Source organism: Hyphomonas adhaerens MHS-3, assembly GCF_000685235.1.
In the GTDB taxonomy this organism is placed as follows: Bacteria; Pseudomonadota; Alphaproteobacteria; order Caulobacterales; family Hyphomonadaceae; genus Hyphomonas; species Hyphomonas adhaerens.
On record NZ_ARYH01000001.1, the window covers coordinates 1,400,925 to 1,625,784 of the forward strand.

Consider the following 224,860-nt stretch of genomic DNA (forward strand, 5'->3'; position numbering starts at 1 on the left):
GGACTGTTTTCAGTAAATGTCCCCCGGTCACGTGACAGACGGGATCGGGAATCCCGTTTAGGGACTGCGGATGATCTTAGCCCAGGCCTATGAAACCAATCTGGACCGTCTCCGGCGCTATGCGGCATTTTCGTGCGGCAGCGAGGGGCTGGGCGATGGGGTTGTGTCTGAAGCCCTGGAAGATGTGCTGACCACGGTTTCCTCCGCAGAAAACGCCAATCTCATCGCGCTGTTCCAGAAGCTGGATGCAACCTTGCGGAACACGCCGCATGGCGAAGGCTCCATGTTTGCCGAACTGGGGCGCTGGCGGCAACTGACTCCGCGGGAGCGGCGGGTCATCATGCTTTACATCCTCGAAGGGTTCTCCAGCCGGGACGTTGTGCGGATCACCGGCATGGGCCGCGGGGAAGTGAAGGCGATCATTGCCCGGGCCCGCATGATTTACGCGGACCGGTTTCCGGTCCGGATTGGCCTGATCGGCGGCGATGCCGAGCTGCGCGAGACCATCGAGGCCGCGCTCTTGCCGGTCGGCCACAGACTGCTCTGGGCCGTGACGCCGGAGGATGCGGCAGACCCGGCCGCGCTTCCGCCCGCCAGCCTGGTCGTGATCGCCCATGAAGGCGACACGCCGGAAAAGGGGCCGCAAAGCGCGCTCGACCTTTGCAGCGGCCATGCCTGTCCGGTCATCCTGGCGTTTGATGGGGCAACGGAAGACCGGCTGAACAGCCGCTACTGGACGATGCCGCTGGACGGGCTGGACGATGCCACGCTGTTCAACAGCATACTGGTCCGCGCGCTGCTTTTTTCCGGCTGAGCCGGCCGGTTTCCCCTAAGACTGCCTTGGCGGGGCGACCTGCCTCCTGTTAGCTGCGCCCAAGACAAACGGGCTAAGATAATCAGGAGGATACCGGCATGGGACGGGTTTCAGGAAAAATGGCGCTAATCACCGGCGGCGCACAGGGGCTGGGCGAAGCGACCGCCCGCATGTTTGCGCGCGAAGGGGCGAAGGTCGCCGTGACCGACGTCAATGGCGCAGGCGCCGAAGCTGTCGCGGCCTCCATCAATGAAGAACATGGGGCCGGCACCGCCTTCGCCTGGCAACATGACGTGACCGATGCCGCCCGCTGGCAGGACGTGCTGAAAGAGGCCCATGCCGCGATGGGCGGGCTCAACGTTCTGGTCAACAATGCGGGTATCGGCTCGCTCGGCTCGGTCGAGGACGAAGACTATGAGACCTTCAAGAAGGTGCAGGCCGTCGACGTCGACTCGATCTTCCTCGGCTGCAAGTACGCGATCCCGCTGATGCGCGACCATGGCCTCGGTTCGATCATCAACATTTCCTCCATCGCGGGCATCATCGCCAGCGCGAATTATGTTTCCTACAACACGGCCAAGGCGGCGGTGCGGCACATTTCGAAGTCGATTGCCCTGCATTGCGCAAAGTCGACCGGCGGCCAGATCCGCTGCAACTCGGTGCACCCAGTCTTCATCAACACGCCGATCCTGGACCGGACCAAGGAAATGTTCGGCGAGGAAGAAGCCCTTGCGAAACTCGGCCGCCAGATCCCGCTCGGCAAGGTCGGTGAGCCGGACGATATCGCCTATGCCGTGCTGTATCTCGCTTCTGACGAGAGCAAGCTGGTCACCGGGATTGAGCTGAAAGTGGATGGCGGCATCTCGGCGATGTAAGCCGGCCCCCGGTCTGCCCGGCGCCGGCGCAGGCCGGTTCCCGCGATCGGAAATCCACAAGCTTTTGGCTTGCCGGGAAACAATGTTCACGTTATGTTCCAGTCTCAAGCAAGGAGGCTGGAACATGATTGGATATGTAACCCTGGGAACAACGGATTTGGCGCGCGGCGCGAAATTCTACGATGCCATCGCAAAAGAGATGGGCACCGGGCGCATGATGGAGGTCGACCAATTCATCGCCTGGGGCACACCGGACGGACCCGCCGGCGTGGCCCTCACCTATCCGTGGGACCAGAACCCGGCCTCGGTCGGCAATGGCACGATGGTCGCGCTGCAGGCCGACAGCAAGGCGCAGGTCGACCGGATCTATGACATCGCAATGGCGAATGGCGGCAAGGACGAAGGCGCGCCGGGCCAGCGGTCCGAAGCATTCTATGCGGGCTATTTCCGGGATCCGGATGGCAACAAGCTGAACGCTTTCTTCACCGGCTGATAGCGGGTGTCCCGGTTGGTCACCCTGGACTGAGTGGCCGCTTGCCGGTCACCAGCAGGGCGTAGGCACTCAGTATACAGAAGACAGCGGCCGAGGCCAGGAAAGGCAGGCTGGGGTTCGTCATGTAGAGGACTGAGCCGAGCAGGGGCCCGACGACAAATCCGGCCGGCGGGGCAGAGGCCAGCAAGGCGGCCGCGCCGGCCTGTTCGGACCGGCCCACGGACAGGCTGCCGAGGGCATTGGCGGACGGTACGGCCAGTGCAGCGCCGATCCCCACAATGCCGAAGGCCATCATCACCATCCAGAAGGGGTGGAACAGGTCCGCCGAGATATAGCCGACCGCCAGCAGGCCGAGGCCGATGGGCAGGATGCGCCGCGGATCGGGCTGGCGCCGGGAGACGTAGCCGAACTGGACCACGATGATGGCGACTGAAGTGCACGCCATGGTCAGGCCGGTATACAGCACCACCGCCTGTTTGGCCGTCTGGGCAGGTGTATCAACGAACTGGTAGCGGTCGGCGATGAACCAGCCGATCGTCTGCTGGATCATGCCGACGGCGACGAAGTAGACGAACAGGAAGGCAAGGTGCGGGAAGACCCGCGGGTCGCGCATCGACAGAGGCGGCGGACGTTTGTGCTCATGCGGCAGGGGCCGCGTCGCCGGCAGCGCCACGGCGATAAGCACCGCGACGATCAGGTTGAACACGATGGTGCCCCACAGCGGCGCCAGGGCCCCGATCCGGGCAAGGACGGCGGCGCCTGCCGGGCCGAGAATGGAGCCGAGGCTCATCGCGGCGCCCAGCATGCCGAGCCCGCCTGCGCGGGTGGCCGGTGTGGTGGCATCGGTCATCGCGGCCATCGCCGCAGGCTGCAGGCCGGGCGCGAGAAAACCGAACCATGTCCTGACAAAGGCCAGCAGGGCGAAGGCGCCGAGGCCCGTCACCAGGCCGGCGAGGGCGGCGTTCAGCGCAAACAGGAAGGCCATATTGGCCAGCCCCATGGCGGTCAGCGAAAACACCATGACCCGCTTGCGGCCCACCCGGTCGGCAATCCGGCCCCAGACCGGCGTGAACACCGTGTAGAGGACGGATGAGAAGGTCAGGATACCCGCGATCTGGATCTCGGTGAGGCCGGCTTCGCGGGCCAGCGGGGCGACGACGACGAAATTGATCGTCATGCCCGCGCCCATCGACACGGTGCCCAGCGCGATCATCATTTTCTGGAACCTGGTGAGAGGCAACAGGGGGGTATCGGAGTCCATGTTTTCCGTCACCCGCTGCCCTCGCCTCCCTCACAACCGGTCAACGCTAGAACGCTCTGTGCAGCTTGCCAAACGCTTTTCCTGCATGCGGCTGCAACAGGGGCTGGCTTGCCGGGGAGGGGCACACCAGTTTAAGGACAGATCAAACCCGGCTGAAACCACGGACCCCTGCGCATGCATTCCTTTCTTGTGGCGATCTACTCGTATTTCCTGAGCCCGCTTCTCACGCTGCTCCTGTTCCTGATCTTTGGTTATGTGATCATGAGCTGGCTGATCGCGTTCGGCGTCGTGTCGACGCGCAACCAGACCGTCCGGCAGATCCAGTATGCGCTGGACAGCGTGATGTTGCCGCTGCTGCGGCCGATCCAGCGTTATGTGCCGCCGCTCGGCCAGCTGGACCTGTCTGTTTTCCTGCTCGCGCTTGGCATCCTGTTCACGCGCGACTGGCTGTTGCCGATGATCATCGGCCTGACTCGGCCCACGCTCGGATACTGAGGCCGGATTGCAGCATCGCCTCACCGTTCGCGTCCAGCCCAAGGCCTCGGCCGACCGGATCGAGGACTGGGCGGAGGACGATTCCGGGCGGAAATTCCTGAAAGTGCGGGTGCGCGCGGTGCCGGAAGACGGCAAGGCGAATAGTGCTGTCCAGAAATTGGTCGCCAAGTGGCTTGGACTGCCCAAGTCTGCGGTCAGAGTCGTGACAGGCGGCAAGACTCGGCTAAAAGGCCTCGAAATCGATGGGCCGCCGGACCTCGCGGCCCGGCTCAGCGGGGACGAAAGATGACCGCCATCCGGATCAGTGGAAAAGACATCGCGGCGGATGTCCGTGCCAAAGTGGCGGCCGTGGTCGCAGGCCTGCCGGAGAAACCCAGCCTGGCGGTGATCCTGGTTGGCGAAGACCCGGCCAGTGAAGTCTATGTCCGCGGCAAGCTGAAGGACACCGAAGAGGCCGGCATGATCTCGGTGCACCATCGCCTTCCGGCGACGGCCTCCCAGACAGAAATCGAAGACCTGATCGCCAGCCTCAATGGCGATGACTCCGTCGATGGCATCCTGCTGCAGCTGCCGCTGCCGAAGGGCCTCGATGCGGATGCCGCGATCGAGCGGATCGACCCGTCCAAGGATGTCGACGGCCTGACCGAAGTGTCCGCCGGGCGCTTGTCGCTGGGCAAGCCGGGGCTGCGCTCGTGCACGCCATCCGGCTGTGTGATCATGGCGAAGCGCGCCCTCGGCGACGACCTCTCCGGCAAGCATGTCGTGGTGATCGGCCGCTCGATCCTGGTCGGCAAGCCGGCCGCGCTCCTGTTCCTGGCCGAGAACTGCACCGTCACCATCGCCCATTCGCGAACGAAAGACCTGCCGGCGGTGTGCCGCGAGGCCGACATTCTCGTGCCGGCGGTGGGGCGCCCGCAAATGGTGAAAGGCGACTGGCTCAAGCCCGGCGCCATGGTCATCGATGTCGGCATCAACCGTATTCCCGCCCCCGAGAAAGGGGAGGGCAAGACACGCCTCGTCGGCGATGCGGACTATGATAGCTGCGCTGAAGTCGCCGGGCACATGACGCCGGTGCCGGGCGGCGTGGGCCTGATGACGCGGGCCTGTCTGCTGGTGAATACGCTGTATGCGGCCTGTGCGCGGCGTGGCTGGCAGGCGCCGGAAATCGGATGAGCCAGCCTTACGCCCCGACCGAGACGCCGCTGTTCAAGGCCTTGTGGGAAGCTCAGGACGGATGTTGCGCGCTGTGCGGGCAGACCATGCCGTCCAGCCGGTTCGATGTAGCCCATTCCACGCTCTGGAAACATCAGCGCCCGACCTATGACCACATCATCGCCGTGGCCCGTGGCGGTCCGGATACGGCCGACAACCTCCAGCTGGCGCATGCGCGCTGCAACAAGGTGAAGGGCATGGGCAATGTCCGCCCGCCGGTCCGCAAGGGCTAGGCAAGCCCGGCCTCTATCGCAGCGGCCTGATAGGTGCGGGAAACCGGCACGTCGGTGCCGTTCTTCAGGACCAGCACAAGTTTGCCATTCTCGCGCCGGGCATCGCTGACGCCGTCCTTCGCGACCCACCAGGACCGGTGGACCTGACCGCCCGCGGCGCCCTCCAGTTCGCGGACCGCATCCGCCAGCCGCATCAGGATCAGCTCCTCGCCGAGATTTGTGTGGACCCGCAGATAATGGTCTTCCGATGAGACGGCCCATAATTCGGCCTGCCGGAACCTGACCGGCAGGCGATCGAGGAAGCGCTGAACCGCGTCGGACGCGGCGGGCCGGTTCGCTGCGGCGGACGACCGGCTGGCCTTGCCGATCAGGAAGCCGGCCAGGGTCAGCACCAGCGACATGGCAAAGACATAGACATATTGCATCGGCAGCAGGTGCATCGGCACCCAGGTCCCGAACAGGCCCATGTACAGATAGAGGGACAGCAGCACCGGAACCGAGATGATGGCCGCGGTGATCGCGACCTTCACCGGCACAAGCTTGCCCACGATCTCCCGCACGAAAACAGCCGGCGCGACAAATTCGGCGGTGGTGATGCCGACCGCGCAGGTGACGACCCACATCAGGAAACGCACCCAGACCGGGGAGTCATGGTCATAGACACCGAAAAAGGTGAGCATCGCCGCGATCCCGAGGATCACCGCCGCATCGCGCAGCCGGGTCTTCAGGTATTGCGGCATGACATCTCCCTGCAATTCGCGCTTCGTGAAGCGTTCTGGCCGTATTTCGCGAAGGATTCCAGCTTCTCCGCGTAGATCGCGTGGCGGCGCCAGCGGCTGCTCGCCAATGTCTCCTCATCGAACGCCGGACAGTCCCGACAGACTGGCCTCATTTCAATGAAGGAACAAATCCTCATGACCGACCTCGCCCAGACTTTCCGCCGCATCAGCCTGCCCAGGCGGGTGCGCCGCAACACGATCCTGCTGATCGCCGCGCCCGTCGTTTACGGGATCATCAGCTGGCTCATCCTGAAATCAGCCGGCAATCCGCCGGTCCACTTCCGGATCGACATCGCGCCCCTCGTCGAGGCTGCCTTTGTGGTGAAGCTTCATGTCCTGGGGGCGGTGGTTGCCTTCGTGACCGGCATCATCCTCCTGCGCGGGGTGAAAGGGTCGGGCTTGCATCGCAAGCTCGGCTACACCTGGGTCGCGGCGATGGCGCTGGCGGCGATCAGCTCTTTCTTCATCACCGGACTGAACGGCAGCCACTTCAGCTGGATCCACGGCATCTCGGCCTGGACGGTCGTCGCGTTGCCCATGGCCGTCGCTGCCGCCCGCCGCCGGAACATCGCCAAACACGCCAGAGGCATGACCAGTGCCTTCGTCGGAGGCTTGCTGGTCGCCGGATTGTTCACTTTCCTGCCCGGAAGGATGCTCTGGTCCATTTTCTTTGCAGTGTGACGGTGTGAGCCCTTACCGCCCTGCCGAAAGGCCGCTACACGAAGGTGTAACCAGAAAAGAGAGCGGGAGATGAAAAGGGCAGCCCTTTTGATATCATTGATCGGTCTCGCCGCCTGTCAGGCGCCGGGGCCGATTTCCATTCCTGGGATTACGCGCGCACCACAGAGTGCCGAAGAAGCCCTGGAGCCGTATTATCGCGGACTGCCGGATGACTATTATCCCGAGGCGCCTCCCGGCCTGCCGCTGCCTTCTGCCGATACGCCCCTGACGCGGATCCTGGTCGGGTCCTGCCTGGATGAAGAGAAGGGGGACAGCGAGAGCCTGCGCTCCGTCGCGGCGACGCCTGCCGACCTGTTCCTGATGATTGGCGACAATGTCTATGGTGACAAGGACGGGAACGCCTATCGCACCGGCGATGCCGACCTGACTGAACTGCGCGAGAGTTTTTCAGACCTTGCCGCCCGGCCGGATTTCCAGGCGGTGCGCGCATCGCATCCGATGATGGTGGCGTGGGACGATCACGATTACGGCCTGAATGACGGCGGCAAGCATTTCGCCTTCCGCCGCCAGTCGGAGCGGATCCATGAGCGTTTCTGGGGCCTGCGCAACCAGGATGTCGGCGCCTGGCCCGGCACCTATTATGCCCGCACATTCGGCCCGGAAGGCCAGCGTACGCAGATCATCATGCTGGATACGCGCTTCTTCCGCTCAGACCTGACCGACACCGACGATTCCAGCGTGAAGGGCCAGGAACGCTACATGCCGTCCAGCGACCCCAATCAGGACATGCTGGGCAACGACCAGTGGACCTGGCTGGAAAACGAGCTGCAGAAACCGGCGGACCTGCGCCTGATCGTGTCTTCGGTCCAGGTGATGCCGGATGTCCATGGCTGGGAAGCCTGGTCACGCCTGCCGGCGGAACGGACCCGGCTGTACAGCCTGATCAACGAGACCGGTGCCAACGGGGTCGTGTTCGTGTCGGGCGACCGGCATGCCGGCTATCTCTACCGGGCAGACGACCTGTTGCCTTACCCGGTCTATGAGATCACGGCCTCCTCGTTCAATGTCTCTTACGGGGACACGACCGACGAGATGGACGCAGCCCAGATCGGCGAAGGCTATGCCAAACCGAATTTTGGATCACTGGATATTAACTGGAATGAGGGTAGCGTGACGCTTTCAATCCACGCCAGTGACGGTGCAACTGTCGAGGAAGCAACCGACAAATTCAGGTAGGCAGAATGCCTCTCAGCCCCTCGATGTCTGACACACGCAATGTGATTGTCCTCATCATCGCCGTGATGATCCTGCAGGTCGCCGGCGGGTTGATCAGCGTGCTGACACCTCTCGGTCTTGAAGCGATGGGCACGCCGCCGGAGGCGATCGGCCTGATCGCCGCGCTGTATGCTGCCGGGTTCATGCTGGGCGCGTGGCTGGCCCCGCGCACGCTGGCCACCATCGGACATATCCGCCTGTTCGCCGCCGCGTCTGCGACCAACGCCGTCAGCGTGCTGTCGCTGTCGCTGGTGCATGACGAGCTGTTCTGGGCACCGGTCCGGGTGATCATGGGCATGTCGCTGGCTTTCAGCTTCACCAGTATCGAAAGCTGGCTCGGCAGCGTGGTTCCGGAGAAGTCTCGCGGAAATGTGATGGGCATTTATCACACCGGGGCGAAGCTCTCCCTGATCATCGGTCCGTTCTTCGTGGCGGGCCTGTCACCGCTGGACACGCGGGCCTACACCTGGGCGGCGCTGTTCCTGTCGCTGGCCCTCGTGCCGGTCTGCCTGACACGCAAGGAACAGCCTGTCCTGCCCGAGCGCCGGTCGATGCCGCTGATGGCGCTGTACCAGCTGGCCCCGGCGGCTGTGCTTGGCGCGCTGATTGCCGGAATCGTGAACACGGGCACCCAGTCGCTGCTGCCGATCTATTTCGAGGGCTTCAAGATCGGGGGAGGGGGCACCGCCGCCGCCGCCATCGCCAGTGGCGCCGCATGGACCGGCGGGCTGCTGCTGCAATGGCCGGCCGGGCGCCTGTCCGACCGAATCGAACGCCGTCTCGTGATTGCCGGCCTGGGCGGCATGTCGGCCCTCGCGGCCCTGTTCATTGCAATTTTCGGGACCCGGCTGAGCGAGATCTCTGTCATTATCGCGCTCGGTTTCTGGGGCGCCGGGGCGCTGTCCTTCTTCAGCCTGTGCGTGGCCCACGCGATCGACCGGACGCCCAAGGTTCTGATCCCGCAGGTCATGTCAGGCCTGCTGTTTGTCTGGGCCGGCGGGTCGATCATCGGGCCGCTCCTGTCAGGCTTCGCCATGCGGGCGGATGGCGAGTTCGGCCTGTTCGGCCTGGCGGGCGTTCTGTTGATCGTGCTGACCATTGTGATGATCATGCGCGTGCGCTCCAAACCCGTCGCGATCGAGGACAAGCTGGCCGAATGGAGCCCTGTGCTGCCGACCCCGCTGGCCAGTGTGAAGCTCGACCCGCGCATGTCGGACCGGGACGAGAATCCGGCAGAGGAAACCGCTGCGGAAGAGGCCCAGGAAGAGGCAACCGGAGACGCGACGGAAGAGGGACCGGATTCGCAGACGGATACTGAGGCTGCGCCTGAGTCCAAAGTTTAGTACCCAGCTGGTTGCAGCGGCAGTCAGGACTGTTATACAGCCCCCCACCACGCTGGGCAGTGACCCTGCCGGGGCGGACCAGGCAAACAAGGCAAGAGCAGAATGAACATCCACGAATACCAGGCCAAAGCCGTGCTGAAATCTTTCGGCGCGCCGGTCGCGGACGGCGTTCCCGTCCTGTCTCTGGACGATGTCCAGAAAGCTGTCGACTCACTTCCCGGACCGCTCTGGGTCGTTAAATCGCAGATCCACGCTGGCGGCCGCGGCAAAGGCAAATTCGTGGAAGCGGAAGCCGGCGAAAAAGGCGGTGTCCGCCTCGCGTTCAGCAAGGAAGACGTGATGACCTACGCCAAGCAGATGCTTGGCAACCACCTCGTCACCGCCCAGACCGGCGCAGACGGCAAGCAGGTCAACCGCCTCTACATCGAAGACGGCGCCGACATTGATCGCGAACTTTACCTCTCCATGCTGGTTGACCGCTCCACCTCGCGCGTCGCCTTCATGGTCTCCACCGAAGGCGGCATGGACATCGAACAGGTGGCCCACGATACGCCGGAGAAAATCCTTACCCTCAGCATCGACCCGGAAACCGGCGTGACCGATGCGGACATTGCCAAACTCAATGAAGCGCTGAAGCTGGAAGGCACGGCGGCTGAAGACGGCAAGACACTGTTCCCGATCCTCTACAAGGCATTCACCGAGAAGGACATGAGCCTCCTCGAAGTGAACCCGCTGATCGTGATGGAAAACGGCCACCTGCGCGTCCTCGACGCCAAGGTCTCCTTCGACGGCAACGCCCTGTTCCGTCACCCGGACATCGTGGACCTCCGCGACAAGACCGAGGAAGACGAGAAGGAAATCGAGGCCTCCGAATGGGACCTCGCCTATATCGCCCTCGACGGCACCATCGGCTGCATGGTCAACGGTGCGGGCCTCGCCATGGCGACGATGGACATCATCAAGCTGTATGGCGAAGAGCCGGCCAACTTCTGTGACGTCGGCGGCGGCGCCGGCAAGGAGAAAGTGGCAGCCGCCTTCAAGATCATCATGAAGGACCCGAACGTGAAGGGCATCCTCGTAAACATCTTCGGCGGCATCATGAAATGCGACGTGATCGCCGAAGGCGTGATCGCAGCCGTGAAAGAAACCAATCTGGCGGTTCCGCTGGTCGTTCGCCTCGAAGGCACGAATGTCGACCTCGGCAAGAAAATCATCGCCGAGTCCGGCCTGAATGTCATTCCGGCCGATGACCTCGACGATGCCGCCCAGAAAATCGTGAACGCAGTTAAAGGCGCCTGAGACCAGATATGTCCATTCTCATCGACAAGAACACCAAGGTCCTCACGCAGGGCATGACCGGCAACACCGGTTCGTTCCACACCAACCAGGCGCTGGCTTATTTCGGCACGCAAATGGTCGGCGGTATCCACCCGAAGAAGGGCGGCACCAACTGGACCGCCGATAACGGCCAGGAACTGCCGATCTTCGCATCGGTTGCCGAAGGCAAGGAAAAGACCGGCGCAGACGCGTCCGTGGTCTATGTGCCGCCAGCCGGTGCTGCAGCCGCCATCGAAGAAGCCATCGACGCGGAAATCCCGCTGATCGTGTGCATCACGGAAGGCGTTCCGGTGCTCGACATGGTGCGCGTGAAGGCGAAGCTGGAGAAATCCAAGTCGCGCCTGATCGGGCCGAACTGCCCGGGTCTCATCACCTCAAACGAGTGCAAGATCGGCATCATGCCGGGCTCCATCTTCAAGAAGGGCTCTGTCGGCGTCGTCTCGCGTTCGGGCACGCTGACCTATGAAGCCGTGTTCCAGACCACCCAGGTGGGCCTCGGACAGACATCCGCTGTCGGAATCGGCGGCGACCCGGTCAAAGGCACGGAATTTATCGACATCCTCGAAATGTTCCTTGCTGATGACGAAACCGAGTCCATCATCATGATCGGTGAGATCGGCGGCAGCGCGGAAGAAGAAGCCGCGCAGTTCCTGATCGACGAGGCCAAGAAAGGCCGCAAGAAGCCGATGGTTGGCTTTATTGCCGGCCGTACCGCGCCTCCGGGCCGGACGATGGGCCATGCTGGTGCCATCGTGTCGGGCGGCAAAGGCGATGCGGAGAGCAAGATTGCTGCAATGGAAGCAGCCGGCATCCGTGTCTCGCCGTCGCCGGCACGCCTTGGTACGACCATGGTCGAGGTACTTAAGGGCTAGAAGGCCCGGATACATTAGCCAGGACGGCCCGTGGCGGGCCAGCTCTTGGCGTGGCCAGGATCTGTCCCCGCCCAGGCCGTCCTCTCATATGCACCCGGTAGGTTCCGGGAAACCATTACGTTCCTAAATAGTGGGAACGGAAATGTCCCAGAGGACGGAATGGACATGGCAGACGACGGCAGCCCGATGAATGATGCGCGCAGCAAAGGCAATGCGGCCTTGCTGGACACAGCCTTCCTGTATGGCGGCTCGGCCCAGTGGATCGAGCAGATGCAGGCGGCTTATGCGAAGAATCCCAACTCTGTCCCTGAGAGTTGGCGGGCCTTCTTCGCAGACATGGGCGATGATTCATCGAGCGCAGAGCGCAATGCCGAAGGCGCGACCTGGAAGCGCAGCGACTGGCCCCGCCCGGCGCTGGACGAACAGGTCGCTGCCTTTGACGGCAACTGGGCGCTGCTGGAACCGAAACTCGAGAAAAAGATCAAGGGCGCCCGCCCGGCAGCGTCCGACGAGGATGTGCACCGTGCGGTGAAGGATTCGATCCACGCGATCATGATGATCCGTGCCTACCGCATGCGGGGCCACCTCGCCGCCCAGCTCGACCCGTTGCGCCTCGACGCCCCCGGCAGCCAGCCGGAACTCGCGCCGGCCACCTATGGCTTCGGCGACGGGGACATGGACCGCAAGATCTTCATCGATGGCTATCTCGGCCTCGACATGGCGACGGTTCCGGAAATGCTGGAGATCCTGCAGCGGACCTACTGCTCCACGATCGGCATCGAGTTCATGCATATCTCCGATCCGGAGGAAAAATCCTGGCTTCAGGAACGGATCGAAGGCCCGGACAAGGGCGTTGCGTTTACCGACCAGGGCAAGAAGGCGATCCTGGCCAAGCTAATCGAAGCGGAAACCTTCGAACGCTTCCTGCACAAGCGCTATCCGGGCACCAAGCGTTTCGGCCTCGATGGCGGGGAAGCCGCCGTGCCGGCGCTGGAACAGATCATCAAGCGCGGCGGCGCGCTGGGCGTGAAGGAAATCGTGGTCGGCATGCCGCACCGCGGACGCCTCAACATGCTGGCCGCCGTGATGGGCAAGCCCTACGAGCAGATCTTCCACGAATTCCAGGGTGGCAACACGCAGGGCGCCGACGCATTCGGCTCCGGCGACGTGAAATACCACCTCGGTGCCTCCTCCGACCGTGAGTTCGACGGCAACAAGGTGCACCTGTCGATGAACGCCAACCCGTCTCACCTCGAGGCGGTGGATCCGGTCGTGCTCGGCAAGTCCCGCTCCAAGCAGGAGATGAGCCACCGGGAAACCGGCACGCTGGACCGTTCGATCGTCCTGCCGCTGCTGCTGCATGGCGACGCCGCCTTTGCAGGGCAGGGGGTCGTGTCCGAATGTTTCGCCCTGTCAGGCCTTCAGGGCTACCGCACCGGCGGTACGATCCACTTCATCGTGAACAACCAGATCGGCTTCACCACCAGCCCGATGTATTCGCGGTCCTCTCCGTACCCGTCCGATGTGGCGCTGATGGTCCAGGCCCCGATCTTCCACGTCAATGGCGATGACCCCGAAGCGGTGACCTATGCCGCCAAGGTGGCGACCGAGTACCGGCAGAAGTTCCACAAGGATGTCGTCATCGACATGTTCTGCTACCGGCGCTTCGGTCACAATGAGGGCGACGAGCCCATGTTCACCCAGCCGGTGATGTACAAGAAGATCAAGAACCACGTCTCGACGCGCGAAATCTACGCCAAGCGCCTCGTCGAAGAGGGTCTTCTGACGGCGGAGCAAGTCGAGCAGCAGGTGACGGATTTCGAAGTCTATCTCGATCGCGAGTTTGACGCCGGCAAGAATTTCAAGGCCAAGAAAGCCGACTGGCTGGACGGCGAATGGAAAGGCCTCGGCCTGCCGCATGACGACGAACGCCGCGGCAAGACCGGCGTCGCCAAGAAGCGGCTCCAGTCGATCGGCCAGTCCATCACGACGGTGCCGGAAGGCGTCGACATTCACCGCACGCTGGCCCGTGTCATCGACAACCGGTCCCAGACCATCTCGAAGGGGCAGGGGCTCGACTGGGCCACGGCCGAGCATCTCGCCTTTGCGACGCTGGTGGATGAAGGTTTCCCGGTGCGTCTCTCCGGCCAGGATTGCGGCCGCGGCACGTTCTCCCAGCGCCACAGCCACATTGTCGACCAGACAACGGGCGAGAAGTACACGCCGCTCAACAATATCCGTGACGGCCAGGCCCAGTATGAAGTGATCGACTCGCTGCTCTCGGAAGAGGCGGTGCTCGGTTACGAATACGGCTACTCGCTGGCCGACCCGAACACGCTGACCATGTGGGAAGCCCAGTTCGGCGACTTCTCGAACGGGGCGCAGGTCTTCTTCGACCAGTTCATCTCCTCGGCAGAGCGCAAATGGCTGCGGATGAGCGGCCTGACCGTCCTGCTTCCGCACGGCTATGAGGGACAGGGGCCGGAGCACTCCTCCGCACGCCTCGAACGCTTCCTGCAGATGTGCGCCGAAGACAATTGGCAGGTCTGCAACCTGACGACGCCGGCGAACTATTTCCATGCCCTGCGCCGCCAGATCCACCGCGACTTCCGCAAGCCGCTGATCATCATGACGCCGAAATCGCTGCTGCGTCACAAGCTGGCGACGTCCTCGCTGGACGACATGAGCTCGAAGACGTCGTTCCACCGCGTCCTCTGGGACGATGCGGAGACCGAAGGCCGCGAAGGCAAGGTCAAGCTGGTCAAAGACAACAAGGTGCGCCGCGTCGTGCTCTGCTCGGGCAAGGTCTATTACGACCTGTTCGAGAAGCGCGAGGAACTGGGCATCGACGATGTCTACCTGATGCGGATCGAGCAATTCTATCCGGTGCCGCGCAAATCCATGATGAAGGAAATGTCCCGCTTCAAGCAGGCTGAATTCGTCTGGTGCCAGGAAGAACCGCGCAATATGGGCGGCTGGACCTTCATCCGCGACGAGATCGAATGGTGCGCTGCGCAGATTGGTGCAAAGATCCCGCGTCCGCGCTATGCTGGGCGCGCGCCTTCGGCAGCCACGGCAACCGGCCTTCTGTCGAAGCACAATGCAGAGCAGAACGCCCTCGTCACGACAGCCTTGTCACCCGATCCGGTCGATGACCGTATCGTTTCGCCCTGACTTTCAGAAACATAATAACGCATACGGATCATCTCATGACCGACATTACAGTCCCTACGCTTGGCGAAAGCATCACAGAGGCCACGGTTGGCCAGTGGCTGAAAGCCAAGGGCGATACTGTGAAGAAAGACGACGTGCTCGTTGAGCTCGAGACCGACAAGGTCTCCGTCGAAGTTTCCGCCACAGAAGACGGCGTGCTGGGCGAAATTCTCGCCGAGCCGGGCGACACGGTTGAAATCGGCGCGCTCCTGGGCCGTCTCGAAGGCGGGGCAGGCGGTGCGAAACCGGCCGCCGCTGCCGCGCCCGCGAAAAAGGAAGAAGAAAAGCCCGCCGCTGCGCCGGCAGCATCCGGTGGCGGCTCGACCGACATCGTGGTGCCGGTCATGGGCGAAAGCGTCGCCGAGGGCACGCTCTCCACCTTCCTCAAACAGCCGGGCGACGCGGTGAAGAAGGACGAGACCATTGCCGAGATCGAAACCGACAAGGTGGCCCTGGAAGTGCCGGCTCCGGCCGATGGCGTGATCGCCGAATGGACCGTGTCCGAAGGCACGTCCGTGACGCCAGGCTCCGTGATCGGACGGGTCAGCGCATCCGGCGCAGGCGCGTCTTCCAAACCCGCCGCGGCGCCAGCGCCGAAGGCCGCTCCGGCGGCCGCCTCGGAGGAGCGTCCGGTCGCCCCGTCGGTCCGCCGTATCTCGGCAGAGGCCGGGGTCGATCCGCAGAATATTCCAGGCACCGGCCGTGACGGCCGCGCAACGAAGGCTGACGCCATGGCTTATGTGAATGCCCCCAAGGCTCCGGCCGCCGCACCGGCGCCGAGCGCCCCGCGCGAGACCGGTCCGCGGGAAGAGCGTGTGCGGATGACCCGCCTGCGCCAGACCATCGCCCGCCGCCTGAAAGAAGCCCAGGACACGGCGGCCATGCTGACGACATTCAACGATGTCGACATGGGCGCCATCATGGACCTGCGGAAGAAGCACCAGGAAAGCTTCGTCGCCAAGCACGGCATCAAGTTGGGCTTCATGAGCTTCTTCGTGAAAGCCTGTGTGAACGCGCTGAAGGAAGTTCCGGCGGTCAATGCCGAGATCGATGGCCAGGACATCATCTACAAGAACTTCTATGACATCGGCGTCGCAGTGGGGACCGAAAAGGGCCTCGTCGTGCCGGTCGTGCGCGACTCCGACGACCTGTCTCTCGCGGGTATCGAGAAGGCGATTGCCGAGCTCGGCCGCAAGGCCCGCGACGGCGAGCTGACCATCGGCGACATGCAGGGCGGCACGTTCACCATTTCGAACGGCGGCATCTATGGCTCGCTGATGTCGACGCCCATCCTCAACCCGCCGCAGTCCGGCGTGCTGGGCATGCACCGCATCGAACAGCGCCCGGTTGCCGTGAGTGGCGAGGTCAAGATCCGTCCCATGATGTATCTCGCGCTCTCCTATGACCACCGCATCGTCGACGGCAAGGAGGCGGTGACCTTCCTCGTCCGCGTCAAGGAAGCGCTGGAAGATCCGGAGCGCATGCTGCTGGAAGTCTGATCCATCCGGCACAGATGATTTCAAAAAGCCCTCCCGCGCCGGGAGGGCTTTTTCATTATCAGGCCGTCTTCACGATAGGTTGAGCGGGCCTCTTTGCGCGAGCCCTTGCATTGCGCGCCGCGCGCCACAGCTTAAGCTGAACCAAAACGCAGGAAGGAACGCCATGACCGATCCCACTTACACCCCGCCGAAAGTCTGGACCTGGGACAAAGAGAGCGGCGGCCGCTTCGCCAGCATCAACCGGCCCATTGCCGGGCCGACGCATGACAAGGAGCTGCCGGTCGGCAAGCATCCCTTCCAGCTCTACTCCCTCGGTACGCCGAATGGGGTGAAGGTGACGATCATGTTCGAGGAGCTGCTCGCCGCCGGGCACAAGGATGCCGAATATGATGCCTGGCTGATCAATATCGGGGAAGGGGACCAGTTCGGCTCCGGATTCGTCGATATCAATCCGAACTCCAAGATCCCGGCACTGATGGACCATTCCACCAATCCGCCGACCCGTCTGTTCGAATCCGGATCGATGCTGCTGTATCTCGCCGAGAAGTTCGGCGCTTTCCTGCCGACGGATCATTACAAGCGGACCGAAGCGATCAACTGGCTGATGTGGCAGATGGCCTCCGCGCCCTTCCTTGGTGGCGGATTCGGCCATTTCTACGCCTATGCGCCGGAGAAATACGAATACCCGATCAACCGCTATGCGATGGAAGTGAAGCGCCAGCTGGACGTGCTGGACCGCCGCCTCAAGGACAATGAATACCTTGCCGGTGACGAATACTCGATTGCCGACATGGCTGTCTGGCCCTGGTATGGTGCCCTCGTGACCGGCGCGGTTTATGATGCGGGCGAGTTCCTGCAGGTGCAGGACTATACGAACGTCATCCGCTGGATGAAGCAGGTCGGCGCCCGGCCGGCCGTTAGACGCGGCCAGATGGTCAACCGCACTTTCGGCAAGCCGGAATCCCAGCTGCGCGAGCGCCATGACGCCAGCGACTTCGACACGAAGACGCAGGACAAACTGGAAGCAGAAAGCAACTGACGGGTGCCGCGAGGCAAATCACAGTGACGGACTGCGGCTTCTCAGCGCCTTTGCTTGCGGGCAGCGCAAAGCCCATATAGGGCAGGGCGATCACACCTGAGAGGCCGCATGACGACCTATAAATCAGACCCCCGCCGCCACACGGCGGAAACCGCAGAAACGATGACGGACGTCCGTTATGAGGTCGACCGGATTGACCGGCTGCTGGTGGAAATCCTGGCCGAGCGCCAGTCCTTCATGGACGCTGCCGCCCGCATCAAGGGTGACCGCAACATTGTGCATGACCGGGCGCGAATCGAGGATGTTGTGGCAAAGGTGAAGGCAGCCTGCGAGGCGGCCGGCCTGTCTCCGGCCATTGCAGAGCCTGTCTGGCGGACCCTGATCGACCGCTGCATCGCCTATGAATTCGAAAGCTACGACGCTTTGAGGGCGCCTTTTCCGGCCAGTTCGTGAGAGGCTTTCGCCACTTCTTCCATCGTTTCCGTCAGGCAATCGCGCACATCGCCCAGCAGAACGGCGGCGGCGGTAATGCTGGGCGGGGTCTCGGAACGGCCGGCTTTTTCGGCCAGTTCACAACACCTGGCGAGCCGCAGCGCGCCGAGTGAGAGGCAGGCGCCTTTCAGCGTATGGGCCGCATCGGCCCATTGCTTCGGATCGGCCTTCGGATCCATCAGGCGCATCCAGAGCCCTGTTTGTTCGCGGAAAATATCGATCACTTCGAGCGCGAGGCTCCTGTCGCCACCGGTCATGGCATTGAGATGGTCACGGTCGAGCAGGGCAAGTGTGGAAGACATTTTCTGGAATCTCCGGCAATTGCAGAAATTATTGCACATCCGCTTTGTGACGAGGTTAATGCGCAAAAAACCGTTACCATTAAGGGTTTGTCGGAGAATGGATTCCGCGATATACACCCCGGAAACGGGGCAAAATTGCTTCTGATCCGAACATTTCTGACCTCATGGGGGCCGCAATGACGTTCATCGTCGTAATCCGAAATCTGGTCATTGCCGGCGTGCTGGCCTGGCTTGGCATCGAATATGCGCCGGATGACAATTCGGATAAGTCGGTGTCTGGCCCTGAAAGCGCCTTGATTCCCGGAAATCCTTTTAACTAACGTTCTGGCACGGCCCGCTGCTGTTAAGCATTCTGGTCTCGCGCCAGAAGCTATGACGCGGTATAAGGGTGGTATGAGCGAAAATCCCGAAGCTCGGCCCTCTGGCCGGGATTTGCTGGCCAGGCAAGAGGCATCGGAATATTTCGAGCTGGCACAAAGTGGTGGCAGCTGGATGGTCGTGGGCGGATTTGTCGCCGCGTCCATGTGGATCGGTGCGGCCGCTGGCGTAATCCTCGGCTTTTATGGCGTGCCTGCGCTGATGGCGCTGAACCCCTTCATATTGGCGGGCGGTGCGATGGGCATTGCTGTGCCAGCCCTGCTGCTTGTCATGGCCGGATATATGGGGCGCACCAATCGCCGGGCCAGCGCGGCCAATGCGCTGGTCATGTCGGCCGCAACCCGCCTGATGGCCCCCGCGCGTGAGGCCGGCACCGAAGGCATCACCTTTGCCGAACAGATGAAACAGGCCGCCGCCGAGATCGATCACGCCATGGCGCATGCCCTGACGGCGATGAAAGCCATGTCGGGCGAGATTGGCGACGAGCGCATGCGCCTTGAATCCGTGGCCTATGCCAGCGCCGACAATGCGCGCGACCTGACCGAGCGCCTGTCCGCTGAGCGCCAGGCGCTGGAAGGCCTTGCCCGGGACCTGCGCGGCCAGCTGAGCGAAATGAACGATGCGATCCCGCGCCAGGCCGAGGCCATGGTTGCGGCAGCGCGTGCAGCCACCACCGAAATCGGACAGGCCGACGAGATGCTGGACAACCAGCTCGAAGCCATGCGCTCTGCCAGCGAGGCACTGGCGGCACGGCTGGTCGATCTGGACAATCTGACCCGCGAAGCCGGGGCCCGCACCGAGACGCTGACCTTCGCGATCAGCCGGATCGAGGAGAAGCTCGACCAGTCCCGCCGCACCGTCGACACGGCCGTCCGGGCAGGGGAGATCGCCGCGGCGGCTGCGATGACGACCGGCGATGCGCTGAAAGATGCTGTTTCGTCCGCCATCGAAGGCGCCCGGCAGGCCAATAACGAAATCAACCAGTCGACCCGCGCCGCTGCGGAAGAGGCGGCCCAGGCGCTGGCCCGGTTGCGCCAGGCCGGACAGGAAACGGCTGCCTCGCTGCGCAGCACCGAGTTCGCTGCCCGCGCTGAAGTGGCCCGGATCGACCGCACTGCCGTGCTGGAAGGCCAGAAGCCGAAACCGCCGGCTGCTGACCCGCCGCCAGTTGTGCAGCAGGCCGCGCCTGCCCCGGCACCCGCACAGGAACAGGCTGCCCCGGCGCCGACGGTCACACCGCCTCCGCGGACAGAGCCTCCGCCGGCCCCATCCACCAGAGGCCAGGTGAATGGCGGACAGGTGAACGGAAAGAGCCAGACGAACGGCCATTCCATCACCAATGGGCATTCCCTGAAGGACGACGCCCCGAAACGCCCGCCGCCGCGCCGCGCGACCGATCCGGATGAAGACCTGTTCGATGCCGCCGCAGAAGTGCTGGCCTCGGCTGGCCAGAACGAGACGGCAGACAAGACGCCGGACAAAACGCCAGACAAGACGCCTGAGCCGGAGGTGAAGGATACGCCGCTGGAGCTTGGCAAAACGGTCGATCCCAAGGATCGGGAACCGGTCACGCTGCGCCGCCGGTTTGACGATGTGAAAGAAGAGCCTGAACCCCCGCCGCATCCGCTGCGCCGGGCGACGGACTTCCCGCAGGCCGGGGTAGGGGCAGGCACTGAAGCGGTGCCGGACACGCCCGCGGCCGCTGAACCGCCGCCCTCCGTTGTCACGCCGCCTACACCCAAAGGGGAACAGGCTGGCGAAATGGGCTGGCGCGACATCATTTCCGACATGAGCCGGGATGACCCGATGCCTCGTGACCGCGAGGAAGTGGCCGACCGCCTGATCTCGCGGCTGCAGTCCTCGGGCATTCAGCTGCCGGAAGCGTTCAAGCCGAAGATGAAACGCAAGATCGCCGAGGCGGCCCGCAAGGGTGAGCAACAGCGCAAGGCCGCGATCCTGGAACATGCAGGCCGGCAGGTGGAGCGGGTGACGCAACGCCTGCGCAATGACGATGATTTACGCGAACTGGCCGCCAGCTTCATTGAGCTGGAGCAGGACGATGCGCTGAACGCGCTGGAACAGACCCAGCGCACCAGCCGGAATGCCAGCCCGCGCCTCGCGGCCTATCTGCTGCTCGACGCGGCGCTTTAGATCAGACGCCGACGACTTCTGTCTCGGCGGCTTCTGCCTTGATCCATTTGATGAATTCCCGGACATCCGGGCTGAGGTGGCGGCCTTTGGGCCAGACCAGCCAGTAGCCGAAATCGATGCTGGTCGACCCGTCTGCAAACGGCGCGACGAGCCGGCCTGAGGCGAGGTCGGAGGCGGCGATGGCCTGTTTGGCCAGCGCCACGCCGCGCCCGGCGGCCGCGGCTTCGATCACGAGAATGGCCTGGTTGAAGCGCGGCCCGCGGCTGGCATCGACGCCGTCCACCTTGCGCGCGCGCAGCCAGCTGGCCCAGTCGGGGCAGGAGGGGTCAACTTCGGTGCTCTCATCGTGCAGCAGCGTGTGGTTCTTCAGGTCTTCCGGCCGGCGGATCGCGTCCGGCCCGTCCAGCATGGCGGGCGAGCAGACGGGAAGCACGGTTTCATCGAGCAGTTTTTCCGATTTCAGCCCGTCATAGCTGCCCCGGCCATAGCGGATGGCGAAGTCAGCATCGGCGGCGGTGAAGTCCGTCAGGCCGGTGTCGGCGCTGATCCAGGCCTCGGTTCCGCTGTGGAGCTGGTGGAATTTGTCGAGACGGGGCGCCAGCCATTTGGCGGCGAAGCTGGGGGCGCAGGAGACCATGACCCGGCCTTTGCGGGCAGGGGATTGCATGATGCGGCCAGCTTCAGAAATTCTCTCGAACGCCTCACGCACCAGCGGCAGGCTCGCCTGCGCGGCATCTGTGAGCAAAACTGAACGCCCGGTCCGCTTGAACAGGGGCGTTCCGGCATAGTCTTCCAGCTGCCGGATCTGCTGGGAGATGGCGCCCGGGGTCACATTTAGTTCATCGGCGGCCTGTGTGAATGACAGGCGCCGGGCGGCGGCTTCGAAGGCACGCAGGGCATTCAGCGGGGGCAAACGGTCTGTTGGTTCGGCCATAAATAGTTTCTCTAAAGCATCGCTGTAGGGGTTGCCAGTTGTGTCTCTCCCGTCAAGAGCCATTTTGGCAGCGTGTTGATCAGCTTAGCTAAATAGGGGCTCTGTGCGCATGCGCCAGTTTCCAGCGTTTTTTAATTTGTCCGGCCAGCGCGTGGTCATCGTCGGCAGCGGCGAGGAAGCCCTGCGCAAGCTGCGCCTGTTCGTGTCTGCCGGCGCCTTGCCCGTGATCATATCGGATCATGCCGGACCAGCGCATGATCATGCGGTTGCCTCGAAGGCGACCGCCATGACCATGGATGACCTGCCGACCGCCCTCGAAACCGCCCGCCTTGCCATCGTCGCCGAGGACAATCCGGACGCGATCGCAGCCATCCGCGCCGCGCGGGTTCCGCTGAACGTGGTCGACCGGCCAGAGCTGTGCGATTTCACCGTGCCCTCCATTCTGGACCGGGGCGACATTGTCGCCGCCATCGGCTCCAACGGCACGGCGCCGGTGCTGGCGAAATCCATTCGTACCAAGCTTGAGGCGCTGCTGCCCGCCCGCATCGGAGACCTTGCCGCGCTGGCAGGCCGCCTGCGCGAGACGGTGAAAGCTGCGCTGCCGGACTTTTCCGCCCGCCGCAAATTCTGGGAGCGCACGCTGACGGGCCGCGCCGCAGAGCTTGCCTATGCCGGAGACCTGACCGGTGCCGAAGCCGCGATGCGCGCCGAGCTTTTCGCGCCAACGGGGCAGGGCGTCGTGCACATTGTCGGCGCCGGCCCCGGCGATCCGGAACTCCTGACCCTGAAGGCCCTTCGTCTGATCCAGGAAGCGGACATCGTATATTACGACCGCCTCGTGTCGGATGGGATACTCTCCCTCATCCGCCGCGATGCTGACCGCGTCTCCGTGGGGAAGGCGAAGGGCAACCATTCCGTGCCGCAAGGCCAGATCCATGAGCTGCTCATCGCGTCCGCCCGCGAAGGCAAGCGCGTCGTGCGCCTGAAGGGCGGTGACCCATTCGTCTTCGGACGGGGCGGGGAGGAGCTGGACGCCGTCGAGGCAGCGGGCGTCGAGGCGTTCGTCGTGCCGGGCATTTCCTCCGCGCTCGGATGTGCGGCCAGTGCCGGTATCCCGCTGACCCACCGCGATCATGCCCAGGCCGTGACCTTCGTGACCGGCCACGCCAAGGCTGGCGGCGTGCCGGACCTCGACTGGCCGTCCCTTGCCAAGCGCGGGCAGACCGTCAGCGTCTATATGGGCGTCGGCACGGCGGGCACGATTGCCGAGAAGCTGATCGAGGCTGGCCGGGCGCCGCAGACGCCGGTGGCCGTGATCGAGAACGGCACACGGGAAAATGAAGTCCGCGCCTATGGCATGCTGGAGGAACTGCCCCAGCTGATCGAGGCCCATGGCATCAAGGGCCCCGCGCTGCTGATCATCGGCGAAGTGGCGGGCCTGCGTGCTGGCCCGGTCACCACCCGTGTTTCCATTGAAGAACCTGCTCCTGCCAAAGAGGTCACCTCCGCATGACGTCCGTCCGCCCGAAACTGAAGCCTGAAACACCGAAGGCCGTCACCGCCTGGGAAACGGCCACCGGCAAGTCCGTCTGGATGACGGAGGTCGGCACCTGGTCTGAAGATGCCAGCAAGGCCGCGGCCTTTACCGGCGAGATCGCCGAGGCACGCCTTGCCGAAGCCTTCAAGCAGGAAGGCAAGGTGACCGACCCATACTTCATGGAAGTGACGGAAACCGGCGGGATCACCGGACGCGAGACCATCCGTGAGACCATCCGCGCCACCGGCCCGACCGTGGCCTATGGAGAGGGCGCCTGATGCCGACCCGTGAGATCACCCGCCTGACGCTGTATGGCGACTCCATTTCCGGCAATTGCCAGAAGCCGAAATGGACGGCCGACTTTCTGGGCATTCCCTTCGACTGGGTTGAAGTGGATATCCTGAAGGGCGGCACACAGACGGAAGACTTCCTGGCCGTGAACCCGGTGGGGCAGGTGCCTGTGGCGCGCTGGCCGGACGGGCGGACGCTCGCCCAGTCGAACGCCATCATGCTGTACCTTGCCGAAGAGGCCGGCAGCGACCTGATCCCCGAGGACAGCTTCCGCCGGGCGCAGATGATGAGCTGGCTGTTCTGGGAGCAATACTCCCACGAGACCGCCATCGCCGTGCGCCGGTTCCACAAGCATTACCTGAAGAAATCCGAAGACGAGATCGACCCGAACCTGATGGCCAAGGGCCGCCGGGCCCTCGGCGTGATGGAGATGCAGCTGACCTTCACCGACTGGATTGTCGGGGAACGGATGACGCTGGCCGATATTGCGCTGGTTGCCTATACGCGCCTCGCCCATGAAGGCGGCTTCGATCTTTCCGAGTTCCCGTCGGTTGAGCGCTGGGTCAGCCGCACCGAAGCGGCGCTCGGCATTCCCCACGCCAGAGAAGCGGCTTAGGCAGGTTAGAGAGTATGACTGATTTGTTCGGCTATACGTTTCCAGACAATCTGGCCTGCGCCGTCTGCGAGCATGTTTTCGCAGGCGACCGGATCTCCGTGGTTTGTCATGACCAAGACGGTGGGCTGCAGTTCCTTTGCGGGGCTTCAGGTCATCAGCCGGAAAACGCGAAGATCGTGGGGTTAGGGCAACTGGCAGAGTGGCATGACCTGAAGGTCTTGCCCGCCCTTTTGCATCCTGGCTTTACCGCCGAACTGTCTGACGCTGGCGAATGGGAAATTTTAGACACCCGTGAGGAGTCCTGATGTACAGATATGACGAATTCGATGCCCGGCTCGTGAAGGACCGGGTGGAACAGTTCCGGGGGCAGGTGACCCGGCGTCTCTCCGGCGAATTGCTGGAAGATGAGTTCAAGCCGCTGCGCCTGCAGAATGGCGTGTACCTGCAGCTGCACGCCTACATGCTGCGCGTGGCCATTCCCTATGGCCAGCTGAACGGCGAGAAACTGCGCCGCATGGCGGAGATCGCGCGCAAATATGACCGCGGCTATGGCCATTTCACGACGCGCCAGAACATCCAGTACAATTGGGTGGGCCTGAAGGATATTCCGGATGCGCTGAATGATCTGGCCGAGGTGGAGATGCATGCCATCCAGACCTCCGGCAATTGTATCCGCAACGTGACCAGCGACCATTTCGCCGGTGCGGCGGCGGATGAAGTGATGGACCCGCGGCCCTGGTGCGAGATCATCCGCCAGTGGAGCACCTTCCATCCGGAATTTGCCTTCCTGCCACGCAAGTTCAAATTCGCCGTGACGGCCGCCGCGCATGACCGGGCCGCGATTGCCGTGCATGACATCGGCCTGCGCATCGTGAAGCGCGGTGAGCAAGTCGGCTTTGAGGTCTATGTCGGCGGCGGGCAGGGGCGGACCCCGCATCTTGCCGCGCTGGTCAATGACTTTGTTCCGGAGGCGGAGCTTCTCGACTATGCCGAAGCCATCATGCGCGTCTACAACCGCCATGGCCGCCGGGACAACAAGTACAAGGCGCGGATCAAGATCCTCGTTGCTGAGCTTGGCGCGGAAGAATTCACACGCCAGGTGGAGGCCGAATATGCCGCCCAGCGCAGCCACGAAAAGATCGACCTGCCGCAGGCGGAGATCGACCGCATCCATGCCTATTTCGCCCCGCCTGCCTTTGATGGCGAGGATGGCACCGCGGCCTTCGAAGCCGCCAAGGCGGCAGAGCCGGCCTTTGCCGAATGGGCGGAGGTGAATTTGCATCCGCACAAGCAGGCGGGCCATGCCTCGGTCACCGTCAGCCTGAAGCCCATCGGCGGCGCGGCGGGCGATGCGACTGACCGGCAGATGGAGATCGTTGCCGACCTCGCTGAGCGCTATGCCTATGACGACATCCGCGTCTCCCATGCACAGAACCTCGTCCTGCCGCATGTGCCGGCGAAGCATCTCTACGCGATCTGGCAGGCGCTGGACGCCGCGGGGCTCGCCACGCCGAATGAGAGCCTGATCACCGACCTGATCGTCTGCCCGGGCCTCGATTACTGCAACCTCGCCAATGCCCGCTCCATCCCGATCGGGCAGGCGGTGCAGGAAGTGTTCGCGGACCCGAAATACCAGCGCGAGATCGGTCGGCTGCACATCAACATCTCCGGCTGCATCAATGCATGCGGCCATCACCATGTCGGCCATATCGGCATTCTCGGCGTCGACCGGAAAGGCGAGGAGTTCTACCAGATCAGCCTCGGCGGACGGGCCGACGAAAAGGCCGCCATCGGCTCCATCGCCGGGCCCGCCCTGAAAGGGGAGGACGTGCCGGAGGCCGTGAAGCGGATCGTCGATACCTATATGGCGCTGCGCACCTCGCCCGATGAGCTGTTCATCGACACGCTGGAGCGCGCAGGCGCAGACCCGTTCAAGGAGGCGCTCTATGCCACTGCTTAAGGATGGTGCAGAAATCGAGAATGTCTGGCTGTTTCTCGATCAGGATAGTGAAGCAGAACTAAAGCCTGACCAGGCGGTGACCTTACCTCTGGACCGTTTCCTGGAACTGGCCGAAAGCCTCGCCGGGCGGAATACCCCGGTGGGTGTACGCCTCGTTCCGGAAGACGATCCGGGGCTTTTGGAGCCATTTCTTGAATGGATTCAATTGGTTGAGGTCTCGTTTCCCAAATATACCGATGGCCGGGGATACTCCCAGGCTCAGCTCCTGCGCCGCCGTCATGGCTATGAAGGCGAGTTGCGCGCGGTAGGACACGTGCTGCGCGATCAGATTTTCTACATGAACCGTTCAGGCTTCGACGCTTACGAGACGGCCCGCGCTGACCTACCTAGTGTTCTGGAAGCCCTGAATGAATTCCGGGACACCTACCAGCCCGCCGCCGATGGCCGGGTGTCGGTGTTCCACGCAAGACACGGAAACTGACCTGATGCCCTATGGCGATATCAAACTCCGCCAGCTTGAGTCGACGGATGCGCGTCTCGCGCGTCTGAACGGCGAGCTGCGCGAAGCGTCTGCCCAGACCATCCTGCGCGTCGCCATGGTGCGCGAATGGCCTGAGCAGCTGACCTATGTGTCGAGCTTCGGGGCGGAAAGCGTCGCCATGCTGTCGCTGATCGCCGAAGTGGACCCGAGCCTGCCGGTGGTCTTCCTCGATACCGGCATGCACTTCCCGCAGACGCTGGACTATCGCGACGAGGTGATCGAGCGGCTGGGCCTGACCGGTGTGCGGTCGATCCCGCCGAACGAAACCGAACGCAAGGTCCTCGATCCGGACAACAAGCTCTGGCAGAGCGAGCCCGACGCCTGCTGCGCCCTGCGCAAGGTGCGTCCGCTGGAACCGGCGCTGGAAGGGTTCGACGCCTGGATCACCGGCCGCAAGCGCTTCCATGGCGGCGAGCGGATGAAGCTGCCGGTCTTCGAATTCGCGAACGGCCGCTACAAGGTGAACCCGATGGCAGGCTGGACGGCCGACGACGTCGACCTGTTCATGAAGCAGCGCAATCTGCCGCGCCATCCGCTGGTCGATCAGGGCTATCCCTCCATCGGCTGCTGGCCGTGTACCCGCCCGGCATCGGACCCGCTGGATCCGCGCTCCGGCCGCTGGGCAGGGCAGGACAAGACCGAGTGCGGTCTCCATCTCGACAAGACGGAACGTCCGCGGGTATTCTAAGGCTCTCTCGGGGCGGCTCTATCACACCAGGGGGTCCCCCATACGCCCTTCCCGGCACAATCGGGGAGGGCGTTTTCTTGAGTCGGATCAGCCCTGTTTTTCCCCAAATACGTGTGCCAGCGCGATCGCCCCGGCGGTGGCGACATTGATGCTGTCGAACCCTCCGGACATGGGGATGCGCACCGGCGTGGCCGCCGCGATGATGTCATCTGGCAGGCCCGGTCCCTCGGCGCCGAGCAGGATGGCGAGCTTGTCCGGCACGGGCAGGGATTGCATCGGCGCGGCCTCTGCGCGGGGCGTCATGGCCCAGACGGTATAGCCCGCGCTTAAGACGGCATTTACCATGTCCAAGCCCGTTCCGCCTTGGGCATAGGGCAGGAACAGGCTCGCCCCGGACGAGACGCGGATGGCCTTCCGGTAGAGCGGATCGCAGCAGCGTTCGTCCAGCAATATGCCACCCGCGCCGAAGGCTGCCGCATTGCGGAAACAGGCGCCGGTATTGTCGTGGTTCGAAATGTCGGACAGCAGGAGGAGCGGGCCTGAGCGCGGCTCATCCTTCGCAAGAAATTCGCCTGGTTGGGGAATGTTTCCTTTCAGCCCGCAGGCGAGTACGCCGCGATGCATGGGGAAGCCGGCCACCTGATCCATCACGTCCTGCGGGGCGGTATAGACGGGTACACCGGCAGGTACTTTTGACAGTAAGCCCTTCAGCGGCTCCAGCCGGGACTCGGCCAGAAACAGGCTCTCCACTGCAAAACGCAACCGCGTCAGCAGCGTCTCCAGCGTCACCTTGCCCTCGACAATGAACCGCCCGCCATGGCCGGAGGTCAGGTCCTTCTCACGGATGGACGTGTAGGCCGCAACGCGCGGATCGGCCGGGTCAGAAACGGAAAAAACGGGCATGGGAAAACCCATGCCCGTTCCGTCTGCTGCGATCAATCGCTTGGGGTTTACGATCAGTCGAGCAGATCTATGACGGCGTTGGCGACGAGGCCGGTGGTGACCTGCATCAGGTAGGCGTCTTCATCGACCACGACCCAGCGATAGCCCGGAGGGGCCGGTTCCAGGTCATAGCGGCGCCAGTCTTCGAATTCGTGGCCGGTGCGATAGTCCACCGGCAGGTATTCGCCCTGTTTCCACATTTTCTTGGCGTGGCCCGGCGGGATCTTGCCCTGCTTGGCCAGGCCCGGCGGCAGGTCGCCCGGGCGGGCGTGCGGCGGGTCGGCATACGCCATGAGGCCTGCGCTCATCACGGCGGCGAGTGAGAGGGGGACGAGTCTGAAAGTCATTTCAAGGCTCCTTCTGAGGCTTGGGGGCAAGGCTTGCGGGAGGGTTCTGGGGGATCAACGGCTGACGGAGCCGGCCGGTTCCCGGAAATCGGCCGCGATACGGGCGATCAAATCCGTTGTGTTGTATGCGCTGGCGATTGCGGTAGGAGTAAGGCACCGCCAAAAGCGCCAAAGGCGGAAGGGGAGATCCGCGCATGACGAAGACGCATTTTGCCACTCGGGTGGCTGTGACCATCGTGTTTGCCCTTCTGTACCTCGCCTTCCTGACGGAGACCGGCGTGCTGGTGCAGGAGTTCGGCGCCTCGGGGCTCGCCCTGCGGCTGGCGTCTCTGGATTCCCAGAATTTCATCTTCTTCCCGGTCGCGGGCCTGCTGGCGCTGGTCGCGTTCTGGCAGCCGGCCGTGCTGCTGGTGGATGCCATGTGGCGCGGGCAGCTGAAATTCGGGCGGATCGTGCTGGGCGGCAGCCTCGTGGTCGCCCTGATCGGGGCATGGCTCATTTCCGGCGCGTTTGAATCGTCTGAAGCCCGGTCCGTCTTCGAGATCTCGCCGAAAGCCCTTGCGGCGGATGATGGCGCGCCCGCGACGGCAGAGGCTCCGCCGCTTGCGCCGGTGACCGAAGTGCTGGCCCGCATGCGCATCCTGTCCGGTGTCGACCGCGGCCTCGGGGAATACCAGGCCCAGTGCGACCGGGAATGGCTGCAATATTCCGTCGCGGCCGAGGTCGAGATGTTGTGCTTCCCGTCAGGTGAGCGTCTGAGCGTGCGGGCCTGCTGCACGGCCAAGGCCGCGTTCCGCCAGCACCTGAACCGGCTGGCGGCCGAGGCGCCGTCGCGCACGGGCGCCGTGCACCGCTGGGTGATGCCGGTGAAGATTTTCTTCCTGCTGCTCTTGCTCGGTATCGGCATCCTGCTGGTGCAGTACCGCAAGGGTCTGGAGCGTCTGCACGGGATGACGCCGTCCGGCATCTCGTTCGGCCTGGCGCTGGGCGGGGCGGTGATGCTGATCTGGCCGCTGCTGAACGCCGCTTACCTGCAGACCATGGCGCTGCTGACCGGGTCCGGCTCAGCCAGTGCCTATACGATCGTTGCACCGCTCATCGCGCTCGGTTTCGGCGTGTGGACGCTGCTGCTCGTCTTCTTCCACCTGCGGTCCTATCCCAGCCAGATCGAATACGCCGCCAAGGTCGGCGGCTTCATCGCGGCGGCGATTGGCGTGTTCCGGTATGAGGAAATCACGAACTATCTCGCCCGCACGCTGGGCGTCGGCGGCGGGCTGGTCGCGATCATTGTGTTTGCGGTGGGTGTGGGCGCGCTGATCATCAGCGTGATCCTCGGCGTCGACCCGACCGACATCAAACTGGACGAAGATCTGGAAGACGCGGTGAAGACCGTGGCGGAGACCGCCAGCGGGGATTAAGCCCCCGCCGGCAGGCCCTGTTCCTTGGCCATGCGCTTCATGGCCTTTTGCAGTTTCTCGAAGGCGCGGACCTCGATCTGGCGGATGCGCTCGCGGGAGACATTGTATTCTTCCGACAGCTCTTCCAGCGTTTTCGGGTCGTCCGTCAGGCGGCGCTCGGTCAGGATGTGACGCTCGCGCTCGTTGAGGTCTTCCATGGCGGCGGACAACAGGTCCATCCGGGCATCGAATTCCTGCCGGTTGGCGAAGTCTTCTGCCTGGCCCGGCTCGTCATCGGCCAGCCAGTCCTGCCATTCCATGTCGCCATCGGTGCCCATCGGCACGTTGAGCGAGGCGTCAGAGCCGGACATGCGTCCGTTCATCGAATAGACTTCGCTTTCGGTGACGTTCAGCTTCTCGGCGATCAGCCGGGCCTGTTCCGGCTTCAGGTCGCCTTCTTCCAGCGCGGCCATCTCGCCTTTCAGGCGGCGCAGGTTGAAGAACAGCTTCTTCTGCGCGGCCGTCGTGCCGAGCTTCACCAGGCTCCACGAGCGCAGGATGTATTCCTGGATCGCGGCGCGGATCCACCACATGGCATAGGTGGCCAGGCGGAAGCCCTTGTCCGGGTCGAACTTTTTCACGGCCTGCATCAGGCCGACATTGCCCTCGGAGATCACTTCGGCCATCGGCAGGCCATAGCCGCGATAGCCCATGGCGATCTTGGCCACGAGACGCAGGTGGGAGGTCACCATCTTCTCGGCGGCCTGGGTGTCTTCCTGCTCGCGCCAGCGCCGGGCCAGCATGAACTCCTCGTTCTTTTCGAGCATCGGAAATTTGCGAATTTCGGTGAGATAACGGCTCAGGCCCTGTTCGGGGCTCAGCGTCATGCTTCCACTGGCAGAAATCTTGTTTGCCATATCAATAGTCTCCTTCCGGAACCTTATCCCGCGAACCCGGCGATTGTTCCAATTTGGAATGTCCGGAACTGTTTAGCCCCAACTTGCGGCGGCGTCTTGTACCGGAATGCGCATGAGTTTCATCGCGCTCAAGTATAGATAGGAATTGCGGCCTTCTTAGGGAAGGGGGGCGGACGGGGGGAATTCTGAGGGATTCTGGTGGATTTCCGGGGGATTCAGGCAAAAAAATCCCCGCGCCTGGAGAGAGGAGGCGCGGGGAACTGAGTGTCAGGAACGGGGGGTATTTCCTGGTCAGGCGGCCGGTACAGGATCCGGCTTCTTGTCGAGGCGGGTGAGGGCCGCATTCAGGGCATCCCGGCGTTCGCCGAAACGCTTGTCTTCGCTGCCCGGCACGGCATCTGCCGCAAAGCGGTGGAGGACGGCTTCGACCTCCTCGCTCATGCCGGTGAAGTAGACATCCTTGCCGGCATCATGCGCGTCTTCGATGATCGTCTCGACCGCGCGGACGGCGGAGACGTCGATGAAGGGCACGCGGGCAAAGTCCAGCACGATGATCTCGACCTTGCCGCCAGCCCGGCTGCGGACATGGTGGCCAAGGTCGGCCGCGGCGCCGAAGCTGAGCGGGCCGCCGAAGTCGAACAGCATCACCCGGCCGCCGCAGCGGGAGAGAAGGGTCACTTCCTCTTCGCTGGATTGCGGCGGGGCCTCATGCTGCACCGAGGCGATCTGGTCGTCGGCCAGCTTCTTGATGAAGGCGAGCGCGGCGAGCACCACACCGACGGCCACGGCGGTGATCAGGTCAACGAAGACCGTCAGGCCGAGGACCAGCACCATCAGGGCAAGATCCCAGCGCGGGCCTTTGTGGGCACGCTTGATGTAGGACATGTCGATCGTGTCGAAGCCGACCTTCACAAGGATACCGGCCAGAACCGCATGCGGGATCTGCGAGGCGAGCGGACCGAGGCTGAGCACGATGGCCAGCAGCACGAAGGCGTGCGTCATGCCGGAAATCCGCGTGCGTCCCCCCGAACGGACGTTGATCACTGTCCGCATCGTGGCGCCGGCACCCGGGATGGCGCCGAACATGCCGGCGATCGTGTTGCCGATGCCCTGGCCGATCAGCTCCTTGTCGGAGTGGTGGCGCGTGCGGGTCATGTTGTCGGCGACCAGCGAGGTCAGCAGGCTGTCGATGGACCCGAGCACCGCCAGGATGAAGGCGGCTTCGAGCACGATCAGCGCCGTGCCGGTGTTGAAGCTCGGCAGGACGAATTCCGGCAGGCCGGTCGGGATGTCGCCCAGCACGGGTGCGCCCGGAATGAAGAGGCTGACCAGCGTGCCGATCACCAGCGCCGCGAGCGGGCCGGGGACAAAGGCAGCGAATTTCTTCGGCCATGTGAAGACGATGAACAGGGTCATCGCGGCAATGCCGACGGCGATCAGGTTCGGGTCCATCACGGCGCCCGGTACGGCGGTGAAGGCCGGGATCGTGCCGCCGCCCTCAGGCTCGTGCCCGAACAGGCGGGAGAGCTGCAGCGCGATGATGATCACACCGATGCCGCTCATGAAGCCGGAAATCACCGGATAGGGGACCAGTTTCACATACTGGCCGAATTTCAGGACGCCGAAGCCGATCTGTATGACGCCCGCCAGCACGACGGCCGCGAAGACCAGCGTCGGGCTGCCGCCCAGCGCCGCATAGAGACCGGCGAAGACAACGACCATCGGGCCGGTCGGGCCGGAGACCTGCGAGCCGGTTCCGCCGAACAGGGCGGCGAAGAAGCCAACGAAAATCGCGCCCCAGAGACCGGCAATCGGGCCGGCGCCTGAGGCTTCACCGAAGGCGAGCGCCAGCGGGAGGGCGACGATACCGGCGGTCAGGCCGCCGAACAGGTCGCCTTTCATGTTGGAAAAATCGAAGAAGGGGCTGCGCCCGCCGGGCGCAGCTGTCTGGGAGGAAGACATGTGGTTAGATCCGTTCTGTCAGATCCCTTTTAGGCCGCGCAGGTATGTTCGCCCGCGAGTTCGCGGATCTGGGCGGCGTAACGGGAGTCGATTGTGATGAATTTGCCTTCGGTCTCGTCCCAGGCTTCGACTTCGCCGGCGCGGATGTCATAGACCCAGCCATGCAGTTCGGTCGTGCCTTTTGCGAGGGCGGCGGCAACGCTCGGATGTGTGCGCAGGTGCTGCAGCTGGAGCAGGACGTTCTGCTCGATCAGCATTTTCATGCGCTCTTCCGGGGAGATGTCGTCTGCAGCGATGCTGTCGACAATATCCACAGCGGCCTTGGAATAGCCGAGCCATTTGGCGACATGCGGCAGGCCGTCGAGGCCTTCCGGGTGCATCGCGCCTTTCATGGCCCCGCATTCGGTGTGGCCGCAGACCACGATATGCGGAACTTTCAGAACCGCCACAGCATACTCGATCGATGCGGTCATGCCGCCGGTGGATTCCGTATGCGGTGGAACGATGTTGCCGGCATTGCGGCAGATGAAGAGTTCACCCGGTTCGGTCTGGGTGATCATGGCTGTTTCTACCCGGGAGTCGGAACAGGCGATGAAGAGGGCTTCGGGCGACTGGCCCTTGCTGAGCTCTTCGAAAAGGCCTTGTTTTTCGGGATAGACACTGTTTTTGAAGCGAACGACGCCTGCAGCAAAGCGGGGCATGCGAAATTCCTTTCGATGCTGGGAGGAAACACTGTTTAGGAGAAGGGAGGGGTGGCGCGGTGGGTCGCCTATGCCGTGGACGGTGGATCCACAAAAGACCGGGTCACTTCGCTGTAGTGACGACATGCACTAAGATTTAATGCTATCAGTTCGTACACAGAAAACGAGCTCCTTGGGTCTCAGGACTGTAATCTGGCGTGGCGCGATAGATAGTTCCAATATAAAAACTCTCTTGTTTCAATAGCTAAAAGCTATAAAAATAAGCCCAAACCAGACAGGGATTCATGGATGCGCCCAACGCTTAGACAGCTGCAATACCTGGTCGCCGTGGCCGATACCGGCAAATTTCACGAAGCGGCCCGCCTGCTGAACGTGTCGCAGCCGAGCCTCTCCGCCCAGATCGCGGAAGCCGAACAGCAATTGGGGGCCATCCTGGTGGAACGCGGCCGCCATGGGGCCTTCATGACCCCGCTGGGGGAAGAAGTCGTCCGGCGCGCGCGGGCGATCCTGATCCAGGTCGAGGATCTGAAGGCTTTCACCCTGCGTCCCGCGGGGGAGGTGGCCGGACGCTACCGGCTGGGCACGGTCTCCACTATCGGGCCCTATCTGCTGCCCGGCGCCGTCCGCGAACTGCACCGCCTGTTTCCCGAACTGCGCATGAGTGTGCACGAATCCCGTATCGCGGACCTCAATGACCGCCTGAACGATGGCCGGCTCGACATGATCATCTCGACACCGGAGGACCATGCCAGCAGTGCCTTCATGGAATTGTTCGAAGAGACCCTGTACGTCTGCGCCGCCCAGGAAGACGAATTGTCCGCGCAGAAGGGACCGGTCGATGTGGAGGCCCTGCGGGGGCGGGAGCTGTTGAGCCTCGGTCCCGGCCACAGGCTGAGCCTGATCATCCAGCAGCTGGCGGATGCGGCGGGCGCCCATGTCAGTACCGAATATGAAGGCACCTCGCTGGATGCCGTCCGCCAGACCGCCAGCATGGGGGAGGGGGTGGCGATCCTGCCGAATCTCTATGCCGTGGTTGAGGCCAAGCGTGACCCGAGTCAGGTCGTCCGTCCGATCCGGCACAAGCTGGCCCGCCGCAAGATCGGCCTCATCTGGCGCGAGGGCTCACCGCTGTCCGAACCGATGACGGAGATGGGAAAGGTGATGCGCGCCGTTGCAGCAGACCTGCTCAGCAGTGACGGCAAGGAGCCGAAGCGCCGGGTCAGTCGACGCTGATCTCGACGCGCTCTTCGGCGAGATAGTCGGTGGAGCGCATTTCATGCAGGCGGCTGACGGTCCGTTCGAATTCGAAGGCGCCGTCTCCTTCCGGGTACAGCGTTTCCGGCTCTGCCGCCGCACTCGCCACCAGTTTGACTTTCGCTTCGTAAAGCGCATCGATCAGCGCCACGAAACGCGCGGCTTCATTGCGCTTGTCGGAGTCGAGTTTCGGAATGCCGCGCAGGATCACCGTATGGAAATTCGCTGCGATGGTCAGATAGTCGCGCGAATAGAGCGGGCGGGCGCAAAGCTCCTCGAAACTGAACCAGGCCACACCGGCGGCTTCGCGGCTGACTTCCAGCTTGCGGCCTTTCACCGTCAGCGTCACATGCTGGGCATGGGCGCCGGAGGTGAGGCGGGTCCAGACCTCTTCAAGCGAGGCGTCCGCCTCCGGCCCGAGCGGGGCATACCAGACCGGCGCCGCAATCAGCCGGTCCAGCCGGTAGTCGCGGTCCGATGCGAGGTGGAAGATGTCGCAACGCTCTTTCAGCTGCTGGATGAACGGCAGGAAAAGCGGGCGGTTGATACCATCCTTATAGAGATCATCCGGCACGCGATTGGAGGTCGCCACCATGGTCACGCCGCGTGAGAACAACTGGTCGAACAGGCGGGCGAGGATCATGGCATCGGCGATCTGCGTCACCTGGAATTCGTCGAAGCAGAGAAGCTGCGCTTCGGCGGCGACCTGTTTGGCCACCGGCGGGATCGGATCGTCGCCCGCGCCCTTCACGCGCCATTGGGAGCGTTTGCGCTCGCCCTCCGGCATCTTGCGCCAGGTGTCGAGCCGGTCCTGGATCTCGGCCATGAATTCGTGGAAATGCACCCGGCGTTTCGCCTTTGGTGCGGCATCCTCGAAGAACAGGTCCATCAGCATGGACTTGCCGCGCCCGACCCCGCCCCAGAGATAGAGCCCGCGCACAGGGTCCGGTTTCGAGAACCAGCCGCCTTTTGGCGGATCGGCCAGGCGCTTTGCCAGATCGTCGAGGCGTTCAGCGGCTTCGGCCTGCACCGGATCATTGGTGAGCAGGCCTGCCTCCACACGTTCCCTGTACTGGCGGACCACATTTGCCATCGACGGATCAGCCAAACTGCCGGGCGATCTGGTCCAGCAGCTGGCCGAACGATTCAGGTCTCAGAATCAGGGTCAGCGCGATACCGGTGACCGCGCCGCCCAGGTGGGCGCCATGGGCGATCATCGCGTTTTCACGCTGCGAAAAGATGAAGCTGATGACGATGAAGAGCAGGGCATAAAGGCCCGCCCAGATCGGCAGGGCGAACATCAGGTAGATCGTGGCGAACGGGAACAGGATGCCGACGGCCGACATCAGGCCGGATATGGCCCCCGAGGCGCCGATGGCGCGGTAATCCGGCTCGCGGCCCTTGTCGACGACTTCCCAGAACGAGCCGCCAAGAAGGGAGCCGAAATACAGGATCGCAAACCCGGTGCTGCCGAACACGCTCTCCAGCGGGGGGCCGAAATAGAAGAGCGTCAGCATGTTCACGAAGAGGTGCATGCCGTTCACGTGCAGGAAGCCGGATGTCAGAACGCGGTGCCACTGGCCCTGTTCGCGGATCGGCCGGATCCACAATGAGTTCTGATTGATGAAATCGGTGGCGCCGAAGCCGATCATGCTGGCGACAATGTTGGCCAGCAGCAGGCTGGACGTGACTGGCGCCGAAGTGAAAAAATCCATGCCGAGGCAGCTTCCTGTCAGTGAGAGGCGAAAGAAAACCGCCCGGAAATGGTTCCGAGCGGCTTAGCAAGCTCTGGCCCCGAAGGGCAAGCATTAGGGATCAGGCGGCCCGGACCGTCATGCCCGTCGTATCGGCGGCCGAAGGCATCAGGTCCATCAGGAAATCCTCGAAGGAGTCCGGACGCTGGATGAAGCGGTTGAACGGCAGGCCGGCCTTGAAAACAGCTTCCGGGTGGATGTTTGCGCCGCAACGCACAGCCGCTTCGACAGCCTGGTCGCGCGTATCCATCGAGGAAACGACGGCGATCCGGTATTTGCCCATGTTCGCGATGCGGGCGATGGTCATGTCCGGATCCATGGAATCCGGCAGGCCGAGGTCCAGCACGACAAGGTCGAAACGTTCAAGACGCAGGCGCGTTTCCGCCGCCATCAGCGTCGGTGCCATGACGAGGTCCACCTGAACGCGAGAGCGGGCAGCCTTGTCCGCAGCGATGGCCAGCATGTCGCGCACCGGCGCGTGATCTTCAACCCAGAGAACTTTCATAAAATCTACCCCGATGCCTTTCCTGTGTGGCCGGTCCTTAACCTGCCCCTGATGTGCGTTCACTTTGCCACGCGCAGCTTACGGCTTAGTAAAGCGTTCCTTTCAGAAGTGTTGAAAACTCAATGAATTGCGATTCAGCCGCCGGTCGGGAAATGGGCCCAAATTGACCCCTGAATCCCCCGGTTCGTATGGCAGATTGCGCGGCTGAAAGGGGCGCTTCCGCCGGTTTCAGGCTTCGCCTATGCTAGGGTTCAGGAGAAACGCCCGAACATGAGTGACGACACGCTCCCGCAAAAACCGCTGGCGCCGCGGAAATCAGCGTTCCTGGATGTGGAGACGCCGGATGACCTGCACATTGTGGATGTGCTGATCGAGGAGCGCTGCCCGAAACTGCGGGCGAACCCCGCCTGGCCGCTGGTGCGCCCGGTCCTTTATACGATGCTGGGCTACAACAAGGCCCGGCGCATGGCGGACGAGATCGTCGAACTGAACGGCCGGGAATCCTTTGACCGTCTGTCGCGCGAACTTGCCTTCGATCTTTCCGTTGAAGGGATCGAACGCATGCCGCGGGAGGGCCGGCTGATTGTTGCCGCCAACCACCCGACCGGCCTCGCGGACGGGGTGGCCGTGTGGGACCTGCTGAAGCGGGTGCGCGAAGACATCATCTTTTTTGCGAACGCCGACGCCGTCCGGGTCAATCCGAAATTCCAGGATGTGATCATCCCGGTCGAATGGGTGATGGACAAGCGCTCGCCTGCCAAGGCGCGGGAAACGCTGAAACGGGCAGGGGAGGCGTTCGCCGAGGAAAAATGCGTCGTCATCTTCCCGTCCGGGCGCCTCGCGCGGAAGGAAGGCGACCGGCTGATCGAGAAGGACTGGTTCTCCACCGTGATCGGTCTGGCGAAGAAGCAGAAGGCGCCGATCCTGCCGCTCAATCTCGATGCGTGGAATTCGCGGCTCTATTACCTGCTCTGCAATCTCAGCGGCGAGCTGCGCGACATCACCCTGTTCCACGAGCTGCTGAACAAGCAGGGCTCGCAGATACGGATGACATTCGGCCAGGTGATCGACCCGGAGACCCTCCAGGGGGAGGCGGTTGCGCTGACCGAGAAGCTCAAGGCGCACGTCGCCTATGAATTGCTGGAGAATCCGGAAGCCGTGTTCCGGCCCTGACGGAGCCCCTCTGCAGGCGTCGTCACCTCCATGTTGACAGCATGTTGTCAATATGGAAGCATGTTGTCTATGAGTACGGCGCGTTATCCCTCGCACACAGAAGCCGGCGCAGCGCTGACGGCGGTGATGCTGGATATTTTTCGCGCCAATGGCGCGCTTCTCGCCGCGGGCGACCGTCTGGTCGCGCCGCTGGGGCTGACCAGTGCGCGCTGGCAGGTCCTCGGGTCGATTGCGCTCTCTGATCACGCCCTCCCGGTCGCACATCTTGCCCGGGTCATGGGCCTCAGCCGGCAGTCGGTCCAAAGAGTGGTCAACGATCTGGAGCGGGAGGGGTTCGTTCGATTCGAACCAAACCCGCATCATAAGCGAGCCCATCTTGTTGTCCTGACCGACAAGGGCGCTGACGCCTATGCCGCAGCATCGCAGCAGGAGGCGCCCTGGGCGAATGCCCTGGCCGAGGGCATGTCACCCGAAGTGCTGGAAACGGTTCGCGGCGTTCTGAACACTCTGACCGCACGCCTTGATGCAGACTGACATGGGGAGTCTCTGGCCTTGATGAAACGCATTCACCCGATTGCCGGATTTGTCGGCTTCCTGACGATCCTCTGCTTCTGGATGTCGACGCTTGTTGTGGAGCTGTTCGGGAATGCCGCGGCAATTCTTGCCGTGAAGACCGGCATTCTGTGGGGCATGATTGTTCTGGTCCCATCCCTGGCCATTACAGGCGCAACCGGGTTTCGGCTTGCCGGTCCGGTGCGGACAGGTCTGGTGCGGGCGAAGCAGCGCCGCATGCCGGTTATTGCGGCAAACGGGCTGCTGATCCTGGTACCGTGCGCCTTCGTCCTGCAGCGGCTGGCCGCTGAGAGTCAATTTACGCCGATGTTCTACGCGCTGCAGGCGCTCGAACTGCTTGCGGGTGCCGTGAACCTGACGCTCATTGGGCTGAATATCCGCGACGGGCTGCGCATGACAAGACGGCGGCGCGCCATGAGGGTCGGCGGAGGGACAGACGGGCCTGGTGCCGCTGTCTAGTCGATGGCGACCCGGTCGATGCGGGGTAGTTGTTGCGGGCAGGGGGACGGCTGGCTCAGCGTCACAGGCTGGTCGCCCATATGCCGGGCAGACCAGGCCGCTGCGGCCGACAGGGTCCGGGCATCTGCGAACAGGCTGAGCAGGCCATCCAGGGCATCGGCGGATGCACGGGCAGACCGGGCACCTTCAAGCGCTTCAAGCTGTATTTCCGTCTCTTCGCCGAGGCTGAGAAAGCTGCAGCCGATAGCCGGGGGAGCGCCAGCCTGTCTGGTCCAGTCGCCGAGCCGGGTGGCGTTGAAGGCGAACCGTTCCACTTCGATCACATAGGTATCGTCCAGGGCCGGCATCCGGCCTTGCCGGGCGGTGTCCAGCAAAGGCGCAGAGTCTCCGGCGAGCGCGGCCGCTTTCGCGCCCCAGAGTTCGGCCAGTTCCGGGCTGGCGGCGGCGGACCCGGCGGCCAGCGTCAGGGCAGAAGCGATACAGATCTGTTTCAACATGGGTCGGGGTGTCCCTTTTCGGGACAAAAGGGGCAAAAGCCGTGCCGGACCTCCCCCAAGGACCGGGCTTGCCAGATGGCTGGCTGCATCCCAGACTTCAGAAAAAGAGGAAGAAATGAATGAGCGGGGAGAACAAGGGCATCGTCCGGGACCAGCCACCGGAGATTCCGTCGGAAGGCGGGCCGCTGGCAGAGTTCAAGGGCGCCGTGCCGCCAGCGCCGGAATGGTTCCGCAAGGCGGTCGCCACACCGTATGAAACAGCCTCGGTGGAGGTTAAGGGCGCGAACGTCACCTATCAGCGCTGGGGCAAGCGCGGGGCGCCCGGCCTGCTTCTGGTCCATGGCAACGGCGCCCATGCCCATTGGTGGGATTTCATCGCGCCTTACTTTGCCGAAGAGTACAATGTCGCGGCGATCACCTTTGCCGGCATGGGCGACAGCGATAACCGCGACAGCTACAACATGGCGACCTTCGCGGAGGAGGAGGTTGCCGTGGCCGAGGCGGCCGGCCTGTTCGACGGGCCGACCAAGCCGATCATCGTGGCGCACTCCTTCGGCGGCTTTGTCACGCTGGTGACCGGCGCGAAATATGGCGACCGGTTCGACGGCATGGTGATCGTCGACAGTCCGGTGAACCCGCCGGAGCGTCCGCACCGGGGGCCTGACCGCAAGGGCCGCCCGAACCGGGTCTATCCGGATCTTGCCTCTGCGCTCAGCCGGTTCCGTCTGGCCCCGCCGCAGCTTTGCGAGAACCTCTATGCGGTGGATTATATTGCCCGCTGGAGCCTGAAGAAGGCGGACGAGGGCGGCTGGACATGGAAGTTCGATCCGATGATCTGGACACATTTCGACCCTGGCAAGGACCCCGGTGAAATGCTGCAGGCGGCGCGCTGCCGGGTGGCCATCATCCGCGGCGAGAACAGTTCACTGATGCCGGACGATGTGCGCGAATACATGCGCAAATTGCTGGGCTACCAGGTGCCGTTCATTTCCATTCCGCATGCGGATCACCACGTCATGCTGGACCAGCCGATCGCCTTCATCGCGGCGCTGCGCACCATGCTGGCGGAATGGAACCATTCCGATCCGCACCGGTCGGTTACTGAGGTGCCGTCGCCGTCTCAGGCATGAAGCGTCCGGCGGTGCCCAGCCACTGAACGATCCGGAGGGCCGACTGCCAGAGCGGCGCGTCGGGCGACCCGACCGATTCCGCTTCGGCGGCCTGTTCGGACAGGACCATCGCGGACTCTTCCACGCCGACGCGCCGCATCGTGGTCATGGCTGTGGAGAAGGCCTTCTGGCCGCAGAATTCCGTGCGCGGCGCGCCGAGGACCCAGGCCACCGCATTGCCTTCCTCGCGCCGGCCGAGCAGGCAGCGCTGGTCGGGTTCCAGGCTGAGCCAGAGGATCGCCTGGAAATCGGTGAAGGCGCCGCCGAAGATATCGGAATGCCCCAGCCCGCCATCGGACACGGCCGACGTGTCGATCGTGTTCAGCACCGGCAGCAGAACCGGCTCTGCCGAATCCCCCGCGCGCCGGCCCGTACCGTTGAACCGCCGGGACGCCTGCAGCGCGCGGTCCTTCGAACTGGCGTAGAGGGTGAAATCGTCTGCGAGGCTGTCGATCTCCGAAACGCGTTCGATGAACTCGTCGGCATCGACATCGGGGGAGGCGAAGATGACTTCGTCGAACAGTTTTTCGCCGGGCCGGTCGCGCGCCATCTGTTCCAGCGCAAGGGTCAGAAATTCGTTCCCCATGGAATGGGCGACAACGCTGATCCGGTCCGCGCCCGTCCGGTCGGCCAGGACCAGCAGGAAGTCTTCAAGGTCCTGCGCCGCCTCGGGCGTGATCTGCGAGCGGTCCGCCTTGTAGCCGAACAGGCTGCCAGCCGAGGGCCAGGAATAGAAGACCGCCGCGCCATCAATTTCGAGGTCTGTGGACAGCTGCGCCGTGCGCTCGATGCCTGCGTCGAATTTCGTGTTGTAGCCATGGATCAGCACGAAGATCTCGCGGCGCTGTGACTTGGCCAGTTCGATTTTTACCTCGCGGACAAATTCTTCCATGTCCGGATGGATCTTCATGTCGCCGACAATGACATGCCGGGCCGGATCGGGCCGGACATCGAAGCGCAACACGCTGGGCTTCGGGATCTCGCCAAGGGCCCGGTTGCGCGGCACCGAGACAATCACCGTCCCGGTTTCCAGCTGGCCCCGCTCAGCCGCGTAGTAGGTGCGGGCGTCCAGCACCGGCTTGCCGTCGACAATCAGAACCTGGCCCGGGTCCGGCGCGCGGTCTGTGCCGTAGAAGACTTTGACGAGATCGAAGTCCGGTTCCTCACCGAACACGCGCGGCGCCACGCGGCGTCCGGCAGGCATCGCGGCGCCGGTGTCGCGGCTGCGCTCGATACTGTCGGCGAGCGCCAGTTCCATCTCTTCGAGGGTCGCAAAGCCGCCCGCCATGGCGATGGCCGGCATATCCAGCCCATTCGTCTTGGCGAAGGCCAGCAGGGGCGCCATGCGGGGATGGTCGATGCCGAGATGGTCTGCAACGAGGCCGACGGCCCGTCCGGTATGGTCTGTGGCGGTGGCCATGTCACCCGCATCGGCGGCGATCTCGGCCATCCGCGCTTCAAGATTGATGAGGCGGGCCCAGTCCGGTTCCGGCGCGGCGGCTTCGGCATTGGCCAGCTGCTGGTACGCGGCGAGGGCGCCTGCCGTGTCGCCCTCACGGGCCATCAGGTCTGCGAGATCCTGCTGCAGCGCCATGTCGGTCGAGGGTTCCGCCATCAGCTCGGCGGCAAGGGAGAGCATCGCATCCCGGTCGCCGGCGGCTTCGGCGTCGCCCAGCTCGACCAGCAGGTCGCGCGGCGGCGGAGGCGGGCCAGGCGCGTCCCGGGGCGGGGTGGCGCAGGCGGCCAGCAGTCCCAGCAGCATGGCCATGGCGGCGGCGCGAATACGGTTCAAGCGGTGTCCTCCTCGCGAATGCCCCCGATACTAGGTAGCACACGCGCCGCCTGCAACTGGCCGCAGGCTCAGCGGCGCTTCTTCCACTTCACGGAGTAAAGGTCGAACCGGCGGTCTTTCAGGTTCTGCACGGCGCCGGACTGGCGGGCGGTCAGCAGGTCTGACAGGGACAGGTCGGCCAGCGCGATGGTCTCGGTATTCGGCGCCGTATCGGCCGCGACGCCATCGCGGGCGAAGGGGAAGTCGGACGGGGTCAGGATGCAGCTTTCCGCATAGTGGATGTCCATGTTCTCCACATTCGGCAGGTTGCCGACCACGCCGGAGAGGGTGACATAGCACTGGTTCTCCACCGCCCGGGCCTGGCAGCAATAGCGCACGCGCATGTATCCGCGCCGCTCGTCGGTGCAGAAGGGGACGAACAGCATCAGCGCGCCCTGGTCCACGAGGTGACGGGCGAGTTCCGGGAATTCGGAGTCGTAGCAGATCATCACGCCGATCGGACCGCAATCGGTCTGGATGGCGAGCGCGCCTTCGCCGCCCTTGATGTTCCACCACATCCGCTCTGACGGCGTCGGGTGCAGCTTCTGCTGGGTGTGGACCGAGCCGTCGCGCAGGAAGACGTAGCTGATGTTCAGGATGTCGCCATTCTCCATCATGCTGGGATGCGTCCCGCCGATGATGTTGACGTTGTAGGAGACGGCGAGCTTCTCCATGAACTCGATGTAGCGCGGCGTGTATTCGCTGATCTTCTCGATCGACTCGATCGGGCCGAGCGGCCGGTGCTCCAGTGACAGGAGCTGAAGCGTGAACAGTTCCGGGAAGACGACAAAGTCGGATTTGTAGTCGGAGGCGATGTCGGTGAAATATTCGATCTGCTGCTCGAACTCGTCGATGGAGTTGATCTTGCGCATCTGGAACTGGACGGTGGCGATGCGCACCCGTTCCGGCAGGGACGTATCGCCGAGGCCGGGCTTCGCCTTGATCTTTTCCTGCTCCAGCGGGTTTTCCCACAGCATGTGGGTGGCGCAATCCTTCGATTTGGGATCGCCCAGCAGATAGTTTTTCATGACCCCGATGGGCTTGAAGCCCTGGCGCAGCTGGAAATTGATGACAGGATCCTTGAGCTTCTGGTCGACGACGGCGTCAACATAGTCCTGCGGGTTGGGGAATTCCTTTGCGTGCCGGGCATAGCCGGGCATGCGCCCGCCGAACACGATGCCCTTCAGTTCCAGCCACTGGCAGAGTTCCCTCCGTATCCGGTAGAAGCGCTCGCCGATGCGCAGGCGCCGGTAGTCCGGATGCACCATCACATCCATGCCATACAGCATGTCGCCGTCAGGATCGTGGCGGGCGGCAAAGCCCACGCCGGTGATCTCGTTCCAGGTGTGCGGCTTCAGCGCGACGTCGCTGGAGATCATGAAAGTGGCGCAATAGCCGACGATGACCCCTTCATACTCGGCAACGAACTGGCCTTCCGGGAAGCGGTTCAACTGGCCGATCAGTTCGCTTCGGGCATATCCCATGCCGGGGCCATAGACGCGTTCGGACATCTCCATGATGCCGGGAATGTCGCGGACCTTGGCATTGCGGACGATAAGCTTGGCGGGTTTGTCTGACATGGAGGTCTACCTGATCGGGTTTCCGTATGGTCTGCCACATACAGATTGAGAGACTATCAATGTGGCAGGCGGAGGCTGGCGCGCAAGCCGCCAAGCGCACTCTCGGACAGTCGCAGGTCTCCGCCATGGGCGCGGGCCGTGTCGCGGGCCAGCGTCAGGCCGAGGCCGATGCCGGACGTATTCTGGGTGCGCGCTTCGTCCAGCCGGGAGAAGGGGCGGAAGGCGTCCTCATGCTGGTCTTTCGGAATGCCGGGGCCATCATCGTCGATGTGAACCTCGGCGGCATGCGGCCCGTCCACCAGTGTGATCTGGACCGTGTCGCCGAATTTCACGGCATTTGAGAGGAGGTTGGTCAGCGCCCGCTTGATGGCGAGGCGGCGGCCCTTGATCCGGATTGTGTCCGGTCCGGTCACGGAAATGGTCTCGGCGAACCCGGCGGCGGCCTCCCGCACCAGTCCGGCGAAATCGAATTCGGCCGGTTCGTCGCTTTCCTCGCCCTTCGCGAAGGCGAGATAGCCTTCCAGCATCATGCCCATATCATCGAGGTCGGCCTTCATGGCGCGGATCTCGTCGGTCTCGTCCATCATGGCGAGGGCGAGTTTCAGCCGGGTCAGTGGCGTCCGCAAATCATGGCTGACCCCTGCCAGCATGGCGGTGCGCTGCTCTGCAAAGGCGGTCAGCCGGTTCTTCATGTCGATGACTGCGCGGGCCGCTTCGCGCACTTCGTTTGCGCCGGAAGGCCGGAAGTCCGGCACGTCACGGCCCCGGCCAAAGGCGCGGGCGGCCTTGGAGAGGCGGAGGATGGAGCGCACCTGCTGGTTCAGGAACGCGACCGCCAGGGCAATCATCAGGAGGCTGAATATGATGACCCAGACGATGAAGAAGTGCGAAGTAATCGTCACCGCGCGCTTGCGTTCGACCAGCACTTCCACCGTCTGGCTGGACGCAGGAAAGCGGATGTGGATGAGGGAGTCGTTCGGGCTGAGGCCAACCACGACGGGCACGCCGAGCCGGATGCGCAATTCTTCCCGCAGGACGTTGCGATAGGAGAACGCCTCCAGAAAGCCTTCTGCTTCCGGTGCGGCATCCGGGGCGTCGCAGCTGAAGGTCAGGTCCAGCCGGCTGGCGATGATGTCGCGTGAGATTGGCGACACGGACCGCCGCTCGCAATAATCCTGCACGACGCTGACATCCCGTGCGATGGACTGGCCCAGCTTGCGGTTCACCTCGGCGATGTGGCTGTCGTAATAGTACCAGGTCGTCAAAGTCAGGATCAGGACGACCGGCAGCACCACCATCAGCAGGCTGCGGGCATAAAGGCCGCGGGGGGTGATATCTCGCAGGCGGAACATGGCGCGTCAGTCCGGCATCAGGCGGTAGCCGACACCGCGCACGGTCTGGATATGGATCGGTTCTTTCGGGTTCGGCTCGATCTTGCGGCGCAGGCGCGTGACCTGCACATCGACCGACCGTTCCATCCCGGCGGAGGTGATCCGGGCCAGTTCCTCGCGGCTGACCGGCTCGCCCGCCCGGACGGCAAGGGCGGTCAGCAATTGCAGTTCGGCATCTGTCAGGCGGACGCGCTCGTCGCCGGATTTCAGCTCGCCGCGGGCCGCGTTGAAGACGAGGCCGGACATTTCCACTTCTTCCGGCGGCTCTTCCTTGTGGGAGCGCCGCAGGATGGCCGCGCAGCGCAGGGAGAGTTCCTCCGGTTCAAACGGTTTGGCGAGATAGTCGTCGGCGCCGCGTTTCAGCCCTTCGATCCGGTCGCCGGCTTCGCCCCGCGCGGTCAGCAGCAGCACCGGGGTTTCCCGTGACACGCCCTGGCGGATGCCGGACAGCAGGGACAGGCCATCCTCGCCGGGCATCATCACGTCCAGGATCGCCATATCGAATTCCATCGTGCCCATCAGGCGGCGGGCCCCTTCGGCATCCGGTGCGGCAGTGACCCGGTAGCCTTCGCGGCTGAGGAACCGTTTCAGCAGGTCGCGGATACGGTCGTCGTCATCGACGACAAGGATATGGGCGGCATCGGACATCAGCGCACCAGGGCGGCGAGCACGCGGCGGTTGCCATCCACGGCGTCCGGCCCGGCACTGCGATAGGCGAGGCGCAGGCGTTCGCGCAGCACGATGGCCAGCTGGGTTGTCAGCGTCACGCCGGAATCCGACAGGGTCAGCCTGCGCTGGCGCGCATCGGCGCTGCCGACCTCCTTTTCGATCAAATTCCGTTGATCCAGCTGGCCCAGGATGCGGGCAAATGTCGGCACAGTCATGCCGAGAGAGTCCCGCAGTTCAGACACGGTCTGGCCGGGCCAGTAGCGGATCGTCATGAGAATTTGCATCTCTGGCTTGCTCAGACCGGCCTTGCGCCGGGCCTTTTCGGCGGCTCTGGTGAGCTCGGATGCTCCGGCCAGCAAGAGACCGACACCCCGATCCAGCTCCTGATCCATCAGGAAGAGGCGGGGGTCAAACGGGCGGTTCAGGTTGACGTCAGGGGCCATCCGGTGAAATGAACGCGAAATTCCAAGAAGTGCAAGCGAGGAGCGCTGAGATACGATGGCCGGAACCGCATACGACGATCGCGATGGCTACATCTGGATGGACGGCGAGTTCGTGCCGTGGCGGGATACCAAGGTACACATCCTGACACACGCCCTCCATTATGGTGGCGCGGTATTCGAAGGCGAGCGCGCCTATAATGGCAAGATCTTCCGCTCGCTGGATCATTCCAATCGCCTGCACCGGTCTGCCGAGATCCTTGGCTACGAAATTCCGTTCAGTGTGGAACAGGTGGAAGAAGCCAAGCGTGAAACTCTGGCGAAATCCGGCCTCGAGTCGGCCTATGTCCGGGCCGTCGCCTGGCGCGGGTCGGAAATGATGGGCGTGTCGGCCCAGAAGAACTCGATCCATCTGGCGGTCGCCGTCTGGCACTGGGGCGATTATTTTGAGGACAAGATGAAGGGCATCCGGATGACGCACGCCGAATGGCGCCGTCCGGCACCTGACACCGCGCCCTGTCACGCCAAGGCGTCCGGCCTCTACATGATCTGCACCATGTCCAAGCACGCCGCCGAACGGGACGGCTATGCCGATGCGCTGATGCTGGACTATCGCGGCCAGGTGGCCGAGGCGACCGGCGCGAACATCTTCTTCGTGCGTGACGGCGCGTTGCACACGCCGACGCCGGATTGCTTCCTCAACGGGCTGACCCGCCAGACCGCGATCAAGCTGGCCAAGGAGCGCCAGATCGAAGTGATTGAACGGGCCATCATGCCGGACGAGCTGGCGACCTTCTCGGAATGCTTCATCACGGGCTCTGCCGCGGAAATCACGCCGGTCTGTGAAATCGGCGCGCACACCTACAAGCCGGGCCAGATCTCCGAAGGGCTGGTCAATGACTATACCGCGCTGGTCAACGGCAAGATGGAAGTCGCGCTCTAGGCGCAATTCCGTATCCGGAAGACATAAAAAAGGCGGCCCGCGGGCCGCCTTTTCCTATTTGTCCGGTTGGGGTGTGAAGCGCAGATAGGGCTTCACCGTTTTGAAGCCCTTGGGGAAAAGCTTTTCCGCTTCTTCGTCCGACAGGCTCGGCACGACGATGACGTCTTCGCCGTCGATCCAGTTCACCGGCGTGGCGACCTTGTGGCCGTCGGTCAGCTGCAGGCTGTCGATCAGGCGCAGCACTTCATCGAAGTTCCGGCCGGCGCTCGGGGGATAGATGATCGAGGCGCGGATCTTCTTGTCCGGGTCGATCACATACACCGCCCGCACGGTCACCTTCGGATCGGCATTCGGGTGGATCATGTTGTAAAGCGTGGCCACCTTGCGGCCGGGGTCGGCGATGATCGGGAACTGGACTTTGGCGTTCTGGGTCTCTTCGATGTCCTCGATCCAGCGTTTGTGATCTTCGACACTGTCGACCGAGATGACGAGTGCTTTCGCGCCGCGGCGGGCGAATTCGTCTTTCAGGCGAGCTGTATAACCGAGCTCCGTGGTGCAGACGGGGGTGAAGTCGGCGGGGTGGGAAAAAAAGACCACCCAGTCATCGCCGGCCCAGTCATGGAACCGGATCCGGCCTTCTGTCGTATCCGCTTCAAAGTCGGGCGCTACGTCGCCGATCAGCAAGCTCATTTAAACCGTCTCCTGTGACTTGATTTCGAGGGCGAAAATGGTGCCTAAGAGAGACTGAGCCAATGAGCGGTGCCTGAAGGTGTCGATCAGAATTTCTAATCTCCGGACCTGCCTATGAAGCGCCTGATCCTCATGCGTCATGCCAAGACCGAACCCTTCGGGGAAGGGATCGATGATTTTGGCCGCGCGCTGACCGATCAGGGGCATAGCGATGCCACGCGGATCGCCGAGGAAATCGTGACGCTGGGCTGGAGCCCCGAGCGGATCCTGGTCTCGACGGCGCGGCGGGCGCGGGAAACCTGTTCGGAAGTCGCGCGCGTGTTCGAGGGCGAAAAGGTGCGTCCGATGGAGTCGCTCTATCTTTGCGGCGCGCGGGGCCTGGCGGAGGCTGTGAAGCAGAATGACGGCGCCGGCACGCTGATGGTGATCGGCCATAATCCCGGCATGCACGATTTTGCGCTGGATCTCCTGCGCGATGGCGGCAGCCTCGACCATTATGCCTCCCAGCGCCTGGCCGAAAAATTCCCGACCAGCTGCGTCGCCATGTTCGAGCGGGAGGATGACGGCAGTTTCGTGCCGGTCCTGTTCCGCCTGTCGAACGTGCTTCGCGCCAAGGACTACCGCACCGCCACAGCCTGACATGGCGCCAACCAAATGCCCCGCCCGGAACGAACCGGACGGGGCGGCAGGGCGCGGGTGTCCCTGTTTGGAGAGTCCAGGACACCCGCGTGAGGGTGGCCGGCTTACCGGGAGAGCGAGGCTTTGTAAGCCGCCGTGAGTTCCGGCTCATTGATGGTCTTCACGGCGCTTTTCATCGTGCGGCTTTCACAGAAGCTGACGGCGAACTTGTTGCCAAATGCCCGATCGGCGTTTTCGGCGACGCAGCGTTCGTGAACGTCCTGCTTCAGGTTCGAAAGTGCCTCCTGAGCGCCTTCGGCGGTCTGCAGGGTGCTGCGGTCGATTTTCACGCTCATCTGGAACTGATCGGTCGTGCTGGCGAGGGCCGGCATGGCAGCGATGGAGAGGGCGGTGGCGGCGAGAATGGTGCGGATCATGACGAGAGAGTCCTTCCTTTGAGTTTTTATCAGGTGTTTTTCGAGGGGGGTGGACGGCGCCGCCAGCCATGAGGGGGGCAAGGCTTTTGGTGCGGCGCCGTCCCGGCGGCTCAGTGCTGGTCCCGGCGAACGGAACGGCGGCGGCGGCGGACCACAAGGTTCGGGCGGCCCCGGTCGGCCACATCATTTGCCGGTCGCGACAGCAGCGTCTGGCTGCCGGTGAAGATGGCGTTCGCCACCGGTGCGGCGTGCGCGGCGATCTCGTGGTCATATTGACGGGCGAGGGGGGTCATTTTCGAAAGTCCTTCTTGGTGTCTTGTCTTGGCGGGACCATCCCGCCGCCGACATCCTCAAGATAGGAGCATTATTATCGAAAAACAATACCAAATTATCGAAAAACAATAAATTCTAGGAATTTCAAGGTCTTTCGTCTTCTCGAATATCGATATGGTACGCCAAAACCGTCCTTCAAGGCCAATTAATTGGCGGTCATGAAAGGATTTTGCCGGGAATCGCCCGGGCCGCGGACGTCTCCCGTCCTAGACAGACTGGCTTTCCGGCACCGATGGCGGCTGGCCGAGATCAAAGCTCAACTGGACCGGGCCCCTGGCGGGGCGGCGAATCCCGTTTGGACGCCGGCTCCGGAAGGGCAGGTCGGCCTGCTTCGCCTCAGACCGCCGGGATGGGCGCGGCGCCGCCTTTGGCGCAGGCTGTTTTGGTTCAGGCCGCTTTTGTAGGGGCCGTCCCGGATGGCGCACGCGGGCGATGCGCTCGCGGGCCTCGCGTGCGGCGGCGGCATGATCGACCATGCGCATCGGATAGGTCTGGCCGAAAATCACGCCTGCCCGGGCAAGCTCGGCTTTCGGCGCGTCCCACGGTGCGTGGAGGTAGGCGTCGGGCAAGGCCGCCAGTTCCGGCACCCAGCGCCGGATGAAGACGCCGTCCGGGTCAAGCTGCTGCGACAGGCGGACCGGGTTGCGGACGACAGGCATGCGCCGGCCCCGCAGGCCCGCCTGGGCGATGACCTGCGGATAGTGAATGCCCGGCTCGAAATCGGTGAACAGGGCGCCCAGCCGTTCGGCCGGAAGGCGCCAGTCCATCCAGAGCTGACAGGAGGCGAACCCGATCAGCATGGCCCGCATACGGAAATTCAGCCAGCCGGTCTCGCGCAGCGCCCGCATGCAGGCATCGATCAGCGGGAAGCCGGTCCGCCCATCGATCCATGCCGCGAGGCGCGGGTCGTCCGCTGCCGCTTCGGGGCGGAAATCCTCGCCGCTGCCGGTCTGGGGCAGGGGGCGGTCCTCGAAGGACTGGATCGAGCGGGCCCGCCACTCCAGACGCTCAAGGAAGTCCGTGAGCGACGCGGCGAACGTTGTGTCGCCATCCTGCACATAAGCCGCGCGGGCGCGGGCCGCCGCCTGCCAGGCTTCGCGGACGGAGACGGTTCCGAAGGCCAGGTGCGGGGACAGGCGCGAGCCGGTGGTCTCTGAGATTGCGGGCCGGTCCGCATCCTGCTGGTACCGGCGGCCGCGTCCGGCGAGGAAACTTCTCAGCAATTCCACCCCGGCGGTGCGTCCGCCTGTCTGGCGCCCGGCGCAGTCGTCCGGACCGAGACAGAAATCTTCCGCGATGGGCCAGGGGCCTGCGGCCTGTGTTGCGGCCCGGATCGATTCCGGCGCCTTGATACGGGGCGCGTTCAGCGCCTCGGCCCAGCGGCTGGTCCAGTCATCATGGCCTTTCAGGCCGCGGAGAATGCCAGGCTGGGACTGTTCGCGCAGCGAGATCCCGGCCTGGACGGCCCAGCGGCGGACGGCCCGGTCGCGTGCCCGTGTCCAGGGCAGGCCGGTTTCCTCATACATATGGATCGCTTCGATGCCGTGCCGGCGGTGCAGGTCCGCCAGAACGTCCAGCGCATCGCCCTTGCGGACGATCAGGCGCGCGCCGCGTTCCGTGAGCGCTTCGTCCAGCTCGGTAAGGGAGTCCATCAGGAAGTCGAACTGCCGGCGCGAATGCTCCGGCAGGGCCCAGGAATCCCGTTCAAAGATATAGAGCGGCAGCACCGGTGCCCCGCTGGCCACAGCCGCGGCGAGGGCTGCATGGTCATGCACCCTCAGGTCGCGCCGGAACCAGACAAGATGGACGTTCTTCATGGAACAAAAATAGAACATCCGAGGAAGTCTTGCAAGTCCCTTGTTTTTCAGGCGGGTTTTCGGAGGCCCCGGCCGGGCGGGGGATTTCGGCCTGTGGATAAATCTGTGGATCGTTTGCCGGGCGGAATGGGGCCTATTATCAGGCGAATCCTCTCTCCTGCGGGGAGAATCGTTACGGAAACGAAACAAATTCAACCTGTGATTTGTAGCGCGTGAGTTATCCACAGGCTTTCCTGCAGCCATGGGTGGTATGGGGTTCAGCGGCGATATCGGCCGTGCGCAGGCGCGCGCGCCATTGCGGTGTCCGCGGCCGGACATCCGCCTCGCACTGGAATCCGCTCACAGGCTGGACCGTCAGGCGCCGGGCCTTTCCGCCCGCCAGACATTCAGCCCGGGGCAGCGGGCCACCGTCACCGGCCTGCTGAAACTCCTCGGGGTCATGGCCCTGCTTGTGCCCGAACTGCCCGGCCTTTTGATCATGCTGCTTGTTCCGCCGGTTTTCGTGGCGATCATCCTGTTCCGCCTTTTCCTGCTGGCCGTTGCCCTCCGGCTGAACCGGGAAGACCCGCAGGACGATGGCGCAGCGACGCCCTTGTTGCCGGTCTACACGGTACTTGTCGCGCTGAAGGACGAGACCGCCGTCGTGCCCCAGCTGGCGCAGGCCCTGTCCGCGCTGGACTATCCGCAGGACCGGATCGACCTGAAGCTGCTGGTCGAGGAAGCGGACGTCCGCACGCAAACGGCCGTCCGGGCCCAGTCCTGGCCAAACGGTGCGGAATTGCTGATCGTCCCGGCTGGCCAGCCGCAGACCAAGCCGCGCGCCCTCAATTACGGGCTGGACAGTGCAAGGGGCACTTATGTCGTCGTTTACGATGCCGAAGACCGGCCGCATCCGAGCCAGCTGAAATCGGCGGTCCGCGCCTTCAATGCGCACAGCACGGAGCTGGCCTGCGTTCAGGCGCCGCTGGTCGGCGTGCCGGCGAAGGGCGGCTGGCTCGCCCGGCAATGGGCGCAGGAATATGCGATCCAGTTCAGCCTGCTCGTGCCGGCACTGGCCCGGCTCGGCCTGCCTGTGGCGCTCGGCGGCACCAGCAATCACTTCCGCCGCACATCGCTGGTTGCCGCAGGCGGCTGGGATGCCTGGAACGTGACCGAAGATGCAGACCTCGGCCTGCGCCTGGCGCGGCTCGGCCACCGGGTCGGCGCAATCCGGTCTCCGACGCTGGAAGCGCCGCCGGAGCGGGGCAGGGACTGGCGTGCCCAGCGGTCGCGCTGGCTGAAAGGCTACATGCAGACCTGGTGTGTGCTGATGCGCGGGGACGGCGAAATTCCGGGCCTGGCGCCTGCCGCCTTCCTGTCTGTCCAGATGACGCTCGGGGCCGCGATCCTGTCTGCAATGGTTCACGGCCCCTGGGCGGTCTGGTGTGCGGCATGCCTTTGCCTGCCGGGGCTCTCCCTCGGTGTGTTCGGGCTCAGCGCCTTGTGCCTCTCGCTTTTTACCGGCGTCGTGTCGGCCAGCGTCGCCCCCGGCCGCTGGAACCGGCACCGCGTATTCGTCATTCTGACCCTGCCGCTCTACTGGCCGCTGCAGACCCTCGCCATGGTGCGCGCCCTGTGGAGTCTCTCCCGCACGCCGCACTATTGGGCCAAGACACCGCATATCTGACCTAGGGGTAGCGCTTGGCGCGGCCGCTATGGAGGAATAGAGTTTCCCCTGTCATATCTGATAGGGAGACCGCCATGGCCGACACTGCCGTCGACGAGCTCGAGACCTTCCGCGCCGAAACGCGTGCCTGGCTCGAGGAAAACTGCCCGCCCTCCATGCGCACGCCGATGAAGGACGACGAGATCGTCTGGGGCGGCAAGCGGGAGAAGTTCAAGAATCCGGAGTCGAAGATCTGGCTGGAACGGATGGCCGAAAAAGGCTGGACCGCGCCGCAATGGCCGAAGAAATACGGCGGCGGCGGTCTCTCCGCACAGGAAGCCCGCGTGCTGCAGCAGGAGATGAGCCGCATCAAGGCGCGCCAGCCGCTGTTCTCGTTCGGCCTCTGGATGTTTGGCCCGGCGCTTCTGGAGTTCGGCAACGAAGAACAGAAGATGCGCTTCATCCCGGACATCGTCCATGGCCGCACCCGCTGGTGCCAGGGCTATTCCGAGCCGGGCGCCGGCTCTGACCTCGCTGACCTGCAGACGCGCTGTGAAGACAAGGGCGATCACTATCTGATCAACGGCCAGAAGGTGTGGACCTCCTATGCCGACAAGGCCGACTGGATCTTCTGCCTCGTGCGGACGGACACAAGCGTGAAGCATGAAGGCATCAGCTTCATCCTGTTCGACATGGAAAGCGAAGGCGTCGAAGCCCGCCCGATCCTGCTGATCTCCGGCGAGAGCCCGTTCTGCGAAACCTTCTTCACCGATGTGAAAGTGCCGAAGGACCAGTTGGTCGGCGAAGTGAATGGCGGCTGGCAGATCGCCAAGCGCCTGCTTCAGTTCGAACGCTCCTCCATCTCCGCCGGCGGCTTCGGCGGCACGGGCGGCTCCGGCATCATGGGGCCGGAAGATTATGCCAAGCAGCATATCGGCACTGACAGCGATGGCCGTCTTCTGGATGGTGACCTGCGTGGCCGCATCACCGATCACAAGATGTATGCCAAGGCGTTCAGCCTGACCGTCGCCCGCCAGGCCGAACAGGCCAAGGCCGGACAGGCCGTCAGCCATACCGCGTCCATCCTGAAATACGGCGCCGCCAAGATGAACCAGGACCGCCACGAGCTTCTGGTCGAAGCACTCGGCAGCGAAGGGCTTGGCTGGGAAGGGGAGGGTTTCGACCCGACCGCCAGGAAAGTCACCCGCCAGTGGCTGCGTTCGAAAGGCAACTCCATCGAAGGCGGCACCAGCGAGATCAACCTCAATGTCATCTCCAAGCGCGTGCTTGGCCTGAAAGACCATCAGTAAGCCGACGGCAGAAATTAGGAGATAAAGAACATGACCTTCCTTCTGACCGAAGATCAGGAAATGCTGCGTGAAACCGCCATGGCGTTCGCGCGTGACGAACTGCCGGTGACGCACCTGCGCGCACTGCGCGACAGCGGTGCAAACGGCAAGGACCCGGCGACCCGCCAGAAACTGGCAGAGCTGGGCTTCTTTGGCGTGATCGTGCCGGAAGAACCGGGCGGCGAACATTTCGGCCTGGTTGGCCTGGGCCAGATCCTTGAAGCGCAGGGCCGCACGCTGGCCGCAACGCCGCTGCTGCAGACGGCGCTGATCGGCGCCAGTGCGATCCAGCTGGGCGGCACGCCGGCACAGCAGGCAGAATGGCTGCCGAAGATTGCCGGCGGCGATGTCACCTTCGCCCTGGCCCTGGATGAAAGCGCGCATTTCAATCCGCTGAACGTCGCCACCGAAGCCGAGCGCAACGGACAAGGCTACACGCTGAACGGCGAGAAGCGTTTCGTGCCGGACGGGCATCATGCCGACATGCTGATTGTCGTCGCCCGTACCTTTGGCGAAGCCGGCGACCGTCACGGCCTGTCGCTGTTCCTCGTGCCGGCAGATGCCAAGGGCGTCTCGATCCAGGAACTGAAGACTGCAGACAGCCATGGCGCCGCCCACATCACCCTCACGGATGTCATGGTCGGTGAAGGTGCGCTGATCGGTGCAGCCGATGAAGGCGCAGATGTGCTGGAGCCGGTGCTGGACCGGGCCGCGATTGGCCAGGCGGCGGAAATGCTGGGCTCTTCACAGGCCGCGTTCGAGATGACGCTGGAATACCTGCAGAGCCGCAAACAGTTCGGCCAGCTGATCGGCTCGTTCCAGTCGCTGCAGCATCGCGCCGCGAAGATGTTCACCGAACTTGAGATGACGCGGTCCTGCGTCGCGGCGGCCCTGTCGGCGGCCGATGAAGGCAAGACCAATGTTGCCGAACTGGCCAGCCTCGCCAAGGCACGTGCCAGCGAACTGGTGCATCTTGTTTCCAACGAATGTGTCCAGATGCATGGCGGCATCGGCATGACCGATGTGGCAGACCCCGGTCTCTACATGAAGCGCGCCCGCACGCAGGAAGCCATGTATGGTTCTGCCAGCTGGCACCGCGACCGGTATGCGAAGCTGAACGGCTACTAGGCCAGACAGCCATTGCGACCAAAAGAAAGCCGGGCGCAGCGAAAGCTGGCCCGGCTTTTTCCGTTTCCGGAAGATCGCTTACTTCAATGCAGAGCCTTTGCGCAGGGCTTTGGCAACGAGGTAGTAGACAACCGGACGATGCTTTGCGCGCACCGAGCGGCCGTATTTTGCAATCGCGTCGGCAAGGGCTGCATCAGCCTTGGCTTCGTCGGTGACGCCAAGCTTCTTCGCAATGAAGGTTTTCTTGATGCGGGCCATTTCGTCTTTCGACGACGCAGCGACCGTTGCAGAGTCAGACTTGTAGATCGCGGGTCCGCAAGCTTTCACGGCGCCTTCAAGAAGGGCCATGTCCGGACGGGCTTCACCAACCTTCTCTTTGAGGTCGGCGACATACTTCTCCATCAGGACTTCTTTTTTCGAAGGCTCTTTTGCAGGTGCGGGCTTTGCGACTTTCGGAGCAGCGGCCTTTTTAGGCGCCGCCGCTTTCTTCTTGGTTGCTTTTGCCATGGGAGTGTCTCCTCTATGGGCCCGACGGACGGGCGTGTTTTCAGATTACGCAGCACTGTTCACGAATCAAAACGAAACGCAAAACACCCAAGCCACGATTTCCACAGGGACACAACCCTTGACGATGATGAATCGCGCAAAGGTGCGAAATTAATTTAATCCGTATTCGGATTTTACGTCAATCACCAACTGCGTAGATCATGCAGGCGCTGGAAGATATCGTTTGCTTTGGAAGATCTGATGGAAGGTTCAGCGCATCAATGTCTTCCTGCGTGATTTCGACGTCCTTGTTGCCGATCCTCTGCGCTGTGACGACAACACGTTCTTTCTGCATGCCGGCCTCCGGTGCAGGTGCTGCAGACATGTTGCGTGCGCGATCATAATAATCACTGTTTACGCCTGCAGACGTTGTCCAGCGCCCAAGGCACGGACCATTTCCTTCCTGCACGGCCAGCAGTTTGCCAAGTTTCGCGCCTGACGCCTCTGCTGTAGCTTTTGCGCGGGCTGATCCGTCAGCAACCGCGGCCTCGTAAGCCGCACGGTTCATTTCGGTTGTTGCCACAAGATAGGTTCGCAGCGGTGTTGAGGTTTCCGGGCCCAGCGCAAGCACGGCGGCGCGCGCCTCACCTGCAATGGACATATCTTCGATCACGACACTCAAAGACGCTTCGGCTTCAAAGCCGACGACCTTGTCCGGCCGGTCGTTCTCTATCCTGTTGCCTTCCTTGTCGCGGTACTGTTCGTAATAAGGATCGACCGATACGGAAGATTGCACGATCGCCTTGTCGCCTGCGATCTTCTTCACCGTGTCATAAGCGAGCCTTGCGCGTTGCACGGCAAGTTTCATCGCATCTTCTGCATCCTTGTCGGTTTCCAGATAGGTGACCGAGAAGGATGCCCTGTTCGGAGCAACCTGCATGTTGGCGCGACCGATCGATTCAATGACCGGCATGCGCGTCCAGTAAGGCGTAACGTACACGTCTTCCTGATAGTCGCGGCCACCTGTCGGCGAAGCGGATTGTGCGGCAGCGGCCGGAACGATCGCCAGCAGCAAGGCAGCGAGGGGCAGGACGGGTTTCATGGATGATCCTTTCATGCAGAAGGGGAGCATTACGTCCCCCCTGTGTGGAAGTCTTCCACACTCGGGCGGACACCGCTAGGCTTGTGAAATCAGGGAACTTGTCGGGAGGCGCCGCACACTCATGTCACGTTATTCGGTTTTGATCATTGTTGCGCTGGTTTGTGCGGCCGGCGTTTATTTCTGGCCGACAGGTCCGGTGGCGCAGAGCGTTGCCATCATTGCCGGTCTCGTCACATTGCTGGGAATTACAGATCTTTTCCAGCGGCGGCATACATTGTGGCGCAACTATCCGCTCCTGTCCCGTGTGCGCTGGCTGGCGGAAGAGATGCGGCCCTTCCTGCGCTCCTACATTGTCGAGAGCGAGACGGAAGGGAAACCCTTCAATCACGAAGACCGTTCGATGATGTACCGGCGTGCGAAAGACGTGACGTCTGTCGAACCCTTCGGCAGCCATGTGGAGATTGATCGTCCGCCTTATGAATGGCTCGCCCATTCCATGGGCGCAGTTCATTGCGACGATACCGATCCACGCGTCATGGTTGGAGCGCCGGGTACGTCGCAGCCTTATTCGGCAAGCATCTTCAACATCTCCGCGATGAGTTTCGGCTCGCTCGGGGCGCATGCCATCGAGGCTTTGTCCACGGGCGCCAAGGCGGGCGGCTTTTATCACGACACGGGCGAAGGATCTGTCTCGCGCTATCACCGCAAGGGCGGCGCGGATCTCGTCTGGGAACTTGGCTCCGGTTATTTCGGCTGCCGCAACAAGGATGGCAGTTTCGATCCGGAGCGTTTCAAGGACGTTGCTTCAGACCCGCAGGTCAAGATGATCGAGATCAAGTTGAGCCAGGGCGCAAAACCCGGCCATGGCGGCGTGCTGCCCGGCGCGAAGGTGACGGCGGCCATTGCGGAAGCCCGCGGCATCGAGGTGGGGGAGACCTGTGTCTCGCCGCCCGCGCATTCGGCGTTCTCGACGCCGGCCGAGATGATGGAGTTCGTTGCGAAGCTGCGGGAACTGTCCGGCGGCAAGCCGGTGGGCGCAAAGTTTGCGGTCGGCAATCGCTGGGAAGTTCTGGCGCTCTGCAAGGCGATGCTGAAGACCGGCGTCCTGCTGGACTTCATGGTCGTCGATGGCGGCGAAGGCGGCACCGGCGCGGCGCCGGCCGAGTTCCTCGATCATGTCGGCTCGCCGCTGCGCCAGGGCCTGGTCCTGACACGGAACGCGCTCGTCGGTACGGGCCTCAAGGATGAAGTGCGTCTTGCCTGTTCCGGAAAGCAGGTCAGCGCGTTTGCGATTGCGTCTTCCATGGCGCTTGGCGCTGACTGGGTGAACACCGCGCGCGGCTTCATGTTCTCGCTTGGCTGTATCCAGTCGCTGAACTGCCACAACAATCGCTGCCCGACCGGGATCGCGACGCAGGACCCGGCGCGCCAGCATGGGCTCGATGTGAGGGACAAGGCGGTACGGGTCGCGAACTTCCACCGCAACACGGTGAAGGCGCTGATGGAAGTGGTCGGCGCGGCTGGCTGCAAGCATCCCGGCGAACTGACACCGCGCCACATCATGCACCGGGTCACTGAAGACATCGTTCGCCCTGCGGACGAAGCCTATGACCTGCTGCACCGCGGACAGCTGCTGGCAGACGCGGCCGGGACGCATCTCGCCAGCGAATGGGCGATGGCGCAGGCAGACAGTTTCAAACCCGAAGGGTTCTAGCGCCTGTGCGCTGGATCTCTCCGATCCTTGTTGCGGCGCTTGCCGCGTTCGGCGTTTTCCTGCTGGCCGTTGTCACCAAGCAGCCGCGGCATGACCGGGACTGGTATCCGCATCTTTCGCGCCTGCCGCACGTAACGCTGCAGGATGGCGTCTTCTCCATCGCGCCCTATGGCGACTGGACGTATACAGAAGAAGACCCGGACGAGATGGTGTGGAGCGCGGTGCCGCCGCACCGTATCGGCGATGTACGCCGCGTCTGGTTCGTCATGGAGCCGCACCCCGGGCTCGCCGTGATGGCGCACACATTCGTGATGTTCGAATTCGGGGAAGGGGATCTGGTTGGCCTGACGATCGAGGCCCGCAAGGAAACGCGCGAAACCTATTCCGCGCTTCGCGGCGCGTTCAACAAGTTCGAGCTGCTTTACTATTGGGCCAGCCCGCGGGACCTGATGACCCGCCGCGCGGTGATGATGGACCGGGAACTTTACATGTACCCGCTGGCGCTCAGCCAGGCGGAGGCGGAGGCCTATCTCACCTCGCTGCTGGACAAGACGGTCTCCATCGAACAGCACCCGCGTTTCTACAACACGCTGACGTCCAACTGCACGAACGAGCTTGCCAAGGCGGCGGACATTCCCTGGCACCCGGCTTTTATCCTGACGGGCGGCGCCGACCGGGCGCTGCACCTGCGGGGGCGGATCGCGGGCGAGGGCGGTTTCGACGCGGTACACGAAAAGGCCCGGGTCGATGCCTGCGTGCGCAGGAATGCCTCACGGCCCCACGCGGCCTTCAATGCCGCGCTGGTGGCCTGCGCGGAATAGAAAAGAGGCGCCCGGGAAGGCGCCTCTTTAGAAGGTCCATAGAAGGTCTGTAGAGTGTCTTCTTGATTGCCTTTTGAGGGCCTGGATCAGCCTTCCGGCGAGGCGTTCGCCTCGGACTGGAGCATGGTGTAGCGCTCGATCCCGATGCGTTCGATCAGGTCGAACTGGGTCTCGATATAGTCGACATGTTCTTCCTCATTATGGAGGATCTTCCCGAACAGGTCGCGGCTGACATAGTCCTGAACGGATTCCGAATAGGCCATGGCTTCGCGCAGCAGCGGGATTGCCGCGTTCTCGAGCTTCAGGTCGCATTCGAGGATTTCCTGAACGCTTTCGCCGATGTGCAGCTTGCCGAGATCCTGCAGATTCGGCAGGCCGCCCAGGAACAGGACGCGCTGGACCAGCCAGTCGGCATGCTCCATTTCCTCGATCGATTCCTTGTATTCCTTCTCGCCGAGCTTCGAGACGCCCCAGTCCTGCAGCATGCGGGCATGCAGGAAATACTGATTGATGGCGGTGAGCTCGTTCTTCAGCGCCTTGTTCAGGTAGTCGATGACCTTCTTGTCGCCTTTCATGGGGGGAGCTCCTTCAATGTGTGGGCAGTGCTTACGTGAATATACGTAGCAGATAGGCCGATTGCGCCCCGGACGCAAGAAAAACCCAATTAAATCAATTGCATATGAGAGTGCGAAACAGTCTCAGACGGTTCGGGAAAATCCAGCAATACCAGAAGCTTGGCCTATTCGGCGGCCATCAGAGACGGGGCGGGGCCGCGATCAATGTCAGTGTCTGCGATCAGTTCGCCGATCGAGGGCCGGCATTTGCCGCACTGGAAGCGGCAGCCATGATGCGCCTGCACAGCTTTCGGATTGTCCGCACCGGCCTCGACGGCCGCGCGGACGCTCTTGCAGTTCAGGGCATTGCAGACGCAAATGATCATGAGAACCATTTGCAGTCACTGCGAATGATTGTCAATACGGTTTTTTTACCGGCTCAGTTTGCCGGCCGCCAGACCGACAGCGACACGCCGCTGCCGATGTCCAGGATCGTCGTCTCATACCCGTTCGAGACGTCCGAGATGTAGTCGACAAAGGGTTTCAGCGTTTTGCGGAAGGAGTGGACATTGTCGGCAAAGATCACCGCGCCCGGCGCCAGTTTCGGCTCGATCAGTTTCAGCACGGGAATGTAGAGATCCTTCCAGCCGTCCAGGAACAGGAAGTCGACCGGGCCTTCCAGCGGGGCGAGGCTTTCCAGCGCGTCGCCTTCGCGGATGTCCGACCAGCGGGACAGGCCGGCATCGCTCAGATTCTCCAGCGCGATCCGGGCCTTGTCCGGATCCTTCTCGGTGCCGGTAAAGAAGCCGCCGGTCTCCCGCGCTGCAGCCGCCAGGTAGATGGAGGAAATGCCATAGGAGGACCCGAACTCGACGATGTTGCGGGCCCCCCGCGACAGCGCCGTCAGGTACATGAAGCGTCCGAATTCCTCCGACACGGGGATATAGGCCTTGGCGAGGTAGGGCTCGGCCGCTTCGAAGGTCGAGCGTCCGGTGAACTTGCCCGCAATGATGGCGGGCAGGGCGCGGGCAAAGACCAGCGCGTCCCGGCCAGATGCGGCTTGGTGCAGATGTTTCAGCGTGTGCGCCACGTCGGCATCGTTCAGGCCGTTTCCGGCATGGCCGGTATGTCTGCAATCGAAAGGCATGGGGCTTTCCTTTCCTGTCTAAAGCACCTACCGTCTAAAATATGAGTAATAGCTCATATTGAAACTCGCATTCGGCCATGACCCAGACCACGATCCCAAAGCCCAGAAAATCACCAGTACAGGCCCGGTCTACCGCGACGGTGGACGCCATCCTTGAAGCGGCGGCTCGCATTCTCGAAAGCGAGGGATTCGAGGGCTACACCACCAACGCCATTGCAAAGCGGGCCGGTGTCTCCATCGGGTCGCTCTACCAGTACTTCCCGAACAAGGATGCGGTGACGGCGGCCCTCGTCATGGCGGACGCGATGCAGCTGCATGACAATGTCTATGCCGCGGCCGAGGCGACTGCCGGGCAGGATTTCCGGATGCAGCTGAATGCGCTGATTGATGTCGTCGTGGCCCACCAGCTCGACCGGCCAGCGCTGGCCCGCCTGATCGATGTGGAAGAACACCGGCTGGCCACCGATCCCGAACTGGAGGCCAAGCACGCCTCCGTGCTGGCGCTGATCCGGGAGCTCCTCGTCGCCAACCGGATCGACCTGCCGTTCGACCTCGATGTTGTGGCGAAAGACCTGTTCGGCATGGTGCACGGCATGTGTGACTTCGCCGGGGACTATGGCGAAACGGACCCGGACCAGTTGAAGGCCCGCATCCGCCACGCCGTGCTCAGCTATCTTGGGGTTCCAGCCAGCTGAAGACGTCCTCGACGCCTATGCCGAACACGCGGGAGATCCGGAACGCGCTTTCGAGGGAAGGGGAGTAGCGGCCCTGCTCGATGGCGATCACGGTCTGGCGGGTGACGCCGATCGCTTCGGCCAGCGCCGCCTGGCTCATATTGCCGTGTTGCTCACGCAGCTCGCGGATACGATTCCCAATGGGGGGGCGCTTGGCCATGGTTAAACGCCCCGGCGGAACATGAAGATCTGGAAGGCGTATTCCGCGACCTGGCTGGCCATCAGCGCGCCAAATACGATGTGGAACAACATGTTCCCGTCATTGTTCCAGCCGAATTGCCAGAGGCCTGCGACGGCGCCGATGGCGAGCACCACGCCGGACCAATGGCCCGCCTTGTCCAGGATCGCACGCTCGCGCTCATCCACCGGGGCGTCTGCTTCCTTGCCGGAGGTGCTGGCGATAAGGATGTTTGCGAGGATCGAAGCCAGGACGATCAGGACGATATAGCCGATCACGAACCGGATGTTCGGCGCGGCTGTCTCGCCCAGGGCTTCGGAGAGGCCGATCACCCGCTTGAAATACCAGATCCCGGCCAGGATCAGGACAAGCCCCATGCCCCAGGCGGTTTTCTCTCGGAATGACATTCATCGTCCCTTTCGATGTCAAAAATATCTTACACATCATGTGGTCAAAGATTTTTGACATGTCAAATATTTCTTACACGATTTGACGCGCCGGGAGCCCGCGCGGGCCTGTTTGATTTGAGTGACAGGGGGATCCGTCCTAGGCTGAAGGCCCTGAAAAGGAGGGAGGAAAATATGTCCAACGATGCTGCTGCCGGCACAATGATGATTGTGTTCGGTGTCGTCTATCTGGCGATAATCGTGTTGTTCATTGTCGGGTACTGGAAGATCTGGAGCAAGGCCGGTTTCAACGGGGCGTGGTCCCTGCTGATGCTGGTACCACTGGTCAATCTGATCGCTTTTCTGTATCTGGCCTTTGCTGATTGGCCCATTCACAAGCGTCTCCGCAATCCGGATACGTTTAACTAGGCCAGCCAGCCGATCGCTTTACCGGTAGCCGGCGTTCGCAAGACGCGACCGTCGGCTTCCTTTATTTGTCCTCCGGGAGACCCTTACCGAAATGACCGATTTCTCCATCCTCGCCGAATCCGCCAAGGCATGGCCGTTCGAACTGGCGCGGAAACTCAAACAGCGTGTTGAGCAGCAGGAGAAAGCAGGCAAGCGAAAGCCCGGCGATCCCGTGATCTTCGAGACGGGCTATGGCCCTTCAGGCCTGCCGCACATCGGCACATTCGGCGAAGTGGTCCGCACGACCATGGTGCGCCATGCGTTTGAAGTGCTGACGAAGGGCGAGGTTCCGACGCGCCTGATCTGCGTGTCCGACGACATGGACGGCATGCGCAAGGTGCCGCCGACCGTGCCGAACCCGGAAAAGCTGGAGCCTTATCTGCAGATGCCGCTGACGGCGGTGCCGGACCCGTTCGGCACGCATGAGTCCTATGGCAAGCACATGAATGCGCGTCTCTGCGCCTTCCTCGACCAGTTCGGCTTCGAATACGAATTCCTGTCGGCAACGGAATGCTACAAGTCCGGCCGCTTTGACGAGATGCTGAAGCGCTCGGCTGAGAAGTATCAGGAGATCATGGACGTGATGCTGCCGACGCTGGGCGAGGAACGCCAGGCGACCTACAGCCCGTTCCTGCCGATCCATCCGGACACGGGCCACGTTCTCTATGTGCCGATGAAATCCGTCGACGGCGCCAATGGCACGATCACTTTCGACGACGAAGCGGGCAAGGAATTCACGCTGCCGGTCACCGGCGGGCATGTGAAGATGCAGTGGAAGCCGGACTTCGGCATGCGCTGGGCCGCCCTCGGCGTGGACTTCGAAATGTTCGGCAAGGACCATCAGGCCAATGCACCGATCTATTCGAAGATCACGAAGATCCTCGGCAAGCGCCCGCCGGAGCAATATGTCTACGAAATGTTCCTGGACGAGAAGGGCGAGAAGATCTCCAAGACCAAGGGCAATGGCATCTCGGTCGAGGACTGGCTGAAATATGCGCCGGACGAGAGCCTCAGCCTGTTCCAGTTCCAGAAGCCGCGCGTGGCGAAGAAGCTCTATTTCGACGTCATCCCGAAGGCTGTGGACGAGTACCTGACCTTCCTGGAGAAGTATCCGCACGAGGAGCCCGCCCGGCAGATCGAGAACCCGGTCTGGCACATCCACAACGGCAATCCGCCGGAAGTGGACATGCCGGTCAGCTTCGCGCTGTTGCTGAACCTGGTGGCCGTGGCGAACCCGGAAGACAAGTCGCAGCTCTGGGGCTTCATCACCCGCTATGCGCAGGATGCGTCCCCGGAGACACATCCGCTGCTGGACGAACTCGCCGGGTATGCGATGCGCTACTACACGGACTTTATCCTGCCGGAGAAGACCTATCGCGCCCCGACCGAGCAGGAACGCACGGCGATGGCGGACCTGTCGGCCCACCTCAAGGCCTTCTCGGATGAGCCCACTTCGGAAAACCTGCAGACGCTGACCTTCACGATCGGCAAGGACCACCATTTCGAGAATTTGCGGGAATGGTTCAAGGCGCTTTACGAAGTGCTGCTCGGGCAGGCGCAGGGGCCGCGCTTTGGCAGCTTCGCGGCGCTTTATGGCAAGGACAACACGGCCCGCCTGATCGACGAGTCGCTGGCCCGCGGCTGAGGATTGCTGCGCCGTAAGATGCTCTCAACATTTGCCTGATCTAGTCTCCCCTTAACAGGGGAGACGAGACATGCGCATTATCCGGGCCGTCCTGCTGGCGGCCGTCTTCACCGTCGCGCCGGGCTGTGTTGCCTCGAAAGTCGTGACTGCGCCAATCGGCTTTGCCGTCGATGCCGTGGGCGTGGCGGGAAAGGGCGTCGTCTGGGTTGGCGGTTCGGCCGTGCGGGTGACCGGCGATGTGCTGGACGGGCCGGACGAGTATGTCCGTCTCGACGTGACCTACAGGAACGGCAAGCACGTCCGCAAAACGATCAAGAAAAAGAACCTTGAGCGTCAGCTGAAGAAGCTGGGCAAGAAGGGCAAGATCGTCGACGTCGAGGTGTCGCCGGCAGACTGACCGCTAGTCTTCCGCGGGCGGCGGCGACTCCACCCGGCCCATGAACATCACGGTTCCGGTCGGCTTGTGACGCAGCGCGATCAGGAAGGGATGATCGGCGCGGAACTCGACCGGCTCCTCATCCGGAATGAAGATCGCGGTCCGCTCCATCATGATCGCGGTGGCCGCAGCGGCTTCGGTGCCTTTCTCGTCGATGTCGAGGAAGGTCTTCTGCAGCACTTTGCTGATCACGAGGTCACCGGGGCCGGCGCCTTCGATCAGGCCGGAGAAGTCTGCTGCGCTTGTGAAGGCATCGCCGAGGCCGAGCGCGATCAGCGGATCATTCAATTCGTAACTGGCTTCGATCCGCACCTTCGGCAGGACGACATGCACGCGGCGCTCAGAGGCGCTGTCCATGTCGGTGAGGAGCGTCGTGAAGCTCTCCGCAGTCATGGCGGCGGCGACATCCGTCAGGCCGTCCTGCGCGTCCGGGAGGATCACGGTGAGGGCATAGTCATCCCCGGCATAGTCGAGGTCCAGCGCGGCATAGCCATCGCGGGACAGGTAGCGGGCCTTCTTCAGCGTCTGGCTCATCAGCTTCGCCGTGATCTCGCCGGACGGCGCGAAGAACGTGCCGTCCTGTGTCGCCTCGGCCTTGAACGGGCTTTGCCAGTCGGCCTTGAACCAGACGGCATTGGTCAGGATCAGTTCGGTCAGCCCCGGCCGGATGGCGCCCGGCGGGATCAGGTCGTGGATCTTGTCGTTGGTGTGGTCTTCGACCCAGCTGTTGATGAGCTTTGCGGCAGCGGCCGGTTGGGTGAAGTCCACCAGCGCGACCTTGGCTTTCATGATGCCTTCAACGGCGTCGCGGTAGGGGGCCTGAAAGGTTGATCCTTCGCGCAGCCAGGCGGCATTGGCGACGGTCAGTTTGGTCGTCTCCGTGTCCGCCGTGACCGCAGTGTTCAGCGTGTGCTGAGTCACGGCAAAACCGTCCGCCGGGACGCCATCAAAGCCGAACACACCGGCCATCTGCGTTGCGGTGTCCCCCGCTGCGCCGGGATAGAGCAGGGCGAACGCCTCGCTGATCGACGCAGGCGAGACAAAGATGTTGCCGGGCTTGCTCTCAAGCGTCTCGTAGAGCGACCAGGCGAAAAGATTGTTGCCCTGAGAGAGCGGTGCGGTGGCTTCCAGCGTGGGTGTGGCGACGGGCATGGGCGACGGCTCCTCAACGGGCGTGGTGCCGGCATCCGGCGCAGCAGGGGCTTCCGGTTCCGGCGCGGCAGCGGGCTGCTGGCAGGCGCCAAGGATGGCAAAGGCGGTGAGCGCGGGAACAATCGAACGGCGCATGGGAATCCTCCATAGGGTCTTTTGCGGACCCTATCACCCTTGCAGGGAATCCATGACTATTCTGCGGCGATCAGCGTGGTTTTTGTTGTGGGCAGCTTGCCTTCCGGCCAGCCTTTCCAGAGCTCTGCTTCCTTCACCTTTGCGGCTTGCAGCGCGTCGTCCTTCACATGGCCGAAGCCGCGGATGTCGTCCGGCACGCGGGCGATGGCAATGGCCAGTTCGAGGTTCTTCTCGGTCAGCTCAGACGTGATGCGCTCCAGCCCGGCAAGATAATCGTCGCGCAGCTTGCGCTCGTGCTGGCGTTCCTCGGTGTAGCCAAACAGATCGAGCTTCGTTCCGCGCAGGCCCTTGAACTTCGCGAGCAGTTTGAACCCGAGCAGCATCCATGGGCCGAAATGCTTCTTCTCCAGGTGGCCGTGGGCATCTTTCTTCGCGATCATTGGCGCGGCGAGCCAGAAGCGCAGCTTGCCGCCCTTGAACTGGCTGGCGAGCTGCTTGGCGAATTTCCCGTCCGTGTAGAGACGGGCGACTTCATACTCGTCCTTGTAAGCCATCACCTTGTAGGCATAGAACGCCGCCGCCCGGGTCAGCTTCCCGTCCGTGCTGATGGGCTTCTCCGCGGCGCGGACCTTTGCGACGATGTCGCGGTAGCGATCTGCATAGGCGGCGTTCTGGTAGCCGGTCAGGCGCGCAGCGCGGTCTTCGATCAGTTCCTCAAGCGTCTGCTCCGGCACATCGCCGCGCGGGTCTTGCTGGCGGATCAGGCGGTCAGGGTCGGCTGCGGCGATCCGGCCGATATTGAAGGCGGCCATGTTGTCGTCCACCTTGGTGCCATTCAGGCGGATGGCGCGATAGAGCGCGCGGAGGGACACCGGCAGGCGGCCTCTCTGCCAGGCAAAGCCTGCCATGATCATGTTTGTGTAGATCGCGTCGTGCAGATACCCCATGGCAAGGGCCTCGGCATCGAACGTGTCGAACTCCGTCGCCTGACGCTTCACGCGGGCGGAGAGGAGATCGCTCTCGAACCGCTTGGACCGGTTGCGGATGAACTCGCTGGTCGGCGTGACGTCGCTGTTGGCATAGGCCGCGGTGCGGTCTGCATCCATCAGGTTCAGCGCATCGCCGCCAGCAGCGACGACCAGGTCGCAGGCAATGACGACATCTGCGCTGGCAGGCGGCACGCGGCCGGTGGAGATCTGGTCCGGTTCACGGGCAAAGCGGATGTGCGACAGGACCGGGCCGCCCTTCTGGGCAAGGCCGGTCATGTCCAGGCTGGAGGCGGCATGGCCGTCCACATGCGCGGCCATGGCCAGCACGGCGGCAACCGTCGTCACACCTGTCCCGCCGACGCCGGTGAACAGTACGTTGTAGGGCTGGGCGAGGCTCGGCGTTTCAGGCAGCGGCAGGCCGTCGGCGCTGAAGGCCGGGCGTTCCTGGTCTTCCCAGGCCGCTTCGCCATCGGTGATGGTCACGAAGCTGGGGCAGAAGCCCTTCAGGCAGGAAAGGTCGGTGTTGCAGGTGGACTGATTGATCCGGCGCTTGCGGCCAAGATCGGTCTCGACGGGCTCCACCGACAGACAATTCGATTTCACCGAACAGTCGCCGCAGCCTTCGCAGACTTCGGTGTTGATGATGACGCGCGTCCGGTCCGGTGCGCGCAGGCCGCGCTTGGAGCGGCGGCGTTTCTCGGTGGCGCAGATCTGGTCATAGATGATGACGGACACGCCTGGTGTGTCGCGAAGCGCCAGCTGGACGTCTTCCATATCGTCGCGGTCATAGATCTTCACGCCGCCGGGCAGGCCTTTGACGTTTGCGTAGCGGGTCGTGTCCTCGGTGACGATCACAATGGTGCGCACGCCTTCGGCGCGGACCTGCTGAGCGATCTGAGCGGGTGTCTGGCCGGACTCCACATGCTGGCCGCCGGTCATGGCGACGGCGTCATTGTAGAGGATCTTGTAGGTCATGGTGGCGCCGGACGTGACGGCGGCGCGGATGGCAAGGCTGCCCGAGTGGGAATAGGTGCCGTCGCCCAGATTGACGAAGACGTGCGGCTCGTCAGTCGCCCAGTGCTGGCCGATCCACGGGATCCCTTCGCCACCCATCTGGCTGGTCATGTCGGTGTGACGGTCCGGCATGAAGTTCGCCATATAATGACAACCGATACCAGCCAGCGCGCGCGAACCTTCCGGCACAACCGTGGAGGTATTATGCGGGCAGCCCGAGCAGAAATGCGGTGTGCGGACGGTCGGCGTTGCGTTGGACCGTGCCGCTTCACCGGCGCGCCCGACGCGGTCGAAATAGGCCGTGGCGCGCGATGTGTCCCAGCCTTCCGGGATCGTCTGCATCAAGGCCGCCGCCATTTCCGGGATCGTGATGGAGGCAATGTCTGACAGGAGGCGATTGCCGTCCCGGTCATGCTTGCCCTCGATGTAGGGGCGCTGGCTGTCGGGCAGGCGATAGAGAACGGAGCGGAGCTGCTCCTCGATCAGCGGGCGCTTGTGCTCGATGACCAGCACGCGTTCCAGCCCTGTACAGAAGTCTCGGATGGCCTGCGGTTCCAGTGGCCAGGGCATCGCGACCTTGAAGATGGCGAGCCCGAGCCGGCCAGCTTCCTGTGGATCGATGCCGAGCGCGGCGAGCGCCTCGAACACGTCGCGGGCGGCCTGGCCGGTCACGACGATGCCGATGCGCGGCTTGGGCGAGGGCAGGATCACATGGTCCAGCTGGTTGGCGCGGACATAGGCTTGCGCGGCAGGCAGTTTCACCTGGCGCAGGCGCTGTTCTTTCAGCAATGGCGCGTCGCCCCGGCGCATGTGCACGCCTTCTTCAGGCAGGGCGAAATCCGGCTGGACGATATTGAAGCGATCAAGGCCGACATTGACCACGGAGCCGGAATCCATCGTATCGGCCAGTGCGACCATGCCGGTCCAGGCGCCTGAGAAGCGGCTCATCTCCCAGGCATGGATGCCGTAGTCGAGCACGTCCTGGATAGATGCCGGGTTCAGGACCGGGATCTCGGCATCCATCATCGCGAATTCGGATTGGGAGGGGAGGGTCGAGGATTTGCAATTGTGGTCGTCACCGACAATGGCGAGCACGCCGCCAAGGGCGGACGAGCCAGCGGCATTGGCATGCTTGAACACATCCCCTGTGCGGTCGACACCCGGTGCCTTGCCATACCAGATACCGAACAGGCCATCATATTTCGCGCCCGGGAACAGGCCGAGCTGCTGGCTGCCCCAGACGGCGGTGGCGCCGAGGTCTTCGTTGAGACCTTCCCAGAATTTGATGTCGTGCGCGTCCAGCCATTTCTGCGCGGCACGCAGCTGCTGGTCGTAGCCGCCAAGGGGCGATCCGCGATATCCGGAAATAAATCCGGCCGTGTTCACGTTATTGCGCAGATCAAGGCGTTTTCGATCAAGAGGCAGGCGGACCAGTGCCTGAATACCGGTCATATACGCCTTGCCCTCGACAAGATCGTATTTGTCGTTCAGCGTAACTTCACGATGATGCATGGGTAATCTGTCCGCTCCAAGGAACAGGAAGATTATTCGACAAATTTCACGAAAAAGCTTGCCTTTCTTGCGCCAATTTTGCTATATTGGGGCAAAACATGCCCCTATTTGCAAGGAATTTAGTAATTTGGCCCAAGAAATAGACTCAGTTGATGCCAAGATTCTTGACATCATACAGCGGGACGCCGGGCTCTCCGTTGCGGAAATCGCGGATCGCGTGGGACTTTCTTCCTCTCCGTGCTGGCGTCGGATCAAGCGCATGGAAGAAGCCGGGTTCATCCGGGGGCGGGTGACGATTCTCGACAATTTTGCACTCGGACTGAATTTCGAAGTGATCGCCAGCGTGAAGCTCGCCCTGCCGAACCGGGAGAATTTGCAGGCGTTCGAGGATATGGTTCTGGCCTGGCCTGAAGTGACGGAAGTCATGACGGTGACCGGGCAGGTGGACTACATGATCCACGTCGTGACCACCGACATGCATGCCTATGACAATTTCCTGCGTGACAAGCTGCTCGGCTCCGCGCTCGTTTCCGATGTGCAGTCCCGTATCGTGATCCGCGTGGCAAAACGCACGACGGCCTTGCCGCTCGATCTGGTCGAGAACGTCAAATAGGCCTTAATCCAGGTCGAGATGCAGGAACTGATTGAACTCGCTGCCGACATAGTCGGCAAAGGCGTCTCCGCTTTTAAATCCATGCTTGCGATAGAGGGCGAGGGCCGGATCGAAGGCTTCGCCTGAACCGGTTTCCAGGCTGACCCGCCGGTAGCCGCGCTGGCGTGCCAGGTCCAGAAGCGCCTCCAGCATGGCAGTCGCCGCGCCGCGGCGCAAACTATCCTTCTGTGTACGCATTGATTTCAGCTCGCCATGGTCGGCGGCCAGCTCTTTCATCGCCCCAATGGCCAGCAGGGTGTCACCGTCCCAGACCGACAGGAAGGTCACATCCGGCCGCTGCAGGCCGCTGTGATCCAGCGCGAAGCTGTGTCCGGGCGGCGATGTTTCGGCCATGCCCTGCAGGTGCTGGCGCAAGAGTTCCCGGACCTGCGGGTCGTCGAAATCACCGGGCTGGATAATCATTGAGGCTCCGAAAACAAACGAGCCCGGGAAATGTTCCCGGGCTCGCAAAACTAGATCATGTGTCGCCGTCAGGCGAGAGGCATCAGGCGCGCTCGAGGCACATGGCGATGCCTTCACCGCCACCGATGCAGAGCGACGCCACGCCTTTCTTGGCGCCGCGGTCTTCCATGGCGGCCAGCAGCGTGACGATCACGCGGGCGCCGGAGGCGCCGATCGGGTGACCCATGGCGCACGCGCCGCCATTCACGTTCAGCTTGTCATGGCTGATGCCGAGTTCCTTCATGGCGATCATCGGAACGACCGCGAAGGCTTCGTTGACTTCCCAGAGTTCGACTTCGTCAACACCCCAGCCAGCTTTGGCGAGGGCCTTCTGCATGGCGGGCACCGGCGCCGTGGTGAAGTATTCCGGCTCATGCGCGTGGCTGGAAGACGACACGATCGTGGCGATCGGTTTCAGGCCGCGCTTTTCAGCTTCCGACTTCTTCATCAGGACGAGAGCAGCCGCGCCATCGGAAATGGCCGATGCGTTGGCGGCGGTGACCGTGCCGTCCTTGGAGAAGGCCGGGCGCAGTTGCGGAATCTTGTCCGGCTTGGCTTCGCGCGGCAGCTGGTCAATATCGACCACGGTCTCGCCTTTGCGGGACTTGATGGTGACCGGCGCGATCTCGCGCTTGAACTTGCCGCTCGTCGTGGCGTCCTGCGCGCGCTTCAGCGTTTCGATGGCGTAGGCGTCCTGCTGCTCGCGGGTAAACTGGTATTCGCCGGCGATCTTGTCAGCGAAGAGACCCATCGGGCCTTTGGAATAGGCATCGGACAGGCCATCGAGGGCCATATGGTCTTCTGCCGCCATGGTGCCGTACTTGTGGCCCTTGCGGGCGTTGATCAGGTGAGGGGCGTTGGTCATGGATTCCATGCCGCCGGCGATGACGATTTCGGCGTCGCCGGAGAGGATGGCGTTGCGGCCCATGATGGTGGCCTGCATGCCGGAGCCGCACATCTTGTTGATGGTGACGGCTTCGAGGCCCTTGTCCTGACCGGCATTGAATCCAGCCTGGCGGGCAGGGGCCTGGCCCTGGCCGGCGGGCAGGCAGTTGCCCATGATGATCTCGTTGGCTTCGCCTGGCGCGAGGCCGGCTTCCTTGACGGCGGCGGCGACTGCAATGCCCCCCAGTTCATTGGCGCTGAGACCGGCGAGGTCTCCCAAAAGTCCACCCATCGGGGTGCGGGCCATGCCAACGATTACGACCGGATCCTGGTCAGCCATGTGCGTCTCCTTGCTGCATCTGCGTGCTGTCTACTTCGGAAGGCACAAAGCGCCTGACAAGGGGGGACGTCAAGCCCAACAAAAGGTCAGAAGAGGTGCGGCAAACTGCGGCCAGGCCAAGGGAGTGCCGAAAAGCAACTCTGGAGGCTGGATAAATCGCCAATTCAGCGGGGCAGGTGAGAGCGCCGGGATTCACCGGAGTCCGGGATCAGACTTCCAGGGCAAGTCCGGCTTCAGACCCGTGTTGCCAGACGACCCGGGCAGGCCCTTCAAGGCCAACCGCGCGGGCATAGAGGTAAACCATTGGCGGCAGGTTCTCATTGGTGGGGAAGCGCAACCGGGCGCCATTGGCTGAATAATCCAGCACGATGCCTTTGCGGCGGTAGCCGGAATCATAGGCGACCGCGGCCTCACGGTACACTTTGGCCCGTTCAGCGCGGGGCAAGTTCTGATGCGTCGCGCGGGAGGCAATAGGTGTGGCGGATTGCTGGAGCGTGCGTTGGATCCGTCCCAGATCGGGACTGTCGGGCTTTTTTGTCCCAAAGAGGCGCGGTTTCATGGCCATGGCGTAGTTTGTGCGCTCCAATCGCTAACGAACTCCACCCAAGTCGCAAAAGATGGACCCAATCCCTTAATATCCAGTTGAGTAAATAAGCAAGAGGCGGCGCTAACTGTAGCGCCGCCTCCAGATTACGCGGATTTCAATGCTGGGTTACCAGATGTGGATACGTTCTTCCGGCGGCAGGTAAAGCGCATCTCCGGGCTGGATATCAAACGCCTCGTACCATTTATCCAGATTGCGGACGACGCCATTGACCCGGTAAACGGGCGGCGAGTGCGGGTCTGACAGCATCTGCTGCCGGATCGCCTCATCCCGGTATTTCGCTCTCCAGACCTGAGCCCAGGCCATGAAGAAGCGCTGGTCGCCGGTGAGGCCATCGATGACCGGGGCCTCCTTGCCGTCCAGAGACATCTGGTAGGCCCGGTAGGCGAGGGACAGGCCGCCCAGGTCGCCAATGTTCTCGCCAAGTGTCAGGCGGCCGTTCACACAGGTTTCCCCATCGTCCAGCGGGCAGTAGGCCGAATACTGTTTGGCCAGCGCATCGCCCAGCTGGCGGAAGGCCGCGAGGTCTTCTTCCGTCCACCAGTTCGTCAGCACGCCTTCGCCATCATATTTGGCGCCCTGGTCGTCAAACCCATGCCCCATCTCGTGCCCGATGACGCCGCCAATGGCGCCATAGTTCACAGCCGGGTCAGCCGAGATATTGAAGAAGGGCGGCTGCAGGATGGCGGCCGGGAACACGATCTCGTTGAAGGACGGGTTGTAGTAGGCATTGATCGTCTGCGGCGTCATGAACCACCGTGTACGGTCCACGGGCTGGCCAAGATCGGCGAGGTTGTCCTCGATCTGCCACTTCTGGGACGCGATGGCGTTGTCGAGCGCGGAATTGCCGACGACCAGCGTGTCGTAGGTTTCAAACTCGTCCGGATATCCGATCTTCGGCGTGAACGCGTCGAGCTTTGCCTCCGCTTTCACCTTCGTGGCCTCGCTCATCCAGCCGAGGTCTTCAAGATTTGCTGCCATGGCCTTGCGCAGATTGGCCACGAGATTGTCCATCGCGGCCTTGTTTTCCGGCGGGAAGTAGCGCTCGACGAACACTTTGCCGATCGCTTCGCCCAACGTGCCCTGCGTGGCCTGAACCGCGCGCTTCCAGCGTTCGCGCTGTTCCGGCTGGCCGCGCAGGGCGGTGCCGTAGAACGCAAAGTTTGCGTCGTCGATGTCCTTGGGCAGGACACTGGCGAAGTCGGACAGGAAATGGGCGGTAAGGTAGGCTTTCCAGGTGTCGAGCGGTGTATCGCTGGCAATCTGGAACATCGCAGGGAAGCCGCCGCCGAGCTTGGTCGCGTCTTCAGCGGAGATGCCTGCAGCCTGGAGCTCGTCTTCGGTCGGGGGAATTTCTGCGACGAGGAATTCGTTCTCGCCGCCGACACCCATCGTATCCAGGGTGCGGACGAGCGGGAAGTCGCCGGCCATGGCGACGAGGTCATCCTTGCTCACCTTGTTGTAGGTGATGTCAGGATTGCGTGCGAGGGCACGGTCCCAGTCGGCCTTGGCGATTTCGGTTTCGAGATCCAGCACGTTCTGGGCTGCGCCGGCGGCATCTTCGTATCCGGCCTGGTCCAGCATGAAGGTCAGCAGGCCCAGATATTTGGCGCGCAGCTCGACCGACTTGTCATCTGTCTTCAGATAATAGTCGCGGTCCGGCAGGCCGAGGCCGCCGATGCGCATCTGGAATATGTTCGTGTCCGGGTCCTTGTCATCTGCGAAGACAAAGCCGCTGACGGGCGAGCTGAAGCCCGGAGTGGCGAACAGCACCGCAAGATCGTCCAGCGACTGGACCGCCTTGATCCGGTCGAGATAAGGCTGCGCCGGTGCAAGGCCGGCTGCATTGATGGCATCCGTATCGAGATAGGCATTGTAGTAGGCGCCGATCTTGCCTTCCGGCGTGTCGATGGCGGGCTGTTCGGCCGCGAGGTCATCAATGATCTTGAGGACGCGCTGCTCGGATTTTTCAGCTAGGAGATCAAACGAGCCATAACGCGAGCGGTCAGAGGGGATCACGAAGGAATCCAGCCACTTGCCGTTGGTCCAGGCATAGAAGTCATTGCCCGGCGTGACGCTCGTGTCCTGTACGCTGAGGTCGATGCCCCAGCTGCCCCAGTAATCCGGCGCCGAGAGAAGGAGGCCTTCGCTCGTTTCAAACTTGCCGTCCGCATTGGCGATGGGTGGGGTGGTCTCGGTGAGGGCGACCTTGTCGTTCTCAGCGGGCGCGGACGCCTTTGGCGTGCATCCGGCCAGCAGGGCGATTGCCGCGGTTCCGATAAGAAGATGCTTCATCCTCAGTCTCTCCTTGCTTAAATCCCATGCTCCCGGCAGCGCGCCGGGAACATGTCTTGTCTCTGGTTGGTATCAGATCATTCAGCCGGTGCCATAGGCGAGCTGCCACTCCCTGTGCTCGTGCCGATCAACTCTTCTTCGTCGATCGTGACATGACCGGAATACCCATCGCCGATGTGACGGAAGGGCTGGCCGCCCCAGGTCCAGGCGAAGATTCGCTTGACCTCGGCACCGATGACGTAAAGCGCCGGCACCAGGAACAGCGAGATGAAGATCGCGAACCCGACAGCCGAGCCGAGCGCGACCAGCATCGGTTTCAGGAACTGAGCCTGTACGGAGCGTTGCGACAGCAGGGGCAGAATCCCGACCATGGTTGTCAGCGATGTCAGCAGGATCGGGCGGAAGCGTGACACGCCCGCATCGACCAGGGCCTGGACAGCCCCTGCGCCTTCTTCCCGGCGTTTGTTGACGTAATCGATCAACACCAGATTGTCGTTGATAACGACGCCCGCGGCGGCCGCGATCCCGAAGAAGGAGAACAGGGCCATCGGTGTGTCCGAGAACCAGAGGCCGAAGAGGGCGCCCGCATAGGCAAAGGGCAGGGCCATCATCAGCAACAAGGGCTGAGCGTAGGACCGGAAGGCAATCGCCAGCAGGATGTACATGGCCCCGATCGCGATCAGAGTCAGCCGGCCGATTTCGCTTATGAACTGGTTTTCTTCCTCGAAGCCGCCGGCTTCACCGCGTTTGATGTCCGGGAAGCGCTTCTGGAAGTCCGGCCAGAAATTCGCCTCCATATCCGCCATGATTTCCCCGCGGCCGCCTTCGCCTTTGACTTCGGAGAAGACATAGACAGAGCGCATGCGGTCACGCCGCTGGATGCGGTTGATGCCTGGTGCGTAGGAGAAATCCGCCACCTGCGTCACCGGGATCTCGCGTCCATCCGGCGTCCGGACCCGGAGCGAACTGAGGCTGTCCAGGTCTTCGCGCGCCGTTTCCGGCAGGCGGACCATAACGCGGACGTCTTCGCCCTCGCGCGGGAGGCGCTGAACCTCTTCGCCATAATAGGCCTGGCGCAGCTGGCGTGAGACATCGGCCAGCGTGATACCGAGCGTTTCGGCGCCGGGCTTCATGGTGATCCGGATCTCGTCAGCCGCCGAGGACAGGTTGTCGCCGATATCATAGGCACCGGAATAGGTTGCCAGCTGTGCCTTCACGACTTCTGCGGCTTCGCGCAGATGATCGAGGTTCTGGTGGCTGAGGGCAAACCGGATGCCCGTGTCACTGTCATTGAACGTGAAGTCGAAACTGATCTCTTCGGCATCCTGGATCTCGCCGACATTGGTCCGCAGGATTTCGGCGAGGTCCTTGGAGCGGATCGTGTCGGGACGGTCTTCCGGCGGGGCGAGGCCGACAAAGGCGCGGACGTTCGTGCCATAGGCAATCACGGACGCATCGCGGATCAGGCCATCCTTGATTTCGGGATGTTCGTCCTTCGACTGTTGTTCGCTTTTCTCGATTCCGGCCTGAAGCTGGTCGCGCACCTGGACCAGACGGTCATACGGCGTGCCGTCCGGCATTTCGATCTGTACCTGGATCAGGTCCGCCTCGATTTGCGGCATGAACTGGAACGGCACGAACTTCATGCTGGACAGGCTGAAGGCCAGGTAGAACAGGCAGAAGAAGAGTGCCGTCGTCGCGTAGCGGTAATGCAGCGCAAATTCGAGCATCGGCTTGTAGATGTGGTTTGCAAACCAAAGCAGGCTGTCGGCGATCCGGCGCTGGATCTTCATCAACGCCCCGCTGGCACCGTCAAAGTTCTGCTTCTTCATGTGCGCAAGGTGTGCCGGAAGGATCAGCATGCACTCGACGATGGAGAAGGTGAGGGCGGCCACGACCACGAATGTGATCTGCTGGGTGAACTGCCGTTCCGGCCCGCTGAGGAACGCCCAGGGCAGGAAGGCAATGATCGTTGTCAGGACGCCGAAGATGATCGGCTTCAGAACCATCTGGGTGCCAACGATGGCGGCATCGAGGCCTTCGCGCCGGCCGCTTTCCACTTCCTTGTGGATGTTTTCCCCCACAACGATGGCATCGTCCACGATCACCCCGATCACCAGCAGCACGGCAAAGGTCGACAGGATGTTCCACGACACGCCGAGATAAGGCAGGATCAGGATGCCGCCGCCGAACGCCGTCATGATGCCGACCGTCACCCAGAGGGCCACCGTCGGGCGGAGGAACAGCAACAGCACGATCATCACCAGCACTGCACCCTGCAGCGCAGACGACATGATCAGGTGCATGCGGTCATTGAAGGCCTCGGAATCGTCCCAGAGGATATCGATCTTCACGCCCTGGGGCAGGATCCCGCTCTTGGGATCGTTGGCCCGCTCGACATAGTCGCGGAAGCCTTTGGTGTATTTCACGACATCCATCTTGTCCGGCGCGGGGATCATGACGAAGGCTGTCGGTTCCCCCCCATAGAGCGCGCTGAACTTGTCGGATACGAACCCGTCGATGACGTCGGCAACGTCCTCCACGCGGACTGTGCCTTGCTCGGTCGTCTGACGGATGATGATGTCGTTGAACTGGTCCTTGGTATCGGCCAGCTGGCGGGTTGTGATGGACACGTCGCCGGTAGATGACTCGATCCGTCCGCCGGACGAGTTCAGCGAGGATTGCCGGATAGCATTGGCCACGTCGCCGAAGCTGAGGCCGAAGCGGCGCAGGGATTCCTCGGTGACTTCGATGTTCACCTGCTCGTCCAGCGTGCCCTGCAGTTCAGCAAGTTCGCCGCCGGGCAATTGGGCGATGTCATCGCGCACCCGGTCTCCGAGACGTTTCAGCTCCCGGCCATCGACCTTGCCGTGCACGGCAAGGCCCATGAACTGGCCGCGCTGTTCCCATCGCCGCACCTGCGGCTGAAAGGCGGCTTGCGGCAGGTTGTTGATCTGGTCGACGCGGAGTTTCACCTCGTCCAGGAACTGCATCATGTCGATGTCGTTCTGGCCTTCGATATTGACCGAACCGAACCCTTCCGAAGAGGTCGACGTGATGCGCTTGATGCCGTCGAGATCGGCCACGGATTCCTCGATCCGCGTGACGATCTGTTCCTCGATGTCCTGCGGCGACGCGCCTGGCCATGCCATCGAGACGGTCGCGCCATTGAACGTCCCGACCGGGAACATTTCCCGCTCCATTGCGGTGTATCCGAAGATGCCACCAACGAAGCAGACGATCATGAGAAGGTTCGCCGCAACCGCGTTGCGGGCGAACCAGGCGACGATGCCGTTCATTCGGTTGCTCCATTCGCGCTGGTCAGGCGCATGGCTGTTTCCTCTGTCTTGTCTTCGTCCGATGTGTTTTCCACCGGTTCGTAGGTCTTGATGGTGCCGTCGGGCTGACGCTCCATCACAGTGATGTTCATGCCGTCGAACGCGGCCTGGATCGGGGAGGTGATGGCGAACTCGCCTTCATCGATGCCGGAACGGACATAGGCCCCGTGCGGATCGGAATAGATCAGGTCGACGGTGCGGATCGACAGCGTGCCTGTGTCGGCGTTTCCAATGAAGATCTTGTCGCCACCGCGCATGGAGGCGCGAGGCGCGATCAGCACATCGGGGATGGTGTTGCCTTCGATCACGGCATTCACGAACAGGCCCGGCGCCATGGGGGCACCATTATCGGCACCCTTGCCGTAGGGGTCTTTCAGCTCGGCGATCACATTGATCTGGCGGGTCTGGCTGTTCACGGCGGCCGCCGTCCGGACGACTTCGCCGGTCCAGTGCCGTTCGATCCCGCCGACCGTGGCCGTGAAGTCGACTTTCGGGCCGGGTTCCTGGTCGCTGGCGGCGAAGGCGAGCGGCAGGCCAAGCCGGCCCATTTCCTCATCGTCGAGCGGCAGCGAAACTTCCACCACATCATTGGCGAAGATGCGCCCGAGTGACTGGCCGGTCGCGACGACCTGGCCGATATCGACATCGCGCTCCCACACCCGGCCGGAGAAGGGGGCGTAGACGGCTGTCCGTTCGAGCGCCAGTTCGGCGTCTTTCAACTGTGCCTTGGCGGCGTCGAGGGCGGCGCGGGCCTGCGCAAGTTGCGGTTCGCGCCGGGCCAGCGGCGAAACATTGGTGATGCCGAGGTCCTCAATGTCCTGCTCGGCGAGTTCCGCTTCCGCGATCTCGCGGGTCAGCCCCTGTTCGGCAGACGCCACGCCGGACCGGGCGCGCACCACGGCCAGTTCATAGTCGGCGGCTTCGACGCGGACCAGCAACTGGCCTTTCTTGATGAAACCGCCATCGATGAAGTCGGGCGAGACATAGGAAATGCGGCCGGAAATCTGCGGTGCCACCACGATTTCACGGCGTGGCCGCACTTCGCCCTGTGCTTCGACCGTAATCTGAAGATCGCCGCGGCGGACCTTTTCAGCAAAAACATTGAGGCCAATCCGGACGTCCTCGGCCTTTTCCGGTTCCGGCTTCAGCTGCTGCAGGACGATGGTTCCGCCGACGCCGAGGGCGGCGACGATGGCGAGAGGGGCGACGATGGCGATGACACGGGCCATGGATGGAACTCCTGGGGCTTACTCTGCGGCGGCTTCGGTGGGCGTCGTTTCGGTCGAGGCAGTCCGGACCGGCAAGCCGCCGCCAAGGGCGATGTTATAGGAAATGCGGTTGGTGGCGCGGCTGGCGCGCACCGAGATCAGCTGGCTTTCAGCGGTCAGGCGCCGCGTTTGCGCGTCGATCAGGTTGAAGATCGTCAGTGTGCCGCTGGTTGTATATTTACGCAGGGCGAGTTCCTCGGCCCACCGCGCTTCTTCCAGCGCGCGGGCCTGAGCCTCTTCCTGGTCGGCAAGGTAGCGGTCTGCGGCAACGGCGTTCTCGACTTCGCCCCAGGCAGACAGGGCTGTGCTGGCATAGTTCGCGACCGCGGCTTCAGCCTGTGCGACAGCGGCATCGCGCTGCGCATCCAGGCGCCCGCCGCGGAAGATCGGTGCGGTCAGGTTGGCGACGAGGCGGGCTGCGATCAGCTCCGGGTCAAAGGCGTCGGCCAGGTCCGTTTCGTTGGTCGACAGGCTGCCGGTCAGGACGAAGGAGGGGAGCATCGCCAACCGGGCGCTCTCGGCCCGCATACCAGCCGCTTCGATGCGGGCTTCGGAGGCGGCAATATCCGGGCGGCGCGACAGCAGCAGGGCAGGGTTGCCTTGCGGCTGCAGCGGGCCAAGGGCCGGAATTTCCGCCGAGGCGGCAATCTCCGCTGCCGGATAGCGGCCCAGCAGGATTTCGAGGCGCCGGGCGGTCTCGCCGGTAATCTGGCGGCGCGTGGCGATCGTGGCTTCGGCATTGGCCAGGGCCGAGCGGGCGGTGCGCACGTCCAGCGCATCCACCAGGCCGCGCTGGAAGCGGCGCTCCGTCAGCAGGCGCACGCGGTCGCGCGCGTCATAGGTCAGTTGTGCCACGCGTTCCTGGGCCAGTGCCTCGTTCAGGTTGATCCAGGCGATGGCGGTCTGGGCGGCCAGCGACAATTCCGCGGCGGCGAGATCGGCTTCGGATGCGGCAAAGTCGGCCTCAGCGGCGTTCACGGACGCGCCGATCCGGCCCCACAGGTCCAGCTCCCAGCTCGCGTCGAGGCCGACACCGTAAAGTTCGCTATCGATCCGGTTGGTGCCGGTTGCCGTTTTGACGCCCGTGGACGAGCCGCCGGCGGACAGGGATGCGCCGAGACTCGGCCGGCCGGCCGAGCGCGCCGAGCGTGTCGCGGCCTCGGCGGCGCGCATGGTCGCGGCGCGGGACTTCAACGACGGATTGTTCTCCAGCGCCTCCGACACCAGGGACGTCATGACCGGATCGTCGAATTGGCTCAGCCAGTCGCCTCTGGGCGCCTTTCCGGCGACGCCGCTTGCCTTCCATTCCGCCGGCGCATCGGGGGCTTGCGCAAAGAAATCAATGCGTTCGCCCGCCATGCGGCCAAGATTTGCCGGAGAAGAGGTGCATGCCGCAAGAAATGCCGTGCCTGCGAAGAGGATTGATCGTTTCATGCCTACGGCATTGCTCCTGTCTGTATTTGCAGTGCGTTACGCGGGCACTAGTCGATTGTCAACGAGAAATTATCGAATTTCAATAACTATACGTAACTTAATGTATGACGCAAGGGAGGCTCTGCCTTCACAGGGGGCTTGGCATAATCCCGCTGTCGCGATAGCGCCTGAAACCTACAAGTGTGTGGAAGGGTCCCGCCGGGAAACCGCATGAGTGAAGCGCTGCTGACTGCCACCCATAAGGGCGCCGAAAAGGGCGTAAGGCGTGCAACAAACTTGCGTGTCCGTGACTTCGCCGTGCTCATATCGTGCTTCGCGGCGGTGCTTGTCCTGCTTCTGGTCACAGGCTCCATCGGTTTCATCGAAGCCGCCGCCGCCTTGATCGCTGCGGGCGCCGTGGCCTGGGCCTATTATGTCGGATCGGCAACCGTCCTGCCGGCCTCCGCTGTGACGGACGGAGCGCCGGACAGTATCGTGCCGGGGCCTTCGACGGCCTCGATCCCGCTGAAGGCCCTGCCGCTGCCGGCGTTTGAAATCGATTTCGACGAACGCATCGTCGCCTTCAACGCCGAAGCGGAGGATATCCTGCGCCTCGACAACAGGGTGCGCCCGCGCGCATCGACGGTGATCCGGTCGCCGGCGCTCCTCTCCGCGATCGACAAGGCAATTCATACCAAGGTTGACGCGCCGCTGGCCGTGGATGTCGATGCCGGCCCGAATGAAACCTGGCGCGCGCACGTCTCCCGCCCGCTGGATGCCGGCCGGGTGCTGATCGTGCTGGAAGACCTGACACCGCTGCGCCGGGCCGCCCGCGCACGGTCAGACTTCATCGCCAATGCCAGCCATGAATTGCGCACGCCGCTGACCGCCCTGTCGGGATTTATCGAAACGATGCGCGGCCCGGCAAAGGATGACCCGGAAAGCTGGGGGCGGTTCCTGGACATCATGGCGGTCGAGTCCGAGCGCATGTCGCGCCTGATTTCAGACCTTCTGTCATTGTCGCGGATCGAGTCGTCCGAACAGGTGGCCCCGCGGGACCAGGTGGACATGCAGGATGTGATGGCCTCGGGCGCGGCTGCGCTGGAAGGGCTGGCCGATGAACGCGGCGTCGAGCTCGACGTGTCAGGCATCGACACCCCATTGCCGGTGATCGGCAACCGGGATGAGCTGATCCAGGTCGTCGAGAACCTGATTTCCAACGCCATCAAATACTGCCGCAAGGACGGCACGGTGCGGGTCACCTATGGCTTTGCCGCCGATACGGTCGACGCGCGCGCCAGGGCGGGCCAGGCATGGGACGACAGCGAGCGCATGACCCTGCTGCAGTCGGTCAACCGGCCGGGTCCGGGCGAGCCGGCGATCTGGGTGAGGGTGGAAGATGAAGGCCCCGGCATTGAGCGCCAGCACCTGCCGCGGCTGGGCGAACGCTTCTACCGGACAGATCAGAGCCGTGGCGGCAAGATCACCGGTACCGGTCTGGGGCTTGCCATTGTGAAACACATCATGGCGCACCACCGCGGCGGCATGGCCGTGGAAACGGTCATGGAGAAGGGGTCTGCCTTTGGGGTCTGGCTGCCGGCGATGCGCCGCAAGCCCGACGCAGCCTAGGCCGGCGGCCGGATCAGTCGGCCCCGTTAGTCTGCGGTGGCCGACCGGTGATGCGCGTCAAACCAATCGGTCATCAGGTCGCCCGGCATACGGCCGAGATCCCGGTACCAGGACGGCAGGTTCTGCAGCATTTCCGCCGTATCGCCCCAGCGGCGCAGGTTGACGTCGGCCGCTGCATGAAAGGCATCGCGCAGGCGGTTTTCGTCCAGCGGTTCGAAGCCGCTCATCCCCGTCAGGCCAGCGAGGCTTTTCTGCATGACCAGCGTGGTTTCGAGTGTGGCGGCCGCAACAGACAAAGTCGCGCGCCAGGGCATAAGCCAATATTCCATCAGTCCTGTATCCCTTTTCTGACCTGAACAGTACGCCTCAATGCTGCAATGCACAACAAGACTCATGCCAAAGGCGAAGTCACGGCTCTTTTCTTTTTAAAACAGGGTGTTCTGCGCCACCTGGCATGCTGCTTTGGCGAAATCAGAACCAGGTTCGGACGCCGATGACGAAACGCGTGTCGTCAGCCTTTCCGCCGTCGGCTTCGATCCGGTCTGCCGTTTTGCCGAAAGCGCTCTGGTATTCCACACCGATATAGGGCGCGACCTCGCGGCGGATCTCGTAGCGCAGGCGCAAGCCCGCCTGCAGATCGGTCAGGCCGGAGCCGAGCGCCTTTTCCGGAATGTCCTGCGCCGAAAAATTCGCCTCCAGCCGGGGCTGGAGGATCAGCCGGTTGGTCAGCAACAGCTCGTATTCGGCTTCGAAACTGGCGGTCAGGTCTCCTGAGCCGCTGAGGAAAGCGGCCCCGTCCACTTCGAACCAGTAGGGGGCGAGACCCTGGATACCGAGCACCGCGTGGGCCTGGCCCTTCGGTTCGAAGTCATAGCGCACGCCGGTCTGCAGGTCGAAGTATCGCGAAATGGCGCGGGACCAGAGCAGCTGGACTTCGGCGTCCTCCAGGTCGTTGTCCTCGAAAGAATACTCGCCCTCGGTTTTCAGCCAGACCTTGTTGATGTCGCCGCCATACCAGGCATCGGCATCCCAGACGCCGACGGTTTCCCCATCCGAGGACTGAGCTTCCAGCCGGTCGAACCGGACCATGGCAAAGGGCGTATCGCCGGAATGCGCCTGAACATGCGCGCGGGCAGCGTCCACTTCTGCCGGGTCGAAATAGGCATCGGCCTGCGACCAGGGTTTTTCAGATGAGGCTGCTTTCTGATGATCGTGCGCTTGTGCGGAGGCGCCTGTTGCAACGGCGCATGTCGCGAGGGCGGTAAGAATAACCCTGTGCATCACTTCGTCTCCCCATGCGTGTCATGACCCATGGCGGAATGGTCCATCATGTCGTGGTCCATATGCTCGTGATCCATCATTTTTTTGTCCGTTGACGGCAGGACGGAGACGACCTGCATCATGCCCGCATGCATGTGGTAAAGCAGGTGGCAGTGGAAGGCCCAGTCGCCGACATGGTCAGCCGAGACATCGAAGGAGAGCTTTTCGCCCGGTTTCACGATCACGGTGTGCTTTCGTGGCTTGTGGTCGCCGCCGCCGTTCACAAGGTCGAAGAACATGCCGTGCAGGTGGATCGGGTGCGGCATCATCGTGTTGTTGATCAGCGTCACCCGCAGGCGCTCGCCTTCATGGAAGATGATGGGCTCGGTCACTTCGGAGAACTTCACGCCGTCGAAGCTCCACATATAGCGTTCCATGTTGGAGGTGAGGTGGATCTCCATCTCCCGGCCCGGCGGGCGCAGGTCCGGATTGCGGGTCAGGCTGCGGAGCTGCGAATACCGCATGACGCGATGAGCCACGTCTTCGAGGCCGATGCCCGGCTCGTCGAGGCGGCTCATCGGCATCATGGCGACGTTTGCGACACCGGGGCCGCGTTTGATGTCCTTTTTCTCCACCGGCCAGCTGGCGTCATCTACCATGCCGTGTGCGGAGTGATCCATAGACATGCCGCCCATGTCATGGCCCATTGCGGCATGATCCATCTCTGAATGATCCATTGCCGCCATGTCCATGGAATCCATTTTCATATCGTCATGTCCCATAGCGCCATGATCCATGCCCATGTCCTTCATGGTCAGGGTCGGCACGCCGCGCAGGGCAGGGGCTTCGGCGCGCATGCCAGGCTTCGGCCCGAAGGTCGCCACCGCCTGTCCTGAGCAGTCGATGCTCTCGGCGACGAAGGCGTAGGCCTGATCATCCTTCGGCTCGACGATCACATCATAGGTTTCGGCAACACCCATCTGGAACTCATCGACTTCCAGTGGCTGCACATTGAGGCCGTCGGCGGCGACGATGGTCATCGGCAGGCCGGGCAGGCGGACATTGAAAATCGTCATCGCCGAGGCATTGATGATCCGCAGGCGCACGCGCTCGCCGCGCCGGAAGATGCCGTTCCAGTTGTCGGCGGTGGAGTGGCCATTGATCAGATAGTGGTAGGTCGCCCCCGTCACGTCTGCGATGTCGCGCGGCGACATGCGCATCTGGCCCCACATCGCACGCTCGTCCCAGGCGGCGCCGAGGCCCTTTTCCTGCGCATCCTTCAGGAAGTCGCCGACCGTGCGTTGCTGGTAATTGTAGGCATCGCTCATCTTCTTCAGCTTCGCGAAGATGCGGTAAGGGCTTTCGAAGCTCCAGTCCGAAAGCACCAGCACATATTCCCGGTCATAGGTGACCGGGTCATGATGTTTTGGGTCGATGATGATCGGACCGTAGAGGCCTTCCTGCTCCTGCAGACCGGAATGGGAATGGTACCAGTAGGTGCCCGATTGCGGCACGGCATATTTGTACGTGAATGTCTCGCCCGGCCGGATGCCCGGAAAGGTGACGCCCGGCACACCGTCCATCTGGAAGGGCACAAGCAAGCCGTGCCAGTGGACGCTGGTATCTTCCTCCAGCGTATTGGTCACGTTGAGCGTGATCTCGTCGCCTTCACGAAACCGGATCAGCGGCGCGGGCAGCGTGCCATTGACGCCCAACGCCTCGCCGCCACGCCCGCCGATGCGAACCGGGAAGCGCCCGATTGACAGGTTGAACTCCGTTGCAGTGGCCGGGGAGAGGCCGGTGTTGCCATCGCTGGCACTGCGCGCCCAGGCCGGCAAAAGGGCAGCAGGCAGCAGGGACGAAAGGCCTGTCAGGGCGGCACCCTGCAGGAATAGTCTTCGACTGAACATGGGAAAGAACCTTCTGAATTGAGAGAAAGCGGCATCGGGGCGGGCGCGCCGACAACGCGCCCGGCCGGGCCGGTCTCAATTCAGGAGGCGGGTTTTCAGTTGCAGCGGCGTCAGCCGGGGCGGCCCGGACGCCTGGTAGAACCTGTATTTCAGCAGCCGTGCGGGCGGGGCCAGGACCTTCGGGGCATTGGCCGGACCGATCACTGCGGCAGCAGCGCCAACGGGCAGGACCGGCGCGGGCATGGCCTGTGGGGCCTGCGTGATCAGTTCCGCGTCAGCGTCACAATGGGGACAAGCCGATTTGTCGTGATGCGCCGGTCCGGTTTCGTCGCAGGCATGTCCTGCCGGCATGCTGTGCGCCATCTCCATGGCCACCGGCGCCCGGGCTTGCGGCGCGTCACAGGCGCAAAGCGCCTGCTGGGCTGCAAAGAACAGGGCAAGGCCTGCCAGGAAGAAGGATCTCATCAGGATCATGCGCAAAGCCTGCAGAGCTCCCGGCAATCCGGGAGGCGGTTCTGGTCCAGATAAGCATCGGCCGGCAGGTTTTCAAAATAACAAAGCGGCGGCGGCTTTGCCGGGCGGCCCTTGTCAGGGAGGGGTGGCGCCCGTCAGATGACGCCAAAGCGCAACCCTTGCGCGCAAGGATGGAGGCTTCACCGTGGATTCCGGCACTGCCGCGCTCGAACCGCTTGAACGCATCATGCAGGAGGCGTCGGACCTGGCCCTGTCCTGGACGCGCCGGCGCGAGGCGCTGGTCGTGGACGAGAAGTCAGCCGGGCAGTTCGCCTCCAGCGCAGACCTCGATGTCGAAGCCATGTTGCGCCGGTCTCTGGCAGAGGAATTCGGGGAAGGGCGTATCATCGGGGAGGAAATGGGCGGCGATCTCGGCGAAGGCATTACCGGCTGGGCGCTCGACCCGATCGACGGCACGTCGAATTTCCTGCTCGGTCTGCCGCTTTGGGGCATTTCCGCCGGATATATCGAGAAGGGCGGTTCGGCGCTCGGGGCCATCGCGCTGCCGGAACTGGGCTTGCTCCTGTCGGCCGCAAGCGGCACCGGGCTGCGCGTGAACCGGATCGCGCAGCCACGTGCCGCGTCGCGCGGGCCGGTAAAGATCATGGCGCTCGGAGAGAATGACTTCGAGCCGGGGCCGGAGACCGATGCGCGGGCGCAGACCTTCCGCGACCAGGGTTATGCCGTGGTGCGTTACCGCTGCGCCGTATTCTCTCTGGCATCCGCCGCGCTGGGCAGGCTGGGCGGATATGTCGAGCGGGGCTGCGGCCTGTGGGACGTTGCGGCCGCCGATATCATCTGCCGTGAGGCGGGCATGTCGGTCGAAGCTGGCAGGATTGCACCCGGCCGGTATGGCATCGATGCGCGCTGGGCCTGAAAATCGCCCCGGATCCTGCCCCGTTTTCGCCGCCCGCGAATGCGATTAGGTTTTCATCATGTCTGAGATGCTGCCTGGAAATTTCGTTCCGTCGCCCGCCCGCGGGCGGGTGCTGGTGTTCGATTCCGGGGTAGGGGGCCTCACCGTGGCGGAGGAGATCCGCGCGCTCGGCCCGGCGCTTGGCGTGCACTATGCCGCCGATTCCGGCTTCTTTCCTTATGGCGACAAATCCGACGAGGCCCTGCGCGAGCGCCTGCCGAAAGTGGCAAAGGCGCTGTGCGACCGGGTTCGCCCTGACGTGTTCGTCATCGCCTGCAATACGGCCTCGACGCTGGCGCTGTCCGACGTGCGCGCGGTGCTGGATATTCCGGTCGTCGGCACGGTGCCTGCGATCAAGCCCGCCGCCCAGTTCACCCGCACCGGTACGATCGGCCTGCTGGCGACCCCCGGCACGATCCGCCGGGCCTATACATCGGAACTGATCGAGACATTCGCCGGCCATCTGCATGTCATCATGCATGGCAGTATCGAGCTTGTCCGCCTGGCCGAGGCGCATGCCCGCGGTGAGGACATTCCCATCGACCGGTTTGCAGAGGCGCAGGCACCGCTGTTCGATGTGCCGGGCGGGGAGAAGATCGATACGGTCGTGCTCGCCTGCACGCACTTTCCGCTCGTGCGCGGCCAGCTGATCGCCAGCGCCCCCCAGTCTGTCAGCTATGTCGATTCAGGCGCCGCCATCGCGCGCCAGACGATCCGTGTGCTGCCGGTTGAGACCGAGGCACGCGGCATTGGCGGGCACGCCTATCTGACCAGCGAACCAGAGGACGAGGCGGATCTCGCCCTCGTCCTCAGGCGATACGGTTTTCCAGAGCTTCAGCGGGTCGCCATCGACCCGATGGACACGACTTCTGCACCGACAGACCCGTAAAGGCTCGGCCACGGCGCGTCCTGCACTTCCACCACTTCGGTTTCGCCGAAGCCGTTGAAGCGGCTGGACATGGCGCGGCCATAGGCCCCGAGGTTGCCGAACTCGATATAGTCGCCTTCGGACAGGCCGGCCGGCAGCATGATCTCGTCCGGGAACTTGTCGGTTGAATCGCAGGTTGGGCCGTAGACGCGATAGGCTTCCATGCCGTGCAGCTTGCGGCCGTCGCCGGCAATCGCGCGCTTTGGGAATTTCCATTGCTCGTGCACGGCATCGTAGAGGGCGCCATAGGAGCCGTCATTGATGTACAGTGCACCGTTTTTCGACAGTTCGATGCGGCACAGCAGGCTTTCGGATTCGGCGACCAGCGCGCGGCCCGGCTCGCACCACAGGTCTGCGTTTTCGAGAACGTACATGTTCTCGAACGAGGCTTCGACCATTGCGGCATAGGATTCGAGCGCCGGCGGGGCGCCATCGGCGTATACGGACGGAAAGCCGCCGCCGACATCCACGATGTCGACCGTGACAGCGGCCGAGATGATGATGCGCGAAACGTCTGCCATGGCGGTGGCCCATGCCGTCGGCTTCAGGGCCTGGCTGCCGACATGGAACGACACGCCCAGCTCGTCCGCATAGCGGCGGGCTTCGCGCAGGATCTCTGCGGCGTCGTCTGCGCTCGCGCCGAACTTGCCGGCCAGCGGCAGGGCGGCGCCGTCGCAGGAGACCGCAACGCGCACGATGATGGTCAGGTCCTTGGCGTAGCCGGTTTCCTCAAGAATCTTGTTCAGCTCTTCCATCGTGTCGGTGACGAAGATGCGGACGCCGAATTCCTTGTAGGCGCGGGCAATCGCCCGGCGGTTCTTCACCGGGTGCAGGAACGCGATGCGGGCTTCCGGGAACCGGGTACGGATCAGTTCGACTTCGGTGTCGGAGGCGCAGTCGAAGCTGTGCACGCCGCCAGCCCAGAGGGCGTCCAGCACGTGCACGCCGGGGTTTGCCTTCACGGCATAGAACGGCTCGGCAGAGAACGACTCACGGAACCATTTCGCCGACGCGGTGACGCGTTCCGGACGAAAGCACCAGACAGGGACGTCCGGCTGGATCTCGCGAACAATATGTGTCGGGGTAGCATAGGAGTGCATGACACCTAACCTCCAAAGGGCTTTTAACCAGCTTTGGGCGTTAGTACGGGGGCCCCCACCGAGTGGGTTAGCGCAGAGTGTCCGCCACATCTCTATATTTCGAGGGGGCATGTAGGGGACTCTGTTCACGCACGCAAGGGGATTTTTTTGCGCGAACTGAATTTTTTCACGAAACCTTCTTCGACGCGGCCTGTAGCAGTTATTGAAGAAGCCCTACGATGTTTGGCGTCGCCCCGGATTCCGGATAGATGCAGGCGCAACTGGGAAAGCATTCGGCATGACACGCGCACTTCCTCCGGCCTTTGCGCCTATCCTTGCTGCGGCGGCCTTGCTGCTGTCGGCGGCGTGCGGGCGCACGGATCTGTCCGAACTGGAAGTGGGCGACCGGATCGTGACGCCCGCTATCACCGGCATTGATGTGGAGAAGATCAAGATCGTCGGCTCCTCCACGGTCTCGCCCTTTGCCACGGCGGTTGCCGAACAGTTCGGTGCGGTCACCGAATGGCCGACGCCCGTGGTCGAAACGACCGGCACGGGGGGTGGGTTCAAGGCATTCTGCTTGGGGACAGGACCGTCGCGGCCGTCGATCTCGGATGCCTCGCGTCCGATCAAGAGCGGAGAGCTGGCGCTGTGCGCCGCGAACGGCGTCAACGATCCTGCCGAAATCCGTGTCGGGTATGATGGCATCGTCATCGCCAATTCCAAGGCGGGGCCGGATTTCGATATTACCAAGGCGGAGCTTTATCGCGCTCTCGCCATGGACCTGCCGGACGGGCAGGGCGGGTTCGTGCCCAATCCCTACAAATCCTGGAACGAGGTGAGCCCCTCCCTCCCGGATGAGCCGATCCTCGTCTTCGGGCCGCCGCCGACTTCCGGCACGCGCGATGCCTTTGTCGAGCTGGGCATGGAGCATGGCGCGCTGGAGGACCCGCAGATGGCGGCCTTGCGCGATGCGGACGAAACCACCTTCCTGCAACGGGCCCGGACGATCCGCACCGATGGGGCCTGGATCGATTTCGGCGAGAACGACGCGGCAGTGGTCCAGGCGCTGACAAAGACACCCACCGCGATCGGCATTCTCGGCTTTTCCTTCCTGGAACAGAATTCAGACCGCGTGAAAGCCGGTCTGCTGTCGGGGGTTCCACCGGATTTCGTGCACATCAAGGATGGCGACTATGGCCTTTCCCGCATGCTGTTCATTTATGTGAAGCGGGAGAATCTGGGCTTCGTGCCCGGTATTGCCGAATTTGTGCAGGAATTCGTGTCGGATGGCGCGATGGGCCCCGATGGTTACCTGCTGGACAAGGGCCTGATCCCTCTGACCGATGAAGATCGCGCGGCAGAGCAGGTGCGGGCGGCGCAGCTGAAAGTGGCGCCGGAAGACGGCGCGGACTGATCAGGACTTTTCGTCAGGTCCATCCGGCGTGTCCGGGCCTTTCCTGGGCTTCGGGCTGAGGTCCAGCAGCGGCGGGATCACAAGTTCCAGCGGTTTCTTGCGCCGCCGCAGGCGGATCTTCTGCCAGAAACGTTTCCGGGCCGGAGCCGGAAGGGGCTGGAGGTTCTCGATGAACGCCTCGGCGCAGGCCCGCCAGCTGTAGCCTTCGGCATATTTCCGGCAGGTGTCCCGGTCGAGCTCGAGGCAGGCGACCGCGCCGGCCGCGAGGTCCCCGCCGACCGGTGTGACCGTCCCGGCATTCGAGCCCGGGATGACATCACGCGGGCCGGTGGCATCGAAGGCGGCAACCGGTGTGCCGGAGGACATGGCTTCCAGAACGACCAGGCCGAACGTGTCAGTCAGGCTGGGGAAGACGAAAACGTCGGCGCTGGCATAGACGGTTGCGAGATCTTCATTGAACCGCGCGCCAAGGAATTTCACGTCCGGATAGCGCTTCTGGAGTTCCTCGCGCTGGGGCCCGTCGCCGACGATCACCTTTGTGCCCGGCAGGTCCAGTTCGGCAAAGGCTTCGATATTCTTTTCCACAGCCACGCGGCCGACATTCAGGAAGATCGGGCGCTGCAGGCCCTCGAACGGGTCGCCCGGCTGGCCTTCCTCTATCCGGCGGGACGGGTGGAAGAGGTCTGTATCCACGCCCCGGCCCCAGGCGACGAGGTTGATGAATTTCTTGGCCCGGAGTTCCTCCACCATGGAGGGCGTCGGCACCATCACCTTGCCAGAATATTTGTGGAACCAGCGTACGAAATTGTAGCCCCAGGACAGCGGGATCGGCAGGCGGGCGCTGACATATTCCGGGAAGCGCGTGTGATAGGCGGTCGAGAAGGGGTGTTTGATCTTCAGGCACATGGCTCGGCCCGCCATGCCGAGCGTCCCTTCGGTCGCGATGTGGACCGCGTCCGGCTCGAATTCGTTGAACCGCTCTTCGATTTCGCCGCGCGCGAACAGGGCGAGCTTGATTTCCGGATAGGTCGGAAGAGGGGTGGTCAGGAATCCCTGTCCGGGGTGCACAATTTCCCATTCATGGCCCATCGCCTCGGATTCGGCGATGACGCGCTTCATGGTGCGCACGACGCCGTTGACCTGAGGGTCCCAGGCGTCTGTCACGAGCATGATCCGCATGTGGACTCCCATCGATGCCACGCAGCCGCGCGCAACATGGCGGGCTTGGGCGGTATGGTAAAGGCCTGAATCTCCTTCGCCTTCCGGTGCCTCTTGTGGCGATATCTGTACAGGCCGCAACCCCGCAGCGCAGGCCGTCAGCGCGGACAGCCTGCCCGGATTTGCCGTGACGGCGGATAAAATATTCTACATCAGCGAATTTTTAAGTAATATCCGTGCATTCTCGCATGATGAGCCGGGTGCACCCTCAGTTGAGAATTGACTGGTCGGCCAGGGGCCGCGCCCGTGTCTGGGCCTTCACGGCCATCGGCACGGCCGTCTGCATCGCATTTGCCTTCGCGTTCGACAGCTACAATTTTTCCAGTGGCGGCTGGAATTGGGGCAAGGACCCGTTCAATAATCTGGTCATCCCGCTCCTCCTGGCGCCGCCATTTTTCTACATACTACTCAGCAAGATGCAGCAGCTGGCCGTGGCACACACGGAGCTGATGACGGTCGCATCGACCGACAGCCTGACAACCCTTCTGAACCGCCGGGCCTTCACCGAGATGGTCGATGGCTACATGAAGCGGGTCGAGGAAGCCGAAAAGTCCGAAAGCAGGAACCAGGGCGGTGCCCTGCTGGTGATCGACGTTGACCACTTCAAGCGCGTGAACGACAGGTTCGGGCACGTCACGGGCGACGAGGCGCTGAAGCTCATTGCCGGGACGATCCGGTCCGCCGTCCGCGAGACAGACCTTGTCGGCCGTCTGGGCGGCGAGGAATTCTGTGTCTTCATTCCGGGTCAGTCCCCGGAGCTTGCCTCTGCAACAGCAGAACGGATCCGCAGGGCTGTTGCCGCGGCGGACTTCAGCCCCGGCGGCGCGCGGCACGAATTGTCCGTCAGTGTCGGCGGCGTTGCCTATGACAGCCAGGTGCCCTTCAGCGACCTCTACCGGAAGGCTGACGAAAGGCTCTATGCCGCCAAGCACAATGGCCGCAACAGGGTCGAATTCGTGCGCCACGAACAGGCTGGCTGCCAGCCAATGATGCACTAGGCCGTCATTACCGGTTTTCCGTAAAATCCAGCGTAAGTCCTCAGTGCCCGCCATTGACGCGCACGGGGCTGGCACGCCACATGGAAGGTCACCCTTATCATTTGGCAACAAACGGAACCCCATATGGCCGATACACTCGTCACAACCCAGTATGTCTGGGATGCGCTCGATTCAAACAAGTTCGTCGATGAAGAAGCCCTGCTGGAAGAGCTTCTGAAAGAGACGCCGGTCAGTGACGATCTTCGCCAGTCGGCGATGCGGCGTGCGCTGGACCTTGTTGAAACGGCGCGGGCGACGGGACGGCGCAAGGGGATGATGGAAAGCTTCCTTGAGGAGTTTGGCCTGTCCAACGCCGAGGGGCTCGCCCTCATGTGCCTTGCCGAAGCACTGCTGCGTGTGCCGGATGCTGAAACACGCGACGACCTGATCGCCGAGAAGATCCGTTCCGGCAATTGGGGCGCCCATCAGGGCCAGTCGGAATCCTGGCTGGTCAATGCCTCCACTTGGGGATTGATGTTGACGGGCCGCGTGATCGGCGTGCCGGCGGCGGCCAAGAAGGGACCGGGGCAATTCGTTTCCGGCCTTGTGCGGGAAAGCGGCGAGCCGGTGATCCGCGCGGCCATGATGCAGGCGATGCGGATCATGGGCGAGCAATTCGTCCTTGGCCGGAGTGTGAAGGACGCGCTGAAGCGCGGCGGCCGCATGGTGCGCCAGGGCGATGCCGCACATTTCAGCTTCGACATGCTGGGGGAGGGCGCCCGCACCACCGCCGACGCCGAACGATACCTCAAGGCCTATCAGAGCGCGATCGAACAGGTCGCCGCCAGCAAGGACAAATCGGCCCCGCCGGAAGCGTCCAATGGCGTGTCGGTGAAACTGTCTGCGCTTCACCCGCGGTTCGAGGCGGTGAATGAAGACCGCGTTCTGGCCGAGATCTATCCCGGCCTGCTCGGCCTCTGCCAGCAGGCGGCCAAGGCGAATATCGGTCTTTGTCTCGATGCGGAGGAAGCGGACCGGCTGGTGCTGTCCCTGAAGCTGTTCGAAAGCCTGGCGCGTGAACCGTCGCTGAAAGACTGGACCGGGCTCGGCATTGCCGTTCAGGCCTACCAGAAACGCGCCCGCGGCGTGATCGAGAAACTGAAGCAGCTGGCAGGCGATACGCGCCAGCGCTTCATGGTGCGCCTTGTGAAGGGCGCCTACTGGGACAGCGAGATCAAGCACGCCCAGGTCGAGGGCTTCCCGAACTTCCCGGTCTTCACCACCAAACAGGGTACGGACTTTCACTATCTCGCCTGCGCGAAGCAATTGCTGGAGGCGAGCCCGGTGCTCTATCCGCAATTTGCGACCCACAATGCCCACACGCTGGCCACGGTGGACCTGATGGCGGACTCCATGGGCGTGACGAAGTTTGAATTCCAGCGCCTGCACGGCATGGGTGAGGCGCTGTATGGCGCGGCGAAGGCTGGCAAGCGGGTGCGGGTCTATGCACCGGTCGGGGCGCACAAGGACCTGCTGCCCTATCTTGTCCGCCGCCTGCTGGAGAATGGCGCCAATACCAGTTTCGTGCACTCCTTCCTCGATCCGGACGTACCGGCCGAACAGGTCGTCGCTGATCCGATCACCAAGGTGGAAGCCGGGCCGCGCCGCCATCCGCGCATTCCAACACCGCCACGCCTTTACGGGCCGGAGCGCCGCAACTCGTCCGGCATGGACCTGTCGCAACAGAATGTCCGCGACGATATCGCTGCAGCGATCCGTGTCTTCCGCGACAGCCCGGCCATTGCGGCAGGCGCCATCGTGTCCGGCAAGCCGGAGACGGGCGGGGGAGAGCTTTGCCGCGTGCCCTTCCATACGGAGACGGTTCTGGGTGCCTGCAAGGAAGCAAGCGAAGCGGCGATGGACCGCGCCCTTGATGCCGCCGTCAAATTCCAGCCGGACTGGGACAAGCTGGGCGGGCCGCAGCGCGCGAGCCATCTGCGCGCCATGGCCGAAGCGCTGGAAGACAACATGTCCCGCCTCATCGCCCTGATGGCGCGGGAGACCGGCAAGACGCTGAATGACGGCATCGCCGAAGTGCGCGAAGCGGTCGACTTCCTGCGCTACTACGCGATGGGGGCGGAGAAGGATTTCGCAGCCCCCATGCGCCTGCCGGGACCGACGGGGGAGACCAATCACCTGTCCCTGCACGGCCGGGGCGTGTTCTGCTGTATCAGTCCGTGGAATTTCCCGCTGGCCATCTTCACCGGCCAGCTCGCGGCGGCGCTGGCGGCCGGCAACACGGTTGTTGCCAAGCCGGCCGAGCAATCGCCGCTGATCGCGTTCGAGGCGGTGAAACTGTTCCACAAGGCCGGCCTGCCGGTCGACGCGCTGCACCTGCTGCCCGGCAAGGGCGAGACGGTGGGCGCGAAGCTGACATCCGATCCCCGGATATCCGGTGTCTGCTTTACCGGCGGCACGAATACCGCCCGCATGATCAACCGCACGCTGGCGGAACGCGACGGCCCGATCATTCCGCTGATCGCGGAGACCGGCGGCCTGAACGGTCTGTTTGTCGACACGACCGCCCTGCGCGAGCAGGTGCTGGACGACATGATCCTTTCCGCCTTCGGATCGGCTGGCCAGCGCTGTTCGGCGCTGCGCGTCGCCTTCCTGCCGAAGGCCACCGCCGACCATCTGATCGAAGGCCTGAAAGGCGCGATGGATCAGCTGAAGCTGGGCGACCCGGCCTTGCCCGAAACGGATATCGGCCCGGTCATCGACGAAGAGGCCCGCAGCATGCTGCAGGAACACCTCAAGGACATGAAATCGCGCGCGAAAGTGCTGCACCAGGTCGACGCCGGGATCATCGGACAGGAGGGGTATGGCTTCGGCCCGGCCCTGGTCGAGATTTCCTCGCTCGATCAGATTACGGAAGAGAAGTTCGGCCCGATCCTCCATGTGATCCGCTACGATCCGGACGACATTGACGAAGTCGGCGGCAAACTCCACGCCAAGGGCTATGGCCTGACGCTGGGCGTGCATTCGCGCCTCGACAGCTTCTACAAGGAGGTCCGGGCCGCCTGTCCGGTGGGCAACACCTATGTGAACCGGTCGATGACCGGGGCCGTGGTGGGGGTCCAGCCCTTCGGCGGGGAAGGGCTTTCCGGCACCGGGCCCAAGGCGGGCGGGCCGCATTATCTTCACCGCTTCGCCGCAGAAAGGGCGCTGACGGTGAATATCACGGCACAGGGCGGTGACGCCGAACTGCTCAGCCTGTAGGGATAGACCGATGAAACACGCCCTGTTCCTGTCCGCCGCCCTTTTGACGGCGACCGTTCCCGGTGCCTGCGGACAGGCGGGCGACACCGCTGAAATGCCCGGCGCGACCGTCCAGCTGGCCGGAACAGACGACGCGGCGGCCGATCCGCAGGTGGCCAGCACCGCGGACATGCCGCGCTTTCTGCTGGTGGATAATGACGTGCTGAAGGCCGACGCCCGCTTCGAGGAGGCGATTTTCGCATTCGATCCTGCCATCGCGGCAGACCTCATCGAAGACGCGAACAGCCGGATCGAGGTGATGCAGCAGGATGCGCTGGCCTACAAAGAGGCCGATCCGGAATATTTCCGGCCCTACGGCCTGAAGATCGACTGGCGCGTGACGGGCGCGGCGGGATCGCTGGCGGGGCTGGAAGGCTTCATCTTCACCTTTACCGGCGGCGCGCACGGCAATTACATGACCGATGCCCGCATCTACGATACGGCGACCGGGGACAGGCTGCAGGCCGGAGACTTGTTCACCGACAAGGAAGCCGCAGCCAGCGCCCTTGCGCCGGATGTGTTCGACGGCATCGCCTCCGCCAAGGCAGCGCGCAGCGGGTCGCCTGACAACCGGGAGACGTTTCGCGGTGAGGCGGAAGACGCTCTCGCCGGGTCAAACCTGTTTGCCGGAGAGGTCAGCCTGGCCGCGTCCACGGAAGAGGGCAAGCTGGGCGGTCTCGTCCTGCACTATGCCCCTTATGAAATCGGTTCGTATGCGGAAGGGGCGTATCACATCACCCTGCCGCAGGCGGATTTCCATGATTTGTTGAAGCCGGAATATGCAGACCTGTTTGGCGGGGAACCGGCGGACATTCAGCGTTTCGGCGACTGACGGTCAGTCCCGGCCCTTAATTCTGGCAAGCGCGGAACGCGAAGCCCTGGCCCTTTGAGCCATCCAGCAGGGAAATTTCCGCCGTCATCCGGTTGCCCTCGCGCGCATAGCGGATGCGCTGGGGGTAATCATGGTCCGCGTCTGCGAAGACGATATGCGCCGCACCGCGTTCGACTTCGGTGAAGCGGGCAGGGCCCTTGCCGGCCGGATAGGCATTGAATGTATAGGCGGCGCCGGGATCGATACGCGATTGTTCGAAAAAGGTGACCGCATCTCCCTTCAGGGCCAGGGCGTAACCGAACAGGTAGCCATGATCCGGCGCGGACCAGACTTCGCGATAGTCTCCATCGGCATTTTCCCAACAGCCGCTGATCCAGCCGAGCGGATGCCCGCTGTCCATGTCCGGCGCTGCAGTGCAGGCCCCCAGCAGGAGCGTGGCGGCCAGGGCGCGTTTCATGGTTTGACCAATGTGCAGCCAAGGCCCGGCGTGAACTTCGCCTGCGCACTGACCTGGCCGTCATGCGACGACGCGCGGGTTATATTGTTTTCGTCCGTATAGGTTATACCGGTCATGTCGAAGGTGAAGTCACCCTGGCAGCTCTCCATTTCCCGTCCGGCGACATGAAGGCAGGAACAGACCTGCTTGGCACCCAGCGAGACCAGAATCTCCGCATGCGCGAGTTCGTCCGCATGCGCTACCTGCTGGTTGGGGTAAAAAGCTATTCCCGCTGCGGTTGCGAGCGAAATAATCCCAGTTGCGACCAGAAGTGCTTTGACGTTCTTCACTTTTTTCCCCTATGTCCGGAGTAGGACAATAGGAGATAGGCGCCATGGTGCGCAACATATTCCTCTTCTGCTTTATGTTCGTTCTGGCGCCGCTGGCTTCGGCACAGGCTCAGGATCACGCGCTGGTGCCGCTGCCGGCCCAGCCGGAGGGGGTGGCCTGGCCGACCCGGGGCTGGGAAACGGGCGACCTTCCACCAGAAGCAGCCGACAGGGTGCACGAACTGCTCGACATCGCGATGGTTGGCGGACGCGGTGACCTTGGCGGCGAGACACGGGCCGTCGTCATCATCCATCGCGGGAAACTCGTGGCCGAGGTCTACCGGGATGGCTTTGGTCCGGAGACAAGGCAGATGTCGTGGAGCCTCGCCAAGTCGGTGACATCGGCACTGGTGGGGCGTGCCAGCCAACTCGGCCTGATCGACGATATCGACGCGCCCATGCCAGGCCTGTTCGACACGGATGATCCGCGTGCGGCCATTACATGGCATCAATGGATGACCATGACGGACGGGCTGGACTATCTCGAATTCGAGTCCGACATCCTCGAGGACAATGATGTGGCCCGGATGATGTACGGGGCAGGGCAGTTCGATGTGATCGAATATATCCGCGAGCATTTCCCGCTGAAGTATGACCCCGGCACGCACTGGAACTATTCGACCGCAAGTTTCAGTCTTGTTGGCCGGGCCCTTCAGGGGCTGATCGGGATCGAGAGCCGGTGCTCAACTGCGCTGGTGGAGGCTGCGCCGGAGGCCGGGGCGCCGGATAGCGCCTGCCCGCCCGCAGATGTACCCATGACGGCATGGATCCGTCAGGTCCTGTTCGATCCGCTCGGCATGGACGCCCAGCCGGAGTTTGATCTCGCCGGCACCTATCTCGGCGGGTCGCATGTCTGGGCCACGGCGCGGGACTATGCGAAATTCGGCCTGCTCTACCTGCGTGACGGAGTGTGGGAAGGCGAGCGTCTGTTACCGGAAGGCTGGGTTGATATGACCCGCACACCGCCGCCGGACGCGGCAATTGATTTCTATGGCGCGGGCTTCTGGCTGGTCCCCGGCGGCGAAGGCGCGTTCTATGCCCAGGGACATGAAGGCCAGACAATCTGGATCGCGCCGGGCCGGGATCTGATCATCGTCCGCCTCGCACTGATGGAAGAGAACGATGCCAACTGGAACGCAGACCTTGAATGGAACAAGACCCTGACACGCGCTTTTCCGTAAAAGACGCGCCGTATAGAGGGTCTATAGAAGGTCTGTAGAGGGTGTTCTTGAGTGTCTGGCGGGGGCGTTTATCGACCCCCTCAGTCGCCGCCCACCTTGAAATGCGCCAGAAGGCTGGTGACCGGTTTTGACCGCTCGTCCTGCCAGGCCTCGGCCCGGACCGAGCACATGCGCCGGCCCATCTTGGTGATGGTTGCGCGGGCAAACGTGTCCTTGGCGTGGCCCTGGCGGAGATAGTCGATCGTGATGTTGATCGGCCGGGGCGGGCGTTCCAGGTGCTCGGTCACGAGGTAGACCTGTGCCATGGCGGTCAGCTCCAGGAAGGTGGCAATGGCGCCGCCGTGCAGGGCCTGAATCGTGAAATTGCCGATCAGTTTCTGCTGGAACGGCATGACCGCTGTCATCTCGTCGCCCATGACTTCGCAACGCATGCCGATTTCCTGCGCGATCGGGGTCCGGGCCAGGAAGGCCTGTACCTGTTCGCCGCGGGTGGGGAGGTGTTCGTCAGCCATCAAGATTTCCTCAGCGATTCAACCGAGCGCGGCTTGTTGATGGCGAAGGCACCTGCCGCGGTGGCGATCACCTTGTCCCGGCTCTCGTGATAGGCCCAGGCACGGGTGAAGCAGACACTGCGGGTGATGTGGTAGCATTCCGCCTCACCGAGGATTTCCCGGTGCGGTTCGGCCGCGCGCATATAGTCGATACGTAAGTCCAGCGTGGAAACGAAGCGGGCCTTGTCGAGCGCGGAACTCGCCGCCATGCCGCAGAGGTTGTCGAGGAATGAGGTCAGCACGCCGCCATGGATCACGCCTGTGTCCGGATCGCCGACAAGGCGTTCTTTCCAGGGCTGAACGCCCCAGACGTGGCCTTTTTCCAGCTTGGTGACGCGGAAACTCATCCGGCGTCCCCAAGGGATGCCGCCGGTCATGATTTCCAGGTTTTCTCCCATGACCTGCCAGGGTTCGGCAGTTGGCGTCGCGTCATCTTCCATCTGGGGCCTCATTCATTTGACCTGCCTTTCGCCTCGGATAACATCCGGGCAGAAAAGAACATACACATGACCGCAGGTCAGGAGGAAGCTATGGCATTCGAGGGAACGGGCAAACCGAAGACCTGCATCATTGGTGCAGGATGTTCGGGCTTTACAATGGCCAAACGCTTGAAAGACCGGGGCCTGCCTTATGATTGTTTCGAAATGTCGGACGATATCGGCGGGAACTGGTACTACAAGAACCCCAATGGGGCCTCGTCCTGCTATCAGTCGCTGCACATCGACACGTCCAAATGGCGCCTGGCCTTTGAGGATTATCCCGTTCCGGAGGACTGGCCGGATTTCCCGCATCACGCCCAGCTGTTGCAGTATTTCCATGACTATGTGGACCATTTCGGCCTGCGCGAGACGATCACTTTCAACACGGCGGTGACCAATGTCGAGGACCTGCCGGGCGGCCGCTGGAAAGTGACGCTGTCGACCGGGGAGACGCGCGAATATGATGCCGTCGTGGTCGCCAATGGCCACCACTGGGACCCGCGCACGCCGACCTATCCCGGGCATTTCGATGGTTACCAGGTTCATTCCCACAACTACACTGACCCGTTCGAGCCCTATGACTTCCGCGGCAAGCGCGTGATGATCGTCGGGGCCGGAAACTCCGCGATGGATATCTCGTCGGAACTGTCCCAGCGTCCGCTGGCGGAGAAACTGTTCATCTCCATGCGCCGTGGTGTCTGGGTGATGCCGAAATACATGGACGGCAAACCGGCCGACAAGGCGGTGCTGCCGTCCTGGATGCCGTCCAGCCTCGGTCGCAAGCTCGCCCGCGCCAAGATCAAGAAAACCATCGGCATGATGGAAGACTATGGCTTGCCGAAGCCGGACCATGAGCCGCTGGAGGGCCACCCCTCCGTATCGGGGGAGTTCCTGACCCGTGTTGGCTGCGGCGACATCACGCCGAAACCCGGCATCGAAAAGCTGGATGGCGACGGCGTCGTCTTCACCGATGGCACGCGCGAAAAGGTCGACGCGATCATCTGGGCGACTGGCTATAATGTGACCTTCCCGTTCCTCAAGCAGGATGACCTGACGCCGAAGGAAAATGTCTTCCCGCTGTACAAACGCATGGTGAAACCGGGACGGGAGACGATCTTCTTCCTGGGCCTTGCCCAGCCCCTGCCGACGCTTGTGAATTTTGCCGAGCAGCAGTCCAAACTGGTGGCCGCCGCCCTTGATGGCGAGTACGCTTTCCCCGATGCTGCCGAAATGGAGCGCATCACGGTCGCAGACGAGAAAGAGCACCTCGGGCACTTCTATGACAGCCCGCGCCACCGCATGCAGGTGGACTTCAACCTCTATTGCCGCGACCTGCAGAAGGAGATCGAGAAGGGCATGAAACGCGCGAAAGTTCACGCATGAGGCAGCTGCTGGGGGCTGCACTCACACTGGTCTTCCTTGCTGGCTGTGCATCATCGCCAGCCCCCACTCGGGTGCGGACTTATACGCCGCCGCCAGGCCCGCCGCAGGTCTCCGCCGCGCAGGGCAGCTTCCAGCCGAATGCCTACCTCCGGTCCTGCGGGGGCATTTACGTCACCAACGCGCCGCCCATGGACAAGGATTTCTGGGTGGTCGACTACAAGCCGATCATCGTCGTGGGCTCTGTCGTCATGGCGACCGCGCCCTCGAACGATGTCTGCCTGTCATCCGGGTTCGGCATTCGCTCTGCCAGGCGCCATGACGGGATCGACCTGCAATCCATTCCGGCCGGGCCGATCTATGCGGCGGCTCCGGGGCGTATCCTCGAAGCGCGGGTTTCAACCGGCTACGGAAACATGATCCTGATCGACCATGGCGGCGGCGTCTACACCCGCTACGCCCATCTCGCTTACTTTGCAGACGGGATACGTGCCGGTTCCGAAGTGGGCTTCGGCCAGCAGATCGGCATGATGGGCCAATCCGGCAATGCGACCGCCATTCATCTCCATTTTGAAATCCTGACCGGCAACTACAACAATCCGAGAGGGTCCAAAGGGCTTGCACCGCGCAATCCGTTCGAGTTTCCGGCCTATAATCCGGGCAGCTGACAGATGACGAACAAACCGGAATGAACCGCTTTTTCGATCCTGACCTGTTTGCCCGGGCCTATCGTGATCCGATGGCCTGGCTGACCCTGCTGGTCGATCTGCTGCCTGTGATCGCCGTGGTGTTCTTCGGCTGGAAAGCTGTGCCTCTGGTCGCGCTCTACTGGCTGGAAAACCTGGTCATTGGGGCGTTCACCGTCCTGCGCATGCTGGGCACGATTGCCGCCAATCTGCTCAACATTCCCATCGCGCTGTTCATGGTCCCGTTTTTCACCGTACATTACGGCATGTTCTGCTTCGGCCACGGCATCTTCCTGAGCGCCTTTGCGGGCGGCGATGTCGGACATGCCGCGCCAGGGGTCAGCGGCATGCAGACGCTGATCGACTGGGCGCTCGGCACCGGGCCCTACATGCTTTGGTTCGTGGGGGCGATCATCCTCGTCAACACCCTCTTTTACCTTGTCGATTTCATCGGGCGCGGCGACTTCCGGAACACGCAGCTGCCCGTGGAAATGTTCGCGCCTTATGGCCGGATCGTGACGCTGCACGTGGCGATCATCCTCGGCGCAGGCCTGATGCTGGCGTTCGGACAGCCGCTGATGGGCGTGTTGATCCTGATCATGCTGAGGGTCGGGTTCGGCATGTTCCTGAACATGCTTCGCCAACGGAAGATCGAAGGTGCCGGCAGCAAGACCCTGAATGCCGTGGCAGAAGCGGGGTAGGGACATGACGCTGAATATTCCCGCGATCGAGGCGCAGGCCGAACTGCATCACCAGTACCTGCTGGGCCTTGAGCTGATGGTCGCCACGCGCGAAGGGCCGGAAGTTGTCGGCGACTGGATGTTCCGCCTGTTCCGCCGCCAGCATGAGGACAAGTTCCTCTCAAGCTTCCGCAAACTGGGGCTCGACGGCCTGCCGGATGCTGTGGCGTGTGCGAAATATCACGTCCTGTCCAATGGCGTCGGCGGCGTGGCCGTCGAATACATGGAAGAGAGCGACACGAAGGCCTGGGTCCGCTTCCGGTATCCGCGCTGGATGTATGACGGCGCGGTGATTTGCGGTGTGCCGGTGGAGGCGAGCCGGGGGTTCCTGCGCGGCTGGTATGGCCAGAATGGCGTGTCGCTTGGCAATCCGCGGCTTGGCTTTGTGTGCGTGTCGGAGGACATGACCGGCCAGTTCGGCCTCTGTGGCTATTTCCGGGAATATGATCACGACCTCACCGAAGACGAACGCCTCGTCTTTGCGCCGGATGAGCGTCCGCCGCCTTTCGATCCGGCGAAACAGCCCGAGCCGCCGCCCGGGGAATGGAACGCGGAACGCCTTGCCAAGGCCAACCGGAACTATGCCGTGGAATATATCCGCAATGGCGTGCGCGAACTGGTGAATGTGCTCGGGCGTGAACGTGCGCTGGAACTCTGTCATCTCGCGGCACGGCTGACGGGCCTGCAGCACTACCGGCACATGGCAGAGGCGGTTGGCGGCAGGGATGGCGGCCCGGAAGAGGCGGCAGGCTTCCTCGCTGCCATGTTCGCCGGCATGGGGGACGAGTGCCGGGTGGACCCCTTTGATGACGGGGCCGTCCTGCACCAGACCGGCCTGCGGATCGTCCGCGGGCTGGAGGGTGCGGAGCGCGATACGCTCCTGTCTTGCTGGATCGAGATCTGGCGCGGTGCGGTACATTCGCAGAGGATGTTCATGGACGTGGATTGCAGCGTCTCTGAGACGGGCCTTGTCTGGAGAGTCACGGGGTCGTCCCGTTAAGCCGTCCGGATCCCTGACAATACGTAATTCCCTGAATTTTTTGAGATGAAGTGCATCGCAGCTATGCGATGTTATAAAGTTGACACATGATGACGCCTTCGGCCACGATGGTTTGCAGGTGAGGATGGCAAGTCATGACAATCGGCATGAAAACGGTAGAAAATTCCGGCAAGAGAGCCCGTTCCAAGGCAGCGAACCGGCGGGCGATTCTCGATGCCGGCCGGCGCGTGTTCGCGCGGATCGGGTTCGAGGCCACGACAGTGCGCGACATTATCCGGGAGACCGATCTCGCGGCCGGCACGTTCTACAATTACTTCAAATCCAAGGAAGAAGTCTTCGAGGCAATTGCCGAAGACTCCACACATCGCTTTCGCGGCATGTTGAAAGATGTCCGCGCCACGGCCCGCACCGCACATGACTATATGCATGATGCTTATCATGCCTATTTCAGCTTCATTGCCGATGAGAACCGTCAGGCCCTGTCCGAAGGGGCGCCCCATATGGCGCTGATCGGCGTGCGGGTGGATACGCCGGAAATGCTGGCGGTTGCCGCGGAGATCCGGTCGGACCTTGAGCGAATCCTGTCGGCAGACACATCCTCGACCATCGACATCGAGTTTCTCACGGCCGCCGCGATTGGAACGGCCCGGGAAATGGGAGAAATCATGCTGCTCCGCCGGCCGGTCGATGTCGACGGTGCGACCGAGTTTGCCTCCCGGATGCTGATGGCCGGCGTGAAGGAGCTTGCCGCGAAGTAAGGCGCTTGCCCTCTTGGCGAGCGAGGCGCGGCAGGTCTAAGCTTCCCCCGAGAATACAACAGGGGAGCGGCCATGAGCCTTCAGCAGACCATCACCAAGCTCGTCATGAAACTGCCGGGCGGCCTGCTCGTGAAAATGGCAGGCGGCAAGCCGCTGACAATTCGGGACCGTACCCTGGAGCCGCAGCTGCAGCTGATGGCGTGGAACGGACGCAATGCGCCGCCGCTCTCCAGCCTGCCGGCGGAAACCGTTCAGGCCGTGACCAAGGAAACCCTGGCATCCGTCGAGGCGCCCATCGAACCCGGTGTGCGCACCGAGGACCTGACCATTCCCGGCCCCAACAAGAACCAGATTCCGGCCCGCATCTACCGCCCGGACGGGCAGGATCCGAAGGCGCCGCTGATGGTTTACTACCATATGGGCGGCGGCGTGATCGGCGATCTGGAGACCTGTCACGCCTGGTGCTCCATTCTGGCCAGCCGGGTGAAATGCCCTGTCCTGTCGGTCGACTACCGCCTGGCACCGCAGCACAAATTCCCTGCCGGCATCGATGATTGCTGCGCCGCTTATGAATGGGGCATGCGCAATGCCGCCAAATTCGGTGCGCCGGAAGGTGTTGCCGCCGTGGGCGGAGATTCCATGGGCGGCAATTTCTCGGCGATCATCGCGCAGGAGATGCAGCGCGAGGACAAGCCGCTGCCGGCGATGCAGCTGCTGATCTATCCGGCCATCGACCTTGTCGAGGAATTCCCCTCCCGCAAAGAGTTCAGCCAGACTTTCTCCCTGTCCACCGACACGATGGACTGGTTCATGCAGGAATACCTGCCGGAAGGGTTCGACAAATCAGACAGGATGCTGTCGCCCGGGCAGACGGGGCATCTCGATGGCCTGCCGCCGGCCGTCGTCATCACGGCCGGTCATGATCCGCTCTGCGATGAAGGCGATGATTATGCCCGCCGCCTGAAGGATGCCGGCGTGCCGGTGATCCACAAACGCTATGACAATCTTGCGCACGCCTTCACGGCGTTCACCCTGATTTCGCCCGGCTCACGCAAGGCCTGCCTGGAAATCGCGGACATGGTCCGCACCGTCTATTCAAAACTCTAGGAGCGCGGCTTGAAAGCGCTTGTCTGTCACCAGATTGCGGATGACTTCTCCGGGCTGGAAGTGCGGGATATTGCCGTGCCGGAGCCGGGGGAGGGCGAGGTCCGGGTTCGCGTGAAGGCGGCCGGGGTGAATTTTCCCGACCTTCTGATGAGCCAGGGCAAGTACCAGTTCAAACCGGAGCTGCCTTTCACGCTCGGCATGGAAGTCGCGGGCGTGATCGACGCGGTCGGCGATGGTGTGTCGGAGTGGACGCCCGGCGACGAAGTGATCGGCGGCAACAAGACCGGCGCGTATGCGGAATATGCCGTGCTTCCGGCGGCCAGCCTGTCCCGCAAACCGGGGCCCTTCACGTTCGCCCAGGCCGCGGCCTTTCCGGCAGCCTATATCACGGCTTATGTGGCGCTTGTCGTTCGGGCCAATTTGCAACCGGGCGAAACGCTGCTTGTGCATGGGGCGAGCGGCGGGGTTGGCATGGCCGCCGTGGATGTCGGCAAGCTGCTCGGCGCGACGGTCATCGCGACTTCGGCATCCGATACCAAATTGAACAAGGTGCTGGAATACGGCGCGGACTACGGCATCAACGTGACCCAGGGCTTTCGCGACAAGGTCAAGACGCTCACCCAGGGACGCGGCGCGGACGTCATCTTCGATCCGGTCGGCGGGGATGTGTTTGACGAAAGTGTCCGCTGCATCGCCTTTGACGGGCGGCTTCTGGTTGTCGGTTTCACTTCCGGGCGTATTCCTTCGATCAATGCGAACATGCCGCTGATCAAGGGGTTCTCGGTCGTTGGCGTGCGGGCGGGGGAGTATGGCCGCCAGTTCCCGGAGCGGGGGCTGAAGAACAAGGCCGCGATCGGCCAATGGGCAGAAGAGGGCAAAGTGCGCCCCCACGTCTTCAAGGAGATCCCGCTGGATGACTGGCGGGAAGCGTGGCGCCTGATGACCGACCGCGAAGTTGTCGGTAAGGTCATCATCAGACCCTGAGACCGATAAAACAATTTACACCTTAAGAGAGGAATACCCGATGGCTGAGCAACTTCCCGAGACAAGCCTTCAAATCCGCACGCTGGTGACACCGGAGGGCAAACTGGAATTGTCCCTCACCGAAGCGCCGGTGAAGGCGCCGGGCCCGGATCAGGTGCTTGTGCGGATTCAAGGCACACCGATCAACCCGTCCGACCTCGGCCTTCTGGTTGGCGGGGCCGACATGTCGACCGCCGTGCAGGGCGGAACGAAAGACAATCCGACGATCACGGCCGATGTGCCGGAAGGCGGCCTGCGCGCCATGAAAGCCCGGCTTGGCCAGTCGCTGGCCGTGGGCAATGAAGGCGCAGGCATCGTGGTCGCCGCCGGGGATTCCCCTGAGGCACAGGCGCTGCTTGGCAAGATGGTCACCTGCCTGGGCGGGAACATGTACCAGCAATACCGTACACTACATGTCTCGCAGTGCATGGCCCTGCCGGACGGCACGACGGCAGAGCAGGGGGCGTCCTGCTATGTGAACCCCCTGACCGCGCTCTCCTTTGTGGAAACGATGAAGGCAAAAGGGCATTCCGCCCTCGTGCACACTGCGGCCGCATCGAACCTTGGCCAGATGCTGAACAAGATCTGCCTCAAGGATGGCGTGCCGATCCTCAACATTGTGCGTAAGGAAGAACAGGCGGAGATCCTGCGCGGTATCGGTGCCAAGCACATCGTCAACTCGACCTCGCCGACTTTCATGGAAGACCTGATCAAAGGCCTGATGGAAACCGGCGCGACAATGGGCTTTGATGCCATCGGCGGCGGACCGCTGGCCGGCCAGCTGCTCATCGCCATGGAAGCTGCGGCCAGCCGCAAGATGAAAGAATATTCCCGCTATGGGTCCGGCACGGAAACGCAGGTCTACATCTACGGCCGGCTCGACATGTCGCCGACCATCGTGCCGGCCGGCGTCGGCTTTGCCTGGAACCTCAGCGGCTACCTGCTGACACCGTTCCTGGAGAAGGCGGCCCCGGAAGTGCGTGCACGCATGTACAAGCGCGTGATCGACGAACTGGATACGACCTTTGCCAGCCACTACACGAAGACGATCTCGCTGGCCGAGGCGCTCGATCTGGACACGCTGCACGCCTATAACGCCAAGGCGACGGGCGAAAAATACCTGATCGATCCGAGCCTCTAGGCCGTCAGAGCAGCCTGTCTTCTGCGATCGTTACAGAGTGATCGCGGGTCTTGTAGAGAACGATGTCGGCCCGCTGTTTCAGCGGGCCGATGTTCTCCCGCAGGTTTGGCAGGTTGATCCGCTCCCAGACAGATTGTACGAATTCCAGGAGCTCCGGCTCTGACATGTGCAGGAAGTTCGCATAGAAGGATGCCGGGTCTTCCCGCGCGGCGTTCCACAGGCGCAGGAAGCGTTCCAGGAACCAGGCAAGCAGGTCGTCTTCGCTGGCATCCAGATATATCAGCAGGTCCGGCTCGTGCGTTTCGCGCGGGGGCGGCGACAAGGGCCGGAAGCCGAGCCCTTCCAGGATCAGCACATCCGGCCGGGCAATGACGCGCGTCAGGGCCGGGTCCACATCGTAGGTGACGTGACTATAGGTGGGGAACGCCGCCTCACCTGTTCGAATGGCGCTCAGGGCATTGCCGAGCGCGTGATGGTCATAGGTTTCCGGGAAACCCTTGCGAAGCGTCAGGTCACGCTCGGTCAGCACGCTGTTGGGGAACAGGAAGCCGTCGGTCGAAACGGTTTCGACGTCCAGCGTATCATCCAGCACACCGGCAAGTGCCGCGGCAAGGGTTGTCTTGCCGGAGGCAACGGAGCCGGTGAGCCCGGCGATCAGGCCGGCCCGTTCCGATTGCAGTTCAGAGAGGCGGGCGGCCAGGGCGTGAATGCCGTCCCCATCGGTGTTCTGCGTTCCTGCTGTCATTCCGGTCCATTCTGATAATTGCGAAACGCTTGCGAACCTACACAGTTCGCTTCGCCTTGTCCTCCGCATTTGCGCCCTCAATGGCGTCGCGGGCGGCGGCCCATTGCTCGTCGCTCCATGCAGCCAGGGCGCTGAAATTTCCGCCGGATGCATTGTACATGGCCCCATCGATCGCGATGGTCTGGCCGTTGATGTATTCGCAGCCGGGCGCCATCAGCAGGACGGCAAGATTGACCAGTTCGTGCATCTCGCCGACGCGGTCCATCGGGTTGGCGACGCCGCGCTCCATGCTGCTTTCGCCCGAGTCCGGTGACAGGCGCGCCCAGGCGCCCTTGGTCGGGAAGGGGCCCGGGGCAATCGCATTGAAGCGCAGGCCATACCGGCCCCATTCGACGGCGAGGGATTGCGTCATCGTATTCACAGCGGCCTTCGACATCGCCGAAGGTACGACGAACGGTCCGCCATTCCACACCCAGGTCGTGAGAATGGAGCAGACATTGCCTTTGTGCTTCTGGTCGATCCAGCGCTTGCCGATGTCGTGCGTCATGTAGAAGGAGCCGCGGAAGACGATGTTGGAAATCGCATCGAAGCCGCGAATGGAGAGGTCTTCCGTGCGCGAGATGAAATTGCCGGCGGCATTGTTCATCAGGCCGGTGAGCGGGCCGTGCTTGGCCCAGATTTCGTCATTCATGTCTGTGATGGCCTCGGCGACGCGGATATCGCAGGCATGCGGCACGACCTTGCCGCCATGCCTGTCCATCAGTTCCTTCGCGGTTTCCTCGCACACGCCGCCACGCCGGCCACAGATGTGAACCTCGGCGCCGAGTTTCAGGAAACCTTCGGCCATTTCTTTCCCAAGGCCGGTGCCACCGCCTGTGATCAGAATACGTTCGTCCTTCATCAGGCCGTCGCGAAACATGAGTTTGGATGTGTCCATGATGTCCTCCCGGGATCTCTTCTTGTTTTGGAGGGATCATAGGACAGGCAGGCAAGCTGACCAGCCCAAATCGGGGCGCCAGCACGAACACTTCGCCTGCTATTTGCGGAACGGCAGGCTGATCAGGCGCCAGAGGACCCAGAGCGGGACAACGATTGTGGCCCCCGCGAGGGCGGGTTTCCAGAAATTGCGGACTGCCCAGCCTGCTGCCGCCAGCGTCTGCTTCGCAATTGCGGCCAGTGCGGCCGGAATGTTCGCATCCTGAGCGGCCGGATTGAAGTTCGCGGCCATGACAAAGAAGCCCACCAGAATGCACAGCCCGGTCAGTTTCACGCCGCCCCAGAAGCTGATGCCGAACAGGCGCCGCAGAAGCGGGCGTTTCGGCGGCTTACCGGTCTTGTCCGGCGGCCCAGCGGGCGGTTCCGGGGGATCGACGGGAGGTGTGTCAGTCATCGTCCGGTGGAGTCATCGGTGGACGCGCCGCGGCCGTATCACCGGTATCGCTGCCGGGGGCCTTGTACGGAACATAGACCACATGCTGGAACGGGATCGTCACGCCGTTTGCATCGAAGGCCTCTTTCACCGCCTTGGTGATATCTGCGCGGACATTGACGAATTCCGGCGTGGCAACGAAGGCGCGCAAGCGCACCTGAACGCTGGAGGCAGCCAGCGCGTGAATTCCGACCCAGGTTTCGTCATCTGACAGGATACGCGGGTGCGCGTCGGCCACTTCCCGGACCAGACGCAAGGCGAGGTCCATATTGTCATCGTAGGAAATATCGAAATAGAGATCGAGCCGCCGCCGTGTCTGGCGGGTGTGGTTGATCAGCGGTTCCGCCCACACACTGTCATTGGTGATGGAGACCACCTTGTTGTCGATCTGCTTTACCTGCGTGAGGAAAGGCGTGACGTCGATCACTTCGCCGTCGAGCCCTGCAACGGTGACATAGTCGCCGATCCGGAAAGGCCTGAAAACAGCCAGCATGATGCCCGCAGCGACGGCTTTCAGCGTGTCCTGCAGGGCGAGGCCGATGGCAAGGCCGGCAGCGCCAAGCAGCGCGGCGAGCGATGCCGTTGGAAAGCCAAGTTGCGTCAGCGCAAAGACGATCGCGACGGCGAAGATCAGGTATTTGAACAGCGAGGCCGCAAAGGCGAACAGCGTGTCGTCCGCCCCGGAGCGCCGGTGAGCCTTCCGCCCGAACCGCCGCAATGACCGGGCGACGCCATTGGCGATGATAACCGCCACCACGAGGATCGCGACGGCCCCGACCGCGCCGGGGCCGCGCTGCTCCACCATGGCTTCCCAGTCATACCCGGCCAGGCCGAGTGGGATGGGACTGAGCAGGATCAGGGCGAACATGCGGGTGACCGACGCGGCGAGGTCCCAGTTCGATCCCTCGAACTCCTTGTCCTTGGAAATCGACCTCTTGCCGATCAGCAGGACGAGGCGCCGCAGAAGGCTGGCAACGATCCAGACGACCACGACCGACAGGAGCACCAGCCCCCATCGTTCGGCATAAGGTTCAGCCGCTGCGGCCCATGGCGGCCAGCCTGTGGTGTCTATCTGAAGCATCATCCGAATCTTGTGTCACGCAGTGTGAGGCGCTTCAACTGACTTCAGCTGACCTCCCGCGTGATATTGACCTGATGCGGATACGGAATGGAGATCCCGGCAGCGTCGAGGGCTTCCTTGACGGTTCTGGTCAGGGTCCAGCGGACTTCCCAGTAATCTGACGTTTTCACCCATGGGCGGGCGATAATGTCCACCGAGCTGGCGCCCAGCGTGTTGACGCGGACCACCGGTGCCGGATCTGCCAGGACACGGTCATCGGCCTTCACCGCCCGTTCGATCACTTCCATCGCATTCTCCAGGCCATCGCCATAATCCACGCTGAAGACGAGATCGACACGGCGGGTCGGGTAACCGGCATAATTCCGGATCACGCCGGAAATCGCCTGGCTGTTGGGAACGATGATCTGAACATTGTCGGGGGAGGCGAGGATGGTCTGGAACAGGTTGATGTCCTTTACCGTACCGCCTTCGCCGGCAAGTTCGACATATTGGCCGACACTGTAGGGACGGAAGAGCATGACCATGATGCCCGATGCGATGTTTCCGAGGGCGCCCTGCAGCGACAGGCCAATGGCCAGAGTCATGGCACCGAGGATGGCGACAAAGCTGGTGGCCTGAACGCCGAACAGTTGCAACGCGGCAATGATTGTCGCCGCCGTCAGCAACCAGCGCGTGATGGACGCGAAGAAGCTTCCCAACGTGTTGTCGATATCGTCGCGTTTGAGGGCCTGCTTGCGCACAAGCGATGCCACCCAACCGGAAACCCGCAGACCGGCAATCAGCACAATGAAGGCACCGACGGCCTTCAGGGCATATCCGGCAAGCATCGGCCAATGTTCGGCCAGCTGTGCTTCCCAGTCGATATTGTTCAGAAATTCCATGTCGTACTCCGTAGTGAATTCAGGCGGGGACAGTGGTTCCGTCTGCGCCGCGCAACAAGCGCAGGCAGAGGACCAGGCTGCCGGACACACCGGTCATGATGGCGAGCCACGTCATTCCCGTCACCGTCCAGTTATTGGCGATGACCCCCATCAGGCCCCATGCCAGGGCCGCAAAGAACCATAGGCTGCGGCTGATGTAACGGGCAAAAACCCATGAACCAAACGCAATAGTTCCCAAAGAGATCCATAGCATCTGCCATGGAAGGTCCGTCGGCCCATAGCTCGTGAGGTTACGAATCAGCAGAGGCACAGAGATCCCGATTGCGACAAGGATCCAACCCGAAAGCAGTCCGGTTGCGGCATCGGCGACGAGTTTTTTCATGCTTCCGCCCATCCCGCGCATCCGGTCAAACCGCGCTGCGGCAGTCCATGACAAGGCGGCAATGGGAAACAGGAGCAGAAAGTCGACGGGCTGGCGCGCGATGAGTTGTGCGCTCAACATCCACACAATATTGGCGCCGCCTGCCAAAGCGAGGGGTTTGCCGACGCGCAACATCCATGGCTCACATTGGCGCCATGCGGCGAAGGCAAAGGCAATATATGCCCCAAAAATAAGGCTCCAGATCGAAAAGTAGGCGGGAAGCGGTTGTTCCGGTGCCTGTATTCCGCGCGTTGCCTCGCCGATGGGTGTGCCAATTCCAAGGACCGGCGCCAGCGCACCAGACAGCGGCTGAAGGATTCCGAGTGCGATCAGGATCAGGGGAAGACGTGATTTCATGGACACTGTGTGGCAGGGTTCGTGTGTGAAGAAAATTGCGCCGAACTGAAAAAAAGCAAGGCAGGCGGGCATTTTTACGCTATTCGCCTGCCGACTCATTTGAGTCGGAATAGAGGAATTTGCTCATGGCAAAGAAACCTGTGGCCAAGAAGGCCGCTGCGAAACCCGCCGCCAAAGCGGCAACGACCACTCGTCGGACTGCTGCTGCCAAGCCAGCTGCAAAACCGGCCGCAAAGCCGGCTACACGCACAGCTGCGAAACCGGCTGCACGTGCGGCTGCGGCTCCGAAGAAGGTCGTTACCGTCACCCTGCGCCAGCTGGCTGCTGAACTGGCCGAAGCGCATGGCATGACGAAAAAGCAAACTGAAGCCGTTCTGGGCGATCTGGTCTCCATGACCACGAAGCGCCTGAAGAAGGGCGAAAAAGTCCGTTTCACGGGCCTTGGCACGATGGAAGTGCGCAAGCGTCCGGCCCGCATGGGCCGCAACCCGGCAACCGGCGAAGCCATCAAGATCAAGGCTTCCAAGAAAGTTGCGTTCCGCGTTGCGAAGGAACTCAAGGAATCCGTCTGATAACAGACGAATTTCCAGATATACTAAAGGCCGGGCGTCTCAGGCGCCCGGCCTTTTCTTATTCGGGTAACATGGCTTCCAGCGTTTCCAGCCGGTCTGCTTCTTCTGCGGGCTTGTCCCAGCGGATCCGGTTGATGCGGGGGAACCGCATGGCGACGCCGGATTTGTGGCGGGCAGACCGCTGCAAGCCCTCGAAGGCGACTTCCAGCACAATCTCCGGCGTGACGGAGCGCACGGGGCCGAAGCGCTCGACCGTGTTTTCACGGACGAATTTGTCGAGCGCTTTCAATTCCTCATCGGTGAAGCCGAAATAGGCCTTTCCGACAGGCGTCAGTGTCTCGCCGTTCCACACACCGAACGTGTAATCGGAATAGTAGCCTGAACGCTTGCCGTGCCCGCGCTGGGCGTAAAGCATGACGGCGTCGATCAGGAACGGGTCACGCTTCCATTTGTACCAAAGGCCCGCCGGGCGCCCGGCGACATAGGCGCTGTCCCAGCGCTTCAGCATCAGGCCTTCGATTTCCGGGGCGGGCGGGTTCATGCGGAGCGCATCAAGATCCTGCAGGCTGGTCACAGGCACCAACGGAGACAGATCAAGCTGCGCCGTTCCGTGTTGCGCAAGGAAGGTTTCGAGCGCGGTGCGCCGATCCCGGAAGGGCAAGGCGCGCAGGTCAGCCTCTCCATCGTGCAGAAGGTCATAGGCACGGATGAAGGCAGGGTGCGTTTGCATCTGCCGTTTGGTGACGGTCTTCCGGTTCAGCCGCTGTTGCAGCGCATTGAACGGCGCGACGCCTTCGCCGTCTTCCGCGCGGATCAGCAGTTCGCCGTCCAGCGTGCCCTGGAAATTCAGGCCGGCCAGGACATCCGGGAATGTGTGGGAGATATCGTCGCCCGTGCGGGTGTACAGGCGCCGGACTGTGCCCTCAACGGAGGCCTGTATGCGGACCCCGTCATATTTCCACTCTGCGGCAAAGCTGCCCGGCGTAATGAGAGACGGGTCCACCGCGTCCGGAGTCTCCCTGTCTGCCTTCGGGATCAGCGGGTGAGCCAGCATCACCGGCCTGAATGGTGCGTCAATGTCCGGTGACGGACGGCTTGTCTTGCCTTCCAGCCAGGCGAACAGCGTTTCGTAAGGCACGGCAAGGCCGTGCCAGATCTCCTCGATGTCCTTGATGTCGACGCTGCCAAAGTCTGCCAGCGCGATTTTCGCCATGCGGGCCGATACGCCGATGCGCAGCCCGCCCATGATCAGTTTCAGCAGGGCCCACCGGCCGGTGGCATCCAGTCCATCCAGCCAGCCCGCAACAAGGCGCGGCGCTTCGGCCCGTGTCGTGTCCTGCAGGGTTTCGACGATTTCGGACAGCGGCGGCGTCCGGTTTGCACCACGCGTCTCCTGCCAGACGAGGCTGACTGTGTCGGCGAGGTCTCCGACATAATCGTACGACATGTTGAACAGGACGGGGTCCATGCGCTCTTCGGCAAGGGCGCGGACGGCGGCGGGCTTTATGCTTTTCAGGTCCAGTTCGCCGGTGAGCGCGGCGAGGGCATAACCCCGGTCAGGGTCCGGCGCGGTGCCAAAATATCCGGTCAGCAGGCGCAGCTTGCCATTCCGCGACGGCGTCAGCAGCAGGCGTTCCAGCAGGTCGGCAAAAGCTTGCATGTGCAGATACATAGGGCCAAATGCGATGCATAACAGCGCCGGATGCCCCGGCGCGTGATAAAATCAACGCATCCAGAGGAAACGCCACATGACGCTGAAGCTCCACCACCTCAACGCCTCCCGGTCGCAGCGGATCGTCTGGTTGCTTGCCGAACTCGGCGTGCCGCACGAGATCGTGCACTACAAGCGCAATGAAGAGACCAACCTCGCGCCGCCGGATCTGCTGCAGATCCACCCGATGGGAAAGTCGCCCTTGCTGGAGGATGGGGATGTCGTCATCGCCGAGACGGGCGCCATCGCGGAATACCTCATGGGCCGGTATGACACGGATTACAGCCTGCACCCGCGCCCCAGTTCTCCGGAATTTCCGCGATATCTTGAGTGGGTCCACGCCGCCGAAGGTGCTGTGTTCCTTCCAGGCTTGCTGCAGGTCTATTTTGCCCGGGTCGACATGACCGGCAATCCTGCGCAGGCCATGATGGCGGCCGAGCGCGAGAAGGCGGCGGCGACGATCGAAGCGCACCTGTCGAAATATCCGTACTTCGCAGGCGAACGGTTCACTGCGGCAGACTGCCTGATGGGCTTCCAGATCCTGATGTCGAACGCGCAGGGCGGTCTGGAAAACCGGCCCGCCACCAAGGCATGGTTCGAAAAGATGCAGGCCCGTCCGGGCTGGCAGAAGATGATGGAAGTCGGAATCTAGACAGGACTCGTCCGGCTTCCGGAGGCTGAAACCGGAAGCCGGGAATCCGGTTATCTACTCTTCGTCGCCCATGTCGTCCTCCAAGGTAACAGCCCCTTCGAAAATATGGGTGAGGTCTGTCATTTCCGCCAGAGCCTCCGTCACGAATTTTACGCGGCGGGCATCGAGTGAGCCGGAACAGCCTGTGTCATAGTCGATCCGCTGGCCTGTCTCGCCTCGGCCAAGATGGATGTAATAGACTTGGCCGCGCTTCAGGTATTGCGGGCACAGGGCCGGATTGTCCTTGGTGATGTCCAGCACGCTGTCCGTGTCGTCAAAGCCCTGGTCTTCGAATGCCGCTTGGACCGAGGCATAAAGATCCCCCGGGGCGATGCCGGAATAGGCGCCATCTTCGGCTGTGCGCTGCCAGTAATTGTCCGGGTCCAGCAGAACATTCACGACCGGGCATCCGCCTGCCTCGCAGTCCATTATGGCGATGCTGATCGAGTGCGGGCCGCCGGTCGGCAATTCGTAGGCTGCTGCCGGCTGTGCGGGCAGGGAGGCGTAGCGGCCGGCCTCGTCCGCATTGCGGCTGGCGCACGCCGCGAGGGCAAAGCCTGCGGCCAGCAGAACGGCGGCGCGCATCACCGGCACGCCTCTTCATCGCTGTCGCACAGGGTCATCACATCACTAAGCCAGCCGGTGTAGCCCTGCAGGTTTGTGTAGCGGCCATTATAGTCTCCGGCGCAGAACTGGCCGGTCTCCCGGTTCTGTTCGACGACGGACAGAATGCCGATGGCGGTCTTCGAACCGTCCGCTTCGGTCACATAGAGCGGGCCGCCGCTGTCACCCACACAGGGGCCAGCCCCCGCCTGGCTGGCGACATAGATCGTCGCCGGGCCCGTGCCGGTGATACGGATGCTTGCGGACAGCAGGCTGTTCGACAGTTTCCCGCCGAAATGTGTCAGGCCCCAGCCAGCCATGTCGGCGGTGGGGTAATTTGCAGGCGCCAGCGGTTTGTCGGTTGCGCCATACCGGGCCACCGGGACATCTCCGAGGGCCTCGACTTCCTCATCGGACAGGCGGATCAGGGCGAGATCATTGGCATAGCCGTTCGCTGTGCCCGCATACCCGCCATGGCAGATGGCGAGTTCGCCTTCCGTTGTGTGGGCAAGGGGCGAGCGCAGGTTTTCGGCCGTGCCGATGATGCGCAGCTGATCGAAGGGTTCGTCCACGCAATGGGCTGCTGTCGCCAGCCAGTGGTCCGCGATGCGCACGGCGCCGCAATGGCCCGTGGCGATCATGCCGCCCTCGGCGGGCTTCACCGGCTCCAGTTTCACGATGCCGGGGAAATTGGCGAGGCTGGCGGCGAGGGCGTTGACCGCTTCTGCGCCGACGGCGGCGTCTTCTGTCTGCGTGGCGCCAGCGACCGCGCCGACCGTCGGGGTCGGCGGGGCATCGGCCGGCAGGCCGCACGGTACGGCATTCAGTTCGGCCAGCGTCAGTCCGGAGGATTCGATTCCGGCCGTGTCGAGATCGCTCGCCTCGGGCGCGGGGGTGGCTGTCTCGTCGATAAGGCTTTCCGGAGAGACGCGCACGTCATCCGGCGCCAGCGGCGCAACCGCGTCGCGGTCGACGGTGGGTGTTTCCCCCATGTCTGCAGCATCTGTTTCAGGTTCCGCCGCCAGCACCTGCGAATCGCTTTGGGTCATGCCGGTGGCGGGTGCGGCAGCGGCCGTTTCCTGGCCAGAGGGATTGATCCCCGGCAGGCGGACTGCATCGCAGGCGGGCAGGGCTGTCAGCGCCATCAGCGCAGCCCCGGCAAGCAGGTGGCGTTTCATTCTGAAATCCCCTTCTGGAACACCGTAGAACGCAGTTAATGCCGGTGCCGCGTGCGGGGTCAACCAGCCTCTTCTTCGTAACCCACCAGACGCAGTGGCCGGGCGCGGCGTCCTTCCAGCATGGCCCAGCGCACAAGCGCGTCTTCCCGGCCATAAGTGACCCAGAGTTCGTCGGGGTTCACCTCCCGCACGGTATCGGTCAGCTCGTCCCAATCGGCATGGTCGGAAATGATCAGCGGCAGCTCAACGCCGCTGGCCTTCGCCCGCTGGCGCACGCTCATCCAGCCGGACGCAAAGCCGATCAGCGGGTCCGGGAAGCGCTGCGCCCAGGTCCCTTCGAAAGAACCCGGCGGGGCGATCACGACCTGTCCGCGAAAGGCTTCCCGCGCGGCTTTGGATGTATCGTCCATCGTCGCCGGGCGCAGGTCGCCCATGGGCACCCCGGCGTCTTCATAGACCGCGCAGAGCTTTTCCAGCGCGCCGTGGATATAGATCGGTGCGTCATGCCCGGCGAGACGCAGGTGGCGGATCATCCGCTGCGCCTTGCCGAGGGAATAGGCGCCGACACAGTGCGTGCGGTCCGGGAAATCCGCGATGTTGCGCAGGAGTTTCGCCATCTCGTGTTCGGTGGGTGGATGGCGGAACACGGGCAGGCCGAAGGTCGCTTCGGAGATGAAGATATGGGTCCCGTCCACCGGCTCGAAACGGGCGCAGGTCGGGTCGAAGCGGCGCTTGTAGTCGCCCGTGAAGGTCATCCGCAGGCCCTTGTACTCCACCGTGATCTGGGCAGAGCCGAGAATGTGCCCGGCAGGCGTCAGCCAGACCGAGACGCCATTGATGTCGATCACTTCGCCATATTCCACCGCCTGCGTGGACTTCGCGAAATTCTCGCCATAACGCGCCGCCATGATGGCCAGCGTGTGCGGATGGGAGAGCACGGCGCCGTGGCCGCCGCGGGCGTGATCGGAGTGGCCGTGACTGATGACGGCCCGCTCCACCGCGCCGCGTACGGGGTCCAGATAGAAATCTCCCGGCGGGCAATACAGGCCCTTCGGCGTCGGCTGCAGAAGGAGGTCCGGGCGGAGCATGGTGTCAATGTAGCTGCCAGAAACCGGCAGGGAAGGCAGGTTCCGCTTTGTTTATGCGGGGGCGGAAACACCTCTCCCTGAATTTTCAAGGATTTTTCCTGATCCGAACTGACTTGCCACACTTGCGACACGAAAACCTGCGCATAGACTTCGCCCGGTGTTGAGGGAGTTTTTTGATATGCAGCCATCCCGTTCCGTTTTTGCCTCCGCCATCGCGCTGGCCCTGATGGCGCTGCCATCCCTGGCCCAGGAAGGCGGGAATTCGGCCTTGATGGATAAGTCGCTGGCCGCAGGCTGGAAAGCGAGCTTCGTTTGTTCCGACACGTTCGTGGCGGGCATGGATCTCAATACCCTCGAAGACAATGATCTGGACGGCATCTACACGGACTACCGCCGGGCCTATGACCAGCTGCCGGAAGCCCGCATCGACCTCAGCGAGCAAACCGTGAGCGTGCTCTACGACCCGTCCATGCCGCCGCGCATTGCCGCCTACCGGCCGGGCTTCGGCTGTACCCAGCTGCCTGCCGGCGCCGACGAGACCATGATCGGCTACCTGCCGCGCTTTGCCGCCTGGCCGGACGTGACGGGGGAGGACCGGGGCAGCGCCATCGGCTCCAACGTACAGGTCAGCCTGCGGACCGAAGAGGCCGAGCGCCTCGATATCCCGGTCTCCTTCGCGTTCGACGAGCGCACCTATGGCAATGGCACGCGCACCAGCGCCGTGGTCGTCGTCAAGGACGGCCAGATCGTGGCCGAGCGGTATGCCCGCGGGATTGATCACGAGACACCGCAGCGCACCTGGTCTGCCGCCAAGTCGATTACCGCCACCGTGATCGGCGCCGCGCGCCGTCAGGGCATGGTCGACATCGACTACCCGGCGGTGCTGGACGCATGGGAGTCCGGCGCCGATCCGCGGCGCAAGATCACCCTCCGGAACCTGCTGAACATGGCGAGCGGCCTGGACAGCGGCGAAACCGGTTCACGCACCGACCGGCTGTATTTCGGCGGCGGGCGCGTAGTGGACCAGGCTGCCTCCAAAGTGCTGGAAGCGATGCCCGGCAAACGCTTCAAATATGCCAATGACGACACGCTGATCGCCATGCGGGCCCTGCGCGAGGCAATCGGCGATGACAGCAAGTTCCACAGCTTCCCGTACGAGTCCGTGCTGCACAAGATCGGCGCGCGCCACACGACGATGGAAGTGGACTGGAATGGCGATTTCATCTCGTCCAGCCAGGTCTGGTCGACGGCGCGCGACCTTGCCCGTGTGGGCCAGCTCTACCTGCAGGACGGCATGTGGGGCAGCGAGCGGATCCTGCCGGAAGGCTGGGTCGATTTCGTCCGCACGCCGGCCCCGGCCCAGCCTGCCAGCGGCGCAGGCTATGGCGCGCAGTTCTGGCTGATGAACAATGCGCCGGGGGTCCCGGCCGATGCGTTCTACATGGCCGGCAATCGCGGCCAGTATGTCGTCATCGTGCCCAGCATGAATGCGATTGTCGTGCGCCGCGGCTTCGATGTGATCGGCGGGGCCCGATTCGACATCAACAGCTTCACGCGCGATGTGCTGCTCGCCCTGCAGGCCGCAGCAGACGAGCGGGCGGCGATCACCGCCCAGCGTGACGCCGCCGAGGCAGAAATCGAAGCCGAGATCGACCGCCGCCGCGCCCGCAGCGAAAAGGCCATTCAGGCGATCCGCGAAGAGATTTTCGCCAAGTACGGCCTCACCGAATAAGGGCGGAAAAGCGACTAGCGCTGGCCGAGGGCCGTGTCCGCTGACGTGCCGGGCAGGGCGACCAGATTGGTCACCTCGCGCCGCTCGGACTGGCTGAAGGCCTGCATCATTGCATTGCCGCTGACGTCCAGCGCCAGGTCCTGCACATAGGTGCGTCCATCCGGGGCGCGGCCGCAATTCGCTGTCATGCTGAAGCTGTCGATCCTGGCGACCATGGCCGGTTTGAACGGTTTTTCGGCGAACATTTCAAAGGCGAGAATGGCGGGCTTTTCCTTGGAAACCGTCACCCGGCCGGTGAGGTGTTTGTAGACCTTGGCGGTCTCCTTGTCCTCACCGGGCAGGGGCGTGAAGCTGTAGACAGCGGCGTCGCCGGATTCGGAAATCATCTTCGCGTCGGCAGGAATGTTCTGATTGAAATTGTTGCACCAGATCTTGTCGCCGGACGTGTTCTCTTTCAGCTCGGCGTAGCGCTCGGCAGCCTTGCCTTCCAGCGTGTCGGCTGCCGGGGAAATCAGCGTCAGATGTTCGCCTTCCGGCCGGGACGGGTCGACCTGCGCCTCCGCTTTCAGGTCATTGTCCTCGATTTTCAGGTCAAACCGGTAGGTCGGTCCCTCGGTCGGAGCGGCAAGGGCCGCTTCCAGCGGCGTTTCGGCGAAGGCCGGAAAGGCCAGCAGCGGCAGGGCGATCAGAGACAGGCGGGGCAGACAGGCAGGGCGCATCGGGTTTCCATCAGTTGGAGGAGACGCGCTCACCTTGCCGGAAAGTGACTGGAAAAAAACCCGCAAATGCCGTGTCTTGCGGTAGTTTAATCTGAAGCCATGCCAGACAGCGCCCATCCTCCCGCATTTACCTTGCCCGAGCCCTTTGCAGGCTGGTTCGGCGCGCGCGGCTGGTCGGCGCGCCCGCACCAGCTGGCGCTTGCGGGCGCTTCCCTCGCCGGGGAGAGCGCGCTGCTGATCGCCCCGACCGGCGGCGGCAAGACGCTGGCAGGCTTCCTGGGCAGCCTGATCGAACTCAGCCGGGAAAAGCCAAAAAAGAACTCCGGCATCCCGGCGCTGCACACGCTCTACATCTCGCCGCTGAAGGCGCTGGCGACGGATGTGCAGCGCAATCTGATGATGCCGGTCGAGGAAATGGGCCTCGGCCTGCGCATCGAAACGCGCACGGGCGACACGCCGAGCCATGTGCGCCAGCGCCAGCGCAAGACCCCGCCGGACGTGCTGCTGACGACGCCGGAACAACTCGCCCTGTTTATCGCGTCGGACCATGCGAAAGAGTTCTTCGCGGACCTCAAATGCGTGATCGTGGACGAGATCCACGCCATCGCCGCCTCGAAACGTGGGGACCTCTTGTCCCTTGGCCTAGCGACGCTGGCGAGCTGGGCGCCGGCCTGCCGCTTCCTCGGCCTGTCCGCCACCGTACGTGACCCGCAGGGCCTTGCCGACTGGCTGGATGTGCGTGGCGACGGCAAGGGTGTGCGCATCCTGCAGGCCGAAGGCGGCGTTTCAGCGGACGTCGACATCCTCATTTCGAACAAGCGCATTCCGTGGTCCGGTCATTCCGGGCGCTTCGCCGTGCCGGAGGTGTATGAAGCCATCAAAAAGGCGACGATGACGCTGGTCTTCGTCAACACGCGCAGCCAGGCGGAGCTGATGTTCCAGGAGCTGTGGAAAGTGAACGAGGACGGCCTGCCGATCGCGCTGCACCACGGCTCCCTGTCGCGGGAGCAGCGCACCAAGGTCGAGGCGGCCATGGCGGTGGGCGTGCTGAAAGCCGTCGTCTGTACCTCGACGCTGGATCTCGGCATCGACTGGGGGGAGGTGGACCTCGTCATCCAGATGGGCGCGCCCAAGGGCGCCGCGCGCCTGATCCAGCGCATCGGCCGGGCGAACCACAGAATGGACGAGGCCAGCCGTGCCGTGCTGGTGCCGACCAACCGGTTCGAAGTGCTGGAATGCCGCGCGGCAGAGGCCGCCGTGGAAGCCGGAGAGATCGACGGCGAGGGTCTGCGCACCGGCGCGCTGGACGTGCTGGCCCAGCATGTCATGGGCCGTGCCTGCGGCGACGGGTTCGACCTCGCCGAGCTCTACGACGAGATCGTCCGTGCCGGGCCGTATCAGGATCTGGACTGGGAAGCCTTTGAAAGGATTGTCGATTTTGTCGCCACTGGCGGCTATGCCCTGAAGACCTATGACCGCTATCACCGCATCGTGCGCCGGCCGGACGGGCGCTGGGTGGCGCGCACGCCGCGGGATGCGCAGGCGCACCGGATGAATGTCGGTGCCATCGTCGAGGCGCCCATGCTGTCGGTGCGGATGGCGAGCTTCATCGGCAAACCGAAACCGGGGGAGCAGCGCGCCGTGCGCGCCGGCTACAAGCTGGGCGAGATGGAAGAATACTTCCTGTCCCAGCTGACGCCCGGCGACACATTCCTGTTTGGCGGCGAAGTGCTGCGCCTTGTCGGCATTGAGGGGCTGGACGCGCTGGTCGTGCGGGCCACCGGCGACCGGCCCGCCATCCCCAGCTATAATGGCGGCAAGTTCCCGCTGACGACCTTCCTGGCCGACCGCGTACGGCACATGATCCACAACCCTGACGAATGGCGCCACCTGCCGCAACCAGTCCAGGAATGGTTCGAGATCCAGCGCCTGCGCTCGGAGATCCCCCCGCCGGATCACCTCCTGGTCGAGACCTTCCCGCGCGGCGACCGGCACTATCTTGTCACCTATCCCTTCGAGGGGCGGCTGGCGCACCAGACGCTGGGCATGCTGCTGACCCGGCGGCTGGAGCGGATGGGCGCCAAACCGACCGGATTTGTGGCCAGCGAATACGCCATGGCCGTCTGGGGCATGGAAGACTTGAGCCCTGTAAACATGGAAGAATTATTCCATCCGGACATGCTGGGCGACGACCTCGAAGCCTGGCTGGACGAAAGCGCCCTGATGAAGCGCACCTTCGGCCAGTGCGCGCAAATCTCCGGCCTGATCCACCGCAATCTGCCCGGCAAGGAGAAGAACTCCAGGCAGGTCAGCTTCTCCACCGACCTCATCTATGACGTGCTGCGCAGCCATGAGCCGGATCACGTCCTGCTGCAGGCGGCGCGGCAGGATGCGGCGACAGGCCTGCTGGATGTGCGGCGGCTGGGCGAAATGCTCCTGAGAATTCAAGGCAAGATCGACCATGTGCCGCTGGAACGGATCAGCCCTTTCGCCGTGCCTGTCATGCTCGAAATCGGCAAGGAGCCCGTCTTCGGCGCCAGCGTTCAGGACGCGATCCTCAGCGAGGCGGAAGACACGCTGGTGCGCGACGCCATGCGCATCGACTGAGGGGCGGCAAGGTGTTGGATAGGGCGCCCCGCAGACCCTCACAAACACCGTCTATGGACCGTCTATAGACCTTCTATAGCGGGCCTTCTTCCGCCCGCCGCATTCCGAAATTGACCCGCCCGGCGGGGCAGGCCAGACTTCCCCCATGACCGCAGCCCTCGCAAACCGGCGTGAAGAGACCTTCCTGCATCTTGCGGGCGAGCTGCTCGTGCCGCTGCCGGAGGGCGGCCTCTGGTGGCCGGAGCAGCGCCTTCTGGTCGTCTCGGACCTGCACCTTGAGAAAGGCAGCGCCTATGCCGCGCGCGGCCAGATGCTGCCGCCCTATGACACGGGCGCAACGCTCGCCGTGGTCGAGCGGCTCTCGGCGCAGCTGATGCCGCAGACCATTATTTCCCTCGGCGACAGCTTCCATGACCGCGCGGCCGAGCTGCGCCTGCCGGAAGCCTATGCGGAACGCATCCGCGCGCTGACCTCCGCCCATGACTGGATCTGGGTGGAAGGCAATCACGACCCCGACCCGCCGGCCCATCTCGGCGGCCGCGCGGAAAAGACTGTGCGCCTCGGCCCGCTCGTCTTCCGGCACGAGCCGGAAGGGGAGGCAGGCGAAGTCTCCGGCCACCTCCACCCCGTGGCCAAGGTAAAAGGCCGTGGACGGAATGTCCGCCGCCGCTGCTTCGCCAGCGACGGCGCCCGCCTCGTCATGCCCGCCCTGGGCGCCTTCACCGGCGGCCTCAACGTGCTGGACGAGGCGTTTGGGAAAGTGTTCCCGGAGGGGCTGACGGCGTTTGCGCTCGGCGAAGGGAAAGTGTTTGTGCTGTCAGGCGGGAGTTTGCTCGGGGATGTCCCGCGCGGGGCGCAGTGGAAGTTGTAATCGGGCCACCGCGCTCCGATATGGCATGTGCAGACAATTTTTTCAAAGGAAGGAGTTCGGAATGCCACTTCCAGGACATGTGAGTCGGAACGGCTGGGGGGTCGTCCGTATGGCGCCTTGGCACCTAGCTGGTGTCTATGACACACGAGAAGAGGCGGAGAAGGTCGCAGCGCGTCTCGGTTCAGACTATGAGATCCACTTTGGCGAACAGAAGGTTGGCTCGGATGATTTTATTTGGAGTGGGGAATCAAGTGAGTAGGGTGAGTTGAGCGAAGCGATATCAACCCTACGAGTGCGTCACGCAAATTCCAATTCCACCTTGCGCTAATCAGTGGTTGACCGCGCAACAACCGATCAGCAAGTGAGCAAACGGGTTCAGGAGTTCCGGATGTCGGACGACGCGTTACAGGATATTCTTGATCAACTTGAAGCGCTCCCAATGCGGAAGCATGCTACTGAGCTTGGCATGATTTCAATACTCTGGTCGCGACTGGAACTTCAACTTGATATTCTTCTTTTGGGGTTGATGCAGCTCAGAGAGCCGGAAGCGGCAAGTATTATTTTAGGTAGTATGGACCTCAAAAACAAAATATCTGCGATTCTTGCCATGGGGTTCGTTCGAAAACCTAATGACCGTTGGTACTCGGATTTAAAAAAGCTTCTCGATGAGATCAACACAGACCTGAGGAATAAACGCAATCGCTATATGCACGATTATTGGCTTGGCAGCGAAGATAAAGTGTTCAGGCTCAACATGGCGCCCAAAGTTAAGCGCCCTCAGTCTCGTGAATTCGCTATCGAATATCACAAAGCAGAAGAAACAGCGATCGGAACATTAAAGGCTTTCCAAATCCAGTTGCTTGCGGCCGCAGGAAAGATCATGTCGTTGATCTCAGAAGCAAAGTTGCCATACGAGTTGAATGAGCCGCCTAGTGACCCGCCCGAAACGAAATGAGCTTGCATTTGGCGTCACCAACGTTGATGAGCGCCACTAGGACAATATTCCTTCCTCGCTTGACCGTAGGCAAATAATCCCGCCGCGCCAGCTTCCGCGAAAACAGCGGAGTGTGGCCTCATGCGGCATCGGGATGTCCAGCGCGCCGGGTAGGGCGGGACGATGCGCCGCGTGACGGGTGGGGGAGATTGTCGTAATCGGTTTCCTGCATGCTTCGTCAGGGAAACGCCAGATGCCGAAATTTACCGTTGCCGCCGTACAGGCCGGGTCAAAGCTGTTTGACACGCCTGCCACGATCGCCCTCTTTGCCGACAAGCTGAAAGAGGCGGCGAAGACCGGCGCCGACCTCGCAGTGTTTCCGGAGGCGTTCATCGGCGGCTATCCGAAGGGGATCGATTTCGGCGTGCGCGTCGGCATGCGCCAGCCGGAAGGGCGGGAGCAGTTCCGCCAGTATTTCGATGGCGCCATCGAACGGACCTCGCCGCAGATGGCGGACATACAGGCGCTGGTCAAAGAGGCGCAGATCAATACCGTGCTCGGACTAATCGAGCGGGACGGCGGAACGCTCTATTGTTCCAGCGTGGCGATGGGGCGGGACGGAGAGATCCTGTCCTGGCACCGCAAGCTGATGCCGACGGCGATGGAAAAAGTCATCTGGGGGCAGGGGGACGGATCGACCATGAAGGTCGCGAAGTCCGACATGGGTGTGCTGTCCATGGCCATCTGCTGGGAAAACTACATGCCGCTGTTCCGCTCGCATCTCTACGATCAGGGGACGCAGGTGCATTGCGTGTCGACCGTGGATGACCGCGATGTCTGGCTGCCGACAATGCAGACGATTGCGCTGGAGGGCCGGTGCTTCGTCGTCAGTGCCTGCCAGTACATGACGGTCGGTGATGTGCGCGCCGATTGGTTCGAGCCGGTCCAGGGCACGGCGCCGGACACGGTTCTGATCCGGGGCGGCAGCTGTATCATCTCGCCCATGGGGGAGGTGCTGGCGGCGCCTGTGTTCAATGAAAGCACAATCGTCTCGGCCGAGATCGACCTCGACGATATCAAGCGGGCGAAATTCGATCTGGATATCAGCGGCCATTACAGCCGCCCGGACGTGTTCCGCCTGTCGGTTGACACCGCGCCGCAAAGATAAGGTGTGGCGGCTTGAAACCGGTATGCAGGGTCTAGGACAATATTCCTCCCTCGCTTGACCGTAGGCAAATAATCCTATAGCGCTGATGTCCGCGACAATAGCGGAGTGTGGCCTCATGCGGCACCAGGATATCTGGCGGGGAATTGACCAGCTGGCCGAACATCATGGCCTGACGGCGTCGGGCCTGGCGCGCCGGGCGGGGCTGGACCCGACGGCATTCAACAAGTCGAAACGCGAAGGCGCCGATGGCCGCCCGCGCTGGCCGAGCACCGAGAGCCTCGCCCGCGTGCTGGAGGCGGTCGGCTCCGGCTTTGACGATTTCGCCGCGCTGATCGATGGCCGCCGGGGCGCAACCGCGCCGCTGATCGGCTTCGCGCAGGCCGGCCGCGACGGCTATTTCGACGATGCCGGCTTTCCCGCGGGGCAGGGCTGGGAAGAGGTGCGCTTCCCCGGGCTTGGCACCGAAACCGTCTACGCCCTCGAAATCAGCGGCGATTCCATGGAACCGGCCTACCGGGCGGGCGACCGCATCATCGTTGCCCCCGGGGCAGAGGTGAAAAAGGGCGACCGGGTCGTCGCGAAAACAACGGGCGGCGAGGTCATGGCCAAGGTGCTGGCGCGCAGGAACAGCCGCACGGTCGCGCTCGCCTCGCTCAATCCGGACTATCCGGTGCGGGAGTTCAAACCGGGCGAAATCGCCTGGATCGCGCGAATTTTATGGGCCAGCCAATAGGAATTATTGACACCCATGTGACATCCGGTGCTTTGCAAACGCCTCAAAAGTGGGTGATTACGCGCACATGACTGACAAGCCCATTGAAGAGCCAACTCCGCAGGAATCCCTCGACCCGGAAAACTGGGACGAATTCCGCGCGCAGGCCCGCCACATGCTGGACGCCGCCATCGACCGGCTGCAGGACGCACGGCAGGGCCGCGTGTGGACCGAGCTGCCGGGCGAGATCAAGGAGACGCTGAAGGCGCCGCTGCCCCGCGAGGGCTGGGGTGTGCCGGACGTGATGGGCCGGATGGAGGCGCTGCTGCCCTATGGCGCTGGCAATACCAATCCGCGCTTCTTCGGCTGGGTGCATGGCTCCGGCACGCCGGCGAACCTGCTGGCAGAGATTGCCGCCTCCGCGATGAACGCCAATGTCGGCGGGCGCGACCATGGCGCGATCTATGTCGAGAAACAGGTCGTGCGCTGGTGCCGGGAACTGTTCGACTTCCCGGACACCGCCAGCGGCATTGTCGTCTCCGGCACGTCCATCGCGACGATCATTGCGGTGAAGGTGGCGCGCGATACGCGGCTGAACTTCCTGAGCCGCAAGGACGGCATCTGCGGGCATGGCCTGGTTGGCTACACCTCGACCGAGACGCATTCCTGTGTGGCCCGCGCATTTGACCTGCTGGGCCTCGGTACGGACGCCCTGCGCAAGATCCCCGCCAATGACCGGTTCGAGATCGACATGGATGCCCTGAAGGCCGCCATCGCCGCCGACCGGGAAGCGGGCCTGACGCCTTTCATCGTGATCGGTACGGCCGGTACGGTGAATGTCGGCGCGATCGACCCGCTGGAGGAGCTGGCCGACCTCGCGGCAGAAGAGAGCATGTGGTTCCACATCGACGGTGCGTTCGGATCGCTCGGTGTGCTGAGCGACCGGGTGAAGGACCGCCTGACAGGCGTGAAACGCGCGGACTCGCTGGCCTTTGATTTCCACAAATGGCTGCATGTGAACTACGATGCCGGTTTCGCGCTGATCCGCGAAGAGAAGCTGCACCGCGCTGCCTTCACAGACCGGCCGGACTATCTGACGGCCAAGGAACGCGGCCTTGCGGGTGGTAATCCGTGGCCTGTCGAATATGGCCCGGAGCTGTCACGGGGCTTCCGTGCCCTGAAGGTCTGGGCGCAGATCGCAGAGTTCGGCACCGACCGGCTTGGCCGCATGATTGAGCGCAATTGCTACCAGGCCTCGTACCTGGGGGAGCAGGTGGAGAAGACGCCGGGCCTCGAATTGCTGGCGCCGGTGGCGCTGAACATCTGCTGTTTCCGCTATACCGAGCCGGGGCTTTCCGACGCCGTGCTGGACGCGATGAACGACGAGATCGTCATCCAGTTGCAGGAGCAGGGGAGCGCCGCGCCCTCCACCACGCGCCTGAAGGGGCGGCTCGCCATCCGCGTGAACATCACCAACCACCGCACGGCCCGCGCCGACCTCGATATCCTGCTGGAAGAAGTGCAGCGCGTCGCCGCGTCGCCGGAAGTTGCGGCGGTTCGCGACGCGGCCATCCGGGATGCAGGCTAGGCTCTTGCCGCAGATAGAAGAAACGGTCACAAGTCATTGATGGACTGGGGTAAGCTACGTTCTTTCCACGCTGCAGCGGAAGCTGGCAGCCTGACGTCCGCCGGAGACCGGCTGGGCATCTCGCAATCGGCTGTCTCGCGCCAGATTGCCGCGCTGGAGGAGACGTTGGGCGTCTCGCTGTTCCAGCGCCACGCCCGCGGCCTGGTGCTGACCGATGCCGGCCACACGCTGTTCCGCTCCACGATGGAGATGGCGCAGGCGGCCCAATCTGCGAACACGGCCCTGCGCGACCAGCAGGAAACCCCGCAGGGCGAGCTGATCGTCTCTGCGCCGGTGGCCTTCGGCTCCACCTGGCTGGTGCCGCGCCTCGGCAATTTTGCGAAGAAACACCCGGACCTGCACCTGGATCTGCGCCTCGAAGACCGGGAATACGACCTGCTGAAGCTGGAGGCCGAGTGTGCCATCCGCCTCTGGGCCGCTGACAAGGCAGACCTGATCCAGCGCAAGCTCGGCACGGTGGCGACAAACCTCTACGCCTCGCCGGAATACCTGAAGACCGCAGGCATGCCGCGCACGCCGCAGGACCTCGATAATCACCGCATCATCGCGTATGGCGACGAAAATTCGCCGCTGCAGGAGATGAGCTTTGCCTGCCGTGTGGGCCGCGACGATGCCCCGCCGCGTCCGGCGACTTTGAAGGTCAACAATGTCTTCGCCATGCTGCGCGCCGTGGATGCCGGGCTCGGTATTGCCGATGTTCCGGACTATATGGCCTCGACCATGCCGCGGCTGGTGAAGGTTTTGCCGGATAATGTCGGCCCGATCTTCGATCTGTACTTTATCTACCCAAGCGATTTGCGGCGGTCCAAGCGGGTTTCCGCATTCCGGGACTTCGTAACAGCTGAAACAGAACAGCTCCGCCGCGCAGCCATGCGGCAAGTCTAAATGAACGGCTGTTAATTATGCAGTATTGCATAAGTGATCTGACACAGTGGTGGTTGTGCGAGTGCGAAAAGGGACTATCTAGGCGTCATGCCAAGGGTCCCGGGCATTACCCAATCCTTCCTCCGATTGGGCGTTTCCTCCCCCTACGGGACCCGATACTTACAAGCCCGGCGCGTTAATCGCAGCCGGGCTTTTTTTTGGCCAATTCCGGGGAAGCAGCGTTCCAAAAAAGAATGGGCGAGCCATGCGGCCCGCCCATTCCTTCGTGTCGGATCAAGCAGCTCAGATGCTGGCGCGGAGCATCCAGGCAGTTTTCTCGGCAATCGTGGCCCGTTGGGTCATCAGGTCGACCGTCACGGCATCGCCTGCTTTCTCGGCGATATCGATGCCTGCCTTGGCGACCCGGCTGATCGCTTCATGGCCTTTGACCAGATTGGCGACCATGTCGTTGGCGTCCGGAATGCCATTGTCTGGTTTGATTGTGGCCAGGTCCATCATCTCGCCCGGCGAGCCCGGCGCGAAATGCCCGAGGGCGCGGATACGCTCGGCAATCTCGTCCAGCGAAGCCCAGAGGTCGTTGTACTGCGTCTCGAACATGGTGTGCAGCGCCTGAAAGCGCGGTCCGGTCACGTTCCAGTGGTACCCGTGGGTCTTGGCGTAGAGCGCATAGGTCTCGCCGAGCAGCTTCTTCAGGGCGTCGACCGAAGTCTGCCGTTCTTCTTCTGTCAGTCCAATATCGATCGGCATGAAAATTCTCCTTCTGATTACCCCCATCATATGGGGATTGGCTGGCGTTGCAGCCAATCGAATGGTCGCAGGTGACCTATAGAAAAATTCTATTTCAAGGCGGAACAGAAGCGCTGAATCCGGGCGAGCGCCTCTTTCAACGCGTCTTCCGAAGTCGCATAGGACACGCGGAACGCGGGGGAGAGGCCGAAGGCCGCGCCGAACACGACGGCGACCTTTTCGGTTTCCAGCAACTCGGTGGCGAAGTCCTCGTCCGTCTCTATCACTTTGCCGGACGGGGCCGTCTTGCCGATCACGCCCGCGCAGGACGGATAGACATAGAACGCGCCTTCCGGCGTCGGGCAGTGCAGGCCGGGCGCCTTGTTGAGGCCTTCGACCACCATGTCGCGGCGCGCCTGATAGGCGGCCTTGCGGACGGGCAGGAAATCCTGCGGGCCATTCAGCGCCTCGATGGCCGCATACTGGCTGATCGAGCAGGGGTTGGAGGTGGTCTGGCTGATGACCTTGCTCATCGCCTTGATCAGCTTGTCCGGCCCGCCGGCATAGCCGATGCGCCAGCCGGTCATGGCATAGGCCTTGGACACGCCATTGATGGTCAGCGTCCGCTCCCACAGGGCGGGTTCGACCTGGGCAATCGTGGTGAATTCGAAATCGTCATAGACGAGATGCTCATACATGTCGTCGGTCATCACCCAGACCTGCGGATGGCGCAGCAGCACGTCGGCCAGCGCTTTCAGCTCTGCGCGGGTGTAGGCCGCTCCGGTCGGGTTGGAGGGCGAGTTCAGGATCAGCCATTTGGTGTTCGGCGTGATCGCGCCTTCCAGCGCTTCCGGCGTCAGCTTGTAGCTGGAGTTCGGGCCGCACTCGACCTTCACAGGCTCGCCGCCGGCCATCAGCACCATTTCCGGATAGGACACCCAGTAGGGGGCCGGGCAGATGACTTCATCGCCGGGGTTCAGCGTGGCGACGAGGGCGTTGTAGATCACCGGCTTGCCGCCCGGCGCGACGTGGATCTGGGCGGGCGTATAGGTCAGGCCGTTCTCGCGCTGGAACTTGCCGACGATGGCTTCCTTCAGTTCCGGCAGGCCGTCGGCCGGCGTGTACTTGGTCTTGCCTTCCTGGATGGCCCGGATGCCCGCGGCCTTGATGTTCTCCGGCGTATCGAAATCGGGTTCGCCGGCGCCGAGACCAATCACGTCATGACCGGCGCGTTTCAGTTCGGCCGCCTTAGTGGTGACGGCGATGGTGGCGGAAGGTTTGACGCGGTCCAGCGCGTCCGACAGGCGGAGATCGGCAGCCATGATATGTCCTTGAGGCGGTCCCAGGAATTGCGGCCCTGGCAGGAGCGCCGGGCCGTGCCCGCAATACGCGTCAGGGCGCATGGCCGCAAGCCCCGCCACCGCGTCATTTCGGGTATTTTGAAGGTTAATGAACGCTTTCCCCGAGGCGGCAGATTCCTCCCGGCAGCCGGGCAGGCATCTTAACTATGGCGTGGCATGTTGCAGGCTGCCTGGTGGGGCGTCTTCCGCGTGGAAGAATGTTAAGGCAGTAAGGAAATGTGGTCTCAGACTGTATTTGACGAGGCAAAGCGCGAATTCTTCGACCTGGTCAGAGATCTGGTGAGGGATTTGACGCATTGGTTCAGCCGGTTGTCCGACCTGGAGCGGCTGGTGGGCCTTGCCGCCTTCATCCTGATGCTGTTCCTGCTGGTGGTCGTCAAAGCAGGCACGCGGGAACACAAACCCGCCAAGAGCCGCAATTTCGTGAGTTCGCTGGTGCTGGTCGTCGTGTTCGGCTTCTTCGTGGGCATGTTGCTCGAAACGCCTTTTGACCCGCGCGATTTCCTGAACGAAGACGTCATCCGCAACATACGCAACGCCGTCTAAAGCTCGCATAAATGCGGCGGCTCGCCTATTTTGCAGATCATGGAGACTGAATCGCCGGGCGCGGCCCCCTTCCGGGGCGTTGACGTCATCAAGGACAATCTGACCCGCCTGCCGGCGAAGCCCGGCGTCTACCGCATGTACGGGGACGCTGACGAAGTGCTGTATGTCGGCAAGGCGCGGAACCTGAAGGCGCGCGTCTCGAACTATGCCCGCCTCGGCGGCCATACCCAGCGCATCGCGCGGATGATCGCCCTGACGCGGCGGATGGAATTCGTTGTCACCGAAAGCGAGACCGAGGCGCTGCTGCTGGAGGCAAGCCTCATCAAGAGCCTGAAGCCGCGTTTCAACGTGCTGCTGCGGGACGACAAATCCTTTCCCTACATTCTGATCCGGCGCGATCATGAGGCGCCGCAGATCAAGAAGTATCGCGGATCCAAACAGGACCAGGGCGACTATTTCGGCCCCTTCGCCAGCGCCGGGGCGGTGATGCGCACACTCGACACGCTGCAGAAGGCCTTCCTGCTGCGCACCTGTGAGGACAGCGTCTACAATGCCCGCACGCGGCCCTGCATGCTGCATCAGATCAAGCGCTGTGCGGCGCCCTGTGTGGGGCTGATCTCGACGAAGGATTATCAGGACCTGGCCGACGAGGCGGCAGACTTCCTGCGCGGGAAGGGGGCAGACCTTCAGAAGCGCCTCGCAAGGGAAATGGAAGAGTCCGCCGACGCGATGGATTTCGAACGCGCGGCATCCCTGCGCGACCGCATCCGCGCCATCGCCCATGTGCGCGGCAGCCAGGATGTGAACCCGGACGATATCGAGGAAGCCGACATCTTCGCCATTTCGATGGAGGGAGGGATCTCCTGTGTGCAGGTCTTCTTCATCCGGGCGGGCCAGAACTGGGGCGCGAGCGCGCACTATCCGCGCCATGAACGTGATCAGACGGCAGAGGAAGTGCTGAGCGCCTTCCTCGCGCAATTCTATGACAAGCGCCCGCCGCCGCGGATGATCCTTGTTTCCGACATGCCGGAACAGGCCGAGCTGATTGCCGAGGCGCTGAGCCTGAAGGCGAGCCGGAAGGTCGAGATCCGCAAGCCCGAACGCGGCAGCAAGAAAGACCTCGTCGCGCAGGCGACCCGCAATGCGAGCGAAGCGGTGACGCGGAAACTGTCGGAGACCGCCAGCCAGGCACGCCTGCTGAATGAAGTGGCGAAAGTGTTCGAACTGGAAAAGCCGCCGGAACGGATCGAGATTTACGACAACTCTCACATCCAGGGCACCAACGCCGTGGGCGGCATGGTGGTGGCCGGCCCCGAAGGCTTCATGAAGAACGCCTACCGCAAGTTCAATATCAAGGACACGACCGTCGAGCCCGGCGACGATTACGGCATGATGCGCGAAGTCATGCGCCGCCGCTTCAATCGCGCCAAAAAGGAACGGGAAGAGGGCGATCCCTCCAACTGGCCGGACCTTGTCCTGATTGACGGCGGGCTTGGCCAGCTGAACGCGGTGATCGAGGCGCTGAAGGAAATTGATCTGACGCCGGACGATGTGACGCTGGTCTCCATCGCCAAGGGGGTGGACCGGAATGCGGGCCGGGAACAATTCTTCCGGCCGGGCCGGGCGCCGTTCAAGCTGCCGGAAAATGCGCCGGTGCTCTACTACCTCCAGCGCCTGCGCGACGAGGCGCACCGCTGGGCCATCGGCGCGCACCGGCAGAAGCGTTCTGCCGCCATCGGCAAGTCACCGCTGGACGAGATCGAAGGCATCGGCCCGGCGCGCAAGAAAGCGCTGCTGCATCATTTCGGTTCCGCCAAGGGCGTCTCCCGCGCCAAGGTCGCGGACCTGATGGAAGTGGACGGCGTGAACGAAGCGCTGGCCGAGCGCATCCATGGCCATTTCAACGGCGGCTAGGCACCCGCGCGTTCGGCGAGGTTTGCGATATAGCTTTCCATCAGGTGGACCAGTTCGTCCTCCAACCGCTGGGGGTCGAGTTCCAGTTCAGGTTCCATGATCGTCGCGCGCAGCAGGTAGACCACGGTATGGGTGAGGATAAAGGACGCTTCCTTGCCGAGGACAAATTCGTACTCCCCCCGCGTGCTGAGGGCATCCATGAACGCCGAATGCTGGCGGCTGACTTCTGCGCCGCCGCGGGTCTGAAAGATGGTATTGGACAGAACGAGCTGGGTTTCGGGTGAGCCCTCGACGCCCTGCATGGCTGCGCGGATGACAGTCCGCACGCTGCTCAGCTCCGGCTCTTCGAGCAGCAACTTCGTGATCCGCTCGCGCAGGGCATCGCTGTAGCGCTGGCTGAGTTCCTGCAGGATTGCATCGCGGTCGTCGAAATACTGGTAGAGCGTGCCGATGGACACGCCGGCCCGCTTGGCGATGCGGCTGGTCGTGAATTTGGCGTATCCGTTTGTATCCAAAACCTGAAAGGCGGCTTCGAGAATCGCGTCCACCGTTGCGCGGGCGCGGGCTTGTTTTGGATTTCTTCTATTGATTTCAACCATTTGACTTCATTTCGGGGCCGCTGATCTTCGCCGTTTGAGATGCGAATGGTAAATATGAGGATTTCTTACATTATGGATGTGACTGCGTCTGAAATGCAACCGGAGATCCGAATGACCGCATCCCTCGAAGATGTGCACGAGCGCATTTCGCACCAGAAAACGGCTCTGCCGGTGATGTATGGAGACATCGACTTTTCGCTGACGCCGGAGCGTTACACCGACGATCTCTCCGTCAGCTCCATGAAGGATTATGCGACGAAATTCCCGCCGCCGCCCGCCGATATGGTCGAGCGTGTGAAAGCCTACACGATGCTGGGCGACGTGACGGCGGATGCCTATGCGGCCCTGATGCCGGAATATGGCTTCAAGCGCGTGGTCGATATGCTGACCACGGCCTGTGACCAAGGGATCGAGGCCGTGCCCGATGCACCGCCGGAACTGGCCGCCCTGATTGCCGAAATGGAAGCGAAGCCGGACTGGCTGGACATGGACCTCGTGCGCGAAGGCGCCCGGCTCAACCGGCTGCCCATGGCGGAAAGCGCCCCCTGGATGATCCGCGGCGCATTCCTTGCCACATTCCTCAACAAGTACACGGCCCTGCCGATGGCGCTGACCGGCACCCTCAGCCATTCGAGCGCCTCGCGACGGGTGAACGAAACGGCGACCTTCTTCACGGTCACGACCCTGCCGGGCGCGCTGGAGCCGCGCGGGGAAGGATTCAGGGCCGCCGCCATGGTGCGCCTGATGCACTCGATGGTGCGGTTCAACGTCCTGCACCGGATGAAGAGCTGGGACCAGTCCGTCTACGGCATTCCGATTCCGCAGGTCGACCAGATGCCGGCGGGCCTGATCGATGTCTTCCTGCTGGCGTTCAAGATGGTGGAAGAGGGGCGGACGGAATTTACGCCGGAGGAACGCGCCCGCGTCGAATTCAGCCGGTACCGTTGCTACCTGCTGGGCCTGCCGGAAGACCTGCTGATGGATACGCCGCAGGGCATTATCGACATCATGAATGCGCGCAGCGGGTCGATCCGTGCCGGGTTTGACGACGAGACCTGCGGGGCGCTGGTGCGGGCAACCCTGTCGACCTATCTGCCGCCCGACAAATCGCTGGGGAACCGGATCCACAATGCCCTGGAACGCCGGCTGGCGCGGCTGGTCCTGGTACAGCATTTCCTGGGCGGGAACAGCCAGATGGCGCGCGATATCGGCGTGCCGGTCGGCCCGCTGGACTATGCGGTTGCCGCGGTTCTGTTCCCGGTCATCGCGGCGAAAATGGCCATCTACAACACGGCCCTGAAAGTGCCGGGTCTGCGCGGGCTGGTGGATCGTCACCTCGTCGCCAAACTCCGGCGCTTGCTCGCGCGCTATGGCCATGCCGAGTTCACGACGGATGCGTCGGCCTATCGGCCGGCAAAGCCCGTCCCGGCGGAATAGGGGGGAAACAGCGGCCGGCTTCTTTGGGGGGAAGGGCCGGCTGCTGTTATTCCGCTAACGGAGCATAATCAGTCGCCCTGGTCCATCGCGACGATGATCTGCGCGAAGCCGTTTGAAATGCGTCCCATGTTCTCGACAGACATCCGCTCGTTCGTGCCGTGGAACCCGGTCAGGTCCACCGGTGTGATCACGGCTGGCGAGAAGCGGTAAACGCGCGGCGTGATCGCCGTGGCATAACGCCCGTCGGTGGCGCCGATCACCAGCGCCGGGGCAACCGGGGCCCCGTCACCGGCCGCTTCAGCGACACTGGCCAGCACGGCATAGGGGCGGCCATCGGTAGGCGAGACAGGGGACGCTTCGCCGCTGCCTTCTTCCGGGGCGCTGACCTGGATGCCTTCAATATCGCCGGTCACCTGTTTCACATGGTCGACCACATCGGCGACGGTGTCGTTCGGGTGGACGCGGAAATTGACGATAGCGGTCGAACGCTGCGGCAGGACGTTTTCCTTGGCCGATCCGGCCAGCATGGTCGGGGCGGTCGTTGTACGTACCATCGCATTGCCGGCAGGCGTTGCAGAGAAGGACTTCTCCACCATGCCGCCGAACAGCCACATATTGGCGAGGGCCATTTTCTGCATGAAGGGCATGTCGGCGGCAGACGCGAGCAGCAGGTCCGAGACCGGCGGCTTTGAAAAGTCTGCCGGCATCTGGTTCTCGTCGAGGGCGACGATGGCCTTGCCGAGCTGCACGTTCGCGGAATCGCGCGGCGGCATGGACGAGTGGCCGCCTGCGCCCAGCGAAGTGACCTGCAGCGTGACATAGCCTTTTTCCGAAACGCCGATCATGCCCATCTTGGCGCCGGTCAGCGGCGACGGATCGAGAATGGCAAAGCCCTCATCGACTGCCATGACCGGCTCGATGCCGCGGGATTTCAGAAGGGCGATGCTTTTTTCCGCGCCGGAGCCGAGGACTTCCTCGTCATGGCCGAATTGCAGGATCACGGTGCGCTTCGGCTGGAAGCCCGAGGCGGCGAGGGCGTCCACAGCTTCCATGATGCCGATCAGGTTGCTTTTGTCGTCGAGCGCGCCGCGGCCATAAACATAGCCATCGATGATGTCGCCTTTGAACGGCGCACCGGTCCAGTCGCCCTCGGTGCCGATGTTCACCGGCACCACATCCTGGTGCGCCATCAGCAGCAGCGGCTGAAGAGACGGGTCGGAGCCCTGCCACGTGTAGAGCAGGGTGAGCGTGCCGGGCACGATTTCCTTCGTCATCGCGGCGTGGGCAGCCGGATAGGTCACTTCCAGCCAGTCGTGCAGTTCCAGCCACGGGCCTTCCTGTCCGGGGCGCGGATCGCCGCCAGACAGCGTGATGGTCCTGAACTGGATGGCCTCGGACAGGTGTTCCGCAGCGACGTCGGCCGAGATGGCCGGCACGTCCGGCAGCTCCACCCGGCCGCCGACTGGGGCGCCGCCATAGGTGAATGTGCGGTACAGGACCACGGCCACAATCAGCACGAGCAGGGCCGCAAGGCCCATCAGAAATTTCTTGAACAACGAAACACCCTCCAGTCCGTTCGGGGCGGACGGTCGCGGCTCTCCCCGGGTTCGTCAAGGCGTCCAGCGGCAAAAAAATGACTTGGCCGTCACGATTTTGCACGGCAATCATGCATTTATGAATGACGCTCCGGCCAAGCGCCTGTCCCTGCCAAGGGTCCTTGCATTTTCATCACTGAGTATCCCGCTGGCTGGCGTCGGCTTGCCTGTCGGTGTGTACCTTGCGCCGCTTTATGCGCGGGAAGTCGGGCTGGGCCTGGAGCTGACCGGCATCCTGTTCATGCTGCTCAGGTTCTGGGACATCTTCACCGATCCGGTGATGGGCTATCTGGTCGACCGCTACCGCAGCCCGTGGGGCCGCGTGCGCCATTGGGTTGTGCTGTCGGTGCCGATCCTGGGGCTCGCCACCTATTTCGTCTACATGCCCAGCGTCGGGCAGGGGCCGGGCTATTTCGTCGGCTGGATGATCCTGTTCTATATCGGCTTTACCCTGCTGCAGACGGCGCGCTCGGCCTGGGTGCCGGCGATCGCGGTCGACTATGATGACCGGTCGCGCTTCTTCCAGTGGGCCGAGATTGTCAGCGTTCTGTCGATGCTGTTCCTGCTGGCAATCCCGGTGGTGCTGGAGCTTGCCGGCTTTGGCGTCGGGCGGATGGGGCAGGTCGCTGTCATGGGCTGGGTGCTGCTGATCGCGCTGCCGATCTCGGCTTTCCTGGCATGCACATTCGTGCGCGACGAACCTGTGCGCGGCGACAAGGGACACACAGAGAAATTCCGGTTGCGCCCTTTCATTGCTGCCCTGCGCAACAAGTATCTGGGCCACATCCTGCTCCTGGAGCTGCTGTCCGGGACGGCGATCGCCGTGACCTCGGCGAACTATCTGTTCGTTGCGGAATTCGTGTTCGGCCTGTCGGACGGCATGAGCAGCCTGGTCCTGATGTTTTTCTTCATCATGGCGGTCTGCGCCCTGCCACTCTGGCTGAAACTGGCCGAGCGCACCGAGAAAAGCTTTGCGTTCAAGGCCGCGGCGCTTTTGTCCTTTGGCAGTTTCATTATCTATTACATCGCCGGTCAGGTCGGCGGGTTCTGGCCGCTTTTCATCGGCGCCTTCTTCAACGGCGCGGCGTTCAGCGCGCCCATGGTGCTGGCCCGGTCGATGACGGCGGATGTCGTGGAATGGCAGGTTTCCCAGACCGGGGAGAACCGGTCCGGCATCTATTATTCCCTCATCACCAGCGCCTACAAGGTCGGCAGCAGCCTGGCCCTCGGCGTCGGCTACCTGATCCTTGGTCAGTGGGCCGGGTTCCATCCGAATGAGGAGAACTCGCCGGAAGCGATCCATGGCCTGTTGCTGGTGTTCTGCCTGTTGCCGGGCACGCTCTACCTGCTGGCTGCGCTTGCCGCCTCGCGCTATCCGTTTACGCGGGCCATGCAGCAGGAAGTCGCCAAATCCCTCGACCCGCGCGGGCCGGAGATCATGGACTAGAAGCCGCCGCCTTCGGCCAGCCATTCCTTTTCTTCGTCCGTCGAGTCACGTCCCAGCGCCTTGTTGCGATGCGGGAAGCGGCCGAACTGGTCGATCACCTTCTTGTGGTCCTTGGCATATTGCAGCGTGCTCTCGATCAGGTCGCGGAAACCTTCACGGGACTCCACGAGCAGGTCTGTGAAGATCGAAACAGAGCGCTCCTGGTCTTCCGGCGCTTCGGAATGTTCGAGCGGCAGATAGAAGAAGATCCGCTCCACTTCCGACAGGCCCTTGTCCTGTTTCAGGGCGAGGCCGTCCTTGCAGAGGAGGAGGGCGAGATCGTCCTGTTCAAAGGCGCGGGCATCGTCACGGAAGAGGTTCCGTCTGAACTGGTCGAGCACGATGATGACGGCCAGGCGTTCGCGAGGTCCGCGGGCGGCCCAGTCCTCCGCCGAAGGCAGGTCCGACAGCGTTTCCACCAGCGCGCCGAAGCGGTCGCGGATCTCCGCGTCAGTCTCTTCCGATTTGCCGAACCAGAGCTTGTGCTTTTCGCCCGCCGCGTCCGGGGAGGCAGACGCCTCGCCAATCCAGTAGTCAATGACGTCTTGCGGGGTGGGAAGTTCGCTCATTTATCGGGGCCTCACGGTTCAGGTCTGGGGGCAACAATCATGTAATTGACCGACGTGTCCTCGGTAATCCGCCAGGCCCCGGTCAGCGGCGCATAGGAAACGCCGGCCGGGGTTTCCGGTTCCAGACCCGCAGCAGCAAGGGCATCGCGCACGTCTTCCGGCGGCAGGAATTTCGACCAGTCATGCGTGCCGCGCGGCAGCCAGCCGAGGATGTATTCGGCGCCGACCACAGCCGTCGCCAGCGCCTTTGCGGTCTTGTTGAGCGTTGCCACGATCATCAGCCCGCCGGGGCGGACCAGGCTGGCGGTGTCTTTCAGGAACTGAATCGGGTCTGCGACATGTTCGACCACTTCGAGGTTCAGGACGATGTCGAAAAGCGGCTCGCCGGCGTCGATCAGGCCTTCGGCGGTTCCAGCCCGGTAATCGATGGAGAGGCCTTCCTCCTGGGCATGGGTCAGCGCGGTCTTGATATTGGCTTCCGATGCATCGACGCCGGTCACGGCGGCGCCCAGCCGGGCCATCGGCTCGCAGACGAGGCCGCCGCCGCAGCCAATGTCCAATAATCTCAATCCTTCCAGGGGTTTAACCTTGCCCGGATCTATCCCGAAATGCCGCTCGGCCGTCTCGCGGATGAAGCGCAGGCGGACAGGGTTGAAACGGTGCAAAGGGCGGAATTTGCCCTTTGGGTCCCACCACTCTGCGGCGATGGAGGAAAATTTTTCCACCTCGTCCGGGTCGATGCTCGGGGTCCTGGGTGCCCCAAGGGAGCCTTCAATTGTTTTCACCATGGTCTATCAAACCTGTTTGATCCGGCTGAGAACAGCCCCTATGAGGGCGCTTATAGGGGCATACCCGTTTCTACAGGATATAGGGCGAAATGGCGCGCACGGTACTCAAGTTTGGCGGAACCTCGGTGGGAGACCTCGATCGCATTGCGAACGTGGCCGACATTGTGGCCGCCCGCGCAGAGCAGGGTGAACAGATCGCTGTGGTCGTTTCGGCCATGGCGGGGGAGACCAACAAACTGGTTGCGCTGGCTGAAGGCGCGGCAGGCAATGGCCTCGCGCGGGAACAATATGACGACGAATATGACGTCGTCGTTGCCTCCGGCGAGCAGGTGACGGCCGGTCTCCTGGCGCTGGCCTTGCGCAAGCGCGGCCTGAAGGCGCGGTCCTGGCTCGGCTGGCAGCTGAAGCTGAAAACCAACAAGAGCCACGGCAAGGCCCGGATCATGGGCTTTGACGATTCCAGCCTGCCGGATTCGATGGATGCGGGCGAGATCGCCGTGATTGCCGGTTTCCAGGGCGTCACCGAGGATGAGCGTGTCGCCACGCTTGGCCGGGGCGGCTCGGATACCAGCGCCGTGGCCGTGGCCGCCGCGCTCAATGCCCAGGGCTGCGATATCTATACCGATGTCGACGGCGTCTACACGACCGACCCGCGCATGGTCCCGAAAGCGCGGCGGATCAAGAAAATCTCGTTCGAGGAAATGCTCGAAATGGCTTCGCTGGGCGCCAAGGTCCTCCAGACCCGCTCGGTCGAAATGGCCATGAATCATAACGTGCCGGTGCGCGTGCTCTCCAGCTTCCTGAAGCCCGGAGAGCCCAATCCCGGAACCCTAGTGTGCGCAGAGGAAGAAATCGTGGAAAAGCAGGTTGTCAGCGGCGTCGCCTATTCGCGTGATGAGGCGAAGATCACCCTTTTCGGAATGCCGGACAAACCGGGCGTGTCGGCGAAACTCTTCGCCGTGCTCGCGCAGTCGGGCATCAATGTCGACATGATCGTGCAGGCCAATGCCCGCGGTCCGGACCGGGCCAACATGGTGTTTACCTGCACCGACCGCGACAGCCCGTTCGCGAAAGAGACGCTGGAAAAGATGAAAGACGAGATCGGCTTCGACTCCATGGAAGTCACGCGCGATGTCTCCAAGGTCTCGATTATCGGGGTTGGCATGAAGAGCCATACCGGCGTCGCCGAGACCATGTTCCGCGCGCTTTCGGAGAAGAACATCAACATCGATGTCATCGCGACGTCCGAAATCAAGATTTCGGTCCTCATCGCAGCGCCCTATACGGAACTCGCCGTGCGGGCCCTGCACACGGCCTTCGGCCTTGACGCCGAGTAAGACCGCCTGCGACAAGCAGGACTAGATGGCCTACAATCTACCTGCCACGCGTCTGCTGATGAATCGCCTCCGCCAGATGATGGCAGAGGATGGGGAAACACGTTCGCGGCTCGACAACGTGGTCCGGCTGATCGCCTCCACCATGGTGGCGGATGTCTGCTCGATCTATCTGCGTGAACCGAGCGGCCAGCTTATCCTCATTGCGACGGAGGGCCTGAAGCCGGAAGCCGTCGGAAATACGCGCCTGTCTTCCTCGGAGGGTCTCGTTGGCCTCGTGTCGCGCCGGGCCGAACCGATGGCGATTCAGGATGCGCCGCGCCATCCTTCCTTCTCCTACCGCCCGGAAACAGGGGAAGACCCGTTCCACGCCTTCCTGGGTGTGCCGATCCTGCGCGGCGGCCGGGTGATCGGCGTGCTCACCGCCCAGAACCGGACCGAGCGCGTCTATGGCGATGAAGAGATCGACACGCTGCAGACCATTGCCATGGTGCTGGCGGAGATCGTGGACCGGATCGATCCCGAACATCTCGACAATGGTCACGGGCATCAGCGGACACGGAAACTGGCCACGCTGCGCGGGCGGGTGTTTTGCGAAGGTCTCGGCTATGGCCGCGCCGTGCTGCACGATCCGGTCGTGCCGGCGGCGAAATTCTTTGCCGGTGATCAGGAAATCGAAGCGGAGCGGCTGACCCGCGCCCTGATCGGCCTGAAAACCTCCATCGACCGGATGATGGCCATCGACGGCGCTGTGCTGGGCGATGACCCGCGCGACGTGATGGAAACGTACCGCTTGCTGGCGCACGACCCGTCCTGGGCGGAAAAGCTGCAGGAAGGCGTCCGGTCCGGCCTGTCGGCGGAAGCCTCCATCGACCGTGCCCGCCGGGAACACCGCGCCCGCCTGCAAAGTGCGCGCGACCCCTATCTGCGTGAGCGGCTGCACGACCTCGAAGACCTCGACAACCGCCTGTTGCGCATTCTTGGAGGCGATGACGGCCGTCCGGAGATCAGCGAGGAACGCAGCGTTCTGGTCGCCCGCCGTCTCGGCCCGGCCGAATTGCTGGAATATGCCAATGCGGGCCTGCGCGGCATCCTTATGGAGGAAGCGGCAGCCTCGTCCCATGCGGCCATCGTGGCCCGCGCGCTCGGCATTCCGACACTGGGCGGCATCGAAGGGCTGACCACAAGGATCGATCAGGGCGACTGGCTGATCGTCGATGCGGAGCAGGGCGTGCTGCACGTCCGCCCCGATGACGCGCTCTACGATGCCTACAAGGACCGCGTGGCCCTGCGCTCAGAACGTCAGGCCGCCTATGCCGCCCTGCGCAACAAGCCCGCCCGCACCCGGGACGGGACCGATGTGAGCCTGATGTTGAATGCGGGCCTCGAACTCGACCTCGACACGCTGGAGCAGACCGGCGCGGACGGGGTGGGCCTGTTCCGCACCGAATTCCAGTTCCTCGTGTCCGAGACGCTGCCGCGGCTGGACGATCAGGTGCAGCTCTACCGCCGCGTGCTCGACAAGGCGCCGGGCAAGCCGGTGATTTTCCGGACGCTGGACCTTGGCGGCGACAAGGTGCTGCCTGCGCTGAACCTGCAGCGTGAGGAAAACCCCGCGCTCGGCTGGCGCTCGATCCGCTTTGCGCTGGATCATCGCGGCCTGTTCCGCCGCCAGCTGCGGGCCCTGATCCGTGCGGCCGGGGAGAACCCGCTGACGGTCATGTTCCCGATGGTGACGGTGCCGCAGGAGTTTTTTGCAGCCAAGGACCTCCTGATGAAGGAGGTCGAATGGACTGCCGAGACGACCGGCAAACGCCCCTCGCGCATCGAAGTCGGCGTCATGCTGGAAACCCCGGCACTGGCCTTCAGCCTGAAGGAACTGGCAGGGGAGGCGGAATTCCTGTCCGTCGGCACCAACGACCTGATGCAGTTCTTCTACGCGGCAGACCGGATGACGCCCTCTGTCTCGGATCGGTACGACCTTGTTTCACCGAGTGCCTTGCGCTTCCTGAAAATGGTTTCCGAAGAGTGCCGGACGCACGGAATCCGGATGTCGGCATGCGGGGAGGCGACCGGATCCAGCCTCTCGGCGCTCTGTTTCGTTGCGCTCGGGTTTACCAACCTGTCAATGTCCGCTGGATCGATCGGTCCAGTAAAACGTATGATCAGAAGCCTTGATCTTGCAGCGTTTCGGGCCGATTTCATTGAGGCGCTCGATAAACCGAACGATGCGTTCCGTAACCAGTTGTTAGCTCTTGCGGCTGAACATGGCGTGGAACTGGCGGAAGGTTGATAGATTGGCTCCGTGAGTTAACCTCACGCATGGACCGTTTCTTGCGCGATGGTGGGACGACACACGACCATCACGGCTTTACTGGACGAACATGGCACACGACGACACGCTTCCTGAACAGGCCGGTCCCGAGACAGGGACCGACGACAAGGTATTGACGGATTCCGAACGCTTCCTGAAGGCCAAGGAGGTCTTCGAAACCCGCTCCTATGAGGGCGAAGACCTGCGCATGGGCCAGGTCCTGCGCCGCGTGCGCGAGATCAAGGGTCTGGAATTGCAGGATGTGTCCAAGGCGACGCTCCTGCGCAAGGACTACCTCATGTGGCTCGAGCGCATGGAAGTCGGCGAGCTGCCGAAGGGTGGCTACCTGACGGCCATCCTCGGTACTTATGCGAAATATCTCGGCCTGCCCGAGAAGGACGTCGTCGCGGTTTACACCAAGGAATGCGGCGCCGTTCAGGAAGTCAAAGAAGCGGCGCCTGTCCCGAAAATGGGCCAGATTGCAGCCGAACGGGCCCGCTGGCCGCTGGCCCTGGCATCCGCTGCGGCGCTTGTGGCGCTGGCGGCAGGCGCAATCGGCGTGTCGCAATTCATGCGGCCTGCGCCGGAAGTCACCGAAGCCGCCGCGATCGTGGCCGTGAACGGCGCCCGCGACAGCCTGTTTTCCGAAGCCGAGTCCCAACGCCCCGTGCCGGACACGCTGCCGCTAGAACTGGTCGCTGTGCGCCAGGGCTGGCTGGAAGTGCGCGGCGCCGACGGCACCATTTTCCGCAGCCGCGTCATGGCGGAAGGCGAGACCTATTTCCCGCGCCTGAACGCGGGCTGGACCGTGTCTGCCCGCGATGGCGGCGCGTTCGAATGGCGTGTCGGCGATATCGTCGTCAGCCCGCTCGGCCCGGATGGCGCGGAAATGTTTTCCGTCAGCGTGGACGAGCAGCTGGCCCGCGCCGCGGAAGTTTCTGCTCCGGCCATGGCGGCCAATGGCGGCAGCAAGGCGACCCGCTAGCGCAGTTGAAGTTTCCGTAAACGCATTGCCGGATGGGCGCGAACGCGCCATCTAGGGGCCAACAGGCACCAGAGGCACATGACATGAGCCACAATCCGATCCGTCCCTGGCGTGACATCACGCGGCGCAAGTCCCGGCAAATCCGCGTTGGCGATGTTCTGGTTGGCGGGGATGCCCCCATCGCCGTGCAGACCATGACCAACACGCCGACAGAGGATGCCGCCGCAACCATTGCGCAGATCCAGCGTGCGGCAGAGGCCGGCGCCGACATCGTGCGCGTCTCCTGCCCGACGGAAGAGGCGACCGCCGCCATGCCGGAGATCTGCAGGGCCTCGCCCGTGCCGATCGTGGCCGACATCCATTTTCACTACAAACGCGGTATCGAGGCGGCAGACGCCGGCGCGGCCTGCCTGCGGATCAATCCCGGCAATATCGGGTCTGAAGCGCGCGTGAAGGAAGTTGTCGCCGCGGCCCGCGCCAATGGCTGTTCCATCCGGATCGGCGTGAATGGCGGCAGCCTGGAGCGGCACCTGCTGGAGAAATATGGCGAGCCATGCCCGGACGCGATGGTGGAAAGCGCGCTGGACCATGCCCGCATTCTCGATGATTTCGGCTTCCACGATTACAAGATTTCGGTGAAGGCCTCCGACATGTTCCTCACCGTTGCGGCCTACCAGCAGCTGGCCGAAGCGACCGACGCGCCGCTGCACCTCGGCATTACCGAGGCGGGCGGGCTTCGGACGGGGACGGTCAAATCCTCCATCGGCATGGGCGCGCTGCTCTGGGCCGGGATTGGCGACACGATCCGCGTGTCTCTGTCGGCCGATCCGGTCGAAGAGGTGAAGGTCGGCTTTGAAATGCTGAAATCGCTCGGCCTGCGCACACGCGGCGTGAACATCGTTGCGTGCCCCAGCTGCGCCCGTCAGGGTTTCGACGTCATCAAGACGGTCGAGATTCTGGAACAGCGTCTGTCGCACATCCACGAACCGATTTCGCTGTCCATTATCGGCTGCGTCGTCAACGGCCCGGGCGAAGCGGCCCTGACCGATCTCGGCTTTACCGGCGGCGGCAAGGAAAGCGGCAAAATGTTCGTGGCCGGACGGCCGGACCACAATGTCTCCAATGACGAGATGATCGAACACATTGTCGACCTGGTCGAGCAGAAAGCCGAACGCCTGCGTGCCGAACGCGAAGAGGCTGAGGTCGCGGCGGAATAACGACTAGAGCGGCTTGCAGCTGCTTTCCGGGATCAGCGCCGCCGCTGCATCATAGGCATCCTGCGTTGGGGCGAGACGGCGGATCAGGGCCAGCGCTTCCGGCGCTTTCACACGAACGATTTCCGTTTCACCGGTCTCCGGCACAGACTGGTCTTCCATTGCGACGATGACATGCCGCACAATCGGTGTGCCCGGCGTGCGCGCATCGAGCGAGCCTGCATAGACATTGTCCGTCGTGGCGGCGAACACCGACAGGGATGCATAATCGGTCCAGGCCGGGGCGGTGAGTTCGACCGGCCCGTCCGACAGGTCAATCAGGCAGATGGCGTAGGCAAGGTCCGGTGCGGGGCGCACGACGGTCTGCGTTTCCGGGCTGGTGCGCGGGGTCATCTGCCAGGCATTCTCCGTCAGCCCGCGTTCCATCATCCGGTCACGGACTTTTGACATGATCTTGCCGGGCAGGGCGTTGAGCACGACGAAATGCGCGAGTGCGCCAGTGATCAGGAAGGCGGCAAGGCCGGTCAGGAAGTTTTTCATGATCCTTGCCCTCCGCAGGACAGCCGCTCGACAGAAGGCGCGGGCAGGGTGGCTTCCGGATCGGACAGCAAGGCTGCGGATGGTTTGTAGAGGCGCAGCGTCAGGTCGAACTTGTCCGCAGCCCGGCTCGACACCCATCCGCCCTCAGCCGGGCGGGAGGGGGAGACGGTAAAGCTCCACGCGTCCGCGTCGCCTTCGGCGGCCGCCTTGGTGAGATCGTAAGACAGGGCCTTGTCCGTGTTGGGCGGCAGGCGGCTGTCGCCGTCATACAGGGTGACAGACCACCAGAGCGCGGGCATGGCCGTGCCGCTGACCCGGTAGGTGCAGGCTTCCATGAGCGGCTTGCCGTCATCATCACTCGCCCGGGTGAAATAGACCGCCTCCTCTTTTGTCAGCGCCAGCAGGCCGTGGCGGGCGATGCGGGCCCGCGTCCACGGATTGGCGGCGGCTGACCCGATGGTCCAGTCGCTCTGCCAGTTCTCGACGTCGACATCGCCTGACAGGCGGATGCCGGAGCCGACCATGCCCGCCATCACCATGGCGGACGCGGCACCCGCGGCGAGGCCGAGGATGCCGCCAATCAGAAGAGGCGCCAGTTTCATTCCGGCAAGCTAGCGGCCCCATCCGGCCGGGCAAGCACATTCTGGCCGCCAAGTCCTGTTCTGCTCCTATTCCGCCGGAGCCGCCACGCGCCGTACCTTGATCATGGGCTTCAGGCCGAACAGGGGCCGCAGGTAACCCACGCGGCGGATGACGAGTTCGTGCAGCAGGGCGCAGCCCCCGAAGGTGGCCAGGATCACCAGCGGTGCCTCGACCCAGACGCCGAGGCCCTGACGGGTCAGCCAGTAGCCGGCCATGACGGTGATCGTCTGGTGCAGGATGTACCAGGGGAATATCGCCTCGGTCATGTAGGTCAGCACGCGGCTGGGCCGGTTCAGGTAGCGCTGGGCGAGGCCGAGCATGGTCACAATGGCCAGCCAGGCATAGAAGATCCGCGCGATGCGGGCCGGCCAGATCAGCCAGTTCCAGTCGCTGTTTTCCGCCATGGCGTTCCAGTTCGACCAGAGTGGGGCGAGCACCGCGCCGAGCACCAGCACGCTCGCGACGGCGAAGGGCAGGGCCCGGCGGATTGCGCTCCAGAAGTTGCGGTCCTTGGCGAGCAGGAAGCCGATCATAAGAATGGTCAGACTGTGGGCATGATTGGCCCAGTCATTCGTCAGGTCATGCGTCGTCCTGAAATAGGGATCGAGCGTGAAGCGGTAGAGGATGAACGGGGTCACCGGCAGGACAAGGGCGGCAAGTGGCCCCCAGCGGCCGGCGAACAGGAATTCGGTGATGCGGGCACCGGTGCCGGTCATGAACCGGGCCAGCGGACCCGCGACCGGTGCGAGCATCAGCGTGTAGACCAGCAGGTAGACCACATACCAGAGATGGTTCCAGGTCGGCGTTGTGATCGAGAAGGCCGACCCGAAATCGAGATAGTGCGGCCAGAACTGCCAGAAACTGCCGCTGAACTCGCCGTTCTCCACCAGCTGCAGCCAGCTTTGCGGGGCGACGATCACAACCATGCCGAACAGGATGGGCAGGCCGAGCCGGACCGCCCGCTCACGCGCCAGCGTCGATCCACCGAGCTTGTCAGCCGCAAAGCGCAGCGCGACGCCGGAGATGAAGAAAAGCAGGGCGAGGCGCCACGGGTTCAGCAGCATCATCAACCATTCGGCGCCGGGGCTGACATGCACGCTTTTCACGTGCCAGCCCCACGTCACGTAGAACATGCCGGTGTGGTAGAAAATGAGCAGGCCAAAGGCGATGATGCGCAGCCAGTCGAGATCGTAGCGGCGGGGGAAGGCGGGCGCCGGAGACGGTTCGGTCATGGGGAAACTCCTTGTTCTGGAGCGCAGACTGAAAGACGCCCGGCCAGGCGTCATGTGCCAAGGGGTATCCGGTGGGTGCAGGGGACAAACGGCCCCCGCCGGGGATGAATGGCGGCGATCCGGGACGAAATTCCGCCAATAGCCTTCCGGTTCGTACGCGGTTTGTGGCAGGACACAGCGATGGTGACAGAGACGCAGCATCCCGAGATCAGGGCCGACGCCCGGGCCGACCGGCGGACCTGGTTCTTTTTCGGTTTGTTCATGGTCGCCTCCTTTTTCGAGAAATCCCTCTCGGATCATGACGACCTTGTGCGGGCAGGCTCGACGCATCCGAACCTGCCATGGCTGAGCCAGGCAACATCGCATCTGGTGATCCTGGCCATGGTGCCGTTCATCACCTTCATGTTGAGCCGGTTTCCCTTCACATCAGACCGCTGGCGCCAGAACCTGGCGATCCACGCGGCGGCGACGGTCGCGTTCTCCGCGGTGCACATCTTCCTGATGGTGTGGTTCAGAAAACTGCTGACCCCGCTTGTGTTCGGCTTTCCATACGATTTCGGTCTCACGGACCTGTCGCTCTGGCTGTATGAATACCGCAAGGATGTGCTCAGCTACACGCTGATCGCGGCGATCTTCTGGATGAACCGGGTGGCAGAGCAGAAGGCCATGGAAGCAGAGGCCGCCCGAAGCGAAGCGAAAGACCGTCACCGGCTGACGCTGAAATCCGGTGGACGAACCTTTTTCGTGACCGCCGATGATGTGATCTGGGCGAAGGCCGCGTCCAATTATGTGGAAGTGGTCACGCCGGCGAAAACCTATCTGGCGCGGATGACGCTGACGGAGCTGGAACGTCTTCTGGAGGAGGCCGGCGGTCATCATGTGCGCGTGCACAGGTCCCACATAGTCAATCTTGATCATGTCAGGGTCATCACGCCGACAGGGGAAGGGGATGCCCTGATCGAGCTGGATTCCGGCGACACCGTGCCGGGCTCGCGCCGGTACCGGGAGCGCTATGCGCAAACGGCATAAGCACTATTTCGTGAGCGGGCTGGCCCGGACAGGGAATATCGCTAGGTTCCGCAGCGGTGAGGCAGTTGATGAATAAAGGATGCCGATGATCCGCCCCATTCTCTGGTTTCTCGCCCGTCTGCCGCTTCTCGTCCTGATCCTCGTCATGGCGCTTGTCATGTCGAGTTGCACCATGCTGGGCATGAATTATGCGAGCCTCGAAACAGACAACAAACCCGCTCCGGCGCCCGCGCTGGACCTGCCCGCCATCACGGAGGAGGGCAGCCCTGAGCGTGAAGCCCTGAAGCAGAAGTTCGAGGACGTGCTCTACGGGCCATGGCCAGCGGGCATGCCGGTCAGCTTCGGTGACTGGCAGATGATCGATCCGGACTACCTGGATGGGCGTGGCACGCTGGAGGAAGTGAAGATCACGGTCGGCAGTGGCGAGGGCGCCCGCGCGTTCATGATGGTCACCGCCTTTCCCAGGGCTTCAGGCCCTGTGCCCGTGGTGATCAGCCAGACCTTTGCCGACACATGCTCCGTCTTTCCGGACGAGCCTCTCACCAATGCAGACGGTGAAATCTGCGATGGCAGCATGATGGAAGGCTTCCCCGGCTGGGCGGCGACCCAGATCTTCGGCCGCTATATCGCGCTGGCGCCGGTCGAGCGGTACTTCGATGCAGGGCTCGCCTATGCGAGCTTCTATGCCTCCGATTTCATCCCGGACCGCAAGAAGGAGGCGCCTGAGGCCATGGCGGCGCTGGGCGGGCCGGTGAACCCGACTTCCGCCCTGATGGCGTGGGCCTACAGCTTTTCTGCCGCGGTGGACGCACTGGATGCCGATCCGCGTATCGATCCGCGGGCGATCGGCGTCATGGGCCATTCCCGGCATGGCAAGTCCGCCCTGATGGCGGCCGTCTGGGACCGGCGCATCGCGGCGGTTGTGGCGCACCAGTCAGGGTTTGCCGGCGCATCGCTGTCGCGGTCGCACACAGGTGAGCGGCTCGACCGGATGGCGAAAGCCTATCCGCACTGGCTGGCCCCCGAAGCGCAGGATTGGCTGGACCGGCTGGACGAGATTCCCGTCGACCAGCATGAGCTGCTGGCGCTTGTCGCGCCGACGCCGGTTCTGCTTGGCAATGGGCGCCGGGATGTGTGGTCTGACCCGAATTCCTCGTTCCGGGCCGCAGAGGCGGCGAGTGCAGCCTACGAGGTGACCGGGCATACGGGCCTCACCGTTTCAGGCATGGGGGATTTCGACCCCGCCGCAGGAATATCCTGGTGGCTGCGTCCCGGCGGGCACAGCGTGGTCCCGGAAGATATCGACGCTTTCACGGTCTTCCTGCACGCGCATCTCGTAGGGGAAGGAAGTTCACAATACGCTGTTCACTAAAGGCGATGCGCAGTAAGTATAAGAAAAACAGTGCTTAGGGAGGGCACCCATGCCGATCAATGTTGGATTTCTTTACCCTGTTCTCGCTCTTGTGGTGTGGACGCTGGTCATGTGGCTGTGGATGTATGTGACGCGCATTCCGGCGATGCAGAAAGCGCAGATCAATCCTGACGATGCGCGCCATCCCGGCACTTATGTCGACAAGATGCCGGCGAATGTCCGGTCGGTGGCCGACAATTACAATCACCTGCACGAACAACCGACCATCTTTTACGCTCTGATGTTCTTCGCGGCGCTGACCGGCGGGGCGGATCATGTCGCCACCTATCTGGCCTGGGCCTATGTCGGCCTGCGGGTTGTGCACTCCTTTGTGCAGGTCCTGTCGCCGAAAGTGACCCTGCGGTTCATGATGTTCGCACTTGCCTCGCTGGTGCTGTTCATCCTGGCCGGCAAGGAAGTGGTCCGCATCCTCACGTTGGCATAGAACCGCCGGAAGGGGCTTACCAGTTGCCTTAAACGGCACTAGAGAAGCCGCCATGGCAAGCATTTCAGATTCCCGCCTCCAGCAGGTGATCGATCGGTTCGAGGAAGTCGAGGCGCGCATGGGCGCAACCTCGGATACGGCCGAAATCATCTCCCTGTCGAAAGAGCATGCAGAGCTGAAGCCCGTCGTCGACAAGGCGAGGGACCTGCTCAATTCGCGTACGGGCCTGAAAGAGGCCCAGGCGCTGGCCAGCGGCAGCGACAAGGACATGGCCGAACTGGCCGAGATGGAAATCGAGGAAATCAGGGAGAAGCTGCCGGCGCTGGAAGAGGAAATGCAGATCCTTCTCCTGCCGAAAGATGTCGATGATGCTGCGGATATCGTGCTGGAAATCCGCGCCGGGACGGGCGGCGACGAAGCGGCGATTTTTGCGGGTGACCTGTTCCGCATGTATTCGCGCTATGCCCAGCTGATGGGCTGGAAGGTGGATATCGTCGATGCCTCGCCGGGCGATGCGGGCGGCTACAAGGAGATTGTCGCGAACGTGTCCGGCGACGGCGTGTTCGGCCACATGAAATGGGAAAGCGGCGTGCACCGTGTGCAGCGCGTGCCGGCCACAGAGACGCAGGGGCGGATCCACACCTCCGCGGCAACAGTCGCCGTCCTGCCCGCACCTGAAAATATCGAGATCGACATCAAGCCGGATGACATCCGTATCGATACAATGCGCTCGTCCGGGGCAGGTGGCCAGCACGTCAACACGACCGACTCCGCTGTGCGCATCACGCACCTTGCATCCGGCATCGTGGTGACCAGTTCCGAGAAGTCCCAGCACGTCAACCGCGACAAGGCGATGGAACAGCTGAAGATCCGCCTCTACGAGAAACAACGGGCCGAAGCCGATGCCGAACGCGCTGAAGCGCGGGCCAGCCAGATTGGCTCGGGCGACCGGAGCCAGAAAGTGCGGACCTACAACTATCCCGAAAACCGGGTGACCGATCACCGGATCGGCCTGACGCTGTATTCGCTGGACCGGATTGTTTCGGGCGACAAGCTGCAGGACGTGATCGAAGCGCTGATCACGGAAGACCAGGCGCGCAAGCTCGCCGCCATGGAAGAGGCAGGCTGATCGCCGGCGCAGGCGTCAGGATGGAGGTGTCCGGCGTGCAGACCTATCAGGACCATCTCCGCACCGGCACGCAGCGCCTGCGCGCGGCTGGCATTGACGAGGCGAGCCACGAGGTGCGCCTGATGATGATGGCCGCGTCGGGCCTGTCCCGCACCGGACTGATTTCTGCCGAAGCGGACATTGTGCCGGAGGACATTGCAGGCCGGTTTGACGAAATGCTCCGTAGGCGGCAGGAGCGACAGCCACTCCAGCACATTCTCGGCACGACGGAATTTTACGGGCTGGAGTTCGCGTGCGACGCGCGGGCTTTGATCCCCAGGCCCGATAGCGAAACGGTGGTGGAGGCCGCCTTGCGTCTTGTCCCAGAGGACGCGGCGATGATGATCGCAGATCTCGGGACGGGGACGGGGTGCCTGCTGGCGGCCCTTCTGGCGAACCGTCCGCAGCTGCGCGGCGTGGGCGTGGAGGCGAGCCCGCAGGCGGCAAGCCTCGCGCGGGAAAACCTCTCCCGGCTGGGGCTGGAGGACCGCGCCTCGGTGTTTGAGGGAAGCTGGGCTGACTGGCAGGACTGGCACGCCGCCGGTCTGATCATTTCGAACCCGCCCTACATTGCCAGTGCAGAGATTGCCGTCCTCGCGCCGGAAGTGCGCACACATGATCCGATGTCGGCGCTGGATGGCGGGGCGGACGGTCTGGAGGCCTACCGGGAGATTATCGGACGTGCCAGACAATATCTGAAACCCGGGGCCTGGCTGGTTTTCGAAATCGGCCACGACCAGAAAGAAGCGGTATCCGGACTGATGGAATCGGCAGAATTTGCCGAAATCGGGGCTTCAAAAGACCTCGGTGGAAATGATCGTGCCGTATGGGGGCGGAAAGCCGACAGGTGAACTCACATTTTCGCTTGGCGGCCAAGGCGTTACAGGATACAAGATTCGTGTGAAACGGTATGAGTGGGTTCCAGTGGTTTCCCTCTTCGATCACAGGCTTCGCGCAAAAAATTGGGGCTGTGGCCAGCTGAACAAACGGCCAGCGCGACGGGAACGGCCTGCATAAACCTAGCAGGCGCATGAACATGGGACTGACTTCATGAAACGCTCACGTGGGCGCAACCGCCGGTCAGGCGGTAACAACCAGAACAATTTCAACAATCCGAACCGGCATTTTGAATCTGTCGGGCCGGACGTGAAAATCCGTGGGTCCGCCCAGCAGGTACTCGAAAAGTACCAGCAGTATGCGCGGGACGCCCAAACCAGTGGCGACCGCATTCTCTCGGAAGCCTATTATCAGTTCGCCGAACATTATCAGCGGATCGTCGCCAAGCAGCTGGAAGCGCGCGAGCGCCAGCAGCAACAGCGCGGCGGCAGCCGCGATGACCGCGATCAGAACCGCCGTGACAATTCCCGTAATGACGGGGATGACAACGCCAATGAGTCCGGCAAGAGCGATGGCGAAAAGACCGAAGCCAGCGTGGAGCGCCGTGATGCGCCAACCCCGAAAGACGATGGCAACGAAGACGCCATGCGCGTCATCGACGAGGACAAGTCCTCCGATGAATCCAGCGCATCTTCTTCGGATGACGACAAGGCCGAAAAGCCGAAGCCCCGCCGCAAGAGTCCGCGCCGGAAGACCTACAAGAGCGGGGAAAATGAGGGATCAGATGATTCCGACCCGTCCGATGGTGTCCTGAAGACCGTTTCCCGCGGCCGCCGCAAGGCCAAAGATGAAGAAGCGGAACCTTCTGCCGAAACCACCGACTGAGGGGCCAGGACCCGCCGCAAATAAAAAGCCCGGTGCGCCAAAGGCCGCCGGGCTTTTTCTTGTGTGAACCTTCCCGTCGCAGGGGAGTTGCAACACAGGAAACTGTTCCCACATTGGCTGTGACGGACAATGGCGCTGCCGCTAAGCGGGGTGCCGGGATCCTGAAACAAATCTGCCTTTGAAAGGGGATGATACATGAATATTGAGCAATACACCGAGCGCGCCCGGGCCATCATTCAGGGGGCCCAAACCGCCGCTCTGGCCGCCGGTCACCAGGTTTTGACGCCGGCGCATGTCCTGAAAGAAATGCTGGAGGATCGCGACCAGTTGGCCGTGAACCTCATCCGTGCAAGTGGCGGACGGCCCGAACTTGTCGTGCAGGGCGTCGACACGGCGATTGGCAAAATTCCGAAAGTTTCCGGCTCCAATACCGGCCTGCGACTGGAGCAGGCGGGGGCGAAGCTCTTCCAGGATGCCGAAGCCGGCGCCAAGAAGGCGGGCGACTCCTTTGTGACGACCGAACGCCTCCTGCTGGCCATCGCCGGGCTCTCCGGTGATCCGGCAGCCAATGTTCTCAAAGATGCCGGTGTGACACCAAAAGGTCTGGAAGGGGCGATTGTCCAGCTGCGCCAGGGCCGCACGGCCGACAGCGCGAATGCTGAAGAAGGCTACGAAGCCCTCAAGAAATATGCCCGCGACCTGACCCAGGATGCGCGTGACGGCAAGCTCGATCCGGTTATCGGCCGCGACGAGGAAATCCGGCGCACGATCCAGGTGCTTTCACGCCGGTCCAAGAACAACCCGGTTCTGATCGGTGAGCCCGGCGTGGGTAAGACCGCGATTGCCGAGGGCCTGGCCCTGCGCATCGTCAATGGCGATGTTCCGGAAAGCCTCAAGGACAAGAAACTTCTGGCGCTCGACATGGGCGCGCTGATCGCCGGGGCGAAATTCCGCGGGGAATTCGAGGAGCGCCTCAAGGCTGTGCTGAATGAAGTGCAGCAGGCCGAAGGCGGCGTTATCCTGTTCATCGATGAGATGCACACGCTGGTCGGCGCAGGCAAGGGCGACGGCGCCATGGACGCGTCCAACCTGTTGAAGCCTGCACTGGCCCGCGGTGAGCTTCACTGTGTGGGTGCGACCACGCTGGACGAGTACCGCAAATATGTCGAAGGCGACGCTGCGCTCGCCCGCCGTTTTATGGCGGTGTTTGTGGATGAGCCGACCGTGGAAGACACGATTTCGATCCTCCGTGGCCTGAAAGGCCGCTACGAGGCGCACCATGGTGTGCGTGTGTCGGATGCAGCAATCGTTTCGGCCGCGACGCTGTCGAACCGCTACATCACGGACCGCTTCCTGCCGGACAAGGCCATCGACCTGATGGACGAGGCCGCCTCGCGCCTGCGCATGCAGGTCGACTCCAAGCCCGAAGAACTCGACGAGATCGACCGCCGCCTGCTGCAGCTGAAGATCGAAGCCGAAGCGCTGAAGAAAGAAAAAGACGCCGCGTCGGTCGACAGGCTGAAAACGCTTGAGGAGGAGATTGCAGAATTGCAGTCCCACTCCGACGAGCTGACAACGGCGTGGAGCGCGGAAAAGAACAAGCTGAAAGGCGCAGCGACCGCCAAGGACCAGTTGGACCGGGCCTATGCCGAAATGGCTGAAGCCCAGCGCCAGGGTGATCTTGCGAAGGCGTCCGAGCTGAAATTCTCGACCATTCCGGAACTGGAAAAACTGATCCAGGAAACCGAGAGCAGCGAAGATGGTGGCGGTGGCGTCGTCTCCGAAGTTGTGAAACCGGAAGACATTGCCGCCGTCGTCTCGAAGTGGACGGGCATTCCTGTCGACAAGATGATGGAAGGCGAGCGTGAGAAGCTGCTGCAAATGGAAGACGCCTTGCGCAAGCGGGTTGTCGGCCAGGACCCGGCCCTTGAAGCGGTGTCCAATGCCGTGCGCCGTGCGCGTGCCGGCCTGCAGGATCCGAACCGCCCGATCGGCTCCTTCCTGTTCGTCGGTCCGACGGGTGTCGGTAAGACGGAGCTGACCAAGGCGCTCGCCGAATTCATGTTCGACGACGACACGGCCATCCTGCGGCTTGATATGTCCGAGTTCTCGGAGAAACACTCCGTGGCCAGACTGATCGGCGCCCCTCCGGGTTATGTCGGCTATGATGAAGGCGGCGTGCTGACCGAAGCGGTTCGCCGGCGCCCGTACCAGGTCGTCCTGTTCGACGAGGTCGAGAAAGCCCACCCGGACCTGTTCAACACGCTGTTGCAGGTTCTGGACGACGGCCGTCTGACGGATGGCCAGGGCCGGACCGTGGACTTCAAGAACACGATCATCATCATGACCTCGAACCTTGGCGCCGATGCCCTTGCCTCAGGTGAGGAAGGGGACATCAGCGAGGGTGCAAAAGAATCGGTGATGAGTGCCATCCGGGCCCACTTCCGTCCGGAGTTCATCAACCGGATCGATGAGATCGTCTTCTTCAAACGGCTTGGCCGCAGCGAGATCGACCATATCGTCGATATCCAGATGGAACGTCTCGAAGGCCTCCTGAAGGACCGGAAGATGCATCTGGAGCTCACGCTTGAGGCCCGCAACTGGCTGGCTGCCCGTGGGTATGACCCGGTTTACGGGGCCCGCCCGCTGAAGCGCGTGATCCAGAAGGAGTTGCAGGACCCGCTGGCCCGGCTGCTGCTGGAAGGCCGCATCCATGATGGCGAGACCATCCAGATCGGCGTGGAAGGTGACCAGCTCTCGATCAATGGCGTGCCGAACGACTTCGCCAAGGGCGCGGCTGTTCTGAACTAAGCCATTTCACATCAAACGGAAACGGCGCAGGGAACCCTGCGCCGTTTTCATTTGGGCTGGTTAAAAGCCGGATCTCAGGGCGAAGGCGGATTGACCGGCAGGGAAACGCTCAACAGCCCGGCGCCCTGTTCGGCGCGAATTTCGTCGATCGCGTCGCGGGATTTCAGGAACTCGTCCATGATGACGGGCGCCTCGGCCAGTTTGCGGCCGGTGGGCAGTTTCAGGCGCATGGCGTTCACCGGCTTGCCATTGATGTACACCTCATAGTGCAGGTGGGGTCCGGTGGAGGCACCTGTTGATCCGACATAGCCAATGGTTTCGCCCTGACGGACGCGGCGCCCCTTGCGAAGGCCGCGGGCGTAACGCGACAGGTGGGCATAGGCCGTCTTGTAGCCGTTGGCGTGCTGCACGACGATATAGTTGCCATAGCCGCCCCGGCGCGCGGCCCATACGACAGTCCCATTGCCGGCTGCGTAGACCGGTGTGCCGCTCGGCGCGGCAAAGTCCGTCCCCTTGTGCAGGCGGGTATAGCCGGAAATCGGATGGACGCGATTGCCGAAGGACGACGAAAGCCGCGCGCCATTGATCGGCGTCTTCATCAGGAATTTCGTGGCGCTTTCGCCATTGAAATCAAAGTAGTCGGTCTCGCCATCGTCGGATGGGGTGAAGCGGTAGAAGCTGCGGGTCAGGGCCTTGCCGTCCAGGGAGGCGTAAATCAGGTTTCCGGTCTTCACCGGGTGTCCCGCCTCATCGGTGTACGTTTCGTACACCATCTCGAAGGAGTCGCCGGGATGGATTTCACGTTGGAAATCAACGTCATAGGCGAAGACGGACGCGTAATCGACGACCTGCTGGTCCCCGGCGCCGAGTTTCAGCGCCGTTTCATAGATCGAGGTTTCGATGGGGGCGCTGACGCGGTGATAGTGCGGGGTCAGGCGGGCATTGAGTGCCGCGGCCGTCCAGTTGCCGTCCGTGCCGCGTTTGATGAACAGGTTCCGGCCTGCTTCGGCTTTTACATTCAGGGCGCTGAGGTGCCCGTCATCCAGAAAGACTTCCGCTTCGAGACCCGGCAACAGGCGGCGCGGGTCGAGCAGGTCTTCATCATAAAGGGTCTGAAGCGCGCCAGCGGCCTCGTTCGCCGGCGCGCCAAGGCGCTGGACGAGGCCGGTCAGTGTTTCACGGCGGGCGAGTTTGCCGGTCGCTGTTTGCAGCGGAGGGGCAGGCGGCTGGATGTCCGTGGCGGTCAGCAGCGTCGCCGCCAGCGGCGGGGGCGCAAGGGCGGCTTCGGCGGTGCCCGGTCCGTTCTGGCCGTTCGGCCCGGCAATCAGCAGGCCGGCGACGGCCGATCCCGTGCCCAGGACGAGGAGTGCGACGAGGCTTTTCACACCATGTGACAGCGTCGAGCGCGCAGGCGCCTTGGGTTCAGTCGGTTTTTGAGTGTCTTGCATGGTGCAAGCCCCTCCATTTTGTTCGCCACCCTGGCATTCTGCCTGCAAATCCCGTGCAGACGGACGTTTATTCGTCAAATTGTTATCGCCTTTGCCTATTAAGGCTTTTGAAACAGCGCCGGAAAGGAATTCCCCTTTCAGGCAAGATTCTAAATTCCACAGTGAGCCGGACGCAAGCCGGATGAGTCAGTGACGCCACCAGATGACGGAGATTTTAGCAAAACGGCCCGTCAGGCGCCATCGGCGCGTGCGCGCCGGGCACGCTGGGTGTTTGCAGCGGCCGTCCTGCTGGTTCTGGCGGGCGTCATTGGTGGCTGGGCGATGCGCAAGACCCTTGCCCGCAAGGTGCTGGCCGATTGGTGTTCGGGCCGGGAACTGGTCTGTTCAACGCGGTTCGATGAGCTGGGCCTTACCGGCGCCGTGATGGATGACCTGTCTGTCACAGGACAGGGACAGGCGGCATTCGAGGCCAGCAAAGTGCGGGTCAGGCTGGACTGGCCGGGCTTGTTCCGGCCGCGTGTAACAGCCATCGAGCTGGACGCGCCCGCGTTGCACGGAACCCTGTCAGACGGACAGCTGGGCTTTCACGGGCTTGAACGGCTGGTGCCGTCAGGTGGCAGTGGGGGCGGCGGGGCGCTTCCGGCAGTCGACATCCGCGAAGGCCGCATCCTGATCGGAACCAGCGCCGGAGAGGTCAGCGCCCGCGTCTCGGCAAGCGGCGTGTTCCCAGATGATGCCAAGGCTTCGATCACACTGGATCCGGCCAGCCTGGACGAGCCGCAGGGCTACCTGCGCTGGTCTGGCGGTGTGGCGGATCTCATTGCGAAGGATGGCCAGCTGGAAGGGCAGGTGAACCTCACCCTTGAGGAAATGCGCACCGATGACGTGACCCTTTCCGATACGGAACTTGTGGCGAGCCTGGAGTCCGGCATCGATGAGACAGCGCCCGCCCGGCTTGTCTGGGAGGGACGTGTGGCGGAAGCGTCCGGCGCCGACTTTGCGCTGACGGCCCTGCAGGCCAGCGGTCATGCCAGACTGGACCGGATCACAGGGGCGTCGGTGGAGGAATTGTTCGCGGCGCTCACGGAAGCGGACGTTCAGCTGGACGCGGGACAGACCCGCTGGCGAAACTATGCAGCCGACACCGGGCACATCGAGGCTTCCCTCCGCAAGACGGATGACGTGATTGCCGGGCCTTCGGAAATCGCCCTGACCGATGTCACGATTCCTCAAGGCCGGGCCGGAGCGCTCACCGCAGCGGGAGACCTGTCCTGGGCGAAGGAGTCCGGAGGTCGCTTCGTTGGTCAGATTTCCACGACCAATGCCGCCTTGTCGGAAACCGCATCAGACACGCTGCTGAACCGGGTAAAACTGCCTGCGCCCCTGACCGCACATGGGGCCAGCCTGCGGGCGGCTCTGGGCCGGGCACTATCAGATTTCGGCGCTGCGTCGCGGGTCAATGTGACAGCGCACAATGGCGCGGTCGCCCTGGAGGCGCAGGATGATGCCTCCCTGAGCGCCGCGAGCGGGCTTGCCCTGTCGGTTTCGGCACCGCGGCCGGAGCGAACCTGGTTCAGCCTGAAAGGCGGACAGACCTTCGTCGGCGGGAACGTGACCCTGAAGGGAGGCGGCGCGCCGCGGCTGTCTGCCGATCTGGAGTCGCTGACCTTCGGCAGCGGCGGCCTGCGCGTGGATGCCCGGTCGGTGGACGTGTCGCCCTGGCGGGCAAACGGAACCCGGTTCGGCATGTCCCTCTCATCCCTGACAGTCCATTCGACACCGGATGATCTCAGCGTGAATGCGGACGGATCGGTGTCGCTGTCCGGACCTGTGTTTGGCATCGAACTCGCCGAGTCCCGTTTGAGCGGCGCGATCCAGGTCATCAACGGGGAAGACGGGCTCCGGGTCGAGCCGGTAAATCAGCCGTGCCTCCTGTTCGATACGCAAGGCGTGAAGCTGGGCGGGGTGGCATTCCAGCCGAACAGATTGAACCTGTGTCCTCGTCAGGGGGCTTTCATGAAGCCTGGCAATGGAGATGCCTCCGGCACGGCGTCTCTCGGCGACGTTTCCTGGCCGTTTGAATCCAAATCTGTCACCGGCGTGCTGAATCTGGAGAAGGCCGCCATCGACTGGTCGGTGCGCAAGGGCTTTAGCCTGGCGCTCTCGTCGCCTGAACTCGGCCTGCCAATGAATATCGGTGACCGTACACTGTCGATCGACGCAGCGCGCCCCCGTGTCCGTCTTGCCACCGCGAAAGGGAAAGTGCCTGCGCTATCCGCGATGCTTGGCCCGACGGTTTTCGGGGGATCGCTGATCCCTGCCAAAGTGTCTGCAGACGAGATCCGCTTCGATGGCGCGATCGGTGCCGCCGGACTGTCGGGAGACCTGGCGGGTGACGCTGTCCTGATCCGCGACTTCCGGGATGACCCTGTCTACCAGCCGCTCCTGTCAGACCTGACAGCGCAGATGCACGAGTGGCAACTGGCGCTCCACGGGCCGCTGCGCCTGCAGGCCAGCGACGTACCGGTTGGGGAAATCACGGCGGATATCAATGTGCTGACCCTGGATGGCACTGCGCGGGTTGCGACACGCGTTCTGGAATTCCGGAAAGGTGGGCTTCAGCCTGTCATGCTCTCGGAGCGTCTGCGCGGGGTCTACACAGATGCGGCAGGCAGCATGGAAGCTGTTTCGGATGTGGTCATTGACGGTGGACGCCTCGCCGGAACGGCGGACGTCTCGGTGTCGGACTTCGGGTTTCAGACCACACGTCTCGGCCGGGTCGAGAATGTGGATGGACAGGTTCACTTCGCAGACCTGTTTACGCTTTCGACCGATCCGACGCAGGTGCTGACCGTGGGCGGCATGAACCCGGGAATCCCCTTGCTGGATGGCCGGATCGTGTTTGCCTTGTCCGGCGGGAAAGTCCTTGTGGTCGAGTCCGCGGCCTTTCCATTCGCCGGCGGTACGCTGGCACTGGCCCCTTTCGACTGGACGCTTGGCGCCGACACGCAGCATGTCGAGGTGACGGCGGATGCCATCGAACTGGCGGAACTCGTCCGTATCCTGAAGCTTCCCAAGATCGAGGCGGAAGGGACTGTGTCAGGCCGGTTCCCGATTGATGTCGAGCGCTCGAATGTGCTGATCCGTGATGCGCGTCTGTTTGCGGACGACAGCGGGGGGCGGGTTGCCTATCTTGGAGATGCTGCAGATTCTGCGGCCCGGTCTGACGCGAATGTCCGCCTGGCCTTCGAAGCACTGAAAGACTTCGACTTCACGGTTCTGGAGGTGGGGCTGGACGGCAATGTCGCCGACCGGGTGAAAATCACGCTGAAACTGGCCGGCAAGAGCCGGAACGATATTACCTATGGCGCCAACGCCCACATTGTTCGGGGCCAGCCCTTTGAGTTCAACATCGCCGTGGATTCGGCCCTGGCAGAGCTCTTCCGGTCGAGCCAGTTCTATACCAACCAGCAGAAGCTGACGGATTTCGTGGTCGAGGAAGTGTTGACGGACCGGGGGCTTAAAATCCAGGAAGATGAATGAGGGATAACCATGTCCTTGATTGACGTTAAGCTATGCCATGCCATGGTGGCGAAAGACCCAAGGAGGCCACCACGCCCATGACCTTTCGAAACATGCTCCTTGCGGGCGCCGGATTTTTTATCCTGGCTGCCTGCACGCACACGATCAGGATCGAGCCTTCGGACAAGCCGATCAAGATCGATCTCAATATCACCCAGGAAGTTCGCATCATTCTCGACAAGGAAGTCGAAGAGCTGATCGCAGACAACCCGGACCTGTTCTAGCGAAGAGAGGAGAAACCCTATGACATCCCTTCGCACTTTCGCCGCCGCGTCTGTTTTCGCCATCGCATCCTTCGCGATGGCACCTGCCGCTTTTGCCGGTGACCCTGTGATCGACGCTGCCATTGATGCCGGTCAGGTTGGGGAAACCATTGACGGCCTTCTGGGCGTTGTTGGCACGGCCGATCCGACCGTTGTCCGCAAGGTCAACGAGATCAACAATCGCCGCGCCGCCAAATATGCCGAGGTCGCTGCCCAGACAGGCACGACCCCTGCGCAGGTCGCACGGCTGACCGGTGAGAAGCAGATCGAAAAGCTCGATGCCGGTGAGTTCTACATGGACGAGACCGGCGTCTGGAAACGCAAGTGACATCGTGACTTGCCCGGCCCGGCTGCGGCTCTAGGGTAGGGGCATGTCTCGCAAAGCCATCGCCATCATCTTCGCCTGTATCGCTGTTCTGGCAGTGGTGCTGGCTGTCATGCCACGTTTCTGGATGGGCGGGAGCGACGGTATCAGCGGGCATGGCTGGGCGGCCTATATCATCGGTGCGGTCATGACCGTCGGCCTGTCCGGCGGCTTGTTTTTCCTGACATTCTACTCCGCCCGCCACGGGCACGACGATATTGATCGTCCGGACGACCCGGCGGTGTAATCACTGCGGCTGTGACGGTAACTTCACGCAGCTCTGATTGACACAAACGGCGGAGCACCCAATCCTGCCGCCATTGCCACACTATTTTCTACAGGGCTGACCATGTCATCGATCGATCCTGCGCGCCTGTCTGCGTACATTGCGTCGCGCATTTGCCACGACCTTGTCTCGCCGATTTCCTCGGTCACCAACGCGCTCGACCTTATGGAAGAGCCGGGCGACCACGAAATGAAGGCGCAGGCAGAAGACCTGCTCCACGATGGCGCTGAAAAAGCTGCCGCGCGTATCCAGTTCCTGCGCTACGCATTCGGCTCCATCGGCCTGAACGCCGGCGCTGCGGACATTCACGAGGCCCGCAAGATTACGGAAGCCTTCGTCAAGAGCCATAAACCCAGCGTGGAATGGGACATCCAGGCAGACCATCTGAGTTTTTCTCACGTTCGCCTGATGATGAACCTTGTCATGATGGCGGTGGAATCCCTGCCGAGGGGCGGCGTAGTCAGCGTTCGGATCCGCAGCGAAGCCGGCGGCCTGACGATCACGTTGACGGCAAAAGGCGACCGTGCCCGCGTCAAGAACGAGGTCGCTGCAGCTGTTGACGGGACCGAGCCGGACGAGGGCTGGCGGGCCGAAACCATTCAGCCGCTTTTCACAAGAATGATTTGCGACGGCCTTGAAGGCGAACTGACTGCCAAGGCAAGTGATAATCAGGTGATTTTCATGGTCACAGGTCTGCGCGCCGAAGGCTGAGCTAGCTCGCAGAACGGGAATTGAAAGATTTTGTTAAGACACTTCGGCGAGCGTCCGGAGATTGTCTTCCAGTGGGGAAGTGGTTCATGAAAACGTGCCTGATTGTCGACGATTCCCGCGTGGTGCGGAAGGTTGCGGCTCGTATCGTCAAGGATCTGCGCTTTGAGGTGGTCGAAGCGGGCGACGGCGCGGAAGCGCTGGAAATCTGCCGCAAACAGATGCCGGAGGCTGTGCTTCTGGACTGGAACATGCCGGTCATGAACGGCCTGGATTTTCTGCGTGCCCTGCGCCGGGAAGAGGGCGGCAAAAAGCCGGTTGTCATGTTCTGTTCGATCGAGAATGATGCTGAGCATGTCGGCGAGGCCCTTCGGTCCGGTGCCGATGAGTTCATTATGAAGCCGTTTGACGCTGAAATTCTTGAAAGCAAGTTCGCCGAAGTCGGGCTGATCTAAGTATTTCTTAACAATCCTTGCTGTACCGGTAACTTTTGCAATCGCATCAGTCCGGGACCGGAGCTAATTATGCAGGATGGGGTTTTCAACGAATTGGCAGATCTGGCCCTGAAAGGGTCGGGTCAGACGATTCCGCGATCGAAATCCTATCTGATCGAAGCCCGTCTGGCGCCGATTGCCCGCCGTGAGGGCTTCGGGTCGCTGGACGATCTGGTCCACTGCCTGAAATCGCGCGCCAATCCCGTATTTGCCGCCGAATGCGCAGCGGCACTGGTTTCCAAGGACACATGGTTCTTCCGGGAGCGCGATACGCTGCACCGGCTGGTCAACGACATCCTGCCCATGCGCCTGAAGTCCGGAAACACCGGCCGCCTGAAGGTCTGGATTGCCGGGGGCTCGACGGGCCAGGAAGCCTATTCCCTGGCCATGCTGCTGGAGGATGACCTGCCTGCCGCCTTGCGTGGCGCAAAGATCGAGATTCTCTCCACCGATCTCTGCAAGACGGCCACAGAGCGCGCCCGCGCCGGCCGCTACGGGCATTACGAGGTCCAGAAGGGGCTCTCCATCCACCGCCTGATGCACCACTTCACCCGCACAGACAGTGGCCAATGGGAGATTTCTGAAGCGCTGCGCAGCAAGGTCAGCTTCCGACAGCACAATTTGCTGGAAAGCGCCGGCGGGCTTGGCAAGTTTGACGTCATCCTGTGCCGGAACGTCCTGTCCGGTATGGACCGGTCGGCCCGTAGCCGCGTTGCCGACTCGCTGGCCGCACAGCTGATGCCGGGCGGGCTGGTGATCCTGGGGCAGGGTGAGAGCCTGATCGGCCTGACCAACCAGCTGGAACCGTCCCGTGATTTCCGCGGTACCTGGATGGCTTCAGACGGCACCCCGAAATCTGCCACATCCGCAGCCTGAGCAGGCCTGCCTCTTCACCTCCTGACCACTTGCCGCTATATGCGCGCCTCAACCTTGGCTGCTCCGGGCCTTGAACCCGGCGGGAGTAAGAGATGACTGATACGAACACGGCTGCCTGGACGGGCGGCGTCAATTCCCTTGGATTCGCAAAAGCGCCGGCCGATACGCGCGTCGTCGCCGCCATGTCGGGCGGGGTCGACTCGTCCGTTGTGGCCGCCATGCTGAAAGCGGAAGGCTATGATGTCATCGGCATCACCCTGCAGCTGTATGATCATGGCGCCGCGATCGAGAAGAAAGGCGCCTGCTGCGCCGGGCAGGACATCCACGATGCGCGGAACGTTGCCGACATGATCGGCATTCCGCACTATGTGCTGGACTATGAATCGAAGTTCCGCGAGCAGGTGATGGAGGACTTCGCCGACACCTATCTTGCCGGATCGACGCCGATCCCCTGCATCCGGTGCAATCAGACGGTCAAATTCTCCGACCTCCTGAAAACCGCGAAAGAGCTCGGCGCCGACTGCCTTGCGACGGGTCACTACATCCGCCGGACAGACGGACCGGATGGACCGGAGCTGCATCGTGCGGCGGATGCCTCCCGTGATCAGTCCTACTTCCTGTTCGCCACGACGCGGGAGCAGCTGGATTTCCTGCGCTTTCCGTTGGGCGACCTGCCCAAGACCGAAGTGCGGGAACTTGCCGACCGGTTCCATCTGCCGGTGGCGTCAAAGCCGGACAGCCAGGACATCTGCTTCGTGCCGGAAGGGTCCTATGCGAGCGTCGTTGAGAAACTTCGTCCTGGGGCCGGGCGAGGCGGCGACATCGTGCATCTCGACGGGCAGGTGCTGGGCCAGCACAAAGGTGTCATCCACTACACGATCGGCCAGCGTCGCGGCCTGGGCGTCGCGACGGGCGAGCCTCTATTCGTGGTCAAGATCGATGCACCGAACCGCCGTGTGATCGTCGGCCCGCGTGAAGCGTTGATGACATCCGGCCTGTTGCTGGAAGAGCTGAACTGGATTGGCGCAGGAAGCCTTGAAGCGGCCGCTGATGCGGGCGCGCCCGTGCTCGTCCGCGTGCGGTCCACCCGGCCGCCAGTTCCAGGCCGGCTTGGCTGGCACGGTGACACTCCGGTGATCTGGTTCGATGAGCCGGAAGAAGGCGTTGCGCGCGGTCAGGCGGCCGTCCTGTACGACCCGGACGGCGGCACGCGCATTCTCGGCGGCGGGTTTATCCTGAGGGCCATTCCGGCAGATGAACGGATTGCGGCTGCCTGACAGGCGTGATCAGTCCACCATGCCCAGAGCTATGCCCCTGAGGGCGGCGGATACGCGGTCATTCACATCGAGCTTCTCGAAGCAGCGCCGGATATAGGTTTCGACCGTATTGCGCGACAAGTGAAGGACTTCCGCAATCTGAGAATTGGTTCGCCCGCGGGCAACCCAGCGGAGGATCTCCCGCTCGCGGGCAGACAGGTTCGTTCCGTCCGGCAATTCCCGCAACAGCAGGCGGCAATAGACAAGGTGGCCCATCTGGGAGGCGGCCTGCAATTCGAGCACTTCGTCCGTTGACGGGATTTTCCTGCGTCCAAAGCCGAGTGCCGCATATCCGTTGCGCCCGGCAGGGCCGAAGAGCGGAATACCGATCCCTTCGCCCAGATTCTGCGCGGCGACCCGCTGCAGGTAGTCGCTTTCTTCCGGTGTCAGGTTCGGCAATTGGGACGATTCGGACCAGAAATAGGGCCGCGTGAAATTCACCGCCCTCCGCGCGAGCGGATCACACAAATGCAGCTGCTCTTTGAGATAGGTTTCTCGCCAGTCCTCCGGATAGCCGAACTCTCCAACCCGGATCTGACCATCGAAATCGCGAGCCCCGACCGGCGGATAGTGCATATAGCTGGCCATCACGACATGGGTGGTTTCGTAATAGCTGGCTGAAGCCGCACGGAGGTCCCGGAACGTTACCGCATCGCGGCAATCCCGAAAAAATTGACGAAGTGGCTCGAGGGTGCGTGCCATTCCTTGTCCCCAGATTCCGTGACATAAGGCCCCAGGCCGGGGGCAAATGCAAGCAAAAGCGGGGACCCCGGGATCAGCTCAGCCAATCAGGCGCTGCGACCCTGTCCGATTGGCCCATATCCGGCTGTGGATAGCGTTCAAGAAGTTTGTCCACAATCGCGTCCGCAACCCGGTCCGCTTCGCGAAGGGGGGCATAGGTCCAGGTTTCCAGCGTGCCGTCAAACCAGCGCGCTGCGCCATGCGCGATCAGGCTGTCGTGCAGCTTGTCGAACTTCTCGGACCGCCCTTCAAGCTTGACGATATGCAGGGGCAGGCCGTGCCATGCGGCATCCGAAAGCATGTTGGCGCTGTCTTCTGTCACGATGGCCACATCTGAAAATGTCAGCCATGCGATGTAGGGGTTCGGACCATCCTCTGTGCCCGACCAGAATAATGCGCCGATATCATCGGCCATCCGGCGAAACCGTGCCCGGATCGGGTCGGGTGTCCGGCGCGACGCCGTTATCCGCAGGCGCCAGCCTTGTCCGGCAAGCGTCCGGAGCTGGCTGTCGAGCCGGTCAGCGGCCGACTCCGTAAACGCGTGCGCCTTGCTGTTTCCGCCCAGGATCACGATGGCGCTCTTGCCGCGCTCATCTGCCAGATCTGCGAAAGCCTGAGCCGCTTCCTCAATGGCGTGCGGTGAAAAGTAGGACGGGGACCCGACCGTCTGGATGACGTTGGGGCCTGTCACACCGTCATGCTTGGGGGTGACCAACAGGTCGAAATTGTCCGGCGAAATATGCGGGTCGAGGATCTGGACTGTCAGTGTACGCCCACCGGACCATTCGCGGACCGCGCGGGTGAAGGCCGCAGACCGCCGGCCTGCGGCGATCCATACGGTGGGCCAGGGTGCCTGCAATTGCGCGCGCTGGTCTGCGGGAAGGGCGGACAATGGCGAGGGCCAGTTATCTGCCGGCAGCCAGGTCCACGGCATGCGCGGTGTCAGAACGATGGGGTCAGACCGGTGGGCTTCACCGGCGATATGCCCGATCTTCATCCATCGGCGCGTTTCGCCGAGCGCGTGGACGACCGCGCGCACCTGTGCGGCGTTGCCTGCGCGGCCATCTGAGACCGCCCAGACTGAGGGTCCGAGCGGTCCCGGCCCAAACATTTACCGGTACTCGACTTTGATGATTTCGTAAGCGCGGGCCCCGGCGGGCGCGGCGACCTCGGCTTCGTCGCCTTCTTCCTTGCCGATCAGGGCACGGGCAATCGGGGAAGAGATGGAAATCTTGCCTTCCTTCACGTTTGCCTCGTCGTCTCCGACGATCTTGTAGGAAGATTCCTCTTCGGAATCGACGTCGATCAGGGACACGGTTGCGCCAAAGCGGATTTTCCCGCCGGTCAGCTTGGACACGTCGATCACGTCAGCGCGGGCAAGCTTGTCGTCCAGCTCGCTGATGCGGCCTTCGATGAAGCTCTGCTTCTCTTTGGCGGCATGGTATTCGGCGTTTTCCGACAGGTCGCCATGGGCGCGCGCTTCGGAAATCGCCGCGATGATGTTCGGGCGCTCAACCGATTTGAGGTTCTTGAGCTCAGCTTGAAGCGCAGCATGGCCTTCTGCGGTCATGGGAATGCGTTCCATAGGGGTCACCTCTGTAATTGGGCGAAAATCGTTGTCGTAAATGTCAGCGTCGTCAAGTGGGGGTTATCACGCTGATTGCAAGGCGCGCACCGAGATTTCCCGTGACGTCATGCTCGTGATCGCGCGAACCGACGCAATCGAAGCGGCGAGTGTGGTGTAGTAGGGGATCTTGTGACCCACGGCCGTGCGGCGGATCGAGGCGCTGTCTGCAATGGATGTTGCACCTTCCGTCGTATTGAAAACCAGCTGGATTTCGCCGTTGATCATGGCGTCCACAATGTGGGGCTGGCCTTCATTGACCTTGTTGATGGAGCGTACAGGCAGGCCTTCAGCTTCCAGATGAGCCGCCGTACCCGACGTTGCAACCAGGGTGAAACCGAGTGCAACAAGCTCGCGGGCGGCTTCAACAGCGCCGGTTTTGTCCGAATCCTTCACCGAAATGAATACGGCGCCTTCGGCCGGCAGCAGCACGCCGCAGCCCATCTGGCTCTTGAGGAAAGCGGTCCCGAAATCGTCGTCCCAGCCCATGACTTCACCCGTCGAGCGCATTTCGGGGCCAAGTTGCGGATCCACGCCCGGGAAGCGCGCGAACGGGAAAACAGCTTCCTTCACGGCCACCCGGCGCGGATGGGCCTGTGTCAGATCAAATCCGGTCAGCGACTCACCCGCCATGACCTTGGCGGCGATCCCGGCGATCGGGGCGCCCACGGCCTTGGCGACGAACGGCACGGTCCGGCTGGCGCGCGGGTTGGCTTCCAGCACATAGATTTCTTCGCCCTTCACGGCGAACTGGATGTTGATCAGGCCACACACCTTCAGCTCACGTGCAAGTGCGATCGTCTGCTTTGCCAGACGGTCCTGCAGGGCAGGAGACAGGGTGAAGGGCGGCAAGGCACAGGCGGAGTCGCCGGAGTGGACGCCAGCTTCCTCGATGTGTTCCATGATGCCGGCGACGTGGACATTCTCGCCATCGCAGATCGCGTCGACATCCACTTCGGTCGCATCGGACAGGTAGCGGTCGATGAAGAGCGAAGCGTCGCCGGAGACCTGAAGCGCCTCAGCGGCAAACTTGCGCAGGTCTACGTCGTCACGCGCAATTTCCATCGCACGCCCGCCGAGAACGAAACTCGGCCGCAGCATGACCGGGTAACCGATCTCGTTCGCCTTGATCTGGGCTTCTTCCACACTGCGCGCCGTACGCGACGGCGCCTGCTGGATACCCAGCCTGTCGAGCAGGGCGGCGAACTGCTCGCGGTCTTCTGCCAGATCAATGGACGCCGGGCTGGTGCCAAGGATTGGAATGTTCTGCTGGTCGAGCGGATTGGCAAGTTTCAGCGGTGTTTGCCCACCGAACTGAACGATCACGCCGCGCAGGTGGCCGATGCCGCTTTCCTTGTGGATGATCTCCAGCACGTGCTCGTCGGTCAGCGGTTCGAAATAGAGACGATCGGAGGTGTCATAGTCCGTAGACACCGTTTCCGGGTTGCAATTCACCATGATCGACTCCATGCCGAGGTCTGCCATGGCGAAGGCGGCGTGGCAGCAGCAATAGTCGAATTCGATACCCTGGCCGATCCGGTTCGGGCCGCCGCCAAGGATCACCACTTTTTCCCGTGCCGTCGGCAGGGATTCGCAGTCGGCTTTTTCCTGGCCGAACAGCGGGTGTTCATAGGTCGAGTACAGGTAGGGCGTTTTTGCCGCGAACTCGGCGGCGCAGGTGTCGATGCGCTTGTAGACAGGGCGGACATCCAGCGCATGACGCTGGTCACGCACGGCGTCTTCTGTCTTGCCGGTCAGCTCTGCGAGACGTTTGTCGGAAAACCCCATCGCCTTGATGTCGGTCAGCGCGTACGCATCATCCGGCAGGCCTTGCGCGCGGATCGTGTTTTCGGCGGCCACGATCTCTTCAAACTGGCGCAGGAACCATTTGTCGATCGAGGTGATGGCGTAGACGTCATCCACGCTGAGGCCCATGCGGAAGGCTTCGGCCACGACACGCATGCGGTCAGGTGCCTGGATGGCCAGCGCGGCACGCAACTTTGTCTCGTCTTCGAAAGGCAGTTCGTTCAGGCCGGTCAGGCCGGTCTCCAGGGAGTTCAGCGCTTTCTGGAAGCTTTCCTTGAAGTTCCGGCCGATGGCCATGGCTTCGCCGACCGACTTCATCGCGGTGGTCAGGACGGGTTCCGTGCCCTTGTATTTCTCAAAGGCGAAACGCGGAATCTTCGTGACGACATAGTCGATGGTCGGCTCGAAAGATGCGGGCGTCACGCCGGTGATGTCATTGTCCAGCTCATCCAGCGTGTAGCCGACCGCCAGCTTTGCGGCGATCTTCGCAATCGGGAAACCGGTTGCCTTGGACGCCAGCGCGGAGGAGCGCGACACGCGCGGGTTCATCTCGATGACGACCAGGCGCCCGTCTTCCGGGTTCACCGCGAACTGGACGTTCGACCCGCCGGTCTCGACACCGATCTCGCGCAGCACCGCAAGCGACGCGTTGCGCATCACCTGGTATTCCTTGTCGGTGAGCGTCAGGGCAGGGGCGACCGTGATGGAGTCGCCTGTGTGGACGCCCATCGGGTCGATATTCTCGATGGAGCAGATGATGATGGCGTTGTCCGCCGTGTCGCGGATCACCTCCATCTCATACTCTTTCCAGCCGAGCAGGCTCTCGTCGATCAGGATCTGGGCGTTCGGCGAGGCGGCGAGACCGGAACGGCAGATCTCTTCATATTCCTGGACATTGTAAGCGACGCCGCCGCCCGTGCCGCCGAGCGTAAACGCCGGACGGATGATGGCGGGGAGGCCAACCACGTCGAGCGCGTCCATGGCGCGCTTCAGGCCGGTGATGCGGTCATACTTGCCTTTTTCGTCACGCGGCGACGACACGATGGTCGCGCGCGGATTTTCCAGGCCGATCCGGTCCATGGCTTCGCGGAACAGGGCGCGGTCCTCTGCCATTTCGATGGCTTCCGCCCGGGCGCCGATCAGTTCGACGCCGTGCTTTTCGAGCGTGCCGGCATAGTGCAGGTCCAGCGCACAGTTCAGCGCCGTCTGGCCGCCCATCGTTGGCAGCAGGGCGTCCGGCTTTTCCGCTTCGATGATCTTCTCGACGATCTCCGGCGTGATCGGTTCGATATAGGTTGCGTCCGCCAGCCCCGGATCCGTCATGATCGTCGCCGGGTTCGAGTTTACGAGGATGACGCGATAGCCTTCATCCTTGAGGGCTTTCAGAGCCTGAACCCCGGAATAGTCGAACTCGCAGGCCTGCCCGATTATGATCGGTCCGGCCCCGATGACGAGAATGGAGCTAATATCTGTGCGCTTTGGCATGTGCCCCAACTCCTAGCGGTCAAACGGCTGCGTCATAGCAGAGTCGGAGGGTTGGGCAAGGTGAACCGGACCAGAAAGTCGGTGCGTGCTGCAGTAAGTTGGTGGGTGTGGCTTTCAGGGGGAGATCAGAGACAGGCGTTTTCAGGAGAAATCGTCATTTGCTCCTGCGCCAGTCGCCAGGTGCCGTCCACGATCTTGAAGACTTGTTGCACGTGCTGGCGTTGGGATGCCCGGCCGCCTTCATGCGTGGTGCCCTGCAGGCGAGCGTTGAAACTCGCGATTGCGCGATTGTTGCCAACCATCACATCAATTGGGGAATCGATCACCAGGGACCACTCCGAAAACGTTTCCGAGAGCAGTTGGGACCAGAACGCAGCGTATGCGTCTAGTGAAACACTTACCGACATACGCCGACCGAAATCCGTGACCATCCGGACCGGCTCATCGATTGCGATCGTTCGAAGTTGCTCCGTCAGGAACGCTCCATTGACACTGCTCCAGGTGGAACACCAGGCGAAGACCCGGGTCTTCACCTTTGTTTCGGCAGAAGTGCTGCCACGGTTCGATACAATCGACAGAGTGGAAGAAGTGATGGGGGGGGCCATGGCGCTCCTTGAACGAAATGCACTGGTGAACAGTGGGGCTTTAACGCCTTAAAGTAGACTTTGTTCCGCGCAGTTTCATTTTGCACCCGGCTTTCTTGCTGTGAGGGTAAACAGATCGGCCCCGCTTCTTAAGAAACGGGGCCGAAGTGACGTTTACAGGCTCTGCTGGCTAGCGACGCGAGCTGTCATAGGGATAGCGGTCATAGGCGTTTGCGACGCCGTCACCATCGGAATCCCGCTCGGTTTCCTGGTCTTTCACACCGGGCATGTCGCAGTCTTCGGCTTCGGTGCAGCCTTTCGCGGCACCCGCCGTTCCGCCGATTGCGCCGCCGATGATCGCGCCGCGTTCAGCGTTGCCATCGCCGACATTGTTGCCGATCACGGCGCCAGCGACAGCGCCGGCTGCAGCGCCATACGCCGCGTTACGCTCCGTTGTGCCGCTCGAGGTACAAGCCGCCAGAACGGCAGCACTGGCGCCAATGGCCATCAATTTCACGGGGAAGGTCATATTGGGTCCTTTCGGGTGACTATGACCGCAACAACGGATAGCCCCCGCAACGGTTCCCCGTGCAGCATTACAATGAGGTCAGGAAGACCTGCCGCGCTAGCTCCAGCGCTTGGACAGCTTCTGGCTTATCTCGTCCGGCGCCTGTTTCTCGGTCCCCTGATACCCGGTGACCTCATCGGCCACGAACGGGTTGTCCTGCCGTTCCTGCCCGAAGGTGGACAGTGGGCCGTGACCGGGAACGAAGCGCATCTGCGGACCGAGCGGCCAGAGCTTGCTGGTGATCGAGTCGATCAGTTGTTGCTGGTTCCCGCGCGGGAAGTCAGTCCGCCCGACAGAACCACGGAACAGGACATCGCCCACGAAGGCCAGCGCGCCTTCCTGGGAATAGATGACCACATGTCCCGGCGTGTGCCCGGGTGTGTGTGCCACGCCGAATTTGTTGCCTGCCAGTTCGAGGACATCGCCATCATGCAGGTAGCGGTCGGGCGTGACGTTCTTCCCGTCCTTGATGCCGTACTTTGCGCCCTGGGTTTCGATTTCATCCAGCAGCCACTGGTCGTCCTCGTGCGGGCCGATCACGGGGCAGCCCGTTCGTTCTGCGACGGCGGCAGCGGCCCCGGCATGGTCCATGTGCCCATGCGTCAGCCAGACGGCCACGATCTTCACGCCGAACTCTTCCGCAGCGGCCATGAGCTTGTCCACCTCACCGCCCGGATCGATGAAGACGCCTTCCATGGTCTCGGTCGACCAGATCATGGACGTGTTCTGCTGCAGGGGCGTGACCGGAATGATCCGGATCTCGAGCTTGGGCTGGTTGGCAGGTGTCTCAGTCATGATTGCTACATAGTCGGTCCGGTAGGGAACGCAAAGCGTGCGGCAGGTGCTTTTCCTGATACGAGCCCTCCGCTAACACTGGATAGGCAGACCAGATGCTGGCCAGATGCTGGAGAGGAGACTTTCGTGCGTATGCCGACGCAACCCGGCGGGAGGTATCGCGGCGGCGGCGGTATCGCGCGCTTGTTCCGGAGCCGCTTGGGTCTCCTCCTGATCGCCGCCATCGGTCTTTTTCTATACTGGCAGATGAACCAGAAGCCGGTTCCGTTTTCTGGCCGCAAGCAGCTCAACACCGTCTCCATTGAGCAGGAAGTGAAGCTTGGCCAGCAATCCTACCTCCAGATCCTGAACCAGGAGCAGCGCCAGGGGAACGCCGTGCTGTGCGCCGACGAGGCCTGTACAGGCGAAGAGGCGGCGCTGACCGATACGGTGCGGGGGATTGGCGCGCGCCTGCAGGCGGCCGCAGTCGAGCTTGAACAGGAATTGCTGGATGACGGCTATGCCTTCACGCCGGTCGCGGACACGTTCGACTGGACCTATTATGTCGTTCATTCCGTCACGCCCAACGCCTTCTGCCTGCCGGGCGGCTATGTGGCGGTCTATACGGGTATCCTGGATATCACCGGCAATTATGATGGCGCCCTCGACATGGAAGACCTGGCCGATCCGGACAAGCTGGCCGTCGTGATGGGGCATGAGATCGGTCATGCACTGGCGCATCATGGGGCCGAGCGGATGAGCCAGCAGCAGGTGATGCAGATGGGGCAGATGGCGGTTGGCGTGTCCATGGGGGACATGGACGCCTCGCAGCGGCGCGCGATCATGCAGGCCTTCGGCATTGCAGCGCAGGGCGGGATGCTGAAATTCTCGCGCGAGCACGAGACCGAAGCGGACAAGATCGGCCTCGATCTGCTGGTGCGCGCTTGTTACGATCCGCGGGAGGCGCCGGAACTCTGGCAGCGCATGGGCAGGATCAGCGGTGGCCAGCGTCCGCCAGAATGGATGAGCACGCATCCGGCCAGCGAGACCCGCGCTGAAAACTTCCGCAAATGGATGCCTGACGCGATTGCAGAATATGAGAGTCGTTGTGGCCCGTTACGTTAGAAATATACCGGGCGGGACAATTGGTGTTCCGACATAAAACTGCGCCCTTACCTTTGCAGGCGGGCGCAGTTCCTTGGCGTCCCGCGCTAGCCTGAGGCCAGTCCCACCCAGCACAAATACATACGCGGTTCCAAATCAACGCTTTGGGCAAGGAATTGCCTTAGAAGCGCTTTAAAATATTACGTACCACTGGTATGATAGGCCAGCAACGAAAAAAAGACCCATGGCAAGGAGAACTGCAGAACAGGCAGAAGCCACTCGCGCTGCTATCCTTGAAGCGGCCCGAGACCGATTTGCCCAGGATGGCTTTAGCGCCAGTATTGCGAGCATTGTTGCCGATGCAGGGGTCACGAAAGGGGCGTTGTTCCACCACTTCCCGAGCAAGCTGGATCTGTTCCGCGAGGTCTGGACTGACCTTCAGACGAGAATGGGAGAGGAAGCCCTCTCGGAAGCCCGCAAGATCAGCGGCGAACAAGACCCCTATATCCAGTTCCTTACCGGCGCACGGGTATACCTGAAATGGGCGGCGCGCCCTGAATATTTCAAGATCGTCCTGTATGAAGGCCCGGTCGTGCTGGGCTTGCAGGGATGGTACGAGTCCAATCGCAATCTCGGCCAAAGCAGCGTACGCCAGGCGATGGAAGCGCTGGCCGAAAGGGGACGCATCGCGCCGAGCCGCGTGAACTCCTATTCGGTGCTGGTCCAGTCCGCTCTGAACGGCGCAGGATTTGCCCTCGCAGAGGGTGTCGACGGCCTGACTCCGGACGAGGTTTATGAAGCTTTCGAAATCATGATCCGCAGCCTGCACTAGGCGAGGGGATCGATATTTCCCTGGATCGACGGGTTCACCCGCCACCACGCGGCAATGCCAAACCGTGAGGCTTTCGTCACTTCGACCGCATGCGGAATGGTTTCGGAGAGCATGAACACGACACCAGCGCGTTCCGGCAGGATGTAGGCGGCGGGGGCCGCAGATTCTTCGGCGCCTTCCGGCCAGACGACAAGCGCTCCGCCATTCTCCTCGGTCCAGTCTTCGTTCAGGTACACGACGAGTGACACGACCCGGTTGCGCGGCCCTTCGAAACTGTCGAGGTGGCGGTCGTAGAATTCCCCCGGCTGGTAGACCGCGAAGCAGGCTTCAAATTCGAACAGGCCGATCATGAGGCCGCGGTTGAGGGCTTCACGCAGCTGCTCCGCCCACTGCAGGAAACCTGCCTGCGCCGGTGTTGCACCATCCATCCAGGCGATCCGGGACTTGCGGATCGACCGGTCAAGCTGGAAGTCCGCCTCCCGGCCGATCCCCGCAGGCGCCAGCTCACCTTCCGTATTGGCTTCCAGCACCTCCGCACGCAGGGCGAGGTAAAGGGCATCCGGCAACATGTGCGGTTGCCAGCTCCAGCCCTTAGACGCGAGATCACCAAGGATTGCGCCGAGGCGATTATCGCCGGGCGGAGGCACCAGAGGGGCAATGGCCGTCATGGCCGTAAACTTTCAAAAGGGTCGGACTATTTGCCGGCCCGGTGTTGCGTCATCAGGTCTGCAAAGCGCTGGAACAGGTAGAAACTGTCCTGCGGGCCAGGGCTGGCTTCGGGGTGATGCTGGACCGAAATGATCGGGCGGTCTTTCACGGCGAGGCCGGAATTCGTGCCATCGAACAGCGAGCGGTGACTTTCTTCCACGCCCGTCGGCAGAGTGGCCGGGTCGACGGTGAAGCCATGGTTCATGGACACGATCTCCACCTTCCCGGTGGACAGGTCTTTCACCGGGTGGTTCGCGCCGTGATGGCCCTGTGCCATTTTCATTGTCTTCGCACCGAGGGCGAGCGCCAGAAGCTGGTGTCCGAGGCAGATACCAAGGATCGGCAGGCCGCTGTCGATCACCGCGCGGATCATGTCTCCGGACCGCTTGATCGTTGCGGCCGGATCACCCGGGCCGTTGGAGAACACGATGCCGTCCGGCTTCAGCGCGGCGATGTCCTCGAACGACGCGTCGCCGTTCACGACAGTTGCGCGGATGCCGACATTGGCGAGGTTGCGCAGGATGTTCTTCTTCACACCGAAATCGACCACAACGACGTGGAAGGCCGGCTTATCCAGATGGCCATATCCGGTTTCCGGCAGCCACAAGCTTTCGGAATTCTCGAAGTCTGCGCCGGTATCCACGTCCGCGGCGAGGTCGGCTGTTTCCAGGCCTTCCCAGGCGCGGGCCGCTTCGATCAGTGCATCAAGGTCGATATTTCCGTCCGGCTGGTGGCAGATGGCTGCCTTTTGCATGCCTTTCTCGCGGATCAGGCGGGTGATGGCCCGCGTATCGACCCCGAAAAGACCGGCGATTCCGCGTTTTTTCAGCCATGAATCGAACGTATTGGTGGACCGCCAGTTCGAAGGCGCCGTGATCGGCTCGCGGAAAATGGCGCCCCGGGCGGCATGGGATCCGGGTTCCGAGGACTCCTCATGGTCCTCATCATTGGTCCCGACATTGCCGATATGGGGAAATGTGAACAGGACGATTTGGGACGCGTAGGAAGGGTCCGTGAGGATCTCCTGATAGCCCGTGATCGCTGTATTGAAACACAATTCTCCGGTTCGGACGCCTGCGGCGCCTGCACCGTGACCAAGAAACACTGTGCCGTCGGCGAGCGCGATCGCTCCCGTGGCTGAAGTAGCCGCTTGAGTTTTGGCCAAGTAGGACATATTTGTCACACCTCCCGGGCGCCGCGTAGGGTCTCGTTAACCCATCCGCATGAAGTTCGTCCGGTGTATTGGGGCGGAGTCTCTGCTGCGTCAAGCGAGTGATGCGGCAGGGCTTATGAGAGGCGAAACACGGCATGGGCCGAGAAGATACGAGTGGATTGATGTCGCTTAAGGCGCGCATTGGTAATGCCCTCAAATCCGAGACCGAAAAGGGCAAGCCCGGCGTACGCCTGGCAACCCTGCGCCTGATCGATTGCGCGGTGCGTGACCGGGACGTGTGTGCACGTGGCCGCGGCGACGGTGAAGGCTGCCCGGAAGCGGATGTCCGCCGCGTGCTGGAGACCATGGTCGCCCAGCGCGAAGTGGCCGCCCGCGAGCACGAAGATGCCGGCCGCCTCGAAGAGGCCATTCGCGAACGCGAAGAAATCGAGATTATCCAGCAATTCCTGCCAGTCCCCCTGCAGGGCAAGGCGCTGGAATCAGCCGTGGAGGAGGTTGTGACCGACCTCGGCGCCTCCAGGCTCAAGGACCTTGGCCGCTGCATGAGCGCGCTCAAGGAGCGTTATCCCGGCATGATCGAGTCCGGTGCAGCCGGCAAAGCTGTTCGCAAGGCCCTTTCGCGCGCCAGCTGATCCCGTCAGTGAAACCTTCTTAACCTTCGGAACACGCCGAGGGTTGTCCCGTTCTTTCCGCACTTGAGCCACGGAAAGGACGATCACATGAAACCCCTTCTTTTTACCGCCAGTGCAATTGCCCTCATGATGGGTGCAGCTGCCTGTACCGAAGCGACGAGCCATGCGGAGACGGCGCCGCAGGCTGCAGCGGAAACTTCCGCTGCCACGCCGGATCAGATGCCGGACAAGCAAGCCGCCAACCTCAAGGAAATGACGCGGGCCGACATCGAACCGGTGAAACGCGAAAAGTTCACGCTGGCCTCTGACGAAATTCTGGCATCGCGCCTGATCGGCTCTGAGGTGCTGGACCCGGCGGGCGACGAAATCGCGACGGTGGCCGATGTCTGGATCGGTGAGCCCGGCGATACGCCGAAACTGATCGTCCGGGACGGTGGTGTGGCCGGTGTTGGCGGCACGCTGCACGCCATCGGCTTCGAAGGCGCCCTGATCGAACCTGTTGCAAACGATGACGAGCCGGACGTGCGCGTGACCTATTCGAAAGCTTCACTGGAAGGCCTGCCGGAGTTCAAGCAGAACGGCGTGGACGATTACCGTCTCGCCTCTGAAGCCATGGGCACGACGGCATCGCTGTCCTTCGGCGACAATCTCGCCCGGGTGAATGATTTCGTGATGAAGGTCGATGGCACACCGGAATATGCAGTCATTTCCGACGGTCTTGCCGGAACGACACATTACGTCATCGACGCCGATGCCCTGACCATCGAGCAGGGGGACGGAGATGGAACCCTGGTCATCGATCTTGATGCCGATGCGTTTGCCCACGCCAAGGTACTGGCGGACGGTCAATAAGCCTCCAGTCTGGCTGCGTAAGGGAGGGTCTGGCCTTGCCGGGCCCTCTTTTCGTGAGTTGACGTGAAAAGGCGCGTTTCCCCGGAGGCGGGAACGCGGTATCCTGACCGGATGGCGCCACCTTCCATCCGCATCCCTGACGGCTTCGTAGAGGAGCTGAAGGCCCGTATCCGGCCTTCGGATGTGATCGGCCGCAAGGTGAAGCTGACCAAGAAGGGGAAGGAATGGGTCGGCCTTTCCCCCTTCACCAATGAGAAATCGCCCAGTTTCTACGTCAACGACCAGAAGCGCATCTTCAAGGATTTCTCCTCCGGTCTTGGCGGCGATGTCATCAGCTTCATCATGGAGACAGAACGTCTGAGCTTCATGGAAGCGGTGGAGAAGCTGGCGGAAGAGGCCGGCATGGAACTGCCCAAGGCGAGCCCGCAGGCCGCCGAGGAATATGACCACCGCAAACGCCTTCAGGCCGTGTGCGAAGCGGCGACGGCCTATTTCGAAGACCGGCTGAATTCTTCAGAAGGCATGGCAGCGCGGACTTATCTTGAAGGGCGGGGCCTGCGGCCGGCAGCCTGGAAACGCCATCGCCTCGGCTATTCGCCGGACGACTGGCGCAAGACAATCGACCATCTGAAATCGCAGGGATTCTCCACCAAGGAAATCCTGGAGGCAGGGCTCGCCAAGGAAAGCGACCGGGGCGGAGAGCCCTATGATGCGTTCCGCGGACGACTGATGTTCCCGATCGCCGATGTGCGCGGCGGGATCATCGCGTTCGGGGGCAGGGCGCTTCAGCCGGATGCAAAACCGAAATACCTGAATTCCGGTGACACACCGCTGTTTCACAAATCGCGCGTGCTCTACCGCTACAAGGTGGCGCGGGAAGCGCTGGGCGGGGGGGATGGCGGCGGCCTGCTCGTCTGCGAAGGCTACATGGATGCGATCGCGCTGGCCGAAGCGGGTTTTGGCACATCCGTGGCCCCGCTCGGCACGGCGCTGACGGAAGACCAGCTGAGCATGATCTGGCGGGCCGGGCCGGAACCGGTCCTGTGTTTTGACGGCGACCGCGCCGGACTTGGCGCGGCGTACCGGGCCATCGACCGGGCCCTGCCGCATGTCGAGCCGGGGCGGTCACTGTTCTTCGTGCTGCTGCCGGACGGCATGGACCCGGACGACCTGATTCGGGCACGCGGCCCCGGCGCCATGTCTGACGCGCTGGAAGAACGGATCTCCATGTCCGAACTTCTCTGGCTGCGCGAGCGCGATGCCGAACCGCTCGACACGCCCGAGCGCCAGGCAGGCCTGGAGGCCCGTCTGATGGCCGCTGCCGCGCAAATCCAGCATCCCGGCGTTCGCGCCGCGTATGAGCGCGACCTCAAATCCCGGATGCGGGATCATTTCTGGCAACTGCGCCAGGCCAGCCGCGGCAGGTCCAAAGGCAGCGGGGACTACAGAAAGCGCCCCGGAACGGGACAATTTCCCGCCTCAGGCGATCAGGGGCAGGTGGAACTGAAAGGCGGCGCGCCAGCCAAACTGCGCGGCCTGGGGCAGGTGGTGCGGGCGGTCGATACGCCCGAACTGCTGGACCTCGGCGCCGAAACGCTTGCGGCGGCTGTTTTTGCCGATCCGGACGTCAGCCGGATGCGCGATGCTGTGCTGGACTTCGCGGATGCAGGAAAACCTATTGACCGCGAGGCATTGAGTGCCCATTTAGCGGAAGCAGGGAACATGCGCGCTGCCAGTCTGCTCAACGAATATCCCCAGACGCCTCCGATAGCGGTCGACGGACCCGAGGCACGGGAATGGCTAATTGCCCTCGAGCAATACATGGTTGCAGGTCGTTCCGCAGAGCAGGACACCGACACTGGCATGGATGATGCTGGTGCGGATGCTACGTCGTCGCCATCAGCCTGGCGGCGCAAGCACCAGCTTGTCGCGGAACGCAGGGCTCTGAGAGCCCGCATGAACGAGGCAGCAGGAAAAGTCGGCGAAAGCTGAAAAAGCACGGAACTTTGAGGCGTATGGCGGGGCGAGCGCGTCGTATGTCACGGGAGAGAGAGTGAATGGCATCTGCCAAGCAGAAGAATACGCAGAGCGAACGTGAATCCGAGGACGAAAAGGACAACGACGCCGGTCTTGTCGATTTCAACGCCACGGACGTCAAAAAGGTCCTGAAGCGCGCCCAGAAGCGCGGCTTTATCACCCATGACGAAATCAACGCGCTTCTGCCGAATGACGAAATGACGTCCGACCAGATCGAGGACGTCATGTCCCAGATCTCGGAAATGGGCATTGCCGTCGTCGAAACGGAAGAAGAAGCGGAAGAGCAGGGCAAGGCCCTGACCAAGATCGAGGACCGCAAGGTCGTCGCCAAGAAGGGCAATGCGCGCGGTTCCGACCGCACCGACGACCCGGTACGCATGTACCTGCGCGAAATGGGCGCCGTCGAACTGCTGTCCCGCGAAGGCGAGATTGCGATTGCCAAGCGGATCGAAGCCGGCCGCGACGCGATGATCCGCGGCCTGTGCGAAAGCCCGCTGACTTTCGAAGCCATGATGGTCTGGCGGGACGAGCTCATCAATGAGCGCATCCTCCTGCGCGACCTGATCGACCTGGAAGCGACCTATGGCGCGGAAAATCCGCCGCCGGAGCCGAAACCCGTCGAGAAGGAAGAAGAGCCCGAGGCGAAGGCGAAAACCCGCCGCGGCGATGTCGACGAGGTCGAGGCCGAACGCGAGCGCCAGAAGAAAGAAGCCGAAGAGGAAGAGGACGAAGACGACGCCGCCGCCATGTCCATGTCGGCCATGGAAGCGGAACTTCGTGACGGCGTCCTCGCCAAGCTCGACGAAATCTCCGACGGCTTCGGACGTTACCGCAAGCTGCAGGACAAGCTCGTTACCCGCCGGATGGAAGGCAAGGAACTGACGCCGAAGGCGCAGTCCGAATATGACGAACTGTCCAACAACATCGTTGAGAACCTGAAGACGATCCACATCAACAACGCCCGTATCGAGGCGCTGGTGGAACAGCTTTATGCCATCAACAAGAAGCTGATGGGCCTGGAAGGCAAGCTGATGCGCCTGGCTGACGCGCATGGCGTGCCGCGCAAGGAATTCCTCAGCAACTATTTCGGCCGCGAGCTGGAGCCGGACTGGACCGAACAGGTCAGAGGCCTGTCTGCGAAATGGAAGCGTTTCGTCGACTCCAAGGAAACCGACATCGAGGAAGTGCGTTCGGAAATCTCCGAAATCGCACAGGAAATCGGTATTCCGATCGACGACTATCGCCGCATCGTCCAGACGGTGCAGAAAGGCGAGCGTGAAGCCCGCATCGCGAAAAAGGAGATGGTGGAAGCCAACCTCCGCCTCGTGATCTCCATCGCGAAGAAGTATACGAACCGCGGCCTTCAGTTCCTGGATCTCATCCAGGAGGGCAATATCGGCCTGATGAAGGCGGTGGACAAATTTGAGTATCGCCGCGGCTACAAATTCTCGACCTACGCCACATGGTGGATCCGTCAGGCTATAACCCGGTCGATTGCCGACCAGGCCCGCACGATCCGTATTCCGGTGCACATGATCGAGACGATCAACAAGATCATCCGTACCCAGCGCCAGATGCTGCACGAGATTGGCCGCGAGCCGACTCCGGAAGAACTGGCCGAGAAGCTGGGCCTGCCGCTGGAGAAGATCCGCAAGGTTCTGAAGATCGCGAAAGAGCCGATCTCGCTGGAAACGCCGATTGGCGACGACGAGGATTCAAACCTCGGCGACTTCATTGAGGACAAGGCCGCGCTTCTGCCGGTCGATGCCGCGATCCAGTCGAACCTGCGTGAGACGACGACCCGTGTGCTCGCCTCGCTCACCCCGCGTGAGGAACGTGTGCTGCGCATGCGCTTCGGCATCGGCATGAACACCGACCACACGCTGGAAGAAGTCGGCCAGCAGTTCAGCGTGACGCGCGAACGTATCCGCCAGATCGAAGCGAAAGCGCTCCGCAAGCTGAAGCATCCGAGCCGCAGCCGCAAGCTGCGCAGCTTCCTGGATACGTAAGAATTTTGAAGGGCGGTCCATGTGGCCGCCCTTTTTATTCACTCGGCTAGAAGGGTCCAGCTAGGTAGACGCCGCATGAGGGGGATATCTCGCTTGATGAAGTCGAGGCACTGGCGCTGAAGTATCCGCATCTGGACTTCATTGAAAGCCGCGAACGTATCGGTATCAGCGAGTGTTGTGGCGGTAAGGTCGGCTGGGCCGAGGATAACGTACCGATGAGATTTTAGTTCGTGTACGGTAATTTGATTGCCAGGCATGTAGATAATGAAACGATTTTCCGTGCACTTTATCTGGCGGGGCTGCTCCGCGCAAAGGTGCTGGGCAAGGCAGTGTTCATGTTTAATTCAGATGCGCGTGTGGATAGTCTTTTTTTACAAGGATAAAATTAATGAAGAAAATTTTGCTCTCGGTCATCGCGCCGGTTCTGGCGCTGGCAACAGGTCAGGCCTCTGCACAAGAAGATTGCAAGACCTGTGAGGTGGCACCGCAAGAGTTTAAATATGACGACAAGGCAGTTGAACGCAAGAATCCGATGGTTTCAGATATCGCGACTGTCAAAGCATCTGAAATTGAGAACATAAAGCTTGGCAATGGCATCAAGGGTGAAGCCCAGGCAATGCCGAACGAGAAGCTTGGCAACGGCATCAAGGGTGAAGCCCAGGCAATGCCGAACGAGAAGCTTGGCAACGGCATCAAGGGTGAAGCCCAGGCAATGCCGAACGAGAAGCTTGGCAACGGCATCAAGGGTGAAGCCCAGGCAATGCCGAACGAGAAGCTTGGCAACGGCATCAAGGGTGAAGCCCAGGCAATGCCGAACGAGAAGCTTGGCAACGGCATCAAGGGTGAAGCCCAGGCAATGCCGAACGAGAAGCTTGGCAACGGCATCAAGGGTGAAGCCCAGGCAATGCCGAACGAGAAGCTTGGCAACGGCATCAAGGGTGAAGCCCAGGCAATGCCGAACGAGAAGCTTGGCAACGGCATCAAGGGTGAAGCCCAGGCAATGCCGAACGAGAAGCTTGGCAACGGCATCAAGGGTGAAGCCCAGGCAATGCCGAACGAGAAGCTTGGCAACGGCATCAAGGGTGAAGCCCAGGCAATGCCGAACGAGAAGCTTGGCAACGGCATCAAGGGTGAATTCCGGGCAATGCCGAACGAGAAGCTTGGCAATGGCATCAAGGGTGAATTCCGGGCAATGCCGAACGAGAAGCTTGGCAATGGCATCAAGGGTGAAAGCGCGGATTAAATCCACGATTTTTCCTGCGAAGCCTGACCGGTATCAGAGCTGACGTTTGATACCGGCTGCCCACGCCTTGGCTTCTTTCCTTTCGGTTTTGTTTTTCGGTTTTTGTCTTTCCGTCACCATGTCGACAATGTTCGGTTCGGGGTGAACCAGGTGACCAAGACCATCAGGTGTGGAAAGCCAAACCGGAAGGTCGCCTTGCGAGAACATGGCGATGAGGTTTCTACCAAGCTCGGTTCCATAGGCTTCAACGCCATCAAACGCCCACCCGCCTATGTAGAGTTTGGCAAATGGATGGGGCGGATCGTTCGGGCGCTGCAAGCTGAATATGATTTTCAATTTGTCAGGACGGGCCTCTTCAGGCATCGCACCGATATGTTTCCAGAGACACTGCCATTCCCGGCACACGGGAAACCGTTCCTCGTAAATCCCGCATCCTGGATTTGCACAATGTTCACAGGCTATGCCTTCCGGCTTTTGAAATTCAGGTGTTCGGATTGTAAGGTGCGTGCAGCAAGCTGAGCAATCTCCACACTCTCTGCCTTCAACAAGTCCTCCGAAAATTTTCTCCCGGTCAGCCTCCGGGCGGAAATCCATATCCCATGTCAGGTGTTTCATAATATCCAGTCTTTTACATTGGTTTGGTCGACCAGTGACGTTTAAGCTTGGTTTGTAAACCCTCATCATAGGCCGTCCTGGACGGCTTGACCTGACTTACAAGTTTAAATCGCCGCCTTCAGCGCCTGATCCAGATCCGCGATCAGGTCGTCGGCGCCTTTTTGCCGATGGAGAGAGAGGCGCACTGTGTTCGGTGCGGCCCCGGCGGCGGTCTTTTGTCTTCATCGTATCTGCCGGCCTCAGTAATGCGATTGCATTAAATTGCGCCCGGCCTATACCTTGGCCCTTGGAGAGCAAACTCGAGGGGCTGAAATTGAAGCGTATCCTGACTGGCATAGTGATGGGCGTCGTCCTGATCGTCGCGTGCGTGCTTACCGCCGTCTTTGTTGCGAAGAATGGCGCTGTCAGCGCAGGCATTCGCGCCGCGACCTCCGGAATGGGCGATGCATCTGTCTCCGAGTTGGGCGACGTGAAACCCTATCCGCCCATCGAGTTTGCCGAGAAACACGCTTATGATCTCGGCGGGCAGGCCTATCTCTGGTTCTACGGCCGCTGGCGCATGATCCTGGAAGAGCGTGACTTTGTCCTGAAAAATGGCGCTGCGATCAATTCGCTCCTCAAATACCGCGATCCGCCCACCGCCGACGACGAGATCTATGTCACGCCGAACCTCGATGTCCTGAATATCGTCTCGTTTTTCGATCTCGCGGAGCAGCCGCAAATCCTGACGATCCCGCCTATCGAGGATGGCCGCTATTACACATTCATGTTCGTGGACGCCTGGCACAACATCATCGCCAACGTCTCGCGCCAGCATTATCCGCAAGGTGGCCAGCAGGTCGCGCTGGTCGGTCCGGGCTGGCAGGGGGCACTGCCTGAGGGCGCTATTCGCCTGGACTCGCCGACAAACACGGTGGCGCTGCTCGGGCGTATCCGTGTCAGTCCCGAAATCCCGGAAGACGTGGCAAAGGCGCAGGCCCTTCTCGATGCGGTAGAGGTGGCGCCGCTCAGCACGATGATGGATGTACCCGTGCCGGCGGGCACCGTACCGGGGCAGAGCTATGAGCTGATCGACCCGAATGCGCGGCAAACGCTCGCTATTTTCGACAATTACCGTGAAATCCTCCGGCGCAATCCGCCTTACGGAAAAGACGCCTACGCGGCGGATATCTTCGAGGAAATCATTCCGGGCGCCGGCCTGGAACCCAATCCGGTCTTTATGGCGGGGCTGAAGGAAACGGCACGGGATAGCCAGCGCATGATCCGGACGATTCCTCTGGCCTCTCGCCTGCGTGGCTGGAGCATGACCCCGCCGGAGGTTTCCACGCCAGACTGGTCGTGGTTGTTGCGGGCAGCGCTGACGGAGTACGGCATCCTCGTGAACGTGAAAGAGGAGTCCGTCTACATCACCACGACGCTGGATTCTGATCGGAAGAATATGACGGGCGGGGAGTCCTATGAGCTGCGGCTTGCGTCACCCCCTCCCGTCAAGGAATTCTGGTCCATCACCCTGTACGATATGGCAACGGCGCAGCTGATTGCGAATGATTGGGACAAGTTCCGGATCGGCGACAACACGCCTGGCTTGAAATATGAGGCGGACGGATCGCTTCGTCTCTTTATCTCACCTGAGCCGCCGGAAGACGCTGACGATGTCCCCAACTGGATTCCGAGCACCCCGAACAAGGATATCCAGTTGAACATCGTCATGCGGATTTACGGGCCGACCGATGAAATCCTCAGCAAGGAATGGTTCCCGGAAAACTGGCAGAAGCAGTAACGCCATCCGGAGACCCAAAAGAAAAGGGCGGCCAATTGGCCGCCGTTTTTATTGGATCTGCAGCCCCGTCAGAACGAGGAAGCTGGCGCCGATCAGGACGGCAAGTGAGAGCACCCCGGTGGTCAGCACACGTCCGCCGCTGGCGAGGACGGCGCGCAGATCCACCATCAGGCCGAGGGCGGCCATTGAGACAAGGGTGAGCAGCGTCGAGGCCACAGCGATCGGGGGCAGGGCGGCTGCCGGAATCAGATTGGCGCTACGCAGAGCCATCATGGCGAGGAAGCCGATGATGAACCAGGGCACGAGGCGGCCGAGGCCCGGGCGGCTGGCGCCTGCCGCTTTTCCGCCCGCAAGACCGAGCAACAGGATCACCGGACCGAGCAGCAGCACACGGATCAGTTTGACTAATGTGCCCACCTGCGTCGAGAGAAGGCCCACAGGCGCCGTCGCTGCCAGCACCTGCGGCACGGCATAGACGGTCAGGCCCGCCAGAACGCCATATTGCCGTTCGCTCATGTCCAGCTGCAGCTTGAACAGTGGCAGGAACAGAACGACGAGAATTCCGAGCGCCGCGGTAAAGGCGATGGACGCCGTGACATGTTCCGACTCCGCCTCGATCACGGGCGCGGCCGCGACGATGGCGGAGTTGCCGCAGATCGAATTTCCGCAGGCGACCAGAAGCGCCAGCTTGTGCGGCAGGCCGATCACGCGCCCGATGCCATAGCTGATCGCGATGGCCGCGAAGACGACCCCGGCAATCGCCGCCACCAGCGGTAGGCCCGCTTTGCCGATGGCCGCCGCACTGACAGAGGCGCCAAGCAGCACGATGGCCGCCTCCAGCAACAGTTTCGAGGAAAAGTGTACGCCGGCGCGCAGCCGGTCATGCAGACCGAAGATCGTATGGAACGCCACGCCAAGCAGGATCGCCAGCACGAGCGCCTCGAACCAGGCGCGGCCGAATACCTGCACTTCCGCTACCTGCAGCCCCGCTGCCAGCAGGGCGATCAGCGCCGCCAGCACGAGGCCGGGCATGATGGATCGGGTGCGCTGGAACAGCATGGTTTCCGCCTTTCACTGGACGGAAAACAGATGCCAGCACCAATCATGTCATTCTATCGAATAATAATGTATATTCCATTCGGAAAAATTGGACGAATAGATGACCCTGGAACAATTGCGCATTTTCGTGGCCGTCGCCGAGCGGGAGCATCTGACCCGCGCGGCGGCAGATATCGGTCTGACGGCCTCGGCCGTCAGCGCGTCGGTCCGGGCGCTGGAAGCGTATTACAATGTGGCCCTGTTTGACCGGGTGGGGCGCGGCATTGAGCTGACGGAAGCGGGCCGTGTCTTTCTGGGCGAGGCGAAGGCGACCCTGGCGCGGGCGGAGGCGGCGGGGTTGGCGTTGAGCGAGCTGGGCGGATTGCGCCGTGGCACGCTGCATGTGCAGGCCAGCCAGACGATAGCGAATTACTGGCTGCCGCCGCGCCTGATGCGCTTTCATGACGATCATCCCGGAATCGACGTGCGCCTGGAGGTCGGCAACACCCGGAGTGTCGCCGATGCCGTTCTGAACGGGCAGGCCGAACTTGGCTTCATTGAAGGCGAGATCGATGCACCGGCCCTGCATGTCAGGCTGATGGCCAAGGACGCGATGATGGTCGTAACCGACCGCAATCATCCGTTTGCAGACGGGCACCCGCTCACGGATGCGGACCTTGCTGCGGCGAAATGGGTGATGCGGGAAGCGGGTTCCGGCACGCGGGCGGCGCTGATGGATGCGCTTGCCGGGCGAGGGCTTGCACTGGCGGACCTGACCATCGCGCTGGAACTGCCGTCTAACGAGGCCGTTGTCTCGGCCATTCGGGGCACATCCGGCGTGGCGGCGGTTTCAGGTGCGGTGGTTGCGCCGCTGATCGCCCGCGGCGATCTGGTGGCCGCGAACATGTCCCTCCCGGTCCGTCATTTTTATGCGCTGCACCACAAGGAGCGCCGGCTCAGCAAGGCAGCAGACGTGCTGCTGGGCCTCTGAGCCGCCTGATCTGACCGGCATAAAAAAGGGCAGCCAATGGGCTGCCCTTTGTCTTTACTGGACGGGAAGGCTTCAGCCCGCCGCCTTCAGTGCCTGGTCCAGATCCGCGATCAGGTCTTCGGCGTCTTCGATGCCGATGGAGAGGCGGACCGTGTCCGGCGAGGCGCCGGCGGCGATCTGCTGTTCTTCGGTCAGCTGACGGTGCGTGGTCGAGGCCGGGTGAATGACCAGCGAGCGGGCATCGCCGAGGTTTGCGACATGGCTGAACAGGTTCAGGCCGGCAACGAATTTCATGCAGGCATCATAGCCGCCCTTCAGCTGCACGGTGAACAGCGCGCCAGCGCCTTTCGGGCAGATTTTCGGGATGCGGTCCTTGTAGGGCGACGAGTCGAGCCCGGCATAGGTGACGCCGGAGACGGCCTCATGGCCTTCCAGCCAGGCGGCGATCTTCTTCGCATTGGCGATGTGCTTCTCCATGCGCAGCGACAGGGTCTCGATGCCCATCAGCGTGTAGTGCGCGCCTTGCGGGTTCATCGTCATGCCGAGGTCACGCAGGCCGATGGCGATGCCATGGAAGGTGAAGGCGGCCGGGCCGAACGTCTCGTGGAAGGTGAGGCCGTGATAGGCCGGTTCCGGCTGGGAGAGGGACGGGAACTTGTCGCTGGCCGACCAGTCGAACTTGCCGGAGTCGACCACCACGCCGCCGGTGACCGTGCCATTGCCGGTCATGTATTTCGTCAGCGAGTGAACGACCAGCGTCGCGCCATGGTCGATCGGGCGGCAGAGATAGGGCGTGGCCGTCGTGTTGTCGACGATCAGCGGAATACCGGCCTCGTCCGCGATGGCGGCGACGGCGTCGAGATCGGTGATATAGCCACCGGGGTTCGCGATGGTCTCGCAGAAGATGGCGCGGGTGTCGTCATCGATCGCGGCTTTCACGGCGTCGAGGTCGTCGAAGTCGACAAAGGTGCACGACCAGCCGAAGCGTTTGAAGGTCTGGCTGAACTGGGTGATCGTCCCGCCATAGAGGCGCGTCGAGGCCACAATGTTGCGGCCCGGCGCCATCAGCGGGAACAGCGACATGATCTGCGCCGCATGGCCGGACGAGCAGCAGACTGCGCCTGCGCCGCCTTCCAGCGCGGCGATGCGGTTCTGCAGCGCGCCGATCGTCGGGTTTGTCAGGCGGGAATAGATGTAGCCGACTTCCTGCAGCCCGAAGAGCGCGGCGGCATGATCGGCATCGCGGAACACATAGGCGGTGGTCTGGTAGATCGGCACCTGGCGTGCGCCGGTGGCCGGGTCGGCCTCGGTGCCTGCGTGAATGGCCAGCGTGTCAAAGCCCTGCGGTGTGTCGGTCATGTCGTTTCCTCGGTTTCTAGCCCTGCGGTTTCTCCGCCGTCTTTAGGGGAGCGGCCGGGGCGCAGCAATGAGGAAATCTGACGTGTTCGCCGCAGGCTTTCTGATGCGTGCCTTACTGGCTGAACGTGCCGCAGGCGGCCGGGTCGCCGGTGGTGAGGCCGCGTTTCAGCCATTCGACCCGCTGGTCGGCGGTGCCGTGGGTGAAGGCCTCCGGCGTCACCTTGCCGGTCATGCGCTTCTGGATCATGTCGTCGCCAATGGCCTGGGCCGTCCGCAGGCCTTCTTCGACATCGCCAGCTTCCAGCGCGACGGCGCCGTCTGAGGCTTCGGCGGCATGGGCTGCCCAGACGCCGGCATAGCAGTCGGCCTGCAGCTCCAGCGCAACCGACCAGCTATTGGCCTCTTCCTGGCTGTCAGCGGCCTGCTGGAGCTTGCGCACCGCGTCGCTGGTGCCGGTCAGCTTCTGAACATGGTGTCCGAATTCGTGTGCGATCACATACGCCTTGGCGAAGTCTGCACCGGAGGCGCCAAGCTGGGTCTGCATGTCCTGCCAGAAGCCGAGGTCGAGATACACGGTCTGGTCTGCCGGGCAGTAGAACGGCCCCATGGCGGCCTGGCCATAGCCGCAGCCGGTGCCCGTGCCTTGTTCGTAGAGCACAACTGTGGGGGCGGTATAGCTGCGGAGCTCCTGGCTCCACACGTCATTGATGTTGGCGCTGATGACATCGACAAACTGGCCGGCTTCGTCTTCCGGTGTGCCGCGGACGCCTTCCTGCGTACTGGCCGCGTTGCCGGTCGACTGGCTACCGACAATCTGGGCCACTTCCTCCGGCTCCATGCCGAGGACGAAATAGCCGATCAGGGCGATGATGATGACGCCGATACCGCCGCCGGCCACCTTGCCGGGCCCCATGCCCCGACGGTCCTCGATATTGCCGCCCTTGCGTCCACCTTGCCAGCGCATCCGCTCTCTCCTGATACTGTGCCGGGCCTCTCGCCCGGCCATTGCCGCTATCCTAGCATCCATGCGAGGACGAAACAGTCCTTTTGGCCAGCCCATGCAGGGGAGTTCTCATGCACGAAACCATCGCTCTCAGGACTTCGGGGCAGGGCCTCTATGAATTCACCCGGGCCGTCCAGCGGTTCCTGTCCGATATGCCCGTCCGCAATGGGCTGCTGACGCTGTTCTGCCAGCATACGTCCTGCTCGCTGCTGGTGCAGGAGAATGCCGATCCCGATGTGCAGGCAGACCTGAAGGCCTTTTTCCGCCGCCTCGTGCCGCCAGCGAACGATCCATCCATGAGCTATCTGGAACATCGCACCGAAGGGCCGGACGATATGCCCGCGCACATCAAGGCCGCGCTGACGCAGACGTCTCTTTCAATCCCGGTGATCGAAGGCCGCCTGGCGCTGGGCACCTGGCAAGGGCTCTATCTGTTCGAGCACCGCGACGCCCCGCACACCCGCCGCGTCGTGGCGCACTTGCTGGAAGGCTAGAACCCCGCCGGTGCCGGCAGGCCGCTGGACGACAGGCAGACCGCCTTGAAGCGTTCGCCCATGTCTTTCGGGTCGATCAGGCGCTGGGCGGCATTGAACATGGCTTCGCCGTCGTCCGGGTTCGCCTTGACCAATTGATTGAGCCGCGCCTGCGCGCCGAGGCCCAGCAGGAACATGCCCTGGGGGGCCGGTCCGGCGACATCCAGCCCGGCTTTGCGGGAGAGGCGCGCCAGCCGTCCGAAATCGACATCCACCGTCAGGTCGGACTCGCCGGGCAGGGCGAGCGGGCTGACCTGCTCACCATCCTTGTACGAACGAAGACTGTCCCCGGGCGCCTTATCCGAGGGGCCATAATCCACGAACAGGGCACGGAAGGGCGCGTCGCGGGTCACGAGGTCTGCGACCAGCAGGTCCATGCCGGTCTGCACTTCCACCACGGCGCGCGTCTCTCCGGCGCCTTCCGGCGGGGCCTGTTCATCGGCGGCGAGGCCGAAGACGAGGTCACGGCTGGCATCGAGGCCGATGACGCATTCGCGCCATGACCCGCCATCCCGGCGGAACTGGCGGGCGGGCAGGCAGTCGAGATATTCGTTTGCGACCAGCAGCATGGGGCCGGCAGGCACTTCGGCCAGCGTGGAGACGAAATCCGGCTGGGCGGCTGCAAGCGCGTCCCGCTGGATATCGCGCATCGCCGGTGAGGGTTCGACGAGGGTCAGCCGCATGGCCTTTGCGAAGTCTTCGCCGCCCGCCACCATGCCGAGGCGCAGCGCGTCCTGCATCAGGGCACCGCGGCCGGGGCCGATCTCGACGATCCGGATTTCCTCAGGCGATCCCATCGCCTTCCATTCATGCACCAGCCAGAGGCCGATCAGTTCGCCGAAGATCTGGCTGATCTCGGGGGCGGTGATGAAATCCTTCCCGATGCCGGGACGCGTGGCGTAATAGCCCTGCGCCGTGTCATGCAGGCAGAGCTGCATATAGGTCGACACAGGGATCGGGCCGCCTGTTTCGATCAGGCGGATGAGACGGTCTTTCAGGGTCACGCTTTGGTCTTGGTGTCTTTGGGGGTCTTTGGTTTCAGCGCGTTCCAGACGAGCCACGCGCCGCCCAGCCACATCGGGATGGACAGCAGCTGGCCCATGGTCAGCCATTCCGGCATGCCGTGGACGAAGCTGTCCGGCATACGGAAGTTTTCCACCACGGTGCGTCCGAAGGCGTACATCAGCAGGAACAGGCCCGCGACGAGGCCGGGCCGTTTCAGGGCGCCGAAGCGCCAGATCAGAATGGAGAGCACGATCAGCGGCAGCCAGCCCTCCAGCGCCGATTCATACAGCTGGCTCGGATAGCGGGCGGTCTCGAAGCCGTTATAGACCCATTTTCCGGTGTCCCAGTTGAAGGCCGGCGGGGTGGAGCCCGGCACCACGCCTTCCGGGAAGACCATGCCCCACGAGGAGTCCGTGTGGCGGCCATACAGCTCGGCATTGATGAAGTTTGCAATTCGCACGAGGCCGATGCCGATCGGCGCCACGACCCCGGCGATGTCGCCGATCGAGAACAGGCTGACCTTTCGCGACCAGGCGAAATAGACAAGCGCGACGGCAACGCCGGAGATCCCTCCGTGGAAAGACATGCCGCCATCCCAGATCCGCAGGATCGTGCCCGGATCCGCCATCAGGGCGTCCATCTGGTAGGGCACCATGTAGAACAGGATGTAGCCGAGCCGTCCGCCGAGGATGATGCCCAGGATGATCCAGAACATGATGTCGTCCAGCTGGTCCTTGGTCAGCGGGCTTTCGCCGCCGAACAGGGCCGGGCGCCGGATCATGGCGCTGGCATACCACCAGGCGAGGCCGATCCCGGCCATGTAACCCAGCGCGTACCAGCGCAGATGGAACGTGCCGAGGCCGATAAAGCCGAAATCTATGGAGAAAAGGGCGGGGCTCATCTCGGGGAAAGAGAGGGCACCGGCAGCCAGGTGTGCCCCCAGCAGCGTCATCGTGTCGAACATGCGGCCTCTTTTCCCTGTCTTGCCCCGAACCTATCTGTTACGGAATGTGGCAGACAAGGCCAGCCACCCGCGCGCGAAGGAGTAGCCTCATGGCGACGACAAATCCACTGCTCGATGACATTGCAGGTCTGATGACCGGCGCATTGGGGGCGGCGCGTACAGCGGGCGAAGAGGCCAAAACGGCGGCGCAGTCCCGCGTGCGGGCGATGATCGCCGATATGGACCTGGCCGGGCGTGACGAAGTCGAGGCGCTGAAGGCGCTGGCCGTCTCCGCGCTGGAAAAGGTCGAGGCGCTTGAAAAGCGTGTGGCGGAGCTGGAAGCCGCCGAAAAAGCAGGCGACGATTGACGTCTGGAGCTCCCGCAACTGTTGAAGCGCATGGACCTCGTCGCTGAGGGGCGTATGCATGGACCATGCGTGGGGATAGCGCAGAGGGACGAATCCTGTCCCGATAAGACTGTCTGCGAGGGGAGCGTAAATGAGTGTCAGCCTGAGCCGTAATGAATTCAACATGGTTGACCCGCTGGAGCGGGTTGAACAGGCGCTTGAAGAAGGCGGCTGGCAGGCTGAACGCGATGAAGAGGGCACAATCCAGGCCGTCGCCGAAACACGCTGGGGCGACCTTGGCGCCCTGTTTGCCTATCGCCCGGAACCCGCCGCCATCCATTTTTCCATGACGCTGGACGTCAAACCGCAAACCGCGCGCCGCGCCCAGATTGCCGAGCTGATCATGATGGCGAATGAACGCCTCTGGCTCGGCCATTTCGACTATTGGGCCGACGAGGGCGTGATCATTTTCCGCTACACATTCCCGATGATGGACCGGGACGAGCCGACGCTGGGCGAAGTGCGCAGCACGATGGCCGCCGCTGTCAGCGCGGTCGAACGGTTCATCCCCGCTTTCAATTTCCTGATCTGGGCTGGAAAATCCCCGCGCGATGCCATCGACGCGGTGATGTTCGAAACCCACGGCGAAGCCTGAGGCGATGGCCGCGCCATCGATCGCCCTGATCGGGGCAGGGCGGATGGGCGCTGCGCTCGCCAGTGGCTGGCTGGCCGGAAAGAGCAAACCGGATATCCGTATCCAGGACCCGAAGCCGTCGGAAACCGTCACCGAATGGGCCGACGCCGGCAAGGTGGCCGTAAACCCCGACCCGGAACCGGTGGATGTCCTGATCATTGCGGTGAAGCCCCAGGTCTTCCCGAAGATGGCCGAAAGCCTGAAATCCTGGATCGGCCCGAAGACGCTGGTCGTCTCCATCATGGCCGGGACGCGCATCAAGCAGCTCGCCGAACGCCTTGGCACGGACTGCGTCATCCGGGTCATGCCCAACACACCCGGAGCCATCGGCAAGGGCGTCTCAGTCATCTCCAAGTCCGGTATGGTCATGGCGAAGCAGCTCGAAATCGCCGAAAAACTGCTGCGGCCGCTGGGCGCCGTCATTGGCCCGGTGGACGAAAAACACATGTCGATTGTCACCGGCCTCTCCGGCAGCGGGCCGGCCTATGTCTTCCTCATGGCAGAGGCCATGGCGGATGCGGCAATCGCCGAGGGCCTGTCTGCCGAACTCGCTGAACAGCTTGCCGCGCTCACGATCGAAGGCGCTGCGACCCTGATGGTGCAATCGGACCAGCCGCCCAGCGCGCTCAGAAAAGCGGTCACCTCACCCGGCGGCACCACCCAGGCCGCCCTTGACATCCTTATGGATGAGGGTGGGATGCCGATACTGATGCGAAAAGCGATCCGGGCCGCCGCCAACCGCGACCGGGAGCTGTCTCGCGATACCGATTAGGAGACAGGCAGGACCATGGAGGAGGAGACAGTCGACATCGTCGAGCTTGGCCTTCTCGCCGCATTGCGCCTGGCTGAAGACAATTCCTGGGGCAATATTACCCTCTCCGCCATTGCTGAAGAGGCCGGCCTGCCGCTGAGCGAGTTCTACGGCGTCACGCGGGACGACCTCGCCAACGCCTTCGAGGCTTATTTCGACCGCGCCATGTCCGCAGAAGGCCCGCCAGGCGGAGACTCCCCGCGTGAGCGCCTGTTCGACGTGATCATGCTGCGCTTCGAAGCGATGGAAGACCACCGCGCTGGCGCCATTGCCCTGATGCGGGACCGCGAGCGGACACCGCGCCTGCTGCTGCGCCTGCCGGCGCACCGGGCCGCGAGCGCTCACTGGGCGCTGGCCTCGGCGGGCCTCGACGATGACAGCGGCGCGCCGCTGGGCCTCAAGATTGCCGCCATCGCGTTCGTGATCGCGCAGACCGAGCGGGCCTGGCGCAAGGACAAGAATGGCGATTTCGCCCTCACCATGGCCGCGCTGGACAAGGCCCTGCGCGCCGCGGAGGCGCGGATGTTACGCCTGAAGAAATACATACCCAAAAAATCAAAGAGCGGGCCGGCAGAGCCCGACGATGCGGAGGAACCCCATGAGCCGACCCGGCCTCGACACCAATCCCCTTGAACTCACGCCGGACTGGTTCAACCAGCTTTTCGAAGAAATAGGCATTGATGCAGAGGTCTCCGGCCTCACGGCAAAGTCTATCGGCACAGGCCAGATTGGCGAGAATGTCCGCTTTGTCTTCGACTATGCCCGCAAGGGAGACGGCGCCCCGGCGACGCTGGTCGGCAAGTTCCCGTCCGATAATGAAGCCAGCCTCATGACGGCCAAAATGCTCGGCCACTATGAGCGCGAGGTGAACTTCTACCGCACCTTTCCGAAAGTGGCGGGCCGCATCACCCCCGCCGCGCTGTACACCGACTATGACGCGGAGACGAACCGCTTCGCTCTGATCATGGAAGACATGGCCCCGTCCGAGCAGGGAGACCAGCTGGCCGGCTGCAGCGTCGCTGAGGCGGAGCGGGCCATGGATGCCGCAGCGATTCTGCACGCGGCCTACTGGAATGACGAGTCCCTTGATACCTATCCCTGGCTGCAGGGCACCAGCGTGGCGCCGCCTCCGGCAATGAGCCCGGAGCAGGTTGCCATGCTGTGGACAGGCTTCAAGGACCGCTATGACGCGTCTCTCACGCCGGATGTCATCGAAGTGGGGGACGCCTATGCCGACGCCCTGCCGCGCATGCAGCAGGAGCCGGGAGACGGCCCGTTCGCCCTGACGCACAACGATTACCGCCTGGACAATATGCTGTTTGGCAAGCCGGGCGCGCCGAAGCCGCTCGCCGTGGTCGATTGGCAGACGGTAGGCAAGGGCGCCCCGGCCAGCGATGTGGCGTATTTCATCGGGGCAGGCCTGACACGGGAAGACCGGCCGAAGCATGAGCAGGCCCTGCTGCGCTACTATCATGCCCGCCTGCAGGATGAGGGCGTCACGGATTACGGGTTCGACGCGCTCTTCGATGACTACCGCTACACGTGTTTCTACGGCATGTCGGTGGCGTTTGGCGCGGCGATGCTGGTGAAACAGACGGAACGCGGCGATCAGATGTTCCTGACCATGTTGCGGCGTCATGCGGCGCAGGCACGGGACAATAATGCTCTCGAATTGCTGCCCTGAAGCCGCAGATTTTTTTCATTCGTGTAATGTTTTCTGCAGAGTCTCGCCCACTGTGCCGGGCCGGAACAGGTTTCCAAACATCCTCCTAATGAGCGCGCGTAAACTCTCATAACGGGTTACGCGTGGGCTTAAGGGGAAGCGCGTAGTGTCCATATTCCGGGCTCTCCAGAAGGAGTGTCCGCCCTCTATTGGAAAATGGTGTGGATATGGAACAGCAGAATGCAAAACCGATGAGTGTGAAAGGCCCTGACGGCCAGAAGCTCACAATGGCGGATCTCCCGTCGCCGAACATTTCCCGTTGGGTCACCCGCCGCAAAGCGGAAGTGGTTGCCGCCGTTGCCGGTGGCCTGCTGAGCCGCAAGGCTGCGTGTGATCGCTACAACCTGACGGATGAAGAGTTCGAAGGCTGGGAGCGACTTTACCTGCGTCACGGCGCCAAAGGCCTGCGCACGACCCGCCTGCAGCAGTATCGCCGCTAGGCGTTTGTTAAACCCAAATTTACGGGCGCCCCGTTAACTCTGGCGAAAGCATCCGGAATCCTCCGGGTGACGGGAGTCCAGTATGGCGCACGGAAGATCCGGTATCTCGCGCGGCGCGGCGCCTTCCACACGGGCGCTCGCGTTCGCGGCATGTGCGGTGGCCCTCGGCCTGCTCGCCTGGCGCGGCAGCGATGTGATCAGCCGTACCCCCGCATCGCCCGGTCCGCTTTCCCAGTCTGAAGCGTCCCTCCTGTCTGTCGCCGAAGCGATGGCGGGGCAGGGGCATGTCCGCATTTCCATTGTCCGCCAGCCAGGTGCTGTCCGGCAGGTCCTGCTGCTTCTGGACGAGGCGGCCGGCGTGGACGATGCGACGCTGTCCAACACCATATCCACGGCTGCCGGGCTCGACCCTTCCAAGGGAGAAGGCGTGGACCTGCAGCGTGTGGCCTTCGCGCCCGGTATCAGCGGCGCGCCGCTGCCGCGCGACTGGGCGGAATTGTCGTTGCTGGCCCTGCTGGCCGGTCTGGCTGGATGGATCGGTTTCCGGGCGGAGCGCCGCGAAGAGGCGCCTGTCGAACTGGTGCAGGAATCCCTGCCAGGCCGTGTGGCGCAGCCCGCTGCGGAACCGGCCGTTCGCCCCGTCGCCGTGCACGATGATGATGCCGCAGACCTCGCCCGCCGTGATCCCGGCCGGGCAGCCGATGTCGTCCGCGGCTGGATGAGTGGCAATGGAGGCAATGCATGAGTGCGCTGACGGTTGCCCGCAAAGAGACACCGGCGGACGGCCTGATGCGGTCGGCCCGCCTGATGCGCGCACTTGGTCCGGATGCGGCACCGATCTGGGCGGAACTTTCCAAATCTGAAGTGCAGGCCCTGACGGCCGCGATGGATACGCTCGGCCCTTCGGCGGAAGGGGAAGCCGACGCGGTCTCCCAGTTCATGGCCGCGCATCAAAAGCTACGCAGCCCGGCAGAGCCCGGCGCGTCTGTCTGGCGTCGCCTGTCAGATGTAGGCGCGGAGGCGCTGGCGAGCCTGTTCGAGACGGAGCATCCGCAAACCGTTGCATTGGTCCTGTCGCGCTTGCAGGGCGAGGCATCTGCGCGGCTTCTGCGCGCCTTGCCGCCTCGGCTGGCCATCGACGCGATGCAGCGGCTGTTGAATCTTGGGCCCGTCCATCCGGCCGCACTGTCGGCATTTGAAACCCGGCTTGAGGCCATCCTGATGGCGAATGCCGGGGATGGGCAGGCAAGCGGACATGAGCGTGTCGCCCGCATTTTTGATCGCCTCGACAGCCGGTCCGAGAAGACATTCCTTGCTGCGCTCGACCACGCCGAACCGGGGGCAGGCGAGAAGGTGCGCGCGTTGATGTTCACGTTCGACGACCTGACGAGCCTGGATGCGGCTGGCCTGCAGACACTTCTGTCCGCGGCGGATCGCGCCGTTCTGGTTGTGGCGCTGAAAGGCGCGCGGCCCGATACGGCCTCAGTTTTCTTTGCCAATATGACCCAACGTGCCGGCGATCTGCTGCGAGAGGAGATCGCGTCGCTTGGCCCGGTCCGCCGCAGTGACGTCGAAACCGCCCGCCAGGAACTGGTCGCGCTGGCCCGCACACTGATCCAGCGCGGCGATATCCGCGCCGATGGCCAGATCGAAGACGATGAGCTGGTAGAATGATACAGCGCGCCGTCAAATCCCTGCAGCCCTTCGATTTCCGCAGCGATTTCACGCCGCCGCCGGAACCGGACGTGCCGGCGCTGCCGGTGGAGGAAAAGATCACGCTGTCTGCGCCGGATCTGGCGATGCTGCTGACAGAGGCGCGTGCGGAGGCCCATGCCGCTGCCATGTCATTGAAGCATGACGAACAGAATGCGCGCCTGCAGCAGGTGACGGAAAACCTGACGGAAGCCCTGGCAAACCTGGTCTCTCTGGCCGGACACCTGGAAACGAGCGCTTATTCGGACGGTTTCCGGGAGTCCGCATTGCGTCTGGTCACGGCGACAGCCCAGCGGATCGTGGACGGACAGGGCGATCTGTTTGCACAAAGCCAGGAATTCATCCAGAACAGCCGCCCGACCGAGAAGGATGGATCATGACCCAACCTGCCAATCCTGCCTTGCAGAAGTCCCTGATGGACGTGCCCGTGCGTGTTGATGTCGTGCTGGGCGAAGTGCGCATGCCGATGGAAGAACTGGCCGCCATGTCCGCCGAGGACATCGTCGCGCTGGAGCGGCGCACCGACGAACCGGTCGAGATTTATGTCTCCGACCGCCTGATGGCGCGGGGGCGCCTGGTTGTTGCCGATGGGCAACTCGGGGTGACGCTTTCGGAGATCGTGGACTCCCGCGAAGCCGCCTGACTGCGGGAAAACCCATGGTTAACAATGTGTTGCAGGCCGACAGATTCGGCACTGCAGGAATGGGCTGTTTGCCCCGTCCGAATTCGGCAATCCCTAACACCGAAGAGGAATTTGTTAACCTTTAGACGACACTAATGGTTTCGGGAGAGTGTGGCCCGTTCGCGTCTGGGGCGCGGGGATGGCGGGTCTGTTCGAGAGTAAGGACGCCGCCGTATGCGTATGAAGATGTTCGCCGCCGAGACCTTCGAGGCTGCCAAGGCGATGATTTTTGCCGAGATGGGAGCCGATGCGGTGATCCTGTCCGAGCGCGAGATTGATGGTGGCGTGGAAGTTCGTGCGGCGGTCGACAAGATGGGCGGCGTCGGCATGGTGCCGAATGAGCCGCTGTTCCTGCGCGATGCGCGCGGTGGCGGCCATGGCCGAGGTTCCGAAAATCCCCTGTTCAGCCGCGTGCGCGATGCGCTGCTCTGGCATGGTTCACCGCAGCGTTTTGCGGATCGTATTGCCGCCGAAGGGGCTGGCCGCGTCCAGCACCTGAGAGATCCGGAAGAGGCCATCTCCGAAGGCCTTGCCCGCATCGTGACCTGCGATCCGCTGCCTGCGCGCCTGGACCGCGATATTCTTCTGGTCGGCCCGCCCGGGCACGGCCGCACCGCCACAGCTGCCAAGCTGACCCGCCGCGCTGCCATGGCGCGCGCCGAAGTGGCCCCTGTGGCCGCTGACCTTGACGGCACAGCTGGTGGGGCACAGCTGGCGGCGTATCTGGAGCGGGAAAAGAGCCAGATCCGCACCTGCCAGTCACCGGATGACCTGTTCGCGACATTGAAGACGCTGAAGACCGAGAACCGCCGGTGCGTGATCGATCTGCCGGCCATCAATCCATTCGATGATGACGATATGGCCAGCCTGCAGGACCTGATTTCCGTCATTCGCGCCGAGCCTGTGCTGGTCCTTTCAGCCGAAGGCCACCCCGACGACCAGCTTGAAGCCGCCCGCAGCTTTGCCAGAGCAGGCATCAAGCGGGCCATTCTGACCAAACTCGATGTTGTCCGAAGGAGGGGCGGGGCCATATCCGCCCTGTCGTCGGCCGGCATTGCCTTCTCACACCTTGCCGTCACCCCGTTCATCGGCGGCGGACTGGTCCCGGCAGCGCCCATGCGCCTTGCCGCCCTGTTGATGGAAGATGCCCCGGGCGACGTGATCGCCCTGAAAGGAGCCGCGTAATCCCATGAGTTTCATGATGCGCAAATCGCAGGAACGTCCGGCGCCGCGGCCAACACCGCGGCGGGTCGAGCCTGCGTCGATCATCGCAGTTGCGAGCGGGAAGGGCGGCGTCGGCAAGACGTTCATGGCCATCACGCTGGCATCCGCCTTCGCCCAGGCCGGTAAACGCACCTTGCTGGTGGATGGGGACCTTGGCCTCGCCAATGTCGACGTCCAGCTCGGCATCGCGCCTGAAACCGACCTCGCGGCCGTTATTGCCGGCTGGGTCGAGCTCGACGATGCCGTGACGCCAGTTGATGGCGGCGCCGCAGATGGCGGGTTCGATGTGCTGCCGGGCCGGTCAGGCTCCGGCGCGCTGGCAGAACTGCCGCCAGAAGAAGTGGCCCGCCTCGCGGCCGGTCTTTCCGCGCTGGCCCTGCAATATGACCAGGTCGTGGTCGATCTCGGCGCCGGGATCGAGGCGAACTGCATGCGGCTTGCCCGTGCTGCCGACAAGGCCCTGATGGTGATCACGGACGAGCCGACGTCGATGACCGACGCTTACGCCTTTATCAAGGTGCTGCGCGGCTATGCGCCGAATGTCGAGCCGGTGGTCTGTATCAACCAGGCCGACAGCCGTGCTGCCGGACAACGGACTTATGAGGCGATTGCCCGGGCGTGCCAGACTTTCCTTGGCTTCCGTCCGCATCTGGCCGGTGTTGTGATCCGCGACCCGAAGGTCCGCGATGCAATCCGCTGCCAGAAGACACTGATTTCCACAGATCCTCAGGCTCAACCTATCCAGGATGCCATCGCAATCAGCCAAATGCTGATCGGTGCAGCCTCGGCAGCGGAGCTTGGCAATTAATCTGTGTGAAGATTTGGGGGATTTCGCGGGGAATCGCAGGGCTCTGTTAACTAGTGTTAAAGAAACAGCCTATAGGATTCTCAGAGTTAATAAAAACGACTAGCTTGTCGTTAGGCTGATTCGGGAGACGACACATGCGCGTCCTGCTAATTGAAGACGATAGCGCCGTCGCGCGTTCCATCGAGCTGATGCTGAAGTCCGCGGGCTTCAACATCTACGCCACTGACCTCGGTGAAGAAGGTGTCGATCTGGGGAAGGTCTACGAGTACGACATGATCATCCTTGATCTGTCGCTGCCTGATATCTCCGGCTACGAAGTCCTCAAACAGCTGCGTATGGGCCGCGTGAACACGCCGGTCATGATCCTCTCCGGTAACCCGGACATCGAGGCAAAAGTCCGCACGCTGGGTTATGGCGCTGACGATTACCTCACCAAGCCGTTCAACAAGGACGAGCTGATCGCCCGCATTACCGCCATTGTGCGCCGCTCCAAAGGCCATGCCGAGAGCGTGATCCGCACCGGCGAGATCCTGGTGAACCTCGACGCCAAGACGGTGGAAGTGGACGGCGACCGCGTGCACCTCACCGGCAAGGAATACCAGATGTTCGAGCTGCTTTCCCTCCGGAAGGGCACGACGCTGACCAAGGAAATGTTCCTGAACCACCTCTATGGCGGCATGGACGAGCCGGAACTGAAGATCATCGACGTCTTCATCTGTAAGCTCCGCAAGAAGCTGCAGCAGGCCACCGGCGGCAATCACTATATCGAAACGGTCTGGGGCCGCGGCTATGTGCTCCGCGATCCGCGCCCGAGTTCGAAAACGAGCGAGGTCGAAGAGGCGGCATAAGCCTTTTCCCGACGATCAGAACAGAAGCCCCAGCCCGACGGCTGGGGTTTTTTGTTTGTTTCACCCGATAATTGATGGATTTGTCAGCCATGACTCTCTTTTTGGGAGAAGGCTGTTGTATCTGCTGCAGAACCCGAAAATAAAACTGATCACCTATAGGTAGTCTGCGGGATTGGGGTATGCGGTTGAAAACGGCAGCGGTGGCTGCTGGCGCTTTGGCGCTGGCATTGAGTGGATGCGGCGGGGGAGGCGGCACAGGAAGCGGCCAGGACCCAATAGCCTCACCGCCGCCTCTACCTCCGCCCGCCAATACACCGCCGGAAGTGAACTACACGCTCAGCTCTTCTAGCCCGGATGAAGAGCAGCCATTCTGGATCGATGCCAGTGGTTCGACGGATTCGGATGGTGACGCGCTGACCATTGCGGTCACTCAGCTCTCCGGCCCGGCTCCCAGCAATGTGCCATTGTTTGAAAATGTGCCGACCGGCGAAGGGATCTTCGCGTTCCGTGCTCCGGAAGTGAGCGCGGATTCTGCAATGGAGTTTGAAATCTCGGTTTCGGACGGAGAAGATACGACCACAGAGAACGTGACTATTTCCGTCCGGAACATCGTCTTGTCGCCTGTCGGCGGTATCGTGAGTGGCGATCTTGCGAACTTCGGGAACCTGCAGAATCCGGTCGGCGCCGACTTCTTTTCCCAGCCATTCGGCGCGCTGACTTCCGGATTGATAGGTGTGGCGGACAAAGCGGACGATACGGCACGCCTCTCGTTCAGATATGAAAATGATCTGACGACCGAAGAATTTGTTCCAGTCGTGGAAAATGATCTGCCGGACAGCATCGCAGGTGAGAACACCCTTGTGAGCAGCGGGTTTTTTAAATCTGGGTCCCAGTCGGTTCTGGTTGCTCTGGAAGAAAGTAATCGTGTTCATCTCCTGCAGGCATTTGAGCAGGTTTTGACCACTCAGAAACCTTGTGCCGTGGCATCGCTCCTTTCTCCGGACATTCCGATTTTGTCAGATCTGGTCGTGGGCAGCCGGGACAATGGTTTGCGGTTGTTCAAGTTCGATGATGTCAATGGAATGAACCTCGAACCGAGCACGGTGATCGAGGCTTCCGGTGAGTACTGCCATGTCGGCGGGGATAGCAACGATCTGGTCGCGTATGATTCGTCGACGCAATCCCTGCGCTTCTGGACCACGCAATCCGGAGCAGCCCCCCTTGAAGGGGCGAGCCTGCCAATTGCCCAACCACAAGGATTGGACCTGGTCGGGGCCGCATTCAAGCTCAATGCAACGGGAGCGGATACGTTTACGGCTGCGTTCGTTTTCTCCGATGGCGTCCATGATGGACATCATGAGGTGCACATTTATTCGAATGAGCAAGGGAACCCGGGTATCGTCAACACGAAGGTGTACTCGTGGACCAAGGGAGTGCCTTCGGACATCATCATAGAAGACACGAACTCGATGGATGCCTCGAGCCAATCGGATGTCCTGATCGCTCTGGAAGATATCCCGTACCTTATTTTTATCGATGATGAGCAAGACGTGATGCTCGGTACGTACAGCCCGGACTACGCTCCGCTGCAATACCTGCCGGCTCCGTTCTGGACTTCCAGTGTCCGGCACTCCTGGGGGCTGGATCTGGCAAGCGATGCACTCGTACTCACGCAGACCCGGACCGGTACGGTCACAATGGTCGAGCTGACGCCATAGGCGCCGTCGGCCCAGAGGTCAGCTGACCTAGAATTGCACGTCTATGCTTGCAACGCCCGGCAAATACCTGACATTGGGGGCATGTCACAGCGTTCTGCCGGCCCGGAGATTCTTCGCCTGATTGAGCTGATGTCCCGTCTGCCGGGCTTCGGGCCGCGGTCGGCACGCCGGGCGGCTCTTTTCCTACTCAAACGGAGCGATACGCTGCTGTTGCCGCTGGCCGAGGCGATGTCCGATGCCGGGCGCCGGATCGAGAAATGCGAGATCTGCGGGAACTATGACACGTTGCAGCCTTGCGCAGTGTGCCAATCGGGCGGCCGCGATGAGGGCCTGATCTGCGTTGTGGAGGATGTGCCGGACCTGTGGGCGCTGGAGCGCGGCGGATCCTATCGCGGGCGCTATCACGTCTTAGGCGGGGTCATGTCTGCCGTCGATGGAATCACGCCGGATGATCTCAACATTCCCTCGCTGATCTCACGGATCGATGCGGGCGGGGTGCGCGAAGTGATCCTGGCGCTGAATGCCACGTTCGAAGGCCAGAACACGGCCCACTACGTCGCAGAGCAGCTGGCCGGCAAGGGCGTGCAGATTACCTATCTCGCCCACGGCGTGCCGGTGGGCGGGGAGCTGGATCATCTGGACGATGGCACACTCGCCGCCGCGCTGCGGGCCCGGCGGACGAGCGAATAGGCTGAACTATTCCTATTCCGCGATGTCGACGCGGAAGATGCCGTCCAGATCCTTGGTGGCGACATAGAGGTGGCCGTCCGGCGACTGGGCAACGTCGCGGATCGCGTACTCATCCTTGAACAGGTTCTCCCGCTCGGTCACGACGCCGTTCTCCAGCCGGATGCGGACGAGTTCCAGGCCGGCAGGGCCGTTCATGCCGCCGACGAAGAAGTCACCCTTCCAGCCGGGATAGACATCGCTGGTGAGGCGGGTCAGGCCGGATGGCGCGATGGATGGCACCCAGTAGGTGAGCGGTTGCTCCATGCCTTCCTTCTCGGTTTTCTCGGTGATGATCGTGCCGTCATAATTGACGCCATAGGTGATCACCGGCCAGCCATAGTTTGCGCCGGGTTTGATGATGTTGAATTCGTCGCCGCCCTTGGGGCCATGCTCTGTCTCGTACAGCGTGCCTTCCGTCTTGTCGTAGTAGAGACCCTGGATGTTCCGGTGCCCGTAGGAGTACACGGCAGGGTTTCCATCCACTCCGTCGGCAAACGGATTATCGGCCGGAATGGTACCATCGGAATTGATGCGAATGAGAGACCCATGGGTGATTTTAGGGTCCTGAGCATCCTTCATGTATTTGAAACCTTCGCCGAGTGAGACGAACAGCGTGCCGTCATTGGCGAATTGCAGGCGGCCACCGAAATGGTAGGCGGTGTCGCGGGAGTCGGCCCGGAAGATTTCCGTCATGTCTTCCAGCGCGGTGTTGTCATCGCTGAGGCGGGCCCGCACGACCGCGGTTCCGTTGTCGGCTTCGGTGCCCTGGGCATAGGCGACATAGATCAGGCGGTTGGTTTCGAAATCCGGATCCAGCGCGATGCCAAAATAGCCGCCTTGTCCTTCTGTCAGGGCAGGGGGCATGCCGGTGACCGGCGTGGCTTCGCCTTCGCCGCCTGCGGCATAGTTCAGGCCGCCATCCTTTTCGGTGAACAGGAGGTCGCCATTGGGCAGGAAAGCCAGACCCCACGGGAATTCAGCCTCGATGACAGGGGTCAGCGTTACTTCAAGGTCGCTGGAAACCTCAGGCGTTGCAGGCGCGGCGGCCGAACCGGGGCTGCATGCAGAAAGGGCGAGGGCAGAAACAAAGCCGGCAAAGATCAGGCGCATGGGACGTCTCCCGGGACAGGAAGGTTGGGGAATGGTGTGGGCAACATAAGTCAGGCCGGGCTTTGGGCCAAATAAAAAGGGGCGGCCCTGGCCGGGCCGCCCCAATTCGCTTCGGTCTTGAACCTGTTACCAGGACTTCTTGACCGTGACGCCATAGAGCGCCGGTTCGGTCAGGAAGACGTTGGTGAAGAGGCCGGAGGAGTCGTCGGTCAGGTAGTTACCCGTGATGACTTCCTCATCCGTCAGGTTCTTGGCGAACAATTCCACGCCCCATCCGTTCTGATCATTGTTGAACAGGATGGACAGGTTGACGTTCGACCAGGAGTCGAGCTGGTCACGCTGCGTGTTCCAGATCCGGCTGACACTGTCGGCCTGATAGTAGTAGTCGCTGCGGATTGTCATATCCCAGTTCGAATTGCCGAGGGCTGGGAAGGTGTATTCAGCAGCGAGGTTCAGCGTCGTGTCAGGCGCGCCCGGAAGGTTGTTTCCATCGAGGCTCTTCGCGTCGCCTTCGAACGGCTCGAGTGCATTCGCCGTTTGGACGTTTCCGTTGCTGTCCGTGTAGCTCACGGTGACACCGTCAAGGCCGAACGACGATTCAGCACCGGAGAACGCACCGCTGCATAGACCGCGCGTGTCACCCGCATTGAGCAGACCGCCCTGGATGGCACCGAGAACAGTTGCATAACCTTGGGCCGAAACCACGCAGTTGGCGAAGCTCGCTGCATTTTTCAGCACGACGAGGTCAGAACGGCCATTGGCGCGATCAAGAACGTCGATACCATATGCATCCTGGATCTCAGTATCGAGAATACCCAGGTTTGCCGTGAGCAACCAGTTGTCCGCCGGCGTCCAGAGGAACTCAACTTCAAGGCCTTTGATCTTGGCGTCGATGTTGGTGTTCACTGAAGACCGGTTGATGATCTGAGTGATCTGGTACCCTTCATAGTCATAATGGAACCCGGTCACGTTGAGCTGGGCGACACCGCCGCCAAGCGTGTTCTTCGTACCGATCTCGATGGAGTTCACGAACTCAGGATCGAAGGTTTGCGAGAACAGGTTTGCACCGGCAGGCTGCGGTGGGTTGATCCCGCCGCCTTTGTAGCCTTTCGAGTAAACACCATAGATCAGGGTTTCGTCGGTGAAGCCGAGATCCGGTGACCAATCGATACCAAAGCGTCCGGTCGTTTCCTTGTCTTCGGTGTTCAGGCTGCCATCTCCGCCATCATCCGGGGCCGCACCCACGATCGGCGACGGTTGCAGAGGGTCTGCACCAGCCGCTTGTGGCGTGAACAGGAAGGTCGGAATGACATCCTGCTCCTTTTTGTCGATCGTGTTTCTCAGGCCAAGGGTGAACTTCAGGTTGTCCGTTGCCTGATAGTAAGCCTCGCCAAAGAAGGCGGTTGAATCGAGACGGTAAGGAGACAAGGAGCGGAAGTATTCACCGCCATCGCCGTTCAGCGTGCCGTTGAACAGTCCGAGATTGTTCGTGCTCCCCGAGTCGAGCGGGACATTCCCGCCGAAGATGCCGCCACCGGCAGCATTGTTCAACTGGGTCAGGGCCGTCAGCGAGTTCGAAAGAACATAGTAACCAGCCGTGCTGTCATAAGGATCAATCGCTTCGAAATCGACCTTGATTGCGCCGAGATTGAAGTTGAACGGTCCATCGAAATCCGACTGCAGACGAATCTCGTGCGTGTCCTGATCGCTGCCGCCGCCCGATTGGTCGAACGTACGGAACAGGTTGGAAACGCCAAGTTCCGGATCAGACACAACACCGCCTGGGAACAGGAGCGGATAAAGGGCAGGAATCGCTGCGAATGGACCCGCTGTCTCATTGAAGGCAATGGTTGGGGCGATCTTGTTATAGTCTTCGATCGACTGAACCGAGCTCTCATTGTGGCTGCCGAGATAGGTGAACAGCAGGCTGTCAGTGACATTCCATTCACCCTTCCAGGTGATCAGGTCCTGGTCTGCCTTGTAGATCGGGTCGAAGGCAGATTCGATGGTGCGAAGGTCCGGGTTCACTGGGTCGGTGAAGGCGTCGCCGTTCAAAAGGCCGGCCGTAATGGCAAGACCGCCGCCAAGCGTTGCCTGCGAGTTCACCCGATCGTTTGATTGGTTGAGCGGAGCATCCTGACAACCGACCGAAGTTACGAGCTGGTCGAATGCAGAGACCTGGAATCCGCCGAATGACGAGAAGCCCGGATCCTTTTTACACAGCTGCTTGCCGGCGCGCAGGCGGCTGTCATCTTCTTCGAAGTGTTCGTAGGAAACCCAGCCGCGCAGATTGTCGGTCGGTTCCACTGCGAAGGTTGCCCGGAAGCTGGAGAGGTCACGGTCATCGATATCGTTGCCGGTGACGGCATTTTTCACATAGCCGTCGCGTTGCAGAAGTGAGCCGGCCAGGCGCAAGGCGGCCTTGTCGCCAAGCGGCAGGTTGACCATGCCTTTCGCTTTGAACGTATTCTCGTTGCCGTAGGTCAATTCGGCATTCGCCTGAAACTCACCCAGCACAGGCTTGGCGGTGATCAGGTTGAACACACCGCCGGTGGCGTTCCGGCCGTACAGCGTGCCCTGCGGACCACGCAGAACCTCGACCCGTTCGACATCGTAGAATTCCGCTTCGAACAGACGGTTCGCTGTCAGTGGGACATCGTTCTGGTGGATACCAACCCCTGCGTCACCAGACTGGGCGACCGAGTCCACACCGATGCCGCGGATCTTGAAGTTGAAGCCCGTGAAGTTGCCTTTGGTAAAGGTCACGTTCGGGATGGATTTGACGAGGTCCGGGCCGCCGGTCAGCTGGAGCCGATTGAGCGCCTCTTCGTCAAATGCCGAGACTGCGATCGGAACGTCCTGAATGGATTCCTCGACCTTCTGGGTCGTCACGGTCACGGTGGAAAGTGTTCGGGTGCTTTCGCCGTCCTCTTGCGCGACGGCAACCGGGGCGAGCAGCCCCATGGCCAACACGGAAGCGCCAGCCAGCCAGACACATTTCGAGTCTCTGTATTTGGTCATCTAATTTTTCCTCCCCTCGGGCCGGCGGGATTGCTGGCTTCGAGCTGTTCTTTGAGCCGTTTCTTTTTGAACGTGCTTCAGAATCCATCGAATGGCAGCCGGGAGGGAAAGTCAATATTTTCAGTTGGAAGGATTGGCCCGGTGGACCCTACGTAAAGGCAAAAAATGAGCGGTGTCCGGGGCCGGACACCGCTCTGTTTGCAAGATTGTGCCTAAAGAGACCTTAGAACCGTGTCCTCAAAGTCACACCGTAAGTGGCAGGATCCTGGATGAACACACCACGTGCCGTTCCGCGGAGCGGCATGTTGAAGGTCACATTCTTCGTCTGCTCGTCGGTCACATTGTTCCCCCAGATCTCGAACGTCCAGCGGTCATCCGCCGTGCTGATACCGGCACGAAGGTTCAACTTGCTGTTCGCGTCCTGGATATCGTCGGCGAGCCGGGCACCTGTATCGTCCACGGCCTGGGTCGATGTACGGCGTTCGGATTCGCTGCGAACCGTACCGGTCAGGAAGTAGGGCATGCCGTTGTCGAGCGCGCTCTCCCAGGTCAGGCCAATCAGACCGACCCATTCCGGTGCATTGGTCAGCTTGAATCCGCACAGGCGATTCACCGGGTTCGATGGATCAAACCCGCCCGGTGCGCAGTCATTCGGGTAATACGCATCGGTATAGGTCAGGGCACCATTGGCGCTGAGATTGTCCGTCAGCTGGGTTTGAACTTCAATTTCGACCCCTTTGCTGACGACCTTCGGCACGTTGAATGTCTGGAATTGGGTTCCGGTGAATTCGAGCACCTGGAAGTCTTCCATTTCCTGGTTGAACACAGCCAGGTCGAACCGGCCGCGGCCGTCATTGAACGTCCCTTTGAGGCCGGCTTCGGTCGCATCGATCTTTTCAGAGTCGAAGCGTGGATCCGCCCCGCCGGTCGCCGCCGTCGGGTCGAGGTTGAAGCCGCCTGACTTGAAGCCGTGTGTGAAGCCTGCATAGAAGTTCAGGTTCTCGGTCAGCGAGCCGCCGAGTTTCACCGTGTATACCAGCTCTTCATCCTCAAACGTGTCGTTGAACGTCCGAGGCAGTGGCAGGAAGGCTGAGGCCGGAAGGTCGGCTTCGGTGGCGAACGGGAAGCAGGTCAGTGCCAGCGCCGTCGGGGCCAGAGGGGCCACATTGGCAGGGTAGGCATTGGCCACGATACCGTTCGCGATGTTTGTACAGGTCGGCGAGGACGCCGAAACCTGGTCAAACGACCCGTCTTTCGTTTCTTCCACATAGCGAAGGCCGACGGTCAGGTTTAGCCGATCCGTCAGCTCAAGGACGTTATGAGTGAAGACGGAGAAAGACTCGCCTTGCTGGTTGAACTTGTTGGTCGCATAGCTGCCGGCAGGGTCGACACCGCCCAGCGCGGCCGGCACATTGCCGCCAAAGCCGACACTGACAGCCTGGGCGCCAAGCGCAGGCACCAGCAGGGCCGACACATAGCGGCCATAGTCGCCGCCAAGCGTCATGGTGGCCTGTTCTTCGATGTCCTCATCCGAATAATAGGTGCCGAGCAGCCAGTCGAGCCGGCCATTGAAGGCCTGGCCCTGCAGGCGCAGTTCATGCGTCGTCGTCTTGATGTCGTCGTAAGACGGCCGGACGCTCGGTGCCGCGAACGGCGCCGTGTTGTCGCCCACAGCATAGACGTCGAGGCTCACATACTCAGAGTGCTGAATGGATTCAGCATGGAAGTCCCGGTAAGAGCCGATATAGACGAGATCAGCGAAGCCGAGGTTCCAGTCGAGCTGAGCGGAGATGCCTTCCTGCTGGAACGGGTTCTGGAATTGCTCGCCATTGGACGTCAGGCTGTCGAGGGCACGGGGGCCGAAAGCCGAAACACCGCCATTGGCAGGCAGGCCGACAGCCGCATAAATGCCGGCTTCTCCCAGCGGGTCAACGGTGACGATGGCGTCGCAGCACTGTTCATCCGCGTCGGAGTAATCCGCAATCACCCGGAGTTTTGCGTCCGGGGTGATTTGCCAGAGCGCTTGCCCGCGCACCATCCAGCGGTCACGCGTATGGCTTTCCGCACCGGTCGTGCTTTCGACCAGTCCGTCGCGTGTCCGGTAAGCCCCGGAGAGACGCACTGCGAACTTGTCTTCGACAATCGGCGCGCTGAAGCCGCCCTGCACATTCACCAGCCCGTAATTGCCGGCGGTGACGTTGGCAAAGCCGTCCTTTTCACGAAGGTTCGGGGCTTTGGTCGTGATGTTCAGTGCACCGGCAGACGTGTTGCGGCCAAACAGTGTGCCCTGCGGACCGCGCAGGACTTCGATCTGTTGCAGGTCGACAAGGTCGCCCAGGGCCACGCCGGGGCGTGACAGGTAAACGCCGTCCAGGAAAACGCCGACTGCGCTTTCCAGGCCGATATTGTTACCGGTGGTGCCGACGCCCCGAATCCGCATGGACGTGCCCTGCGATTCCGTTTGCGTCGAGTTCATGTTGAAGCTGGCCGACAGGTTGTCGAGCGCACGAAGGTCGGCGACCCCCTGGCGTTCAATTTCTGTCGGGCTGATGGCGGTCACTGCCAGCGGCACGTCGAGAATGCTTTCCTCGCGGCGCGTCGCAGTCACTTTCACAACGCTGAGACGTTTGTCTGAGTCAGCGGCGGGTTCGGATGCGGCGGGAGGAGCAGCTTCAACGGTGGTGGCGGTGTTCTGTGCATCTGCTTCCTGTGCCATCGCCGGGGCCTGAATCAGGCTCAATACGGCGGCAGAGGCACCTGCCAGCAAGACGCACTTAGGTTGTCGGTTCAGTTTCAAGTCAAATTCCTCCCCTCGTCCAATGTTCGCGGACAAGATTATTGGTTGTTGGTTTTGGTTTATTTGCGTGCTCTTCTGGCAGGAACACTGCAAATACTACGAAAGGAGGGGCCGCCTCGTCTGTCAACGGGCTACCCTCGCGTAAACATCTGACTATTTTTGATTGCGTGGGTAAAACCACACAGTTTTCCCGGCTTGGCCGGATTTGCCCGGGCTGGTAGAGGCGCGCCATGACCTTGCAGACTTCACCCTCCGTCACCCGCGCGCTCGTCCTTTTTTCTGGCGGACAGGATTCCGCCACATGCCTGGCCTGGGCGCTTGACCGATTCGATGCGGTCGAGACGATCGGGTTCGACTATGGCCAGCGCCACGCCGTGGAACTGTCCTGCCGGGAGAAAGTCCGTATCGGCATGGCCAGCCTGAAAGAGTCCTGGGCGTCGCGCCTTGGCGACGATCACATGATCGACGCTACGGTTCTCAAGAGCCTTGGTGAAACGGCCATGACTCATGATGTGGCCATCGAGACGACCGATGCCGGTCTGCCGTCCACCTTTGTCCCCGGGCGCAACCTGCTGTTCCTGACGCTCGCCGGTGCGCTGGGCGTCCGCCGCGGCGTTGGCGTGCTCGTCGGCGGCATGTGCGAGACGGATTATTCCGGCTATCCCGATTGCCGGAACGACACGATCCAGGCCCAGGCCGAAACGCTGCGCCTCGGTCTCGGCAAGCCGATGACGATCGAGACGCCCCTTATGTATATAGACAAGGCCGGCACCTGGGCGATGGCGCTGGAGCTGGGAGGGCAGGGGCTGATCGACCTGATCGTAGAGGATACCCACACCTGTTATCTTGGCGATCGCACCCACCGTCATGATTGGGGATATGGCTGCGGCACCTGCCCGGCTTGCGAACTGCGCGCGGCCGGCTGGGACCGCTGGCAGGTGTCGCGATGACCTATTCGGTCAAGGAAGCCTTCTACACCCTGCAGGGGGAAGGCGCGCAGACCGGGCGCGCCGCCGTGTTCCTGCGGTTTGCCGGCTGCAACCTGTGGAACGGGCTGGAGCGCGACCGGGCGAGTGCGGTCTGCCAGTTCTGCGATACAGACTTTGTCGGCACCGACGGCGAAAACGGCGGCAAGTACAAAACCCCGGAAGAAGTCGCCGCGCTGGTCGCTTCGATCTGGAAAGCCAATGCCGACACCGCCGGCCGGCCCTATGTCGTCTGCACGGGCGGAGAGCCGCTGCTGCAGCTGGATCCGCCACTGATCGGCGCGCTCCACGGTGAAGGCTTCGAGATTGCGGTGGAGACAAATGGCACGATCGCGGCGCCGGAGGGGCTCGACTGGATCTGCGTCAGCCCCAAGGCGAATGCCGCGCTTGTCCTGAAAAAAGGCAATGAACTCAAGCTGGTCTACCCGCAGGATGAGGCCGAAGCGCAGCCGGAACGGTTCACGGAACTGGACTTTCAGCACTTTTTCCTGCAACCGAAGGACAATTCCGAGGCGGCCCGCAATGTGCAGGCTGCTGCTGCTTACTGTCTGAAGAATCCGCAATGGCGACTGAGCTTGCAAACACACAAACTGACCGGGCTGCCCTGAGCCCTGAGGGCCGCGTGTTCGAGATTACCAAGTCGGTGAATTTCGAGGCGGCGCACTTCATGGGCGGCAAGCCGGAAGGGCATCCTTACCGGAACATGCACGGCCATTCCTTCCGTCTGGAAGCGACGGTTGCCGGTGTCGTGAAACCGGGTGAGCAATGGGTCGAGGATTTCGGCCATCTGACGGCCTGCCTGAATGCGACAGCCGAAAAGCTGGATCACAGGTTGCTCAACGAGATCGACGGCCTTGATGTGCCGACGCTGGAGCGGATCTGCCTCTGGGTCGCCGAGGACCTGCGCGAGGCGCTGCCGGGGCTGAAGCGCGTCGCTCTGGCGCGCCCCAGCCTCAACGAGCGGTGTGAACTCGTCCTCTAGTGGTCGGGCTTTCGCCCGCTGGCTCTAATTGGCGAGTTCGCCGTCCTTCAGGTCTTCTGCGAAATTCCGGGCGAACCGGTTCGAAGCCCGATTGGCGTCGTACCAGGTGGTAATGCCGGTCATTCGCAGGTCATGCTCATACCAGGAATACTCATACTCCCCGGTTTTCTCGCCAGCGTCGTCATAGGCAACGGCGGAGAGTTTCATGCCGCCGAGGCTTTTTGAGAGGCCATAGTCCAGGCCGGGCTGGTCGCCGAGCTGTTTGAACGTCGGCTTGGACGGTTTGGCATCGACGATGGTGACATCGATCCGGGCCGTGTCCACGCCAGCCTTGTCGAGCTCGCGGGTCAGGTCATCCTTCACGTCCTTGATGAGGTAGTCACCTTCACGGGTGCCGTAATCATCCTGCAGCTTGGTCTGGAAATCGTCAGAGACGGTGACATTGATTTCCGCGGCCATGGCGGCGGGGGCAAGGAGAAGGGCGATAGCGGTGATGGGAACAAGTTTCATTTTCAGAACCTCCATTAAGGTCTCCGATCAACTTACCATCGCCCTGTCTGTTCCCGAAGTCACGCTGATGTGAAACAGGTTAAATCGTGTCCACGAAGACGATCTCGGCGTCTTCGATACTTTTCAGGCGGATCGTCTCGGCGCCGGTGATGGCGGCCCCGTCGCGGGCCTTCAGCACGTCACCATTCAGGCTGACCGATCCGGCGGCCAGCACGAGATAGCCATGCCGGCCTGGCGCGACCTCATAGTCGAGCGTATCCCCGGCGCAGAGCGTAGCGCCCATCACCTTGGCGTCCTGCTTGATCGGCAGGGCATCGCCTTCGCCGTCATTGGCGGCAAACACGGTCCACTTGCCGGAGCGATTGCCTTTCGGGAACTGGCGCGTGCCCCAGCCCGGCTGGCCGCCCTGTTCGCGCGGCAGGATCCAGATCTGGAACAGCTGGCAGGTTTCATCGTCGGCATTCCATTCCGAATGCTGCACGCCGGCCCCGGCGCTCATCACCTGCACGTCGCCGGCCTCGGTGCGGCCGGTATTGCCCATCGAGTCCTTGTGCGTGATCGCGCCTTTGCGGACATAGGTGATGATTTCCATGGACTGGTGCCCATGCGGCGGAAAGCCGGTGTGCGGCTGGATCGTGTCATCGTTCCACACGCGCAGGGCGCCTTCGCCCATGCGGTGCGGGTCGTGATAGCCGGAAAACGAGAAGTGATAGTTCGCGTCGAGCCAGTCGTTCCGGAAACGGCCGAGACGGTCGAACGGGCGCAGGTCAATCATGGCGGGCTCCTTCAGGTGCCGTATTGCTTCGTGTTGCAGCGAATATGACGTGAAGCGCGCGGGGCTGTAGGGGAGGGCGGCAAACAAGACTTATGCCGCCCCGGAATAAGTCCCCGGTTTACGAGGGTTTTTTCTCCTGATCGCCGTCCTCGTCTGGCTCGGCGATGGCTTCCAGCTCTTCCATGCTCAGCTCGTCATACATCTTCTTGGCCTGGCCTTTCAGGTGCCATTTGGGGGCACGGCCCCGGCGCGCGGCGAGCGCAAGTCCGGCGGCCTGCTGTTCGGGAATCTGTTGTGCGGACATGTCGGCCTCCTGTGTTGTGGTGGAATATCAACGCAGGAAGGGGCGCCCGTGTTCCATCCAGCACGCGCGGCCGGAAAGGCGGGTGCCATCCGGTGAAGTGAGTTTGTCCTGTGTGGCCCATTCTTCGACTTTGCTCAGGATGAGTCCGGTAAGTGTTGCGCCTCAGAGGAATGCTCATGCTGAGCGAAGTCGAAGAATGATGGCGGCGCACTGAGGCCCAGCTAAGGCGGACCACGCACGTGCAAAACCGGATCAGTCCGGACGACGTCATGCTTATGGATGACCATACCGGACTTAACCGGATCATGACGGACTTCGCCGGACGGCCCGCGCAAAGCCGCGAGCCCGGCGCCGCAGACAGCAGGCCGTTCCCAGCGCGGGATGCACGGCGCTTCATATGTATAGAGATCATCGGGCGGCGGGGCATCGGCCACAAAGACCAGCCTTATATTGCCAAAGCAATCGACCGCCATCAGCGCCTCCCGCCCGGTGCGCGTGTGCCAGCGGGCAACACGCACAAGGTTCCACACCAGCCACGGCCAGAAGAACGGCCAGACATGGTTGAAATAGCGTTGGAGGTCAGGATGCATGGGCGGAAGGATGAGGCCGCGCCCTATCAGGCGAATTCAGACAATTCCCAACCTGTCATCCCGGCAAGCCCCCGGTGCTTATCCGGGCCCTGGTCCTGCAACGGCCACACCGCATCTGGCGCCTGGATATTTGCTGCGCAAATTCCGGGATGACACGCGGCGGCTGTGGGACAGAGCCCAATCTCTCCTCAGGGGGCACCCGAAGGGTGGGGGCGACAAAGGCGTAACCCACCAGACATAGCGCGCGGCAGAGCCGAACGGTGGGTATCGCTTCGCTCAACCCAACGCATGCTTACTTGTCGCTTCTGTTTTTGGTGACGTTCAGCGAGCACGCAAGGGGATATCAGAACAATGAACTCTTTCTCCTGCACCCTCGATCCCCAACTCCTCAAGACATTCTACAAAGGCGTGCCAAATGGTTGTAGGGTGTTCGCTTGGTCCTATTATTATTCGATCAACAAACTTCTTGAGATCAAGACCTTCGAAATCGCTATTCTCCGTGGAGAGAGGGAGTTGATAAATACTCTGCGGTATTCCCCCGATTGAAACCATGTCTCGTTTTAAGCGGTCGGAAAAACTCTCGGATGGGCGATGAATCAAGCGCCATTCCGATTCTTCTGAAAAACCCGGGTGTTTTAAAGTAAACACAAAAGACTGCAACATATTCAGCAACCACCAGCGCAATGTGGTTTGATCGAGCGACCGCACAAAATCTTCTTGTTCGATTATACCGCTAACTGCCTCTGTAAAAAGTTCCTCAGCAGCGGCGCCTCCACAATAGCAGATCGGGTAGGTAAATACGTCAGAGTGACGTGCGCCATCGGCCACCTCTTGACTATTTAAAACAAGGCACACTCCAGTTGCTTGGCCATAACCTCTCCACATCGAAAGTCGGCCAAACTCATCCTCGTGTGGCTGGTGTTCCGACAAGCAGGTAACATATGTCTTGGTTCGTAGGTCGGGTAACCAAAGGTCAAATGTGTCCTTCAATGTCGATGCTTCACCATCGGTGGCTACTTCAACTAAGCTCCAGAATTTTCGTATTATTTGGCTTTGATTGTTCGGTCCAAAAAATTGGGTGACTTTTCCGATACCATATTCGATTTCGCTAAAGTCGTTCATGGTCATTGCGTTACGCATCCAGATCGACTTTCCGCTCAATATCGACAAAGCGGCTTCAGCTGATGTGTAATGTGAGAAACGTCCGTGATCAGCCCAAATGAACTGAGCTCTTCTATGTAGATAAGGAGTGAAAACTTTAAATGCCTTATCCAGTGTTTCGAATGAGGGAGTTTCAGGCTGGTTCAAACATCCACCTCCGCGTCCAGCGCATTCTCCTCGATGAACTCCCGGCGCGGTTCCACGACGTCGCCCATCAGTTTGGTGAACATGTCGTCGGCTTCTTCCATATGGTCGACGCGGACTTGCAGCAGGGTGCGGGCGTTGGAGTCGAGCGTGGTTTCCCACAGCTGGTCGGCGTTCATCTCGCCCAGACCCTTATAGCGCTGGACTTTCAGGCCCTTGCGGCCGCTGTCGAGCACGGCTTTCAGCAGGCTGCTTGGTCCGTGCACGGTCACTTCGCCGCCCTTGTCCTGACGCAGGATGGCGGGCTGGTCGTACATTTCGGCGAGACCGGCCGCACGCTCGGCGAGGCGCTGGGCGTCCTGGCTGGCGATCAGGGCCGGGGGCAGGGCGATGGTCTCGTCCACGCTGCGCACCGTGCGCTGAAGGACAAGCGCGCCTTCGACGAACCGGCCGGCCCATGTGTCTTCGCCTTCTTCGGCGAAGCGGTTCAGGCGTTCGGCGGTCTTGGCGGCTTCGTCTTCGCCCGCGCCGGCGGCAAGCGCCCCGGAAAGGGCGGCATGTTCGATCAGGTCGCCCGAGGCGCGCAGGGCGAGGCGGCGCAGGTTTGCCTGGAAGTTCGAGGCCTGGCGCACGCGGTCGCGCAGGTCTTCCCCGGCAATCGTGGTGCCGTCGGCGAGGATCAGGGATTCCCCGTCGGTGCCTTCGCCGATGAGATAGGATTCCAGCTCCGCATCGTCCTTCACATAGCGTTCGGACCGGCCGCGCGTCACCTTGTAGAGCGGCGGCTGGGCGATGTAGAGATAGCCGCGTTCGATCACTTCCGGCATCTGACGATAGAAGAAGGTGAGCAGCAGGGTACGGATGTGTGCGCCGTCGACATCAGCATCGGTCATGATGATGATCTTGTGATAGCGCAGCTTGTTGATGTCGAACTCGTCGCGGCCGATGCCGGCGCCGAGCGCCATGATCAGCGTACCGACCTGGTCTGACGACAGCATCTTGTCGAAGCGCGCGCGTTCCACGTTCAGGATCTTGCCGCGCAGGGGCAGGATGGCCTGATTGTCGCGCGACCGGCCCTGCTTGGCCGAGCCGCCAGCGGAATCCCCCTCGACGATGAAGATTTCGGACTTCGCCGGGTCTTTCTCCTGGCAGTCCGCCAGCTTGCCGGGCAGGGAGGTGATGTCGAGCGCAGACTTGCGGCGCGTCAGTTCGCGGGCCTTGCGGGCGGCCTCGCGTGCGGCGGCGGCCTCCACGATCTTGCCCATGATTTCCTGGGCTTCCTTCGGGTGTTCCTCAAACCATTCGGCGAGCTTCTCGCCCATCATGCTCTCGACCACCGGGCGGACCTCGGAGGAGACGAGCTTGTCTTTCGTCTGGGAACTGAATTTCGGGTCAGGCACTTTCACCGACAGGACGCAGGTGAGGCCTTCGCGGGCATCGTCGCCGGAAATCTCGACCTTGGCCTTCTTCGCCAGGCCCGTCTCGTTGGCGTATTTGTTGATGATCCGCGTCAGCGCCCCGCGGAAGCCGGCCAGGTGTGTGCCGCCGTCGCGCTGGGGGATGTTGTTGGTGAAGCAGAGCACGTTCTCGTGGTAGCTGTCGGTCCACTCCAGCGCCGCTTCGACGGTGATGCCGTCCTTCTCGCCGATGGCGTAGACCGGCTCCGGGATCAGCTTGCCCTTGGCCTTGTCGAGGTGTTCGACGAACGCCTTCACGCCGCCTTCGTACATCAGGTCGATCTCGTAGGGCTCAGCCTCACGCTCGTCGCGGAAGATGATGTGCACGCCGGAGTTCAGGAAGGCGAGTTCCCGCAGACGGTGTTCCAGCGTCTTGCGGTCATAATTCGTCATCGTGAACGTGCTGGGCGCGGCGAGGAAGCGCACCGCGGTGCCGGTATAGGGCACGCCCTTGTCGGTCATCGGGGAGTCGCCGCGTGTCTCCAGCGGGGCCTCGACGAAGCCGCCATCGATGAAGCGGACCCAGTGTTCCTTGCCTTCGCGGTGGATGGTCAGTTCCAGCCAGTCCGACAGCGCGTTGACCACGGACACGCCCACGCCGTGCAGGCCGCCGGAGACCTTGTAGGAGTTCTGGTCGAACTTCCCGCCGGCGTGCAGCTGGGTCATGATCACTTCGGCCGCCGAGACGCCCTCGGTCGGGTGCATGCCCACGGGAATGCCGCGGCCATTGTCGGTGATTTCGGCTGAGCCGTCGGGGTAGAGGGTGACCGTCACGCGGTCGGCATGGCCAGCCAGCGCCTCGTCGATGGCGTTGTCCACCACCTCGTAGATCATGTGGTGCAGGCCGGAGCCGTCGTCGGTGTCGCCGATATACATGCCGGGGCGTTTGCGCACGGCTTCGAGGCCCTTCAGGACCTTGATGGAGCCTGCGCCGTACTCGGCATTCTCGCCCTGCGTTTCTTCAGCCATGAGGCTTCCCCGTCGATTCTGTAGATTCGCCTTCAAATATAGGGGATTAACCCCTCAGAGGGAACCGAAACGGGGGTTATTTTACAGCTTAATGAGGGTGCAAATTAGCCCTGCAAAAACAAGGTGTTGCAGGGCCAAAATCGGGGCGCTGAGGCGGTTCCTCCGGGATCAGACCTTCGGGGGCGGTTTCCGGTGCTTTTTCAGCGGTTTTCCGCCCTTCTGAAAGGCCGGTTTGCCGCCCTTTGCGGGGCCTTTTCCGGGCCCTTTTCCAGCCGGGCGGGCCGGTTTGCCCTTGCCGCGCATGGGCGGCTTCCAGCCATCCTTGGCGTGCACCTTGGAGAACGATTTGGCCGGCTTTGCAGGCTTCTCCCGGTCGTCCTGGATATAGTCTGTCTGCGGGGAGGGCGCGCGTTCGGCGGCGGCCGGGGCGTCGTCCCGGGCCGCTTTCTTCTCATAGGGTTTCTTGCCGGAGAATTTGCGCGGGGCATCCGGGTCGTACGGTTTCTTGCGCAGGCGCGGGGCCGGGCGGTCGCTACGGTCTTCCCGGTCGAACCGGGCCGGTGCGGACGGCGGACCGTCCAGCGGAGAGGCACGCAGGCCCTTTTCCAGGGTGCCGCCGTCGCCCAGCGCGGCGAAGAAGCGTTCTGCGCCGTCACGGGTCAGCTCGACATGCGTGTCGCCCGGATTGATGCGGATGGCGCCGATATCGTCGCGTGACAGGCCGCCAGCCTTGCAGAGGACGGGCAGGATCCAGCGCGCTTCGGCGTTCTTCTTGCGGCCGACATTGAGCTCCACCCAGACGGCATCGTCGAAGCCTTTGCGTTCGGTCTTGTGGCGTTTCTCGCGCGGCTCGCGCTCGGGCCTGTCGCCGCGTTCTCCGCGTTCGCGGCGCTTCGGCGGGGACGTGTCCACGTCGCGCAGGTCTTCCGGCGCGGAGCGGCCCTCGCGCTGCTTGCGCAGGAAGGCGGCGGCGACCTGTTCCGGCCCGTGCTGTTCGAGCAGCGCGTCGATCATGGCGCGCTCGCTCTCATGGATGGGGCGGGTGAGGGACGGGTCGCCCAGCAGGCGGGCATCGTCCAGCGCGTTGATCTCGTCGGCCGACGGCGGCGTGCCCCAGGTCGCTTCGATCTTTGCGTCGCTCAGCAGGCGTTCGACGCGGCGGCGGGCTTTCGGAGCCACGATCAGGGCGCTGACGCCCTTGCGGCCAGCCCGGCCGGTCCGGCCCGACCGGTGCAGCAGCGTGGCGGAATCCCGCGGCAGGTCTGCGTGGATCACCAGGCCCAGATTGTCGAGGTCGAGGCCACGGGCGGCCACATCGGTGGCGATGCAGACACGGGCGCGGCCATCGCGCAGGGACTGGAGCGCGTTGGAGCGTTCCTTCTGGCTCAGCTCGCCGGAGAGAGCGACGACCGGGAAGCCGCGATTGCCCATCCGGCTCATCAGCTTGTTCACGGCCGCGCGTGTCGTACAGAAGACAAGCGCGCTTTCGCTGTCGGAATGGCGGACGATATTGACGATGGCGTTTTCTTCATCGCCCGGCGCGACCAGCAGGGCGCGGTATTCGATGTCGCCATGCTGGCGCTGTTCGGATTCGGTGCGGACGCGCTCGGCATCCTTCTGGTAACGGGCCGCAAGGTTCGCGATGCCCTTGGGCACGGTGGCCGAGAACATCAGGGTGCGGCGGGAGTCCGGCGTGCCCTGCAGGATGTGCTCCAGCTCGTCGCGGAAGCCCATGTCCAGCATCTCGTCGGCCTCGTCCAGCACAACGACGCGGATGCCGGCGGTATTCAGCGAGCCGCGCTTGATATGGTCCGACAGGCGGCCGGGCGTCCCGACGACGATATGGGCACCGCGGGCGAGGGCCTTGCGCTCGTCGCGCATATCCATGCCGCCCACACAGGTGGCGAGGCGCGCCCCGGCCGGGCCATACAGCCAGGTCAGCTCGCGGGCGACCTGCATGGCCAGTTCGCGCGTTGGCGCCACGATCAGGGCCAGCGGCGTCTCGGCGCGGGACAGGCGGTCTTCCTCGCCCAGCAGCTCGCCCGCCATGGCGAGGCCGAAGGCAACGGTCTTGCCGGAGCCGGTCTGGGCGGAAACGAGCAGGTCACGCCCGGCGAGCGAAGGCTCGATCACGGCAGACTGGACCTGGGTGAGGGCGTCATACCCCTTATTGGAAAGGGCTTCGGCGAGAGCCGAGGGAACGGACGGATAAACGGACATGGATTGGCTTTCGGGGGTTGGACTGTCAGGGATCGTCATCGAGGCACGATCGACCTGTCAGAGGGATTTTGCCCGCCTATGACACGTTTTTGCGCGCTGCACCATGGTCGCACGCAGGCTGTTCGTTAACGGTGGGGGCGATGTGAAGGGCCTGTGTCCCGGATAAACGCGCCACGTTTTCCGGGAAGCCATGTGTGAGGGACCGCGCGGCGCGTCATCCCGGAAAGCCCCTAGATGGGCTTTTCGCAGGAAATGGCGACCGGCACGATACGTCCGGCCTCATAATTCCGTTTCAGGTTCGCGAACTTGTCTCGGGCCGTTTCACCCATGATCAGGGCCAGTGTAAGCGGCGGGCGCGGCTGGCTGGCCTGTGACGCTGCCTGTGCGAAGAAGGCATCGGCGATGTCGCGGCGCGGTTCGGACTTTGTTACGGCGAACCCGGCAGAGCGGAGGGCTTCGTCATACTGGCGCGGCGGGCGGACGAAACTGCTTGCCTGACTGCCGGCCCAGGGGACGGGGAAAGTGAGCGGCGTCGTCTCGTCTTCGCCGCGCATGATGTCGTAGACCAGAAACCGTCCGCCCGGTTTCAGAACCCGGAAAACCTCGTTGAACAGGGCCTGCTTGTCTTCGATGTTCATGCCGACATGGAACATCCAGCCGAGATCGAACCTGGCCGTTTCGAACGGCATGTCGAGTGCGCTGCCGCAATGCAGGGCGACCTTGCCGTCCAGCTTCAGCCAATCCGTCAGCGTTCGGCCTGCGCGGATGAAACTGTCCGTCAGGTCGATGCCTTCGACCGTGCAGTCAAACTGCGCCGCAGCATGACGCGACGTGCCGCCGGTTCCGCAGCCGACATCCAGCGCGCGGTCGGCCGGACGGATGTTCAGATCGCGCAACAAGGTGTCTGTGGCCATGCGGCCGCCGACATGAAATTCCTCGATCGGGGCCAGCACGTCCGCTGTGACCGTCTCCGGCGACAGTCCGGCAT

The 224,860-nt window shown here is 62.6% G+C and carries 214 protein-coding genes and 1 pseudogene (1 of these 215 running past the window's edge); 120 read left to right on the top strand and 95 right to left on the bottom strand.

Going from position 1 to position 224,860, the window contains the following annotated elements; genetic code table 11:
• Positions 1–70: 70 nt before the first annotated feature.
• The 3 genes from HAD_RS06930 to HAD_RS06940 all read left to right on the top strand — a co-directional run bounded on the left by HAD_RS06930 (position 71) and on the right by HAD_RS06940 (position 2,182).
• Entirely contained in the window at positions 71–814 is a 744-nt protein-coding gene (locus HAD_RS06930; protein WP_035570166.1) for a sigma factor-like helix-turn-helix DNA-binding protein, read from the top strand.
• A gap of 98 nt (positions 815–912) precedes the next feature.
• Entirely contained in the window at positions 913–1,689 is a 777-nt protein-coding gene (locus HAD_RS06935; RefSeq protein ID WP_035570167.1) for an SDR family oxidoreductase, read from the top strand.
• A gap of 124 nt (positions 1,690–1,813) precedes the next feature.
• Positions 1,814–2,182 (top strand): VOC family protein, encoded by a 369-nt coding sequence (locus tag HAD_RS06940; protein WP_035570168.1) that lies wholly within the window; start codon positions 1,814–1,816, stop codon positions 2,180–2,182.
• 19 nt (positions 2,183–2,201) lie between these two features.
• On the opposite strand, the gene HAD_RS06945 is transcribed toward HAD_RS06940, so the two are convergent.
• Positions 2,202–3,443: an MFS transporter gene (locus HAD_RS06945; protein WP_241765316.1), complete on the bottom strand. Its 1,242-nt coding sequence runs from the start codon at positions 3,441–3,443 to the stop codon at positions 2,202–2,204.
• Positions 3,444–3,617: 174 nt separating this feature from the next.
• On the opposite strand from HAD_RS06945, the gene HAD_RS06950 reads away from it, so the two are divergent.
• Genes HAD_RS06950 through HAD_RS06965 form a run of 4 tightly spaced genes read left to right on the top strand, consistent with a single transcriptional unit; the run spans position 3,618 to position 5,383 of the window.
• A complete protein-coding gene (locus HAD_RS06950) occupies positions 3,618–3,938 on the top strand; it encodes a YggT family protein (RefSeq protein ID WP_035570169.1) in 321 nt (106 codons plus the stop codon).
• 7 nt (positions 3,939–3,945) lie between these two features.
• Positions 3,946–4,227, top strand: coding sequence for a DUF167 family protein (locus tag HAD_RS06955; RefSeq protein ID WP_035570170.1), 282 nt, complete (start codon positions 3,946–3,948; stop codon positions 4,225–4,227).
• A complete protein-coding gene (locus tag HAD_RS06960; RefSeq protein WP_035570171.1) occupies positions 4,224–5,111 on the top strand; it encodes a bifunctional 5,10-methylenetetrahydrofolate dehydrogenase/5,10-methenyltetrahydrofolate cyclohydrolase in 888 nt (295 codons plus the stop codon). The genes HAD_RS06955 and HAD_RS06960 overlap by 4 nt, the downstream gene beginning before the upstream one ends.
• A complete protein-coding gene (locus HAD_RS06965) occupies positions 5,108–5,383 on the top strand; it encodes an HNH endonuclease (protein WP_051595995.1) in 276 nt (91 codons plus the stop codon). Before HAD_RS06960 ends, HAD_RS06965 begins: the two co-directional genes overlap by 4 nt.
• Here HAD_RS06965 and HAD_RS17865 read toward each other — a convergent pair.
• Complete coding sequence (locus HAD_RS17865; protein ID WP_051595996.1) at positions 5,380–6,123, bottom strand: LytTR family DNA-binding domain-containing protein; 744 nt, start codon at positions 6,121–6,123, stop codon at positions 5,380–5,382. The two genes, HAD_RS06965 and HAD_RS17865, sit on opposite strands and share 4 nt — an antisense overlap.
• 174 nt (positions 6,124–6,297) lie before the next feature.
• Here HAD_RS17865 and HAD_RS06975 point away from each other — a divergent pair, with 174 nt between their 5' ends.
• The 9 genes from HAD_RS06975 to HAD_RS07015 all read left to right on the top strand — a co-directional run bounded on the left by HAD_RS06975 (position 6,298) and on the right by HAD_RS07015 (position 17,875).
• Complete coding sequence (locus tag HAD_RS06975) at positions 6,298–6,843, top strand: DUF2306 domain-containing protein (RefSeq protein WP_241765317.1); 546 nt, start codon at positions 6,298–6,300, stop codon at positions 6,841–6,843.
• 69 nt (positions 6,844–6,912) lie between these two features.
• On the top strand, positions 6,913–8,079 hold the full coding sequence (locus HAD_RS06980) for an alkaline phosphatase D family protein (RefSeq protein WP_035570173.1): 1,167 nt from the start codon (positions 6,913–6,915) through the stop codon (positions 8,077–8,079).
• A gap of 23 nt (positions 8,080–8,102) precedes the next feature.
• Entirely contained in the window at positions 8,103–9,461 is a 1,359-nt protein-coding gene (locus HAD_RS06985) for an MFS transporter (RefSeq protein WP_035570174.1), read from the top strand.
• A gap of 102 nt (positions 9,462–9,563) precedes the next feature.
• Positions 9,564–10,760, top strand: coding sequence for an ADP-forming succinate--CoA ligase subunit beta (sucC, locus tag HAD_RS06990; RefSeq protein ID WP_035570175.1), 1,197 nt, complete (start codon positions 9,564–9,566; stop codon positions 10,758–10,760).
• Positions 10,761–10,768: 8 nt separating this feature from the next.
• A complete protein-coding gene (gene sucD / locus HAD_RS06995; protein ID WP_035570176.1) occupies positions 10,769–11,671 on the top strand; it encodes a succinate--CoA ligase subunit alpha in 903 nt (300 codons plus the stop codon).
• Between the two features lie 165 nt (positions 11,672–11,836).
• Positions 11,837–14,845 (top strand): 2-oxoglutarate dehydrogenase E1 component, encoded by a 3,009-nt coding sequence (locus tag HAD_RS07000; RefSeq protein WP_035571798.1) that lies wholly within the window; start codon positions 11,837–11,839, stop codon positions 14,843–14,845.
• 35 nt (positions 14,846–14,880) lie between these two features.
• Entirely contained in the window at positions 14,881–16,383 is a 1,503-nt protein-coding gene (gene odhB / locus HAD_RS07005; RefSeq protein WP_035570177.1) for a 2-oxoglutarate dehydrogenase complex dihydrolipoyllysine-residue succinyltransferase, read from the top strand.
• 163 nt (positions 16,384–16,546) lie between these two features.
• Positions 16,547–17,422, top strand: coding sequence for a glutathione-dependent disulfide-bond oxidoreductase (gene yghU / locus HAD_RS07010; protein ID WP_035570178.1), 876 nt, complete (start codon positions 16,547–16,549; stop codon positions 17,420–17,422).
• A gap of 108 nt (positions 17,423–17,530) precedes the next feature.
• Positions 17,531–17,875, top strand: coding sequence for a chorismate mutase (locus HAD_RS07015; protein WP_051595997.1), 345 nt, complete (start codon positions 17,531–17,533; stop codon positions 17,873–17,875).
• Here HAD_RS07015 and HAD_RS07020 read toward each other — a convergent pair.
• Positions 17,836–18,216, bottom strand: coding sequence for an Hpt domain-containing protein (locus tag HAD_RS07020; RefSeq protein ID WP_035570180.1), 381 nt, complete (start codon positions 18,214–18,216; stop codon positions 17,836–17,838). The two genes, HAD_RS07015 and HAD_RS07020, sit on opposite strands and share 40 nt — an antisense overlap.
• A gap of 176 nt (positions 18,217–18,392) precedes the next feature.
• Here HAD_RS07020 and HAD_RS18550 point away from each other — a divergent pair, with 176 nt between their 5' ends.
• The gene (locus HAD_RS18550; protein ID WP_156942192.1) at positions 18,393–18,536 is read left to right on the top strand and encodes a hypothetical protein; all 144 of its coding nucleotides are present in this window, start codon (positions 18,393–18,395) and stop codon (positions 18,534–18,536) included.
• Positions 18,537–18,609: 73 nt separating this feature from the next.
• Entirely contained in the window at positions 18,610–20,745 is a 2,136-nt protein-coding gene (locus HAD_RS07025; RefSeq protein WP_035570182.1) for a hypothetical protein, read from the top strand.
• Between the two features lies 1 nt (position 20,746).
• Here HAD_RS07025 and gcvA read toward each other — a convergent pair whose 3' ends face one another.
• Entirely contained in the window at positions 20,747–21,679 is a 933-nt protein-coding gene (gene gcvA, locus HAD_RS07030; protein WP_035570183.1) for a transcriptional regulator GcvA, read from the bottom strand.
• Positions 21,680–21,788: 109 nt separating this feature from the next.
• Between gcvA and cysG the strand changes: the two genes are divergently transcribed.
• Genes cysG through HAD_RS07065 form a run of 7 tightly spaced genes read left to right on the top strand, consistent with a single transcriptional unit; the run spans position 21,789 to position 27,312 of the window.
• Complete coding sequence (gene cysG, locus HAD_RS07035) at positions 21,789–23,192, top strand: siroheme synthase CysG (RefSeq protein ID WP_035570185.1); 1,404 nt, start codon at positions 21,789–21,791, stop codon at positions 23,190–23,192.
• Positions 23,189–23,494 carry a DUF2849 domain-containing protein gene (locus HAD_RS07040; RefSeq protein ID WP_035570187.1) on the top strand — a complete coding sequence of 102 codons (306 nt, stop codon included), beginning with the start codon at positions 23,189–23,191 and terminating at the stop codon, positions 23,492–23,494. Before cysG ends, HAD_RS07040 begins: the two co-directional genes overlap by 4 nt.
• Positions 23,494–24,123 carry a glutathione S-transferase family protein gene (locus tag HAD_RS07045; RefSeq protein ID WP_156942193.1) on the top strand — a complete coding sequence of 210 codons (630 nt, stop codon included), beginning with the start codon at positions 23,494–23,496 and terminating at the stop codon, positions 24,121–24,123. The genes HAD_RS07040 and HAD_RS07045 overlap by 1 nt, the downstream gene beginning before the upstream one ends.
• 14 nt (positions 24,124–24,137) lie before the next feature.
• Entirely contained in the window at positions 24,138–24,428 is a 291-nt protein-coding gene (locus tag HAD_RS07050; protein ID WP_035570189.1) for a hypothetical protein, read from the top strand.
• Positions 24,428–26,083: a nitrite/sulfite reductase gene (locus HAD_RS07055; protein ID WP_035570191.1), complete on the top strand. Its 1,656-nt coding sequence runs from the start codon at positions 24,428–24,430 to the stop codon at positions 26,081–26,083. Before HAD_RS07050 ends, HAD_RS07055 begins: the two co-directional genes overlap by 1 nt.
• Complete coding sequence (locus tag HAD_RS07060) at positions 26,070–26,564, top strand: DUF934 domain-containing protein (protein WP_035570193.1); 495 nt, start codon at positions 26,070–26,072, stop codon at positions 26,562–26,564. The genes HAD_RS07055 and HAD_RS07060 overlap by 14 nt, the downstream gene beginning before the upstream one ends.
• 4 nt (positions 26,565–26,568) lie before the next feature.
• Positions 26,569–27,312 (top strand): phosphoadenylyl-sulfate reductase, encoded by a 744-nt coding sequence (locus HAD_RS07065; RefSeq protein WP_035570194.1) that lies wholly within the window; start codon positions 26,569–26,571, stop codon positions 27,310–27,312.
• Positions 27,313–27,399: 87 nt separating this feature from the next.
• On the opposite strand, the gene HAD_RS07070 is transcribed toward HAD_RS07065, so the two are convergent.
• Together HAD_RS07070 and HAD_RS17870 are read right to left on the bottom strand one after the other, a co-directional pair.
• The gene (locus tag HAD_RS07070) at positions 27,400–28,215 is read right to left on the bottom strand and encodes a TrmH family RNA methyltransferase (RefSeq protein ID WP_035571802.1); all 816 of its coding nucleotides are present in this window, start codon (positions 28,213–28,215) and stop codon (positions 27,400–27,402) included.
• A gap of 53 nt (positions 28,216–28,268) precedes the next feature.
• On the bottom strand, positions 28,269–28,601 hold the full coding sequence (locus tag HAD_RS17870; RefSeq protein ID WP_051595998.1) for an RcnB family protein: 333 nt from the start codon (positions 28,599–28,601) through the stop codon (positions 28,269–28,271).
• A 194-nt stretch (positions 28,602–28,795) separates the two neighbouring features.
• Between HAD_RS17870 and HAD_RS07080 the strand changes: the two genes are divergently transcribed.
• Entirely contained in the window at positions 28,796–30,019 is a 1,224-nt protein-coding gene (locus tag HAD_RS07080; protein WP_035570196.1) for a hypothetical protein, read from the top strand.
• Here the strand turns inward: HAD_RS07080 and rpoH are convergent.
• From rpoH to HAD_RS07095, 3 genes are all read right to left on the bottom strand, one after another.
• On the bottom strand, positions 30,016–30,915 hold the full coding sequence (gene rpoH, locus HAD_RS07085) for an RNA polymerase sigma factor RpoH (protein ID WP_035570198.1): 900 nt from the start codon (positions 30,913–30,915) through the stop codon (positions 30,016–30,018). The two genes, HAD_RS07080 and rpoH, sit on opposite strands and share 4 nt — an antisense overlap.
• A 291-nt stretch (positions 30,916–31,206) precedes the next feature.
• Positions 31,207–32,877, bottom strand: a complete 1,671-nt coding sequence (locus HAD_RS07090) for a SulP family inorganic anion transporter (RefSeq protein WP_051595999.1) — start codon at positions 32,875–32,877, stop codon at positions 31,207–31,209.
• A 29-nt stretch (positions 32,878–32,906) separates the two neighbouring features.
• Positions 32,907–33,578, bottom strand: coding sequence for a carbonic anhydrase (locus tag HAD_RS07095; RefSeq protein ID WP_035570200.1), 672 nt, complete (start codon positions 33,576–33,578; stop codon positions 32,907–32,909).
• A gap of 288 nt (positions 33,579–33,866) precedes the next feature.
• Here HAD_RS07095 and HAD_RS07100 point away from each other — a divergent pair, with 288 nt between their 5' ends.
• Positions 33,867–34,811 carry a LysR substrate-binding domain-containing protein gene (locus HAD_RS07100; protein WP_035570202.1) on the top strand — a complete coding sequence of 315 codons (945 nt, stop codon included), beginning with the start codon at positions 33,867–33,869 and terminating at the stop codon, positions 34,809–34,811.
• Here HAD_RS07100 and zapE read toward each other — a convergent pair.
• The 3 genes from zapE to HAD_RS07115 all read right to left on the bottom strand — a co-directional run bounded on the left by zapE (position 34,798) and on the right by HAD_RS07115 (position 37,091).
• Positions 34,798–35,925, bottom strand: coding sequence for a cell division protein ZapE (gene zapE, locus HAD_RS07105; RefSeq protein WP_035570204.1), 1,128 nt, complete (start codon positions 35,923–35,925; stop codon positions 34,798–34,800). The two genes, HAD_RS07100 and zapE, sit on opposite strands and share 14 nt — an antisense overlap.
• Before the next feature lie 7 nt (positions 35,926–35,932).
• On the bottom strand, positions 35,933–36,547 hold the full coding sequence (locus tag HAD_RS07110; protein WP_035570206.1) for a rhomboid family intramembrane serine protease: 615 nt from the start codon (positions 36,545–36,547) through the stop codon (positions 35,933–35,935).
• A gap of 100 nt (positions 36,548–36,647) precedes the next feature.
• The gene (locus tag HAD_RS07115; RefSeq protein WP_035570207.1) at positions 36,648–37,091 is read right to left on the bottom strand and encodes a DNA-binding transcriptional response regulator; all 444 of its coding nucleotides are present in this window, start codon (positions 37,089–37,091) and stop codon (positions 36,648–36,650) included.
• 270 nt (positions 37,092–37,361) lie between these two features.
• Here HAD_RS07115 and HAD_RS07120 point away from each other — a divergent pair, with 270 nt between their 5' ends.
• From HAD_RS07120 to HAD_RS07130, 3 genes are all read left to right on the top strand, one after another.
• Positions 37,362–38,264, top strand: coding sequence for a GNAT family N-acetyltransferase (locus tag HAD_RS07120; RefSeq protein ID WP_084331808.1), 903 nt, complete (start codon positions 37,362–37,364; stop codon positions 38,262–38,264).
• Between the two features lie 69 nt (positions 38,265–38,333).
• Complete coding sequence (locus HAD_RS07125; protein WP_035570208.1) at positions 38,334–38,798, top strand: MarR family winged helix-turn-helix transcriptional regulator; 465 nt, start codon at positions 38,334–38,336, stop codon at positions 38,796–38,798.
• Positions 38,799–38,819: 21 nt separating this feature from the next.
• Positions 38,820–39,296, top strand: coding sequence for a hypothetical protein (locus HAD_RS07130; protein WP_206741246.1), 477 nt, complete (start codon positions 38,820–38,822; stop codon positions 39,294–39,296).
• On the opposite strand, the gene HAD_RS07135 is transcribed toward HAD_RS07130, so the two are convergent.
• Complete coding sequence (locus tag HAD_RS07135) at positions 39,293–39,793, bottom strand: hypothetical protein (RefSeq protein ID WP_035570209.1); 501 nt, start codon at positions 39,791–39,793, stop codon at positions 39,293–39,295. The two genes, HAD_RS07130 and HAD_RS07135, sit on opposite strands and share 4 nt — an antisense overlap.
• Before the next feature lie 119 nt (positions 39,794–39,912).
• On the opposite strand from HAD_RS07135, the gene HAD_RS07140 reads away from it, so the two are divergent.
• Entirely contained in the window at positions 39,913–40,923 is a 1,011-nt protein-coding gene (locus HAD_RS07140; protein ID WP_084331809.1) for an alpha/beta fold hydrolase, read from the top strand.
• Here the strand turns inward: HAD_RS07140 and HAD_RS17875 are convergent.
• From HAD_RS17875 to HAD_RS07165, 5 genes are all read right to left on the bottom strand, one after another.
• Complete coding sequence (locus HAD_RS17875) at positions 40,892–42,754, bottom strand: alpha/beta hydrolase (protein WP_051596001.1); 1,863 nt, start codon at positions 42,752–42,754, stop codon at positions 40,892–40,894. The genes HAD_RS07140 and HAD_RS17875 overlap by 32 nt on opposite strands.
• A gap of 68 nt (positions 42,755–42,822) precedes the next feature.
• Positions 42,823–44,373: a GNAT family N-acetyltransferase gene (locus HAD_RS07150; protein ID WP_035570210.1), complete on the bottom strand. Its 1,551-nt coding sequence runs from the start codon at positions 44,371–44,373 to the stop codon at positions 42,823–42,825.
• A gap of 56 nt (positions 44,374–44,429) precedes the next feature.
• Positions 44,430–45,725, bottom strand: a complete 1,296-nt coding sequence (locus tag HAD_RS07155) for an ATP-binding protein (protein ID WP_035570211.1) — start codon at positions 45,723–45,725, stop codon at positions 44,430–44,432.
• Between the two features lie 6 nt (positions 45,726–45,731).
• On the bottom strand, positions 45,732–46,412 hold the full coding sequence (locus HAD_RS07160; RefSeq protein WP_035570212.1) for a response regulator: 681 nt from the start codon (positions 46,410–46,412) through the stop codon (positions 45,732–45,734).
• Positions 46,412–46,876: a MarR family winged helix-turn-helix transcriptional regulator gene (locus HAD_RS07165; RefSeq protein WP_051596002.1), complete on the bottom strand. Its 465-nt coding sequence runs from the start codon at positions 46,874–46,876 to the stop codon at positions 46,412–46,414. Before HAD_RS07165 ends, HAD_RS07160 begins: the two co-directional genes overlap by 1 nt.
• A 55-nt stretch (positions 46,877–46,931) precedes the next feature.
• Here HAD_RS07165 and HAD_RS07170 point away from each other — a divergent pair, with 55 nt between their 5' ends.
• The gene (locus HAD_RS07170) at positions 46,932–47,816 is read left to right on the top strand and encodes a branched-chain amino acid aminotransferase (protein WP_035570213.1); all 885 of its coding nucleotides are present in this window, start codon (positions 46,932–46,934) and stop codon (positions 47,814–47,816) included.
• Positions 47,817–47,870: 54 nt separating this feature from the next.
• Here the strand turns inward: HAD_RS07170 and HAD_RS07175 are convergent, their stop codons facing one another.
• Positions 47,871–48,506: a peroxiredoxin gene (locus HAD_RS07175; RefSeq protein ID WP_035570214.1), complete on the bottom strand. Its 636-nt coding sequence runs from the start codon at positions 48,504–48,506 to the stop codon at positions 47,871–47,873.
• A gap of 114 nt (positions 48,507–48,620) precedes the next feature.
• Here HAD_RS07175 and HAD_RS07180 point away from each other — a divergent pair, with 114 nt between their 5' ends.
• On the top strand, positions 48,621–49,145 hold the full coding sequence (locus HAD_RS07180) for a SixA phosphatase family protein (protein ID WP_035570215.1): 525 nt from the start codon (positions 48,621–48,623) through the stop codon (positions 49,143–49,145).
• Between the two features lie 104 nt (positions 49,146–49,249).
• Here HAD_RS07180 and HAD_RS07185 read toward each other — a convergent pair whose 3' ends face one another.
• From HAD_RS07185 to HAD_RS07195, 3 genes are all read right to left on the bottom strand, one after another.
• A complete protein-coding gene (locus HAD_RS07185; RefSeq protein WP_035570216.1) occupies positions 49,250–49,561 on the bottom strand; it encodes a UrcA family protein in 312 nt (103 codons plus the stop codon).
• A 110-nt stretch (positions 49,562–49,671) separates the two neighbouring features.
• Positions 49,672–49,854 (bottom strand): hypothetical protein, encoded by a 183-nt coding sequence (locus HAD_RS07190; protein ID WP_035570217.1) that lies wholly within the window; start codon positions 49,852–49,854, stop codon positions 49,672–49,674.
• A 246-nt stretch (positions 49,855–50,100) separates the two neighbouring features.
• Positions 50,101–51,729, bottom strand: coding sequence for an FAD-binding domain-containing protein (locus HAD_RS07195; protein ID WP_035570218.1), 1,629 nt, complete (start codon positions 51,727–51,729; stop codon positions 50,101–50,103).
• A gap of 223 nt (positions 51,730–51,952) precedes the next feature.
• Here HAD_RS07195 and HAD_RS07200 point away from each other — a divergent pair, with 223 nt between their 5' ends.
• From HAD_RS07200 to HAD_RS07210, 3 genes are all read left to right on the top strand, one after another.
• Positions 51,953–53,377 (top strand): glycosyltransferase family 2 protein, encoded by a 1,425-nt coding sequence (locus tag HAD_RS07200; RefSeq protein WP_084331810.1) that lies wholly within the window; start codon positions 51,953–51,955, stop codon positions 53,375–53,377.
• A gap of 74 nt (positions 53,378–53,451) precedes the next feature.
• Positions 53,452–54,666, top strand: coding sequence for an acyl-CoA dehydrogenase family protein (locus tag HAD_RS07205; protein ID WP_035570219.1), 1,215 nt, complete (start codon positions 53,452–53,454; stop codon positions 54,664–54,666).
• 30 nt (positions 54,667–54,696) lie between these two features.
• On the top strand, positions 54,697–55,833 hold the full coding sequence (locus HAD_RS07210) for an acyl-CoA dehydrogenase family protein (protein WP_035570220.1): 1,137 nt from the start codon (positions 54,697–54,699) through the stop codon (positions 55,831–55,833).
• A gap of 78 nt (positions 55,834–55,911) precedes the next feature.
• Here HAD_RS07210 and HAD_RS07215 read toward each other — a convergent pair whose 3' ends face one another.
• Both HAD_RS07215 and HAD_RS07220 read right to left on the bottom strand, forming a co-directional pair.
• Positions 55,912–56,340 (bottom strand): DUF2853 family protein, encoded by a 429-nt coding sequence (locus HAD_RS07215; protein WP_084331811.1) that lies wholly within the window; start codon positions 56,338–56,340, stop codon positions 55,912–55,914.
• Positions 56,341–56,518: 178 nt separating this feature from the next.
• Positions 56,519–57,421, bottom strand: coding sequence for an SIMPL domain-containing protein (locus HAD_RS07220; RefSeq protein ID WP_162177479.1), 903 nt, complete (start codon positions 57,419–57,421; stop codon positions 56,519–56,521).
• A 121-nt stretch (positions 57,422–57,542) separates the two neighbouring features.
• On the opposite strand from HAD_RS07220, the gene HAD_RS07225 reads away from it, so the two are divergent.
• Together HAD_RS07225 and HAD_RS07230 are read left to right on the top strand one after the other, a co-directional pair.
• Positions 57,543–59,135 (top strand): FMN-binding glutamate synthase family protein, encoded by a 1,593-nt coding sequence (locus tag HAD_RS07225; protein ID WP_035570222.1) that lies wholly within the window; start codon positions 57,543–57,545, stop codon positions 59,133–59,135.
• A gap of 5 nt (positions 59,136–59,140) precedes the next feature.
• Entirely contained in the window at positions 59,141–59,956 is an 816-nt protein-coding gene (locus HAD_RS07230; protein ID WP_035570223.1) for a lipoprotein N-acyltransferase Lnb domain-containing protein, read from the top strand.
• 86 nt (positions 59,957–60,042) lie between these two features.
• Here the strand turns inward: HAD_RS07230 and bfr are convergent, their stop codons facing one another.
• The 3 genes from bfr to HAD_RS07245 form a co-directional block, all read right to left on the bottom strand.
• Positions 60,043–60,531, bottom strand: a complete 489-nt coding sequence (gene bfr, locus HAD_RS07235) for a bacterioferritin (RefSeq protein ID WP_035570225.1) — start codon at positions 60,529–60,531, stop codon at positions 60,043–60,045.
• Positions 60,532–60,695: 164 nt separating this feature from the next.
• Positions 60,696–60,905, bottom strand: a complete 210-nt coding sequence (locus HAD_RS07240) for a (2Fe-2S)-binding protein (RefSeq protein WP_241765318.1) — start codon at positions 60,903–60,905, stop codon at positions 60,696–60,698.
• A 44-nt stretch (positions 60,906–60,949) separates the two neighbouring features.
• Positions 60,950–61,657, bottom strand: coding sequence for an O-methyltransferase (locus HAD_RS07245; RefSeq protein WP_051596004.1), 708 nt, complete (start codon positions 61,655–61,657; stop codon positions 60,950–60,952).
• A 77-nt stretch (positions 61,658–61,734) separates the two neighbouring features.
• Here HAD_RS07245 and HAD_RS07250 point away from each other — a divergent pair, with 77 nt between their 5' ends.
• Positions 61,735–62,352, top strand: a complete 618-nt coding sequence (locus HAD_RS07250; RefSeq protein WP_035570226.1) for a TetR/AcrR family transcriptional regulator — start codon at positions 61,735–61,737, stop codon at positions 62,350–62,352.
• Here HAD_RS07250 and HAD_RS07255 read toward each other — a convergent pair.
• Together HAD_RS07255 and HAD_RS07260 are read right to left on the bottom strand one after the other, a co-directional pair.
• Positions 62,324–62,551 carry a helix-turn-helix transcriptional regulator gene (locus HAD_RS07255; protein ID WP_035570227.1) on the bottom strand — a complete coding sequence of 76 codons (228 nt, stop codon included), beginning with the start codon at positions 62,549–62,551 and terminating at the stop codon, positions 62,324–62,326. The genes HAD_RS07250 and HAD_RS07255 overlap by 29 nt on opposite strands.
• A 2-nt stretch (positions 62,552–62,553) precedes the next feature.
• Entirely contained in the window at positions 62,554–62,976 is a 423-nt protein-coding gene (locus HAD_RS07260; protein ID WP_156942194.1) for a hypothetical protein, read from the bottom strand.
• Positions 62,977–63,150: 174 nt separating this feature from the next.
• Between HAD_RS07260 and HAD_RS07265 the strand changes: the two genes are divergently transcribed.
• From HAD_RS07265 to HAD_RS07275, 3 genes are all read left to right on the top strand, one after another.
• Complete coding sequence (locus HAD_RS07265; RefSeq protein ID WP_206741247.1) at positions 63,151–63,384, top strand: DUF805 domain-containing protein; 234 nt, start codon at positions 63,151–63,153, stop codon at positions 63,382–63,384.
• Between the two features lie 91 nt (positions 63,385–63,475).
• A complete protein-coding gene (locus tag HAD_RS07270) occupies positions 63,476–65,068 on the top strand; it encodes a lysine--tRNA ligase (RefSeq protein WP_035570229.1) in 1,593 nt (530 codons plus the stop codon).
• 70 nt (positions 65,069–65,138) lie between these two features.
• Entirely contained in the window at positions 65,139–65,465 is a 327-nt protein-coding gene (locus tag HAD_RS07275; RefSeq protein WP_035570231.1) for a hypothetical protein, read from the top strand.
• A gap of 3 nt (positions 65,466–65,468) precedes the next feature.
• Here the strand turns inward: HAD_RS07275 and HAD_RS07280 are convergent, their stop codons facing one another.
• A complete protein-coding gene (locus HAD_RS07280; protein WP_035570232.1) occupies positions 65,469–66,791 on the bottom strand; it encodes a serpin family protein in 1,323 nt (440 codons plus the stop codon).
• A gap of 56 nt (positions 66,792–66,847) precedes the next feature.
• Complete coding sequence (locus tag HAD_RS07285; RefSeq protein WP_035570233.1) at positions 66,848–70,306, bottom strand: indolepyruvate ferredoxin oxidoreductase family protein; 3,459 nt, start codon at positions 70,304–70,306, stop codon at positions 66,848–66,850.
• On the opposite strand from HAD_RS07285, the gene HAD_RS18820 reads away from it, so the two are divergent.
• Positions 70,305–70,919 carry an Lrp/AsnC family transcriptional regulator gene (locus HAD_RS18820; protein WP_084331813.1) on the top strand — a complete coding sequence of 205 codons (615 nt, stop codon included), beginning with the start codon at positions 70,305–70,307 and terminating at the stop codon, positions 70,917–70,919. The two genes, HAD_RS07285 and HAD_RS18820, sit on opposite strands and share 2 nt — an antisense overlap.
• A 3-nt stretch (positions 70,920–70,922) precedes the next feature.
• On the opposite strand, the gene HAD_RS07295 is transcribed toward HAD_RS18820, so the two are convergent.
• From HAD_RS07295 to HAD_RS07325, 7 genes are all read right to left on the bottom strand, one after another.
• A complete protein-coding gene (locus HAD_RS07295; RefSeq protein WP_035570234.1) occupies positions 70,923–71,381 on the bottom strand; it encodes a GNAT family N-acetyltransferase in 459 nt (152 codons plus the stop codon).
• A gap of 82 nt (positions 71,382–71,463) precedes the next feature.
• On the bottom strand, positions 71,464–72,645 hold the full coding sequence (locus HAD_RS07300) for a thiolase family protein (protein WP_035570235.1): 1,182 nt from the start codon (positions 72,643–72,645) through the stop codon (positions 71,464–71,466).
• A 208-nt stretch (positions 72,646–72,853) separates the two neighbouring features.
• Positions 72,854–73,231 (bottom strand): PilZ domain-containing protein, encoded by a 378-nt coding sequence (locus HAD_RS07305; RefSeq protein ID WP_156942195.1) that lies wholly within the window; start codon positions 73,229–73,231, stop codon positions 72,854–72,856.
• A gap of 126 nt (positions 73,232–73,357) precedes the next feature.
• Complete coding sequence (locus tag HAD_RS07310) at positions 73,358–75,544, bottom strand: M13 family metallopeptidase (RefSeq protein WP_035570238.1); 2,187 nt, start codon at positions 75,542–75,544, stop codon at positions 73,358–73,360.
• Between the two features lie 77 nt (positions 75,545–75,621).
• Positions 75,622–78,843, bottom strand: coding sequence for an efflux RND transporter permease subunit (locus HAD_RS07315; RefSeq protein ID WP_035570239.1), 3,222 nt, complete (start codon positions 78,841–78,843; stop codon positions 75,622–75,624).
• Complete coding sequence (locus tag HAD_RS07320; protein ID WP_035570240.1) at positions 78,840–80,111, bottom strand: efflux RND transporter periplasmic adaptor subunit; 1,272 nt, start codon at positions 80,109–80,111, stop codon at positions 78,840–78,842. Before HAD_RS07320 ends, HAD_RS07315 begins: the two co-directional genes overlap by 4 nt.
• 18 nt (positions 80,112–80,129) lie before the next feature.
• Positions 80,130–81,584, bottom strand: coding sequence for an efflux transporter outer membrane subunit (locus tag HAD_RS07325; RefSeq protein WP_084331814.1), 1,455 nt, complete (start codon positions 81,582–81,584; stop codon positions 80,130–80,132).
• Positions 81,585–81,794: 210 nt separating this feature from the next.
• Between HAD_RS07325 and HAD_RS07330 the strand changes: the two genes are divergently transcribed.
• Positions 81,795–83,192, top strand: coding sequence for an ATP-binding protein (locus HAD_RS07330; protein WP_084331815.1), 1,398 nt, complete (start codon positions 81,795–81,797; stop codon positions 83,190–83,192).
• Positions 83,193–83,218: 26 nt separating this feature from the next.
• Here HAD_RS07330 and HAD_RS07335 read toward each other — a convergent pair whose 3' ends face one another.
• The 4 genes from HAD_RS07335 to HAD_RS07350 form a co-directional block, all read right to left on the bottom strand.
• A complete protein-coding gene (locus HAD_RS07335) occupies positions 83,219–83,521 on the bottom strand; it encodes a hypothetical protein (RefSeq protein ID WP_035570242.1) in 303 nt (100 codons plus the stop codon).
• 142 nt (positions 83,522–83,663) lie between these two features.
• Positions 83,664–84,473 (bottom strand): copper resistance protein B, encoded by an 810-nt coding sequence (locus tag HAD_RS07340; protein ID WP_035570244.1) that lies wholly within the window; start codon positions 84,471–84,473, stop codon positions 83,664–83,666.
• Positions 84,473–86,362 carry a copper resistance system multicopper oxidase gene (locus HAD_RS07345; RefSeq protein WP_035570245.1) on the bottom strand — a complete coding sequence of 630 codons (1,890 nt, stop codon included), beginning with the start codon at positions 86,360–86,362 and terminating at the stop codon, positions 84,473–84,475. The genes HAD_RS07340 and HAD_RS07345 overlap by 1 nt, the downstream gene beginning before the upstream one ends.
• 75 nt (positions 86,363–86,437) lie before the next feature.
• Positions 86,438–86,836: a hypothetical protein gene (locus HAD_RS07350; RefSeq protein ID WP_035570247.1), complete on the bottom strand. Its 399-nt coding sequence runs from the start codon at positions 86,834–86,836 to the stop codon at positions 86,438–86,440.
• Positions 86,837–87,020: 184 nt separating this feature from the next.
• Here HAD_RS07350 and HAD_RS07355 point away from each other — a divergent pair, with 184 nt between their 5' ends.
• Both HAD_RS07355 and murI read left to right on the top strand, forming a co-directional pair.
• A complete protein-coding gene (locus HAD_RS07355; protein ID WP_051596005.1) occupies positions 87,021–87,752 on the top strand; it encodes an inositol monophosphatase family protein in 732 nt (243 codons plus the stop codon).
• 58 nt (positions 87,753–87,810) lie between these two features.
• The gene (gene murI, locus HAD_RS07360; protein WP_035570249.1) at positions 87,811–88,680 is read left to right on the top strand and encodes a glutamate racemase; all 870 of its coding nucleotides are present in this window, start codon (positions 87,811–87,813) and stop codon (positions 88,678–88,680) included.
• Here murI and HAD_RS07365 read toward each other — a convergent pair.
• Positions 88,626–89,819 (bottom strand): type III PLP-dependent enzyme, encoded by a 1,194-nt coding sequence (locus HAD_RS07365; RefSeq protein ID WP_035570250.1) that lies wholly within the window; start codon positions 89,817–89,819, stop codon positions 88,626–88,628. The genes murI and HAD_RS07365 overlap by 55 nt on opposite strands.
• Before the next feature lie 277 nt (positions 89,820–90,096).
• Here HAD_RS07365 and HAD_RS07370 point away from each other — a divergent pair, with 277 nt between their 5' ends.
• Positions 90,097–91,215 (top strand): substrate-binding domain-containing protein, encoded by a 1,119-nt coding sequence (locus tag HAD_RS07370; protein ID WP_035570251.1) that lies wholly within the window; start codon positions 90,097–90,099, stop codon positions 91,213–91,215.
• Here the strand turns inward: HAD_RS07370 and HAD_RS07375 are convergent, their stop codons facing one another.
• Positions 91,216–92,514, bottom strand: a complete 1,299-nt coding sequence (locus HAD_RS07375) for a glycosyltransferase family 4 protein (protein ID WP_337956292.1) — start codon at positions 92,512–92,514, stop codon at positions 91,216–91,218.
• Between the two features lie 131 nt (positions 92,515–92,645).
• On the opposite strand from HAD_RS07375, the gene HAD_RS07380 reads away from it, so the two are divergent.
• From HAD_RS07380 to HAD_RS17880, 3 genes are all read left to right on the top strand, one after another.
• A complete protein-coding gene (locus tag HAD_RS07380; protein ID WP_035570252.1) occupies positions 92,646–93,431 on the top strand; it encodes a GGDEF domain-containing protein in 786 nt (261 codons plus the stop codon).
• 123 nt (positions 93,432–93,554) lie between these two features.
• A complete protein-coding gene (putA, locus tag HAD_RS07385; protein WP_035570253.1) occupies positions 93,555–96,689 on the top strand; it encodes a bifunctional proline dehydrogenase/L-glutamate gamma-semialdehyde dehydrogenase PutA in 3,135 nt (1,044 codons plus the stop codon).
• Positions 96,690–96,699: 10 nt separating this feature from the next.
• A complete protein-coding gene (locus HAD_RS17880) occupies positions 96,700–97,560 on the top strand; it encodes a DUF3298 and DUF4163 domain-containing protein (protein WP_051596006.1) in 861 nt (286 codons plus the stop codon).
• A gap of 16 nt (positions 97,561–97,576) precedes the next feature.
• Here the strand turns inward: HAD_RS17880 and HAD_RS07395 are convergent, their stop codons facing one another.
• Together HAD_RS07395 and HAD_RS07400 are read right to left on the bottom strand one after the other, a co-directional pair.
• The gene (locus HAD_RS07395; RefSeq protein WP_035570254.1) at positions 97,577–98,017 is read right to left on the bottom strand and encodes a DUF6265 family protein; all 441 of its coding nucleotides are present in this window, start codon (positions 98,015–98,017) and stop codon (positions 97,577–97,579) included.
• On the bottom strand, positions 98,014–98,346 hold the full coding sequence (locus HAD_RS07400) for a hypothetical protein (protein ID WP_035570255.1): 333 nt from the start codon (positions 98,344–98,346) through the stop codon (positions 98,014–98,016). Before HAD_RS07400 ends, HAD_RS07395 begins: the two co-directional genes overlap by 4 nt.
• Positions 98,347–98,390: 44 nt before the next feature.
• Between HAD_RS07400 and HAD_RS07405 the strand changes: the two genes are divergently transcribed.
• Positions 98,391–99,566, top strand: coding sequence for a serine hydrolase domain-containing protein (locus tag HAD_RS07405; protein WP_051596007.1), 1,176 nt, complete (start codon positions 98,391–98,393; stop codon positions 99,564–99,566).
• 80 nt (positions 99,567–99,646) lie between these two features.
• On the opposite strand, the gene HAD_RS07410 is transcribed toward HAD_RS07405, so the two are convergent.
• Both HAD_RS07410 and HAD_RS07415 read right to left on the bottom strand, forming a co-directional pair.
• Positions 99,647–100,078, bottom strand: a complete 432-nt coding sequence (locus HAD_RS07410) for a PaaI family thioesterase (RefSeq protein ID WP_051596008.1) — start codon at positions 100,076–100,078, stop codon at positions 99,647–99,649.
• On the bottom strand, positions 100,078–100,557 hold the full coding sequence (locus HAD_RS07415; protein WP_051596009.1) for a PaaI family thioesterase: 480 nt from the start codon (positions 100,555–100,557) through the stop codon (positions 100,078–100,080). Before HAD_RS07415 ends, HAD_RS07410 begins: the two co-directional genes overlap by 1 nt.
• Positions 100,558–100,647: 90 nt before the next feature.
• Here HAD_RS07415 and HAD_RS07420 point away from each other — a divergent pair, with 90 nt between their 5' ends.
• From HAD_RS07420 to HAD_RS07455, 8 genes are all read left to right on the top strand, one after another.
• Positions 100,648–101,979, top strand: a complete 1,332-nt coding sequence (locus HAD_RS07420; RefSeq protein ID WP_035570259.1) for a flavin-containing monooxygenase — start codon at positions 100,648–100,650, stop codon at positions 101,977–101,979.
• Positions 101,976–102,644: a M23 family metallopeptidase gene (locus HAD_RS07425; protein WP_084331818.1), complete on the top strand. Its 669-nt coding sequence runs from the start codon at positions 101,976–101,978 to the stop codon at positions 102,642–102,644. The genes HAD_RS07420 and HAD_RS07425 overlap by 4 nt, the downstream gene beginning before the upstream one ends.
• Positions 102,645–102,664: 20 nt before the next feature.
• Positions 102,665–103,363 carry a DUF6498-containing protein gene (locus HAD_RS07430; RefSeq protein WP_035570264.1) on the top strand — a complete coding sequence of 233 codons (699 nt, stop codon included), beginning with the start codon at positions 102,665–102,667 and terminating at the stop codon, positions 103,361–103,363.
• A gap of 4 nt (positions 103,364–103,367) precedes the next feature.
• Positions 103,368–104,402: a hypothetical protein gene (locus HAD_RS07435; protein WP_051596011.1), complete on the top strand. Its 1,035-nt coding sequence runs from the start codon at positions 103,368–103,370 to the stop codon at positions 104,400–104,402.
• 134 nt (positions 104,403–104,536) lie between these two features.
• Positions 104,537–105,160, top strand: a complete 624-nt coding sequence (locus tag HAD_RS07440; RefSeq protein WP_035570266.1) for a TetR/AcrR family transcriptional regulator — start codon at positions 104,537–104,539, stop codon at positions 105,158–105,160.
• A gap of 72 nt (positions 105,161–105,232) precedes the next feature.
• Positions 105,233–106,267: an alpha/beta hydrolase gene (locus HAD_RS07445; RefSeq protein ID WP_035570268.1), complete on the top strand. Its 1,035-nt coding sequence runs from the start codon at positions 105,233–105,235 to the stop codon at positions 106,265–106,267.
• 9 nt (positions 106,268–106,276) lie between these two features.
• Entirely contained in the window at positions 106,277–107,251 is a 975-nt protein-coding gene (locus tag HAD_RS07450; RefSeq protein ID WP_035570269.1) for an NADPH:quinone oxidoreductase family protein, read from the top strand.
• A gap of 40 nt (positions 107,252–107,291) precedes the next feature.
• Complete coding sequence (locus HAD_RS07455; protein ID WP_035570271.1) at positions 107,292–108,431, top strand: zinc-binding dehydrogenase; 1,140 nt, start codon at positions 107,292–107,294, stop codon at positions 108,429–108,431.
• A 4-nt stretch (positions 108,432–108,435) separates the two neighbouring features.
• On the opposite strand, the gene HAD_RS07460 is transcribed toward HAD_RS07455, so the two are convergent.
• The 6 genes from HAD_RS07460 to HAD_RS07485 all read right to left on the bottom strand — a co-directional run bounded on the left by HAD_RS07460 (position 108,436) and on the right by HAD_RS07485 (position 113,417).
• Entirely contained in the window at positions 108,436–109,176 is a 741-nt protein-coding gene (locus HAD_RS07460) for a nucleoside/nucleotide kinase family protein (RefSeq protein ID WP_051596012.1), read from the bottom strand.
• Positions 109,177–109,213: 37 nt separating this feature from the next.
• The gene (locus tag HAD_RS07465) at positions 109,214–110,113 is read right to left on the bottom strand and encodes an SDR family oxidoreductase (RefSeq protein WP_035570273.1); all 900 of its coding nucleotides are present in this window, start codon (positions 110,111–110,113) and stop codon (positions 109,214–109,216) included.
• A 99-nt stretch (positions 110,114–110,212) separates the two neighbouring features.
• Positions 110,213–110,566 carry a hypothetical protein gene (locus HAD_RS07470; RefSeq protein WP_035570275.1) on the bottom strand — a complete coding sequence of 118 codons (354 nt, stop codon included), beginning with the start codon at positions 110,564–110,566 and terminating at the stop codon, positions 110,213–110,215.
• The gene (locus HAD_RS07475; protein WP_162177480.1) at positions 110,559–111,686 is read right to left on the bottom strand and encodes a mechanosensitive ion channel family protein; all 1,128 of its coding nucleotides are present in this window, start codon (positions 111,684–111,686) and stop codon (positions 110,559–110,561) included. Before HAD_RS07475 ends, HAD_RS07470 begins: the two co-directional genes overlap by 8 nt.
• 44 nt (positions 111,687–111,730) lie before the next feature.
• Positions 111,731–112,567, bottom strand: coding sequence for a mechanosensitive ion channel family protein (locus HAD_RS07480; protein WP_035570276.1), 837 nt, complete (start codon positions 112,565–112,567; stop codon positions 111,731–111,733).
• A gap of 19 nt (positions 112,568–112,586) precedes the next feature.
• Positions 112,587–113,417 carry a hypothetical protein gene (locus HAD_RS07485; protein WP_035570277.1) on the bottom strand — a complete coding sequence of 277 codons (831 nt, stop codon included), beginning with the start codon at positions 113,415–113,417 and terminating at the stop codon, positions 112,587–112,589.
• A gap of 182 nt (positions 113,418–113,599) precedes the next feature.
• Between HAD_RS07485 and HAD_RS18355 the strand changes: the two are divergent.
• Positions 113,600–113,917: pseudogene (locus HAD_RS18355) on the top strand (HU family DNA-binding protein); the annotation flags it as partial.
• Between the two features lie 58 nt (positions 113,918–113,975).
• Here the strand turns inward: HAD_RS18355 and HAD_RS07495 are convergent.
• Positions 113,976–115,577 (bottom strand): cisplatin damage response ATP-dependent DNA ligase, encoded by a 1,602-nt coding sequence (locus tag HAD_RS07495; RefSeq protein WP_035571847.1) that lies wholly within the window; start codon positions 115,575–115,577, stop codon positions 113,976–113,978.
• A gap of 88 nt (positions 115,578–115,665) precedes the next feature.
• Here HAD_RS07495 and HAD_RS07500 point away from each other — a divergent pair, with 88 nt between their 5' ends.
• Positions 115,666–116,280, top strand: a complete 615-nt coding sequence (locus HAD_RS07500) for a glutathione S-transferase family protein (RefSeq protein WP_035570278.1) — start codon at positions 115,666–115,668, stop codon at positions 116,278–116,280.
• Positions 116,281–116,334: 54 nt separating this feature from the next.
• Here the strand turns inward: HAD_RS07500 and HAD_RS07505 are convergent, their stop codons facing one another.
• Genes HAD_RS07505 through HAD_RS07515 form a run of 3 tightly spaced genes read right to left on the bottom strand, consistent with a single transcriptional unit; the run spans position 116,335 to position 119,188 of the window.
• The gene (locus HAD_RS07505; protein ID WP_035570279.1) at positions 116,335–116,904 is read right to left on the bottom strand and encodes a hypothetical protein; all 570 of its coding nucleotides are present in this window, start codon (positions 116,902–116,904) and stop codon (positions 116,335–116,337) included.
• Complete coding sequence (locus HAD_RS07510) at positions 116,904–118,100, bottom strand: S1 family peptidase (RefSeq protein ID WP_051596014.1); 1,197 nt, start codon at positions 118,098–118,100, stop codon at positions 116,904–116,906. The genes HAD_RS07505 and HAD_RS07510 overlap by 1 nt, the downstream gene beginning before the upstream one ends.
• Positions 118,101–118,159: 59 nt before the next feature.
• Positions 118,160–119,188, bottom strand: coding sequence for a ligase-associated DNA damage response exonuclease (locus HAD_RS07515; protein WP_035570280.1), 1,029 nt, complete (start codon positions 119,186–119,188; stop codon positions 118,160–118,162).
• 178 nt (positions 119,189–119,366) lie between these two features.
• Here HAD_RS07515 and HAD_RS07520 point away from each other — a divergent pair, with 178 nt between their 5' ends.
• Entirely contained in the window at positions 119,367–120,920 is a 1,554-nt protein-coding gene (locus tag HAD_RS07520; protein WP_084331821.1) for a serine hydrolase domain-containing protein, read from the top strand.
• 14 nt (positions 120,921–120,934) lie between these two features.
• On the opposite strand, the gene HAD_RS07525 is transcribed toward HAD_RS07520, so the two are convergent.
• Positions 120,935–121,639 (bottom strand): hypothetical protein, encoded by a 705-nt coding sequence (locus tag HAD_RS07525; RefSeq protein WP_035570282.1) that lies wholly within the window; start codon positions 121,637–121,639, stop codon positions 120,935–120,937.
• Between the two features lie 99 nt (positions 121,640–121,738).
• Between HAD_RS07525 and HAD_RS07530 the strand changes: the two genes are divergently transcribed.
• From HAD_RS07530 to HAD_RS07560, 7 genes are all read left to right on the top strand, one after another.
• Complete coding sequence (locus HAD_RS07530) at positions 121,739–124,246, top strand: ligase-associated DNA damage response DEXH box helicase (protein ID WP_035570283.1); 2,508 nt, start codon at positions 121,739–121,741, stop codon at positions 124,244–124,246.
• 145 nt (positions 124,247–124,391) lie between these two features.
• The gene (gene pdeM, locus HAD_RS07535) at positions 124,392–125,117 is read left to right on the top strand and encodes a ligase-associated DNA damage response endonuclease PdeM (protein ID WP_035570284.1); all 726 of its coding nucleotides are present in this window, start codon (positions 124,392–124,394) and stop codon (positions 125,115–125,117) included.
• A gap of 388 nt (positions 125,118–125,505) precedes the next feature.
• A complete protein-coding gene (locus HAD_RS07540) occupies positions 125,506–126,072 on the top strand; it encodes a hypothetical protein (protein ID WP_035570286.1) in 567 nt (188 codons plus the stop codon).
• Positions 126,073–126,304: 232 nt separating this feature from the next.
• Positions 126,305–127,219 (top strand): carbon-nitrogen hydrolase family protein, encoded by a 915-nt coding sequence (locus HAD_RS07545; RefSeq protein WP_035570287.1) that lies wholly within the window; start codon positions 126,305–126,307, stop codon positions 127,217–127,219.
• A gap of 115 nt (positions 127,220–127,334) precedes the next feature.
• A complete protein-coding gene (locus HAD_RS07550) occupies positions 127,335–127,952 on the top strand; it encodes a S24 family peptidase (RefSeq protein WP_035570288.1) in 618 nt (205 codons plus the stop codon).
• 67 nt (positions 127,953–128,019) lie between these two features.
• Positions 128,020–129,519, top strand: coding sequence for a pyridoxal phosphate-dependent decarboxylase family protein (locus tag HAD_RS07555; RefSeq protein ID WP_051596015.1), 1,500 nt, complete (start codon positions 128,020–128,022; stop codon positions 129,517–129,519).
• Positions 129,520–129,558: 39 nt separating this feature from the next.
• Positions 129,559–130,464, top strand: a complete 906-nt coding sequence (locus HAD_RS07560; protein ID WP_035570289.1) for a LysR family transcriptional regulator — start codon at positions 129,559–129,561, stop codon at positions 130,462–130,464.
• Between the two features lie 282 nt (positions 130,465–130,746).
• Here the strand turns inward: HAD_RS07560 and HAD_RS07565 are convergent, their stop codons facing one another.
• Both HAD_RS07565 and HAD_RS07570 read right to left on the bottom strand, forming a co-directional pair.
• The gene (locus tag HAD_RS07565; protein WP_035570290.1) at positions 130,747–131,211 is read right to left on the bottom strand and encodes a Dps family protein; all 465 of its coding nucleotides are present in this window, start codon (positions 131,209–131,211) and stop codon (positions 130,747–130,749) included.
• 89 nt (positions 131,212–131,300) lie between these two features.
• On the bottom strand, positions 131,301–132,512 hold the full coding sequence (locus HAD_RS07570; RefSeq protein ID WP_035570292.1) for a pyridoxal phosphate-dependent aminotransferase: 1,212 nt from the start codon (positions 132,510–132,512) through the stop codon (positions 131,301–131,303).
• Between the two features lie 255 nt (positions 132,513–132,767).
• Between HAD_RS07570 and HAD_RS07575 the strand changes: the two genes are divergently transcribed.
• Both HAD_RS07575 and uvrC read left to right on the top strand, forming a co-directional pair.
• Complete coding sequence (locus HAD_RS07575; protein WP_035570293.1) at positions 132,768–133,097, top strand: hypothetical protein; 330 nt, start codon at positions 132,768–132,770, stop codon at positions 133,095–133,097.
• 39 nt (positions 133,098–133,136) lie between these two features.
• Positions 133,137–135,011 carry an excinuclease ABC subunit UvrC gene (uvrC, locus tag HAD_RS07580; protein ID WP_035570294.1) on the top strand — a complete coding sequence of 625 codons (1,875 nt, stop codon included), beginning with the start codon at positions 133,137–133,139 and terminating at the stop codon, positions 135,009–135,011.
• Here uvrC and HAD_RS07585 read toward each other — a convergent pair.
• Positions 135,008–135,610 (bottom strand): TetR/AcrR family transcriptional regulator, encoded by a 603-nt coding sequence (locus HAD_RS07585; RefSeq protein WP_035570295.1) that lies wholly within the window; start codon positions 135,608–135,610, stop codon positions 135,008–135,010. The two genes, uvrC and HAD_RS07585, sit on opposite strands and share 4 nt — an antisense overlap.
• A 111-nt stretch (positions 135,611–135,721) precedes the next feature.
• Here HAD_RS07585 and HAD_RS07590 point away from each other — a divergent pair, with 111 nt between their 5' ends.
• Positions 135,722–137,047, top strand: coding sequence for an oxygenase MpaB family protein (locus HAD_RS07590; protein ID WP_035571854.1), 1,326 nt, complete (start codon positions 135,722–135,724; stop codon positions 137,045–137,047).
• 68 nt (positions 137,048–137,115) lie between these two features.
• On the opposite strand, the gene HAD_RS07595 is transcribed toward HAD_RS07590, so the two are convergent.
• Entirely contained in the window at positions 137,116–138,603 is a 1,488-nt protein-coding gene (locus HAD_RS07595; protein ID WP_051596016.1) for a M20 family peptidase, read from the bottom strand.
• A gap of 118 nt (positions 138,604–138,721) precedes the next feature.
• Here HAD_RS07595 and HAD_RS07600 point away from each other — a divergent pair, with 118 nt between their 5' ends.
• On the top strand, positions 138,722–140,089 hold the full coding sequence (locus HAD_RS07600) for an MFS transporter (RefSeq protein ID WP_156942196.1): 1,368 nt from the start codon (positions 138,722–138,724) through the stop codon (positions 140,087–140,089).
• On the opposite strand, the gene HAD_RS07605 is transcribed toward HAD_RS07600, so the two are convergent.
• Both HAD_RS07605 and ubiG read right to left on the bottom strand, forming a co-directional pair.
• The gene (locus HAD_RS07605) at positions 140,086–140,697 is read right to left on the bottom strand and encodes a DUF924 family protein (protein ID WP_035570297.1); all 612 of its coding nucleotides are present in this window, start codon (positions 140,695–140,697) and stop codon (positions 140,086–140,088) included. The genes HAD_RS07600 and HAD_RS07605 overlap by 4 nt on opposite strands.
• 11 nt (positions 140,698–140,708) lie before the next feature.
• Positions 140,709–141,485, bottom strand: coding sequence for a bifunctional 2-polyprenyl-6-hydroxyphenol methylase/3-demethylubiquinol 3-O-methyltransferase UbiG (ubiG, locus tag HAD_RS07610; RefSeq protein ID WP_035570298.1), 777 nt, complete (start codon positions 141,483–141,485; stop codon positions 140,709–140,711).
• Positions 141,486–141,574: 89 nt separating this feature from the next.
• Here ubiG and HAD_RS07615 point away from each other — a divergent pair, with 89 nt between their 5' ends.
• The 4 genes from HAD_RS07615 to ispG all read left to right on the top strand — a co-directional run bounded on the left by HAD_RS07615 (position 141,575) and on the right by ispG (position 147,335).
• Entirely contained in the window at positions 141,575–142,822 is a 1,248-nt protein-coding gene (locus HAD_RS07615; RefSeq protein WP_035570299.1) for an aspartate kinase, read from the top strand.
• 25 nt (positions 142,823–142,847) lie between these two features.
• On the top strand, positions 142,848–145,112 hold the full coding sequence (gene ptsP / locus HAD_RS07620) for a phosphoenolpyruvate--protein phosphotransferase (protein ID WP_035570304.1): 2,265 nt from the start codon (positions 142,848–142,850) through the stop codon (positions 145,110–145,112).
• Between the two features lie 91 nt (positions 145,113–145,203).
• Positions 145,204–146,118, top strand: a complete 915-nt coding sequence (locus tag HAD_RS07625) for a helix-turn-helix domain-containing protein (protein ID WP_035570316.1) — start codon at positions 145,204–145,206, stop codon at positions 146,116–146,118.
• An 83-nt stretch (positions 146,119–146,201) separates the two neighbouring features.
• Entirely contained in the window at positions 146,202–147,335 is a 1,134-nt protein-coding gene (gene ispG / locus HAD_RS07630; RefSeq protein ID WP_035570318.1) for a flavodoxin-dependent (E)-4-hydroxy-3-methylbut-2-enyl-diphosphate synthase, read from the top strand.
• Between the two features lie 3 nt (positions 147,336–147,338).
• On the opposite strand, the gene HAD_RS07635 is transcribed toward ispG, so the two are convergent.
• The 3 genes from HAD_RS07635 to HAD_RS07645 form a co-directional block, all read right to left on the bottom strand.
• Positions 147,339–147,872: a DUF1254 domain-containing protein gene (locus HAD_RS07635; RefSeq protein WP_035570319.1), complete on the bottom strand. Its 534-nt coding sequence runs from the start codon at positions 147,870–147,872 to the stop codon at positions 147,339–147,341.
• A complete protein-coding gene (locus tag HAD_RS07640; protein WP_035570320.1) occupies positions 147,869–148,474 on the bottom strand; it encodes a DUF1214 domain-containing protein in 606 nt (201 codons plus the stop codon). The genes HAD_RS07635 and HAD_RS07640 overlap by 4 nt, the downstream gene beginning before the upstream one ends.
• A gap of 66 nt (positions 148,475–148,540) precedes the next feature.
• Positions 148,541–149,746, bottom strand: a complete 1,206-nt coding sequence (locus tag HAD_RS07645) for an acyltransferase family protein (protein WP_035570321.1) — start codon at positions 149,744–149,746, stop codon at positions 148,541–148,543.
• Positions 149,747–149,926: 180 nt separating this feature from the next.
• On the opposite strand from HAD_RS07645, the gene HAD_RS07650 reads away from it, so the two are divergent.
• The 7 genes from HAD_RS07650 (at position 149,927) to clpB (ending at position 158,332) form a co-directional block, all read left to right on the top strand.
• The gene (locus tag HAD_RS07650) at positions 149,927–150,775 is read left to right on the top strand and encodes a LytR/AlgR family response regulator transcription factor (protein WP_035570323.1); all 849 of its coding nucleotides are present in this window, start codon (positions 149,927–149,929) and stop codon (positions 150,773–150,775) included.
• A gap of 85 nt (positions 150,776–150,860) precedes the next feature.
• On the top strand, positions 150,861–152,147 hold the full coding sequence (locus HAD_RS17885) for a glucuronyl esterase domain-containing protein (protein WP_051596017.1): 1,287 nt from the start codon (positions 150,861–150,863) through the stop codon (positions 152,145–152,147).
• 49 nt (positions 152,148–152,196) lie between these two features.
• The gene (locus tag HAD_RS07660; RefSeq protein WP_035570324.1) at positions 152,197–152,631 is read left to right on the top strand and encodes an MAPEG family protein; all 435 of its coding nucleotides are present in this window, start codon (positions 152,197–152,199) and stop codon (positions 152,629–152,631) included.
• A gap of 52 nt (positions 152,632–152,683) precedes the next feature.
• Positions 152,684–153,760 carry a peptide chain release factor 1 gene (gene prfA, locus HAD_RS07665; protein ID WP_035570325.1) on the top strand — a complete coding sequence of 359 codons (1,077 nt, stop codon included), beginning with the start codon at positions 152,684–152,686 and terminating at the stop codon, positions 153,758–153,760.
• A 35-nt stretch (positions 153,761–153,795) separates the two neighbouring features.
• Entirely contained in the window at positions 153,796–154,650 is an 855-nt protein-coding gene (gene prmC, locus HAD_RS07670) for a peptide chain release factor N(5)-glutamine methyltransferase (protein ID WP_162177481.1), read from the top strand.
• 199 nt (positions 154,651–154,849) lie between these two features.
• The gene (locus HAD_RS17890) at positions 154,850–155,521 is read left to right on the top strand and encodes a DUF4167 domain-containing protein (protein ID WP_051596018.1); all 672 of its coding nucleotides are present in this window, start codon (positions 154,850–154,852) and stop codon (positions 155,519–155,521) included.
• Between the two features lie 195 nt (positions 155,522–155,716).
• Entirely contained in the window at positions 155,717–158,332 is a 2,616-nt protein-coding gene (gene clpB, locus HAD_RS07680; RefSeq protein ID WP_035570327.1) for an ATP-dependent chaperone ClpB, read from the top strand.
• 74 nt (positions 158,333–158,406) lie between these two features.
• Here clpB and HAD_RS07685 read toward each other — a convergent pair whose 3' ends face one another.
• Positions 158,407–159,780, bottom strand: a complete 1,374-nt coding sequence (locus HAD_RS07685; RefSeq protein ID WP_051596019.1) for a M23 family metallopeptidase — start codon at positions 159,778–159,780, stop codon at positions 158,407–158,409.
• Positions 159,781–159,969: 189 nt separating this feature from the next.
• Between HAD_RS07685 and HAD_RS07690 the strand changes: the two genes are divergently transcribed.
• The 8 genes from HAD_RS07690 to mnmA all read left to right on the top strand — a co-directional run bounded on the left by HAD_RS07690 (position 159,970) and on the right by mnmA (position 167,630).
• Positions 159,970–163,323, top strand: coding sequence for an intermembrane phospholipid transport protein YdbH family protein (locus HAD_RS07690; protein WP_156942197.1), 3,354 nt, complete (start codon positions 159,970–159,972; stop codon positions 163,321–163,323).
• Positions 163,324–163,400: 77 nt separating this feature from the next.
• Positions 163,401–163,586 (top strand): YnbE family lipoprotein, encoded by a 186-nt coding sequence (locus tag HAD_RS07695; protein ID WP_035570329.1) that lies wholly within the window; start codon positions 163,401–163,403, stop codon positions 163,584–163,586.
• 19 nt (positions 163,587–163,605) lie between these two features.
• The gene (locus HAD_RS07700) at positions 163,606–163,953 is read left to right on the top strand and encodes a YdbL family probable chaperone protein (RefSeq protein ID WP_035570330.1); all 348 of its coding nucleotides are present in this window, start codon (positions 163,606–163,608) and stop codon (positions 163,951–163,953) included.
• A 43-nt stretch (positions 163,954–163,996) separates the two neighbouring features.
• On the top strand, positions 163,997–164,236 hold the full coding sequence (locus tag HAD_RS07705) for a hypothetical protein (RefSeq protein WP_035570331.1): 240 nt from the start codon (positions 163,997–163,999) through the stop codon (positions 164,234–164,236).
• Between the two features lie 102 nt (positions 164,237–164,338).
• Positions 164,339–164,986, top strand: coding sequence for a histidine phosphotransferase family protein (locus tag HAD_RS07710; RefSeq protein WP_035570332.1), 648 nt, complete (start codon positions 164,339–164,341; stop codon positions 164,984–164,986).
• Positions 164,987–165,072: 86 nt separating this feature from the next.
• The gene (locus tag HAD_RS07715) at positions 165,073–165,438 is read left to right on the top strand and encodes a response regulator (RefSeq protein WP_035570333.1); all 366 of its coding nucleotides are present in this window, start codon (positions 165,073–165,075) and stop codon (positions 165,436–165,438) included.
• 69 nt (positions 165,439–165,507) lie between these two features.
• Positions 165,508–166,353, top strand: coding sequence for a CheR family methyltransferase (locus HAD_RS07720; RefSeq protein WP_035570335.1), 846 nt, complete (start codon positions 165,508–165,510; stop codon positions 166,351–166,353).
• Between the two features lie 92 nt (positions 166,354–166,445).
• Positions 166,446–167,630 (top strand): tRNA 2-thiouridine(34) synthase MnmA, encoded by a 1,185-nt coding sequence (gene mnmA, locus HAD_RS07725; protein ID WP_035570336.1) that lies wholly within the window; start codon positions 166,446–166,448, stop codon positions 167,628–167,630.
• A gap of 9 nt (positions 167,631–167,639) precedes the next feature.
• Here the strand turns inward: mnmA and HAD_RS07730 are convergent, their stop codons facing one another.
• The 7 genes from HAD_RS07730 to HAD_RS07760 all read right to left on the bottom strand — a co-directional run bounded on the left by HAD_RS07730 (position 167,640) and on the right by HAD_RS07760 (position 175,272).
• A complete protein-coding gene (locus tag HAD_RS07730) occupies positions 167,640–168,371 on the bottom strand; it encodes a helix-turn-helix transcriptional regulator (protein ID WP_051596020.1) in 732 nt (243 codons plus the stop codon).
• Positions 168,372–168,444: 73 nt separating this feature from the next.
• The gene (locus HAD_RS07735; protein ID WP_035570337.1) at positions 168,445–169,521 is read right to left on the bottom strand and encodes a mitochondrial fission ELM1 family protein; all 1,077 of its coding nucleotides are present in this window, start codon (positions 169,519–169,521) and stop codon (positions 168,445–168,447) included.
• Positions 169,522–169,995, bottom strand: coding sequence for a transcription elongation factor GreA (greA, locus tag HAD_RS07740; protein ID WP_035570338.1), 474 nt, complete (start codon positions 169,993–169,995; stop codon positions 169,522–169,524).
• A gap of 66 nt (positions 169,996–170,061) precedes the next feature.
• Positions 170,062–173,325: a carbamoyl-phosphate synthase large subunit gene (gene carB / locus HAD_RS07745; RefSeq protein ID WP_035570340.1), complete on the bottom strand. Its 3,264-nt coding sequence runs from the start codon at positions 173,323–173,325 to the stop codon at positions 170,062–170,064.
• Positions 173,326–173,450: 125 nt separating this feature from the next.
• Positions 173,451–173,930 (bottom strand): Cif family virulence factor, encoded by a 480-nt coding sequence (locus HAD_RS07750; protein ID WP_035570341.1) that lies wholly within the window; start codon positions 173,928–173,930, stop codon positions 173,451–173,453.
• 169 nt (positions 173,931–174,099) lie between these two features.
• Complete coding sequence (locus HAD_RS07755; protein WP_035570345.1) at positions 174,100–174,438, bottom strand: YMGG-like glycine zipper-containing protein; 339 nt, start codon at positions 174,436–174,438, stop codon at positions 174,100–174,102.
• Positions 174,439–174,534: 96 nt separating this feature from the next.
• On the bottom strand, positions 174,535–175,272 hold the full coding sequence (locus HAD_RS07760; protein ID WP_051596021.1) for an MBL fold metallo-hydrolase: 738 nt from the start codon (positions 175,270–175,272) through the stop codon (positions 174,535–174,537).
• 132 nt (positions 175,273–175,404) lie between these two features.
• On the opposite strand from HAD_RS07760, the gene HAD_RS07765 reads away from it, so the two are divergent.
• Positions 175,405–176,376, top strand: coding sequence for a M48 family metallopeptidase (locus HAD_RS07765; protein ID WP_084331824.1), 972 nt, complete (start codon positions 175,405–175,407; stop codon positions 176,374–176,376).
• Positions 176,377–176,599: 223 nt separating this feature from the next.
• Positions 176,600–177,187: a TetR family transcriptional regulator gene (locus tag HAD_RS17895; protein WP_084331825.1), complete on the top strand. Its 588-nt coding sequence runs from the start codon at positions 176,600–176,602 to the stop codon at positions 177,185–177,187.
• On the opposite strand, the gene HAD_RS07775 is transcribed toward HAD_RS17895, so the two are convergent.
• Positions 177,184–177,855 (bottom strand): 2OG-Fe(II) oxygenase, encoded by a 672-nt coding sequence (locus tag HAD_RS07775; RefSeq protein WP_084331826.1) that lies wholly within the window; start codon positions 177,853–177,855, stop codon positions 177,184–177,186. The genes HAD_RS17895 and HAD_RS07775 overlap by 4 nt on opposite strands.
• Before the next feature lie 26 nt (positions 177,856–177,881).
• Entirely contained in the window at positions 177,882–179,069 is a 1,188-nt protein-coding gene (carA, locus tag HAD_RS07780) for a glutamine-hydrolyzing carbamoyl-phosphate synthase small subunit (RefSeq protein WP_051596024.1), read from the bottom strand.
• A gap of 134 nt (positions 179,070–179,203) precedes the next feature.
• On the opposite strand from carA, the gene HAD_RS07785 reads away from it, so the two are divergent.
• The 5 genes from HAD_RS07785 to HAD_RS07810 all read left to right on the top strand — a co-directional run bounded on the left by HAD_RS07785 (position 179,204) and on the right by HAD_RS07810 (position 185,842).
• Positions 179,204–179,701 carry a GatB/YqeY domain-containing protein gene (locus HAD_RS07785; RefSeq protein WP_241765321.1) on the top strand — a complete coding sequence of 166 codons (498 nt, stop codon included), beginning with the start codon at positions 179,204–179,206 and terminating at the stop codon, positions 179,699–179,701.
• 87 nt (positions 179,702–179,788) lie between these two features.
• Positions 179,789–180,553, top strand: coding sequence for a PRC-barrel domain-containing protein (locus HAD_RS07790; RefSeq protein ID WP_035570348.1), 765 nt, complete (start codon positions 179,789–179,791; stop codon positions 180,551–180,553).
• 111 nt (positions 180,554–180,664) lie between these two features.
• Entirely contained in the window at positions 180,665–182,545 is a 1,881-nt protein-coding gene (gene dnaG, locus HAD_RS07795; RefSeq protein ID WP_051596025.1) for a DNA primase, read from the top strand.
• Positions 182,546–182,610: 65 nt separating this feature from the next.
• Entirely contained in the window at positions 182,611–184,599 is a 1,989-nt protein-coding gene (gene rpoD / locus HAD_RS07800; protein WP_035570350.1) for an RNA polymerase sigma factor RpoD, read from the top strand.
• 388 nt (positions 184,600–184,987) lie between these two features.
• Positions 184,988–185,842 carry a hypothetical protein gene (locus tag HAD_RS07810; protein ID WP_035570352.1) on the top strand — a complete coding sequence of 285 codons (855 nt, stop codon included), beginning with the start codon at positions 184,988–184,990 and terminating at the stop codon, positions 185,840–185,842.
• A gap of 33 nt (positions 185,843–185,875) precedes the next feature.
• Here the strand turns inward: HAD_RS07810 and HAD_RS18555 are convergent, their stop codons facing one another.
• Positions 185,876–186,457 (bottom strand): hypothetical protein, encoded by a 582-nt coding sequence (locus tag HAD_RS18555; protein WP_156942198.1) that lies wholly within the window; start codon positions 186,455–186,457, stop codon positions 185,876–185,878.
• 313 nt (positions 186,458–186,770) lie between these two features.
• On the opposite strand from HAD_RS18555, the gene HAD_RS07820 reads away from it, so the two are divergent.
• Positions 186,771–188,237 carry a DUF1254 domain-containing protein gene (locus tag HAD_RS07820; RefSeq protein ID WP_156942199.1) on the top strand — a complete coding sequence of 489 codons (1,467 nt, stop codon included), beginning with the start codon at positions 186,771–186,773 and terminating at the stop codon, positions 188,235–188,237.
• A gap of 48 nt (positions 188,238–188,285) precedes the next feature.
• Here the strand turns inward: HAD_RS07820 and HAD_RS07825 are convergent, their stop codons facing one another.
• Positions 188,286–189,296 (bottom strand): YeiH family protein, encoded by a 1,011-nt coding sequence (locus tag HAD_RS07825; protein WP_035570355.1) that lies wholly within the window; start codon positions 189,294–189,296, stop codon positions 188,286–188,288.
• A gap of 100 nt (positions 189,297–189,396) precedes the next feature.
• On the opposite strand from HAD_RS07825, the gene HAD_RS07830 reads away from it, so the two are divergent.
• Complete coding sequence (locus HAD_RS07830) at positions 189,397–190,266, top strand: LysR substrate-binding domain-containing protein (RefSeq protein ID WP_035570356.1); 870 nt, start codon at positions 189,397–189,399, stop codon at positions 190,264–190,266.
• Positions 190,267–190,338: 72 nt separating this feature from the next.
• Here HAD_RS07830 and HAD_RS07835 read toward each other — a convergent pair whose 3' ends face one another.
• On the bottom strand, positions 190,339–191,625 hold the full coding sequence (locus tag HAD_RS07835) for an O-acetylhomoserine aminocarboxypropyltransferase/cysteine synthase family protein (protein WP_035570357.1): 1,287 nt from the start codon (positions 191,623–191,625) through the stop codon (positions 190,339–190,341).
• 112 nt (positions 191,626–191,737) lie between these two features.
• Positions 191,738–192,589, bottom strand: a complete 852-nt coding sequence (ypfJ, locus tag HAD_RS07840; protein WP_035570358.1) for a KPN_02809 family neutral zinc metallopeptidase — start codon at positions 192,587–192,589, stop codon at positions 191,738–191,740.
• Positions 192,590–192,699: 110 nt separating this feature from the next.
• Here ypfJ and HAD_RS07845 point away from each other — a divergent pair, with 110 nt between their 5' ends.
• Positions 192,700–193,122 carry a secondary thiamine-phosphate synthase enzyme YjbQ gene (locus HAD_RS07845; RefSeq protein ID WP_035570360.1) on the top strand — a complete coding sequence of 141 codons (423 nt, stop codon included), beginning with the start codon at positions 192,700–192,702 and terminating at the stop codon, positions 193,120–193,122.
• Here HAD_RS07845 and HAD_RS07850 read toward each other — a convergent pair.
• Both HAD_RS07850 and lgt read right to left on the bottom strand, forming a co-directional pair.
• Complete coding sequence (locus tag HAD_RS07850; protein WP_035570362.1) at positions 193,119–194,165, bottom strand: class I SAM-dependent methyltransferase; 1,047 nt, start codon at positions 194,163–194,165, stop codon at positions 193,119–193,121. The two genes, HAD_RS07845 and HAD_RS07850, sit on opposite strands and share 4 nt — an antisense overlap.
• Complete coding sequence (lgt, locus tag HAD_RS07855) at positions 194,162–195,130, bottom strand: prolipoprotein diacylglyceryl transferase (RefSeq protein WP_241765322.1); 969 nt, start codon at positions 195,128–195,130, stop codon at positions 194,162–194,164. The genes HAD_RS07850 and lgt overlap by 4 nt, the downstream gene beginning before the upstream one ends.
• Positions 195,131–195,219: 89 nt before the next feature.
• Here lgt and HAD_RS07860 point away from each other — a divergent pair, with 89 nt between their 5' ends.
• The 15 genes from HAD_RS07860 to recR all read left to right on the top strand — a co-directional run bounded on the left by HAD_RS07860 (position 195,220) and on the right by recR (position 206,807).
• Positions 195,220–195,477 (top strand): accessory factor UbiK family protein, encoded by a 258-nt coding sequence (locus HAD_RS07860; RefSeq protein WP_035570364.1) that lies wholly within the window; start codon positions 195,220–195,222, stop codon positions 195,475–195,477.
• Positions 195,478–195,607: 130 nt separating this feature from the next.
• Positions 195,608–196,111 (top strand): type III secretion system chaperone family protein, encoded by a 504-nt coding sequence (locus tag HAD_RS07865; RefSeq protein ID WP_035570366.1) that lies wholly within the window; start codon positions 195,608–195,610, stop codon positions 196,109–196,111.
• Positions 196,112–196,115: 4 nt separating this feature from the next.
• Positions 196,116–196,922: a pyrroline-5-carboxylate reductase gene (gene proC / locus HAD_RS07870; RefSeq protein WP_035570367.1), complete on the top strand. Its 807-nt coding sequence runs from the start codon at positions 196,116–196,118 to the stop codon at positions 196,920–196,922.
• A 15-nt stretch (positions 196,923–196,937) separates the two neighbouring features.
• Entirely contained in the window at positions 196,938–197,594 is a 657-nt protein-coding gene (locus HAD_RS17900) for a hypothetical protein (protein ID WP_051596026.1), read from the top strand.
• Complete coding sequence (locus HAD_RS07880) at positions 197,560–198,645, top strand: phosphotransferase (protein ID WP_051596027.1); 1,086 nt, start codon at positions 197,560–197,562, stop codon at positions 198,643–198,645. The genes HAD_RS17900 and HAD_RS07880 overlap by 35 nt, the downstream gene beginning before the upstream one ends.
• A gap of 206 nt (positions 198,646–198,851) precedes the next feature.
• Positions 198,852–199,124: a CtrA inhibitor SciP gene (sciP, locus tag HAD_RS07885; RefSeq protein ID WP_035571879.1), complete on the top strand. Its 273-nt coding sequence runs from the start codon at positions 198,852–198,854 to the stop codon at positions 199,122–199,124.
• An 82-nt stretch (positions 199,125–199,206) separates the two neighbouring features.
• The gene (locus tag HAD_RS07890; protein ID WP_035570368.1) at positions 199,207–199,869 is read left to right on the top strand and encodes a hypothetical protein; all 663 of its coding nucleotides are present in this window, start codon (positions 199,207–199,209) and stop codon (positions 199,867–199,869) included.
• Positions 199,866–200,798, top strand: coding sequence for a flagellar motor switch protein FliG (locus HAD_RS07895; protein ID WP_035570370.1), 933 nt, complete (start codon positions 199,866–199,868; stop codon positions 200,796–200,798). The genes HAD_RS07890 and HAD_RS07895 overlap by 4 nt, the downstream gene beginning before the upstream one ends.
• The gene (locus HAD_RS07900; protein ID WP_035570371.1) at positions 200,795–201,217 is read left to right on the top strand and encodes a hypothetical protein; all 423 of its coding nucleotides are present in this window, start codon (positions 200,795–200,797) and stop codon (positions 201,215–201,217) included. The genes HAD_RS07895 and HAD_RS07900 overlap by 4 nt, the downstream gene beginning before the upstream one ends.
• Entirely contained in the window at positions 201,214–201,480 is a 267-nt protein-coding gene (locus HAD_RS07905; protein ID WP_035570372.1) for a FliM/FliN family flagellar motor switch protein, read from the top strand. Before HAD_RS07900 ends, HAD_RS07905 begins: the two co-directional genes overlap by 4 nt.
• A 213-nt stretch (positions 201,481–201,693) precedes the next feature.
• Positions 201,694–202,704: a flagellar biosynthesis protein FlhF gene (locus tag HAD_RS07910; RefSeq protein WP_035570374.1), complete on the top strand. Its 1,011-nt coding sequence runs from the start codon at positions 201,694–201,696 to the stop codon at positions 202,702–202,704.
• 4 nt (positions 202,705–202,708) lie between these two features.
• Complete coding sequence (locus HAD_RS07915) at positions 202,709–203,551, top strand: nucleotide-binding protein (RefSeq protein WP_035570376.1); 843 nt, start codon at positions 202,709–202,711, stop codon at positions 203,549–203,551.
• A gap of 134 nt (positions 203,552–203,685) precedes the next feature.
• Positions 203,686–204,399, top strand: coding sequence for a response regulator transcription factor CtrA (ctrA, locus tag HAD_RS07920; RefSeq protein ID WP_035570378.1), 714 nt, complete (start codon positions 203,686–203,688; stop codon positions 204,397–204,399).
• Between the two features lie 179 nt (positions 204,400–204,578).
• Complete coding sequence (locus HAD_RS07925; RefSeq protein WP_156942200.1) at positions 204,579–206,117, top strand: hypothetical protein; 1,539 nt, start codon at positions 204,579–204,581, stop codon at positions 206,115–206,117.
• Between the two features lie 81 nt (positions 206,118–206,198).
• Entirely contained in the window at positions 206,199–206,807 is a 609-nt protein-coding gene (recR, locus tag HAD_RS07930; protein WP_035570381.1) for a recombination mediator RecR, read from the top strand.
• A gap of 12 nt (positions 206,808–206,819) precedes the next feature.
• Here recR and HAD_RS07935 read toward each other — a convergent pair whose 3' ends face one another.
• The 3 genes from HAD_RS07935 to HAD_RS07945 form a co-directional block, all read right to left on the bottom strand.
• A complete protein-coding gene (locus HAD_RS07935; RefSeq protein ID WP_035570383.1) occupies positions 206,820–207,956 on the bottom strand; it encodes a PQQ-dependent sugar dehydrogenase in 1,137 nt (378 codons plus the stop codon).
• A 126-nt stretch (positions 207,957–208,082) separates the two neighbouring features.
• Positions 208,083–210,977: a TonB-dependent receptor gene (locus tag HAD_RS07940; protein WP_035570384.1), complete on the bottom strand. Its 2,895-nt coding sequence runs from the start codon at positions 210,975–210,977 to the stop codon at positions 208,083–208,085.
• A 223-nt stretch (positions 210,978–211,200) separates the two neighbouring features.
• On the bottom strand, positions 211,201–213,693 hold the full coding sequence (locus tag HAD_RS07945; protein ID WP_051596028.1) for a TonB-dependent receptor: 2,493 nt from the start codon (positions 213,691–213,693) through the stop codon (positions 211,201–211,203).
• A gap of 311 nt (positions 213,694–214,004) precedes the next feature.
• Here HAD_RS07945 and queC point away from each other — a divergent pair, with 311 nt between their 5' ends.
• Genes queC through HAD_RS07960 form a run of 3 tightly spaced genes read left to right on the top strand, consistent with a single transcriptional unit; the run spans position 214,005 to position 215,742 of the window.
• Positions 214,005–214,724, top strand: a complete 720-nt coding sequence (gene queC, locus HAD_RS07950) for a 7-cyano-7-deazaguanine synthase QueC (protein WP_035570386.1) — start codon at positions 214,005–214,007, stop codon at positions 214,722–214,724.
• Positions 214,721–215,368, top strand: a complete 648-nt coding sequence (gene queE / locus HAD_RS07955) for a 7-carboxy-7-deazaguanine synthase (protein WP_035570388.1) — start codon at positions 214,721–214,723, stop codon at positions 215,366–215,368. Before queC ends, queE begins: the two co-directional genes overlap by 4 nt.
• A 14-nt stretch (positions 215,369–215,382) precedes the next feature.
• Positions 215,383–215,742, top strand: coding sequence for a 6-pyruvoyl trahydropterin synthase family protein (locus HAD_RS07960; RefSeq protein ID WP_035570390.1), 360 nt, complete (start codon positions 215,383–215,385; stop codon positions 215,740–215,742).
• Positions 215,743–215,766: 24 nt separating this feature from the next.
• On the opposite strand, the gene HAD_RS07965 is transcribed toward HAD_RS07960, so the two are convergent.
• From HAD_RS07965 to HAD_RS08000, 8 genes are all read right to left on the bottom strand, one after another.
• A complete protein-coding gene (locus HAD_RS07965; RefSeq protein ID WP_035571882.1) occupies positions 215,767–216,252 on the bottom strand; it encodes a hypothetical protein in 486 nt (161 codons plus the stop codon).
• Positions 216,253–216,331: 79 nt separating this feature from the next.
• Positions 216,332–217,027 (bottom strand): pirin family protein, encoded by a 696-nt coding sequence (locus HAD_RS07970; protein WP_035570392.1) that lies wholly within the window; start codon positions 217,025–217,027, stop codon positions 216,332–216,334.
• Between the two features lie 118 nt (positions 217,028–217,145).
• On the bottom strand, positions 217,146–217,331 hold the full coding sequence (locus tag HAD_RS07975; RefSeq protein WP_035570393.1) for a DUF3008 family protein: 186 nt from the start codon (positions 217,329–217,331) through the stop codon (positions 217,146–217,148).
• A gap of 221 nt (positions 217,332–217,552) precedes the next feature.
• The gene (locus tag HAD_RS07980) at positions 217,553–217,921 is read right to left on the bottom strand and encodes a hypothetical protein (protein ID WP_035570394.1); all 369 of its coding nucleotides are present in this window, start codon (positions 217,919–217,921) and stop codon (positions 217,553–217,555) included.
• 321 nt (positions 217,922–218,242) lie between these two features.
• Complete coding sequence (locus HAD_RS18365; RefSeq protein ID WP_156942201.1) at positions 218,243–219,229, bottom strand: DUF2971 domain-containing protein; 987 nt, start codon at positions 219,227–219,229, stop codon at positions 218,243–218,245.
• A complete protein-coding gene (gene gyrB / locus HAD_RS07990; RefSeq protein WP_035570397.1) occupies positions 219,226–221,652 on the bottom strand; it encodes a DNA topoisomerase (ATP-hydrolyzing) subunit B in 2,427 nt (808 codons plus the stop codon). The genes HAD_RS18365 and gyrB overlap by 4 nt, the downstream gene beginning before the upstream one ends.
• A gap of 168 nt (positions 221,653–221,820) precedes the next feature.
• A complete protein-coding gene (locus tag HAD_RS07995; RefSeq protein ID WP_035570399.1) occupies positions 221,821–223,872 on the bottom strand; it encodes a DEAD/DEAH box helicase in 2,052 nt (683 codons plus the stop codon).
• A gap of 230 nt (positions 223,873–224,102) precedes the next feature.
• On the bottom strand, positions 224,103–224,860 hold the 3' portion of the coding sequence (locus HAD_RS08000; RefSeq protein WP_035570401.1) for a class I SAM-dependent methyltransferase. The gene runs 70 nt beyond the window's last position; only the last 758 of its 828 coding nucleotides appear in the window; its start codon lies off the right edge, out of view; it ends in the stop codon at positions 224,103–224,105.

Bases quoted from the DNA above. Each gene is read 5' to 3' on its own strand.
- HAD_RS07110 (WP_035570206.1), bottom strand. From the start codon at position 36,547: ATGGATTTTTTCACTTCGGCGCCAGTCACGTCCAGCCTGCTGCTGGCC.
- HAD_RS07070 (WP_035571802.1), bottom strand. From the start codon at position 28,215: ATGCCCGTTTTTTCCGTTTCTGACCCGGCCGATCCGCGCGTTGCGGCC.
- HAD_RS07025 (WP_035570182.1), top strand. From the start codon at position 18,610: ATGAGCGAAAATCCCGAAGCTCGGCCCTCTGGCCGGGATTTGCTGGCC.
- HAD_RS07995 (WP_035570399.1), bottom strand. From the start codon at position 223,872: ATGTCCGTTTATCCGTCCGTTCCCTCGGCTCTCGCCGAAGCCCTTTCC.
- uvrC (WP_035570294.1), top strand. From the start codon at position 133,137: ATGGAGACTGAATCGCCGGGCGCGGCCCCCTTCCGGGGCGTTGACGTC.
- HAD_RS07650 (WP_035570323.1), top strand. From the start codon at position 149,927: ATGGTGACAGAGACGCAGCATCCCGAGATCAGGGCCGACGCCCGGGCC.
- HAD_RS07475 (WP_162177480.1), bottom strand. From the start codon at position 111,686: ATGCTTCAGATAGACACCACAGGCTGGCCGCCATGGGCCGCAGCGGCT.
- HAD_RS17895 (WP_084331825.1), top strand. From the start codon at position 176,600: ATGGCAAGGAGAACTGCAGAACAGGCAGAAGCCACTCGCGCTGCTATC.
- HAD_RS07265 (WP_206741247.1), top strand. From the start codon at position 63,151: ATGTCCAACGATGCTGCTGCCGGCACAATGATGATTGTGTTCGGTGTC.
- HAD_RS07530 (WP_035570283.1), top strand. From the start codon at position 121,739: ATGCCAGACAGCGCCCATCCTCCCGCATTTACCTTGCCCGAGCCCTTT.
- HAD_RS07325 (WP_084331814.1), bottom strand. From the start codon at position 81,584: ATGAAACGATCAATCCTCTTCGCAGGCACGGCATTTCTTGCGGCATGC.
- sciP (WP_035571879.1), top strand. From the start codon at position 198,852: ATGGAACAGCAGAATGCAAAACCGATGAGTGTGAAAGGCCCTGACGGC.
- HAD_RS07045 (WP_156942193.1), top strand. From the start codon at position 23,494: ATGCCGACCCGTGAGATCACCCGCCTGACGCTGTATGGCGACTCCATT.
- HAD_RS17900 (WP_051596026.1), top strand. From the start codon at position 196,938: ATGGAGGAGGAGACAGTCGACATCGTCGAGCTTGGCCTTCTCGCCGCA.
- gcvA (WP_035570183.1), bottom strand. From the start codon at position 21,679: ATGGCCGAACCAACAGACCGTTTGCCCCCGCTGAATGCCCTGCGTGCC.
- HAD_RS07715 (WP_035570333.1), top strand. From the start codon at position 165,073: ATGAAAACGTGCCTGATTGTCGACGATTCCCGCGTGGTGCGGAAGGTT.
- HAD_RS07635 (WP_035570319.1), bottom strand. From the start codon at position 147,872: ATGAAAAACTTCCTGACCGGCCTTGCCGCCTTCCTGATCACTGGCGCA.
- HAD_RS07925 (WP_156942200.1), top strand. From the start codon at position 204,579: ATGCGGTTGAAAACGGCAGCGGTGGCTGCTGGCGCTTTGGCGCTGGCA.
- HAD_RS07335 (WP_035570242.1), bottom strand. From the start codon at position 83,521: ATGGAATATTGGCTTATGCCCTGGCGCGCGACTTTGTCTGTTGCGGCC.
- HAD_RS07000 (WP_035571798.1), top strand. From the start codon at position 11,837: ATGGCAGACGACGGCAGCCCGATGAATGATGCGCGCAGCAAAGGCAAT.
- ubiG (WP_035570298.1), bottom strand. From the start codon at position 141,485: ATGGTGAAAACAATTGAAGGCTCCCTTGGGGCACCCAGGACCCCGAGC.
- HAD_RS07600 (WP_156942196.1), top strand. From the start codon at position 138,722: ATGAATGACGCTCCGGCCAAGCGCCTGTCCCTGCCAAGGGTCCTTGCA.
- sucC (WP_035570175.1), top strand. From the start codon at position 9,564: ATGAACATCCACGAATACCAGGCCAAAGCCGTGCTGAAATCTTTCGGC.
- HAD_RS07465 (WP_035570273.1), bottom strand. From the start codon at position 110,113: ATGGACACATCCAAACTCATGTTTCGCGACGGCCTGATGAAGGACGAA.
- clpB (WP_035570327.1), top strand. From the start codon at position 155,717: ATGAATATTGAGCAATACACCGAGCGCGCCCGGGCCATCATTCAGGGG.
- HAD_RS07040 (WP_035570187.1), top strand. From the start codon at position 23,189: ATGACGTCCGTCCGCCCGAAACTGAAGCCTGAAACACCGAAGGCCGTC.
- HAD_RS07430 (WP_035570264.1), top strand. From the start codon at position 102,665: ATGAACCGCTTTTTCGATCCTGACCTGTTTGCCCGGGCCTATCGTGAT.
- HAD_RS07455 (WP_035570271.1), top strand. From the start codon at position 107,292: ATGGCTGAGCAACTTCCCGAGACAAGCCTTCAAATCCGCACGCTGGTG.
- queE (WP_035570388.1), top strand. From the start codon at position 214,721: ATGACCTATTCGGTCAAGGAAGCCTTCTACACCCTGCAGGGGGAAGGC.
- lgt (WP_241765322.1), bottom strand. From the start codon at position 195,130: ATGTTCGACACGATGACGCTGCTGGGGGCACACCTGGCTGCCGGTGCC.
- HAD_RS07155 (WP_035570211.1), bottom strand. From the start codon at position 45,725: ATGTTCCGCCTGCGAGATATCACCCCCCGCGGCCTTTATGCCCGCAGC.
- HAD_RS07720 (WP_035570335.1), top strand. From the start codon at position 165,508: ATGCAGGATGGGGTTTTCAACGAATTGGCAGATCTGGCCCTGAAAGGG.
- HAD_RS07970 (WP_035570392.1), bottom strand. From the start codon at position 217,027: ATGATTGACCTGCGCCCGTTCGACCGTCTCGGCCGTTTCCGGAACGAC.
- HAD_RS17880 (WP_051596006.1), top strand. From the start codon at position 96,700: ATGAAACACGCCCTGTTCCTGTCCGCCGCCCTTTTGACGGCGACCGTT.
- rpoD (WP_035570350.1), top strand. From the start codon at position 182,611: ATGGCATCTGCCAAGCAGAAGAATACGCAGAGCGAACGTGAATCCGAG.
- proC (WP_035570367.1), top strand. From the start codon at position 196,116: ATGGCCGCGCCATCGATCGCCCTGATCGGGGCAGGGCGGATGGGCGCT.
- queC (WP_035570386.1), top strand. From the start codon at position 214,005: ATGACCTTGCAGACTTCACCCTCCGTCACCCGCGCGCTCGTCCTTTTT.
- HAD_RS07090 (WP_051595999.1), bottom strand. From the start codon at position 32,877: ATGTCTTCCTCCCAGACAGCTGCGCCCGGCGGGCGCAGCCCCTTCTTC.
- HAD_RS07215 (WP_084331811.1), bottom strand. From the start codon at position 56,340: ATGGCAAAAGCAACCAAGAAGAAAGCGGCGGCGCCTAAAAAGGCCGCT.
- rpoH (WP_035570198.1), bottom strand. From the start codon at position 30,915: ATGGCAAACAAGATTTCTGCCAGTGGAAGCATGACGCTGAGCCCCGAA.
- greA (WP_035570338.1), bottom strand. From the start codon at position 169,995: ATGGAACGCATTCCCATGACCGCAGAAGGCCATGCTGCGCTTCAAGCT.
- putA (WP_035570253.1), top strand. From the start codon at position 93,555: ATGGCCGATACACTCGTCACAACCCAGTATGTCTGGGATGCGCTCGAT.
- HAD_RS07440 (WP_035570266.1), top strand. From the start codon at position 104,537: ATGACAATCGGCATGAAAACGGTAGAAAATTCCGGCAAGAGAGCCCGT.
- HAD_RS07965 (WP_035571882.1), bottom strand. From the start codon at position 216,252: ATGAAACTTGTTCCCATCACCGCTATCGCCCTTCTCCTTGCCCCCGCC.
- HAD_RS07210 (WP_035570220.1), top strand. From the start codon at position 54,697: ATGACCTTCCTTCTGACCGAAGATCAGGAAATGCTGCGTGAAACCGCC.
- HAD_RS07785 (WP_241765321.1), top strand. From the start codon at position 179,204: ATGGGCCGAGAAGATACGAGTGGATTGATGTCGCTTAAGGCGCGCATT.
- HAD_RS07825 (WP_035570355.1), bottom strand. From the start codon at position 189,296: ATGCTGTTCCAGCGCACCCGATCCATCATGCCCGGCCTCGTGCTGGCG.
- HAD_RS06930 (WP_035570166.1), top strand. From the start codon at position 71: ATGATCTTAGCCCAGGCCTATGAAACCAATCTGGACCGTCTCCGGCGC.
- HAD_RS07980 (WP_035570394.1), bottom strand. From the start codon at position 217,921: ATGCATCCTGACCTCCAACGCTATTTCAACCATGTCTGGCCGTTCTTC.
- HAD_RS07520 (WP_084331821.1), top strand. From the start codon at position 119,367: ATGCAGCCATCCCGTTCCGTTTTTGCCTCCGCCATCGCGCTGGCCCTG.
- HAD_RS07020 (WP_035570180.1), bottom strand. From the start codon at position 18,216: ATGTCTTCCACACTTGCCCTGCTCGACCGTGACCATCTCAATGCCATG.
- HAD_RS07240 (WP_241765318.1), bottom strand. From the start codon at position 60,905: ATGGTTCTCATGATCATTTGCGTCTGCAATGCCCTGAACTGCAAGAGC.
- HAD_RS07760 (WP_051596021.1), bottom strand. From the start codon at position 175,272: ATGACTGAGACACCTGCCAACCAGCCCAAGCTCGAGATCCGGATCATT.
- HAD_RS07880 (WP_051596027.1), top strand. From the start codon at position 197,560: ATGAGCCGACCCGGCCTCGACACCAATCCCCTTGAACTCACGCCGGAC.
- HAD_RS07175 (WP_035570214.1), bottom strand. From the start codon at position 48,506: ATGAGCTTGCTGATCGGCGACGTAGCGCCCGACTTTGAAGCGGATACG.
- HAD_RS07395 (WP_035570254.1), bottom strand. From the start codon at position 98,017: ATGAAACGCGCCCTGGCCGCCACGCTCCTGCTGGGGGCCTGCACTGCA.
- HAD_RS07605 (WP_035570297.1), bottom strand. From the start codon at position 140,697: ATGAGCGAACTTCCCACCCCGCAAGACGTCATTGACTACTGGATTGGC.
- ispG (WP_035570318.1), top strand. From the start codon at position 146,202: ATGAGCCACAATCCGATCCGTCCCTGGCGTGACATCACGCGGCGCAAG.
- HAD_RS07100 (WP_035570202.1), top strand. From the start codon at position 33,867: ATGCGCCCAACGCTTAGACAGCTGCAATACCTGGTCGCCGTGGCCGAT.
- HAD_RS07315 (WP_035570239.1), bottom strand. From the start codon at position 78,843: ATGAACGGCATCGTCGCCTGGTTCGCCCGCAACGCGGTTGCGGCGAAC.
- HAD_RS06940 (WP_035570168.1), top strand. From the start codon at position 1,814: ATGATTGGATATGTAACCCTGGGAACAACGGATTTGGCGCGCGGCGCG.
- HAD_RS07935 (WP_035570383.1), bottom strand. From the start codon at position 207,956: ATGCGCCTGATCTTTGCCGGCTTTGTTTCTGCCCTCGCCCTTTCTGCA.
- HAD_RS07435 (WP_051596011.1), top strand. From the start codon at position 103,368: ATGACGCTGAATATTCCCGCGATCGAGGCGCAGGCCGAACTGCATCAC.
- HAD_RS07645 (WP_035570321.1), bottom strand. From the start codon at position 149,746: ATGACCGAACCGTCTCCGGCGCCCGCCTTCCCCCGCCGCTACGATCTC.
- HAD_RS07310 (WP_035570238.1), bottom strand. From the start codon at position 75,544: ATGAAGCATCTTCTTATCGGAACCGCGGCAATCGCCCTGCTGGCCGGA.
- HAD_RS07895 (WP_035570370.1), top strand. From the start codon at position 199,866: ATGAGTGCGCTGACGGTTGCCCGCAAAGAGACACCGGCGGACGGCCTG.
- HAD_RS07900 (WP_035570371.1), top strand. From the start codon at position 200,795: ATGATACAGCGCGCCGTCAAATCCCTGCAGCCCTTCGATTTCCGCAGC.
- yghU (WP_035570178.1), top strand. From the start codon at position 16,547: ATGACCGATCCCACTTACACCCCGCCGAAAGTCTGGACCTGGGACAAA.
- HAD_RS07905 (WP_035570372.1), top strand. From the start codon at position 201,214: ATGACCCAACCTGCCAATCCTGCCTTGCAGAAGTCCCTGATGGACGTG.
- HAD_RS07420 (WP_035570259.1), top strand. From the start codon at position 100,648: ATGGCATTCGAGGGAACGGGCAAACCGAAGACCTGCATCATTGGTGCA.
- HAD_RS07790 (WP_035570348.1), top strand. From the start codon at position 179,789: ATGAAACCCCTTCTTTTTACCGCCAGTGCAATTGCCCTCATGATGGGT.
- HAD_RS07280 (WP_035570232.1), bottom strand. From the start codon at position 66,791: ATGCGCCGTTCGATTGTTCCCGCGCTCACCGCCTTTGCCATCCTTGGC.
- HAD_RS07830 (WP_035570356.1), top strand. From the start codon at position 189,397: ATGACCCTGGAACAATTGCGCATTTTCGTGGCCGTCGCCGAGCGGGAG.
- HAD_RS07860 (WP_035570364.1), top strand. From the start codon at position 195,220: ATGGCGACGACAAATCCACTGCTCGATGACATTGCAGGTCTGATGACC.
- HAD_RS07095 (WP_035570200.1), bottom strand. From the start codon at position 33,578: ATGCCCCGCTTTGCTGCAGGCGTCGTTCGCTTCAAAAACAGTGTCTAT.
- HAD_RS07660 (WP_035570324.1), top strand. From the start codon at position 152,197: ATGCCGATCAATGTTGGATTTCTTTACCCTGTTCTCGCTCTTGTGGTG.
- HAD_RS06985 (WP_035570174.1), top strand. From the start codon at position 8,103: ATGTCTGACACACGCAATGTGATTGTCCTCATCATCGCCGTGATGATC.
- HAD_RS07485 (WP_035570277.1), bottom strand. From the start codon at position 113,417: ATGCCCGCCTGCCTTGCTTTTTTTCAGTTCGGCGCAATTTTCTTCACA.
- HAD_RS07545 (WP_035570287.1), top strand. From the start codon at position 126,305: ATGCCGAAATTTACCGTTGCCGCCGTACAGGCCGGGTCAAAGCTGTTT.
- carA (WP_051596024.1), bottom strand. From the start codon at position 179,069: ATGTCCTACTTGGCCAAAACTCAAGCGGCTACTTCAGCCACGGGAGCG.
- HAD_RS07405 (WP_051596007.1), top strand. From the start codon at position 98,391: ATGGTGCGCAACATATTCCTCTTCTGCTTTATGTTCGTTCTGGCGCCG.
- HAD_RS07500 (WP_035570278.1), top strand. From the start codon at position 115,666: ATGACGCTGAAGCTCCACCACCTCAACGCCTCCCGGTCGCAGCGGATC.
- HAD_RS07480 (WP_035570276.1), bottom strand. From the start codon at position 112,567: ATGGAATTTCTGAACAATATCGACTGGGAAGCACAGCTGGCCGAACAT.
- HAD_RS07150 (WP_035570210.1), bottom strand. From the start codon at position 44,373: ATGTCAGACAAACCCGCCAAGCTTATCGTCCGCAATGCCAAGGTCCGC.
- HAD_RS07685 (WP_051596019.1), bottom strand. From the start codon at position 159,780: ATGCAAGACACTCAAAAACCGACTGAACCCAAGGCGCCTGCGCGCTCG.
- HAD_RS06960 (WP_035570171.1), top strand. From the start codon at position 4,224: ATGACCGCCATCCGGATCAGTGGAAAAGACATCGCGGCGGATGTCCGT.
- HAD_RS07705 (WP_035570331.1), top strand. From the start codon at position 163,997: ATGTCTCGCAAAGCCATCGCCATCATCTTCGCCTGTATCGCTGTTCTG.
- HAD_RS07260 (WP_156942194.1), bottom strand. From the start codon at position 62,976: ATGTCATTCCGAGAGAAAACCGCCTGGGGCATGGGGCTTGTCCTGATC.
- HAD_RS07060 (WP_035570193.1), top strand. From the start codon at position 26,070: ATGCCACTGCTTAAGGATGGTGCAGAAATCGAGAATGTCTGGCTGTTT.
- sucD (WP_035570176.1), top strand. From the start codon at position 10,769: ATGTCCATTCTCATCGACAAGAACACCAAGGTCCTCACGCAGGGCATG.
- HAD_RS06965 (WP_051595995.1), top strand. From the start codon at position 5,108: ATGAGCCAGCCTTACGCCCCGACCGAGACGCCGCTGTTCAAGGCCTTG.
- ctrA (WP_035570378.1), top strand. From the start codon at position 203,686: ATGCGCGTCCTGCTAATTGAAGACGATAGCGCCGTCGCGCGTTCCATC.
- HAD_RS07250 (WP_035570226.1), top strand. From the start codon at position 61,735: ATGACCCAGACCACGATCCCAAAGCCCAGAAAATCACCAGTACAGGCC.
- HAD_RS07140 (WP_084331809.1), top strand. From the start codon at position 39,913: ATGAGCGGGGAGAACAAGGGCATCGTCCGGGACCAGCCACCGGAGATT.
- HAD_RS07170 (WP_035570213.1), top strand. From the start codon at position 46,932: ATGGCCGGAACCGCATACGACGATCGCGATGGCTACATCTGGATGGAC.
- HAD_RS07565 (WP_035570290.1), bottom strand. From the start codon at position 131,211: ATGCCGATCGATATTGGACTGACAGAAGAAGAACGGCAGACTTCGGTC.
- HAD_RS07285 (WP_035570233.1), bottom strand. From the start codon at position 70,306: ATGCATCATCGTGAAGTTACGCTGAACGACAAATACGATCTTGTCGAG.
- cysG (WP_035570185.1), top strand. From the start codon at position 21,789: ATGCGCCAGTTTCCAGCGTTTTTTAATTTGTCCGGCCAGCGCGTGGTC.
- HAD_RS06945 (WP_241765316.1), bottom strand. From the start codon at position 3,443: ATGGACTCCGATACCCCCCTGTTGCCTCTCACCAGGTTCCAGAAAATG.
- carB (WP_035570340.1), bottom strand. From the start codon at position 173,325: ATGCCAAAGCGCACAGATATTAGCTCCATTCTCGTCATCGGGGCCGGA.
- mnmA (WP_035570336.1), top strand. From the start codon at position 166,446: ATGACTGATACGAACACGGCTGCCTGGACGGGCGGCGTCAATTCCCTT.
- HAD_RS07835 (WP_035570357.1), bottom strand. From the start codon at position 191,625: ATGACCGACACACCGCAGGGCTTTGACACGCTGGCCATTCACGCAGGC.
- HAD_RS07165 (WP_051596002.1), bottom strand. From the start codon at position 46,876: ATGGCCCCTGACGTCAACCTGAACCGCCCGTTTGACCCCCGCCTCTTC.
- HAD_RS07015 (WP_051595997.1), top strand. From the start codon at position 17,531: ATGACGACCTATAAATCAGACCCCCGCCGCCACACGGCGGAAACCGCA.
- HAD_RS07255 (WP_035570227.1), bottom strand. From the start codon at position 62,551: ATGGCCAAGCGCCCCCCCATTGGGAATCGTATCCGCGAGCTGCGTGAG.
- odhB (WP_035570177.1), top strand. From the start codon at position 14,881: ATGACCGACATTACAGTCCCTACGCTTGGCGAAAGCATCACAGAGGCC.
- HAD_RS17865 (WP_051595996.1), bottom strand. From the start codon at position 6,123: ATGCCGCAATACCTGAAGACCCGGCTGCGCGATGCGGCGGTGATCCTC.
- HAD_RS07525 (WP_035570282.1), bottom strand. From the start codon at position 121,639: ATGCGCCCTGCCTGTCTGCCCCGCCTGTCTCTGATCGCCCTGCCGCTG.
- HAD_RS07300 (WP_035570235.1), bottom strand. From the start codon at position 72,645: ATGGCTGACCAGGATCCGGTCGTAATCGTTGGCATGGCCCGCACCCCG.
- prfA (WP_035570325.1), top strand. From the start codon at position 152,684: ATGGCAAGCATTTCAGATTCCCGCCTCCAGCAGGTGATCGATCGGTTC.
- HAD_RS07505 (WP_035570279.1), bottom strand. From the start codon at position 116,904: ATGCGCGCCGCCGTTCTGCTGGCCGCAGGCTTTGCCCTCGCGGCGTGC.
- HAD_RS07570 (WP_035570292.1), bottom strand. From the start codon at position 132,512: ATGGCTGCCGATCTCCGCCTGTCGGACGCGCTGGACCGCGTCAAACCT.
- HAD_RS07750 (WP_035570341.1), bottom strand. From the start codon at position 173,930: ATGGCCCCCCCCATCACTTCTTCCACTCTGTCGATTGTATCGAACCGT.
- HAD_RS07810 (WP_035570352.1), top strand. From the start codon at position 184,988: ATGAAGAAAATTTTGCTCTCGGTCATCGCGCCGGTTCTGGCGCTGGCA.
- HAD_RS07910 (WP_035570374.1), top strand. From the start codon at position 201,694: ATGCGTATGAAGATGTTCGCCGCCGAGACCTTCGAGGCTGCCAAGGCG.
- HAD_RS07865 (WP_035570366.1), top strand. From the start codon at position 195,608: ATGAGTGTCAGCCTGAGCCGTAATGAATTCAACATGGTTGACCCGCTG.
- HAD_RS07115 (WP_035570207.1), bottom strand. From the start codon at position 37,091: ATGAAAGTTCTCTGGGTTGAAGATCACGCGCCGGTGCGCGACATGCTG.
- HAD_RS07755 (WP_035570345.1), bottom strand. From the start codon at position 174,438: ATGACCTTCCCCGTGAAATTGATGGCCATTGGCGCCAGTGCTGCCGTT.
- HAD_RS07055 (WP_035570191.1), top strand. From the start codon at position 24,428: ATGTACAGATATGACGAATTCGATGCCCGGCTCGTGAAGGACCGGGTG.
- HAD_RS07350 (WP_035570247.1), bottom strand. From the start codon at position 86,836: ATGATCCTGATGAGATCCTTCTTCCTGGCAGGCCTTGCCCTGTTCTTT.
- HAD_RS07975 (WP_035570393.1), bottom strand. From the start codon at position 217,331: ATGTCCGCACAACAGATTCCCGAACAGCAGGCCGCCGGACTTGCGCTC.
- HAD_RS17885 (WP_051596017.1), top strand. From the start codon at position 150,861: ATGATCCGCCCCATTCTCTGGTTTCTCGCCCGTCTGCCGCTTCTCGTC.
- HAD_RS07275 (WP_035570231.1), top strand. From the start codon at position 65,139: ATGCGCATTATCCGGGCCGTCCTGCTGGCGGCCGTCTTCACCGTCGCG.
- HAD_RS07425 (WP_084331818.1), top strand. From the start codon at position 101,976: ATGAGGCAGCTGCTGGGGGCTGCACTCACACTGGTCTTCCTTGCTGGC.
- ptsP (WP_035570304.1), top strand. From the start codon at position 142,848: ATGGCCTACAATCTACCTGCCACGCGTCTGCTGATGAATCGCCTCCGC.
- HAD_RS07550 (WP_035570288.1), top strand. From the start codon at position 127,335: ATGCGGCACCAGGATATCTGGCGGGGAATTGACCAGCTGGCCGAACAT.
- HAD_RS07915 (WP_035570376.1), top strand. From the start codon at position 202,709: ATGAGTTTCATGATGCGCAAATCGCAGGAACGTCCGGCGCCGCGGCCA.
- HAD_RS07065 (WP_035570194.1), top strand. From the start codon at position 26,569: ATGCCCTATGGCGATATCAAACTCCGCCAGCTTGAGTCGACGGATGCG.
- HAD_RS07515 (WP_035570280.1), bottom strand. From the start codon at position 119,188: ATGCTCCGCCCGGACCTCCTTCTGCAGCCGACGCCGAAGGGCCTGTAT.
- HAD_RS07585 (WP_035570295.1), bottom strand. From the start codon at position 135,610: ATGGTTGAAATCAATAGAAGAAATCCAAAACAAGCCCGCGCCCGCGCA.
- HAD_RS07560 (WP_035570289.1), top strand. From the start codon at position 129,559: ATGGACTGGGGTAAGCTACGTTCTTTCCACGCTGCAGCGGAAGCTGGC.
- HAD_RS07625 (WP_035570316.1), top strand. From the start codon at position 145,204: ATGGCACACGACGACACGCTTCCTGAACAGGCCGGTCCCGAGACAGGG.
- HAD_RS07415 (WP_051596009.1), bottom strand. From the start codon at position 100,557: ATGGAAGATGACGCGACGCCAACTGCCGAACCCTGGCAGGTCATGGGA.
- HAD_RS06950 (WP_035570169.1), top strand. From the start codon at position 3,618: ATGCATTCCTTTCTTGTGGCGATCTACTCGTATTTCCTGAGCCCGCTT.
- HAD_RS07160 (WP_035570212.1), bottom strand. From the start codon at position 46,412: ATGTCCGATGCCGCCCATATCCTTGTCGTCGATGACGACGACCGTATC.
- HAD_RS07695 (WP_035570329.1), top strand. From the start codon at position 163,401: ATGACCTTTCGAAACATGCTCCTTGCGGGCGCCGGATTTTTTATCCTG.
- HAD_RS06935 (WP_035570167.1), top strand. From the start codon at position 913: ATGGGACGGGTTTCAGGAAAAATGGCGCTAATCACCGGCGGCGCACAG.
- HAD_RS07080 (WP_035570196.1), top strand. From the start codon at position 28,796: ATGACGAAGACGCATTTTGCCACTCGGGTGGCTGTGACCATCGTGTTT.
- HAD_RS07940 (WP_035570384.1), bottom strand. From the start codon at position 210,977: ATGACCAAATACAGAGACTCGAAATGTGTCTGGCTGGCTGGCGCTTCC.
- HAD_RS07370 (WP_035570251.1), top strand. From the start codon at position 90,097: ATGACACGCGCACTTCCTCCGGCCTTTGCGCCTATCCTTGCTGCGGCG.
- HAD_RS07320 (WP_035570240.1), bottom strand. From the start codon at position 80,111: ATGGCCCGTGTCATCGCCATCGTCGCCCCTCTCGCCATCGTCGCCGCC.
- HAD_RS07445 (WP_035570268.1), top strand. From the start codon at position 105,233: ATGAGCCTTCAGCAGACCATCACCAAGCTCGTCATGAAACTGCCGGGC.
- HAD_RS07205 (WP_035570219.1), top strand. From the start codon at position 53,452: ATGGCCGACACTGCCGTCGACGAGCTCGAGACCTTCCGCGCCGAAACG.
- pdeM (WP_035570284.1), top strand. From the start codon at position 124,392: ATGACCGCAGCCCTCGCAAACCGGCGTGAAGAGACCTTCCTGCATCTT.
- HAD_RS07890 (WP_035570368.1), top strand. From the start codon at position 199,207: ATGGCGCACGGAAGATCCGGTATCTCGCGCGGCGCGGCGCCTTCCACA.
- HAD_RS07775 (WP_084331826.1), bottom strand. From the start codon at position 177,855: ATGACGGCCATTGCCCCTCTGGTGCCTCCGCCCGGCGATAATCGCCTC.
- HAD_RS07270 (WP_035570229.1), top strand. From the start codon at position 63,476: ATGACCGATTTCTCCATCCTCGCCGAATCCGCCAAGGCATGGCCGTTC.
- HAD_RS07135 (WP_035570209.1), bottom strand. From the start codon at position 39,793: ATGTTGAAACAGATCTGTATCGCTTCTGCCCTGACGCTGGCCGCCGGG.
- recR (WP_035570381.1), top strand. From the start codon at position 206,199: ATGTCACAGCGTTCTGCCGGCCCGGAGATTCTTCGCCTGATTGAGCTG.
- HAD_RS06975 (WP_241765317.1), top strand. From the start codon at position 6,298: ATGACCGACCTCGCCCAGACTTTCCGCCGCATCAGCCTGCCCAGGCGG.
- HAD_RS07225 (WP_035570222.1), top strand. From the start codon at position 57,543: ATGTCACGTTATTCGGTTTTGATCATTGTTGCGCTGGTTTGTGCGGCC.
- HAD_RS07295 (WP_035570234.1), bottom strand. From the start codon at position 71,381: ATGATTATCCAGCCCGGTGATTTCGACGACCCGCAGGTCCGGGAACTC.
- HAD_RS07640 (WP_035570320.1), bottom strand. From the start codon at position 148,474: ATGAAACTGGCGCCTCTTCTGATTGGCGGCATCCTCGGCCTCGCCGCG.
- zapE (WP_035570204.1), bottom strand. From the start codon at position 35,925: ATGGCAAATGTGGTCCGCCAGTACAGGGAACGTGTGGAGGCAGGCCTG.
- HAD_RS07410 (WP_051596008.1), bottom strand. From the start codon at position 100,078: ATGGCTGACGAACACCTCCCCACCCGCGGCGAACAGGTACAGGCCTTC.
- HAD_RS07710 (WP_035570332.1), top strand. From the start codon at position 164,339: ATGTCATCGATCGATCCTGCGCGCCTGTCTGCGTACATTGCGTCGCGC.
- HAD_RS07220 (WP_162177479.1), bottom strand. From the start codon at position 57,421: ATGAAACCCGTCCTGCCCCTCGCTGCCTTGCTGCTGGCGATCGTTCCG.
- HAD_RS07050 (WP_035570189.1), top strand. From the start codon at position 24,138: ATGACTGATTTGTTCGGCTATACGTTTCCAGACAATCTGGCCTGCGCC.
- bfr (WP_035570225.1), bottom strand. From the start codon at position 60,531: ATGAAAGGCGACAAGAAGGTCATCGACTACCTGAACAAGGCGCTGAAG.
- HAD_RS07330 (WP_084331815.1), top strand. From the start codon at position 81,795: ATGAGTGAAGCGCTGCTGACTGCCACCCATAAGGGCGCCGAAAAGGGC.
- HAD_RS07245 (WP_051596004.1), bottom strand. From the start codon at position 61,657: ATGCCTTTCGATTGCAGACATACCGGCCATGCCGGAAACGGCCTGAAC.
- HAD_RS07470 (WP_035570275.1), bottom strand. From the start codon at position 110,566: ATGACTGACACACCTCCCGTCGATCCCCCGGAACCGCCCGCTGGGCCG.
- HAD_RS07195 (WP_035570218.1), bottom strand. From the start codon at position 51,729: ATGTTCTATTTTTGTTCCATGAAGAACGTCCATCTTGTCTGGTTCCGG.
- HAD_RS17870 (WP_051595998.1), bottom strand. From the start codon at position 28,601: ATGACTTTCAGACTCGTCCCCCTCTCACTCGCCGCCGTGATGAGCGCA.
- HAD_RS18555 (WP_156942198.1), bottom strand. From the start codon at position 186,457: ATGAAACACCTGACATGGGATATGGATTTCCGCCCGGAGGCTGACCGG.
- HAD_RS07730 (WP_051596020.1), bottom strand. From the start codon at position 168,371: ATGGCACGCACCCTCGAGCCACTTCGTCAATTTTTTCGGGATTGCCGC.
- HAD_RS07120 (WP_084331808.1), top strand. From the start codon at position 37,362: ATGAGTGACGACACGCTCCCGCAAAAACCGCTGGCGCCGCGGAAATCA.
- HAD_RS07945 (WP_051596028.1), bottom strand. From the start codon at position 213,693: ATGGCACAGGAAGCAGATGCACAGAACACCGCCACCACCGTTGAAGCT.
- gyrB (WP_035570397.1), bottom strand. From the start codon at position 221,652: ATGGCTGAAGAAACGCAGGGCGAGAATGCCGAGTACGGCGCAGGCTCC.
- HAD_RS07735 (WP_035570337.1), bottom strand. From the start codon at position 169,521: ATGTTTGGGCCGGGACCGCTCGGACCCTCAGTCTGGGCGGTCTCAGAT.
- HAD_RS18550 (WP_156942192.1), top strand. From the start codon at position 18,393: ATGACGTTCATCGTCGTAATCCGAAATCTGGTCATTGCCGGCGTGCTG.
- dnaG (WP_051596025.1), top strand. From the start codon at position 180,665: ATGGCGCCACCTTCCATCCGCATCCCTGACGGCTTCGTAGAGGAGCTG.
- HAD_RS18820 (WP_084331813.1), top strand. From the start codon at position 70,305: ATGGGTAATCTGTCCGCTCCAAGGAACAGGAAGATTATTCGACAAATT.
- HAD_RS07345 (WP_035570245.1), bottom strand. From the start codon at position 86,362: ATGTTCAGTCGAAGACTATTCCTGCAGGGTGCCGCCCTGACAGGCCTT.
- HAD_RS07200 (WP_084331810.1), top strand. From the start codon at position 51,953: ATGGGTGGTATGGGGTTCAGCGGCGATATCGGCCGTGCGCAGGCGCGC.
- HAD_RS07845 (WP_035570360.1), top strand. From the start codon at position 192,700: ATGCACGAAACCATCGCTCTCAGGACTTCGGGGCAGGGCCTCTATGAA.
- HAD_RS07340 (WP_035570244.1), bottom strand. From the start codon at position 84,473: ATGCACAGGGTTATTCTTACCGCCCTCGCGACATGCGCCGTTGCAACA.
- HAD_RS07540 (WP_035570286.1), top strand. From the start codon at position 125,506: ATGTCGGACGACGCGTTACAGGATATTCTTGATCAACTTGAAGCGCTC.
- HAD_RS07460 (WP_051596012.1), bottom strand. From the start codon at position 109,176: ATGACAGCAGGAACGCAGAACACCGATGGGGACGGCATTCACGCCCTG.
- HAD_RS07575 (WP_035570293.1), top strand. From the start codon at position 132,768: ATGTGGTCTCAGACTGTATTTGACGAGGCAAAGCGCGAATTCTTCGAC.
- HAD_RS07180 (WP_035570215.1), top strand. From the start codon at position 48,621: ATGAAGCGCCTGATCCTCATGCGTCATGCCAAGACCGAACCCTTCGGG.
- HAD_RS07510 (WP_051596014.1), bottom strand. From the start codon at position 118,100: ATGAAACGCCACCTGCTTGCCGGGGCTGCGCTGATGGCGCTGACAGCC.
- HAD_RS07700 (WP_035570330.1), top strand. From the start codon at position 163,606: ATGACATCCCTTCGCACTTTCGCCGCCGCGTCTGTTTTCGCCATCGCA.
- HAD_RS07765 (WP_084331824.1), top strand. From the start codon at position 175,405: ATGCCGACGCAACCCGGCGGGAGGTATCGCGGCGGCGGCGGTATCGCG.
- HAD_RS07185 (WP_035570216.1), bottom strand. From the start codon at position 49,561: ATGATCCGCACCATTCTCGCCGCCACCGCCCTCTCCATCGCTGCCATG.
- HAD_RS06980 (WP_035570173.1), top strand. From the start codon at position 6,913: ATGAAAAGGGCAGCCCTTTTGATATCATTGATCGGTCTCGCCGCCTGT.
- HAD_RS07130 (WP_206741246.1), top strand. From the start codon at position 38,820: ATGAAACGCATTCACCCGATTGCCGGATTTGTCGGCTTCCTGACGATC.
- HAD_RS07495 (WP_035571847.1), bottom strand. From the start codon at position 115,577: ATGCAAGCTTTTGCCGACCTGCTGGAACGCCTGCTGCTGACGCCGTCG.
- murI (WP_035570249.1), top strand. From the start codon at position 87,811: ATGTCTGAGATGCTGCCTGGAAATTTCGTTCCGTCGCCCGCCCGCGGG.
- HAD_RS07555 (WP_051596015.1), top strand. From the start codon at position 128,020: ATGACTGACAAGCCCATTGAAGAGCCAACTCCGCAGGAATCCCTCGAC.
- ypfJ (WP_035570358.1), bottom strand. From the start codon at position 192,589: ATGCGCTGGCAAGGTGGACGCAAGGGCGGCAATATCGAGGACCGTCGG.
- HAD_RS07615 (WP_035570299.1), top strand. From the start codon at position 141,575: ATGGCGCGCACGGTACTCAAGTTTGGCGGAACCTCGGTGGGAGACCTC.
- HAD_RS07190 (WP_035570217.1), bottom strand. From the start codon at position 49,854: ATGACCCCCCTCGCCCGTCAATATGACCACGAGATCGCCGCGCACGCC.
- HAD_RS17890 (WP_051596018.1), top strand. From the start codon at position 154,850: ATGAAACGCTCACGTGGGCGCAACCGCCGGTCAGGCGGTAACAACCAG.
- HAD_RS07125 (WP_035570208.1), top strand. From the start codon at position 38,334: ATGAGTACGGCGCGTTATCCCTCGCACACAGAAGCCGGCGCAGCGCTG.
- HAD_RS07365 (WP_035570250.1), bottom strand. From the start codon at position 89,819: ATGCACTCCTATGCTACCCCGACACATATTGTTCGCGAGATCCAGCCG.
- HAD_RS07590 (WP_035571854.1), top strand. From the start codon at position 135,722: ATGACCGCATCCCTCGAAGATGTGCACGAGCGCATTTCGCACCAGAAA.